Source organism: Microbacterium sp. bgisy189 (genome assembly GCF_965345345.1).
Classification (GTDB): Bacteria; Actinomycetota; Actinomycetes; order Actinomycetales; family Microbacteriaceae; genus Microbacterium.
On the sequence record NZ_CBDRMZ010000002.1, the window covers coordinates 282047 to 485781 of the forward strand.

A 203735-nucleotide genomic window follows, 5' to 3' on the forward strand; every position below is an offset into this window, starting at 1 on the left:
CACCGTGAGGTTGAGGACGGTCACGCGCTCGCCACCCATACGGCCGGCCATGCGCATGCCCTTGAAGACGCGGCTCGGGGTCGACGATGCACCGATCGAACCGGGCTTGCGGTGGTTGCGGTGTGCACCGTGCGATGCCGAGACGCCCTTGAAGTTGTGGCGCTTCATGACACCCGCGGTGCCCTTGCCCTTGCTGGTGCCGACGACGTCGACCAGCTGGCCGGCCTCGAACGTGCCGTCGACCGTGAGCTCCTGACCGAGTGAGTAGTCAGCAGCGTCGGCCGTGCGCACCTCGGTGAGGTGGCGACGGGGGGTGACACCGGCGGCCTCGAAGTGGGCCGTGAGGGGCTTGTTCACCTTGCGGGGGTCGATCTGACCGGCCGCGATCTGGACGGCGTTGTAGCCGTCCTTCTCGGGGGTGCGGACCTGGGTGACCACGTTGGGTGCAACCTCGATGACGGTGACGGGAACGAGCTTGCCGTTCTCGTCCCACACCTGGGTCATGCCCAGCTTGGTGCCGAGCAGGCCCTTGGAAACCTTTTCGTTGATGTGTGCCATGGTCGTCGTCCTCAGAGCTTGATCTCGATGTTGACGTCGGCCGGCAGGTCAAGGCGCATCAGCGAGTCGACGGCCTTGGGCGTCGGGTCGACGATGTCGATCAGACGCTTGTGGGTGCGCATCTCGAAGTGCTCGCGGCTGTCCTTGTACTTGTGGGGCGACCGGATGACGCACACGACGTTCTTCTCGGTCGGAAGGGGCACGGGGCCCACGACCGTCGCACCGGCACGGGTGACCGTGTCGACGATCTTGCGCGCTGAAGAGTCGATGACCTCGTGGTCATACGACTTCAGGCGAATGCGGATCTTCTGTCCCGCCATTGCTCACTCTCTTTCTGCGTCTTACCTCACGGGCATTGGACGCGCATGGCACAGGATTCTGTGCCGGGCACTTGCGCACCGCTGTTCTGATGTCAGTCCGACCGTCCGCACGCGTGCGGAACCTGTTTCCAGGTGTGGTGTCGGATTCGCTGTTCTGCTGCCCGCGGCCTAGGCTCTGGGCTTTCGCCGGCCTATGCACTGCCCTGGCAGTGATCCCGCGCATGCGCGCAGGAATGTGGAACCTGACTAGTCTACGTGGCGCCCGGGCGTGTCGCAAACCCGGGCGTGTCCCGCACAGCACTCCCCCAGCGTCGCCCGGCCCGCATCGCGAGCTTGCCGGTTCGTGCGCGAGCTTGCCGGTTCGTGCGCGAGCTTGCCGGTTCGTGCGCGAGCTTGCCGGCAAGCTCGGCGCGCGGGCGCTTCAGGGCCGGATGCCGCGCGCTCGCAGGGCGGCTGCGTAGGCGTCGAGTGTCAGCACATCGTTCCAGCCGTACTGGTACGGGGTCCACTGGAGGACGCGCGCGACGGCATCCCGCCGCGCCGCCTGCTCTGCGAGCACATCGGCGGCCGTCCTGCCGCGCAGCATGGCCGGATCGGTCAGCTTGACGTCACCGTCGAACTCGAACCAGATCCGCCGCGAACTGAACGCGAGATCGAGCAGCGCGTAGCGGCCCGCCCCCAACTCCACCCGGAACTGCGGCTCGGCACCGTCGATGCCGACCTGCCACGTGCGCAGGCGCAGGAGGCTTTCACCCGGGGATGCCGCGCGCCCGTCGGCGAAGTCGAGCACTATGCGCGCCTGCCGGATGCCACGGGCTCCGGAACCGGCGACGATGCGCCGATGGATCCCGTCGCGGAGCGCGGCATCCAGGGCTCGGTCGTAGGTGTTGGTCTGGTCGTCCCACGCAGCACGGTGGAACGCGGCATCCAAGGCGATGACAGCCGCCTCGATCGATTCGAGCCGAATCACGTCATACAGCGTGCGCTCGATACTCGTGACTCGCATGCCGTCGATGACGGACACGTCGAACTCCGGAAGTGCGCAATGGTGCCGGCGTGCTTGGGAAGACCCGTGCCGCGGATTCGCTCCCGGAACGATCAGGTCGACGCGATCATCCCGCCCGCCGAACACTGGCAGTCCGTGGATGGCCAGCGCCGTTCGCATCGCGAATGCGCCATTCGAACGATCGACGCGGCGCCACACGTCTGATGCGACGATGCGCAGCCGATCGTCGCGAAAGATGTCATCCCACTGAGCGGTCCGCACGAACGCCCCGCGCCCGACCTTCGTGAGGTCGCGCCGATCGAGCGCCGCGAACGCATGGAGGTTCTTCTGGAGAACGAGTCGCGGGTCGGTGTGCAGCGGGGTCATCCCAACACAGTCGCGCACACCCACGTGCCCCCTCGCTACACGTCCTCGAACTGTGAACAACCCGCAGCCTCGCACGATTGTGCAGACGCCGCCGACCTTGCCGGTTCGCTCACGACCTGGCCGGTTCGCTGACGACCTTGCCGGCAAGCTCGCGAAAGACGGGACAAACTCGCGGGCAAAGGGGCAAGCTCGCGAAGGAAGCGGCAAGCTCGCGAAGGAAGCGGCAAGCTCGCGAAGGAAGCGGCAAGCTCGCGAAGGAAGGGGAAGGGGGTGGATGCCGTGGCATCCACCCCCTTCCGGACGGGTTCGGACTACTCGTTGCCGATCTTGCTGTCGATGTTGTCGCGCACGCCGTCGATCTGCTCGTCGACCGAGTCCGGCGCGATCTTCTTCACGAAGTCGGCGGCTGCGTCGAGCACGTTGTCGCTGACGTCTTCGGCCTGGTCGGACTTCAGGGTCTCCTCGATCTTGTCCTTGTTCTGGTCGAGGAATGCCTTGCCCTGGTTGACGATGTCGTCGATACCCATGTGATGTTCCCTTCACGGATGCGGCGGTGCGCCGTGCCGAACAGTCTTGCCGTCTGACCGGGGGTTGGCAAGGGTCTGCCGTCAGGCTCGGGCGGCCGCCAGCGCCTCGTGCCGCGCGATCACCTGCTGATCGCGCTGGGCGACGGCAGCCCGCAGCGCGAGCACCAGGAGCACACCGATCGTGGCGCCGATCGAGTTGGCGACGACGTCGGAGACGGTCGCGTAACGCTCGGCGAGCAAGCGGGCCTGGGCGAGTTCGACGATCGCCGACAGCATGGGCCCGGCGGCGAGCGCGAGCACCCACCATCGGATCGGCACGGCCAGGCCGAAGAAGACCCCCACCGGGAAGAACAGCAGTACGTTGGCGGAGAATTCGATGAGGGCGTAGTCGACGAACTGCGGAACGCCGCGCTCGTGGAGTTCCGCGATGACTCGCTGGAGCATCGCCGCGATCGGACGGTCGACCGGGCTCGGCCAGAACACGATGAACGCGAGCACGACCCCGTAGCCGACCCCGAGCGCTGTCGCGACGGCATGGCGAGCACCGCTGGTGCGCGGCAGCGAATCGCGAGACATCGTTCCGATGATACGCACGCTGCCCACAGAGGCACCGGCGCGCGCGACACGACCCCCGACGGGCGCTCCACACCCCACGACGGACCCCGCGGGCCCTACCGTTGACTCATGCCTCCCGAGATGCTCTCGCCCACCAGCGGCGTCGCCTCCGCCCCCGCGGTTGAGCGCAGACTGACATCGCGGGTGGGGCGCTTGTTCGACATCGGCTGGATGGTCGTGACGGCCGCCGCGATCATCGTCGGCTTCATGGTCGGAGGCTTTCCGTACAGCTGGCTGTGGGCGCTCGTGCTCCTGATCGCGGTCATCGGGTCCTGCGCGCTCATGGTGACCGTCTCGCGCGTCGACACCCTGCTGACGATGGGGATCGCACCGGCGCTGCTGGTCGTCGCGGCCGACACCCTGCCCCCCGTCGCCGCCCTCACCCTGTGGGCCGCGGGCTTCCTCGTCGGCGCGATCGTGCGAACCCGCGGTCTTCGTCACACCTTTGAGTTCGCCGGCTATCTGATCGTGGCCGGAATCGTCGCGCTCGCGGTGTGGATCCCGCTCGACGCCGCCGGCGTCCACATCGCCCTCGCGGCGCCGGCGACGGTGGTTGCCTTCATCGCGACGCGTATCGCAACCTCGATGCTGCGTCTTGCCGTCGCCACCCGGATGACGCCACGTGCGATCTTCGGTTCGGTGCTGTGGGGGCGCGTGGCCGTCGTCAGCGTCGTGGTCGCGGGCGCGCTGTATCTCGGGTTGTCGATCGCGCGCTTCGTCAACACGACCAACCCGCAGTCCGAGAACGACCCCGGCGGCGTCGCTGCGTTTGCCGTGCTGGGCGTCGTCACCTTCGGCATCGGGATGCTGCTCGAACTGCGCACCGCGACGACACGCCTGACCGGCATGCTCGATGCCGCACTCGCCCTTCCGTGGTCGCCGTCTTCGAGCGTCGAGGAGCACGCGCGCCACTTCGCGCAGCGAACCCTCCCCCGCGAGAGCATCGAGGTGCGCGGTGACGGCGAGGTCGCCGAGAACGAGATCGCCGCGAAACTGCCGGAGGGCAACCTCGTCGCTCGGCGCGGGTCGACGCAGGGACCGTTCGTCGTCAAAGACCGTCGTGTGCTCGAAGCCATCGCGCACATCGCCGAGACGATGGCGAACACCCGCACCGAGCAGGCGCGACTCGCGCGCGAAGCCTTCACCGACGACCTCACCGGGTTGCCGAATTACCGGGCATTCCGGATCGCGCTCGACGAACTCCCCTCCACGCACCCCGGCACCCGCTTCGCCGTCGTGTACCTCGATGTCGACAACTTCAAGGATGTGAATGACGCCCACGGTCACGAGGTCGGCAACGCCGTGCTGCAACTCGTCGCGACACGACTGCGTGCCCACGCCGGGGCGGACGACATCGTGGCCCGCGTCGGCGGCGACGAATTCGTCGTCATCCTCACCGGCGTCACCGACGATCTCGACGCAGATCGCCGCACCGAACGACTGCTCACCGAGGTGAGCGCGCCGATCGTGCTGGGGCAGACGATCATCGGCCTCAGCATGTCGCGAGGACTCGCGGTCGCCGCGCCCGGGACGCCGGACGCGACCGCCCTCGTCGAAGCCGCCGACGCACGGATGTACGCCGCGCGGGGCCGCGATGTGGAACCCGTGAGCGACGCCACCATGCCGATCGCCGTCACGCGCGGAGGCGGCGATCCGGCCGAACTCGTGGAGGCCATCGCCGACGCCGTGCGGCACCGCCGACTCACGCTCGTCTACCAGCCCATCGTCGATCGGGTGGAGAACACGATCATCGCGATGGAGGCACTGATCCGACCGAGCGATGCGGCCCTACGCGGCGTCCCCGCCGGCATCCTCGTCCACGAAGCGCGCCGCCTCGGCCTGCTCACCGAGCTCAGCAGACATGTCGTCGACACCGCGATCACCGACATGCAGCGGTTCCAGACGATCGCGCCGAGCCTGACCGACGTGCACGTGAATGTCGACGTCGAGCAGATCACCGACGTCGACTTCGCCACCGCCGTCTCGCACGCACGCGACACCGAGAGTGTGACCGTGACCCTCGAACTCAGTGAGACGTCGTTGCAGCGCAGCTCGGAGGACACCATCGCGATGCTCGAAGACCTGCGACGCGAAGGCAGCATTCCGATCGCGCTCGACGATTTCGGCCAGGCAGCATCGACCCTGCTGTCGGTCGTGCAGTACCCGTTCGATGTGCTGAAGGTCGACCGCGCTCTGACCCTGAGTCTGCGCACCCGCAAGTCGCAGCTCGTCATGCGCTCGCTGGCACTGCTGACCCGCAACCTGCGCGTGCAGATGGTCGTCGAAGGCGTCGAGACGCAGCAGGAGTACGACGACCTCGTCAAGGTCGGCGTTCGCTACATGCAGGGCTACCGCTTCGGCCGCGGCATCCCCGTCGCCGAGATGATGGCGCGGCTCGAAGCGCACGGCCTCACGGCCTACCTCGACGACGACGCGACGTGACCACGCCCCTGCAGGTCAGTCTTCAGCCGTCAGAAGCTTCTCGATCTCTTCGGACGTCAGGCGACGCCAGGGCGAATTGCCCGGATCCTGCTCGCCGGCGGCCGGGTTGTCGCCCTGCGTCCACCAGCGCGCCTCGTAGGCGACACCGTCGAGCATGATCCGTTCGGCGCGCGTGTAGACGGTCTCTTCCTTCCACACCGGGTAGAAGTCCTCGGGCAGTCGCACCTCGGGGATCGGCGTCTCACCGTCGAGCACCGGGCCGATCAGTCGCCACGGGTTCTCGGCGGTGCTCAGCGCGGGGTTGTCGGGCTGATCGCCGCTGCTCCACCACTTCGCGACGTACACGCTCCGTCGCCAGACGACGCGGGTGTCGGCCGGGTACGACGCGTTCTCGTCCCAGATGGGGTACGGGCTCGTCTCGGGATCGTCGACGAGATCGTCGATGCTCGTCGCATCGGGGGTCGGAGACGGCGCGTCGGCCGCCTGCGCGGGGCTGCCCTCGAATCCGGCCGCGAGCACCTCGCCGAAGCGCTGCCCGTTCTGCTGGATGCCGCTGCACGCGTCGGAGACGATCTGCCAGTCCGGATACGCCTCGGCGCACGTCTGGTCGCGGTTGGCCGACCACATCGACATGCGACCGAGGCCCTTCTCGATGGCGAATGCGTTGAGCGCGGCGGCGTCGTCGAGCCCGAAGACCTCGGCCGTGACGTCGTTCTGGCCGATCATCGGGGTCGCACCCACCATGCGCCACGCCGTCGCGGCACCCATCGGCTGGTCCCGGTCGGCATAGATCGCCCGAAGTTGACGATGCGTGCCCTCCAGCGCCGTGATGGCGACGGCGCCGGGGTCGGCCGCCGCGTCATCCCCGGTGAAGTTCATCGTCATGACGTTGACGCCGGCCAAAGCGACCCCTGCGTCGAGCATCTCCTGGACGAGGCTGACACCGTCGCCGGTCAGCCCGTCATGCGCCACCGGAAGCGTCAGCCACACCGCGACCGGCTGCCGGCCCGCATCCCGCTGCTCGTCCTGCAGTTGCGCGATCGCATCGGCTCGGCGCTCACGCGAGACGGTATCAGCAAGCGCATCGCCCTCGATATCGAGGTCGATCGTCGTCAAGTCGTATCGGTCGATGATGGCTCGGTACTGGTCGGCGAGCTCGTCGACCGAATCGCAGGCAAGTGCCAGTTCGGCATTGAACAGCCCACCGAAGGACACGATCGCCTCGCCCCCGCCACGAACATGGCGGGCGATGCGGCGGTCGAGGTCAAGATCGGCCGCAGCCTCATCAAGCGTGTAGTGCGTACCCCAGGTCGGCTCGCACGTCGTGGGACTCGCAGCCACGATGAACGAAAGCGTCACCGTCTTCTGGTCATCGCCTGTCTGCACCTCGAACTCATACGACGGCGTCGCCGTGGCATCGACGTAGGCAGAGAACCATGGCGTGCTCTCCTCCGCGACCCAATCGTCCTGCAACGCGCGCACACTCGAGTAACCCGCATAGCCCAGGCCACCCACCACGAGGGCGAGCACGGTGAGCCGCACCCAGGAGAGCCGGCGACCGGGGAATCTCTTCGACACGTTCGTGTTCCTTATCTCGGGCTCACGCGACGGCGAAGGTCGCTCTTGCGTGTGATGTCGCGACCGAGGCGGCGGTCTCCGTGGTACAGGATCGATGACCAGTCGACGGGCTTCGGCTTGCGTTCGACGGTGCCGTGCGTGGCACGTTTCGGCTTCACCGGAACGAACAGCCACCCGACAACGCCGAGCGTCATGTCGACGATCGACGCTCGCAGGCCGATGTAGGCCACGATCGCCCACCCGCACAGCAGGGCGTTGAAAGCGGCGAACGCAGCGTTGCCCCAGTTCTGCGCGTTGATGTCCCGCACCAGCGTCAGGATCGAGAACGCGACGATGACGAACGGCACGAAGACGTAGAGCCCGGGGGCCGCGGTGCGGTTCTGCACCTTCGGGGTGCGTACGAACGGAATCTTCTCGTTGGTGAGCGCCTGCTGGACGGACTTGACGACACCCGCGACATTCACTGCGAGCAGCACCAGGTTGAAGCCGTAGATCCGGAAGACGTCGGTGCGACGATGCCCGCTCTCGGCGAGGTCGCTCGCCATGCAGAGGAAGTACGGGAGGGCCGCAACGACGACCCACGGGCTGAGCAGACGACTGTCGTACGGGTACGCCAGGAGGAAGATGAGCCCGAGGCTCGCCCACGCGATCGAGGCCATGTAGTTCACACGCAGCAGAACCTCGCGGGCGAGGATCCGTTCACGACGGTAGCGACGTTCACGCAGCTGACGCGAGAACTTCGCCATGATGAGCAGGCCACCGTTGGCCCACCGGCGCCGCTGCACCACGAGCGAACCGAAGTCGGGCGGAGTCGCCGAATAGCTCAACCGCTCCGGATAGTTCACGAGCGTCCAGCCGTGCGTGCCGAGGTCGATGCTCGACTCGGTGTCTTCAATGACCGTACGGTCCTGAATGTACGTGTCGATCTCGAACCCGCCGACCGTCTGCCGTTCGACGATGTCGTCGAGCGCCACGCGGCGGATGACGGCGTTCGCGCCCACCCAGAACGTCGCGTTGTAGTACGTCATGCCCTGGTGCAGGGTGTGCTGGATGTCGGTCGTCGCACCCGCGACGCGCTCGATGCGACTCGGCGCACCGCGGTACGCGGAATACGGGGTCTGGGTCACCGCGACGCGTTCGTTGCCGGGCTGCTCGAGGAAGTGCACCAAGCGGATGCAGTAGTCGCGCAGCAGCATGGAGTCGGCGTCGAGGGTCAGCAGGTACTCGGTGTACGGCACGTCGAGGTCAGCATGCTCATCGTCGGCGGCGGGGACGAGGATGCGCTCATCCGCGGCATCCTCCACCTTCCACCGACGCCCCATCAGCCCGATGTACGAGTTGAGGTTCATCGCCTTGTTGGCTTCGTGCGACAGTGATGCGAACGTCTTCCGCTCGAACGACGAGATCTCGGCAGTGAAGATCCAGACGAGGCGATCGGCGAGCTGCACGAGGCGCTCCGCGCTCGGCGCTCCGCCTTGCTCGACGGCCGCGTCGAGCGCCAAGCGCGTGAGGCGCAAGTCGCTGGCGAGGCCGATGAGCACACGGTCGGCGAAGAACGCGTCCATGTGGTCGGCGATGCGATGCGCCTCCGCCTTCGCCTCGAGCCATTCCGCCGCGTGCAGATACTCGTCCGAAACGAGCGTGACGAGATCGCCAGTGACGGTTTCGGCCGCTGCGAGGCCGTCCTGCAGCTGCTGTCGAGCTGCGCTGAAGCGAGCGCGGGGACCTTCGAGCGCGGCCGCGACAACGGCCGGGAGATCTCTAGCTGACTGCAGGAGCGCGATGTTCTCGTCGTCGGCGGGGGCCGGCGGGTCGTCGATCAACACGATCACGCGCTTCTGCGGGAACTCCTGCAGCGCAGCCGACCACACGGTCTTGGCGATGACCTCGGGCTCTTCACGGTACGACGGAATGAGCACCGTGACGGCCTTGTCGTACCCGTCGGCGAAGTGCTGGTCGAGAATGCCGCGCGGCGCACGCACGTGGTCGCGGTAGCGGTAGAGCGCACCCTGGCGCGCGACCAGGTACATGAGCGCCGAGAAGCTCAGGAAGGTGACCACCAACAGGTAGCTGACCGCTTCGAGCACGAACCGCAGGGTCTGGGTGTCATTCTCGACGAACTCTCGCACCACCGTGGTGATGACGTACATGAGCCACGCGAGAACCGTCACGACAATGGCGAGCCTGCCCAGCACCAGTTTGCGACCGCTGGGGCGCGAGTGCATGATCGCCAACGGCGCGGTGATGCGCTCCGAGCCCCATTGCCGACGCGGCCGACGTTCCTTCTTCGCCACCTGGTGTTCTCCCCCGACACGCTGGTACAAGCCGCCTCAGTGCTCGTGCATCGACGGCGGCGGTCGATACACGGCGACCCCCCGAGCCTGAGCCCGGGGGGTCGCCGAGAAGGTCCGAAGACTTACTTCAGGATCTTGGTGACGGTGCCGGCACCGACGGTGCGGCCACCCTCACGGATCGCGAAGCCGAGGCCCTCCTCCATGGCGATGGGCTGGATCAGCTCAACGGTCATGTCGGTGGTGTCGCCGGGCATGACCATCTCGGTGCCCTCGGGCAGCGAGATGACGCCGGTGACGTCGGTGGTACGGAAGTAGAACTGCGGGCGGTAGTTCGTGTAGAAGGGGTTGTGACGGCCACCCTCGTCCTTGGACAGGATGTATGCGGTGCCCTCGAAGTTGGTGTGAGGGGTCACCGAGCCCGGCTTCACGACGACCTGGCCACGCTCGACGTCGTCACGCTTGGTGCCGCGGAGGAGCAGACCACAGTTCTCGCCGGCCCAGGCCTCGTCGAGCTGCTTGTGGAACATCTCGATACCCGTGACAGTGGTCTTCTGGGTGGGACGGATGCCGACGATCTCGACGTCCGAGTTGATGGCCAGGGTGCCACGCTCGGCGCGGCCGGTGACGACGGTTCCACGACCGGTGATCGTGAAGACGTCCTCGATCGGCATGAGGAACGGCTTGTCCTTGTCGCGCACCGGGTCCGGGATGGACTCGTCGACGGCGTCCATGAGGTCGACGATCGACTGAACCCACTTCTCGTCGCCCTCGAGCGCCTTCAGGCCCGAGACGCGCACGACGGGTGCAGCCTCGTCGAAGCCCTGCGAGGCGAGCAGCTCGGAGACCTCGAGCTCGACGAGCTCCAGGATCTCCTCGTCGTCGACCATGTCGGCCTTGTTCAGCGCGACGAGCAGGTAGGGAACGCCGACCTGCTTGGCGAGCAGAACGTGCTCACGGGTCTGTGCCATCGGGCCGTCGGTGGCGGCGACCACGAGGATCGCGCCGTCCATCTGAGCGGCACCGGTGATCATGTTCTTGATGTAGTCGGCGTGACCGGGGGCGTCGACGTGCGCGTAGTGGCGCTTCGGGGTCTCGTACTCGACGTGCGAGATGTTGATCGTGATACCACGCTGACGCTCTTCGGGCGCCGAGTCGATCGACGCGAAGTCGCGCTGCACGTTGGTGGCCGACGGGAACTTGTCGGCGAGCACCTTGGAGATGGCAGCGGTGAGCGTGGTCTTGCCGTGGTCGACGTGACCGATCGTTCCGATGTTGACGTGCGGCTTGGTCCGCTCGAACTTGGCCTTGGCCACTGGGTCCTCCTCAGGACGGTCGTGTAGAGGTTCCGGGCACTGGATTGCGACCGGTCGTCTACGGGGATGTTTCTAGTCTATGTGTATGAAGTTGTGGATGTCCCGGGGAGTCTCGGCGACGCATCGCAGCGACTCCCCGGGAGGGCGGTGTTACTCGCCCTTGGTCTTCTGGACGATCTCGTCGGCGACGGCCCGCGGGACCTCGGCGTACGAGTCGAACTCCATCGAGTAGACGGCGCGACCCGAGGTCTTCGAGCGCAGGTCGCCGATGTAGCCGAACATTTCGGACAGCGGCACGAGCGCACGGACGACCTTGACGCCCTGGGCGTCCTCCATCGACTGGATCTGGCCACGACGCGAGTTCAGGTCGCCGATGACGTCGCCCATGTACTCCTCGGGCGTACGCACCTCGACGGCCATGAGCGGCTCGAGGATGACGGGGTTCGCCTTGCGGATGGCCTCCTTGAAGCCCATCGAACCGGCGATCTTGAACGCCATTTCGGACGAGTCGACGTCGTGCGAAGCGCCGTCGATGAGGGTCGCCTTGACGCCCACCATGGGGTAGCCGGCGAGCACGCCGACCTGCATGGCGTCCTGGAAGCCCTGGTTGGTGGGCTCGATGTACTCGCGCGGGATGCGGCCACCGGTGACCTTGTTCTCGAACTCGTACGTCTTGTCGGCCGTGACCTCGAGGGGCTCGATCGCGAACTGGATCTTCGCGAACTGACCCGAACCACCGGTCTGCTTCTTGTGGGTGTAGTCGTGACGCTCGACGGTCTTCTTGATCGTCTCGCGGTACGCCACCTGCGGCTTGCCGACGTTCGCCTCGACCTTGAACTCGCGCTTCATGCGGTCGACGAGGATGTCGAGGTGCAGCTCGCCCATGCCCTTGATGACGGTCTGGCCGGTCTCGACGTTCTGCTCGACGCGGAAGGTCGGGTCCTCTTCGGCCAGGCGCTGGATGGCGACACCCAGCTTCTCCTGGTCGGCCTTGGTCTTGGGCTCGATGGCGACCTCGATGACCGGCTCGGGGAACGTCATCGACTCGAGGACGACCGGGTTGGCCGGGTCGGCGAGGGTGTCACCGGTCGTGGTGTCCTTCAGGCCGATGACGGCGTAGATGTGACCGGCGGTGACCGACTCGACCGGGTTCTCCTTGTTGGCGTGCATCTGGAAGATCTTTCCGATGCGCTCCTTCTTCTGCTTTGTCGCGTTGCTGACCTGCGCGCCCGAGTCGAGGTGACCCGAGTACACGCGGATGTAGGTCAGACGACCGAAGAAGGGGTGCGCCACGATCTTGAACGCGAGCGCCGAGAACGGCTCGTCGCGGTCGGCGTGACGCTCGATGATGATCTCTTCGTCCTTGGGGTCGTGCGCCTCGATGGCGGGCACGTCCAGGGGCGAGGGCAGGTAGTCCACGACCGCGTCGAGCATCGGCTGCACACCGCGGTTCTTGAACGCCGAGCCGCAGAGCACCGGGTAGAGCTCGCCGGCGATCGTCATCTTGCGGATGGCGCCCTTGATCTCTTCCGGGGTCAGCTCCTCGCCGCCGAAGTACTTCTCAAGCAGCGCCTCGTCGGACTCGGCGACGGTCTCGAGCAGCTTCTCGCGGTACTCGGCGGCCTTGTCGGCGAGGTCGGCCGGGATCTCCTGGATCTCGTACTTGGCGCCCATGGTGACATCACCCTTGGCGTCGCCGGGCCACACCAGTGCGCGCATGTAGACAAGGTCGATGACGCCGACGAAGTCGTTCTCGGCGCCGATCGGCAGCTGCAGCACGAGGGGCTTGGCCTTCAGGCGGTTGATGATGGTGTCGACCGTGAAGTAGAAGTCGGCGCCCAGCTTGTCCATCTTGTTGACGAAGCAGATGCGGGGCACGTCGTACTTGTCGGCCTGACGCCACACGGTCTCGGACTGGGGCTCGACGCCCTCCTTGCCGTCGAACACGGCGACCGCGCCGTCGAGCACGCGGAGCGAACGCTCCACCTCGACGGTGAAGTCGACGTGACCGGGCGTGTCGATGATGTTGATCTGGTTCTTCTCCCAGAAACACGTCACCGCGGCGGAGGTGATGGTGATGCCACGCTCCTGCTCCTGCTCCATCCAGTCGGTGGTCGCAGCGCCGTCGTGGGTCTCGCCGATCTTGTGGTTGACGCCCGTGTAGAACAGGATGCGCTCGGTCGTCGTCGTCTTGCCGGCATCGATGTGCGCCATGATGCCGATGTTGCGGACCTTCTTGAGGTCGGTGAGCACTTCTTGTGCCACAGGGGTGTCCTTACGTGTGGTGGGGAAAAGTCGCGGGGGTGGCCGGCCGGGTTCGACCGGCCACCAATGCGCTGATTACCAGCGGTAGTGCGCGAAGGCGCGGTTCGACTCGGCCATCTTGTGGGTGTCTTCACGGCGCTTGACCGCGGCACCCAGGCCGTTCGATGCGTCGAGGATCTCGTTCTGCAGACGCTCGGTCATCGTCTTCTCACGACGACCCTTCGCGTAGCTGACGAGCCAGCGCAGCGCGAGCGTGTTCGCACGGTGCGGCTTGACCTCGACGGGAACCTGGTAGGTGGAGCCACCGACGCGGCGGCTCTTGACCTCGAGGGTGGGGCGGACGTTGTCGAGCGCCTTCTTGAGCGTCGCGACGGCGTCCTGGCCGTTCTTGGCCTCGACACCCTTGAGGGCGCCGTAGACGATCGATTCGGCGAGCGACTTCTTGCCGTCGACGAGGATCTTGTTCACCAGCTGGGTGACGATCGGAGCACCGTAGACCGGGTCGTTGACGACGACGCGGCGGGGTGCGGGTCCCTTGCGAGGCATCTGACTCAGCCCTTCTTGGCGCCGTAGCGGCTACGGGCCTGCTTGCGGTTCTTGACGGCCTGTGTGTCCAGGGCGCCGCGAACGATCTTGTAACGAACACCCGGGAGGTCCTTCACACGACCACCGCGGACCAGCACGAGCGAGTGCTCCTGCAGGTTGTGGCCCTCGCCGGGGATGTAGGCGGTGACCTCGGTGCCGTTGCGGAGCTTGACACGGGCGACCTTGCGCATCGCCGAGTTCGGCTTCTTGGGCGTGGTCGTGTAGACGCGGGTGCAGACCCCCGCCTGCTGCGGGTTCGCCTTCAGGGCGGGCGCCTTGGTCTTGCTGACCTTGGGCGACCGGCCCTTGCGAACCAACTGCTGAATGGTTGGCACGTTCTCTCCTTGTTGTTCCGCGGGGCCTGCCGGCTCCTGCGGATGCTGCACGGTGACAGCGTTCGTGGTTTCACCACAGATCCACCTGCGCAGGGCGAGTGCTCTGTGCGTTTCGTGGTGGATATGCCGTGGGGGTGGACCTGTTCGCAGGTCGTTCCCTGTGATGTGGCGTCTCGCTGCCTGCACCGTGCTGGGCACGACGCAGGGCGCGCGAGGGCGCACACCCGGTCAATGATACGTGGACGCGACGAGCCGGTCAAACGGCGGCCGCAGGGCACCCGTCAGTCGTCGGTGCGGGCGAGCCGGAACTCGGCGTCGCCGAGGAGGAACCTGTCCCCCGCAGGCACGGCGGTGCCGGGTTCCGCCTCGACCTCGCTGCCGAGATACGTCGGCAGCAGCACGCCGTTCGTCGAATGCAGATCGGTGATCCACCAGCCGTCGCCGCGGTGTTCGAGGCGCGCGTGCGTCTTGGAGACGGTGCGCGTGTGGTCGTCGAGCGGCACGAGTTGTGCGCGCGGGAACCCGGCATCCGAACCGGGGCGCCGCCCCAGGATGACGACGTCGGCGGTGAGCGGGATGGGCGAGCCCTGCGCGGGCATCAACCGCCATGCCGGGCGACGCCGGCGGGCGATGACGGTCATCTCCGCGTCGTCGTCCTCATCGGCGGTCGGCTCACGATCACGCTGCTGCGCGGCCACCGAGGCGCGCGCCGATCGGGGCGAACCGGCCGCCGGCGAGCCGACGACGGCAGAGACCTCACCGGACATCTCGGGGAAGGCATCGGCATCGCTGGTCGCAGACTGCTCGTCGGAGACCGGTGCAGCCGGGCGCGGCGGCACGCGCGTCACCGACACCTCTTCGTTGCGGTTCGACATCGAGGTCCGGCGGCCGGGAACGAACGAGACCAGCGGGTCACCGGCCTCGACGGGCGGCGCGACATGACGGGATGCCGGTGCGGCGGCGGAACTCGGCGGGAACGGTGCCGGTGCGACAGCCGACACCTCGTCCGGCACGGACGGCCACGCGTCGTCGCCGGTCGGTTCGGGGGCGGGCGCGACCTCCGGTGCGACAGCGGTCTCGGACGGGCTCGGTGGGGCAGGCGGTGCCCAGGACGCCGAGCCGGCGGGCACCGCCGCGTCGGTTTCGTGCGCGATTGGGTTCGGGGCCGTCTGCGGCGCCGACGGCGCTGCAGGCTCGGCGGCAGCGGACGGGGGTGCGAATGCGGCGAACGGGTCGCCGACGGCATCCTGCGACGATGGTGCCGGCGGTGACTCCGCGGGAAGGTCTGCCGCGGCCGCTGTCGGTGCTTCGGTCGATGCCCGTCGGGCGACGCCGTTGGCGGGAAGCGCCGTCGCCGGGCGTGCACCCAGCCATCGTGAGGGCCCGAACCCGAGGATCGTCGCCCACACCGGGAACAGCACGGCAGCGACCACGGTCATGCCCGTGCCGTACCCGAACCCGGGGCCGAGGCGATGCGCGGCGACCACCAGCAGGACGTAGACGACCAGGCCGCCGGCGCCGGGCACGAGCAGCAGCAGCACGAGCCACGGCGAGAAGCCGCCCCAGCGCAGCACGGTCGCGATGTTCAGGACGGGCACCCAGCCCTTCCACGGCTGCTCCCCCATCTTGCGGAACATGGCCGACAGCGCGAGCGCGGTCCAGACGTAAAGGGCGACGGTGATCAGCAGCGACAGCAGCAGCAGGAGCGCCACCGGCGATTCATCGACGGTCGGATTCATCTCACGTGTCGCGGTCGACGCGGCCGCGACTCCCCCTCTCGGTGTTTCGTCGTCCGGGTCGCGCTGCGCGCGAGGTGCGGACGAACGATCTCAACGATACGGCCGCGCGCAGCCGATGCCAGAGCCCGCTCGACATGCCGCGGCGTTCGCGCTCGACGATGCGCCAGAACTCGTCGGCCTCGTCGGGCGTCATCGGGCGACCTGAGAACGTGGCGACATCCGCCGTCGCGGCCAAGCCCGCCGCGCCCGCAGAACCGTGGTCGGCTGCGAACTCGACACGCGTCCGCGCCCCCGGAGAGGCGCTGCCCGAATCGACGGCAGCGTCGACGAACTCGTCCCAGCCGCCGCTGATCCGCGCGGCTGCGGCGGCGGCCCGCCTGCGCCGTCGGCGGCGCAGCGCCTTGCCCACGAGGATCGCGAGGAACGGCGCGAGCACGAGGAAGATACCGCCGACACTCACACCGACGATGCGCAACGCCGCCCACAGCCAGCCCAGATCCGCCCCGACAGGGGTGTCGTCGTCGCGCACGGTGTCCTCCTGCGACGGCTTGGGCGGGGTGACCTCTTCGATCGTGTCGGGATCGACCTGCGTCGGCACTTCGGGGTCGCGCTGCTGGGCGACCTCGAGGCTCGGCACGACCTCGTGCTGCGGCGTGACGTCGACCGGCACCCAGTCGCCCATGGCGCCGCGCACCTCGACCCACGCGCTGATGTCGCCCGCCCGGCAGCCTCCCGCATCGCACGCCGACAGTCCGTCGGGGTGCTCCCCGACGCGTGCGCCGACGACGACCCGCGACGGAAACCCGAGCTGCTGCGCGATGAGGCTCACGGCGACCGCGAACTGCTCATCGTCGCCGACCGCCGCCACGAAGTTGCCCGCTTCGAGCGCCCGCGGGTCGGCTTCGCGTTCGAGCAGCGCCTGGAACATGGCGTCGATGCGGGCGAGCGAGTGGCCTGCAGCGCTCGCGGCGAAATCGTACCCGGGCAAGTCGGCGCGCCACCGCGTCTCGGTGTCTGCGAGCCCGTGGCTGAGGTAGCCGCGTTCGCGCAGCAGGTCGACGAGGGATGCCAGGGCCGCGCCGCCGTCGCCCTCCCGGTGCTCCTCGACCCAGCGGACCAGCGCCGGCGGCGGCTCGACGTCGCCGGTGGCGGATCCGGGCGCTTCGATGTCGGTGAGCGCCGGCACCTCTGCGGCCGTCGCGCGCAGACGGTAGCGGTCGCCCGGGTTCCACCGCTGCGTCTGGACGGCGGCATCCAGGTCGTCGCTGTAATAGAAGCCGTCCGCGAGCGTCGCGGCGCGGATGCCCTCGAAGTCCACCGCAGCGAGGTCGCCGGCCACCGGCATCCAGATGTCGGAGAACATCCCGATGCCCACGAATGCGTCGACGGAGACGCCCGGGTCGGCGGCCGTCTCAGCGGGAACGCGGACGAAGCGACTGGACGACCCGCTCACACCGGTGCGGTACTCGGCGCCGTCGTAGTCATCGAGCACGGCGAGCCGCACACGTTCCGGCACGGACGCCCCGGTCACGGTGAACAGCACCGTCGCGTAGACATCGTCGGCGAACAGCGTCCGATAGGAGGTCAAGGGGCTCACCGCTTCGGACAGCTGCACCTCGGGCCCGACCGAACCGCGCAGCACCGTGCGCTCGACCGGCTCGGCGGCGGCAGGCACGACGGCTGCGACGCCGACCGCGGCGACGGCGAGCATGCCGACGCCGAGGGCGACGCGACGGGTGTCGCCACGGCCGATGCGCCGACGCAGCCGGACGCCGCTCGACTCGGCGGCGCGTTCGAGGGCGCGGCGACGGCGATCGCGTGCGCGCCACGACAGCCACAGCACGCCCGCCAGGAGGGCGCCGATGCCGACCGCCGTCTCGACCGGCGCCGGTACGCGGATCGGCCCCCACACCCAGGGACTGCTCACCGACGCACGGCCGAACAGCAGCCCGAACCACACCATCGCGAGCGCCGGCGGCACGGCGCCGTATGCGAGCCGGTCGGCGCGCCAGGCGAGCAGCAGCACGACACAGGTGCCGACGAGGAAGACGGCGAGCGCCGGCACGAGGAGGTTTCGGTACGAGCCCACCGGCAGGTCGACCGTGAGCAGGTCCTTCCATCCGAGCACGAACCCGGCAGCCAGATCGCCGAGCCCGCGGAGCAGTTCGGCGGCCCCGCCGACGCGCCCAGGCACTGCGAGCGGCACGCCGAGGACGAACACCGCCGCCGCCAGCAGTCCCGCTGCCGCCCACCCGCTCCAGCGCCGCCAGGTCACGACCGCGGCGATGAGCGCGGCGACGGCGGACGCGACGGCCACGAGTGTGAGGAACGCCCCGGATCGGTAGATCGGCCATGCCGCGATCGCCGCCAACACCGCGGTCACGAACGCGAACAGTGCGCCCGAGACGATGCGTGCAGTCGTGGCCCTCACGAGGTCGCCCCCCGCAGCATGAGGCCCGCGAGATCGTCGAGGGTGCCGACGGTGAGCACCGTGAGCGTGCCGGCAGGCCCCGACCGCGGGTGCGCACGCTCATCGCACGTGACGGCGATGACCGCGGTGTCGGCCGGGAAGGCGAGGGCAGCTTGCCGCAGGGCATTGAGCCCGAGCGTCGATCCGGTCACGATGATCGCGATCGACAGGCGCTCGTTGGCCTCGGCGGCGAGCCGGCACACATCGCGCAGCGACATCGTGTCATGCAGCCGGTCCACCCCGCTGAACCCGTCGAGCAGGGGCCGCGGTCCCCCCGCGGGGATGTGCCGGATGGCTCGGAGCCGGCCGCGCACGACGCGGGGCACCTCGGCGCCCACCACGACGTCCAGGTCGCGCGCGTCGGTGACCGCCCGCACGGACAGCGAGGCCGCGCAGCTCACCGCCAGCTCGAACTCGTCGGCCGACGCGTACTCCCGTTCGGCGAGCCCCATCACGACGGCCATCCGGGAGCGGCGCGACTCTTCGTACTGCCGCACCATGAGCCGACCGGTCTTGGCGGTGGACTTCCAATGGATCTGGCGACGCGCATCGCCCGCGACGTACTCCCGGATGGCGTGGAACGACATGTCGGCGTCGACGAGGCGACGCGTCGGACTGCCGTCGAGGTCACGGATCAGTCCCGAACTCGTCGACGGCAGCGAGACCGTGCGCGGATGCACGTACAGGTCGTGGACGTCGTCGAACGCATGCTCCCGGTGCATGAGCCCCAGCGGGTCGCTTCGCACCGTCACGGCGGGACCGACGCGAAGGATGCCGCGCGGCTGGGGCGGGATGTCGAGGGCGCGCATCGTGTCGTGACCGGCGCGCAGCAGGGGCACACCGAACTCGACGAGCCCCTCGCCCACCGGCACGTCGATGCGGCCGGGAAGGGTCGCGCGGCGGCCCGTGTTGCGGACGATGATGCCGCCTTCGACCGAGGAGCCCGCCACGATCCGCTCGTGCGAGAGCGTGAGGTCGACGTCGTAGGACCGCGCACCGAACAGGAACGGCACGCTCATCAGCAGCAGCACGACGGCCACCGCTCCGGCCGCAATCCACTCCATCCACCCGAGGGCGAGACCCACGATCAGCCCGATCGATGCGGTCAGGAGCACGAGCAGCCCGGCGGGGCGGATCGTGCGGCCTCCGGCGCGGACGACCGCCCGCACACCCCTCCGCAGTGCGCGCCACGCCCGCGTGATCCACACGGCGGCACCGACGAGCGAGCGTCCGCGCGCGACCGTGACCTCCGTGCGATCGTTCGCCGTCGTCGCGGAGGTGCGGGTCACCCGGGTCTCGCCGAGCGTCACGCCGGATCGCGCCTCGTGGGCGGTGCGACATCGAGCAGCACCTGCCCGATCACGGCATCCGCGCTGACCCCGTCGAACTCCGCCTCGGGGTGCAGGATGAGACGGTGCGCCAGCACCGGGACGGCCAGGCGCTTCACGTCGTCGGGTGTGGCGTAGGTGCGTCCGGCCGCCGCAGCAGACGTGCGGGTTGCGCGTGTGAGCGCCAGTGCACCGCGGATGCTGACGCCGAGCCGCACTTCGTCGGCCGAACGGGTCGCGTCGACGATGCGCGCGATGTAGTCGAGCACGAGCGCGTCGACGTACACCTCGCCGGCGAGTTCTGCCATGCCCACGAGTGCGGACGTGGTTACGACAGGTGACAGTTCTTCGGTGGCGACGGCGGCGCCGTCGAGGATGCGGACGGTGGCGGCGTGATCGGGGTACCCGAGCGACGCCCGCATGAGGAAGCGGTCGAGCTGCGCTTCGGGCAGTCGGTAGGTGCCGGCCTGTTCGACCGGATTCTGGGTCGCCAGCACCAGGAACGGACGCCCGACGTCGTGGCTCACGCCGTCGATCGTGACCCGGTGCTCCTCCATCACCTCCAGCAGCGCCGACTGCGTCTTCGGTGAGGCGCGGTTGATCTCGTCGGCGAGGACGATGGTGGCGAAGACCGGCCCCTCGTGGAACTCGAACCGTCCGGTCTGCTGGTCGTAGACCGTGACGCCGGTGATGTCTCCCGGCAGCAGGTCGGGGGTGAACTGGATGCGACTGGTCGTTCCCTGCACCGACTGCGCGACGGCTCGCGCGAGTGAGGTCTTGCCGGTGCCAGGCACGTCTTCGAGCAGCACGTGGCCTTCGCTGAGCATCGCCGTGAGCACGAGTTCGACGACGTGCCGCTTGCCGAGCACGGCGCGCTCGATGTTGTCGGCGAGCTGGCCGAACGTCTGGGCGAACCAGGTCGCCTGCTCTTCGGTGATGGTCATGCTGTCATCCTCACAGGTTCACGGCTCAGGCTCGGGTTCGGGCTCCGGCTCGGGGAGCACGGGCGTACACGTCGTCGAGAAGGTCGAGGTCGCGGGTTGGAGCGACCAATCGCGTGCAGACCAGTCGGCCGTGACGCCGATGCCGCTGGCCCGCACCGCCAGCAGCGGAACGATCCAGGGGTCGGGCCCGGGGTCGAGCACGGCACCGTCGGCGTCGTAGTAGACGAGTTCGTCCGCGTTGAATGTCACGTTCGCGATGCCGCGGGTCGACGACCCTCGAGGAACGAGCCTCGTGCCGCCGGTGCAGGAATCGACCGACCACTGCGCCTGCACCTGGAACGGTGCGCTCCCCGCTGCGGGCGTGACGGCGCCCCACTCCGACACCCACCAGCCGGCGGTGTGCTCGTACCGCACCCGGATGCCGGGGTCCTCGTCGAAGGTTCCCGTGGGGTAGCCGCTGAAGACGGCGACGTTGTCGAACGGCGGATTCTCGGCGGAGGTGGGCGTCTGGTCGATGGTCCAGTTCGCCCGTTGCCCCTCGACATGCGCCGTCGGACCGACGACGAACCGGTAGCCCGTCGGCGCTTCGCTGCTCTGCACGGCGCGCACCTCAGCGCGCGCCGTCGAGCGCCCGTAGCCCGCACCGTCGAACCGCGACTCCACGCACACCACGAAGGCGTACTGGCGTCCGTCGGGGAGATCGCGGAACACGGCCGTGCGGTTCTCACTGTCGGCCGTGCACGTCTCACCATCGCGGACGATGCCGAAGCGCAGTTGCGATCCGTCGCCACCGGAACGGGCCGACGCGACCGCCGTCACGTCGCTTCGCCCGTTGCCCGCATACTCGGCGGTCAGCGTGAGCGTCACATCGAGCGGGCGCCCGATGCCGTTCGCGGGCGCCGTGATCGACTCGATCACCGGCGCGTCCGAACCGACGGGCGGGACGGCGAACCGCGACCGCGGCGTCACCGTCACGTCGGTCGCGGTATTGCTGCCCACCCGATACGACGGCACGGCGACCTGCGTCTGGTTCTCACCGACCGCGACGACGAGCGTCTCACCGGACGCACTCGCGATCTCGAGAGCACCGGTGGCCGCGGCATCCACCCCCGTGATGCTCAACGCCACGATGCCGCCGTCACCGGACGTGACGACGGGCCGCGACGAGATCGCCGACGGCGGCCTGGGCGGGTCGTACGCCCAGGCGGTGGTGCGGACAGCGCCGCGTGAAGCGCCGACCGGGTTGACGGCAACGGCCTCGTAGACCCGCTGTTCGCCGTTCGGCGCCGCGATCTCGGGGCACACCCCCTGCGCCGTGCACGATGCGACGCGGCGACCGTCGAGGCGCACTTCGTACCCCGTGACCGCCGGGTACGCCTGGCGGGCGGCGCCCGGATCGACGCGGAGCACGAGCGTGCCGTCGCCGTAGGCCGTCTGCGTCACGCTCGCGGGAGCCACCGGGAAGCCCTGCAGATCGAGGGTGACACTCGCGCCCCGATCGGCGGCGGTCTGACGTCCCTGCGCATCGCGCAGCGTGACGGTCGCGGTGCAGGTCGAGCCCGGCGCGTCCTCGGTCCACCTCGCCCGCACCTGCGTCGATGAGGCGAGCTCGAACGTCACGCCGGTGCACGACCCAGAGGCGCGCACGCCCACGGCTGTCAGCGGCGTGCCCGGCAGCGGATTGACTTCGCCGGCGATGCCGACGACGTCGATCGTGCAGGAGCCGCCGTCCGCCTGGCTGCACTGACGCGTGATCGACCCGCCGCGCGGCAGGGTCGACGGCGCGGCACCGACGCGCAGCGTGATGCGCGCGGGCGCGACGCCGTCGTGACTGGTGATCTCGACGACGACCGTCTCGACCGCGCCGGGCACGGCATCGTCGGCGACCGTGAGCGCGAGCGCCGCACCGTCGAGTTCGACGTCGAACGCAGACGTCTGGTCGTCGATGCGGTAGCGCAGCGCGTCCCAGTCCTCAGGCCCCTGCCAGCTCGTCATGTCGGCGAGGTCGTACGTACGCGACTGGCCCGGCGCGACCGTGAGCGCGGCGGGGGTGAGGACGGGTTGGGGCTCTTCGGCGTCGACGGTGATCGGGACCGACAGGACCGTCCACGCGCGCTGCCCGGCGAGCCGCACCGGCACCAGGCAGGCATCGGTCCACGGCGCGCCCGATCCTGCCGTGTAGCGCACCTTGGTGCCGCTGGTCGCCTCGCAGGCGCCCGCAGCGCGCGCACCGGAGGCCTCGACGGCGCCGCCGACTTCGAGCACCTCGTCGTCGGGCACGGCGACGAGGTCGGCCATGTCGAACGTGACCACGTCGCCCTCGTCGACCGCGATCGGCGCCAGCCCCCGACGTAGCGCGAGCGAGAGCTCTGCGGCGGCAGGCACGCGCAGGAACGCGTAGGTGGTCAGTTCGTCGTCGCCCACGACGCCGGTGACCGAGAAGGGGATGATGCGGGTGCTGTCGGTCAGTTCGCCGCTGAGGCGCCGACCGCTCGCCGCGACGCCATCGGGGTCGCCCCAGACGCCGAGTTCGAGATCGGGCAGCTCGCCGCCCGCCCAGGTCACCTTGCCGGTGAGCACGTCGACTCCGGTCGCGAAATCGTCACGATCCTCCACCGTCAGCACGGTGTCTGTCACGACCGGGTACTCGGGCACCCGCTCGCGGACCACCTTGACGACGATGAGTCCGCGCGCCGTGTTCTGCGACGACGATGTGACGTCGTAGAGGAACGACATCGTGCCGGGCTCGGTTCCGGCGGCGATCGTGACCGTGCCGTCCTCGATCACCGAGATGCGGTCGCTGAGCCGTTCGAACTCGTCGCTGGGCGAGCCGTCGAGATCCGTCGCGGGCACATCAGGGATGACACCGTTAAGCGTCAGCGCACCCTGCATGGGGTCGAGGTCGTTGGCCAGCGGACTGACTCTGATCACGTTGTCGACACCGGCCTGCACGTGGACGTAGTCGGTGTAGGTGACCGGGCTCGGGTTGGCGTCGCCGCTGAGGACCCCCACCCGTGCGACGCCCTCGCCCTCAGCGCCGTGGGCGTCGACGACACGGAAACGGAACTCGTGCTGGCCCCGGTCGCCCGGCACACTCGCGTAGACGATCGACGTGCCGTCGGCCGAGATGGATGCCGAGCCGACATCGGGCTGGGTGACGATCGCGTCGAGGCGTACCGCGTCGCCGTCGGGGTCGACACCGAAGCCGTCGAACGGGATCGTGGTCGTCAGACCGCTCAGCACCCGGCCCGACACCGCGGCCGGCACCGGTGCCCGGTTGGCGTCGTCGGACTGCACCCGGATCCGCACGGTTGCGGTGTCGATGAGCGACGGCGAACCGGGGGTGAAGACGGCGTACTCGACGGTGTACTGTCCCGCCGTCTGCGGGGCAAGGTACCGCAGCACGTCACCGGACGCGAACGCGAGTGCCGAAGCGGCCGACGAGACGATGCTCTCGGGCGCGATCCGCGGCAGCGCGCCCGCCGGCGAGATGTCGTTGCGGAGGATGGGGATGTCGACCTGGCTGCCGGCACGCACCACGACGGTGTCGTCGACGGCGATGGGCGCGACTTCTGGCGCGGGCGGCAGCAGGTAGACGGCCGCCTGACCCTCGACCGACGATCCGTCATCGTTCGTGCCGTCGCTGACGCGGTAGCTGACGGTGCCGAGCAGTCCCGTCTCACCGTCGGCCGTGGTGCCCGAGACCCGCAGCTGCGTCTGCGCGACGGCATCCACCGACAGTGACGCGCCCGGCGCCGGGGTCGCGGTCACATCGCTCAACAGCAGCACGCGGCGCGTCGGATTGGAGACGGCGGCGAACACGTCGACGGTCGCGTCTGCCTGCGGGCGCACGAATGCGACGACCGGCGCAGTCGCCAACTGTGCGGGTGCGTCTTCGGGCAGCAGGGTGATGCGTGCTGTTCCGGTGGCCTCGCGCCCGGCGACCGACACGGTCACGGCCACGCGATACACGCCCGGCTCGGTCGCGGAGAAGTCGAACTGGGTCGTGCCGCCGACCACGGTCGCGGTCGCGGTCGCGTCGTCGAGCACACGCGCGTCGGTCACGGTCGTGTCGCCCGCGGTGCCGGTCACGTGCGGGGCGACGTCGACGGTGACCCGAGAGCCGACGGTGTCGACGATGGCGAAGGACCGGATCCGCGGTTCGGGGTCTGCGACGACGCGGATCTCAAGCGGGCGGGTGGCGGTCGCGCCGCGCGCATCCGACACCGTGACGCGGATGCGGACCGTCTCTTCGCCGCCCGAGCCGTCGTCGGTGTGCTGATACACGACGCTCCCCGACGGCGTCGCGGCGACACTGCCGGAGCCCGCCCCGTCAGCCGACAGCAGGAACAACGGGTCACCCTCGGGGTCGACCCAGTCCGAGAGCACCGGCACAGTGACCGTCCCGCCGCGCGCGACGGTCGGCACCGGCCACTCCTGGCGGCAGTCATCGACGCACCACACCGGTGCGGAGTTGTCGGAGTCGGCGGCGACGGTGAGCGTGACGGTCGCCTCCTCGGACAGCAACCCGTCGTGGGAGGTGCCGTCGGTCACCCGGTAGCTGAACGAGGCGGCGCCCGATGCGTCGGGCGAGACGCGTACGGCGAGACGCTGCTGGTCGTCGGTCGTGGTGAGCGTGCCGAAGGCCGGGTCGAGGCCGGTGACAGACGCCGCGTCGATGCTCAGCACGTCTTCGTTGGGGTCGTGGTCGTTCAGCAGCAGCGGCAGCGCGACGAGCGCCCCGGGACGGACCCCGAACGCATCGTCGACGGCGACGGGCGGTTTGGGCTCGATGACGACCGACTGCTCCTGGTCGCTCGGCGTGGACTCGCTCTCGATGCGTTCGTCGAGCGTCCAGTCCTGGGTCGACGGCAGCAGGCGCGCGCCCTCCACCAGCCACACCCATCCCGAGCGGGAGTCGTTGACCACGAGCGCGTCGCCCGAGGACGCGAACACGGGACGCCGTTGCGAGGGCAGCCCCAATCCCCCGTACGACAGTTCTGCCGGTCCGGCGTCGGAACGCCACAGGGTGCCACCGCCGGTCCCCTCGGCGAGCCAGGCACCGTACACGACGCCGTCGCGCGTCACCGGCCGCGCCGGCGTGCCCTGCACCGTCGAACCGTCACCGAACAGCGAACGTGCGGGCGAACCGTCGACGGGAAGCTCCACCAGCCCCGATTCGTCGGCTGCGTACACCGCATCCGCATACGCGTCAGGTCGCGCCAGCGTGAGTGTCGACCCGGCGCCGACGGGGGCTGCGCTGCCACCCGCCGTCCAGAACGTGCCCGCCGCGGCGTCGACGATGACCCAGTCATCACCCGCCGCCGACAGCTGGGGATCGTCGATGTCGGCGGCGAACTCGTCTTCGTCGCGCAGCGAGGACGACGCGATGTCGTAGGTCAGCACGACGTCGTCGGCGCTCGAATAGCTGAACAGGACGCCACGCTCGTCCACTGCGATCGCGGCCGAGCTGTACTGCACGGCATCCTCGTCGTCGCGGGTGTCGTACGGGTCGAGCTGCGAGGTCGACCCCGTCGACAGCCGCCCGACATACACGGCACCGGCATCGGTGCGGTACGCCACGAAATCGCCCGCCGTCACCGTTTCACGCACGCCGCTCGGCGCCGCCGTCGCATCTTCGAGTCCCTGCACATCGAGGTCGGCCGGCAGCGACTCGTCGATGCGGATCATCTTGCTGTCGCTGTCGGTGAACATGTACGCGCCCTCAGCCGACTCGGCGATGCGCGACGGGTTGGCGACCGTGCGCACCGTGTCGAGCTCACCGACGGCGGTGTTCACCCGGCCGTAGCGCAGCCCGTCGGCCTGCAGCACCCACACCGACGCATCCGTCGGCGGTGTGTCCTGCGCGTCGAGGCCCGGCCACACGACGCTCACGCCCACGATCGTCAGGATCACCGCCGCGACGGCGCCGAACCCGATGAGCGTGCCGCGTCGCATCAGCCGGCCCCGACGACGACGACGATCGCGATCGTCGATGCGACGACGACCAGCGCCGCCACCGCCGCGAGCACCCACGGCCACACCGGGGCTCGCGATTCGTCTGCCCCCGAGATGTCGGTGTCCTCATCGCGGCGGCGATGCGTGATCTCGTCGATGCCGGAGGCCGCGCGACGACGCCCCTCCTGCGGCAGGCGACTGCGCACCGGACCTCGCGCGCTCGCGTCGTCGAGATCGATCCGCTCCGGCATCCACTCCGCGGCCGGCACCTCCAGCGCCGTCGGGGCGAGCCCCAACCCGCGCTGCACCTCGCGCACGGCCTCACCGAATTCACGCGTCGACGCGTAGCGGGCCTCGGGCTCGCGCGCCATGGCGGTGGCCAGCACCTGTTGCAGCCCGTCGGGCACATCGGCGCGGGGCACCGGCACGAAGGTTGCTCGCGAGATGCGGCGACGCAGCTGGTCCCGGCTGTTCTGCCCCTTCTCACGCCGCTCGAAGGGGCTATGACCGGCCAACAGCGAGTACACCGTCGCGCCGAGACTCCACACCTCGCTGGCCACCGTGCCGCTCGTGTGCTCACCGACGACCTCGGGCGCACTCCACGGCACCGACATCGCCAGCAGCTCGTCAGCGGGCTGGCGCAACAGGGATGCCGAGATGCCGAAGTCGGCGAGCACCGACGAACCGAACGTGGTCACCAGGATGTTGCTGGGCTTGATGTCGCGATGGATGAGACCGGCACGGTGGGCGGACTCGAGCGCACCGGCCAACTGCACCGCCGTCGCCATCACCTCTTCGACCGGCAGCCGCTCGATGCGATACCGCTGCGCCAGCGAACCCGGGCAGTACTCCATGACGATGTACGGCCGCCCGTCGGCGGAGATGCCGGCCTGATAGACGGTGACGATCGACGGGTGGGCCGACAGGTGGGCCAGCACATCGGCCTCGGCGTTGAACATGCGCAGCAGCTCGGGGTCGCGCTCATCTGCGGGCAGCACCTTGACCGCGACCTGACGCCTGGGCATGTCCTGCTGGTAGAGGAAGACGTCGGCGAAGCCGCCGGAACCGAGCGGACGGACGTAGGCGAGGCCGGGCAGCACGGGCGCCGACGACGGAAGTCTCCGAGTCATCGCACCCCCAACCGAAAGTCGTCACCGCGGGCATCGTGACGACAGATCCGACACCGGGTCGCCCGATCGGCATCCGGTGCATAACCCGGCAATGCTAACAAGCGCGACGCCGTCAGAGCTCTGGAAGGCCCGGGTCTGCGTTCGGGTCGAACGGCGCATCCAGCGAGCGCGTCAGCTCGTCGAGCAGTGCGCTGATCTGGGGTTCGACGTACTGCGAGATCGCCGCCTGGATACGCAGCCGATGATGCAGCAAGATGGCGCAGACCTCGCGCCCCACCATGTTCGCGTAGTCGTCGGCCAGCGCGACTTCCTGTCGCAGTGCCGCCTTGGCCTCGTCGCTGAGCGGCGGGAGCGCGGGCACATCGGCGTCGGCGGCGTCGGCCATGCCCGAGATCGTGAACAGGAAGGGTGCCCCCGGCACCGGATCCGGGTCCATCGGCAGGCCCTCGAACTCGGGCTCGAGCCCTTCGGTCGGGCGATAGCTGCGGGCGTGGTTGCGTGCGGACTGCTGGTCCAGCTCGGCTTGCAGCATCGGCAGATTGCGGGCCGTGTAGTCGGCGACAGCATGATCGACGATCGTCTTGATGCGGGTGGACAATCCGTGCTGCACACCATGGGGCACGTCGGCGCCGAGCCCCGCCGCCGACAGCACCGGCGACCCGAAACAGCGACGACACGGAGCGACCCGGCCCTTGTGGGTCGCCGGCTGCCAGCGCGGAAGCCAGCGGAGCCAGGCGTCAACAGCCTGGCTCACCTGGGTCTCGACCGAGCGCTCCACGGCATCCATTGTCCCCTGTCGCACCCGGATGCGCAGGGATTTGCGGACTACTCGTCGCCCGGGTCGGTGTGCTCCCACGGCCAGCGCGGCCGGTCGGCGCCCGTTCGCACGAGTGCGACGGCGCCCCACCCGGCGACAAGCGCCGCACCCACCAGTACGAGGGCGAACCATGACAGCGCGAACGTGCCCGCCGCCGATCCCGCGCGCGCGGGATCGACGCCGGTGACGATCGCGCCCAGCACCAGACCCACGAGGTAGGCGAGCAACGCGACCACCGCCGTCGTGCCCGCTGCGGCGTACGACGGTCGCGGTCGGCGCAGCACCGTGGCCAGCACGGCACCGACGCCGCCGATCGAGCAGACCATCGCGGCGGCGCCGGGCACGTTCCCGAGCCCCGGCACCGCGATCACCTCGACGTCGAGCAGGACGCTCGTCACCCCGAGACCCGCGATCGCAAGGGCTGCGAACCCGGCGGTCGACAGCGCCGCCGCAACCGGTGGCGCGACACCTCCGCCGGGATCGGACATCACTGACGGTGCAGCTGCGGCCCCGCCTCGAGGGTGCGCTCGTACTCGCGCTGCGCCTCGTTGTTGAGCTCGGTCACACGCTTGCCGCGCGACGAGACCCACGCGCCGAACCAGATCGTGATCTCGCGGCCGATGACGAACGCCACGATCGCGAGCGGCGCGAGCAGCTGCTCGCCGACGAGTTCAGCACCGGCGCTCGCGGTGAGCGTCCAGAACTGCGCCTCGAAGAGCTGACCGAGCAGGTGACCGCCGTACGCCGCGACACCGACGAACAGACCGAAGACGACCCAGTGTCCCCAGCGTCCGCGGTTGATGATCGCGCCGAGCAGCCAGAAGCCGATGAAGAACACCGCGACCGGCACCCAGAACCACCACGACGTGAGCGCACCGAGCGCCTCGGTGCCGAAGTTCTCGCCCGTGACCTCACCGACGGCGGCGCGCAGGCCGAGGGCCGCTGCGAGGTAGAGCAGTGCGAAGACGACCGCGGCCAGCAGGCCGATGGCGCCGGCGGCACCGCGGTTGCCACGCACCCGCGGTGCTTCGGGAGCCTGCACGAAGATCGGCTGCGGGGTCGCCGGCACAACAGGCTCGGCCGCCGTCTCACGGGACGTGTCGGCGTAGGACGTCGTGACCGGCTCGCGGTACGCCTCGGGCGCGCGGTAGGCCTCGGGCTCGCGGGACGTTTCGGTGTCGCGAGCGGAGTACGCCGCAGCCGCGCCTCCGGCGACAGCAGCACCCGTCGCGGGCTCGGCGGGCGCGGCCGTGTCGGTCACGGGCGCCGCGGGTGCAGCACCGTCACCGTGCGACGAGAATTCGGCATCCCATGCGTCTGCAGCGGCGGCCTTGTCGGCTGCCGATTCGGCGGGCTGCGCAGCCGGAGCGGCCTCAGCCTGCTCGGCGGGCGCCTCGACGTCGGACGCGGCCGGCTCTGGGGAACTCACGGCGTCGTTCGACGCGGCCTCGGCGTCGGCCAGGCTTTCGTTGGCGCTGCCGACCACGTCGTCGACGCCCTGGGAAGCGGACGTGTCGGGGGTCTCGTCGACCGGCTCGCCGTACTTGGGGTCGCTCATGGCGGGATGCTCCTCACGCGGGGCGCACGCCACCGCAGTGCGAGGTTACCGCCGGCAGTGCCCGCCACCCGTGAGGCGTGCCGACGTGTCGGCAGGTGACGGGAACACGAGATGGTGGGACGTATCGTTGAGGGCATGATCCGGCGACCGTTTCTGCCCGCCGCGTTGGCGTTCCCCCTCGCGGCGATCGCGTTCGTCGGTTGCGCGCCCGAAGCGGCACCCGCACCCACCGACACCCCCGCCGCCGCCGCGCCATCGGCATCCGCCACACCGGTGGGCCCCGAGATCGCGCCGTTCCCCACCGGCGCAACCGCGTCGACCACAGCGCTCCCCGCCGACTGCGACGGGTTGCTCACCGACGAGATGCGCGCCGAACTCGAGGGCATCCCGCTGAACGCGCCGGGCATGGGCGGCGGCATCCGCGAAGACAGCACGCGCGTGTGCGTCTGGGCCGATCCCGCCGCGACCGTCACCAAACTCGTCGTCGTGATCGGGTATGCCCCCGAGCGCGAGGCCAGCGACGCCCTGTACCTGCTGCAGGTCGACGAAGGCTTCAAGTGCTATGAACCAGACGGTGGGGTGCGATGCGAGAAGCAGTGGACCAACACCGATCACGCCATCGAGGTCACCGAGGGGCGCACGCTGTTCTTCCGCGACGGCGTCATCATCGACACGCAGTACACGGCACTCGCGCCGCAGGGGTTCACGGCGTCGATCGTGTCGAAGCTGTGGCCCTGAGCCTCACTCGGCAGCGAGGCTGACCGCCCACACGCGATCGGCGGTGCGTCCTGCGTACGCCTGTGGATGCCAGCCGTGCTGCACGCTCGAGAGCCATCGCCCGTCGCCCGCCTCGATGGTCTCGACAGTCTGGATCGCTTCGTCACCCTCGCCCTCGGTCGTCGTCCGCGTGCAGCGGATGCGGTCGGCCACCTTGTCGCACGTGAAGCCCTCCTCGGGCAGCACGGCGCGGATGACCGACGGGGCGTCCGCCGGAACGTCGGCGTAGGTCGTGGAGATCTCTCCACGCTCCGACGTCCACGCGCACGTGAAGCGGACGTCGGGTGTCAGCGTGTCGACGACGCCCGTGGCAGCGGTCGCCGGCGCGTCCCGCGACACCTCCAGTTCGGCAGAAGGCGTCCAGCGCAGCGCCGCCCACAGCGCGTCACCGTAAAGATCCTGGCATTCACGGGGCTCACCCGGCACCGCTTCGCGGGCGGGCGCGTCGGACGCTTCGGGTGTCGCTTCGCCGCCGAACCAGGTCGCGCCGATCGGCAGCAGCGGCAGCGTCAACACCGCCAGCGTGATGACGACGGCGGCGCACAGCGACCCCACGATCCACGCGAACACCGCGCTGCGTCCCCCAGTCCGTGCCATGCCTCCACGCTACGTGAAGAGACCCCGCGGCGACGAACGCGCGCCGCCGCGCTGCCAACGGAGAAGGCCCCCGGCATCCTGTCGGATACCGGGGGCCTTCATCAGACTGCCTCGGGTCAGTTATAGGTGCCCGGGGTGAAGTCGTCGGTCGTGAAGCTGTCGAAGTCGACGTAGCTCAGGTCGGCGTCGCTGTACGCGCCGTCCGAGGCGAAGATGCGGTTGGGGTACCGCTCGCTCTTGGCCTCTTCGGTCGCCTCCACGGTGACGTTCCGGTACTTGTTCAGACCGGTGCCCGCCGGGATCAGCTTTCCGATGATCACGTTCTCCTTCAGGCCCACCAGCGGGTCGCTCTTGCCCTCCATGGCCGCCTGCGTCAGGACGCGGGTGGTCTCCTGGAACGACGCGGCCGACAGCCACGACTCGGTCGCGAGCGACGCCTTGGTGATACCCATCAGCTCGGGACGACCCGAAGCGGGGCGCTTGCCCTCGGAGACGGCCTTGCGGTTGAGCTCCTGGTAGCGCTTGAAGTCCACCAGCTCACCCGGCAGCAGCTCGGTCTCGCCGTGGTCGACGACGGTGACCTTGCGCAGCATCTGGCGCACGATGACCTCGATGTGCTTGTCGTGGATCGGCACACCCTGCGAGCGGTACACGCCCTGCACGCCGCCGACGAGGTACTTCTGCACCTCGCGGGCACCCTGCACGCGCATGACCTCCTTGGGGTCGAGCGTGCCGACCTGCAGCGGCTGGCCGACGACGACGCGCTGACCGTCCTCGACGAGGAGCGTGGCGCGCTTGAGCACCGGGTAGACGACGGGCTCGTCGCCGTTGTCGGGCGTCAGGATGACCTTCTTGGCCTTGTCGGTCTCGTCGATCTTGATGACACCGTCGGCCTCGGCGATCGGGGACGCACCCTTGGGGGTACGCGCCTCGAACAGCTCCTGCACACGGGGCAGACCCTGCGTGATGTCGTCTGCACCAGCGGTACCACCGGTGTGGAAGGTACGCATCGTCAGCTGGGTACCGGGCTCACCGATCGACTGGGCCGCGATGATGCCGACGGCCTCACCGATGTCGACGAGCTTGCCGGTCGCGAGCGAACGGCCGTAGCACTTCGCGCAGACGCCGACGGCCGAGTCACACGTGAGCACCGAGCGCACCTTGATGGTCTCGACGCCGCCCTCGACGAGCTTGTCGATGAGCACGTCGCCGACGTCCTCACCGGCAGCGGCGAGCACGTCGCCCTTCGGGTCGACCACGTCAGCGGCCAGCGTGCGGGCGAACACCGAGTTCTCGACATTCGCGTCGCGGACGAGCTGACCATCGGCGCCGGGCGCCGCGATGACGAACTCGAGGCCCTTCGAGGTGCCACAGTCGTCTTCACGGATGATGACGTCCTGCGACACGTCGACCAGACGACGCGTCAGGTAGCCCGAGTCGGCGGTACGGAGGGCCGTGTCGGCCAGACCCTTACGGGCACCGTGGGTCGCGATGAAGTACTCGGCCACCGACAGACCCTCGCGGTACGACGAGATGATCGGACGGGGGATGATCTCACCCTTGGGGTTGTTCACCAGACCACGCATACCGGCGATGTTTCGGATCTGCAGCCAGTTACCACGGGCACCCGAGCTCACCATGCGGTTGATGGTGTTGTCCTCGGGGAAGTTGTCCCGCATGGCCTTCTGGATCTCGTCGGTCGCCTCGGTCCAGATCTTGATGAGCTCCTGACGACGCTCGGCGTCGGTGGTGAGACCCTTCTCGAACTGGCCCTGGACCTTGGCCGCCTTCTTCTCGTAGCCGGCGACGATCTCCTTCTTGGTGGGAGGCGTCAGCACGTCGCTGAGGGCGACGGTCACACCCGAACGGGTGGCCCAGTAGAAGCCGGCGTCCTTGATCCGGTCGAGGGATGCCGCGACCTCGGTCTTCGGGTACTCCTCGGCGAGCTTGTTGACGATCTGCGACAGCTTGCCCTTGTCGGCCTGGCCCCGCACGAACGGGTAGCCCTTGGGGAGCGTGTCGTTGAAGATCGCCTGACCCAGCGATGCGTCCAGCAGGCCGTGGCGCTCGTAGCCCTCGGGCGCTTCGCCCTCGAGGAACGTGAGGCCGGGCACGCGGATGCGGACCTTGGCCTGCAGGTCGAGGGTGCCCTCGTCCTTGGCCAGGATCGCCTCGCCGACCGAGCCGAACACGCGGCCCTCACCGAGGGCGCCTTCCTTGACCGTGGTCAGGTGGTGCAGACCGATGATCATGTCCTGCGAGGGCAGGGTCACCGGGCGGCCGTCCGACGGCTTCAGGATGTTGTTCGACGCCAGCATGAGGATGCGGGCCTCGGCCTGCGCCTCGACCGACAGCGGCAGGTGCACGGCCATCTGGTCACCGTCGAAGTCCGCGTTGAAGGCGGCACACACGAGCGGGTGCAGCTGAATGGCCTTGCCCTCGACGAGCTGCGGCTCGAAGGCCTGGATGCCGAGGCGGTGCAGCGTGGGTGCACGGTTGAGCAGCACGGGGCGCTCGCGGATGATCTCCTCGAGCACGTCCCAGACCTCGGGACGGGTGCGCTCGACGGCACGCTTGGCGGCCTTGATGTTCTGGCTGTGACCGAGGTCGATCAGGCGCTTGATGACGAACGGCTTGAACAGCTCGAGGGCCATCTGCTTGGGCAGACCACACTGGTGGAGCTTGAGCTGGGGACCCACGATGATGACCGAACGGCCCGAGTAGTCCACGCGCTTGCCGAGCAGGTTCTGGCGGAAGCGACCCTGCTTGCCCTTGAGCATGTCGCTCAGGGACTTCAGGGCACGGTTGCCGGTACCGGTGACGGGGCGGCCGCGGCGGCCGTTGTCGAACAGCGCGTCGACGGCCTCCTGCAGCATGCGCTTCTCGTTGTTGACGATGATCTCGGGGGCACCGAGGTCGATCAGACGACGAAGACGGTTGTTGCGGTTGATCACGCGACGGTACAGGTCGTTCAGGTCGCTGGTGGCGAAGCGGCCACCGTCGAGCTGGACCATCGGACGCAGCTCCGGCGGGATGACCGGGACGACGTCGAGCACCATCGCGGCCGGGCTCATGCCCGTCGCGAGGAACGAGTTCACGACCTTGAGGCGCTTGATCGCGCGGATCTTGCGCTGACCCTTGCCCTCGGCGATCTGCAGGTGCAGCGACTCGGCCTCAGCGGCCAGGTCGAAGGACTCGAGGCGGCGCTTGATGCCCTCGGCGCCCATGTGGGCCTCGAAGTACTGGCCGAAGCGGTCCTGCAGCTCGTGGAAGACGTCGTCCTCCTGCTTGAGCTGACCGACCTCGAGCGTGCGGAACTCCTCCCACATGCGCTCGAGCTTCGCGATCTGCTCGTCGGCGCCCTTGCGGACCTGCGCCATCTCCTTCTCGGCGGCGTCCTTGACCTTCTTCTTCTGGTCGGCCTTGGCGCCCTCCGCCTCGAGTGCGGCGAGCTCCTCCTCCAGCTTGGCGAGGCGGTCGGCGACACGCGAGTCGCGACGGTCGGCGAGGTTCTTGATCTCCAGGCGCAGGTTGTTCTCGTGCGTCGGGAGGTCACGGTGACGAGCATCCTCGTCAACCGAGATCACCATGTAGGCGGCGAAGTAGATGACCTTCTCGAGGTCCTTCGGCGCCATGTCGAGCAGGTACCCGAGGCGCGAGGGCACGCCCTTGAAGTACCAGATGTGGGTGACGGGCGCGGCGAGCTCGATGTGGCCCATGCGCTCACGGCGGACCGAGCTCTTGGTGACCTCGACTCCGCAGCGCTCACAGACGATGCCCTTGAAGCGGACACGCTTGTACTTGCCACAGGCGCACTCCCAGTCGCGGGAGGGGCCGAAGATCTGCTCGCCGAAGAGGCCGTCCTTCTCCGGCTTCAGCGTGCGGTAGTTGATGGTTTCAGGCTTCTTGACCTCACCGAAGGACCAGCGACGGATGTCGTCGGCGGTGGCGAGACCGATGCGAAGCTCATCGAAAGTTGTTGCGTCGAGCACGAGTTCTCCTGTGTCGAAAAAGATTCAGTCGTCGGTAATCGGGTCGGATCAGATCTCGTCGATCGACGACGACTCGAACCGGGTGGAGATGTTGATGCCGAGCTCTTCCGCCGCGCGGAAGGCCTCGTCGTCGGTGTCACGGAGGTTCACAGCCGTGCCGTCGGCGCCGAGGACCTCGACGTTCAGGCAGAGCGACTGCATCTCCTTCATGAGCACCTTGAAGGACTCAGGGATGCCGGGCTCGGAGATGTTCTCGCCCTTGACGATCGCCTCGTAGACCTTGACGCGCCCCACGATGTCGTCGGACTTGATCGTCAGGAGCTCCTGCAGCGCGTACGCGGCACCGTAGGCCTCGAGCGCCCACACCTCCATCTCACCGAAGCGCTGGCCGCCGAACTGCGCCTTTCCACCGAGCGGCTGCTGGGTGATCATCGAGTAGGGGCCGGTGCTGCGGGCGTGGATCTTGTCGTCCACGAGGTGGTGCAGCTTCAGGATGTACATGTAGCCGACCGAGATCGGAGCCGGGAACGGCTCGCCGGTGCGACCGTCGAACAGCGTCGTCTTGCCGCTGCCGCCGATCAGGCGCTCGCCGTCGCGGTTGGGGAGCGTCGAGTCGAGCAGACCGACGATCTCCTCCTCACGGGCACCGTCGAACACCGGGGTGGCGACCTTCGTGCCGGGCGCTGCCTCACGGGCGGACTCGGGAAGCGCGGCGGCCCACTCGGGGTTGCCCTCGACCTTCCAGCCCTGCTTCGCGATCCATCCGAGGTGGGTCTCGAGCACCTGGCCGAAGTTCATGCGGCCGGGGATGCCGAGCGGGTTCAGCACGACGTCGACGGGGGTTCCGTCGGCGAGGAACGGCATGTCCTCGACCGGCAGGATCTTCGCGATGACGCCCTTGTTGCCGTGACGGCCGGCAAGCTTGTCGCCCTCGGTGATCTTGCGCTTCTGGGCGATGTAGACCACGACGCGGCGGTTGACGCCCGAGCCGAGCTCGTCGTCGCCCTCTTCGGCGTTGAACTCCTTGACGGCGATGACCGTGCCCTGCTCACCGTGGGGCACCTTCAGGGAGGTGTCACGGACCTCGCGGCTCTTCTCGTTGAAGATCGCGCGGAGCAGACGCTCCTCGGCCGACAGCTCGGTCTCACCCTTGGGCGTGACCTTGCCGACGAGGATGTCACCGGGGCGGACCTCGGCGCCGATGCGGACGATGCCGCGCTCGTCGAGGTCCTTCAGCAGCTCGGGGCTGACGTTGGGGAGGTCACGGGTGATCTCCTCCTTGCCGAGCTTGGTGTCGCGCGCGTCGACCTCGTACTCCTCGATGTGGATCGAGGAGAGGGTGTCGTTCTTCACGAGCTCCTGGCTGAGGATGATGGCGTCCTCGAAGTTGTGACCCTCCCACGTCATGAAGGCGACGAGCAGGTTCTTGCCGATGGCGAGCTCGCCGTCTTCGGTGGCGGGGCCGTCGGCGATGACCTCGCCGACCTCGACACGGTCGCCGGCCGAGACCACGACACGCTGGTTGTACGAGTTGCCCTGGTTGGAGCGGTCGAACTTGCGCAGGAAGTAGTCCTTCGTGCCGCCCTCGTCGAGCTGCAGCGTGACGACGTCGGCCGAGACGGATGCGACGACACCGGGCTTGTCGGCGGTGATGACGTCACCGGCGTCGATGGCCGCGTAGCCCTCCATACCGGTGCCGACCAGCGGCGAGTCGCTCTCGAGGAGCGGCACGGCCTGGCGCTGCATGTTCGCACCCATGAGGGCGCGGTTGGCGTCGTCGTGCTCGAGGAACGGGATCAGCGAGGTGCCGACCGAGACCATCTGACGGGGCGAGACGTCCATGTAGCCGATCTCATCGGCGGGGAACAGGTCGACCTCGCCGCCCTTGCCGCGACGTGCGAGCACGCGGTCCTGGGCGAACGATCCGTCGGCCTTCAGCTCGACACCGGCCTGGGCGACGATGTAGTCGTTCTCCTCGGCGGCGGTCAGGTAGTCGATGTCGTTGCTGACCTTGCCGCCGGTGACGCGACGGTACGGCGTCTCGATGAAACCGAACGCGTTGATGCGTGCGAAGGATGCGAGCGAGCCGATCAGACCGATGTTCGGGCCTTCCGGCGTCTCGATCGGGCACATGCGGCCGTAGTGCGACGGGTGGACGTCACGGACCTCGACACCTGCGCGCTCACGCGACAGACCACCGGGGCCGAGCGCCGAGAGGCGACGCTTGTGGGTCAGGCCCGCGAGCGGGTTGTTCTGGTCCATGAACTGCGACAGCTGCGAGGTTCCGAAGAACTCCTTGATCGCGGCGACGACGGGGCGCACGTTGATCAGGGTCTGCGGCGTGATCGCCTCGATGTCCTGCGTGGTCATGCGCTCGCGGACGACGCGCTCCATGCGCGACAGACCGGTGCGGACCTGGTTCTGGATGAGCTCGCCGACGGCGCGGATGCGACGGTTGCCGAAGTTGTCGATGTCGTCGACGTCGAGACGGATCTCGACCTGCTTGCCGCTGCGCACACCTTCGAAGGTGACGTCGCCGCGGTGCAGGCGGACGAGGTACTTGATGGTCGCGACGATGTCGTCGACGGTCAGCACCGAGTCGCTGAGGGCGGCCTCGAGGCCCAGCTTCTGGTTGATCTTGTAGCGACCCACCTTGGCCAGGTCGTAGCGCTTCGGGTTGAAGTAGAAGTTGTCGAGCAGCGCGCGGGCGGCCTCTGCGGCGACCTGCTCACCCGGACGGAGCTTGCGGTAGATGTCGCGGAGCGCGTCCTCCTTGGTGAGGATCGTGTCCTTGCTGAGGGTCTCTTCGATCGACTCGAAGCCGGCGAACTCGTTCAGGATGTCTTCGCTCGTGAGGCCGAGGGCCTTGAGGAACACGGTGACCGACTGCTTGCGCTTGCGGTCGATGCGCACGCCGACCTGGTCGCGCTTGTCGATCTCGAACTCGAGCCATGCACCACGGCTCGGGATGACGCGCGCCGAGACGATGTCCTTGTCGCTCGTCTTGTCGGGGGTCTTGTCGAAGTAGACACCGGGCGAACGCACGAGCTGCGAGACGACGACTCGCTCGGTGCCGTTGATGATGAACGTTCCGCGGCTGGTCTGCAGCGGGAAGTCGCCCATGAAGACCGTCTGGGTCTTGATCTCACCCGTGAGGTGGTTCATGAACTCGGCTTCGACGTACAGCGGGGCGGCGTAGGTCTTGCCGCGCTCCTTGCACTCCTCGATCGAGTACTTCTCGGGCTCGAGGTAGGGGTTCGTGAACGAGAGCTGCATCGTCTCGGCGAGGTCCTCGATGGGCGAGATCTCCTCGAAGATCTCCTCGAGTCCGCTCACCGACGGCACGTCGGTGCGACCGGCGGCCTCAGCCTCGGCGACGCGCGCCTTCCAGGCCTCGTTGCCGACGAGCCAGTCGAAGGACTCCGTCTGCAGCGCCAGCAGGTCGGGGACCGTCAGCGTGTCGGAGATCTTCGCGAACGACAGACGCGATGCGCCGCGGCCGTTCTTGGGGGTGGTGGTGGAAGTGGTTGCGTTACGCGCAGCAGCCAAGGGGATAACCTCCGTGGGCCCGGGCAGGGCCGGTGTTCCTTGTCGTCAGGTGGAGTGCTCCCGAATCCGCCTGCACGACGCGCGCCGCTTGTTCAGCGGGGGCGCGCAGGACACATGCCGACCACCATATGAAGGCATGGGGAAAGGGAGCGCAACTACTCACTATAGGAGTTTCGGCGCGCCATGTCCAGCGGCATCCTTGACCCGACCTTCGACCTGCGGTATAACCGCGCCCGCGGCGCCGGGATTCCGGGGTCAGCCGGGCGGTCGCGCATGGCGGAACCGTACCCGGTCCCCCGGGCGCAGCTGTCCGAGCGCGTCGGGTTCGGCGACGACGGCGACGACGGGGTAGCCGCCGGTGACGGGCGCGTCCGGGCCGAAGAGCACCGGCATCCCGTCCGGCGGCACCTGCACCGCCCCCGGCAGCATGCCCTCGCTGGGCAGTTCGCCCTCGCGCACCCGCACGAGCGGCGGGCCGTCGAGGCGGATGCCGACGCGGTCGGCGGCCGGCGTGACCGTCCATGCCGTCTCGTACAGCCCCGCGGCGGTGTCGGCGAACCAGTCGGCGCGGGGGCCGGGTGCCAGCGCGATCTCGACGACGTCCGGCGCCACCGGGCTCCACGGGTGAACATCGTCGGGCGGAATGGGCGCGAGCGTCGCGTCGGCGACGCGGACGACCTCGCCGGCGCGCAGCGGCTCTGGACCGAGGCCGGCGAGCGTGTCGGTCGAGCGGGAGCCGATCGTGCGGGGCGCGTCGACCCCGCCCCTGATCGCCAGGTAGCCGCGGGCACCGTGGGTGAACCAGTCGGCATGCAACTCGGTGCCGGCCGGCCACGCGTGCGCCGCGTACGGGTCCACCGGGCGATTGTCGATCGTGAGGGGGCCCCACGCGCCGCAGACCGCGACCCACAGGTCACGCAGCGCCCTGGCACGGAATCCGCCCATCGTGATCTCGATGCCGGCTGCGCCTTCGGCAGTGCCCAGCAGTCGCAGCGCCGTGCGAAGGGCTGCACGGTCGGCGGCGCCCGACCGCGCCACGCCCTCGGCCGCGTGACCGGCCCGCCCCTGATCCTGCACCGTCGCACGCAAGCCCGGCTCGATCACCACGAACGCGGCGGCCACGGCATCCGCACTCCCGTGCACACCCGCGGGGATCGCGCCCGACACGCCGACCGAACCGGCCTCGACCCCGGCGTGTTCGCCGGAATCCCCGCGGTTGTGCACGCCGGATGCGGTGGATGCCGTGGCCCGGGCGGCGCGGAACTGCACGCGGTCGCCGGGCCGGAGCAGCGCGGGGCGGTCGGCTGAGGGATCGAACAGCGGCGCATCGGTGCGGCCGATCAGCCGCCATCCGCCGGGCGTCGCGCGGGGGTAGGCGCCGGAGAACGCACCGGCGAGGCCGACCGAGCCGGCAGGCACGCGGGTCCGCGGCGACGTCAGGCGCGGCACGTCGAAGGGCCACTCCTCGCTCACGAGGTATCCGAACCCGGGCGCGAAGCCCGTGAAAGCGACCGTCCACGCGGCGGCGGTGTGCGCGGCCACGAGGGCCTCGCGCGTCGCGCCGAGCAGCCGTGCGGTCTCGTCGAGGTCGGCGCCGTCGTAGACGACCGGCAGTTCGACGGCAGGAGTGGATGCCGACGTGTCGAGCGGGGCGCCGTCGACGGTCTTCTCGATCCACGCGCGTGCCGCGGCGATCGGGAGCACCGCGGTGTCGACGTGGACGAGCACGGTTCGCGCCGCCGGCACCAGGTCGACGACCCCGGCGAGCGCCGAGCCGCGAAGTCGCGCGGCGAGCGCGAGGACGTCGTCGAGCCCGTCCGTTTCGACCAGCAGCGCCCGGGTCCCGAACGGCAGCACCCGCACGTCGGCGCCCGTCACCACGGGGCCCGCACCGCGACGCCCGCCGCATCGAGCGCGGTGCGCACGGCCCGGGCGATCGCCACCGAGCCGGGCGTGTCGCCGTGGACGCACAGCGAGACGGCATCCGTGTCGATGATCGACCCGTCGACGGCCACGACCGTTCCCGCGGTCGCGAGACGCACCGCCCGTTCGGCGATCCGGTCGATGTCGTGCAGCATCGCGCCCGGCTCGGACCGGGGCACCAGTCCGCCCGAGGGCAGGTAGGCGCGATCGAGGAACGCCTCGCGCACGAACGGCAGCCCGCGGGTGTTCGCGGCGCGGGCGATCGCACCGTCGAGGCCCAGGATCGGCAGCGGGCGACCGAGCACCGCGGCGAACTCGGCGACAGCCGTCGCGACGGCATCCGCGGCCTCCTGGTCGACGGTGACGACGTGGTAGAGCGCGCCGTGCGGCTTGACGTAGCGCACGTCGGCGCCTGCCGACACGAGCGCGTCGAGCTGCCCACGCACCTGGGTGCGCAGCATTTCGGGTGCCACGGCGAGCGCCGTGCGCCCGAACCCGGCGCGGTCGACGAAGGACGGGTGCGCACCGACGGCGACGCTGTGTCGAGCCGCGCGCGCGACGGCCTCGCGCATCGCGTCGACGTCACCGGCGTGCCCGCCGCACGCGACCGACGCGCTCGAGATCACTTCGAACATGGCCTCGTCGTCGGCCGTCGGCACGCCGTCGACGGTCTCGCCGAGGTCGGCGTTGAGGTCGATGGCGCTCATGCGTCAACGGTACTCGTGACCCCGTGCGTTACGAGTGAGTAACTGGGGCGCGCAGGCGGGTGCACATCGGGGCGCGTGGGGGCAGGATGGGGGGATGCCGCTCGAGACACGCCCCGCGGGGTCGACCCCGCTGCTGACCGTCCGCGACATGGCGGTCGACTTCCAGACGATCGACGGCCCCGTCCACGCCGTCGAGGGCGTCGATCTCGAGATCGGCGCGGGCGAGACGGTCGCGATCGTCGGCGAGTCCGGCTCGGGCAAGTCGACCACGGCGATGGCCGTCATCGGACTGCTGCCCGGAAACGGCAAGGTCGTGCGCGGCAGCATCCAGCTCGAGGGCCGTGAGCTCGTCGGCGCCCCCGAGAGCCAGATGCGCCGCATCCGGGGCGGCTCGATCGGACTCGTGCCGCAGGACCCCATGTCGAACCTCAACCCGGTCTCGAAGATCGGCACGCAGGTCGCCGAGACGCTGCTGGCCCACGGCCTCGCGACGAGCAAGGACGTCGACCGCAAGGTCGTCGAGACCCTCGCCGCGGCGGGCCTGCCGAACGCCGAAGAGCGCGCGAAGCAGTACCCGCACGAGTTCTCGGGAGGCATGCGCCAGCGCGCCCTCATCGCGATCGGACTGGCCTGCAACCCGCGCCTGCTGATCGCCGACGAGCCGACGAGCGCGCTCGACGTGACGGTGCAGAAGACGATTCTCGACCAGCTCGGCCGCATGACCGACGATCTCGGCACCTCGGTGCTGCTCATCACACACGACCTGGGGCTCGCCGCCGACCGCGCCGCCCGCGTCGTCGTCATGCACCGCGGCCGGATCGTCGAGCAGGGCCCGGCACGCCAGATCCTCGAAGACCCGCAGCACCCCTACACCCAGTCGCTCGTGAAGGCCGCCCCGTCTGTCGCCGCCGCTCGGCTGCGGCCCGAAGCCTTCCGCCCCGCCGCGGAGACGGCCGCAGAGGCGAAGCCCGTCGACAACATCGTGGAAGTCGAATCGCTCACCAAGCTCTACAAGGTGCGCGGCAGCAAGGAGGACTTCGCCGCCGTCAAGGACGTCTCCTTCGCGATCCCCCGCGGCGAGACGGTCGCGATCGTGGGCGAATCCGGGTCGGGCAAGACGACGACGGCCCGCATGCTGCTGAAGGTCATCGAGCCCACCGAGGGCGCCATCCGGTACGAAGGCCAGGATGTCGCGGCCCTCAAGGGACGTGACCTGCGCGACTTCCGCCAGAAGGTGCAGCCGATCTTCCAGGACCCGTACTCATCGCTGAACCCGATGTTCACGATCGAGCGGATCGTGTCGGAGCCGCTCGACTTCTACAAGCGCGGCAGCTCGAAGGACCGTGCCGCGCGGGTGCGGAAGCTGCTCGACGACGTCGCGCTCCCCCACTCGATGTTGCGCCGGTACCCGTCGGAGCTGTCGGGCGGGCAGCGACAGCGCGTCGCGATCGCCCGCGCACTCGCCCTGCAGCCCGAGCTGATCGTGTGCGACGAGCCGGTCTCGGCCCTCGACGTGCTCGTGCAAGACCAGATCCTGACGCTGCTGCGCGACCTGCAGAGCGAGTACGGCCTGAGCTACCTGTTCATCTCCCACGACCTCGCGGTCGTCCGACTCATCTCGGACTACGTGTGCGTCATGAAGGACGGCGCGCTCGTGGAGGCGGCATCCAGCGAGGAGATCTTCACGAACCCGCGTGATCCGTACACGCGCAAGCTGCTGGCATCCATCCCCGGCAACGAACTCGACATCGCCGTCTGACCCGCGCGGGGTGTCTCAGCGGGCGCGGGTGCGGGGGTCCATCGCCTCGCGCAGCGCCTCGCCGAGCAGCGTGAAGCCGAGGGCGGTCACGGCGATCGCGATGCCGGGCAGGAACGCCAGCCACGGTGCGATCGACAGTTCTGCCTGCGCGTAGGTGAGCATGCGGCCCCACTCGGCCGTCTCGGGGCGTCCGCCGCCGAGGCCCAGGAACGACAGTGCGGCGGCGTCGATGACCGCGGTCGCGAGCGACAGCGTTCCCTGCACGATGACGGGGCCGATCGAGTTCGGCAGCACATGGCTCATCGTGATCGTGCCGCGCCCGAGACCCAGCGTCTGCGCCGACAGCACGTAGTCGGCCGAGCGCTGCTGCAACATCGAGGCGCGCAGCAGGCGCGCGAAGATCGGCACCTGCGACGCACCGATCGCGATCATGACCGCCCACTGCGACTGACCGAGGATCGCGGCGATCGACACCGCCAGCAGCAGGTTCGGCACCGACAGCAGGATGTCGACGAGGCGCATCAGCACACTGTCGACCCAGCCGCCGAACATGCCGGCGAGCAGACCGATGAGCATGCCGCCGAGCAGACCCAGGGCCGTCGAGATGACGCCGATCTGCAGCGAGGCCTGCGCGCCCCAGATGAGCTTCGAGAGCACGTCGCCGCCGAAGCGGTCCAGCCCCAGCGGGAACTGCGCCAGTTCGCCCGGCCCGGGAATGTGCGTCGGGGTGATGAAGCTACGACCGGGGAGTTCCATCTCGCTGTAGGGCGCGAGGACGGGTGCCAGCAGCGCCACCAGCAGGAACAGCAGCACGATGGCCGCACCGATCCATGCCGTCGGGTTGCGGCGGAGGCGGCGGAACACGTCACGCCAGAAACCGCCCTTGACCTGGACGTCGAGCACCTCGTGGTCGGCGACCGCTGCGTCGCCCGCGGGCCCGCCGCCGGGGGCGGGAGGAAGGATGCCGGAACTCATGAGACCCTCACTCTCGGGTCGATGATGCTGTACGACACGTCGACGATCAGGTTGATCAGCGCGTACGTGATCGCGATGAAGATGATGAAACCCTGCAACACGGGGAAGTCACGCGAGAAGATCGCGCGGGCCAGGAACGAGCCGATGCCGGGGAAGGCGAACACCGTCTCGGTGAGGATCGCACCCGACAGCAGGAGCCCCGTCTGCAGGCCGATCGTCGTGACGACCGGCAGCATGGCATTGCGCAGGATGAAGCGGCTGCGCAGCGTGCCGCGCGAAATGCCCTTCGCCTTGCCGGTGCGCACATAGTCGGCGTTCTGCACCTCGAGCACCGAGGCCCGGGTGATGCGCACGATGATCGCGAGCGGAATCGTGCCGAGCGCCAGCGCCGGCAGCAGCAGGTGGAGCACGGCGTCCCACGCGGCGTCGAACTCTCCCGTGATGAGGCCGTCGAGTACGTAGAAGTTCGTGTAGTGGGTGGCGTCGATCCTGGCATCCTGCCTGCCGTCGGACGGCAGCCAGCCGAGCTCGACGGCGAAGATGTACTTGAGGATGAACGCCAGGAAGAACACCGGGATCGTGATGCCGATGAGGCTGAGGACGACCGAGGCGTGGTCGGTGAATTTGCCGTGGCGGCGCGCGGCCCAGTAGCCGAGCGGCACGCCGACGCCGACGGCGAAGATGAGGGCCGCGAGGCTCAGCTCGATCGTCGCGGGGAAGCGGCGCAAGAACTCTTCGAGCACGGGCCGGCCGGTCTGGATGCTGTTGCCGAAGTCGCCCGAGAGCAATCGGCCCATCCAGGTGAAGTACTGCTCGATGAGGGGTCGGTTGAAACCGTACAGCTCGTTGACACGAGCGATGGCTTCGGGGGTGGCCTTCTCGCCCAGCAGGGCGACGGCGGGGCCGCCCGGCAGGGCGCGCACCCACAGGAACAGCAGGATGCTCAGGCCCAGGAGCGTCGGGATCAGAAGCAGAAGCCTCTTGCCGATGGTTCGCAGCAAAACGGGTTCTCCGGTGTCGACGGGTGAGCGGTGCGGGGTGGGGACGAGCCCCACCCCGCACCGTGTGGACGGCGGGTGCCGGTGTTACTCGTTCAGGACGATCTCGCTGAACACCTCGTCGTTGACCGGGCTGGCCGGGTAGCTGTCGACGCGAGGCGAGAACGCCAGGGTCGGAGCGGGGTGGGCCAGCGGGACGCCCGGGATGAGCTGGGCGACCATCTCGTTGATCTCCATGTACTTCGCGGTCTGCTCGTCGAGGTCGGCGATGCCGCGCGCCTCCGACAGTGCTGCGAACAGCTCGGGGTCGTTGAAGCCCCACTCCGAGGACTGCTGTCCGAAGAACACACCCACGAAGTTGTCGGTGTCGTTGTAGTCACCCGTCCAACCCAGCAGGTGGATGCCGTGGTCGGCGGTCGCGGTGATCTGCTCGAGGTAGTCGGGGTTCCAGGCATCCGTCTCGGGGTTGGTGACGACACCGACCTCGTTCAGCTGGGCCGAGAGCACGGTGAAGATCTGCTCTGGGTCCGGCATGTACGGACGCGACACGTCGACCGGGTAGTTGAAGGTCAGCGTGAGCGGGTTCGACTCGTCGTAGCCGGCCTCGGCGAGGAGGGTCTTGGCCATCTCGGGGTCGTACTCGTACGTGGTGACGTCGGGGTTCCAGCCGTTGACCGAGTCGGGCATGAACTGCGTCGCCTTCTGGGTGCCCTCCGGGAGCACCTGCGAGATGAGCGCGTCCTTGTCGATCGCGTGTGAGAGCGCCTGGCGCACCTTCGGGTCCTGCAGCTCTTCGATCGCCTGGTTGAAGGCGAGGTACAGGATCGTGAACGGCGGACGCGACACCATCGTGAAGCCGTCCTCCTCGAGCACGGCGGTGTCGGCGGGCCCGACCAGGTCGTAGCCGTCGATCGCACCGGACTCGAGCGCCTGACGACGCGCGGTCGGGTCACCGATGACGCGGAAGATGATCTCGTCGATCTGGCCGGTGTCGCCCCAGTACTCCTCGTTGGCGGTCAGGGTGAGCTGCTCGCCCGGTGCCCAGTCCTCGAACTTGTAGGGGCCGGTGCCCGACGGGTTTCCGGTCGCGTACTCCGACAGCACGGGGGCCTCGGCGGTGCCGCCGACCTCGTCCGCGTTGAACTCGGTCATCGCGGTCGGGCTCTGCATGGCGAACGCCGGCAGCGACAGGGCCGGGATGAAGCCGGCGAACGGCTGGTTCAGGTCGATCGTCACCGAGTAGTCGCCGTCGGGCGTGCACGACTTGTAGACGGCGGCTTCGGGGCTGGAGGCGTAGCCGCGGAACAGCTTGTAGTAGTAGTAGCCGAGCGCCTCGCTGGCGGCCAGGCCCTCCCAGTTGTACCAACGCTCGAAGTTGGCGCAGACCGCTTCGGCGTTGAACGGGGTGCCGTCGTGGAAGGTGACGCCCTCCTTCAGCGTGAAGGTGTGGGAGAGCGCGTCGTCGGACGACGTCCATTCCTCGGCCAGCAGCGGTGCCGGGTCGGCCGTGCCGGGCACGGTGCCGACGAGGCCCTCGAAGATCTGCCGGGAGACGCGGAACGTCTCGCCGTCCTGCGCGAAGGCGGGGTCGAGGCTGGCCGGGTCGCTCGATGCGGCGAAGACGAACGTGCCGTCGACGTCGCTCGGCGCCGTCGTCTCGTCATCGCCACCGCGCTGGCTGGCGCAGGCGCTGAGGGTGAGTCCGCCGAGGACCACCGCCGCGATGCCTGCCAGCACGCGCTTTCTCGTTGTGGGGAGCATTGCTGTGCACCTTCCGTTGTGAGAGCCCGGCGTTCCGGGCGCAGGGATGGCGCGCCCTCCGGGGATCCTCCGACCGTACCTGGGTGAACGCTCATAAACCATGACCGGGAGGTCTCGATCGTGTTTCGGCTGCCGCGGCTACGGTTGAGGCATGGCGCGGGCGCACGTGGACGAACCGGGGCCGGCGGCACGATTGTCGGACGGCTCGATCGCGCGTGTCGTGCCGAGCCGGTTCGCCGGCGGGTGGGAGCTCGACGTCGACGGCACCCCGCAGTCGCATGTCGACCTCGACGACCCGACGCACCTGCACTTCGAATACGTCGGGCGAATGGCTGCGGTCGTCGACCAGGTCGGGATGGCGGGCGAGGCGATCACGGCGATCCACCTCGGCGGCGGCGCGCTCACCCTCCCCCGATACATCGCGCACACCCGTCCCGGCTCACGGCAGCAGGTCGTCGAACTCGAGCAGCCGATCGTCGACCTCGTGCGCGCGCAGCTGCCGCTGCCGCGGGGCGCGCAGATCCGGGTGCGGATCGGGGATGCCAGAGACGTCGCGTCGCGGCTGCCCGCAGGGCTCCACGGCGCGGCGGACCTCATCGTCTCCGACGTGTTCGCCGGCGCGCAGACCCCCGCGCACCTGACCACCGTCGAGTACTACCGGGTCCTGGCGGGGCTGCTCGCGCCGGACGGCGTTCTGCTGGTGAACGTGGCCGACGGCGCGGGGCTCGCCTTCGCGCGGCGTCAGGTCGCGACGGTGCGAGAAGTGCTGCCCGAGGTCATCGTGCTCGCCGAGGTGCAGACCCTGAAGGGCCGTCGATTCGGCAACCTGGTGATCGCGGCATCCGCAGCCCCGCTGCCGACGGCATGGCTGCCGCGACTGATGGCGGCCGGCCCGCACCCGGCGAAGGTCGCGCAGGGCGACGAGGTCACGGCGTTCGCGCGAGGCGCCAGGCCCGCGACCGACGGTGACGCCACCGACTCGCCCGCACCGAAGGCGTCGATGTTCGAGCGGTGAAAGCCGAGCCACGCGGCGTGCCCTCGGCGCGATCCCGGGGACGCGGGTGACACTGGTTGCGCATCGCGCGCGGACGGAGGACAGCAACGTGAGCTTCATCAAGGGATACGACCCCGAAACGCTGCGCGAACTCGTCGACGCCGGCGCCTGCAAGGAGCGCCTCGACGAGATCGGCGACCAGCGGAGTCTTCCCGCCATGCTCGAGCGCGTGTGGTTGTTGAAGGTGCTCGACCGCCTCGATGACGCCCTCGTGCTCTCCGAGCAGGTCGTCCGCCACGCCCGCATGGCCGGCACCCGCAAGGATCTGCTGCGCGCCCGCGTGCTGCACGCGACCGTGCTGCAGTACCGCGGCGCCTACCCGGCCGCGATCCACGAACTCAACCGCTGCACGGAAGAGGCCGATGGCCAGGACTGGACGGCGCTGTCGGCGTTCGCCCACCAGCACCGCGGCAAGGTGCACTACGACGCCGGCAGCATCGCTGCGGCCCGCGCCGACTTCAAGCGCGCCCTGTTCCTGCGCCAGGAGGCGGGGGCGCCCGAGGAGCAGCTGGAATCACTGCTGCTCGCGATCGACGCGGTCGATCGTCGCCGATCATCGGCGTCGGTCGCCAGCTGAGTGTCGGACGTTTGTTCTAGCTTCGCCGTATGACCGATCTGCACGCCGTCCGCTTCGCCGCGGAGGCACTCATGGCGTCGCATCTCGACCCGTCGTGGACGTTCGCGTTCGACAACGCGAAGCGTCGCGCCGGGGCGTGCGACTACACGCGAAAGCGCATCACGCTCTCCCGCTATCTGTCGGCGCGCTACGACGACGAGACGAACCGGCAGACGATCCTGCACGAGATCGCGCATGCCATCGCCGGGTCGGATGCCGGGCACGGCGCGCACTGGAAGCGGATCGCACGCGATCTCGGGTACACCGGCGGCACGACGCATCACGGTGAGACCGCGACCGAGCTCGCCCCGTGGGTGGGGACGTGTCCCGCCGGGCACGTGGCATACCGGCACCGGCGCGCCACCCGACAGACCTCGTGCGCGCGCTGCTCGGCGGCGTTCGACGCGAGATTCCTGTTCACGTGGGAGCGGCGCGAGATCAGCGCCGCCGTGCGCCGCGCCGCCATGACCCCGCGCTGACGCGGCCTGGCCGTTGACGTTTCGTCTCGGTCGCTGCGCTCCCTCGCTCAACGACCGGGATTGCGCGGGACCCGGTCGTTGAGCGAGCGGAGCGAGACGAAACGCCTCAGCCGTACGCGACGAACATCCCGCCGCGCAGCACCGGGGCGACCGCGATCGAGTCGACCGCGGCTGCGGCGAGCACGTCGTCGCGACGATCGCGCTCGACCAGTTCCTGGCCCGACCCGCTCGCGGTCAGCAGGTGTCGCGCGGCGCCGCGAAGTCCTCGGAACGCCTCGCATGCCGCAGCGGCCTCGGGCGAGGTGTGGTCGATGCCGAGCGCGCCGAGTGCGTCGATGACCGCGCCGGCCCCGAGCAGGTCTTCGACGGCGAAGCGCAATGCCGCATCGGGGTCGCGCCCGGCGAGCTCACCCGCCGCGAGCACCGTGATGCTCGTGCGCGCCCCGCGTCGCTGCTGCTCCGTCAGCACCGCCCGCGCGACCGCCGCCGGGTTGCAGAGCCCGCCGAGCAACACGGTCGCCTGAGCGGATGCCGCCTCGGCGAGCGCGGCGCCGTTGATCGAGACGGCGTGGGCGTCGGCATCCAGCGCGACCGGCTCGCCCGCCGCGACACGCGCTGCGACCGTCGACGAGAAGCGCAAGACGTCGACGACGATCACGACCTCTGCCGGCGCAAGGCGCTCGAGCCCTTCACGACCCCAGTCGAAGCGCACCTGATAGCGGGACTGGTCGAAGAGCGGCATCCGCTCAGCCTAAGCGCGCTTGGGGGCACGCGTCGCGCCCGGCAGACTGGTGGACATGCGCATCCTGTTGAAGCTGGTTCTGGACTGCGACCCGCACGCCGCATGGCGCGCGCTGCACTCGCCGCGGGCCATCGCAGAACTGTACGGTCCGCTCGTGCAGCTCGAGCCGATGATGGGTGCGCTGCCGCCCACGATCGACCACGGTGCCGACGTGCCCGTGCGGCTGCGTATGGCTGGCATCCCCCTCGGCGACCAGCTCATCCACGCGACCGACCGGTACACCGAAGACCGCCACGGCAACGTGCGGATCATGCGTGACAGCGGCATCCCGCTCACCGGCCCGCTCGCGGCGCTCGACGTCTGGGACCACCAGATGGCGGTCTCACCAGCGCCCGGCGACCCGTCGCGCACGCTGTGGCGCGACCGGCTCGTGATCGGTGGCCCCGCCGCGCTGCCGCTGTGGCCCGTGCTCTGGACGACGTGGCAGTGGCGCGGTGCGCGCCTGCGTGCGCTCGCACCCACCTGGGCGCACGACCCCGAAGACGCCGCGTGAGCGCCGCGACCGTGCGCGAAGCCGTCCCCGGCGATGCGCCACGCATCGCCGAGGTGCACGTCGCCGTGTGGCACGAGGCGTACACCGGGCGGATGCCGCAGTCGATCCTCGACGGCATGACCGTCGAGAGCCGCCGGGCACTGTGGGATCGCGTGCTAACCGAACGGCGCGGCGTCCTGTGGGTCGCCGAAGCCGACGGCGTGATCGTCGGCTTCGCTTCGGCCGGCGCATCCCTCGACGATCCGCCGGCCGCGATGACCCAGCTCTACGCGATCAATGTGCTCGCATCGCACCACGGCACCGGTGCTGGTGAAGCCCTGCTGCGCGCCGCGATCGGCGAGGGTCCGGCATCCCTCTGGGTGCTCGCCGACAACCCGCGCGCACAGGCCTTCTACGCCAAGCACGGCTTCACCCCGGACGGCGCCGTGAAGGACGACGACGCCTGGGGTGAAGCGATCCGCGAGGTGCGGCTCGTGCGCGGCTGAGCCTTCGCCTGGGTCAGGGCCCCTCACTCGGTGAGTGCCTCGACGGGCGCGACGCGGGTCGCGAGTCGGGTGGGCACGACGGCGGCGACGAGGGTCAGGATCGCCGTCGCCGCGATGACGATGGCGACCGGGATCCACGGGATGCCGGGGGCGACGAACGTCGGTGACGACCACGCCGGCGGTATCCGCACCGAACCGAGCAGGGACTGCGCGGCGATCCAGCCGTAGGCGATGCCGAGCAGCAACCCGAACAGCAAAGCCGTGACCGTGACGTGCGTGGCCTCGAGCAGCACCATGCGGCGGATCTGCCCCGACGTGAGCCCCAGCGAGCGCAGCAGACCGAGTTCGCGGCGCCGCTGCACGATGCCGATTGTGAGGAGGTTCACCAGCCCCACACCCGCGATGACGGCGGAGACGGCGACGAGCCCCATCATGACGGCCGCGAACGTGTCGAGCACTCGCCCCACCTCAGGCGCCAACTCACCGCCCGCGGATGCCGTCATGAGCAGCTTCACCGACTCGTTCGCGACCGCGAACATCGTCACGAGCGTCACCCCCATGACGACGCCGATCGCCATCCGGCTGGAGCGCTCCGGGTACCGCAGAGCATTCTCGGCGGCGAGTTTCGCGGTCGCCGACCCTCCGAACACGCGGCCCGTCAGTCGCAGGATCGGCGGCATGATCAGCGGCGCCCCCAGCGCGAGGCCCGTGAACGAGCTCAACCCGCCGAAGAACGCGATGATCACGCCGAGCGGGCTGACCAGGCCGGCGAGCACACCGAGGGCGAGCAGCACGACGCCGATCACGAACAGCACGATCACGCCGACGTGGCGCCCGCGCGCCTGCGCGACGTCGCGCATCGACCGGTCGGCCGCGCCCGTGAGCGCTTCGAGCGGCGTGACCGTCAGCACGCGCCGAGACCCGGCCCAGGCTGCGGCCCACGTGGTGAGCGCGACGATGACCGCCGGCAGCGCGATCGCGGGCTGCAGCACCGAATACTCGACGGTGACGTCGAGGGCCGCGGGCGCCCACAGCAGCAGCATCCACGCGGCGAGCACGCCGGCGACAAGCCCGACGAACGCGCCGATCACACCGACCACGAGCCCCTGCCGCGCGATCTCACCGCGCTGCGACCGTGCCGACGCCCCGATCAGCCGCATGAGGGCGATGCGCCGGGTACGGCCGGCGACGATCGTCGAGAACGTGTTGGCGGTGACGATGCTCGCGACGTAGACCGCGACGCCCACCAGCAGCACGCTGAGGATGCCGACGACGACGGCGACCGTACCGCTGCCGCCGAAGTAGGGGTCTGCCAGCAGCATCGCACCGAGGAAGCCGGTGACACTGACCAGCAGCACACCGAACGCGGCCGAGATCGCCGAGACGAGCACCGTGGCACCCATGCCGCGTTCGCGCAGCCAGGCGAGGTCGAGGCTGCGGCGCGGCGTCACCGGCGCCGCGGCGACGGCGGTCATGCCGCCACCTCGGATGCCAGCATGTGTTCCGAGACCTGCTCGGCGGTCTGCTTCGGCTTGTCGGCGACGATGCGGCCGTCGCCGAGAAAGACGACACGGTCGGCATACGAGGCGGCAACCGGGTCATGCGTCACCATCGCGATCGACTGCCCGTGCTCGCGGCTCGCGGTGGCCAACAGCGCCAACACTTCACGACTCGTGCGGCTGTCGAGGTTGCCGGTGGGCTCGTCGGCGAAGACGAGATCGGGGCCGGTCGCGAGCGCCCGCGCGATCGCGACGCGCTGCTGCTGGCCGCCCGACAGTTGGTGCGGGCGGTGACGAAGCCTGCCCGTCAGCCCGAGCGATTCGACGAGTCCGTCGATGCGCGAGCGCTCCATCGCCGTCGGGCGGCGCCCGTCGAGATCGAACGGCAGCATGATGTTGCCGATCGCGTCGAGGGTCGGGACGAGGTTGAACGCCTGAAACACGAAGCCGACGCGGCGGCGGCGCAGAATCGTGAGCTCGGTGTCGGTGATGCCGGTGATCTCGGCATCCCCGATCCACACGCGGCCCGCGGTCGGCGCGTCGAGTCCGGCCATGATGTGCATGAGCGTGGACTTGCCCGAGCCCGACGGGCCCATGATGGCGGTGAACTCGCCTCGGCGGATGCCGACGGTCACGCCGTCGAGTGCACGCACTGCGCCTTCGCCGGCGCCGTAGGTCTTGGTCAGCTGCTGGACGCGCGCGGCGAGGCCCAGCTCGGTAGAAGTGATTTCCATGCCTCGACGCTACGAATCGGGGCGTGTCGCCCGCGTCGGCCTGCGGATGGCTTGCGCTACATCGAGCGGATGATGTGCCGTGCCACCTGCGGCATGACCGGGCGGGCGCCGAGCGACGGCACAATGGGTGGTATGTCCGCACCCGCACTGCTCGCCGTCTCACACGGCACCGCCGATGCCGCCGGGCAGCGGGCTGTCGCGTCGCTCGTCAAGGCGGTCGCCGAGCGACTGCCCGACGTGATGGTGCGCGCGGCGCATGTCGACGTCGAGCAGCCCGATGTGCCGACGGCACTGGCGGCGATCGACGGGCCGGTCGTGGTGGTGCCGCTGCTGCTGTCGGCGGGGTATCACGTGCACGTCGATCTGGCCGAGGCGACCGCGGACCGCGCGGATGCGGTGGTCGCGGGCGCGCTCGGCCCCGACGAACGCCTGGCCGATGTGCTCGCAGCCCGTCTGCGCGAAAGGGCGGATCTTGCGGCCGCGGGCGTCATCCTCGTCGCCGCCGGTTCGAGCGACGAGCGGGCCAACGCCGACTGCCGCACCGTCGGCGAGCACCTCTCCACCCGACTGGGTCTGCCGGTGTCGGTCGCGTTCCTGAGCGCCGCGACGCCGAAGCTCGAAGATTCCGTGGCCACGGCATCCCCCGGCACCGTCGTGGCGACCTACCTGCTCGCGCCCGGCTTCTTCGCCGACCGCGCCGCCGCTCGCGCGACCCCGCTCGCGGCGAGCGCCCCGCTGCTGGGCGACCCGGACGCCGGCATTCCCGTGCCCGCTGCGCTGGTCGACATCGTCATCGACCGTTACCGCGCCGCCGTTCGCACCCGGTGACGGCCCGTCGCCGTTCAACATTCAGTCTCGTCGGCCGCACCCTCGGAGCAGACCCCCGTGATTCTGCGAGCTGGGATCAGTGCGGTATCCGCAGAGACTGAATGTTGCGCAGGCGCGGACGCGTGAAGGGCAACTTCGCGCGTCACAGTCGGTAACCGCAAATATGACATTTCTGAATGAGACACATAACATCGCGGAGGACCGAACGGAGGCCTCCGTGACTTTGAGCAATGCCGAGACGCGCCCAGCGCGCGTTGCCGCGCGCCCGCCGCGAGCATCTTCCAAGCCCAACGGGCAGTGGAAGATCGACGGCACGGCGCCGCTCAACGCGAACGAGGAGTGGAAGCAGCAGGACGGCGGCCTGTCGGTGCGCGAGCGCATCGAGAACATCTACGCCGAGGGCGGCTTCGCCTCGATCGACCCGACCGACCTGCACGGCCGGTTCCGCTGGTGGGGGCTGTACACGCAGCGCAAGCCCGGCATCGACGGCGGCCGCACCGCAACCCTCGAACCGCACGAGCTCGAAGACGAGTACTTCATGCTGCGCGTGCGTATCGACGGCGGGCAGCTGAGCACCGAGCAGTTGCGCGTCATCGCCGGCATCTCGACCGAGTTCGGGCGTGACACCGCCGATCTCACCGACCGGCAGAACATCCAGCTGCACTGGATCCGTGTCGAGGACGTGCCCGAGATCTGGCGTCGCCTCGAGGCCGTCGGCCTGCAGACCACCGAGGCATGCGGCGACGTGCCCCGCGTCGTGCTCGGCTCCCCCGTCGCCGGCATCGCGGCCGATGAGCTCATCGACCCGACCCCGCAGATCGACGAGATCACGAGCCGGTTCATCGGCGACGAGTCGCTCGCGAACCTGCCCCGCAAGTTCAAGTCGGCCCTGACGGGCCACCCCAGCCAGGACGTCGTGCACGAGATCAACGACGTCGCCTTCGTCGCCGTCGACCACCCCGAACTCGGCATCGGCTACGACCTGTGGGTCGGCGGCGGCCTGTCGGTCGCACCCCGCCTCGCCGAGCGCCTCGGCGTATTCGTGCGCCCCGACCAGGTGGCGGATGCCTGGCACGGCGTCGCGCAGATCTTCCGCGACTACGGGTTCCGACGCCTGCGCAACCGCGCGCGGCTGAAGTTCCTGCTGGCCGAGTGGGGCGCGGAGAAGTTCCGGCAGGTGCTGCAGGACGAGTACCTCGGCTATGAGCTGCCCGACGGCCCGGCCGCCCCCGCACCGCTCACGGCGGGCGACCACGTCGGCGTGCACCGCCAGAAGGACGGCCGCTTCTACATCGGCGCGACCCCCATCGTCGGCCGCGTTTCGGGCCCCACGCTCGCCAAGCTCGCCGACCTCATCGAGGCGCACGGCTCGTCGCGCCTGCGCCTCACCCCGCACCAGAAGCTCGTCGTGCTCGACGTGCCCGAAGACCAGGTCGAGTCCCTCGTCGCGGGCCTCGACGAGCTCGGCCTGCAGGCTCGGCCCAGCCTCATCCGCCGCGGCACGATCGCGTGCACCGGCATCGAGTTCTGCAAGCTCGCGATCGTCGAGACGAAGGCGTACGCGACCGCCGCGGTGCTCGAACTCGAGGAGCGCCTCGCCGGGTACGACCTGCCGCATCCGATCGCCCTGCACGTGAACGGCTGCCCGAACTCGTGTGCCCGCATCCAGACCGCAGACATCGGTTTGAAGGGGCAGCTCGTCACGATCGACGGTGAACAGGTGCCCGGCTACCAGGTGCACCTCGGTGGCGGGCTCGCCTCGCAGGACCGCGACGATCCTGGCCTGGGTCGCACGGTGCGCGGGCTGAAGGTCGCCGCCGACGGCATCGCCGACTACGTGGATCGCGTCGTCAAGCGGTTCCTCGACGACCGCGCCGCCGACGAGACGTTCGCACAGTGGGCACACCGTGCCGACGAGGAGGCGCTGCAATGACCGTTTCGCTCGCTCCCCGCGCCACCACCCGCCGCAGTCCTGACGAGCTGCGCGCCCTCGCCGACGAGGCCAACATCGCCCTCGGCAGCCTGACCGACCACGAAGCCTCAGCTGCCGAGGTCGTGCGCTGGGTGGCAGAGAACTTCGCCGTCGAAGCGGCTGCCGTCGCCTGCTCCATGGCGGATGCCGCCCTTCCCCACCTCGTGGCCGAGCAGCTGCCCGGGGTGGACGTGCTGTTCCTCGAGACCGGGTACCACTTCGCCGAGACGCGCATCACGCGCGACGAGGTGCAGCGTGTGCTCGACGTACGCGTCGTCGACATCACTCCCGAGCAGACCGTCGCCGAGCAGGACGCCGAGTTCGGCGAGAAGCTGTTCGAGCGCGATCCGGGCCTGTGCTGCGCACGCCGCAAGGTCGAACCGCTGCACGACGCCCTCGGTGGCTATGAAGTCTGGTTCACGGGCGTGCGCCGCGAAGAGGCACCCACCCGCATCAACACCCCGCTGGTGACCTACGACGAGCGCAACGGGCTCGTGAAGGTGAATCCGGTCGCGGCGTGGAGCTTCGATCAGCTGATGGGCTACGCCGCCGAGCACAAGGCGCCTGTCAACCTGCTGCTCGACTTCGGTTACCCCTCCATCGGCTGCGAGCCGTGCACCAGGCCGGTCGCCCCCGGCGAAGACCCCCGATCGGGCCGCTGGGCCGGATCCTCGAAGACGGAATGCGGGTTGCACGCATGACAACTGTTCTCGATACACGCGCCACGAGCGCCACGCTCGACACACTCGACCTGCTCGAGGCCGAAGCCATCCACATCATCCGCGAGGTCGTCGCGGAGTTCGAGCGACCCGTCCTGCTGTTCTCGGGCGGCAAAGACTCTGTCGTCGTGCTGCATCTGGCGACGAAGGCGTTCGCACCCGGCAAGGTGCCCTTCCCGGTGCTGCACGTCGACACCGGGCACAACTTTCCCGAGGTCATCGCGTTCCGCGACGAGACCGTCGCGCGCCTCGGCATCCGCCTCGAAGTGGCCAGCGTGCAGGACTACATCGACGACGGCCGCCTGCACGAGCGCACCGACGGCACGCGCAACCCACTGCAGACCGTGCCGCTGCTCGATGCGATCGCCGCCGGCCGCCACGATGCGGTCTTCGGCGGCGCGCGCCGTGACGAGGACAAGGCGCGCGCCAAGGAGCGCATCATCTCGCTGCGCGACGAGTTCGGGCAGTGGGACCCGCGCAACCAGCGCCCCGAGCTGTGGAGCCTGTACAACGGCCGCCACACGCCCGGTCAGCACGTGCGGGCGTTCCCGATCTCGAACTGGACCGAGCTCGACATTTGGCGCTACATCGAGCGCGAGAACATCGCCCTGCCGCCGCTGTACTTCGCGCACGAACGCGAGGTCTACGAACGCGACGGCATGTGGCGCCCCGTCGGCCCGTTCTCACCGCCCCGCGAGGACGAACAGGTCGTCACGCGCACGGTGCGCTATCGCACGGTCGGCGACATGAGCTGCACCGGCGCGGTGGACTCACCCGCGGCATCCGTGTCGGACATCGTCGCCGAGGTCGCCGTGTCGACCCTGACCGAACGCGGCGCCACGCGCGCCGACGACCGCCTCAGCGAGGCGGCGATGGAAGACCGCAAGAAGGACGGGTACTTCTGATGACCACCGCCACCGACCTCACAGCACCCGCCGATGCCGCGGCGCCCGCCGAGCAGCACTCCACGCTGTTCCGCTTCGCGACGGCCGGCTCGGTCGACGACGGCAAGTCGACGCTCGTCGGGCGGCTGCTGCACGACTCGAAGGCGATCCTCGCCGACCAGCTCGAGCAGGTGCAGCGCACGTCGGTCGAACGCGGGTTCGCGCACGGCGCGTTCGACTTCGCGCTGCTCACCGACGGGCTGCGGGCCGAGCGCGAGCAGGGCATCACGATCGACGTCGCGTACCGATACTTCACAACCGGCGCGCGTTCGTTCATCCTCGCCGACTGCCCCGGGCACGTGCAGTACACCCGCAACATGGTGACCGGCGCGACCACCGCCGACGCGGTCGTCGTGCTCGTCGACGCCCGCAAGGGCATCGTCGAGCAGACGGTGCGCCACCTCGCCGTCGTCGCCCTGCTGCGCGCACCGCACGTCATCATCGCGGTCAACAAGATCGACCTGACCGGCTACTCGCAGGAGACGTTCGAGCAGGTCGCCGCCGACGCGCGTCGGGTTGCGGCGGGCCTGGAGATCACCGACCTGCACGTGCTGCCGGTCTCGGCGCTCGAAGGCGACAACATCGTGGGCCCGTCCGAGCACACACCCTGGTACGACGGCCCGGCACTGCTCGAGCTGCTTGAGACGCTGCCTGCCGCCGACGATCTCGACCGCACCACCGAACCGCTCCGCCTGCCCGTGCAGCTCGTGCTGCGCCCACAGGGCGGTCTCGCCCCCGACATCGCGGCCGATGCCGTCGCGGCGGAGCAGCTGCGCGACTACCGCGCACTCGCCGGTCGCATCGCCTCCGGCTCGGTGCGCGTCGGCGATCGCGTCACGGTGCTGCCGGCGGGCATCGAATCGACCGTCACCGGCATCCGGTCGGCCGGAGCCGTGGTCGAGTCCGCGACCGCGCCGCAGTCGATCTCGCTCGAACTGGCCGACGATGTGGATGCCGCACGCGGCGCGCTCGTGGCGGCCGCAGGCACCGCGCCGGTCGCCCGTCGCGAGATCGATGCGGAGCTCTTCCAGCTCGATGCGCGCACGCTCACGACCGGCAGCCGAGTGCTCGTCAAGCACGGCACCGCCACCGTGCAGGCCCTCGTCGCCGAGATCTCGTCGCGTTACGACCTCGATGCGCTCGAACACGTCGAGGCGACAGCATTGGAGACCAACGACATCGGTCGCGCACGCCTGCGGCTGGCAGCCGATCTGCCGGTCGAGTCGTACCGCGACAACCGTCACGGCGGCTCGTTCCTCGTGATCCACCCGTCCGACGGCGCCACGCTGGCCGCCGGCATCGTCCGCGACTGACGCGGACGCCCCCCTCTTCACACCATCGACAACGGAAGGCGCGCGATGACCGGGACCGTCTGGCTCGTCGGGGCAGGACCGGGAGACCCCGGCCTGCTCACGGTCGCAGGGCTGCGCGCCCTGCGCGCCGCCGACGTCATCGTCGCCGATCGGCTCGGCGCCCGCGCCGTGCTCGACGGCCTGGCCGCAGAGGGCGAGACGATCACGGCCGAGGTGATCGACGTCGGCAAGCTCCCGGGCCACCACGCGGTGCCGCAGGATGCCATCAACGCGCTGCTCGTGCAGCTCGCACGCGACGGCAAGACCGTCGTGCGCTTGAAGGGCGGCGACCCGTACGTGTTCGGCCGTGGCGGAGAAGAACTTGCGTTCTGCCAGGCAGCCGGGGTCGAGGTGCGACTCGTGGCCGGCGTCACCAGTGCCCTCTCGGTGCCAGCCGTCGCCGGGATCCCGCTCACGCACCGCGGCGTCGCGACCGCCTTCACGATCGTCACCGGTCACGATCAGATCGCCGAGATCGGCGGCGGCCGCGACCACACCGTCGTGCTGCTGATGGGCGTGGGCACCCTCGCGCACTCCGCCCGCATACTCGCCCAAGGCGCCCGGGGCCTGGACTGTCCCGTCGCGGTTGTGGAGGATGGGTACGGGACGCGCCAGCGCGTCACCGTCGGATCGCTCGCCTCCATCGCTGCGCAGGCAGCAGAGCGCGGCATCCGCTCCCCCGCCGTCGTGGTCGTCGGTGATGTCGTGCGTCTCAGCCCCTATGCCCCCGCCGAGATCGCGCTGGACGCGCTCGCGGCATCCGAAGCCCTCTCCGTACGACTCGCAGCGGAGACCACCAGCCCGAAAGGCCACCACCGTGACTGACCTGAACCTCCGCGTCGCGATCATCGGCTCCGGCCCCGCCGGCATCTACGCCGGCAACATCCTCACCGGCGCGGTGAACGACGCGGGCGGCACCGTCGCGATCGACCTGTTCGAGTCGCTGCCCGCCCCATACGGCCTCATCCGGTACGGCGTCGCGCCCGACCACCCGCGCATCAAGGGCATCGTGAACTCGCTGCACGAGATGCTGGATGCCGGCACCACCCGTTTCATCGGCAATGTCGAGGTCGGCCGCGACATCGCCCTCGACGAGCTGCAGGAACGCTACGACGCCGTCATCCTCGCGACCGGCGCGATCCGCGACGCGAATCTCGACATCCCCGGCATCGACCTGCCCTCCTCGTATGGCGCGGCGGACTTCGTCGCCTGGTACGACGGTCACCCCGACGTGCCCACGACGTGGCCGCTGGATGCCGCAGAGGTCGCCGTCATCGGCAACGGCAACGTCGCCCTCGACGTCGCGCGTGTGCTCGCCAAGCACGCCGTCGACCTGCGCTCGACCGAGGTGCCCGACAATGTGCTGGCGGGCCTGGAGACCTCGGCCGTCACCGACGTCCACGTCTTCGGCCGCCGCGGCCCCGCCGACATCAAGTTCACCCCCATCGAGCTGCGCGAACTCGGTGAGGTGCCGAACGTCGACATCATCGTGCACGACGAGGACTTCACCCACGCCGACCCGGCACAGGCATCCAACAACCAGCTGAAGGTCATGCTGCGCGTGCTGAACTCGTGGCGCGACCGCCCCTCGACCGGTGCGAGCCGCCGCCTGCACCTGCACTTCTACCACGCGCCCGTCGAGGTGCTCGGCACCGACCGCGTCGAAGGCGTACGCTTCGAGCGCACCACGCCGACCGGCGACGGCAGCGTCGTCGGCACGGGCGAGTTCCGCGAGATCGCTGTGCAGCAGGTCTATCGCGCCGTCGGCTACTTCGGCACGCCGGTCGTCGGGGCGCCTTTCGACGAGGTGCGCGGCGTCGTGCCGAACGTCGAAGGCCGCGTCACCGACACGTCGTCGGCGGCGACCCCCGAAGACGGCGGCACGGCGATCCAGGGGCTGTACGCCACCGGGTGGATCAAGCGCGGCCCGGTCGGTCTCATCGGCCACACCAAGTCCGACGCCATGGAGACCATCGCGCACCTGGTCGCCGACGCGACCGCCGGGCGCCTGGCCGCCCCCACCGTCACCGGTGACGTGCTCGACCTGCTCGCCGAACGCGACGTGGCCTTCACGACGTGGGAGGGCTGGCTCGCCCTCGACGCGCACGAGCGCGAGCTCGGTCAGACCCACGAGCACACCCGCGAGCGCGTCAAGGTCGTGCCGCGCGACGAGCAGGTCGCCATCTCACGCTCCGGAGCGCTGATCGAGTCATGACCTACGTCATCGCGCTGCCCTGTGTCGATGTGAAGGACCGTGCGTGCATCGACGAGTGTCCCGTCGATTGCATCTACGAGGGTGAGCGTTCGCTCTACATCCACCCCGACGAGTGCGTCGACTGCGGTGCGTGCGAGCCGGTGTGCCCCGTCGAGGCGATCTACTACGAAGACGACCTCCCCGACGAGTGGCAGGACTACTACACCGCCAACGTCGACTTCTTCGATGACATCGGCTCGCCCGGCGGTGCCGCGAAGGTCGGCGTCATCAAGAAGGACCACCCGATCATCGCCGCCCTCCCGCCCCAGGGCGACGGACATGACTGACGGGCACTGTCCGGCATCCGTCGACGTCGTCATCATCGGCGGCGGCCCGGCCGGGCTCTCGGCGGCGCTCAACCTCGGTCGGGCCCGCGCCTCGGTCGTCGTGGTGGATGCCGGCAGGCCCCGCAACGCGGCGACGCTCCGCTCGCACGGCTTCTTGACGCGCGACGGCATCTCGCCGATCGAACTGCGCAAGCTCGCGCGCGCCGAACTGCAGCAGTACCCGAACGTGCGCATCCTCGACCGGGCACGCGTCGGCGCCGTGCGCCCCGCCCTCGGCCCCGACGGCCGCTTCGAAGTCGCCGTCACGACCCGCACGCCCGGCGAGCCGCCCGTGCTGGCCGCGGAGACGGTGCTGGTCGCGACGGGGCTCGGCGAGACGTTGCCGGCGATCCCCAGCATCCGATCGTTCTACGGCATGTCGATGTTCAGCTGCGCCGCGTGCGACGCGTGGGAACTGCAGGACAAGCCGCTCGCGCTCATCGGCGAGACCCCCGATCTGCCGGACCGGGCTCGCCTGCTCGCACGCTGGACGAACGACCTCACCGTCTTCACGAACGGCACCGACGTGGTGGATGCCGTCGCCGAGGCGGAGTTGGCGGCATCCGGCATCGCCGTCGAGCGTCGCGCGATCGACGACCTCGAGGGCGAGAAGGGCGCCGTGTCAGGTGTGCGACTCGCCGACGGATCGGTGATCCCCGTCGCCGGCGGCTTCGTGCGGCCGGTGTGGCACGCCGCGGCCGACTTCTTCGACGGTGTGGACCCCGACCGCGACCTCGACGGGCACCTCATCGTCGACGGATCGGGCCGCACGTCGGTGCCGGGACTGTACGCCGCCGGTGACGCCGCGGCTCCCGGACCGCAGCAACTCATTGTCGCCGCCGGCCAAGGCGCCCGCGCCGCCGCCGTCCTCGTGCACGACCTCGTGGGCGTCCGCACCTCGCACTGACCGGGGCGGTCGGACCGGCGCGCTCAGGCCAGCCCGTGCTCGAAGGCGAAGACGACGAGCTGCACGCGGTCACGCAGCGCGAGCTTGGCGAGGATGCGGCTGATGTGCGTCTTCACCGTCGCCTCCGACAAGAACTCGCGCGCCGCGATCTCGCCGTTGCTGAGCCCCCGCGCGGCGAGCGCGAAGATCTCCCGTTCGCGTTCGGTGAGCTCGCCGAATGTGTCGGGCACCGCGGCGACGGGCGCCGCCGGAAACTGCGCGAACAGTTCGCGTGTCGCCGACGCCGCGATGACCGCGGACCCGGCATGCACCGTGCGGATGGCGGCGAGCAGGAACTCCGGATCAGCGTCCTTGAGGAGGAACCCGCTGGCTCCCTGCCGGATCGCGCGGGCCGCAGCCTCGTCGAGATCGAACGTGGTGAGCATGACGATGCGGGGCGGGGACGCGCCGAAGGAGGTGTCGGCGAGTAGTTCTGACGTCGCCGTGAGACCGTCCATCACCGGCATCCGAATGTCCATCAGCACGACGTCGGGCCGCACGGACCGCACCAGCGTCAGCGCCTCGGCGCCATCACCGGCCTCGCCCACGACCGTCAGGTCGGGCTGCGAGTCGATGACCATGCGGATACCGGCGCGGAACAGGGCCTGATCGTCGACGAGGACGACGCGGATCGCTTCGTCGGTCACGCCGCTTCACCGATCGGCAGTGTCGCCCGCACGAGGAACACGTCACCCGCGACACCCGCGCCGCACGTGCCGCCCACAAGCTGCGCACGCTCGCGCATACCGATCAGGCCGTGCCCGCGCGATTCGTTCGCGCCGTGCTGCGCTTCGGATGGCGACGTCGCAGCACTTCGGCGCGAATCGACGAGGGGATTGGTGACGGTGAGTTCCACCCGGTCAGCATGCCACGCCAGGGCCACCTCGACCGGGGCGCCGCCGTGCCGGAGGGCATTGGTGAGCGCCTCCTGCAGGATGCGGTAGACCGCGAGCTGCACCGCCGCGGGCGGTTCGCCGTGCGGTGCCGGGTCGATGTCGACACGCAGATCGACGCCCGCACCGCGCACCTGCGCGTACAGCTGCTCGAGATCTGCGAGGGTCGGCTGCGGACCGTCGGTCTGACTGTGGCGAAGCTGCGTGAGCAGCAGCCGCACGTCGGAGAGGGCGGAACGTGCGGTCGACGAGATCTGCTGCAGGGCCTGATTCGAACTCGCCGGGTCGGCCGCGTACCGCGCACCATCGGCCTGGGCGATGACCACCGCGAGAGAGTGGGCGACGACGTCGTGCATATCGCGGGCGATGCGGGTGCGCTCCTGCTCGGCTGACGTCTGCGCCTCGGCGCGCTGCTGCGCCTCACGGTTCTCGCGCGCCCTGACTCCGGTGCGCACGAGCGCCCCGACCGTCCACGACAGCACGAGCGCGAACACGGCTGCCGCGAAGATCGAGATGCCGCCGATCACCTCGGGTGTGAGGTCGTGCGAGGGGCTCAGCCCCATCGTCGTGATCATCGACGGCACGACGAGGTACACCGCGATCGTCACGGCGCCGACGATCGCCGACCCGAACCCCGCCCAGAACGCGAACTGTGTGCCGTAGGCGGCGGCCGTGTAAAGGATGCCGAAGGTGGCGATGTTCGCCGGGAGCGGCGGCAGCCCGGCGATCATCTGGACGATCGAAGCACCCCACGCGATCGCGAGCGCCAGCCCGGGCGCCCATCGCCGCAGCGCGAGTGCGCCGGCGAGGGCCACCGTGACGCCGACCCCGACGATCATCGCGAGGATCGACGGCAAATAGCTCGAGGGGGTCGAGCCGGCGATCCACACCGGCATCCCGAGCGCCGCAAGCGTGAACAGCAGGAACAGCCCAGCCACCACCGCGTCGACGACGCGCTGATAGACCGGGATGCTGCGGAACACGCTACGACGCTACGCGAGCGCGGCGGCCACGGCATCCCCCCGGGGATGTATCGGCGTCAGCCCCTCGTCGCATGCCGCCGCGGCGTCAGAGCGGGCGGACGGGACGGTGCTCGTAGAAGGTCTGCAGCACAACGGTCGTGCGAGTGCTGACGGATGCCGCGGCCCGGATGTCGCGGATGAGTCCTTCGAGGGCCCCTGGCGACGCGACCCGGACGAACAGCATGTAGGCGGCATCGCCCGCGATGGAGTGGCACGCCTCGATCGCTTCGAGGTGTTCGAGCAGTTCGGGCGCGTTGTCGGGCTGGGCGGGGTCGAGCGGTGTGATCTCGATGAACGCCGACAGCGGCCGGCCGATCGCCTCGGGATCGAGCACGGCGCGGTAGCCGGCGATCACACCCGTGCTCTCCAGTCGCCGCAGGCGTGTCTGCACGGCCGAGACCGACAGTCCGACCTCGCCCGAGATGTCGGACAGGGTTGCGCGGGCATCGCGAGCGATCACCTCGACGATGGCCTGGTCGACAGCATCCTCCATACGTGAAAGAATACCGGTAGATGTCCGGCTACACCGGAATGTTTCCTGTCACGCGTCGCTTCGGCGGCCGATCCTCACGATCGGAGGTTCCCATGTCCCTGACCGCACACCCCGCCACGGCCATCGTCGGAGAGCCCGAGGTCGTCGAAGACGGCCTCGCCAAGACAACACAGGTTGTCGAGGATGTCGTGAGCTCGTCCGCCTGGATCGCGCTCAAAGACGCGGCGACCGCGATGCAGACCCTGCAGGCGAAGGATGGATCGGTGCCGGAGGCAGCCGACCATCCCCGTGCGAGCGAACTCGTGCGCACCATCACCTCGTCGATCAAGACCCTCGCACCGAACTTTCCGCACGATGCCGACTACCTCGCCGCGTCGGTGCGCGACTTCGACCGGTGGATGTCCGGCGGCTTCGGCGTGCCCGACTTCCTCGACTCACTCGTCGCCTTCCAGCCGCAGCAGCACCGCATCGACGGACTTCGTCACCTCGTCGTGTTCCCGATGTACACGCAGAACGGTTCGCAGAACCGGTTCGTCGAGGCGCTGCTCGTCGAGGTGATCTGGCCCGAGTTCATCGCCCAACTCGAGACCGAGTACACCAACCGGCTATTCGTCTCGCTGCGCCTGCTCGACTTCACACCGGGGTACGACACCAACAGCGCCGTGCTGTTTCCCGAGACGGTCGCGATGCGCGAGATCCCCGTGTTCGCGTGGGGCGCGATCTTCCAAGACCGCGAGGCGGCACGCTACCGCCGCGTCGTGGGCGCGGCATCCGACATCACCAAGCTCGAACTGCCCGCCGCGGCGGCTCGCATGCTCGATGACCAGGCGCTCACCGAGCAGACCTTCGTGATGTGGGACATCATCCACGACCGCACGCACATGCGCGGCGACCTGCCGTTCGACCCGTTCATGATCAAGCAGCGGATGCCGTTCTTCCTGTACTCGCTCGAAGAGCTGCGCTGCGACCTCACCGCGTTCCGCGAGTGCGTGAACATCCAGTCCCGTCTGCAGGCGCGCGTCGAGGCAGGCGACGAGCTGACATCGGCGGAGACCGAGATGCTCGAGCACGCCGGGCTCGTGCAGTACGCCGTCATCTTCGACCGCATCTTCCGCTTCGCGATCACCGGCACGCGGGTGCGCAACTATGACGGACTGGGCGGACAGCTGCTGTTCGCGTGGCTGCACCAGCGGGGCGTGCTGCACTGGACCGACACGTCGCTGGCCTTCGACTGGCACGACGTGCCGGCAGCGGTCATCGGGCTCAGCGACGCGATCGACCGTCTGTACTGGGAGTCGATCGACCGCCCGAAGGTGGCACACTGGCTCGCCGCGTACGAGTTGGTGCGCGGCGTCGTCACCCCGCACCCGGCGTCGGTTTGGGCGAGGGGCCTGCCGACGGAGGTGCTGGCCGGTCCACCCAAGGGCTACACCGACGCGGTGTTGGATGACGAGTTCCCGCTGTCGATGTTCTTCGAGGCGCTCGAGAAGAAGATGCGCGACGTGATCGCGTCGACCGCCGGCATCCGCGGCACGGACGACTGACATGCCGGGCGTCGCGGGCCGCACCGTGCTCATCGCCGGCGCGACGAGCGCAGCCGGCGCTGCCGCCACCCACACCCTCACCGCCGCCGGCGCCGGCGTCATCGCCGTCGGACGCGACGCCGCGAAGCTCGCAGCGCTGTCGGTGGGCGCGCGCGGCGAGGTATGCGACCTGAGCGATGAGGATGCCGTTGCAGCGTTGGCGGGGCGGTTGCGGGGCGACGGGGTGCGTGTCGACGGAGTGCTGCACCTCGTCGGGGGGTGGCGCGGAGGCGGCGGGCTGGCGGGCCAGACCGATGCGGACTATCGGTTCCTCGAGCACGGGTTCACGGCGCTGCGGCACGTGTCGCGTGCCTTCGACGCCGACCTGCGCGCATCGGATGCCGGGCGCTTCGCGATCGTGTCTTCGACCGCCGTGCAGCGGCCGCTCGCCGGTGGCGCGAACTATGCAGCCGTGAAGGCCGCGTCGGAGGCGTGGACGCGCGCCGTCGCGCACGGCTTCGCGAAAGCAGCCCGGGATGCCGACGAGCCGCTGCGCACGGCCGCCGTGACGTTCCGTGTCACCGCGCTCGACGGCCTCGAGCAGGCGCTCGCCGATGCGTTCGTCGGCCTCTGGGACGTCGATGCCGCCGACGTGAACGACACCGTCATCCCGCTCGCCTGATCGCCGAACCTCGGATCAGGTCTGGTCGTTGCCGGCCGTTGCCGCCGGCGTCGGGGCTGCGGTCTCGTCGGGCTTGACCGACTCGAGCTGACCGGCGAACGACTGCGACAGCTTGCGGTACGAGCGGGTCGCGAACGCGAGGATCGCGGCGACGACCATGATGAGCCCCGCGAACAGGAACACGAGCGCCATGCCGCGCGCCTCACCTTCGCCCAGCAGCCAGCCCCACGTCTGCTCGCCCTCGCTGGAATCCATGTAGGGGATGATCCAGAACTGGGCCAGCGGCGCGATCAGGAACGCGGTGATCGGCGCCGCCGCCGACTCAAACGCCTGCGCGAACCCGAAGACCCGCCCCTGCCTGCGGAACGGCACGACCTTCTGGATGACGGTCTGCTCGGCCGCTTCGACGGCTGGGATCAGGCACATGTACGCCCAGATGCCGACGAGGTACAGCCACCACCATTCCCGGATCGTGAACACGGCACCCAGCAGGCCCATCGCGATGACGCACCACAGCAGTGTGCGCACGGGGTTTCGACCGAGGCCCTTCGCGGCGATCACCCCACCGCCGATGAGGAAGCCCGTCGCCGTCACGGCCAGCACGATGCCCCAGATCTTCACGTCGAACAGGGTGAGCCCGTACGGGTCCATGAGCGCCATGTAGACGCCGCCGATGAGGTTGTTGAACGTCGAGAAGATGAGCAGCGCGAACAGCCCGGGAACGAGCAGGATCGTCGCGATGCTGCCCCGGATGTCGACCTTCGGCGCCTGGCCGTCGACGCGCTCGGGCTCGTCCTCGGGCACGGTGAGGGTCAGCAGGTGCACGAGCGCCGCGGTCGTGAACACGAGCGCGATCACGACCGTCCACCCCATGCCGACGAGGCCGATCGCGAACCCCGAGAACACGCTCGTCACGATGAACGCGAGCCCCTGCACGGTGCCGACCAAGCCGTTCGCGTTCGCGTGGCGCTCGACCGGCACCAGCAGCGTCACGGTCGTCGACAGCGCGATGTTGCGCATGTTCTCGATGACGGCGCCGAACAGGATGATCGCCGAGAAGATCCAGAACCACGGCTGCCCGAGATCGATCATCGTCGACTCGGGGAACAGGAGGAACAGCGACCCCGCCACGGCGAAGGCGGCGAGGGTGATGAAGCTCGAGACGACCATGACGCGATGCTTGCGGTGACGGTCGACGAACGTGCCGAACGGGATCGCGAACACCGCCAGGAACAGCATGTACGCGCCGCCGATGATGCCGGTCGCGAGCACCGACTGCGTCTCGAGATACGCCCAGAACGTGAGCGCGAACCACAGGAAGCTCGTCGTGACGTTCGCGACCGCGGTGTTGACGAGCACGGCCATGAAGGTGCGCATGGATGCGAGCGTACTCAGCACCTCCGACACGCAACAGGCGGCAATTAGGCTGGACTCTCGTGACGACGATCCATGACCGCGCCGTGCGCGGCTTCGCCAGCGACAACTACTCCGGTGTGCACCCCGAGGTGCTCGAGGCGATCGCCGCTGCCAACGACGGGCACCAGATCGCCTACGGCGAAGACGTCTACACGACGCGGCTGCAGGAGGTGCTCGCAGCGCACTTCGGCGAGGGGGTCGAAGGGTTCCCGGTGTTCAACGGCACCGGGGCGAACGTCGTCGGGCTGCAGTCGATGCTGCCGCGGTGGGGAGCCGTGATCGCGGCATCCACCGCCCACATCAACGTCGACGAGGGCGGCGCGCCGGAGCGGGTCGCGGGCATCAAGATCCTGAACGTGCCCACCGACGACGGCAAGCTCACCCCCGACCTCATCGACCGCGAGGCCTGGGGCTGGGGCGACGAGCACCGCGCACAGCCGCTCGTCGTGTCGATCACGCAGTCGACCGAACTCGGCACCCTGTACACGCCCGAAGAGATCCGCTCGATCGCCGACCACGCCCACGCGCGCGGCATGAAGCTGCACCTCGACGGCGCACGCCTGTCGAACGCCGCCGCCGCTCTCGACCTGCCGCTGCGCGCGTTCACGCGGGATGCCGGCGTCGACGTGCTCAGCCTCGGCGGCACCAAGAACGGCGCGATGCTCGGCGAGTGCGTCGTCGTGCTCGAACCGACGTCATCAGAAGGACTGCTGTTCCTGCGCAAACTCAACATGCAACTCTCCAGCAAAATGCGCTTCGTCTCGGCACAGCTGATCGCCCTGCTCGAAGGCGACCTCTACCTGCGCAACGCGCGGCATGCCAACGCGATGGCGCAGCGCCTCCGGGGCGCCGTCGAGGCGGGCATCGCCGACGGATCGATCCACGGGGTCGCATTCACCCAGCCCACGCAGTCCAACGGCGTGTTCGCGACGCTGCCCGACGGCGTCGCCGACCGGCTGCGCGAGTCGTTCCGCTTCTACGACTGGGATGCCGCGCGCAACGAGGTGCGCTGGATGTGCTCCTTCGACACCCACGAAGACGACGTGGATGCGTTCGTCGCCGAACTCGCGCGGCTGACCGCCGGCGCCTGAGCGCCGGCGCGGCGCGTCAGTCCTTCGCCGCGAGGCTCTCTTCGGGTTCGACGAGCTCGTCGTCGTCTTCGTCGTGCGCGAGGTCGACCTCGATGATCTCGACGGTGCTGTCGGCCACGACGTCGTCGGGGGCTGCGACGATCTCGGGGGCGAGCACGAGTTCGAACTCGGGTTCGACCGCTTCCTCGGCCGGTGCGTCGCCTTCGACATCGACGTCATCGGTGACGAGATCGGCCGACGCGCCGGCGCCGGGATCCCGCAGCGACACGGACTCACCCGCGCCCTCTGCGCGCATCAACTCACGGACGTCCGCCATGAAGCTCGACAGCTGGTGCTGCTGCCAGCGCAGCTGACGGGTGCGGTCTTCGGCATCGCGCAGCACGGCATCGGCGTGGCTCGTGACGGCGTCGATGATCTGCTGGGCGCGGTCGCGGGCACGGTCCATGTGCTCACGTGCCTTCAGCTGCGCGTCGGCGTCGATCTGCGCAGCCTGCGCACGCATGAGCCGGTCGAAATCGTCGGCCTTCGCGGTGATGCGCTGCGAGTGCTCGAGGGATGCCGCGACCTGGTCGTTGGCATCCTTCGTGATGCGCTCTGCGTGCGCGACCGCCTGGTTGTGCAGTGCGAGAAACTCCTGCTGCGCGTCGTCCTGACGGCGGGTCAGCGACTCCTCGAAGTCGAGCGCGCGGCGCCGCAGCTCGCGTACCGCGTCGTCGGCCTCGGCACGCGACTGGTCGGTCTCGCGCGCGACCAGACCGCGCAGGGCAGCAGCGGACTTCTCGGCCTCGGTGCGGATCGCCGCCGCTTCGCGCTCTGCCTGCGCCACCTTCTCGGCGGCGTGCGCCGTCTGCCGCTCGAGCTGCGCGGTGTGAGCGGTCAGCTCGGTCGAGATGCGCACGCGCGCCTGCTGCGCCTCGTGCTCGGCACGCGAGCGGATCGCCTCGGCGTCGGCCTGCGCCTCGGCGCGCCGCTGCTGGATGTCGACGTCTGCCGCCGCGAGCAGCCGGTCGGCCTGCAGGCTGGCGTTCTTGATGATGACCGACGCCTGCTCCTCGGCGACGTGCAGCACCTCTTCGAACCGCTGCCGGTTCGCCGACTCACCCGCAGCGTCGCGCAGCTCGTCGGTGAGCGTTGCGACGCGATCTTCGGCGGTGTTCGCCTTGGCCTCGGCAACCGTGAGCTTGCTCTCGAGATCGGCGATCGCCGCCTCGTGCTGCGCCTCTGCGTCGGCGATGGCGCGGCGGTGGCGCTCCTGCACGACGCCCATCGCCGACTCACCGGCGCGCACGCGTGCGTTCAGCTCGGAGATCGCCGAATCGACCTCGCTCTTGTCATAGCCGCGGAAGGCCGTCGTGAAGTCGGCGTCGCCGTCGGACGACTGCTGATGCTGTTGCGAGAGCAGGTCGTCGAAGGCCGAGCGTGGCTCGGTGATGTCAGGGGTCGGGCGGTCGTCGGACACGGATACTCCGAGGGGGTGGGGGATCAGAAACCGCACACTCGGCTTCTGAGACAAACGGTACCCGTTCGCGCCCGCTCCGCGTAGCCGCGCGGTCAGGCGCCGGGCGTGAGCCACTCCCGGTAGGCGTCGAAGCCGTAGGGGCGACCGAGGAACGATTCGACGAGGTCTGCAGCGTCACGCGAACCACCCGGCTCGAGGATCTCGCGGCGGTAGCGCTCGGCGACCGTCGGGTCCAGCAACTCGCCGCCGAACCCCGACAGCAGGTCGCGCGCGATGACGAGGCTCCACTGGTACGTGTAGTAGCAGGCGCCGTAGCCGGTCAGGTGCCCGAACCCGGCATACGAGTGCAAGCCCGCGAGCGGCTGCACGGGCGACGTGACCCGGTACCAGTGCTCGGTCGCGGCCTGCAGATCTTCGGGTCGGTCGACGTGCAGGTGGTACGACACGTTCGCGTGACCGAGCTGTCGGCGCACCTCGAGCGCACGGCCGAAACCGTCGGCGACCTTCATCTTCTCGACGAGGTCGGCCGGGATCGGATCCCCCGCGGCGTTCGCCGTGAATGTCGCCAGCACCTCGGCATCCCACGCCCACTCCTCGAGCAGCTGGCTGGGCGCCTCGACGAAGTCCCACTCGGTCGCGACACCGGTGAAGCGGGCGAAACGCTGTCCGCCGCCCAGGATCGCGTGGACGAGGTGACCGAACTCGTGGAAGAACGTCGTGACCTCGTCGTGCGTGAGCAGGCCCCGCGAGAAGTTGCACAGCAGCACCGACTCTGCCAGCACCCGCCCCGAGATGCCCGGCGCGAGCCCGAAGCACGCGGCGTGCGAGAACTTGCCGTCGCGCGGATGCAGATCGAGGTGGATGCGGCCGAGCCGCTCGCTGCCGCGCACGACGTCGTAGGAATGCACGTCGTCATGCCAGGTGGGCGTATCGACCGGCACGTATTCGACGTCGAGGAGGCGCCCTGTGGTCTGCAGCACGCCGGGCAGCACCTTCTCGAACGGAAAGTAGGAACGCACTTCCTGCGCGTCGACGTCGAAGCGCTCCTTCTTCAGCACGCTCAGCAGGTGGAAGAAGTCGGCGATCGTGACGGCCTCGGCATCCGGCACGTCCTGCCGCAGCCGGTCGAGGAGGATCGGGTACTCCGCGTCGGCGGCATCGCGCGACGCGACGTCGAGGCGCTGCAGGAACTCGGCGATCGCCGCACCGGTGCCGATCATGCGGGTCTCGGTCTCGAAGTCGGCCCAGTCTCCGTAGCCGAGCAGCTTGGCACGCTCCTCGCGCACGGCGAGGAGCTCGGCGAGCACGGCGTCGTTCTCGGGCCATGCCAACTCGTTGTACGCGCCGACGAGGGCTGTGCGCGTGTCGCGGTCGGTCGCATACTCGCGCACCGGCATGAGGTCGGGGTAGTCGGTCGTGAGCGCGACGAGGCCGTCGTCGCCGGCGGGGTGGGCGTCGATGAAGTCCTGTGGGAGGCCGACAAGCCCCTCGGGCGCGACCCGGACGCTGCGTTTGCCGTCGCGCACATTGCGGGAGAATTCGAGGCTCAGCGCGGTGTCGCGGTCGGTGAGTTCTCGCACGCGCTCGCGTACGGCGTCGGGCAGGTCGACGCCACCGCGGCGGAAGTCGCGCAGGGTGTGCTCGAGGAGCCTGACCTGCTCATCGTCGAGCCCCGCCGTGTCGAGACCGTCGAGCGCCGCGAACAGCTCACGGTCGAGCAGGCGCTGCGCACTGAGGGCCTCGAGGGTCTGCACCTGCTCCTCCGCGATCCCGCGCACGTCGCCATCGGGGTGCGACTCGCTCAGCAGGTACGCCTCATGCGTCGCCTGCGACAACGCGATGTCGGCGTCGTTCCACAGCTCGAGGGCTGCGGCGGCATCGGCGGGGCCGGCTTTGAGGGCGGCATCCATCTCGGCGACGGTCGCGATCGCGGCGGTCGGCCGCTCGGTCACGAAAGCCGTCCACCCGGCGGAATCGGTCGGAAACTGCAGAGGTTCGCTCATCCTCCGAGCCTACGGCCGGCATGCGACGTCGGGGACGCGCGACCGGCCGTGCACACCGGCGGTCGCCGCATGGCGCGACCGGGGTCAGCGCAGGGCGCCGACGGATGCCAGGGCGAGGCGCACGAGGGTCGAGCGGCCGCCCTCCATCTCGGCGGCGAGCGACTCGGATGCCGCCTCCTCCGGCGACATCCAGGTGACCTCGAGCGCGTCCTGGCGCGGTTCGCACGTGCCCGTGACGGGCACGACGAACGCGAGCGACACAGCGTGCTGGCGGTCATCGTGGAACGCGCTCACGCCCGGGATCGGAAAGTACTCGGCGACCGTGAACGGCACCGGCTGCGGCGGCAGCAGCGGGAACGCCATCGGACCGAGGTCGTTCTCGAGGTGGCGGAACAGCGCGTCGCGCACCGGCTCGCCGTAGCGGACGCGCCCCGAGACGATGGTCCGGGTAATCTCACCGACGGGCGTCGCCCGCAGCAGGATGCCGACCTCGGTGACCGTGCCGATCCCGTCGGTGCGCACCGGCACCGCTTCGACGTACAGCATCGGCAGCCGGCGGCGGGCTTCAGCGAGCTCGACGTCGGTCAGCCACGCCGGATTGGCGGCATCCCCACCGAGCGACCCGAGGCCCCGCAGCGGATCCGGACGTGCGCCGTCGTCGTCGCGCTCGTTCGGGTCGGGGTCGGGGGTGCGGACGGCCATGCATCCTGTATACCCCAGCCACGCCGCACCGCAGGGCGCCCGGCCGGTACGGCGCGGGGCGGACGGGCCGGTACGACCACCAGCTGCCGGCGTCGGTGCCGTTTGGCAGGATGAGGGAATGACCGACGATCTCACTCTTGATGCGGATGCTGTCATCTGGTCGGCGCCCGAGCCAGAGCGCGCCGGCAAACCGCTACTGGTGCTGCTGCACGGCTACGGCTCCGACGAGCGCGACCTGTTCGGGCTCGCGCCGTATCTGCCGGAGGGCTTCGTGGTCGCCTCCGTGCGCGCGCCGTTGTCGCCGCCGTTCCCGACACCGGGGTGGTCGTGGTACCCGATCGAGGGGCTCGAGGGCCGCGGGTCGGATGCGATCACGGCATCCGCGCGGGCCGTGCTCGACTGGCTCGACACGCATGCGGCAGACGCGGCGTCGGTGGGGATGCTGGGGTTCTCGCAGGGTGCGGCGATCGCGTTGCAGGCGCTTCGGCTGCGGCCGGAGGGCGTCGCGTTCGTCGTGAACCTCGCCGGGTACGTGGATGCCGATCCGCTCCCGACCGATGAGGCACTCAAGGCCCTGCGGCCGCCGGTGTTCTGGGGCCGCGGCGCGCGCGACGAGGTGATTCCCGCAGACCGTGTCGAGCACACCGTGCAGTGGCTGCCCGAGCATGTCGAACTCAGCGGGCGGGTGTACGCGGGGTTGACGCACAGCGTTTCGCAGGACGAGCTCGACGACGTCGCGACGTTCCTCGCGAAGCAGTTGGAGTCCTGAGCCGTCCCTGCGACCGACGCTCTTGTAAACGCAGCGTTCACGAACTACTGGGCAGCAGCCGAACGTCGTCGGGCAGCATACGCGGAGCTCGCGGCATCCCCCTCATCGCGCCGTCGAATCTGTACCCCGATCGTCGTGTCGGTGACGCGCTCGTGGCGGGCACCCCGGGCGGTGGCGGACGTGTCGAGGGTGCGGTGCGGGTGATCCGCGCGCAGATGGCCGATATGCCGGGTGAGGCGATGCGCGCCATCATCGCGGAGTCGCTGCAGGGCGGCGCGCAGCCGGCGCGAACGTCACCGAGCGCCGCTCACCGCACGATGCAGACGGTGCTCGACCGGGCGGCCGCGCGCGGCGAGCCCGTGGATGCCGCGGCATCCGACGTGCGGATCGATGCCGCCGCCGCCGTGCAACATTCAGTCTCCGCGACGTTGACCCACCGATTCGGGCCGTTTTCGGCCGATTCAGGCTCGCGCAGACTGAATATTGAACCGGATCGGAAGATGCCAGGTGCGCGGCGACTGGCCCCACTCAGCGGCCGTGGAACACGGGCGGGCGCTTGGCCTGGAAGGCGGCGAAGCCCTCGCGGTAGTCGTCGGTGTCGCAGAGGGCAGCCTGCGCGGCGTTCTCGGTCGTCATGGATGCCCACAGGCCCAGTCGCTGGTCGCGGAGGTAGGCGATGAGCTGCTTGCTGGCGACGAACGCGGCGGTCGCCCCGGATGACGCCTTCGCGGCCGCAGCCTCGGTCTCGGCCACCACGGTGTCGGCAGGGAAGGTCTGGGAGAACAGGCCGGATGCCACGGCCTCCGCGCCGGTCATCAGTCGCCCCGTGTAGATCAGGTCGAGGGTCTTGTGTGCGCCGAGGCGCTCGAAGAACAGCGCGTGCCCGCCGGAGTCGAGCGTCGCGCCGAGGGCCGCGAACGGGGAGCCGATCTTCGCGTTCTCGGCGACGTAGACGACGTCGGTCGCGATCAGCAGACCCAGCCCTACGCCGAGGCACGCGCCGTGCGCGGCGGCGAAGGTCGGTGCGGGGAACGCGGCCATCCGCTGCAGCAGCGGGGTGACCAGCCCGTCGAGGTAGCCGGCCACATCGTCGGTGCGCGGGTCGACGCCGGAGATGTCGCGGCCGGCGCAGAACGCGCGCCCCTCGCCGCGGAGCACGAGCGCCCGGACGCCTGCGGCCTCGGCGCCTGAGTACGCGGCATCCAGGTCACGGACGGCCCGCTCGTCGAGCGCGTTGAGCTTGTCGGGGTTGTTGAGCACGATCATCGCGACGTCGCCGTCGATGCGCAGGTCGATCATGGTGTCGATCATCGGGTCCTCACACGTCGTAGTCGACGACGACCCGGTCGGTCGTCGGGTGGGATTGGCAGGTCAGCACGTACCCGGCGTCGAGTTCGTCGGGTTCGAGCGCGTAATTCTCGGTCATCGTCACCGAGCCGTCGATGAGCTTGGCGCGGCAGGTGCCGCAGACCCCGCCCGAGCAGGCGAACGGGGCGTCCGGGCGCACCCGCAGCGCGGCGGTGAGGATCGACTCGCGCGCCGCGACCGGCGATTCGACCGTCGAGGACTGCCCGTCGAGGGACAGCTCTATCGTGCGCACCGGGTCGCCGGCCTTCACGACGACGGGGCGATCCGATCCGCGCGGGTGGTCGCCGGTCGTGAACAGTTCGAACCGCACGTGCGCGCGGTCGACGCCGAGATCGTCGAGGGTGTCCCGGCACAGCTGCACGAGGTCGATCGGGCCGCACAGGAACCACTCGTCGACGGTGGCGGGCAGCACGAGCCGGTCGAGGATCGTGCCGAGCCGTTGCGCATCGATCCTCCCCGACAGCAGCGGCGCCGACCGCTGCTCGCGCGAGAGGACGTGATGCAGCGCGAGGCGGGTCGGGTAGCGGTCCTTCAGGTCGGCGAGCTCTTCGAGGAACATCACGTCCGGCGTCGACCGGTTCGTGTAGACGAGGGTGAACCGCGACGTGTCGGACCGGCCGAGCACGGCGGTCGCGAGGGCCATCAGCGGCGTGATGCCGGAGCCCGCCGCGATGCCGGCGATGTGCGCACCATCGAGGTCTGCGGCATCCAGTCCTCCCCCGACACGTGCCGAGGTGAACGCCCCGTCGGGGCTCATGACGTCGATGACGTCGCCCGGATGCAGCTGCGTCTGCGCCCATGTCGAGAACAGCCCGCCCTCGTCACGCTTGATGCCGACGCTCACCGAGCCGCGCTGCGGCGGACGGCACAGCGAGTACGAGCGGCGCAGCTCGTGACCGTCGATCTGCGCCCGCAGTGCCACGTACTGCCCAGGCAGGTAGTCGAAGGCGTCGGCGAGGTCGTCGGGGACCGTGAAGGTGACCTCGACGGCGTCGTCGGTGAGCGGGCGCACCTCGGCGACGGTGAGCGGGTGGAACCGTGCGCGCGTGCGTCCGGCGCTCGGCCCGCCGACGGCGGAGCGCAGCAGGGTGTCGGCGACGGCATCCGTCTGGTGCGCCATCAGTGCACCTTGAAGTGGTCGAAGGGCTCGAGGCACGCGCGACATTCGTACAGCGCCTTGCACGCCGTCGAGGCGAACCGGGTGACCTCGCGGGTGTCGGTCGAGCCGCAGCGCGGGCAGGCGACGGCGGGGCGGGTCAGGCTGAGCCGGACCGGGATAGGACCGGATGCCGCTGCCCGGCCTGTCGGCGGCGCGATGCCGAACGCGGCGAGCTTGCGCTTGCCGGTCTCGGTCATCCAGTCGGTCGTCCACGCGGGGGTGAGGGTCGTGCGCACCTCGACGTCGTCGAACCCGGCGGCGGCGAGCGCGAGCACGACGTCGTCGCGGATCGTGTCGACGGCGGGGCAACCGGAGTAGGTGGGCGTGATCGTGACGACGACCCGGTCACCGTCGAGCGTGACGCCGCGCAGGATGCCGAGGTCGGCGATCGTCAGCACCGGCACTTCGGGGTCGCGCACCTCGGCGGCCACTTCGCGGGCGTGGGCGAGGCGGGCATCGGTCGCGGTCACCATGTCGCCCCCGGATGCTGCCGGGCGAGCACCTGCATCTCGGCGAGCAGGAACCCGAGCGTCGGGAAGTGCCGCCCCTGCCGCCCGCCGCCCGCGGACGGCGGCGTCTCGGGTACCGTGAGCTCCGCTTCGGCGAACACCGCGGCGATGACGGCGTCGAATGGCGCCCGCAGCGTCGAGGGACGCACGGCGATGCCGTCGAGCCGGTCGAGCAGCGGCTCGTCGCGGAACAGCTCGTCGACGTACGGCCAGAGGTCACAGGGCGCACGCAGCATCCGGCGGCGCGACTCGTCGGTGCCGCCGGCGAGCCGGAGCGTCCACTGCACGGCGTGGTCGCGGTGGTACTCGACCTCTTTCACGGCCTTCGCGGCGACGGCGGCGAGCGTCGCATCCGACGAGGACTGCAGCGCCGTGTAGAGCTCGAACTGATAGACGGATGCCGCGAGCTGCCGCACGATCGTCTGCGCGAAGTCGCCGTTTCGCTGTTCGAAGAGCCACGCGCACCGGAAGTCATGCTCGTCGCGCCAATACGCGAGGTCGTCTTCGGTGCGGTTCGTCGCGGTGCCTGCGTAGTGGAGGAGGGAGCGGGCGTGGCCGAGCAGGTCGAGCGCGATGTTCGCGAGCGCGACGTCTTCTTCGAGCTCGGGCGCGCGGGCGATCCACATGCCGAGCTGCTGCGACAGGATGAGCGCGTCATCGCCCAGCCACAGCGCGTACTCGGCGACGTCGGGCGTTGCGACGGCATCCGTGCCGGCGAGCTCGGCCGACAGCTCGATGCGCTCGACGGTGACGTCGCCGTGATCGGTGCTGGATGCGGCGGTCACAGGTGCGGCACCCCCTCCGACGCGGTGTAGTACACGGCGTGTCGGTAGTTCTTGCCGGCGGGGCTCTCGAAGAACGCGCCCTTGCTGTCGGGATCGCTCGTCGTGATGGCATCAGCGGGCACGACCCACACCGAGACGCCCTCGCCGCGGCGGGTGTAGAGGTCGCGGGCGTTGCGCAGGGCCATCTCGGCGTCGGGGGCGTGCAGCGATCCGGCGTGCACGTGGCTGAGCCCGCGGGATGCCCGAACGAACACCTCCCACATCGGCCACGTCTCGGCCTCGGATGCACCTGCCGTGGTCATGCTGCCTCCTCGGTTCGCGCTGCCTGCTTGCGGGCGTACGCGGCGGCGGCCTCGCGCACCCACGCACCGTCGTCGTGTGCGTCGCGTCGGTGCTGGATGCGGACGGCGTTCATCGGCCCGCGGCCCGACAGCACCTCGTGGAACTCATCCCAGTCGATGTCGCTCGTGTGCCAGCGGCCGGCATCCTCATCCCACCGCAGCTCGGGGTCGGGGAGCGTGACGCCGAGGATCTCGGCCTGCGGCACCAGCATCCCGATGAAGCGCTGACGCAGGTCGTCGTTGGAGAAGCGCTTGATCTTCCACGCCATCGACCGCGCCGAGTTCGGCGACTGGTCGTCGGGCGGGCCGAACATCATGAGCGAGGGCCAGTACCAGCGGTTGACCGACTCCTGTGCCATCTCGCGCTGCGAGGGCGTGCCCTGCATGAGGGCGAGCAGGATCTCGAACCCCTGCCGCTGATGGAACGACTCCTCTTTGCAGATGCGCACCATCGCGCGGGCGTATGGGCCGTAGGAGGCGCGGCACAGCGGCACCTGGTTGCAGATCGCGGCGCCGTCGACGAGCCAGCCGATCGCGCCCATGTCGGCCCAAGACGGGGTCGGGTAGTTGAAGATCGACGAGTACTTCGCACGGCCGTCGATGAGCTGCTCGGTCATCTCGTCGCGCGTGATGCCGAGCGTCTGCGCGGCCGAGTAGAGGTAGAGGCCGTGACCGGCCTCATCCTGCACCTTCGCCATCAGGATCGCCTTGCGCTTGAGGCTCGGGGCACGGGTGATCCAGTTGCCCTCGGGCTGCATGCCGATGATCTCGGAGTGCGCGTGCTGCGAGATCTGCCGGATGAGCGTGCGCCGGTAGGCATCCGGCATCCAGTCGCGCGGTTCGACACGCGAATCCTTCTCGATGAGTTCGTCGAAGGCCGCCTGCCCCGCCTCGTCGATCTCCGGCGCCATTGCCGTCGTCATCGTCGACTCCTTTACAGACCGATCGTTCAGTAAAAAGTGTACGCGGCGGGAGTTGCGGCGACAACCGGTGCGTAACTCCTGAGTTTCGGTGCCCGGACGGCGAGGATCGCCCGTTTCAGGGGGTGCGCGTGCGATTTCTGAGGAGTTGCGCACGGGGCGGGCGGCGGCACGCGGGTCGGATCAGGCCGGCGCCGGGCGGTCGGTGGTCACCGAGCGGCCACGGAACTCGGCGACGATCTCGCCCGCGGCATCCGTGACGGTCACGTCGTAGAGGCCGGTGCGGCCGGAGCGGATGCGGCGGCGAGCCGTCGCGGTGAGCACGTCGCCCTCGCCGGTCGAGCGCAGGAAGGTGATGTCGGCACCGGCGGCGACCGTGACCTTGTCGTCTTCGTTGCAGGCGACGGCGAAGGCGGTGTCGGCGAGCGCGAACACGAGCCCACCGTGGGTGATCGCGAAGCCGTTGAGCATGTCGGCGCGCACCGTCATCGACACGACGGCGATCCCAGGTTCGTCGCGTTCGATGCGCATGCCGAGGACAGCGGATGCCGCGTCCGCGCGCAACATCGGCCGCGACGACTCGCCCAGATTCGAGCCCGGGCTCACACCGGCTCCTTGGCCACCAGGGTCAGCACGTCGTAGGTCGCGACGATCTCGTCGCGTTGGTTGCGGATGACGGCATCCCACCGCACCTCGCCGTATTCGTCGGTCTCGCGCGGCGTGATCTGCTTCGCGGTCAGCACCACCCCGATCTCGTCGCCCGGCGAGACCGGCGTGACGAACCGCAGGTTCTCGAGGCCGTAGTTGGCGAGCACGGGGCCCGGATCGGGGTCGACGAACAGGCCCGCCGCCCACGAGACGAGCAGGTAGCCGTGCGCGACCCGCCCCGGGAAGAACGGGTTGGCGGCGGCGGATTCCTCATCCATGTGCGCGTAGAACGTGTCGCCGGTGAAGTGCGCGAACGTCTCGATGTCATCCAGCGTGACGGCCCGCAGGGGCGAGGCGAGCTGGTCGCCGATGCGGAGCTCTGCGAGCGACTTGCGGAACGGGTGCACGCCGTCCGCCGACGCCGCAGCACCCTGATGCCAGACACCGGTGATCGCGGTCAGCATCTCGGGCGAGCCCTGCACGGCGGTGCGCTGCATGTGGTGCAGCACGGCGCGGATGCCGCCGAGCTCTTCGCCGCCGCCGGCCCGTCCGGGACCGCCGTGCACGAGGTGCGGCACCGGGGCGCCGTGGCCGGTCGAGGTGCGGGCGTTCTCGCGGCTGAGGAACAGCACACGCCCGTTGGCCGCGCCGATCCGCGACATGAGTGCGACGGCGACGCCGGGATCGGCAGTCGCGACGCTCGTGACGAGCGACCCGCCGCCGCGCGCGACGAGGTCGGCGGCCTCGTCGAGGTCGCGGTAGGTGAGGATGCTGCTGACCGGACCGAACGCCTCCACCTCGTGCACGGCGGTCCCGGCATCGGGGTCGAAGCCGAGCACGAGCGGGGCGAGGAACGCGCCGTCGGGCGCCACCCCGCGCGAGCCGTCGGCACGGACGACCTCCGGTGCGTCGGTGGACCCGAGGAGGATGCGGCCACCGGCATCCGTCAGCGCCGCGACGCTGCGCAGCACTTCGTCGCGCTGCGCGGTCGAGACGAGCGGCCCCATCGTGACGCCCTCGGCGTGCGGGTCGCCGATGACGACGCGCTCGGCGAGTTTCTCGCCGAGCGCCGCGACGAGCGGTTCGACCGTCCCCTCGGGCACAATCGCGCGGCGAATGGCGGTGCACTTCTGGCCCGCCTTCGTGGTGAGCTCGACCATCCACTGCTTGACGTAGGCATCGAACTCGGGCGTGCCGGGCGCGGCATCCGGTCCGAGCACGGACGCGTTGATCGAGTCGGTCTCGCTCGTGAACCGCACCCCGGATGCCGCCTGCGCGCGCAGCTTGGCGGCCGTCGACGCGCTGCCGGTGAAGCCGACGAGGTCGCCGAGTCGCAGTAGGTCGAACAGTCCGGGCACGGCACCGCTCACGAGTTGCAGCGAGCCGTCCGGCAGCAGGCCGGTTTCGACGAGCATCCGCACCCACGCTTCCGCGACGTAGGCGGTGGGGGTGGCGGGTTTGACGATCGTCGGCACGCCGGCGAGGAAGGCCGGTGCGAACTTCTCGAGCGCGCCCCACACCGGAAAGTTGAACGCGTTGATCTGCACCGCGACGCCGGGCAGGCGTGTGTAGACGTGACGGCCGATGAAGCTCCCGTCCTTCGACAGCGGCTCGACCGGGCCGTCGACGACGACCTGCGCGTTGGCCAGTTCGCGCCTCCCCTTCGACGAATAGGTGAACAGCACGCCGATGCCGCCGTCGACATCATTGAGCGAGTCGCGCTCGGTCGCGCCGGCGCGCTTCGACAGCTCGTAGAGCTCGCCCTTGCGCTCGGTGAGCGCGATCGCGAACTGCTTGAGCAGCATCGCGCGCTGGTGGAAGGTCATCTCGCCGAGGCTGCGCTGTCCGACGGTGCGGGCATATTCGATCGCACCGCCGAGGTCGACGCCCTCGCTGCTGACACGCGCGACCTCCTCGCCCGTCGACGCGTCGCGCACGACGGCCGCATCGGCGTCGGCGGCGGCATCCGGCATCCACCACGCCCCCTGCAGATAGCTGGGCAGGACGTTGGTCATCAGTCACTCCATTCGTAGAAGCCGCGGCCGGTCTTTCGCCCCAGGTCGCCGCGTGCCACTAGGTCGCGCAGCAGTTGTGGCGGGGCGAACCGGTCGCCGAGTCGTTCGTGCAGCTGCTCCGCGATGCCCAGGCGCACGTCAAGCCCGACGAGGTCGGTCGTGCGCAGCGGACCGGTGGGATGCCGATACCCGAGCTCCATCGCGGCGTCGATGTCGGCCGCCGTCGCGACCCCCTCTTCGACCATGCGGATCGCCTCGAGCCCGAGCGCAAGACCGAGCCGGCTGGAGGCGAACCCGGGCGCGTCAGCGACGACGATCGGCGTCTTGCCGAGCGCTTCGACCCAGTGCGTGGCGCGTTCGACGACCTCGGGATCAGTCGCGGCGCTGACGACGATCTCGACGAGCGCGGAGGCGGGCACCGGGTTGAAGAAGTGCAGCCCGACGAACCGTTCAGGACGGTTCAGGATGCCGGCGAGGTCGCCCACCGGGATCGATGACGTGTTCGTGGCGATGACGGCATCCGGTGCGACCGCCGCCTCGATGCGGGCGAGCGCATCGTGCTTGAGCGCGCGGTCTTCGGGCACGGCCTCGACGACGAGCGCGCAGCCGTCGAGGGTGGCCGCGTCGGTAGTCGTGGCGACGCGGGCGAGCAGCGCGTCGAGCGGTTCGTCGACCGTGCCGCGCTCGACGCTGCGCGCGAGGCTCTGCGCGATGCGGGATGCCGCGGCATCCGCCGCCGCCACGTCGCGCTCGACGACGCACACCGTGGCGCCCGCCAGCACGAACGCATGCGCGATCCCCGCACCCATCCGCCCGCCGCCGACGACACCGACCCGTTCCGGGATCATCGCTTCCGCTCCCTCCGCTCCAGGAACGCCGTCATGCGTCGATGCTTCTCGGGCGACTCGAACAGCTCCGCCTGCAATTCCAGCTCGATCACCGGGTGGGTGTCGGCCGGGGCACGCAGGGCGGTCTTGGTGTGCCGCACGGCGAGCGGGTCGAGCGCGGCGATCCGGTCGGCGAGCGCGTGCGCGGCGTCGAGCAGGCCGTCGGCAGGATGCAGGGCCGACAGCAGCCCCCACTCGAGCGCTTCGGCGCCGCTGAGGATCCGCCCGGTGAGCAGCAGTTCGGCCGCCCGCGCGTCGCCGACGAGCTGCGGCAGCCGCCAGGTCGCACCGGCGGCGGCGATGATGCCAAGCCCCGGCTCTGGGTTGCCGATGCGCACCTCGGGCGTGCCGATGCGAAGGTCTGCGGCGTAGGCGAGTTCGGCGCCGCCGCCGAGCGCGTAGCCGTCGACGGCCGCGATGACCGGCATCGGGAGGGCGGCGACCCGGCGGAACGCGTGCGTATTGATGCCCGCGCGGGCGTCGTCGGCCCCGCGCTCGCGGAGCTGTCCGATGTCGGCGCCCGACGCGAAGACGCCCCCGGCGCCGGTGAGGATCAACACCCGCGGGTCGGTCTCGAGCTCGGCGCACAGCGCGTGGAGGGCGTCGATGGTCGCCTGGTCGATCGCGTTGCGAACCTCGGGACGGTCGAGGGTCGCGACGACGCGGTCGGTGCGTCGGTCGACGCGGAGCGGCTCGGCCATCGGCATCCCCTTCGATCACGACGACTGCGATTACCTTACCGCTCGTTCAGTATTTCTACCAGCCGCGGCCGTGCGGGGTGCCAGACTGTGCGTATGGCACCGACGAGCGCACCCGGCGACGACGCCGCGCGTCGCAGGGGACGCCCGGGTTACGACCGGCAGCAGATCCTCGATCTCGCGGTGCAGCTGTTCATCACGCAGGGCTACGACGCGACGAGCGTCGCCGACCTCGCCGCGCGCTTCGGCCTCACCAAGAGTGCGCTGTACCACCACTTCCGCAGCAAAGAAGAGCTTCTCGGGGTTGCGCTCGACCAAGCCCTCGGCGCCCTGGAGGGTGTGCTCGACGAGCCCGCCGCGACGACCGGAACCGCTGCCGACCGGCTCGCGTTCGTCATCCGCTCCGCCGTCGAGGTGCTGATCGCGCACCTTCCGGCGGTGACGCTGCTGCTGCGCGTGCACGGAAACAGCGACGTCGAGCGGGATGCCCTGGCTCGTCGTCGCAGCTTCGACCAGCGCGTCGCGGGCCTCACGCGCGAGGCGCAGGCCGAGGGCGCGATCCGCCCCGACGTGGATGCCGCCGTCGCCACCCGCCTCATCTTCGGCATGGTCAATTCCATCACCGAGTGGTACCGGTCCGAGCGCGGTGACGACCCCGGCATCCTCGCCGACGACGTGCTGCGCATCGCCCTCGACGGACTGCGGGTGCCGGGCGCCTGACGCTGGCTCGGTTCGCCTGGCGCGCATGGTCGACACGCCGCCGCTCGCCTGGCACGTTTGGTCGTCAGCCGACGCGGATGCCGCAACTTGCGCCAGGCGAAGGGTGCCACTCAGCGTGCGGAGTCGGGCGCGTCGGGTGCGTCGTCGTCGGGCGCGTCGCCGTCGCGGCCGGGCTTCGAGGATGCCGCGCCGAGCGCGATCGCGATCGCGACACCGATGCCCGCACCGAGCGCGACGCCAATGCCGATGTTGTCGAGCGCGACGCCGAACGACATGCCGACGCCGAGTCCGATCGCGATCCCGGCACCCCAGGCCCACGAGTTCGTGCCATCGCCATCCTTCTCGGCGTCATCGGGCTGCTGATCGTCCATGCTTCGACGCTACGCAGGGGCGAGCGCCCCGGCATCCCTCCCACGGCGGAGATGCCTCCGCTACCATGGGGAGGTCCTGTCCCGAGTGTGAGGAAGAGCCGTTGAAAGCAATCGACGCGATCGCGCTGTGATCCTGCGCTGAACCGTCGACCCCGATTCCGGGACGTTCACCGACGAGTCTGCGCGATTCCATCCGCGCCGACCGTCAGCCATCCGGCCTCTTGAAGGCATCCGGTGTCCGTCGTGTCTGCGCGTCCGCAACCGACACGAACGGAGGCACCCCATGCCCCAGACACCTCAACCCGCGGTCGTCCTCGACCGCCTGCATCACACCTGGCCCGACGGCACGGTCTCCCTTCGGGACGTGAGCGGCGCGTTCCCCGCGGGACGCACGGGCCTCGTCGGCCGCAACGGCTCCGGCAAGACCACGCTCATCCGGTTGATCGCCGGTGACCTCGCGCCCACCTCGGGTTCGATCTCGACGACCGGCACCGTCGACCTGCTCCCCCAGCGGCTCACGCTCGACACCGGTCGTCGCGTCGCCGACGTGCTCGGCATCGCCCGAGCATTGGATGCCGTGCGCGCAATCGCCGCCGGTGACGTCGACCCCGCCCGGTTCGACGAGGTCGGCGACGACTGGGATGTCGAAGCGCGCGCCGGCGCCGCGCTTGCCGAGGCGGGGCTGCCGCCGGATGCCCTCGACCGCACGGTCGGGCAGCTCTCCGGCGGCGAGGCCGTGCTCACAGCACTGGTCGGCGTGCGGCTGCGCGGTGCGCCGATTGCGCTGCTCGACGAGCCGACGAACAACCTCGACCGCGACGCCCGCGCGCGCGTGCACGAGCTCGTGCGCACGTGGCGGGGCACGCTTATCGTGGTGAGCCACGACACCGCGCTGCTCGAGCTCATGGACGACACCGCCGAGCTCTACGACGACACCCTGTCGGTGTTCGGCGGGCCGTACTCGCAGTGGCGGGCGTGGCTCGATGCCGAACAGGCTGCGGCCCAGCAGGCCGAGACAGCCGCGCGGCAGGTGCTGCGGCGCGAGAAGCGCGACCGGATCGCTGCGGAGGCGACGATCGCGACGCGGCAGGCGATGGGCGCGAAGGCGTTCGCCGAGAAGCGCGTGCCCGGGATCGTCGCCGGCAACCGCAAGAACGCCGCCCAGGTGTCGGCCGGCAAGCTGCGTGGCGAGGCCTCCGCGAAGGAGGCGTCGGCGAGGTCGGCGCTGGATGCCGCGCAGCGGCGCGTCCGCGACGACGACGCCGTACGCATCGACCTGCCCGACCCTGCGGTCGCAGCCGGCCGGCGCATCGCGACGCTCGGCGACGCGGAGCGCGAGTGGGTGATCCAGGGCCCGGAGCGCGTCGCGCTCATCGGGCCGAACGGCGCGGGCAAGACGACGCTGCTGGAGCGGCTCGTCGCATCCGGCGGGGGTGACGATGACGGCGATGGCGTGCGTAACTCCTCAGTTTCGGGCGATAGGGGGCCGGAATCGGCCGAGTCCCCGGCATCCGACCAGAAACTGAGGAGTTCGGTACGGGCGTCAGCGCACACCGACCGGATCGGATACCTGTCGCAGCGGATGGATGGGCTCAGCGACGACGAGACCGTGCTCGACGCGATGCGGCGGGCAGCGCCCGGGGTCGGCGATGTGGAGTTGCGCAACCGGCTCGCCCGGTTCCTCGTGCGCGGTGACACCGTGCTGCGCCCCGTGGCGGCACTGTCGGGCGGCGAGCGCTTTCGGGTCGCGCTGGCCCGGCTGCTGCTGGCCGATCCGCCACCGCAGCTGTTGATCCTCGACGAGCCGACGAACAACCTCGACCTCGACACGGTCGACCAACTCGTCGCAGCACTGTCCGCCTACCGCGGCGCGGTGCTCGTCGTGAGCCACGACGACGCGTTCCTTGCGCGCCTCGAGCCCGACCTGGTGCTCGAACTGCGCGAGGGAGCGTTGACTGTTCGGGAGTTGGTCATAGCCTGAGTCGCGTTTGCAGGGCGCGTGTGGTCGCTTCGGCATCCCGGATGCCGCCACACGCGTCCTGCGAGTGCGTCCCGATCGCGAGGATGCCGATGTCGGCGGTGCGCGCGAAGATAAGGGGATGGCTGACGTGCTCGAGCGCTTCGGTCCTGCGACGCAGGACTGGTTCCGGAGCGCGTTCTCGGCGCCCACGTCGGCGCAGACCGGGGCGTGGGAGGCGATCTCGGCTGGCAAGCACGCACTTGTCGTGGCGCCGACCGGATCGGGCAAGACCCTGTCGGCGTTCCTGTGGGCGATCGACCGGGTCTTCCGCGACAAGCCGGTGACGGTGCCGGCGACCAAAGGCTCGCGCCGGAAGAAGGATGCCGGGACCACCGGCATCCTCTACATCTCGCCACTCAAGGCGCTCGGCGTCGACGTGGAGCGCAACCTCCGTTCACCGCTGGTCGGCATCGGGCAGTCCGCCCGTCGCCTCGGCATCCCGGTGCCCGAGGTCACGGTCGGCGTGCGCTCGGGCGACACGACCTCGGCCGACCGTCGCCGGTTGGTCACTGATCCACCCGACATCCTCATCACGACGCCCGAGTCGCTGTACCTCATGCTCACGTCGCAGGCGGCCGAGACGCTCCGCGGCGTGCACACCGTGATCGTCGACGAGGTGCACGCTGTCGCCGCCACCAAGCGCGGCGCGCACCTGGCCGTAAGCCTCGAACGCCTCGACGCGCTGCTCGAGAAACCGGCGCAGCGGATCGGCCTCTCGGCGACCGTTCGGCCCATCGACGAGGTCGCCCGGTTCCTCGGCGGGGCGGCGCCGGTCGAGATCGTCGCGCCGCGGGCGAGCAAGACGTTCGACCTCAGCGTCGTCGTGCCGATGGAAGACATGTCGAACCCGCCGGCGCCGGCCGGCGCACCCGACGAACCGGATGCCGAGGCCGCCGGCGACACGGGCGATGGCGACGACTGGTACACGCCGCCGCAGACGACGGAGATGACCGGATCCGTGTGGCCGCACGTCGAAGAGGCGATCGTCGACCGCATCCTCGACCACCGCTCCACGATCGTGTTCGCCAACTCGCGCCGCCTCGCCGAACGACTCACCGGACGGCTCAACGAGATCTACGAGGAGCGGCTCGGCGCAGGGGATGGCGAGGGCGTTTCGTCTCGCTCCGCTCGCTCAACGACCGAACGCTCGCCCGGTGGTCGAGTGCCGTCGCGCAGCGACGGTGTATCGAGACCCCCCGCGCAAATGATGGCGCAAGCCGGGGTCAGCGCGGGCGCCGACCCGGTGCTCGCGAAGGCGCACCACGGGTCAGTGTCGAAGGAGCAGCGCGCGCAGGTCGAAGACGAGCTGAAATCCGGCATCCTCCGCTGCGTCGTCGCGACGAGCAGCCTCGAACTCGGCATCGACATGGGCGCCGTCGACCTCGTCATCCAGGTCGAAGCGCCGCCGTCGGCCGCGTCCGGGCTGCAGCGCGTGGGTCGCGCCGGCCACCAGGTGGGCGAGATCAGCAAGGCGTCACTGTTCCCGAAGCACCGCGGCGACGTGTTGCACACCGCCGTCGTCACCGAGCGGATGCTGGCGGGCAAGATCGAAGCGATCGCGGTCCCGTCCAACCCGCTCGACATCCTCGCGCAGCAGACGATCGCGGCATCCGCCCTCGCACCGATCGACGTCGAGGAGTGGTTCGAGACGGTGCGGCGCTCCGCCCCGTTCCGCACCCTGCCGCGGTCGGCGTTCGAGGCGACGCTCGACCTGTTGTCGGGGCGATTCCCGTCCGACGAGTTCGCCGAACTGCGGCCCCGCGTCATCTGGGACCGCGATCACGGCACGCTCACCGGTCGCCCCGGCGCGCAACGGGTCGCGGTCACGAGCGGCGGCACGATTCCCGACCGCGGACTGTTCGGGGTGTTCGTCGCGGGCGAGACCCGGAACGCCCGGGTCGGCGAACTCGACGAGGAGATGGTCTACGAGTCGCGCGTGAACGACGTGTTCACGCTCGGTACGACGTCGTGGCGCATCGTCGAGATCACCCACGACCGCGTCAATGTGACCCCTGCGTTCGGGCAGCCCGGTAAACTGCCGTTCTGGCACGGCGACGGCCTCGGCAGACCCGCGGAGCTCGGCGAAGCCCTCGGCGCCTTCACCCGCGAGGTGTCGGCCGCAGGCCCCGAGAAGGCCACTGCGCGCCTGCGCGAATCGGGTCTCGACGACAACGCGATCGGCAATCTGCTGTCGTACCTCTCCGAACAGCGCGAGGCGACCGGCAGTCTCCCGACCGACCGCACGCTCACCGTCGAACGGTCGCGCGACGAAGTCGGCGACTGGCGCGTCATCTTGCATTCCCCGTACGGCATGCACGTGCACGCACCGTGGGCGCTGGCCGTCAACGCCCGCATCCGCGAGCGTCTCGGGGTCGAGGGCGCGGCGGTCGCGAGCGACGACGGCATCATCGCGCGGGTACCGGATGCCGACACTGAACCGCCCGGCGCGGAGCTGTTCGTCTTCGAACCCGACGAGCTCGAACAGCTCGTCACCGACGAGGTCGGCGGCTCAGCCCTGTTCGCCTCACGGTTCCGGGAATGCGCGGCCCGCGCGCTGCTTCTGCCGCGGTTGAACCCGAACCGCCGGTCGCCGCTCTGGCAACAGCGCCAGAAGTCGGCGCAACTGCTCGAGGTGGCGCGGCGGCATCCGACGTTCCCGATCATCCTGGAGACGCTGCGCGAAGTGCTGCAGGACGTCTACGACCTGCCCGCCCTGCTCCGCCTCGCTCGCGCGATCGGCGACCGCCGCATCCGGCTGGTCGAGACCACGACGAGCCAGCCGTCACCGTACGCGCGCGACCTGCTGTTCGGGTACGTCGGCGCGTTCATGTACGAGGGCGACTCGCCGCTGGCCGAACGGCGTGCAGCGGCCCTCGCGGTCGACCCGGCGCTGCTGAGCGAGCTGCTCGGCAAGGTCGAGATGCGTGAGCTGCTCGACCCCGCGATCATCGCCCAGTTCGAGGCCGAGGTGCAGCGGCTCGCGCCCGACCGTCGGGTGCGTGGGGTCGAGGGCGCCGCCGACCTGCTGCGACTGCTCGGACCGTTGGATGCCGAGGAAGTCGCGGCGCGGCTGGCTCCGGAGGGTGAGGCGGGTCTCGATACACCGTCGCCGCGCCACGGCACTCGACCACCGGGGGATCCCGAGCCGTCTGCCACGCCGGCGACCGCGCAGGCGCACCTCGACGCGCTCATCGCGGCGCGGCGGGCGATCCCGGTGACCGTCGCGGGAGTCGCACGGGTCGCTGCCATCGAGGACGCCGGGCGCCTGCGCGACGCGCTCGGCGCAGCGCTGCCCGTCGGCATCCCGACCGCCTTCCTCGAACCGGTCGTCGATCCGCTCGCCGATCTCGTCGCACGGCACGCACGCACGCACGGTCCGTTCCGCACGTCTGACGTCGCCGCACGACTCGGTGTGGGCACCGCCGTCGCGCGGCAGACGCTGCAGCGCCTCGAATCGCAGGGGCGGCTGTCGAGCGGATACTTCCTGCCCGCAGAATCCGCGAGCGGCGATGACCTGGAGTGGTGCGACACCGAGGTGCTTCGGCGGCTGCGGCTGCGCTCGCTCGCGGCGATCCGCGGCGCCGTCGAACCCGTCTCACCCGCCGCGTACGCACGGTTCCTGCCCGTGTGGCAGCATCTGACCCGACCGCTGGAAGGCATCGACGGCGTGCTCGCAGTCGTCGAGCAGCTCGCGGGCGTGCCGCTGCCGGCGAGCGCGTGGGAGTCGCTCATCCTGCCATCGCGGGTGCGCGACTACGCCCCGGCCATGCTCGACGAGCTCACCGCGACCGGCGAGGTCGTCTGGTCGGGACACGGCGCACTGCCCGGCCGTGACGGCTGGGTCGCCCTGCATCCCGCCGACGCGGCACCACTCACTCTGGCCCCGCAGGAGCACGACCCGTCACCGCTCGAAACGCGCGTGCTCGACGCCCTCGGCGCGGGCGGCGCCTACTTCGCGGCCCAACTGGTCGGCATGACGGCGGCCGAGAACGAACAGTCCGTCGTCGACGCGCTCTGGTCGCTCGCATGGGCCGGGCGCATCACGAACGACACCTTCGCGCCGGTGCGGTCGCTGCTCGGCGGCGGATCGCAGGCGCACCGCACCGCACGCCGCACCCCGCGCACCCGCATGTTCCGCGGCACCTCGCTGGCACGCCCGACGGCGCCGCAGCGACCACCGCTCGTCGGAGGCCGCTGGTCGCTGCTGCCCGCGGCATCCGCCGATCTCGCCCTGCGCGCGACCGCCTCGGCGAGCCTGCTGCTCGACCGCTACGGCGTCGTCACCCGCGGATCCGTGCAGGCAGAGGGCACGCCCGGCGGCTTCGCGCAGACCTACCGCACCCTGGCCGGATTCGAGGATGCCGGGCATTGCCGCCGCGGCTACTTCATCGAGAAGCTCGGCGCCGCGCAGTTCGCGGCATCCGCCACGGTCGACCGGCTTCGCGAATACGCCTCCGTCGCCGACCCGGCACCGCTCCAGGCGATCACCCTCGCTGCGACCGACCCCGCGAATCCGTACGGCGCGGCGCTGCCGTGGCCGGCGCTCGAGGGCGTCTCGCATCGACCGGGTCGCAAGGCCGGCGGGCTCGTCGTACTCGTCGACGGCGCCCTCAGCCTGTACCTCGAACGCGGCGGACGCACCGCCCTCGCCTTCACCGACGACGCCGATGTGCTCGCCGCTGCCGCGCGCGACCTCGTCGCGACCTCCCGCGCGCGGCGACTCGAGACCCTGACGGTCGAGCAGGTCAACGGCGAGTTCGTCTACACGTCGGCCGCCGGTCGCGCCCTCCGCGACGGCGGGTTCGTCGAATCAGCACGCGGCCTCACCCTGCGCAAGGCGACCCATGGCTGAGCGAGCGCATGCCTGAGGGCGACACCGTCTTCCGCACCGCGAAGCGCCTGCATGACGCGCTCGCGGGCGGCGCGGTCACGCGCTTCGACATCCGCGTGCCCGGTTCGGCGACCGCCGACCTCACCGGGCAGCACGTGCGCGATGTGACCCCGCGCGGCAAACACCTGCTGATGCGCATCGGCGACCAGACCCTGCATTCCCACCTCAAGATGGAGGGCGAGTGGGCCGTGCATCGCCCCGGCGACCGGTGGCGCAAACCCGCGTTCCGCGCCCGCGCGATCGTCGCGACCGCCCGCGCCGAAGCCGTCGGCTACGACCTCGCGATGGTCGAAGTGCTGCCCACCGCCGACGAAGGCCGCGTCGTCGGGCACCTCGGTCCCGATCCGCTCGGCCCCGACTGGGATGCGGCCGACGCCGCGCGCCGCCTCGCCGCAGACGACCGGGCGATCCACGTCGCGCTGCTCGACCAGCGCAACGTCGCCGGGTTCGGCAACGAGTATGCGAACGAGCTGCTGTTCGTCCGCGGCATCCGCCCCACCGCCCGCGCCCGTGATGTCGACGTCACGGGACTCATCGACACCGGGGCACGGATGATCCGCGCCAACCGCGACCGTGTGCCGCGCACGTTCACAGGCGACAGCAGACCCGGGCGGCAGACGTGGGTGTACCGCCGCGAGGGCAAGCCGTGCCGCCGCTGCGGCACACTCATCGCGCGCACCGACCTGGGCGAATCGGCGACCGCGGAGCGCATCGTGTTCTGGTGCCCGATGTGCCAGCCCTGAACCGCGACCTCGAGGGGCCCGGCGTCAGTGCCCGATGTACCGGCCCGGGCGGTGGTTGAGCGCCAGTACGAGGTTCAGCAGCACGGCACCGGCCGCGCTCATCAGCACGTTCGGCCACGGCACGACGAGGAACGACGCCAGCACGATCAGCACGTCGAAGATCATTTGTGTCCACCCCGCCCGCAAGCCGGTGCGGTCCTGCAGGACGAGGGCGATCACGTTCACGCCGCCGAGGCTCGCGCGGTGACGGAACACGATCAGCAGGCCGATGCCCGCGAGCAGGTTGCCGGCGAGCGCGCCGTACCACGGGTCGAGCCGAGCGATGTCGAAGAGCTGTTCGTGCACCCACGAGAACCCCGAGACGAGCCCGATCGCGACGACCGTGCGGATCGTGAAGTTCCAGCCCTTCTGCCAGATCGCGAGCACCGCGAACGGCAGATTGATGACCGCGAACAGCAGCGCGAAGGGCCACCCGGTCGCAAATCCCAGCAGCAACGAGAGCCCCGCCGTACCGCCGGTGACCGCACCGGCGGTGTGCAGCAGGTACAGCCCGAACGACACCGCAAACGTGCCGGTGAGCAGCCCGAGCACATCCTCGGGAACGGTGTGTGCGGTCGATTCCCGCTCGAATACGAGCGACGGGCCGGTCTCCGGCGCGTCGGCGGCGTCGGGTGCGGGGGCGGAACTCACGGCATCCATCCTCACAGATCGCCGCCCGCACGCTTCATAGACGCCGCATAGCTTCGCCCTACGGTGCCCATCACACGGCTGCGCACACTGAAGCGCATGAACCGACGCCTCGCCTCCTCACTGACCGCCGGCGGACTGGTCGTCGCCCTCGCCGCCACCGGCGGCACCGTGTGGGCGCTCGACCGGTTCGTCATCCCCCACGTCGAAGTCTCCGACGTGGCCGCCTACGAAGCCGAGCAGTCCGGCACGACCGCGACGACGACCGACGACGAGGCCGACACCGAAGCCGTCACGACCGACACGACGTACACGTCCGACGACGCGTCGATCGAGATCACGCAGTACACCGAAGGGTCCGGCGACGACACCGTCACCTCCTACGTCGCCGACATCACCCTGAGTGACGCGACGGTGCTGCGCAGCGCGTTCGCGAACAACCAGTTCGGCGAGAACATCACCGCGCTCGTCAGCGAGACCGCCGAGGCCAATGGGGCCGTCTTCGCCATCAATGGCGACTACTACGGGTTCCGCGACACCGGCATCGTGATCCGCAACGGCGTCGTCTACCGCGACGACGGCGCCCGCGAAGGGCTTGTCTTCTACGAAGACGGCACGGTCGCCGTGTACGACGAGACCACCACGACCGCCGACGAACTGCTCGCCGACGGCGCCTGGAACACCCTCAGCTTCGGCCCCGCGCTCGTCGAGGACGGCGCGGTGATCGATGGCATCGACGAGGTCGAGATCGACACGAACTTCGGCAACCACTCCATCCAGGGCGAGCAGCCGCGCACCGCGATCGGCATCATCGACGAGAACCACATCGTCATGGTCGTCGTCGACGGCCGCGAAGACGGCTACAGCCGGGGCGTGACGATGACCGAGCTCGCCGACATCATGGTCCCGCTCGGCGCGACGACCGCCTACAACCTCGACGGCGGCGGCTCGGCAGAGATGTGGTTCAACGGCGAAGTCGTCAACCAGCCCAGCAACGGCGGCGAGCGCGCCACCAGCGACATCCTCTACATCGCCGGATGAGCGCCGTGAACATCGTCCTGATCCCGGCGTACGAGCCCAACGCCCGCCTCGTCGCGCTCGTGCAGATGCTCCCGGTGCCGGTGCTCGTCGTCGACGACGGGTCGGGCGAACGCTTCGCGACGGTGTTCGCGGATGCCGAGGCCGCCGGCGCGGTCGTCGTACGGCATCCGGTCAACCGCGGCAAGGGCGCGGCACTGCGCACCGGGTTCGCCGAGTCCGCCCGGCGCTGGCCGGGTGCCGACATCGTGACGGCGGATGCCGATGGGCAGCACACGCCCGCCGACATCGCGAAGGTCGCTGCAGCCCTCGCGGCGCAGTCGACCGGATGCAGCGACGAGGAGCGGGTGATCGTACTCGGTGCCCGCGGGTTCGTCGGTGACGTGCCCGCGCGCAGCCGGATCGGCAACACCGTGACCCGCTGGATGTTCCGCGCGGTGACCGGCACCGGCCTGCAAGACACGCAGACCGGACTGCGGGCCTTTCCCGCAAGCGTCGTGCCGTGGCTGCAGTCCCTCCCCGGCGACCGGTTCGAGTACGAGTTCACGATGCTGCTGCGGGCTCGGGCCGCCGGCATCCGGCTCATCGAGGTACCGATCGAGACGGTGTATCTCGAGGGGAACGTGTCGAGCCACTTCCGCCCCCTCGTCGACTCGGTGCGCATCTACGCACCGCTGCTGCGGTTCTCCCTCTCGGCGCTGCTCGCGTTCGCGATCGACACCATCGCGCTGCTCGTCATCCACGCACTGACGGGGTGGCTGCTGCTGTCGGTCGTCGCGGCGCGGCTGCTGAGCGCCTCGGTCAACTTCACCGTCAACCGCGGTGTGGTCTTCCGGTCGGGCCGTGACGTGCCGGTGCGGACGGCGGCCATCCGCTACGCGTCGCTCGCCGTGCTGATCATGACGGCGAGCTTCGGCATGCTCACCGCACTGCTCGACATCGGCATCGCAACCCTGCCCGCGAAGATCCTCACCGACGCGACGCTCTTTCTCGTCAGCTTCTCGGTGCAGCGGGCCGTCGTGTTCGCGCCGCGCGAACGTCCGATCGAACGTGCGCACACGGGAATGAACACGCGGGTCGAATCGTTGTCGTAGATCCAGGAGGTTTCGTTGGGCAAGAACTACGTCGACATCGAGAACGACCACGGACAGTCGCTGCGCTACCGCAAGCACGTCAACGGCCGGGGCCTCATCGCGCACGGCGCGAAGGTGCACCCGAGCGCGCTCGTCGAAGCGGGCGCGTACGTCGAACCGGGCGTGCAGGTGGCCGCGGGGGCGCACATCGGGCGCGGCGTGTGGGTTGAACCCGACGCCGTCATCGGCGCCGAGGCCGAGATCGCGCCGCACGCGCACATCGGGCCGGGCGCCGCGATCGGCGAACGCGCGAAGATCGGCGTCCGCGCCCACGTCGGAGCCGGCGCACGTGTCGCCGCTTCGTCGCTCATCCGCGACGATGAGCAGGTCGGCGAGGGCGAACGCGTCGCCACCGACCGTCGCGGGTTGCGCCTCGCCGCCTGATGCCATTGCTGTCGCGAAAGCCCGGACTCACCGAGTCCGGGCTTTTCGGTTGAGTCCCCGTGCAGCACGCCCGGCTCGTCCTGGGATCGCGGACTCCCTCACAGACGCACCGGAGCGGATGCCGGACACGCGGCGCAGCGGACGCCGGTAGCATCGCGGCGTGAAGATGCGACTGGTCGTGGCGGCGGTGCTCGTCGCGGTCGCGATCGCTGCGGTACTGCTCATCGTGCCGCGGCTGAGCGAAGCGTGCTGCGCCGACCCGTCGGCCCCGGCATCCGGCGGCGACACGGGTACACGCCCAGACGGCGCGGTCGCCCTGACCGTCGACCACGTCTACGACGGCGACAGTCTGCGTGCGATCGCGGTGGATGCCGAGGGCTTCGCCGACGGCGAAGTCGAAGTGCGCCTCATCGGCATCGACGCGCCAGAGGGCACGCCCACACAGGAGTGCGGCGCCCAGGAGTCGCAGTCGGCGTTGCGCGGCCTGCTGCCGGACGGCGCCACGGTCTGGGTCGTGCCGGGCGCCGAGCCACGCGATCGCTACGACCGCGCGCTCGTCTACGCGTGGACGGATGCGGGCGCCTTCCTCAACGCCGAGCAGTTGCGCGCCGGCCACGCGCGCACCCTCACGATCGAACCGAACACCGAGCACGCGGCGACCTTCGCCGACGCAGAACGCTCCGCCCAGCAGTCCGGGTCCGGCATCTGGCTCACCTGCGAGTGACCCCGCTCCGGACGCGAGACAGCACTGACGCTGTCGAGACCGGTCAAATTTCGCGCGGTCTCGACAGCGCAGGTGCAGTCTCGCGGGGGCGGGCTGAGCCGACGGGGCGTCAGGCGAAGAGGAACAGGACGAAGCCGAACAGGGGCAGGGTGCCCTGGATGATCGCGGGGCGCAGGTACTTCGAGCCGCTCGTGATGAGCACGAGCGCGGCGGCCAGCATCGAACCGAGGCTGAACAGCACGAGGGTGCGACCGGCGATGTCGGCGATCGTTTCAGGCCCGCCCGCCCAGAACAGCACAAGACCGATGACGACGCCGATCGCGAGGAACAGGTTGTAGAAGCCCTGGTTGTAGGCCATGGGCCGCGTGATCTCGGCGGCGTTCTGATCGGCGACCCCGAACCGCTTCCACACGCGGGGCTGCGTCCACTGGATCGACTCCATCATGAAGATGTACACGTGCAGCAGCGCGGCAAGGGCCGCGACGACGGTTGCGATGATCGGCACCATGCGCTGACAGTAGCGCGACTACGCTGGCGGAGTGGCGGCATCGGGCGGTGGGTCGAAGCGCGGTCGCGGGCGCACGCCCCGACCGGCCGCTCAGCGCGCCGGCGGCAAGCCCGCGAAGACACCGAAGCCGGCGAAACCCCAGAAGCCGAAGCCGAAGCCGAAGCCGAAGCCCAAGCCGACGCCCGCTCCCGGCCCCGCACCCCTGCCACCCGGTCCGTTCCGCCTCGGTGCGATCCCCGGCGCCACGCCCGGCAAGTGGATCGACACGTGGCAACGCCGGCATCCCTCGATCGACCTCGAACTCGTGCCGCTCGCCGTCGCCGATCAGCGCGCTGCGATCGAGGCGGGCGAGGTGGATGCCGCAATTGTGCGCCTGCCGATCGACCGTGACGGTCTGCATGTCATCACGCTGTACGACGAGGTGCCGGTCGTCGTGTGTGCGGCCGATTCCCACCTGACGGCGGCCGAAGAGCTCAGCGCCGAAGACCTGGCCGGCGAGGTGCTGATCGTGCCCGCCGACGACGTGCTGTCACCCGAAGTCGCGGGCACGCTCGCGCCGTCGTTCGCGACCCTCGAGACGACGGGCGACGCGGTTGCGACCGTGGCATCGGGGGTCGGCATCGTCATCGTGCCGATGTCGCTCGCCCGCCTGCACCACCGCAAGGATGCCGACTTCCGCCCGCTCACCGACGGTCCGACCTCGACGGTGGCACTCGCGTGGCCGGCCGCGGCCACGACATCCCTCGTCGAGGAGTTCGTCGGCATCGTCCGTGGACGCACCGCGAACTCCTCGCGTCGCTGAACTGACGACCGGGGCAACCAGGCAGAAAGGTGGGCCGGCGGTGCCCCCAGCACCGCCGGCCCCATGATCGGTCGCTCCCCAGCAGACGACGATCGTGGCGGAACGATCCGGGTTCCCCCGATCCCGGGAGCGATGTCCGGGCCCGCGGGACTCGGTTTCGCGTCGTTCCATGTGAGAAGAGCGGGCACCCCGGCCCCTGATACACACCAGATGAGATTCTTTTCAGGAACCTTCTGCGCCCCCGGCCTCGGCGTCATCGACCCACCGCAGCACGCGGAGCGCACGAAGCGTGTTCCACCGGCTCGGCTCGCCCAGCGGCGCTTCGAGATCGAGTTGCACCGCCCCCGGGTCGTCGTACTCCGCGGGCCAGCGACCGTCCGCCCCGCGCCGGTCGCGCACGATCTGCACCGCCTCGGCCGTGCGCGGGTCCGGCCGTGAGCCGGTGAGCCGGAAGTACTCCAGGGCGCGCAGCACGTCATAGCGCCACCGCGGCGGGAACGGGAACCTCAGGTACGCGTCATCGACGACCTGACCGTCTGAGCGGCGTCGCAGCAGCATCCGTTCGAGCAGATACTCCTCACCCCGCGCGCGCAACTCCCGCGTCGAGAGACCCGTCGACTGTTCGTACTCGAGCAGCCCCTCAAGCACGGCCAGTGTGCTGTCGAACGACGACCGCACCGACCCGTCGCCTTCGAGGCGGAAGCAGTTCCAGCCGCCGTCTGGCTGCTGGTCCTCTGCGCAATACGCCACGATGCGCGAGACATCGGCCCCGAAGTAGGCGCCGGCCCGGATGGTGCGACCGTTGATGCACGAATCGACCTCGCCCGACCAGTACGGCCGGTCTTCGTACTCCCACCGTGCGTGCACGTCGAGAAGCGCGACCGTCTCGGCCATGTACGGGTCGTCGGGCGGGATGCCGAGGTCGTAGAGCGATTCGAGCACCCACAGCGTCGAGCTCCACGGCTGCGGCTCGCCGAGCTCCCAGCTCCATCCGGCGGGCGCCCACGCCCCAGCCGCCCACCGTCCGTCTGCGCCGCGCGCGTCGAGCAGCCGCCTGCCCCACCCCTCGGTGGCGACACGGCGTCGCTCCGCGGTCACCTGGTCCGACGGCGCATCGGTCAGATCGTTCAGCACCTGCCAGCGGATCGCCGGGTCTGCGTCGAGGAGCCACGTCTCGAGTTCCATGCTCGGCATCGTGCCACCCGGGTGCGACATGCGCGAGGGCGGTGCCTCAGAAGCCCGCCCCGTGACACTGGAACGGCGCGGTGATGCCGGTCGCCGCGGACGCATGCGCCAGCGCCGCTGCCGGGCTCTCGCCCGCGGCGAGCCCAGCATGCAGCGCGGCGAGCAGATCGCACGCATCGTCGTCGCCGACGACCACGGGCGCCGCGATGACGCACCGCGCACCGGCGTGCAGCCACGTGCGCGCCATCCCGAGGGATTCCTCGCCCCAACGCACCGCCGACCGTCCGACTTCGCACGCCGAGAGCACGACGATGTCGGGCACGCGCTGCATTCGTTCGATGTCGTGTCCGAACAGCGCCCCGTCTGCGAGTTCGAGGCCCGAGAACAGCGCGTTGTCAGCCGCATGGCGACCGTGCGCGGCGATATGCAGCACGTCGCACGCCGCCGCGGCTGCCGTGACGGCATCCACCGTCGCCGCGTCGCCGGTCAGCACCGTCGCGTCGGGCCACGCTGCGGCTCCGGCGCGGACCTCTTCGTCGGCACGGGCCACTCGGGGACCGGCCGCGAACTGCACGCGGGTCGCCGGATGCAGCCGGCGCGACGCGATCCAACGCGACAGCGACGGCGCGAGCGTCGTGAGCCGACCGTGCAGCCCCGGCAACAGGGTCCAGGCGAGCCCAGCCAGCAGACCGGGCGCGGTGATCGCGATGCGCGTGGCGCCCGTGCGCGCGAGCGGCGCCTCGACGAGCACCGCCGACAGCTGGGCGAGACGTCGGTCGAGCGAGCGGCGCACGACCTCGCGCATCGGCCCTGGCGGAGCGGATGCCGACATGTCGAAGTCTGCGCGCAACCCGGCCATGAGCTGCGGCAGCTCACGCGCGGCCGGCAGTTCGAACACCTCGGCGTCCTCTGCCGTGACCAGCAGGCAGCGCACGCCGGTGCTGCCGTACACGTACGCCAGCACCGCGGTGTCGGCATCGAGCTGTTGCTGCACGTCGGCCAGGCCGACCCGCACGTCGACGTGGTGGACAGCGCTGGCCGACCACTGCCTGCGGCGCACCCGATCGGCGATCTCGCGCGCACGCCCCGAGCGCAGCCAGTCACCGTCGGGCGATTCGGTGCGCAGCAGCCGCAGTTCGGCGAGGTCTGCCGCGAGTTGCGGATCGGGCGGCGGGCGCAGCGCGACGACCTGCTGACTGAGATGGCGGGCACGCTCCGACCAGTCGAAGATGGTGGCGACATCGCCGGTCGAGATCGCGGCATCCAGCCCGAGCTGCATGAGCGCGCTGCCATGCATGGCGGCGGAGTTCTGCAAGTCGATCGCACCGAATGCGGCCTGCCAATCGGCGAGCTCGTCGAGACCGGCGGCGGCATGGCGCAGCGTGCCGCCGTGATCGCTCGACCGTGCGGCGCGTGCGGCCCGCACCTCGTGCGTGAGCATGCGCACCTCGATCGAGCTCGCCTCGTCGAGCGGTGGCGTCGATCGCGACGGCTCGCCCGCGCGGATGCGCGAGAGCTCACGCGCGAGGCGCAGTGCCGCGGCATCGTTGCGCAGCCCACGTCGGCTGAGGCCGCGGATGGCCCGTTCGACCGCTTCGGCCTGCGGTCGGCGTCCGAGCCCCGCTGCGTGTGCGGCGAACGCCGCGCGCAGCCGCACCGCTTCGGCGCGCCACCGCCAGGTCGTCGCACCCAACCCCTCGAATCGGCGCGCTGCCGCGCCGGCGACGGTTCGCGCGCGCGCAGGATCGTGTCGGAGCAGGGAGCGCGCACGCTGCAGGTCGGCTTCGGCACGCGCCTGCGGCATGCGTTCTCGCCCGAAGGCGTCGGATGCCGAGGCCAGCAGCTGCTCGGCATCTCGGACGAGGCCGGCTTCACGCAGCACCTCGGCGCGGTCGACGTCGCCGATCGCGGCGTTCGCGACCGAGACGGCAGCGATCTGCGGGCGCGCGGACGCCATCTGCGACATCGCCTCGACGAGCTCGCCCCGCAACAGGCGCACGTAGCCGAGGTTGTGCTGTGCCTCGGCGACCTCGACCGGCTGGCCGACGTCCCGGAAGGCCGAAACGGCGAGTTCGAGGTCGGCGGCGGCGGCATCGAGCTCGGAGCGCTGCATGTACAGCACGCTCCGGTTCATCCGAAGATTGGCCTGGGCGAGTGGATCGTCGACGAGTTGCGTGATCGCCAGGTCGAACGCCTCGAGCGCATCGTCCATGCGCCCCTGGTGCGACAGCAGACTCGCGAGCTGACCCGCCAGCACGCCACGCGTGTGATCCGACAATCTGGGCATCGCGAGCGCCTCGCGGCAGATGCGCTCGCCGGCGCTGGGTTCACCCAACTGCGTGAGCACATACGCTCGCGTGCCGGCGATCCGAGCCGCACGCTCCGGATCGTGCTCGACCTCCGCCGCCTCGTCGAGCAGGCGCCGTGCATCGCGGTAGCGACGCTGGTTCGACAGCGCCAGCGCGCGCTCGTAAAGCCCCTCGTCGGTCACTCCCCCAGCATGCCGGAACCGCGGCGGCTCTGCGGCCGCCGCGGTTCCGTCATTCGCCGGTGTCGCTCACCCCGATCTCGTCGTCCACCTCACCGCACGCGGCTGCGATGTCGGGCGTCGGCCCGGATGCCGGCAGTGCCCGCATGCGCGCAGCCACGCGTCCGGCGAACAGCGGTGCCGCGAACGACGTGCCGCTCCACACTGCGAATCCGCCGCGGAAGTCCTCGGGGGCGATCGTGGTGCGACGGCGACGGTACTCGTCGTCGCGGGCCGTTGCCTGCAGTCCACCCAGGAAGTCGGGGATCGTGCTGACGACTGCCGCTCCCGGCGCGTACGTCCGCACCCACGGGCCGACGTTCGAGAACAGGGCCGTCGATCGACAATCGGGGTTGAGTGCGCCGACTGACACGTGCCGCGCACCGCCGTCGGGGGCGATCCCGTTGTCGGCTCCCGGCCACGGCCACAGCGACGCCGGGAAGGCGGGGCGATCGATCGCGTCGTTGCCCGCCGAGACGACCACGGTCGTGCCGAGGTGCCGCAGGCGCGCGAGCAGGTCGTACAGCGCTGTGCTGTAGAGGCCGTCCTGCGGCGTCTCGTGGTAGTACCCGAGCGAGAGGTTGAGCACGTCGACCGGACGCCCTCCCTCCATGCCCTTGCAGAACCGTGCCACGAGGTCGACGACATCGGTGAGCACCTCGAGCAGCAGCGACTCTTCGACCATCCCGAGCGCGTCTGCGAGCCGGATCGCAAGGATGTCGGCATCCGGCGCGGCTTGGCGGACGATCCCCGCGATGAAGGTGCCGTGCCCGGCGACCGGATCGATCTCGCCGTCGAGCGGGCCGTACAGGTCGGGGTAGATCTCGGGATTGGCTTCGTCGTCGAGCCCGACGGCTCGACCGTCGATGCGCACGTCCCTGTCGACGATGTCGTCGGGCAGCCACGCGTGCACCCCCGCGCCGGTGTCGAGCACGGCCACGACGGCGCGGCGCAGCCCCGACTCGATCTCTCCGCGGCGCGGTGCCGCACCGATCCACGCCACCGGCTGACGTCCGCCGAGTCCGGACTCGGCATACTCTCCGACCGGGTTGGTCTTCGTGTACGGGTTCGTCTTCGTGTAGGGATTGGTCTTCGTGTACGGGTTCGTCTTCGTGTAGGGATTGGTCTTCGTGTACGGGTTCAGCCCGACCGGATCGACCGTCAGGATGTGATCGAGCCCCACGCGGTCAAGGCCCGCCCCGGCGAGCACTTTCGCGACCGCCTCGGCCGACGCGTCGGCGCCGAGCTGCGCCTGCCTGAGCGCGTCGCGCCGCAACCGCTGCAGCACGCGCCAGGCGTCGGGCGGCACCGGTGATTCACCGCGCACCGGCTCGTCAGGGGTCGTCAGCAGCACCCGAACGGTGGGGCCCACGCCGATACGGTCGAGTGTCTTCGCGTCGCGTCGGAGCTGATCGGGCGCGGGGACGGCCGCCCATCCGAACGCGGCCGCCGCCTGCTGGACGCGATCGAACAGGTCACCCGAGCCGGTTTTCTCCTGCGCGTCCGTGCCGGTCAGGAGCAGCCGGTCGGGCACGTACGCAGTCTGGAACGCCTCGACGCCCGTGACCGGCTCATCGCCCGGATCGAGGACCACGCCACGGATCACCGATCCGCGCGCACGATCCCGCCACGACCAGCCGTCGGGCAGACCAGGGCCGTTCTCGTCTTTGGGTGCCATCACCGATTCCCCTCACTGTCCGATCGGACGTTCACAATTCGAATCCGGGCGTGCGCAACTCGACGCCGTCGCTCCCCGGCGCGATCCGGAGTCGGGCAGGCCCTGCGGCGACCTCGTCGAACGAGAACCTGCCGCCCTCGACGGGCGTGCTCAGCTCGCGGCTGTCCTGTTCGAGTACGGCTGAAGACGCATCACCGTCGACCCAGCCGTCGATGCGACGCCCACCTCGGTCGGTCACCGTGACATGGATCAGCACGGTCGTGGTGCCGTCGCTGAACTGCAGTGTGAGCAGGTCGGCATCGCCGCGCACGGCGGCCACGGCATCCGACTCGACGAGTGTCAGCAACGCGTATTCGGTCGACAGGTCGTCTGCGGCAACTGCCGCGACCATGCGGTCGATCAGGTCGGCGGGATGCGGGTCGACCCGCTCCCACGTGCGACGCATCGCACGGAACAGGGCGGCGTCGGCCGCGGGCTGTTCAGAGGCCATCGTCATCTCCATTCCATCCTTCTGAAGCCAGGACGGTGCGCAGTTTTCCGAGGCACCGTCCCCGTGTCGGGCCGATCGATCCGATCGGCATGGCCAGGTCTTCGGCGATTCGGGCGTAGTCCGGTCGCTCTTCGAACGCGATCACCTGCAGCAGCCTCCGACAGCGGTCGTCGAGGCCGTGCACCGCCCGCCACAGTCGGGCATCGCGGTCGGCGACTTCGGCACGCCCCTCGGCCGACTCTTCGGGGTCGAGGAGCGGTTCGAGGTCGACCGTCTCGGTCGGCATGGCGCGCTGGTGCGCCTTGCCGACCCGCCACGCTTCGCGGCGGGCGGTGGTCGTGAGCCATCCCGCCACAGCCCGCTCGTCGACGATGCTCTCGTGACGGCGCACGAGCGTCAGCCATGTCGACTGCACGACGTCTTCTGCCGCCGCACGGTCGAGCCCGTACGCGCGCACGACGTGCCACAGCACCGGAGTCAGCAGCCGCACGAGATCGTCCATCGCGCGTGAGTCGCCAGCCCGCCATCGGCGGAAGCTGTCGGTCGCGCGCACCCAGATGCTCGAGGCGTCGTCGATCGCCCCGTCGCCGTCCGTTGGTGGGATCGGCGAGGGGTCGGCATCAGTCATAGCGCCCATTGTGGCCACACCAGAACGAGTGCGGCTACTGGGCTCCTGATACATGTCGACCGAACCGGAATAGAATCGCCTGCATGTCGCCGCTCGTCTACGTCTGCGTGCGCCCGCAACAGGGCGCTGCCGAGGCCGAGTACGAGTCGTTCCGAAGCGCGATGCGCCTCGAGCCCGACGAGCTCGAACGCATCGATCTGGTCCGCGAATCGCTGCCCGACGACGCGTTCACGCGATGGCGCGGCTTCGTCGTCGGCGGCAGCCCGTTCAACGTGACCGACCCCGAGTCGACGAAGACCGACGTGCAGCGCCGCCTCGAAGCCGGCCTCACCCGCATCGCAGAGCGCGCCGCCGACGGTGAGACCGCTGTGCTGTTCACCTGCTTCGGCATCGGCATCGCGACCCGCACACTGGGCGGCGAAGTCACGCGCGCGCACCCCGAAGACACCGGCCCGACCACCGTTGCGTTGACCGACGAGGGCCGCGCCGACCCGCTGTTCGGTTCGCTCGCGCACCGTTTCACTGCGCTCACGGCCCACAAGGAAGGGTCGTCGAAGCCGCCCGCAGGCGCCGTGCTGCTGGCCACGAACGAGGACTGCCCCGTGCAGGCGTACCGCATGGGCGACCGGCTGTACGCGACGCAGTTCCACCCCGAACCGACAGCGCAGGCGTTCACCGAGCGGATGGCCGTCTACCGCGACGACGGCTACTTCGACGCCGGCGACTTCGATGCGATCGCGGCCCGGGTGAACGCGGCGTCGCTGTCGGAGCCGACCCGCATCCTGCGCGCGTTCGCCGCCGCGTTCTGACGTCGGTTCAGTCGGGCGCCGTGCGGGCCCGCATGACCGTCAGCACGAGCGGCACCGCCACGACGACGAACGCGACGACCCACGCTGCGATCGCGACGGTCATGGATGCCGGCTCCCCCGTCGACCGCTGCACCCCGATCCAGAACAGCCCCCACCCCATCGCGAGGCCCGGAGCCAGCCGCCCGTTCGTGATCCACGCGATCGCGACACCGATGACCCCGACGACGACGAGGACGATCACGGCGATGAGTTCACCGGCATCCGCCCACTCTGCGGGTGCGATGACGGTGAGCCAGGCTGTCACGTTGGCGACCGTCGCCAACGCGACCCACCCGAGGTGCAGGCCGACCGACGCGTCGAGCAGCACGACCCCGGTGATGCGCACGCCCGGCATGGTCTGCAGCACGCGCAGGGTGTATCCGAGGGCGACCAGCAACAGCGCGATGGCGACGACCGTGAGCGGCAGGGTGAGCCACTGCGCCGTCAGCAGCCACAGCCCGTTCAATACGGCCGTCAGCGCGACCGGCCACCCGGCCGCGCGGTGCCGTTCGCGAAAGCGCTGCGAGGGAAGCGCCTGCCAGATCGCGTAGCCGATCGTGAGCAGGTAGATCGCGCTCCAGATCGAGAACGCGGGGCGGGCGGGCGCGAGCAGCGTCGCATCGGCGTCGAGCGCGCCGCCCTGCAGCTCGCGCACGTTCGTGCCGCCGAACAGGCCCACACCGATCATCGCCGCGACGATCATGAACACCACGGCGGCGATGACGCCGATCTGTCGGACGGTGTCGGACGGGCGGGCGGTGCGGGGCTCGTCGGTCATGGCCGCCACGCTACGCGGTCCGGCGAGGACGGGTCAGGGCCTTGACACGCCTCGCGTCACACCCCCGAGCCGACGATCACGGCGGCATCCGGCGCGATGACGAAGACGTCGCCGCGCCGCGCCGGCTCGATCGTCGCGAGCAGCACGTCGCCATCGCCGGCCGGAACCTCCCACGGCACCTCGGAGAGGTTCACGAGCACGCGCACCCCGCCGCGTTCCAGTTCGTACACCCGCCCGCCGATCGCCTCGGCTGCCGTCGCGGCGCGCTCGTCGAAACGCGGGTCGGTCAGCTCGGGGCGCTCCCGCCGCAGCGCCGCGAGCCGTCGGTACAGGTCGAGCAGGTCGGCGTGCTCGCCGGCATCCGGCTCCGACCAGTCGAGCTTCGAACGCTCGAACGTCGCCGGGTCGTTCGGGTCGGGAACGAGCGACTCGTCCCATCCCATCGCCGCGAACTCGCGCTTGCGGCCCGCCGCGGTCGCCGCCGCGAGTTCGGGCTCGGGATGCGAGACGAAGAACTGCCACGGGGTGGAGGCGCCCCACTCCTCGCCCATGAACAGCATCGGCGTGCCGGGTGCGGTCATGGTGAGCACGGCGGCGACCTTGCGCCGCTCCGGTGACAGCATCGCGGCGAGCCGGTCGCCGGCGGCACGATTGCCGATCTGGTCGTGGGTCTGCGCGTACGTCACGAGGCGCCACGACGGCGCGGCCTCCGGGATGGGACGACCGTGATCGCGGCCGCGGAACGACGAGTGGGTGCCGTCGTGGAAGAACCCGCCCGTCCAGGTCTTCGGCACCGCGTCCAGCGCCGCGAAGTCGGCGTAGTATCCGACGGTCTCGCCCGTGAGGGCGACGTGGATGGCGTGGTGGAAGTCGTCGGACCACTGCCCGGCGAGTCCGTAGCCGCCGGCCTCACGCGGCAGGAACATCACCGGGTCGTTGAGGTCGCTTTCGGCGATGAGCGACAGCGGCCTGCCGACGTGGGCGCTGAAGGTGTCGGCGGCCTCGGCGAGCTCCTGCAGGATGTGCACGTCGCTGTCTTCGTCATGCAGCGCGTGCACGGCGTCGAGCCGCAGCCCGTCGACGTGGAAGTCGCGCAGCCACATGAGGGCGTTGTCGACGACGAACTGCCGCACCGGCTGCGCGTCGAGGTTGAGGCTGTCACCCCACGTGTTCGCGCGCCCGTCGCGCAGGTAGGGGCCGTACTCGGGCAGGTAGTTGCCGGACGGCCCGAGATGGTTGTAGACGACGTCCTGGATGACGGCGAGGCCCGCGGCGTGGGCGGCATCCACGAACCGGCGGTACGCCTCCGGCCCGCCGTACGCCTCGTGCACCGTGTACCACAGCACGCCGTCATAGCCCCAGTTGTGCGTGCCGTTGAAGCCGTTCACCGGCAGCAGTTCGACGTGTGTGACCCCGAGCGCGACGAGATGGTCGAACTTGGCCACAGCGGCATCCAGCGTGCCTTCGGGGGTGAACGTGCCGACGTGCAGTTCATAGATCACGCCGCCGGCGAGCTGCCGCCCGGTCCACGCGTCGTCGGTCCAGGTGAAGGATGCCGGGTCGTCCCATGCCGACGCCTCATGCACGCCGCGCGGCTGCCGGCGCGACCGCGGGTCGGGCCGCAGGTCGTCCGTGTCGCCGAGCACGAACCCGTACTCGTCACCCCCCGCCAAGTCGACTTCCGCGCGCCACCAGCCGCCGCCTGCCGCGGTCATCTCGACGTCGTCGCACCCGGGCCGGCGCAGCCGCATCCGATCGACCTTCGGACCCCATACCTCGATCATGGTTCCATCGTCGCATCCGTTCGTGACGCCTGGCCACCCGCCCATCGCGTGCAACATTCAGTCCCGCGGTGCGCGGAACACAGGGCGCCCCGCGGAATGACGCGGTTCGGGCACGCGCTCGCCGACGCGGAGACTGAATACTGAACCGATGCGGGCGGTGCCGGGCCCGGATGGGGTGCGCTCAGTCGGCGGGCAGCAGCAGTGCCACCGGGTAGTCGGCGAGCAGGTCGGCCAGCGGCACGGTGCCGGCGTCGAACCGGCGGCCGGTGAACGCGTCGACGGTGGGGGTCTCGTGGCGCAGGAGCGCTGTGTCTCCCCACCCGCCGGCGAGGTCGAGTCCCGCGGGCAGCCGTGTCGCGACGGCGAGCGCGCCGCCCCGGTCGAATGCGACGGCACGATGGGCATGCTCGCCGACGACCGTCATCGGCGTGTACCGGGCGAACAGGTCGGGCCGGTCTCGGCGGGCGCGCAGCGTGCGCGAGACGACCAGCAGCTTCGCAGCCCCGGTGTCGTCGATCGGCGGCTGCCAGCCCTCATCGATCCGGCGCAGCAGCTCACGGCGGATGCCGAAGTCGACGGCGCGGCGATTGTCGGGGTCGACGAGCGACAGGTCCCACAGCTCGCTGCCCTGGTAGACGTCGGGCACGCCGGGCCCCGCGAGCTGCAGCAGCTTCGCGCTCAGCGAGTTCGACCGACCGAACCCGGTGATCCTGCGGGCGAAGCGGTCCACGATCGGCCCGGCCGCGCCGAACGCCGCATCGACCACGGACTCGACAGCGCCCTCGAAGTCGGCGTCGGGCGCCGACCACGACGTGCGCTCCCCCGCCTCGCGGGCGGCCTTGACGCCGTACTCGCGCAGGCGCTCCGCCGATGCGGGCCACGCGCCGACGATCGCCTGCCACAACAGCGCGTCGAACGGCCCGTGCCCCGTGGATGCCACGGCCCGAAGCTCGCCGAGAGTCTCAGCCCACTCGTCAGCGAGTTCGCTCAGCACCGCCAGGCGCGACCGCACATCTTCGCTGCGCTTCGTGTCGTGCGTCGAGAGCGCCGTCATCGTGCGCGGCCACGCGGCCTGCCGTTCCTGCTGCGCCCGGTGGAAGCCGTCGACGTCGAGCGAGAAGTGCGACGGGTCGGCGCCGACCTCGGTCAGCGACCCGAGGCGCGTGTACCGGTAGAACGCGGCATCCTCGACGCCCTTGGCCATGACGGGTCCGGCGGTCTGCATGAACCGGCGCGACAATTCGGACGAGCCGTCCTGCAGTGCGATCGCGAGAGCCATCGCGGCAGGGCCCAGGTCGGGGCGACGGTTCGCGCACTCGCGCGCCGCGGCAACGAGCAGGTCTGCGCCGGCGGGCAGGTAGGCCCGGTAGACGGGAAAGTTTGCGAGCAGTTCGGCGAGCGCGTCGACTGTGTCGGGCTCGTCGCGCAGGTACGCGGGCAGCAACCGCTGGATGCGCAGCACCTCGGGGCGCAGTGCTTCGTCGGCGACGGCGCGTTTGAGGTCGTGCACGAGGTCGTCGTAGGCGGCGCCGGGCTCGCCGCGCAACGCCGTGTCGAGGTCGGCGAGCGCCGTCTCACCCTCGGGGTCGGTGAGCACCCTGTCGATGTCGGCCATCGCGTCGTACCCGGTCGTGCCGTCGACCGCCCACCAGCCGGGCAGGGTCTCGCCGTGCTCGAGGATCTTCTCGACGACGACGTACGGGTCGGTCGCGCCCGCCTCACGCAGCGCCCGGTCGAGGTCCGCGAAGTAGCCGCCGGGGTCTGCCAGCCCGTCGGGGTGGTCGATGCGCAGTCCGTCGACGAGCCCCTCGCGGAACCAGCGCAGAATCTCCACATGGGTCGCGGCGAACACCTCCGGAACCTCGACCCGCACCCCCGCGAGCGTCGTGATCGTGAAGAACCGGCGGTAGTTCAGCGTCTCGCCCTCGCGCTGCCAGAACTCGAGCCGCCAGTGCTGCCGCTCCAGCACGGTGCGGACGGCCTCGGCGCTGGAGGTCTCGACCACCGGAGCGGTGCCCTCGGCCAGCGGCAGCACGTTGTCGTAGTACCGCACGAGCCCGAAGGGCGCGGCATCCGTCGGCACCGGGTCGACCGTCAACTCACCCGCGGCGAGCACGTCGTCCAGCGTGCCACCCAGGATCGGCAGCACGACCCGCCCACCGCCGAAGTCCCAGTCGATGTCGAAGGCCTGCGCGTGCGCCGACTGCCGTCCGCGCGTGAGCACATCCCACCACCACGCGTTGCGACTCGGATCTGCGACGCCCTGATGATTCGGCACGATGTCGACGAGGATGCCGAGGCCCGCCGTCCGGCTCGACGCTGCGAACCGGTCGAGTCCTGCAGCGCCACCCCGCGCCGGGTCGATGCGGCTCGCATCGACGACGTCGTAGCCGTGGTCGGAGCCGGGTGTCGCCTCCAGCAGCGGCGACAGGTACGCCCACCCGACCCCGAGATCGCGCAGGTAGTCGGCGACGTCGGCCGCCGCATCGAGATCGAACGACGACCGGATCTGCAGCCGGTACGTGGAGGTGGGTGTCATCGCACGGTCTCCGTTTCGCGAGGTGCTGCCGGATGGCGCAGGCGTCAGCGCGGCAGCTCGGACTGCGGCGCGTGCGCCGGGATGATCTCGATCGGCGAGGTGTACGCCGCGAGCGACGCCGCCACCGAGTGGTCGACCTCGGGCTCGGGCTCTTCGTGGTCGATGAGCACGACGAGCGACTTGCCCTGCAAGCGCACCTGCTCACCACCGCTGAACGGCGCACTGTCGGCGAGTGCACCGCCGGTGTCGACGATGACCTCCCACCGCGGGCTGAACGCCGCATCGGGGATCGTGAGGTCGACCACGTCGTCACCCGCGTTGAACAGCACGAAGAAGTGTCGGTCGCTGATCGGCTCACCCCGGCGATCGCGCTCGCGGATGCCGTCGCCGTTGAGAAAGACGCCGATCGCGCGCCCGAAGCCGGCATCCCAGTCTTCGGGCTGCATGAGCGACCCATCGGGACGCAGCCACGCGATGTCGGGGATCGGGGCGCCCTCCTCCCGTCTGACGGGGCGGCCGTCGAAGAACCGGCTGCGGCGGAAGGTCGGGTGTTCGCGGCGCAGGCGTGCCAGGGCCGCGGTGAACTCGACGAGCGGCTGGTCGACGGCATCCCAATCGACCCACGTCAGTTCATTGTCCTGCGCGTAGCCGTTGTTGTTGCCGCGCTGCGTGCGCCCCAACTCGTCTCCGTGCGAGATCATCGGCACGCCCTGACTGAGCAGCAGCGTCGCGATGAAGTTGCGCTGCTGGCGGGCCCGCAGGGTGAGGATCGCGGCATCCTTCGTGTCGCCCTCGGCACCGTGGTTGTTGGAACGGTTGTGGCTCTCGCCGTCGTTGCCGTTCTCACCGTTGGCGTCATTGTGCTTCTCGTTGTACGAGACCAGGTCGCGCAGGGTGAACCCGTCGTGGGCGGTGACGAAATTGATGGATGCCACCGGCCAACGCCCCGAGTGCGCATACAGATCCGCCGACCCCGTGATGCGCGAGGCGAACTCGCCGAGCGTCGAGGCCTCGCCGCGCCAGAAGTCGCGGACGGTGTCGCGGTACTTGCCGTTCCACTCGGTCCACTGCGGCGGAAAGTTGCCCACCTGGTAGCCGCCGGGGCCGAGGTCCCACGGCTCTGCGATGAGCTTGACCTGCGAGACCACCGGATCCTGCTGCACCATCTCGAAGAAGGTGGCGAGCTTGTCGACCTCGTAGAATTCGCGGGCCAGGGCCGAGGCGAGATCGAAGCGGAAGCCGTCGACGTGCATTTCGAGCACCCAGTAGCGCAGCGAGTCCATGATCAGCTGCAGCGTGTGGGGGTTACCCACGTTCATGCTGTTGCCGGTGCCGGTGGTGTCGGTGTAGTACCGCTTGTCGTCGGCTTCGATCCGGTAGTACGCGACGTTGTCGATGCCCTTCATCGACAGGGTGGGGCCGAGATGGTTGCCCTCGGCGGTGTGGTTGTAGACGACGTCGAGGATCACCTCGATGCCAGCGGCGTGCATCGCCCGCACCATCGCCTTGAACTCCTGCACCTGCGTGCCGCGCTGGCCCGACGAGGCGTACGTGTTCTGCGGCGCGAGGAAGGCGATCGTGTTGTAACCCCAGTAGTTCGACAGCCCCTTCTCTTGCAGGGTGGAGTCGTTCACGAACTGGTGCACCGGCATGAGCTCGATCGCGGTGACACCGATCTTCTTCAGGTGATCGATGATCGCCGGGTGCGCGAGGGCCGCATAGGTGCCGCGGATCTCTTCGGGAATGTCCGGATGCCGCTGCGTGAGCCCCTTCACGTGTGCCTCGTAGATCACGGTCTCGGCGTAGGGCGTCTTCGGCTGACGGTCGCCCGCCCAGTCGAAGAACGGATTGATGACAACGCCCTTCATCATCTGGGCGGCCGAGTCGTCGTCGTTGCGGGAGTCGGGGTACCCGAAGTCGTACCCGAACACCTCCTGGCCCCACTCGATCTGCCCGTCGACGGCCTTCGCATAGGGGTCGAGCAGCAGCTTGTTCGGGTTGAACCGATGCCCGTTCGCCGGGTCGTTCGGGCCGTGCACGCGGTAGCCGTACCGCTGCCCCGGCTGCACGTGCGGCAGGTAGGCGTGCCAGACGTACGCGTCGACATCCTGCAGCGGCACCCGGGTCTCGAGTCCCTCGTCGTCGAACAGACACAGCTCGACGCGCTCGGCACCTTCGCTGAAGAGGGCGAAATTCGTGCCGTTGCCGTCGAAGGTGGCACCGAGCGGATACGAAGATCCGGGCCAAACCTGCATGCATCCTCCTGGGGCGCTATCGGGTACAGACTCTCCACCCTACTTCGGGCGCGTTTCCACGTGATGTCAGTGCACTGTCATCGCAGCGACAGTTGATCGTCGAGGTAGCCGGCGAGGTCGCGGGTGCCACCGGCCGCGCTCCAGCGCACGATCGGGGTGCCGTCGGCGGCGACCGACAGCGGACCCGACGAACCCCCGGCATCCACCGCCGCCAGATCGATCGGCGCCCAGCCGAGGTGCACCGTCTCGCCGTCGCGGAACCCGCCGCGGAACGCAGCCGCCGCAGTCGCCGCCCGCTGCCGCTGCGACTCGGCCGCGAACCCGCGGATGACCTCTTCGCGCGCCCGGAGGATCTCGCCGGTGGCGAAGACGGCATCGTCTGCGATCAGCAGGACGCCCAGATGCCACGCCGACCCGACGGGCACGATCCTCGGCGCCCGTCCGAACCCGAGCAGCCGCCGCGCCGCCGCGTGATCGCCGAGCCGCTCCTGCCGCTGCCCCGCCAACCGCCGCCGCGCCGCGTCGATCAGCGCACTGGCACTCCCGGGATCCACCACGCCCCCATTCTGTCCTGCGGGGGGAGCGCGGTGGGAGGATGGCGGGATGAGTGCTGTGCATGTCGTGACGGGGGCAGGGTCGGGGATCGGGCAGGCGGTGGCGCAGCGTCTCGCGGCGCGCGGCGACCGACTGGTGCTGGTCGCGCGGGACGCCGGCCGCGCCGATGATCTCGCCGCGGCGTTCCCTGGTGCGACGGCGATCATCGCCGACCTCGGCGACCCGACCGGCTTCGCGGCGGCAGTGGACGGGGCGGGCCTGCCCGAGCGGGTCGACAGCGTCATCCACGCCGCCGGTGTCGTCGACCTCGGCAAGGTCGCCGACCTGCCGGTGGATGCCTGGACCTCGCAGCTCACGGTCAACCTCGTCGCGCCCGCCGAACTCACGCGGCTGCTGCTGCCGCGGGTGCGCGCGGCCCGCGGGCAGGTGCTGTTCGTCAACTCGGGCGCGGGACTGAACGCCCACCCCGAGTGGTCTGCGTACGCGGCATCCAAGCACGGGCTGAAGGCACTCGCCGACGCCCTGCGCGGCGAGGAGGCACCGAACGGCGTGCGCGTGACGACCGTGTACCCCGGCCGCACCGCCACGCCGATGCAGGCGAAGGTGCACGCACAGGAGGGCGCCGCCTACGATCCGGCCGCCTGGATCGACGTCGAGTCGGTCGCCACCGCCGTCGTCACTGCGCTCGACCTGCCACGCGACGCGGTCATCAGCGACCTGACCGTGCGCCCCGGCCCCCGCTGAGCCGGCGGCGCGGTCAGATGCCGCCGTCGACCGAGCGCGGGTAGCTCGCCGCTTCATCGGGCACCATGACCGGCGTCTCGCGGTTGAGGCTCTGGCCCGAGAAGAACCGCTTCGAGCGCGGGAACATGTACCAGACGAACATCAGCACGACGCCGACCAGCAGCGCCCCGACGCCGACGACGAACGTCGAGCCGACCCCGAGCAGCGTGCCCGAGTAGCCGTAGTCGGGGTCGAGCATGTCGATCGCCGATTGGATGAACGCGTAGGTGAGCAGGAGCGCACCGGCCAGCGGCAGCAAGAACTTGTAGACGAAGTTGCGCCCCGAGGTGAACAGTTCGTCCTTGAAGTACCAGACGCACGCGTACCCGGTGATGGCGTAGTAGAACGCGATCGCAAGTCCCAACGAGGCGATCGTGTCCTGCATGATGCTGTCGCTGATGAGGGTCATGCCGACGTAGTAGATCGACGCGACCACGCCCATCACGAGCGTCGAGAACGACGGGGTCTTGTAGGTGGGGTGCACCTGCTTGAACCTCGCGGGGAGCGCCCGGTAGACGCCCATCGCGAGCGTGCCGCGGGCGGTCGGGAGGATGGTCGTCTGCGTCGACGAGACGGCCGAGATGAGCACTGCGATCACGAGGAACCACCCCATCGGGCCGAGCAGCCCGTCTTTGATCGCGAGGAAGAAGTCGTCGGCGTTCGCCTCGTTGCCCAGGCCCACACCACTCTCACCGAGGCCCGCGTACATCATCGCCGCGATCGTCACACCGACGTAGGTGAACAGCAGGATGACGCAGGTCAGCAGCGCCGCGAGCCCCGGGATGCGCTTGGGGTCCTTCGTCTCCTCGTTCAGGGCGAGGCAGGTGTCCCAGCCCCAGTAGATGAAGAGGGCGTACAGCACCGCCTCGGTGAACCCGCTCCACTCCTCGAACGCGAGCGGGTTCATCCACTCCCACGAGAACGGCGTCGGGTTCGGCGCGGTGCCGCCGAAGAAGTGCCACAGCGCCGCGACCACGAACAGGGCGAGGGCGAGATACTGGATGCCGAGGAGCACGTTCTGGATGCGCTCACCGATCTCGACCCCGCGCCAACTGACCCACGTCATCGCGGCGATGAAGAAGACGGCGACGATGATGATGCGCCAGTCGTTGTTCTGCTCGAACTCCATCCCGAACATGGCCCAGAAGTAGATGGAGGCGACCTGCGCGAGGTTGGCGAGTACGACCATGCCGGCCACCGCGACGCCCCACCCGCCCATCCAGCCCACCCACGGCCCGAACGCCTTCGTGCCCCACGTGAAGGTGGTGCCGCAGTCGGGCACGGCGTTGTTGAGCTCGCGGTAGGCGAAGGCGATGAACAGCATCGGCACGAAGGCGACGATGAAGGCGATGGGCGCCTGCGCGCCGACGGCGAGCACGACCCAGCCGAGGGTCGCGACCAGCGAGTAGACCGGCGCCGTCGAGGCGAGCCCGATGACGGTCGAGCCGAACAGGCCGAGAGTGCCGGTTGCGAGCCCCTTGCCGTCTTGCCGCTCGAATTTGATCGGCTCGGTTGCAGTCATGGCATCCGCCCCTTCGAACACGACGCTCGGGTGCGTCGAGCGGTGGCCCCGTCGCCGCCGCTGATCGCAGACTACTCCCGAGGTGTGCGCCTCGTGGGGTAAACCGAGTCCGGTCTTCGGTGGTGGTTCAGACGGTCTGACGGCGTGTCTCGCGACGGATGCAGGAACTCGGCGATCCGCGTCGCTCAGACGAGCGCTGCGGCCTGGCGGGCGGCGCCGAGCGCGACGTACTCGCCGGGCGGCGGCACCTCGACCGGGACGCCGAGCACCAGCGGTGCGATCTCGCGCACCGCCTGAGACTGTGCCCCGCCGCCGACGAGCAGGGCGCGTTCGATCGGCACGCCGAGCGCGCGGATCGCGTCGAGGCCGGCGGCAAGGCCCGACAGCATCCCTTCGACGGCAGCCCTGGCGAGGTTTTCGCGGGTCGTGGATGCCAGGGTCATGCCGGTCAGCGATGCCGACGCGTCGGGCAGGTTCGGAGTACGCTCCCCCTCGAAGTACGGCACGAGCGCGAGCCCGGCGGCCGACGATGCGACGCTGACGGCAGCACTGGAATCCTCGGACGCCGGTTCGGTGGGTGACGAGCTCGCCCGCCAGCGCCGCATCCTCGCGACAGCGCTCGCGAACGCCGTCAACGTGCTCAATCCGGCACTCATCGTGCTGGGCGGCTTTCTCGGCGATGTCGCCGGCGACGGCGACGACCTCACGCGGCTGGTCCGCGCGAAGGCGATGCACGCGAACGGCGAAGATCTGCGCACCCGCCGTGCTTCATTGGCCGCTGACCGCCTGCACATCGGCGCCGCCGAGCTCGCGTTTTCGCGCGTCGTGAACGATCCAGTCGACGCCTGATCGAGTTCGATCGCGTACGGCGCGTTGTGCCGATCTTCAGCCAGGACCGATACCCTGGGGGTCGGATCTGTGACGCCGTTCCGTATCCCAAGCCGTTGTCCCCAGCTTCGGCGTGTGGCCTTTCCCCAGAGGGCCCCACATCGCGGCGGCGGGAGGATCCGAGGTTCCCCTCAGGGGCCAGTCGTCAAGCAGCGCTCCTGAGGGGAACCTTCTCATATCGGAAGAGGGGAGCCACCCCCATGGCTCCCCGTCGCCCCCAGTTCGATCCCCAATTCGGATGCTCCAGGGCCGTCCCCCAACGGCTCCTGGTGCCTCCGTGGGCCTCACTGTAGCTTGTCCCCCAGATGGGGGACAAGCGGCTTCCGTAGGAAACTTTTCTCTAACTCGCACCGCCACTCCCATAGGATGGGCGTCACGAAGCGGGTGCCCTCACGTGGCCCGCGCCCTGCGGATACTCGCGCAGGGCACCTACGTCGCTCCCCGAGACGTAGCGCGCGAGTGCCCCCGAACCCGGAGCGCCCATGCACTCGCGAGTCCCACTCGCCGTTGGCGAGTCGTCACCCCCTACCGGTGGTCAGCGCGCCCTTCCGACGCTCCTCGAGCGCCCCCTCCCCTGGGTGCTCGCCTCAGGGATCGTACTGTGCCTCGGCATCGTCGTGTCGGCATTGTCCACAACCGATCCCATGTGGTGGGTGCTGTACTTCAGCCACCTCGGCACCTTCGGCGACCTGTCGAGCCACGTCTTCAACGCCGGGCTCATCCTGTGCGGTGCGATCGTCGTGTTCTCGGCGATCCCGGTGCGGCTGTTCATCGAGCGCGCCCTCGAGGCCGGCGCGATCGCCGACGTGCGCACACGCCACGTGCTCCCACCCATCGTGCTGGTCATGGGCGTCAGCCTCTCGATGATCGGCGTCGTGCCGGTGAGCACGAACGAGTTCCTGCACGACCGGGCGGCGAACGGCGTGCTCCTGTCGTTCCTCGCGATGGTCGTCGCGTGTCGCATCATGCTCCCCGAGATCCCGCCGGCGCTGCATCGCTGGGCTGTGATCGGCGTGACGACGCTGATCGTCGGGATCATCGCCATGATAACCGGCGTCATCAATCTGACCCTGTTCGAGGTGATCGCCTTCGGCACGATCCTGACGTGGGTGCAACTGATCCAGTCGGCACTCGCGCGGATCGCGGTGCAGCCGGGCCGCGACGAGGATGCCGCCGAACTCGTCGAACAGGCCACCCCCGAGCTGCGCCGGGCATACACGCCCGCACACCGTCCGGGGTTCGCTGCGACGACGTCGCAGCGCGCGACCCGGCTGCGCATCCTGCACCGGGCGCCGACGCGCGCGCCGTCGCGCCCACGAAACAGCCGGTCGGTCAGCCAGTGGCGTCCGCCGCGGGCAGCGGTGCACTGATCCCGGCGAAGATCTGCGGCAGGGTCTGCTGCACGAATGGCGACGTCGCGAAGGTGCGCTCGTCACCGCCCGACATCACCCACGCTTCGAAGGACCGTTCGTAGGCGAGGATGACGAGCCGTACGGCAAGCACGGGCTCCCAGGTGAACTGACGGTTCAGTCGCGCCATGAGCGTGAGGAACGCATCGAGCAGCGCCGGCACGAAGCTGCGCTCGGAGTCGGCGACCTCGGCGTGTCCCGTGCGCCCCGCGAGCGCGTCGGCCCGTTCGCGGGAGCGGATCACGAGCGAGGCCCAATCCATCGGCCAGGCCTCGGCGAGGGCGACGGCTGCTTCGCGGAGGTCGTCGTCGGGCGAGACCGGAGTGAAGCGCCCGGCAGCGCTCGTGAGCCGTCCTGCGCATTCGTCGATGAGCTGCTGGTTCACGGCGCGCAGCAGGTCTGCGTTCGTCGGAAACAGGGTGCGAAGCGCACGGACCGAGACGCCCGCACCGTCGGCGAGGTCGTCGATGAGCTCGTCGGAGATGCCGTCAGAGAGCGGAAGCATGGCCCGCGCGAGCGTGAGCACGCGTGCACGTGCGGTCGACCTCGGGTCGTCCCGTCCGTTCCGGCCATCATCCTTGCTCGCCACGCTCGAAACTCTACCCGCGCACCCACACCGCGGGCCCCGACAACGGAGTCCCCCAAACGGCCGACATGCGCATTCTGCGAACCCGTGTCACCCTAGATGCGTATACAAATCGATTTGTATACGTCTGCATCAGAAGGGAAACCAGAGAAATGCACACGAAGAGACGGCGCATCGCGCGCCTGATCGCCGGGGGAGCCTCGGCAGCCGCGCTCGTCGCGACCGCCCTGGTCGGCACGTCGACGGCTGCCACTGCGGCACCGGCGGATGAACTGCAGGATGGGCCCGAGCCCACGATCCACACCCAGGAGGCCTACGCCCCCGAAGACGACTTCACCGCGAAGTGGACGCGTGCCGACGCCCGCCAGCTGGTGCGCCTGTCGGACCCCGACGCTCCGTCGCGGGAGAACTCCATGCCCACCTCGCTCACCATGCCGACGGTCCCGCAGGACTTTCCCGACATGTCGGACGAGCAGGTGTGGGTGTGGGACACCTGGCCGCTGACCGATGAGGACGGCAACCAGTACTCGGTGAACGGGTGGGAGATCATCTTCTCGCTCGTCGCAGACCGCGACCTCGGCTTCGACGACCGTCACGTCTACGCGAAGATCGGATACTTCTACCGTCCGGCCGACATCGCTGCCGAGGACCGCCCGGAAGACGGCGGCTGGACCTACGGCGGCCTCGTCTTCAAGGAGGGCGTGACGGGCAAGATCTTCGAAGACCAGTCGTACAGCCACCAGACCCAGTGGTCGGGCTCCGCGCGCATCTTCAAGAACGGCGAGATCAAGCTGTTCTTCACCGACGTCGCGTTCTACCGCGATGAGAGCGGTGCCGACATCAAGCCCTACGACCCGCGCATCGCGCTGAGCGTGGGCAAGGTGCACACCACGAAGAAGAAGGTCAAGCTGACCGGCTTCAACAAGGTGACCGACCTGCTGCAGGCCGACGGCGAGTACTACCAGACCGGTGAGCAGAACCCGTACTTCAACTTCCGCGACCCGTTCACCTTCGAAGACCCCGACAACCCCGGCAAGACCTACATGGTCTTCGAGGGCAACACCGCCATGGCGCGTGAAGAGGCGTACTGCACCGAAGAAGACCTCGGCTACCGCGAAGGTGACCCCTACGCCGAGACGGTCGACGAGGTCAACGCGTCGGGCGCGACGTACCAGATCGCGAACGTCGGCCTTGCGGTCGCGAAGAACAAGCAGCTCACCGAATGGGAGTTCCTGCCGCCGATCCTCTCGGCCAACTGCGTGACCGACCAGACCGAACGCCCGCAGTTCGTCTTCAAGGACGGCAAGGCGTATCTGTTCACGATCACGCACCGCAGCACCTACGCGGCGGGGATCGACGGGCCGGAAGGTGTCTACGGATTCGTCGGCGACGGCATCCGGAGCGACTTCCAGCCGCTCAACGGCGGCTCGGGTCTCGCGCTCGGCAACCCGACGAACCTGAACTTCTGGCAGGGGCAGCCGTTCGCTCCCGACTACAACCAGCACCCCGGCGCATTCCAGGCGTATTCGCACTACGTCATGCCGGGCGGTCTGGTGCAGTCGTTCATCGACACGATCGGCACCTCGGACGACTTCGTCCGCGGCGGCACGCTCGGCCCCACCGTGAAGATGGACATCGACGGCGACACGACGTCGGTCGACTACTCCTACGGCGACGGCGGTCTCGGCGGCTGGGCGGATGTCCCGGCCAACAAGAACCTCGTCACCAAGGGCAAGAAGAACTGACACGCGACGGCGCGTGCTCCCCACCGGGGGCACGCGCCGTCCCGCGTCCGCATTCCGCTCCGACCCGAAGGAGTCCGCATGGAGCCGCGCTCAGACCGGCGCCGCCTGACGATCCTCTCGATCGCCATGGCGGCGGTCGTCGTGCTCGCCACGGTGCTCGCGATCGCGCTCGCGCGCCCCGACACCGAGGTCACCCCCACCCCGACACCCGAGCACACCGAGGCGGCCGACCCCTACCGTCTGCCTGCGGGCGAAGACCCCGCCCGGCCGGCGATCCACCTGACTCCCGCCCAGCACTGGATGAACGATCCGCAGCGCCCGTTCTTCCTCGACGGGCTGTGGCACTTCTACTACCTCTACAACGCCGACCACCCCGACGGGAACGGCACGGCGTGGTACCACGCAACCTCCACCGATCTCGTGCACTGGACCGACCGCGGCGTCGCGATCGACAAGTACACGAACGGCCTCGGCGACATCTGGACCGGCACAGCCGTCGTCGACCACGACAACACCGCCGGATTCGGTGCCGGAGCCGTCATCGCGCTCGTGACGCAGCAACACGACGGTGTGCAGCGGCAGTCGCTGTTCTTCTCCACCGACGGCGGTGACACCTTCGCCTCGTACGACGGCAACCCGGTCATGGACAATCCCGGCACCCCGGACTGGCGCGACCCTCGGGTGCTGTGGGACGAGGCCGCCGGGCAATGGGTCATGGCGCTCGCAGAGGGTGAACGCATCGGGTTCTATACCTCCCCCGACCTGAAGACGTGGACGTACCAGTCCGACGTGACGGCAGCAGATCTGGGCGTGCTCGAGTGTCCGGATCTGTTCGTGATGTCGGTCGACGGCGACCCGGAACGCACCCAGTGGATCCTGATGGCGGGCGCCAATGGCGAAGCCGAGGGGATGACCACCGGCACGGTCTACTGGACCGGCGCCTGGGACGGCGAACGGTTCACTCCGGACGAGCAGGGGCACCGGTGGCTCGACCGCGGCGCCGACTACTACGCGGCCGTCACCTGGGACGATCCATCACTCAGCGACGACGACCGCCTTGCCCAGCGGTACGGCATCGGTTGGCTCAACAACTGGGCGTACGCGGGACAGGTGCCCGGCGAACAGTTCGCCGGCGGGTCCGACAGCATCATCCGCGAGCTGCGGCTCGTGTCGGACGGCGACGCCACCCTGCTCGCATCGACCCCCTCACGCACCATCGACGGCCTCGCGGGCCCGGCGCTCGAGACCGCGAGCGCCGTCGTCGAACCCGGTGCCACGATCTCGCTGGGCGAACCGGATGCCGAAGCCTATCGCCTCACCGTCGACCTGCAGGTCGAGGAATCGACCTCGGAGGCACGCATCCGCATCCCCCGCGGCGACGGTTTCGCGACGGTCGGCTACGACGCGGCAGCCGGCGAAGTGTTCGTCGCGCGCGACGCGGACGCGATCGCCGGCGACATGCCCGAGGCGTATCGCGTGGTGCGCACCGCGCCGGAATCGCCGCGTGATGGCGTGGTCAGGCTCGACATCATCGTCGACGCCGCATCGATCGAGGTGTTCACCGGGTCGGGACGCGCGACGCTCAGCATGGTCTCCGGGCAGGGCGCCGAGCGGCGCGAAGCGTCCGCGATCGGGCTCGGCGCCGAGCGGGGCACCGTCACGCTCGCAGCGGCGACGCTCGTGCCGCTGCGAGCGGCACCCGTCGCGCGGGCGGAGTGACTCAGCGCGTCGGCGGTGCGACCGACGCTCGCTCGACGAGGCGGCCAGGTAACTGATGCACGCGCCCGGGGCGCTCGTCGGTAGCGCCGTCGATGCGGTCGAGGAGCCGTTCCATCCCCCACCGCCCCATCTGCTCGTGCGGCAGCGCGACGGTGGTGAGCCCGGGGTCGAGTGCGTCCGCGACCGGAAACAGGTCATCGATGCCGACGATCGAGACGTCTTCGGGCACCCGCAGGCCGAGCCGGCCCGCCGCCTGCATGACCCCCATCGCGATCTGGTCGTTGAAGCACACGACCGCCGTCGGGCGGTCGGCGCGGTCGAGCAGTCTCGCGCCGGCTTCTCGCCCGCCTGCGGCATCCGAGGCGACGTGGACGATGCGGTCGTCGGGCAGCGCGACTCCCGCGTCGCCGAGGATCGTTCGGACGGCAAGCGCTCTGCCTCGAGAGGCGCGTGAATCGTCGTTCGTCGTCGCGTACGCGATCTCGCGGTGCCCCAGGCGCAGCGGCACCTCGCACGCGAGCGCGGCGATCTGCGCCTCGTCGGGCACGACGGCATCCACATGCCAGCCCGGGTCGGGTGCAGCGTCGATGAGCACGATCGGAACGTCTGCCGAGAGTCTCGGTCGAGCGATGCGCTGGTTGTAGTTTCGCGCGAGCAGCAGGCCGTCGACGCGCTGCGCCAGCATCCGGTCGACGAGCGCGCTCTCCTCGGCTTCGTCGCCCTCGGTCTCGACGACCAGCAGCAGCACGTCGCGCTCGAGCCCTGCGGCACGGGCTCCCGCGATGATGCGGCCGGCGAACGGCGTCGTCGCGACATGGTCGCCGATGAACCCGACGATGCCGGTCCGCTGCCGGCGCAGGCCGCTCGCGACACGGTCGGGCGCGTACCCGAGCTCTCGGGCGACGACGAGGATGCGCTCCCGCGTCTGCGCGTTGACGCTCCGCGCGCCGCTCAACGCGTGCGAGACGGTCGTCGGCGACACGCCGGCCACCCGCGCGACGTCGCTGATGCGCGCACGTCCACCGTGCGCGCGCTGATCGACGTCCGCCCCCATCGCTCCAGCGTAGCGACGGGGGCGGACGTGGTCTGATCGGCGCGCGCTCAGTCGCTCAGGACGATCTGATCTACCAGCAGGTGCCCCCACGCGCCGACGGCGTCATCGAGGATCTGGATCTGCGCGGTCCGACCGGCGAGGTCTCGCAGATCCCACTCGACGGGTCGGAACGTGCCGGAGTCGTCACCGGTCGCCGTGCGGACCGGCACGCCGTCCACGAGCAGTTGCACCGACGTCGCCGGTTCACTGCCGAGCGCGTTGTCGCCGCCCGCGACCAGCAGGTGCATGAAGTTGCGGTCGATCGTGAACGGCGCCGACGTCACCACCCCGGTTGCCGCATCTGCGCCGGCGAACGTGTCGGCGACGCGGGCGCCCACCTGGCCCGGCGCGGACGCCGTCACCGGGCCGATGCCCGCGAGGTCGCCCGATGCCGTCCACCCCTCGCCCCACACGTCGGACTCGAAGTCGGCGAGCACGCGCGCAGGTCGCTGATCGACGCTGCCGAACTCGGTGATCGTCAGGTCGCCGAAGGTCGCCGCGCCGCCCACGGTGTACAGGGCCAGACCGACATCTGCCGGGTCGGCGAAGACCTGACTGGAGTGCACATAGCGACCGTCGTCGACGAAGACCTCGATCGTGGTGCGGTCGACGAGGATCGTCAGCGCCACCTGGTCGCCCGCCACCGGCGTGCGGCTCTCGAGCTTGAACGGGTTCGGCGGATGCCCCGTCTGGCCACGGTTGGCGTACGCGTAGGTGTCGGTCACCCCGACGTCGGCGTGCGCGGAGCCGTCGGCGGACCGGCGCAGCTGCAGGCCGACGTTCGCCGCGGTCTCGCGACTGACCGTGGTCTGGATGCGGTAGGCGTCGCCGGTGTAGTCCAGCACGCGATGCCCATCGACGGTCACATCACCGAGTTCGACGGTGCGCGTCGCGATGTGGTCGAGGGCCGCGACCGGCTGCGAGGCGAGCCGGTACCCGTCCGGGGAGCTGCGGAGTGTGACCTGTCGGGTGATCGAGTCGGTGCCGTTGAAGCCGTCCTCGGTCCAGGTGGGCGTCGTGTGCGCGTAGTCCCAGTTGTTCATCCAGCCCACCGCATAGCGCCGGTCCAGCGGCGCGGCGGGGTCTTCCCACGTGACGGCCCCGTACCAGTCGAAGCCGTGGTCGAGCCACTGCGGCGCCGTCTCGTCGAAGGTGAACGCGGTGCCGTCGAAGTCGCCCGTCCAGTAGGCGAAGGTGGCCGGCTCGTTCGTCGCGTAGCCGTTCGCGCTGACGCCGAACACCCACTTCTCGGTGCCGTCGTCGGCGCGGATGCGGAAGAGGTCGGGGCATTCGATCATGCCGATGCCCGTGTTGACGTACTCCCAGGCCCGATCCCAGTCCTTCAGATTCGGCGAGGTGTAGAAGCCGACGCGATCGCCCTCGGCCACGAGCGCGATCCACTGGTCGCGCTCGTCGTCCCACACCACCTTCGGGTCGCGGGTGTGCTGGCGTCCGCCGTTGGGGATGACCGGCTGCTCGCCGTGCGGGCGGAACGTGCGTCCGCCGTCGATCGAGTACCAGAGGAACTGCGCCTGCGGCCCCGAGGCGGTCTGCTGCTGCGACTCGGTGGGGTGATCCATCTGCGTGACGAGCATCACGACGGCACCCGCCCCGAAGCCGGCGGTGTTGTCGTGGTCGACGACTGCAGACCCCGACCACAGGTCGTAGTTGGCGTTCGTCTTCTTCGGCGCGGCGATGCCCTGGTCGGCGAACACGACGCCGTCGTAGCTGGTCGCCAGGCGCCACTCGGTGCCGAAGTTCGCGGCGGGATCCGCGTTGTAGTCGGAGTTGTACAGGTAGTAGTAGTGGAACTTCCCGTCGATGAAGACCGGCCGCTGCGGGTCGTTCTTCCAATGGTCGGGCACTGTGAAGTGATACTGCGCGCGGTACGTGTCGCCGGGCGCGGCCTCAGCCGGCGCCGCGGGGGCTGCGAGCGCGAGCGACGCGGCGACGGCTGCTGCGGCCGACGCCCCGCCCACCCGAGCCCACCGGCGGGCTCGGGTGTCGGAGTGGTGGGGAGATGACGTCATCGGCGTCTCCTTTCATTGAGGTCAGGCGGAGACTGTCACCCCTGCGGCGGTCAGGCGGCCACCCACCCACGAGACGGGCATCGGGTCGGTCACACCGCCGACGAAGCGGCCGTCGGCGTCTTGGTGGCGGAATGCGAACAGCAGCCACTGGCCGTCGTCGCGACGCTGCAGCAGACGCCCGACGTAGAGCGTCTCGTCGGTGAGCGGGTAGGCGTCGTCGAGGTGGAACGGCCCGGTGAGGCTGTCCGCGGGCACCGCCCAGGTGCCGCCGCGGGCATCGCTGCGGGATGCCGTGGCGTGATCACCCAGGCACGAGAACAGCAGCACGGGTGTGCCGTCGACGACCTCGACCTGCATCACTTCGAGCTGCCCGAACCCGGTCTCGCTCGGTGTCGACAGCGGCGGCTGCAGGGTCCATTCCCGCAGGTTCGGCGAGGTCGCATGCCCGATGACGCCCCGCCCTGCGGGGTCACCGTGCGGGGCGCGGGCGGTGATGTACATGTGCCAGCCGTCGCCGTTCGGGTCGGCGAAGACCCACGGGTCGCGGAACGCCTCGTCGTGCCAGGCGTCGTCGGCGAGGGTCTCGTACCACGGGCCCGATGCTTCAAGCACGGCACCGGGGTGCTTCGTCCACACCTCGAGGTCGGGTGAGGTCGCATACCCGATGCGCTGCACGTTCTTGCCGCCCTCGGCGAGCGTCGACCCCGTGTAGAACATGAACCAGGTGCCGTCGGGGTGGCGCACGGTCGAGCCGGTCCACGTGGCGAGGTCGTCGAACGCGGGGGCATCGCTGCGCACAAGTGCGTCGGGCACCTGCGTCCACCTCTCGAGGTCGGTCGAGACGGCGTGACCGATCGACGCGCGGTAGTGGCGCGCATCGGGGTCCTGCAGCGCGCGCGAGGCGTACAGGTAGAAGAGGTGGTAGCGCTCGCCGTCGTCGGCGAACCAGTAGTCCCAGACCCAGGAACCGGGAAGATCGAACACGCATCAGCCTTTCGTGGTGTGGGCGAGGCCCACGGAGTTGAGGAAGTTGAGTTCGGCGGCGACCGGCGGGTCGGCACCGGGCCGCGACACGGTGATCGCGGCTGCTTCGGCGCACGCAAGCAGCACATGCTCGAGCACGCCGGGCGTGAGCGCCGCGATCGCGGCCCTCCTGTCTTCGGCACCCGATGTCGCCGCGAGCAGCGCGGCGACGAGGGTGCCCATGAACGTGTCGCCTGCGCCGACGGTGTCGACGACGGTGGTGTCGGCCGCCACGACACGGTGGCGTCCGTCCGTCCGATAGGCGGTGGCGCCGCCCGAGCCTGCCGTGACCACCACCAGCGTCGGCCCGCTCGCCAGCCATTCCCGCGCGACGTCGTCGATGTCACGGTCGGGGTGCAGCCACCGCACGTCCTCATCGCTGGCCTTCACGATGTCGGCCGCGGCGACCAGGCGCTGCACGCGATGACGCACGTCGGCGGGGTCGTCGACGAGTGCGGGGCGGATGTTCGGGTCGTAGCTGAGGAGGGTCCCCGGCATCCGGTGCTCGGCCAGTTCGACGACCAGATCCGCACCCGGCGTCAGCAGCGCAGCGACCGAACCGACGTGCAGCACGTCGGCCGGCGCGAGCGCCGCGTCGACGGGCTCGCCGTCGATGTCGAACGTATACTCGGCGGCTCCCGCCTCATCGAGCCGGGCGGTCGCCGTCGAGGTGCGCGGTGCAGCAGCGGCTTCGATCCGCACCCCCGAGTCGGAGAGCCACCGCCGCACCGCGCGTCCATCGGGGTCGTCGCCGAGGCGCGTGTGCAGCGCCACGTCGAGCCCCAGTCTGCCGAGGGTCAGGGCGACGTTCGCAGGACTGCCACCAGGGGCGCGATCGACGCTCCCGTCGATGCGGTGGACCACGTCGACGAGCGCTTCGCCGACGACGGCCACGCGCGCAGGCGGCGTCATCCCTTCACCCCGCTCGCGGCGATCGAGCTGACGAACGCCCGCTGGAAGATCAAGAACACGATGAGCACGGGCAGCGTGATCAGCGACGTGTACGCCATGACCTCGCCCCACGCGGTGTTGAGCTGGAAGAAGTACTGCATGCCGACCATGACCGGCCGCAGCTCTTCCTTCTGCACCACCATGAGCGGCCACAGGTACTGGTTCCACGCGGGCAGGAACGTGAGGATCGCGACCGTCGCGAACGCGGGACCCGACAGCGGCACCAGGATGCGACGGTAGATCGTGAACCAGCTCGCCCCGTCGATGCGCGCCGCCTCGTCGAGCGAGGTCGGGATCGTCGAGAAGTACTGCGCGAACAGGAAGATCGAGAACGCGTTCGCGACGAACGGCACGATCTGCACCTCGTAGGTGTTGAGCCAGCCGAAGTCGTACTTGAGCAGTCCGCCCTCCATCACGAGGGTGGGCAGCTGGGCGACCCAGTAGACCATCGGCACCGCGATCGTCTCGAAGGGCACGATGAGCGTCGCGATCACCATCGCCATGACGACGGCGCGACCCTTCCACCGCAGACGCGACAGTGCGAAGCCGGCCATCGAGTTGACGATGAGCCCGAGTCCCACGGTGAGCACCGTGATGAAGATCGAGTTGAACAGGAACTGCGCCACCGGTACCCGGTCGAAGACCCCGAAGTAGTTGTCGAGGCTGATGTCGCCTGCCGGCACGAACGCCATCGGCGAGTCGACGTCCTGCAGGATCTGCGCGTCGGGCTTGAGGCTGGAGACGAACATGAACACGAGCGGAAACATGAAGATGATTCCGAACACGCTCATCGCGATGTAGGTGAAGATGCGGCCCCGCAGGCGCACACGGTGCTCGCTGGCGGGCGTCGCCGCGCGGCGCTGGCCGCTGCCGCGCGTGGTGACGGCACGGGTCGAGGTCGTATCGATGGCCATGTCAGTCCTTCTCTCGCGTCAGCCAGCGCTGGATGAGCGCGATGATCAGCACGGCGACGAAGAAGATCAGCGAGATCGCCGCCGCGTAGCCGATCTCCTGCTGCTCGTAGCCCTTGCGCACGGCGTGGAAGACGATCGTGGAGGTCGAGTTGACGGGACCGCCCTGCGTCATGACATCGACCTGCACGAACAGGCCGAGGGCCGCGATCGTGATGGTCACCAGGACGAACACCATCGTCGGGCGCAGGCCCGGCCAGGTGACGTTCGTGAACTGGCGCCACGGGCTCGCGCCGTCCATCTTGGCCGCCTCGTAGAGCTCTTCGGGAATGGTCTGCAGACCCGAGAGCCAGATGATCATGTGGAACCCGACGGCCTGCCAGATCGACAGCGCGATGATGGCGCCGAGGGCCGTGTCGGGGTTGTTGAGCCAATCGACGCCCGCCCACGCTCCGAAGGTGAGCGTGTCGATCATCGAGTTGATGAGGCCGTCCTTCTGGTACATGAACTTCCAGAGGATCGACACCACGACGATCGAGGTGACGACGGGGATGAAGAAGACGACGCGGAAGAACGTCGTCCCCCGCATCCGCCGGTTCACGAGTACGGCCAGCAGCAGGCCGAGGCCCGCCTGCACCGGCACGACGACCAGGGCGAAGACGAAGGTGTTCCACGCCGACTGCAAGAAGACGGGGTCGGTCGTGAAGACCCGGATGAAGTTGTCGAAGCCGACGAACCGCGGCGGGTTGGGAGAGATGAGTCGCGCGTTGGTGAACGAGAGCGTGAAGGCGAGGATCACCGGGATCACGAGGAACAACAGCAGCAGGAGCGCCGCGGGGGCGATCATGCCGAGGCCGGCCCAGGTCTCGCGTCCGCGTGCGCTGCGGATGCGGCGGGTCGCGCGCCGAGGCGTCTCGGCCGCGACCGTCGGGGGTGTGACAGTCATGGGAGTGCTTCCGTGGAGACCGGTGGGGGCGAGCGCCCCCACCGGTCAGGCGATCACTGGAATCCGTACCCGTCGTTCGACGCGATGTTGGCGTCGATCTCGGAGACGGCGCGGTCGAGGGTCTCTTGCACGTCGGCGCCGTTCATGATGTCTTTCGCAGCGGTCTCGAACGTGGTCGAGATGACCGCGTAGGCGGGCGTCTCGGGGCGCAGCACGGCATACTGCTGCGAGAACTCGACGAAGTCGCGCAGGGCGCCGTCTTCACCGAAGTACTCGGATGCCGCCGCTGCCGACTCGGTGGCCGGGATCACGATCTGCTTGTCGGCGAAGGCGGTGATGTACTCGTCCTGGAAGCTGAACTCCAGGTAGGCACGGGCACCGTCTGCCTGCTCGCAGCTGGACGAGATGCCCCACTGCCACGAACCGCCGCCGATCTTGGGGCCATTGCCGAGGTCGGGCGCCGGCAGAATGAGCAGGTCGTCGCCGACCTCGTCGAGCGCCGTCAGCGCGTTCCACACGCCGGTGTAGCTGAGCGCCACCTGGTCGTCGATGAACTCCTGGTTGCCGATCGTGCCGCTCGCGTTCGCGTAACCGTCGGCGAACAGCCCCTGGAACCACTCGCCCCATGCCACGGCATCCGCGCCGTTGAGCGCGCCGTCGGCGGAGAGCATCGTGTCGCGGTCGATGAGGTCGCCGCCGAAGCTCTGCAGGAACGGCGAGTACGCGTACGGCCACCACTCGCCGGTGTCTTCGGCGCCGATGTCGATGGGCGTCTCGTAGCCGGCATCCTTCAGCGTCGACAGGACGTCGGCGAACTCGTCTGCCGTCCAGGGCTCGTCGACCGTGGGAATGCGGATGCCGTTCTCATCGAGCACCGACTGGCGAGCGAAGATGCCGAGTGCGGCGTCCCAGTAGCCGGCCGAGTAGATCTCGTCGTCCCAGACACCCACCGCGGTGGGCAGCAGCGAGTCGGTGAGCTCGGTGGGCAGCTCGAGCGGCTGCAGGTAGCCCGCCCAGGCCCAGTTGGGCATGATCGGACCGTCGAGGTCGAGCAGGCAGGGCAGGTCGTTCGAGGCTGCCGCCGCGACGATCGCGTCGTTGTACGCGCCCTGCGGGAACGACTCGTGCACGACCTCGTACTCGTCCTGCGACGCGTTGAAGTCGGAGATGATCTGCTCGTAGACCTCGAGCTCGGCCTCGTTTCCGGCCGAGTGGGTCCACATGGTGAGCTGGGTGCGACCGTCCTCGGTGGTGGTGTCGCCCTGACCGGCCTGTCCGCAGCCGGCCAGTGCCAGAACGCTCACGAGCCCCGCTGCCGCGGCGACCCGCACGGGAGTGCGCTTCATTATGGTTTCCTTTTCTTGTGATCGACGCCCGCGTCGATCACCGATCGGTGGTCGCGGTTCGCGACCGTTCGGTTGTGTGTGAAGCCCGTCGCCGGTTCTGTTTGCCGACGTGCGCCGGCGGCGGGCCCACGGAGTCTCGTCGCACGACGGGACACTCCATGTGGTGCACGGCATCCTTTTCACCCTCCGCGCGGATGCCGAGCGCGGCCTCCATCGCCCAGCGACCCATCTCGTAGTGGGGCAGGGCGACGGTGGTGAGGGGTGGGTCCTGTTCGGCCGCGACGAACTGCTGGTCGTCGAAGCCGACGACCGAGAGGTCGCGGGGGATGTCGAGGCCGCGGGCGTGCGCCGCGCGGTAGACGCCGGTCGCCATCCGGTCGTTGAAGCAGAAGAAAGCTGTGGGGCGGATCGCTTCGGGCAGGTCGAGCAGCCTCTCGGCCGCGATGCGACCACCCTGGGGCGAGGTCTGCGCGGCGACGTGCCATGCGGGGTCGGGCTCGATGCCCGCCTCGGCGAGCGCCTCCAGGTAGCCCTCGTGACGCAGGCTCGCGGCGATCGGCGCGTCTTCGTTGGTGTCGATGTATGCGATGCGGCGGTGCCCGGCTTCGGTGAGCGCACGCACCGCCGCGCGACCGCCTTCGCGGTCGGCCGGCACGACGGATCGGTAGCCGCCGGCCTCGGGGCGGCAGTCGAGGAAGACGGCGTCGTCGGGAAGGCCGGCCGGGGTCGAGAGCACGCGATGCCACATCGCGGCGTAGATCATGGCGTCGACCTGCTGCGCGCCGAGGGCACGGATCGCGTCACGCTCGATGTCGGCGTCACCGCCGGTGTCGACGAGAAACAGCAGGTGCGAGTGCTCGCGGGCGACGTCCTGCGCACCGGCGAGCATGCGTCCGGCGAACGGCGTCGTCGCGATCTGGTCGGAGATGAGCCCGACGGTGCGAGTGCGCTGCGTGCGCAGGCTGCGGGCGACGGAGCTGGGCTGGTAGCCGACCTGCTTCGCGGCGGCACGCACCCGCTCACGCGTGGCTTCGGGGATACGCGATTCGACGTCGTTCATGACGAGCGAGACGGTCGACACCGACACGCCTGCCGCCGCGGCGACATCGGAGATGCGAACCCTGGCCACGTCTGCTCCTCGTTGAGTGGATGCTGTCTTCCTGCGGTGCAAAATCGATTGATCAATGGTGATAAATCGATTGAGCGCCCTGCGAGATGATTATGCGCGCGCCGGCCGCCTTTCGTCAAGCCCCGTTGCGAACGCCGCGATCCGGTAGATTCCGGGTCGGGGAATCGAGCGACGGCAGGAGGTTCGCAGTGTCCGATTCAGAGCGGCGGCCACCGTCGTACTGGTACGCCGACGCCGACGCCCGTTCCACATCGGCGCTCGAAGCCCTGCGCGCCTACCGCGCTGCAGAGACCGCCATGCGACGACGCACGCAGCGGAGCATGGACATGGGCGAGAACGAACTCCTCGTCCTGCGCTTCCTCAGTCGTGCGCGCGTGCGTGACGAGGTCGTCACCCCCGTACAGTTGAGCCGCTATCTCGGCATCACGACAGCATCGACCACAGCGCTGCTCGACCGACTCACCATGAGCGGCCACGTCACACGCTCGCCGCATCCGACCGATCGGCGCAGCGTCGTGGTCTCGATCACGGACGATTCCGAGACCGAGGTGCGACACACCCTGGGCGCCATGCACGAACGCATGATGGCCGTCGTCCGCCCCATGTCGGCGCGCGACCGCGCAACCGTCGTCGACTTCCTCGACGCCATGCGTCGCGCGGTGGATCAGATCGACGACTGACGAGCGTTTCCGGTTCTGGTCATGCCTCCGGCCGCGGCTGCGATGCGCGCGAGGAAGGCCAGCACGATGTCGACCTCGTCATCGCGCAGGCCGCGCGCAACCCCTTCGACGTCGCGCTCGAACGCGCCGATCGTCGCATCCATCTGCGCGCGCGCGGTCTCGCTCGGAACGAGCAGCACCCGTCGACGATCGGTCGGGTGCGCCTCGCGGTGCAGATAGCCGGCTCGCTCGAGGCGATCGAGCAGGGCCGTCGTCGATGCAGAACTCGCTCCGAGACGTCGGGAGACATCGCCCGGCGTGAGGCCCGCGCCGGACTGTTCGGCGACCAGATCGCGAAGCACCGAGAATTCGCTCTCGCCGAGCGCCATAGATCTGCGCGCACGATGCCGCATGTCGGACTCGGCCACCGCGTAGGCCTTCACGGCTTCGACGACCTCCCGACTCCTGTGGCCATCCCGCCCTGACATCGCCGCCTCCGTTCGGACATTCTCCAACCAAGCCGAATTACTAGCTTGTCTAGTTACTTGCTATATGAGTAGATTGTCCACCAAGAATAATCGATTCGGAAGGAATCGCCATGGGTCGTCTGTACTACGGAGCCGCGGGAGACCAGATCACGATGCCCGATGACGAATTGGCGCACCTCAAGATCGTGGTCGCCACCAAACTGCGACGCTCCGAAAGCTTCACCCTCTCGTGGCGCCACGGCACCGAGACCGACCCTCGACTGTCGAGTGTGTGGATGCACTGCTCGATTCCGCTGCGCTTCGAGTTCGACGGCGGCGATGCGGACGCGCTCGACCGCACCAGACTGCAACAGCTCGCCGAAGCCGCGAACACGAACCGCGGTATCGTGCTGGAGCTCATCGAGCCGGCGCGCGCGGCAGAACTGGTACGGGCAGCATGAGCTTGCTCAATGCCGCCCCCCTCTTGTCCGGGTTGCGCCTGCAATGGGCAGAGGTCGACCCCGGCTTCCACGTCGCGACGAAAGACGGCGAATTCGCTGGGTCGGTCGACACCACCCATGACGGGCATTTCGTCGCGCTCGATGCGCGCTCAACCCCCATCGGTCGATATGAGACGCTCGCCGAAGCGAAGCGCTCCCTCACCACGACCCAGCCGCCTGAGCGCCGCGAGTTGGAGACGCGAGTCCTCTCGACGCTGCAGACCGCAGCCGTGATGGCGGGTGGGGCTAGCGCCATCGCACTCACTGTCGGAACCGCATCCCTCCTGACCTGACCGCGCGGGGTGGCGTACCGTGGCACCATGACGCGTCGCCCGCTCGCATTGGCATCGGGGATCACCCTGCTGCTCCTCGCGGGGTGCGCCACCGAGCCGGCCGAGTCACCGGCGACTTCTGCGGCGTCACCGACCACGCCATCACCGTCGGCGACCGTCGACCTCACTGCAGCGGCGGCATGGTTCGACGAGGTGAGCGCGAGCGTGTCCGACGGCCCCGGCGCAGCCGTCTCCGCGGGAATGCTCGTGACCAACCACGGCACGCCGACGTTCATCGTCGCGACGATCGACAATCCGACGAAGCTGGTCCGTGCCGACGTCCGCTGTTTCGGCGGGGGCACGGCTCAGGTCGCGGTCACGGCCGTCTCAGCCGATGGCGGGGAATCGGAGCCCGTCACATCTGAGGTCGTGTGCGACGAGGCGCCTCACGGCATCGAGCTCGACCTCGAGGCGACGACATCCGTCCGCCTCGAGGCACTCGGCAGCATGGAGACCTATCTGCACGCGACGTTCATCGAAGAGCTCGTCGTCGAGTACTGACGCCCGGGTCGACCGGTCATGAGGCGATTGCGCGCGGATGACTGCCGACCCGCCAGCTTCCTGCTGAGCCGTGCCTTCCGTAGGAGGCCGCCCAATGCGCCGCGGCACCGAAACGCGATCCGCTGCTGAGCGCGACATGCACCCCGTCATGGGCGAAGCCGACGATGTCGGCGCGACCGTCGCCGTTCACGTCGGTCACGCTGCGCGGCATCCAGCCGGACGTCCACTCGCGCGAACTGAAGTCGTTCGTCCACCGCGCGGGCGCCGCGAACGATGAACCGCGGTTGAGTGCGACTGTCGTGCCGAGGGTGCCGAGCGCGCCGCCGATGGCTGCGACACCAGTGGTGGCGAACAGTGCGCGGCGTGAAACCGCTGGTGAGACGTCCATGTGTCACCTTTCTCTTGTGGTCAGTGCTCCTGGTCAGTGCGCGGCGCGCATGCGCCACACCGATGCCTGCGCGGTGGCGCCGTCGACACGGATCGACACGCGATCCGCGTCGGGCGCGACGGGGTACACGCGGGCGGCGAGCGGCACCCCGTTCGCGAACGCTTCGAGGGCCGAGTGGTCGACGAGCACGCGAACGCGCACGCGATCGCCCTCGACGGGCACTCGCCCGCCCAGCGGGCCGGCATCTGTGGACTGATCGAGGCTCGCGTGCGAGCGATCGAGCGAGAAGTCGGCGTGGTGGCCGGACCGTTCGAGCCGATACACCGTGCGCTCACGACCATCGGCGGTCGCCCGCACTGTCACCTCGATCGCCGCTCCCTCCGGTAGCTGCACGTCGACTTCGATGTCCAGTTGATCGCCGGCGACATCGAAGCCGTCCACGGCATCGCCGCGGTACAGCAGCGATTCGCGCAACAGCTCCACCTCAGGCACAGGCGCCTGGTGCAGCGAGCCGTCGGCGCGAGCCGTGACAACGCGCGGCAGCGACATCACGCCCGACCAGCCCGCCTGCACGGCGGCGTCGTCGGGACGACCCTCCTGCATCCAGCCGAACATCACGCGCCGCCCGGACGCGTCGCACATCGACTGCGGCGCGTAGAAAAAGCGCCCGCCGAGGTCGAGGCGGTGCAGCGAAGCCGGCTCAAAGCGGTCGCCGGCGTACCGCCCCGTCCAGTAGAGGGGGTGGTGGGTCACGCCGTCGTCCCACGCGGAGAAGACAAGAACATCGGCGTCGTCGACGGCGAACAGGTCGACGCATTCCCACATGGTGCCGGTCCAGTCGGCGGCGTTGCGGTCCTGAGCTCCGGCGTCACCGGTGAGCAGCGGACCGAGGTACTCCCACGTGCGCAGGTCGGTGGATTCGTACAGCAGCGCGGTGCCGCCGACATCCCGGATCCCGGCGCCGATGATCTGGCGCCACGTTCCCGACTCCTCGCGCCACACGCAATGGTCGCGGAAGGCAACGATATCGAGGTCGGCCGGCGGCGCCGGGATGACGGGGTTCGCGTCGTGCTTCGTCCACGTCGCGAGATCGGCCGACCCGGTCGCGATGCACGGCAGCTCCCGATCGCCGTGGCGTCCCGAATAGACGAGCGTGGGCACGCCGTCGTGGTCGACGAGCACGCCGGACCAACAGCCGTCGACATCGGGGCCCTCACTCGGCTCGAGCGCGATCGGCAGTTCCTCCCAGTGCACGAGGTCTTTGCTGCGCGCGTGCCCCCAGTGGATCCGGTGATGCACGGGCGCATGCGGGTTGTACTGGTAGAAGAGGTGGAACCACCCGTCTCGCTGGGTCAGCCCGTTCGGGTCATTGAGCCATCCGGCCGGGGCGACGAAGTGGAACGCCGGACGATGCCGGTCCGCCCTCGCCCGTTCGATCAACTCGGTCGCCGGTGCGGATGCGGTGGTGGTGGTCATGCGGGGTCGTTCTCCAGGTCGGCCGAGCGGGGAGCGGCGGCAGGTTGTTCCAGGGCGGTGCCGGGTGCGTCCGGCGGCGGGGCGTACAGCCCGCATCGCACCCGGTGCTCGGGTTGGGCGCTGATGGTGTGGAAGACGGCGTTCTCAGCGGTGCACGGCTGGTCGGGGTCGCCCTGCCATGGGCACCGAGTGGGATGCAGCACGTCTCGGCGCAGCGCGGCCCGCTGTTCGGCGTCGAAGGGGTCGCGCCGGGCCGGGTCGGGGACCGCCGAGATGAGCAGTCGCGTGTAGGGGTGGGCGGGTTGCGCGAGCAGCTGCATCGCGTCGCCCACTTCGACCAGCTCCCCCGCGTACATCACGGCGATGCGGTCGGCGAGGTATCGCGCCGACGCGAGGTCGTGCGTGATGTACAGCATCGAGATGCCCTGCTCTTCGCAGAGGCTGCGCATGAGGTTCAGGACGCCGATGCGCACCGAGACGTCGAGCATCGACGTCGGCTCATCGGCCAGGAGTAGCCGCGGACCGACCGCGAGGGCGCGGGCGATTGCGATGCGCTGCCGCTGGCCACCCGACAGTTCGTGGGGGTAGCGGTCGAGCATCTCGTCGGGCAGCCCGACCTTTTCGAGCAGGCGTCGCTTCGCTGCCTCGAGCGCGCTGCGGTCGGCGACGGCGCCATGGATGCGCAACGGGCGCTCCAAGAAGTGCCCGACGCGGTGCACGGGGTTGAGCGACCCGAACGGGTCCTGAAAGATCATCTGCACGGCTGACCGGTAGGCCCGAGTGGCGCGGCGAGTGGTCGCGACGACGTCCTCGCCCTCGAAGAGGAACGTGCCCGAGCTGGGCTGTTCGAGGCGGGCGATACAGCGCGCGAAGGTGGATTTTCCGCTCCCCGACTCGCCGACGAGCGCAACGATCTCGCCGTGCGCGATGTCGAGATCGACGCCACCCAGCGCTCGCACTCGGCTGCGCGAGAAGGCGCCGCCCGTCGTGAAGGTCTTGGCCAGACCGCGAGCCGAAAGCACAGGAGTGTCGGTCATGTGAGTGCCTCCGTGATGAGAGCGTCGTCGCTCGGAGCGACCCAGTGGGTGGGGGTGGCCGGTTCCAGATCGGGAATTCCCGCGAATCGCACGCCTTCGCCGAGGCCACGGAGTCTGGTGCGCGGACCCGACATCGGCGGGAACGCGTTCATCAGCGCGCGCGTGTATGGATGCCGGGGTGTCGCGAACATGTCGTTCGCGGGTGCCGTCTCGACGAACCTGCCGCCATACATCACGGCCATGCGGTCGGACAGCTCGACCATGAGCGACATGTCATGCGTGATGAACAGGATCGCGAATCCGAGCTCCTGCTGGAGGTCTTTGATCTGCGCCATGATCTCTTGTTGCACGACGACGTCGAGCGCAGTCGTCGGCTCGTCCATGATCAGCAGCGACGGCCGCAGCGCGGTCGCCATCGCGATGACGACGCGTTGACGCATCCCACCAGACAACTGGTGCGGATACGCGCGCAGCCGGTCTCGCGGGATGCCGACGAGATCAAGCAGGTCGGCGGCCTTTGCCCGCGCGGACGCTTTCGAGATGCCTTCGTGGGTCGTGAAGATGTCGATGATCTGTGCGCCGATCGTCATGACCGGGTTGAGCGAGTTCATCGCACTCTGGAAGACCATGGCGACCTGTCGCCACCGGAACGCCCGCAACGCTTCGGCGCTGAGCGAGAGCACGTCGGTGCCGGCGAAGCGGATCGATCCGCCCGCGATCACGGCGGGGTCGCGCAGCAGCCGCAGAATCGCATTCGCGATCGTCGATTTGCCGCATCCGGACTCGCCCGCCAGACCGAACACCTCGCGCTCGGCAATCGTGAAGGACACCCGGTCGACCGCCCGCACGGTGCGGGCGTCGGTGACGTACTCGACCGACAGATCGGACACATCGAGCAGTGGCGCGCTCATCGTTGAGCCTCCGGACGGCTTGCGACACGCGTGGGCGCGTCTGGGGTGGTGCGACGTTTCGGACGTCGCAGTCTGGGGTTCGTGGTCTCGTCGACGCCGTAGTTGACCAGTGCGAGCGCGAAGGCGACGAGCGCGATGCAGACACCTGGTGGGACGAACACCCACCAGGCACCGGTCAGCAGGGCACCGTCGTTACTGGCCCAGTAGAGGTTCGTTCCCCAGCTGATGGTGCTGATGTCGCCGAGCCCCAGGAACTCGAGGCCGGCTTGGGCACCGATGCCGAAGATGACGCAGGCGAGAAAGGTGCTCATGACGATCGAGGCCATGTTCGGGAGGATCTCTCGGAACATGATGCGGATGCCGCTCTCACCGGTCACCTGCGATGCCGAGACGAAGTCCTTTCCGCGGATCGACAGGGCCTGCGAACGCAGGACGCGCGCCGACCCCGCCCACCCGGTGATGACCAGTACGAGGATCACGGTGCCGAGCCCCTGCGGAAGGAATGCCGCCAGGATCACGAGCAGCGGAAGCCCGGGCAGCAGCAGGAAGACGTTGGTCACGAGCGAAAGCAGGTTGTCGACGGTTCGTCCGAGGTAGGCCGAGGCGAGGCCGACGAGCAGACCGACGAGCGTTGCCAGGATGCCGACGGTGAACCCGACGAACAGTGACGAGCGTGCGCCCCAGATGTTGAGGGCGAGCACGTCCTGCCCCTTCGCGGTGGTGCCGAGGACGTGTTCCGCTGACGGCGGCTGCGATCCGATGCCCTGGATGAGGGTCGGATCACCGGGAGAGAGCACCGGCGCGAGGAGGGCGACCAGCACGAAGACGATCAGGATGACCACCCCCGTGAGCGCCTTCGCGTTGCCGAGCAGTCCGAGCAGGAGGTTCGAGCCTCCTTGCCGTCGACGCGACGGCGTGACCGCTGCGGCTTCGCCGTCGGGTCCCGGCGGCGTGCCGAGGTCGAGTTCGACCATGGCACGTGGGTCTTGTGCGAGCGACATCTCGCCCTCCGATCAGTTCACGCGCACGCGCGGGTCGAGCCGCACGTACACGATGTCGACGAGGAAGTTGGCGATCAGCACGGCTGTGGTGATCGTGAGGAACAGCCCCTGCATGAGCGGGTAGTCGAGGTTCTGCACGGCCGCGAGCAGCGTGTAGCCGATGCCGGGGTAGGCGAAGACGACCTCGGTCAGCAGCGCCCCACCGACCACGAACCCGAGTGACATGCCGAATGCCGTCACCGAGGGCAGCAGTGCATTGCGAGCGGCGTACTGCATCATCACGCGATGCGGGCGAAGCCCCTTGGCCTCGGCCATGACGATGTAGTCCTCGGCGTTGGTCGCGATCATGGTGTTGCGCATGCCCAGCATCCATCCACCGACGGAGACGAGCACGATCGAGGCTGCGGGCAGGAACAGGTGGTGAGCGACGTCGCCGATGAAGGCCGGGGTGATCGCCGGCACACTGCCCACCTCGAACGCGTGTCGCAGGGGGAACCAGTCGAGTGTTACGCCGAAGAGGTAGAGCAGCCCCATCGCCAGCCAGAAGTACGGGAATGATCCGATGAAGACGAGCAGCGGCGGCACGAACGAATCGAGGATGCCGCCGCGTCGCCACGCGGCCAGCACGCCGAGCAGATTCCCGATGACGACCGCGATGATCAGCGAGACGAAGCCCAGCAGGAACGTCCAGCCGATCACGCTGGTGATGACGTCCATGACCGGTGTCGGGAATCGAGAGATCGAGAATCCGAGGTTGCCGGTGAAGATCTGCCCCAGGTAGCGCACGTACTGCTCGATGAGCGGCGCGTCACTGAGTCCGAACGACTCGCGCAGTGCCTCGATCTGATCGGGACGGATCTGTCCCTGCAAACGTGCGACCATGCGCGAGACAGGGTCGCCCGGCATGAAGCGGGGAAGGAAGAAGTTGAGGGTGATCGACACCCAGAAGGCGGCCAGATAGAAGCCGAGCCGCCGCAGCACATAACCCATGGCGTATCTCCTCGAGCGCCCTGCTGCGCCGCGCTCGCGGCGCAGCAGGACGACTCGATCTGTGTGATCAGTCGGTAACGACGGGTTCGAGCGTCGTCAGCACGAGCACGGTGGTGCGCGACCGCGTCGACAGGGTCGCGTACGGGTCGCCCTCCGTGGGCCAACCGGTGAAGCGAGCGTTGCTGGCAGCGCCCCACTCCGGGCCGGGGAACAGTGGCGCGACCGGCGCCTCCTCGGCGAACAGCGCCTGCAGGTCGTCGACGACCGCGTGCTGCGCCTCCTCGTCGGGGGCCTGTGCGAACCGGGCCAGCAGCGCATCGGCTTCCTCGCTGCCGTAACGGTGATAGTTGTCGAAGGTCTGCTCTCCGACGGGCTTCACCGTCTCGGTCGACATCACGCCGCGGTAGTACTGGTACGGCGTGGGGGCGTTCGCGCTCCACACGATGCCCGAATCGAACGTGCCGTTCTCGTACCCGGCGACGACGTCGCCCCAGTCCTTCGCGGCAACCGTGACGGTGACGCCGAGCTCTGCGAGGTTCTGCGAGATGACGTTGCCGACCGACACCCAGTCGCTCGAGGTCGACCCGACCGAGTAGTCGAATGCGAACGGCGAACCGTCGGGCAGCACGCGCTTGCCGTCTGCGCCGAGCGTGATGCCCGCGGCATCCAGCAGTTCGCCGGCGGTTTCGAGATCGCGTTCGGTCCACGAGCACGATCCCGCGAGGTCCTCGTCGCGCCACGAGTCGTACGAACCGCTCAGCCCCGTGCAGTCGGCGGGCTCGGTGTATCCCTGCATGCCGACGGCGGTGACCTGTTCGCGGTCGACGGCCATCGACAGCGCCTTGCGGACGTTCGGGTCGTCGAACGGCGCCTTGGTCGTGTTGAACTGCCAGTTGATCATCGACCCGGTCGGGGGGAACCAGAAGAACCGGTTGTCGGCATCTTTCGCGACGTAGGCCTGATCGATGTTCGGAATGAACTGCGGCGCCCAGTCGACGTCACCGTTGGCGGCGGCGAGATTGGCACCGTCATTGCCCGAGAACGCCAGCATGCGAATGCCTTCGATGCGCTGCTTGTCGGGCTGCCAGTAGTTCGGGTTCTTGCCGAGGTCGAACGACTGCGCCTGGAAGTTCGTGACCTCGGTGTAAGGGCCCGACCCGACCGGCTCTTCGTTGGCGAACGTGGTGGGGTCTTCGACGTCGCGCCAGACGTGCGCGGGCACGATCGTCTGCTGTCCGATGTCGAGGAGCGCGGGCGAGAACGGCTCCGAGAAGTCGAACTGCACGGTGTGCTCGTCGACCGCGCTCACCTGCTCGAGATAATCGAACCCGCCGCGCACTTCGCGCTGCAGGTCGAAAGAGATGACCACGTCGTCGGCGACGAGCGGCTCACCGTCAGACCAGGTGACGTCGTCACGCAGCGTAAACGTGATGCCCGAACTGTCGGCCGCGACCTCCCACTCGGTGGCCAGCCAAGGCGTGGTGGAACCGTCGGCGGGGTTGTAGATCAGCATCGATTCGTAGATCGCCTGCTGCGTCATGGGGAAGTCGGGATTGGCGAACGGATTGAAGTTGCGGTCGAAGGTGCCCATGTCTTCGCGCGGAATGGTGAGCAGCTGCGAGCCGTCGAGGGCATCGGCAGCGGGGCTGCCGGTGTCAGAGCTGCAGCCCGACAACGCGATCGCGGCCGCCGCGACGGCAGCCGCCAAGGCCACCGCCTTGCGGTGAACTGTCATGATGGGTGAGTTCCTTTCTTCTTCGTTGAAGCCGAAGGGGCTGCGCGTCGGACGAGATGTCCAGTCACACCGACGCGCGTTCGAGGAGCGGGCAGTCGACCGTCACGGTCTCCGTGGCGGTCGGCCGACCCGCGATGATGTCGGCGAGGAGTTCCACGCCGAGTGCGCCCATCTGTTCGAAGGGCAGTGCAACCGTCGTCAGACCCGGCCTCAGGTAGCCCGCGATGAGCTCCTGGTTGTCGAATCCGATGACGGCGACGTCATGAGGAATGCGGAGCCCTCGCTCCTTGATCGCATCGAACGCTCCCATGGCCATGCGGTCATTCGCGCAGAAGATAGCGGTCGGCGGTTCGGCAAGCTCGAGCAGCGCCGTCGCCGCGTCGTATCCGCCGTGCGCGGTTGCGTGCCCAGAGACCTCGAGCGCATCGTGGATTTTGATCTGCGCATCCTGCAGCGCCTCGTGGAATCCGGATCGTCGCCCGACCGCGGCAGGGATTTCTGGGTCGAGATTGATGAAGCCGATGCGGCGGTGACCGGCCGCAAGCAGCCGCTCAGTCGCGCGTCGGCCGCCCGCGCGCTCATCCGGGACGATTGCTGGAAAGCGGCCTTCTGCGTCGAAGCAGTTCACGAGGACGGTCGGCACTTCGCGCGCGATTTCGGGCAGCTCGACGGCTCGATGCCATGTGGCCGCGTAGAGAATGCCCTCGACCCGCTGTTCGAGCAGGCGTTCGATGGCGGCCTGCTCGATCGTGGGGTCGGATTCGGTGGATGCGATCAGGAGATGCTTGCCATCGACCAGGGCCGCGTCCTGCGCCCCTTTGATGATGTCGACGGCGAAGGGCGCGGTGACGATCTCGGTGACCAGCCCGTACCAATCGCTCGTCTTCTTGGCGAGTGCGCGAGCCCCCGCGTTCGGGCGGTAGCCCAACTCGGCGGCAGCGGCCAGCACACGATCTCGGGTGTCATCGGAGAGCCCGACCGAGCGGCGGTCATTCAGCACGAACGACACGGCCGACCGCGAGACACCCGCCTTGATGGCGACGTCTTTCATGGTCACGGGCCGAGCGGCCATTGCGTACTCCTTCGTGCGCCTAACTCGCGTTAGATGCGGTCGCGGACGACTCTAACGCGAGTTAGGTACCCGCGTCAACAGGGATGCAGGCATCCGCTGTCAGCGCCAGATCAGCGCACGGTCACGAGCAGCCGCTGCCAGCCGGTCGAGCCGTCTGGGTAGATCGGGGCTCGCTCCTCTGCTTGTAGCTCACCGTCGCCATTGACGGCGCGCACCGCGATGTAGTGCGATCCGGTCGTCGCCTCCCACTCGAAGAACCACTGCACCCAGGTGTCGGCGTTGATGGCCGTCGCGAGCGTCGCCTGCTGCCACTCGCCGTCGTCGATGCTCACCTCGACCCGTTCGATGCCGACTGTCTGCGCCCACGCGACCCCGGCGACCGCGATCGTCCCCGCCTCCACCGAGCCGCCGGCGCGCGGGGTGTCGATACGCGAGCTGAACTTGACCGGCGCCTTCGCGCTGTACCCGCGCGGCGTCCAGTAGGCCTCGTCCTGCGCGAAGGTCGTGACCTTCAGCTCGGTGACCCACTTCGTCGCCGACACGTACCCGTACAGCCCCGGCACCACCATCCGCACCGGGAACCCGTGCTCGGCGGGCAGCGGCTCGCCGTTCATGCCGACGGCGAGGATCGCATCGATCCCGTCGTCGGTGAGCGAGGCGAGCGGTGTGGATGCCGTGAACCCATCGACGCTCCGCGAAAGCACCATGTCGGCATCCGCCTGCGGGCCGGCGAGCGCGAGCACTTCGCGAACCGGCACGCCGAGCCAGACGGCGTTGCCGACCAATCCCCCTCCGACCTCGTTCGAGACGCACGTGAGTGTGACGGCGTACTCGTCGAGTCCCATCTCGAGCAGGTCGTCGAAGGTGAGCTCGACGCGCTCGTCGACCATCCCGTCGATCACAAGCCGCCACTCGGCGGGGTCGACGGTCGGCACGAGCAGGGCGGTGTCGACGCGGTAGAAGTCGGAGTTGGGCGTGATGACCGGCGAGAGTCCCTCGATGTCGAGTTCGGCGCCGTCGGGAATCGTCACCGTACGTCGCGGTGCGGGCAGTTGCAGCTCATCGCGGATCACATCGACGGTTCGCCGCACCGAGTCGAAGACGCGCGCACCGACGCCGACGAGCACGGCCGCCGCCCCGACGATCGCCGTCGTCCTGAAGAAACCCCGCCGGTCGACCCCTGCGTCCGGCTTCGGCGCGGCGGGATTCTCGGGCACGGATGCCGCGACATCCGGCGTCTCGGCGGCGCGCAGCCGCCCGATGAGCAGCACGAGGGTGATGACGCCTGCGACGGTGCCGGCAGCCGTCGGCACCCATGAGAACCACGACGCGCCCGCCCGGGTCACGGTGGTGGCGAGCGCCAGCACCCCCGCGAACGCGAACAGGGCGGCACCGAGGGGCCGTCGCACGTACTGCAGCACCCCGGTGACGGCGGCGGCGACGAGTACTGCGACGCCTAGGCCGATCAACAGCACCGGCTTGTCGGCCTCGCCGAATGTCGCGATCGCGAATTCCTTCAGCGGGCGGGGAACGATGTCGATGACGAACGCCCCGACCGCGACGATCGGCCCGCCACCGGGTGTGAACACGAGCGCGAGCACTTCGGCGACCGCCAGCAGCACCGCTGCCGCGACCACACCGACGACGGCAGCCCACAACATCGCCGCCCGTGCGGGTTTCGATCCACGCTCCATGTCGCCATCCTCCGATCCGCGGCATCCCCTGTCTATGGGGTTCGGAACGGTCAGGCGATCGGATCGCGGACGACCTTCAGTCGTAGGCCGCCTCGGTGTGGCGGGGCGAGACGCCGTGTGCGATCTTCACGAGGTGTGCGTGCGCGTATTCGCACACCAGGGCGTGGCGATAGACCATTTGCGGCACGTCGACGTTGGAGTCCATCCACAGACTCAGGGCGCCGACCTTCCAGTGGCGGAACGTGTCGTCGCCGGTGAGCACCGTGAGGATCTCGAGGAAGGAGTCGTCGAACTTCATCGAGTGCACCGCGCGGCGGTACTCCTCGAGCGTCAGCGCGATCGAGAACGGGATGTTCATGAAACACAGCGCCGTCTGGATGTCGAGGCGGATGACGCGCTGGATGTTCCGCTCGGCATCGAGCTTGGGAATGTCGAGCTGCGCGTAGTCGGGCGTTTCGACTTTCGCCAGTGGCACGTGCTCGAGGGCGATGAGCACGTCGTACACGTTCACGTCGTGTTCGACGACGGCGTTGTCGCCCAACCCCGACAGCGCCGTCGGGCGCAGGGTCACCGGCTCCATGTCGACGGGGGTGTTGCGGATGATGAAGTTCACCAGGTTCGTCTCGACGACGAAGTGTCGGATGAGCAGTTCGACCGCGGCGGGCGAGACGAAGTGCCGCAAGAACCAGACGCAGAGCGCATCCATCGTGCGCAGCGGCATCCACCGCATCGGCAGCACGCGTTTGACGACGGTCACGAGCGCCACGACGACGCGCGAGAAGATGCGTGCGATCGGATACAGCCACCGCCTCGACAGTCGCCGCTGGTCGTTGAGGATCTGCCGCACCACCGCACGATCGAGCGGCACCGACGGGTCGGCGTAGATCGCCTCCCACATGCTCGGGTCGGAGCGGACGAACTCGCGGACGAGCGGCAGCGGCGGGCGTGTCGCCACCTCAGCGGTCCAGTTCTTCGAGCTGCAGCGCGTAGAGGCGGGCGACGACCTGTGCGCAGCGGACGATCTCGTCGGCGGCAGCGTCGTCGATGATGCCGGAGGTGAGGATCGCGTCGAGCCCACCCGTGTGCTGCGCGTCGGCGACCTCGTGGTACTTCATGAAGTGCACCTGGTTGTCGGCCAGCCCCAGCACTTCCTGGAATCGGTTCGCCCAGCCTGCGGCGCGGTTGGCGCCGAGGCCCTCGATGATGAACATCGCGCCGAGCAGCCCGACCGGGTTGGGGCGGTCGGCGTAGGTGAACATGTAGCCAGACAGCGCTTCGGAGCCGAGGTTCTTGCGCCCCGCGCGCAGGTCGTCGAGCGAGCCGCCGACGGCGACGTAGTCGCGTTCGATCATGAGGTAGTCGCGGTGCTCCTCCTCGGCGTGGCGGATCGCGGCGGCACGCAGTTCGAAGTGCGCGATGTCGAAGTTGGATGCGGCGCGCGAGATCCACGGTGACCCGTCGACGACCTGCTGGCGCAGGTTGAACAGCAGTCGCAGGTAGTCGTCGATCGTGACGGTGCCCTCTTCGAGGCGGCGCAGGATCGGCACCTCGGCGAGCCGTTCCTCGAGCTCGACCCAGACGTCGGCGAGGCGCTCGGTGAGCGATTCGACGGTGGCGGATGCTTCGGCGGTCAGTTCGGTGGTCATCGGCGTACTCCCTGTCATTGGGTGAATCGTGCGGCGGTCGGTCAGGCGACGGGTCGGGCCGGTGGTGCGACCACGGTGAGGTGGGCGAAGGCGAACGAGAACCGGCCCGACTCGGGCACGGCGAGCAGGATCGTCTCGCCCGGCGCGAAGCGGCCGGTGCGCCACGCCTCTTCGAGCGCGATGAAGATGCTCGCCGACCCGGTGTTGCCGCAGGTCTCGAGATTCGAGAACCAGCGGTCGGTGTCCAGCGACGGCACCCGGCGGCGCAGCCCGTCGAACGCGAGGTCGCGGAACATGTTCGTCGAGTAGTGGCAGAGCACGTGGTCGAGGTGGTGCACGTCCACGAGTCCCGTGTCGACGAGCTCCTCGAACTGGGCGAGCCCGGTGTCGGCGAGTTTGTCGAGCACGCTCACGTCTTGCCGAAGCGTGAACATGCCGGCATCCCTCGCCTCATCGACCGGGATGTCCTGCCACGTCGCACCGGGCACCGGGTCGAGACCCGTCATGCCCGAGCGCATGCACACGGCATTGTCGTGGGCGAGCGAGACCTGTCGCACCCAGTCGACCCGCAGCGACGGGCGATCCGGATGCGGCTGGAACTCGACGACGACGGCACCTGCCCCGTCCGAGAGCATCCACCGGAGAAAGTGCGAGTCCATACCGGCCTTGACCCCGTCGAAGCGCCGCTGGCGGAGGCTGCGGCTGGGAAGCTCTGACCCGACGACGGCGGCGCGCGGGTGGTCGCCGAGTTTGACCTTGGCCACCGCAGCATCGAGCGCGCTGAGGCTCGACGAGCACACGCCGGTCGCCGTCAGCACCTGCATGGGGCCGCCGCCGAGTCGACCATGCACCATCGACCCGAAGCCCGGTACGAGCACGTCGCCCATCGTCGTGGCGCACGCGAGCATGCGCAGATCGGATGCCGCGATGCCACGGTCGTCGAGCGCGGCCTGCAGTGCCTTCACCGCGAGCTGTTCGTTGAGCTCGGTCGGTTCACCCTGCTCGTCGAGCGCGTAGTGGCGCTGCTTGATGCCGTTGGCTGCGAGGATGCGTTCGCGGATGCGCGCGGTGACCTTGTCGTCACCGCCGAGGCGCGTCACGATCTCGTCATTGCCGATCGGCGGCCCGGGCAGATAGCGCCCGAAGCCCGTCAGATACGCGTTCGCCGTGACCCCCATGGGTCGAGACTAGACGGTGGGGCCGAACCGGCGCCGGATTTCTCCACCGAACGCATATCAGCCCCGGCGAAAACCGGGGCTGATCTGCTGAAAGTGGCGGTGACGGTGGGATTTGAACCCACGGTAGGGGGTTACCCTACACAACTTTTCGAGAGTTGCACCTTCGGCCGCTCGGACACGTCACCGCCGAACAGTTTACGACACGTTCAGCCGTGCCGCGAACCGAGCCTCACGGGCGAAGCCGCAGGTCACCCGTTATTCCCGGCCCGTACCCTCCCGGATGCGACCGGACACTGCCAGACTGAGCGCATGAGCGCGATCGAGAACTCGAAACTCACCGTCGTCGGCGCCGGCGCGGTCGGATCCAGCGTCGCCTATGCCGCCCTCATCCGCGGATCGGCGAGGCACGTCGCCCTGTATGACATCGCCACCGAGAAGACCGAGGCGGAGGTGCTCGACCTCGCCCACGGCGCGCAATTCACCGGGTCGAGCGACATCATCGGCGGCTCCGACATCTCGGTCGCGGCAGGCTCGCACGTCGTGGTGATCACCGCGGGTGCCAAGCAGAAGCCCGGGCAGACCCGCATCGAGCTGGCTGGTGTGAACGCCGGCATCCTCAAGACGATGATGCCGCAGCTGCTCGAGGTCGCCCCCGACGCAACCTTCGTGATCGTCACGAACCCCTGCGACGTCCTGACGGTGCTCGCGCAGGAGGCCACCGGTCTTCCGCCCGAGCGCGTGTTCGCGTCTGGCACCGTGCTCGACACGTCGCGGCTGCGGTGGAAGCTCGCACAGCGCGCAGGAGTATCGACCTCCAGCGTGCACGCCTACATCGTCGGCGAGCACGGCGACACCGAGTTTCCGCTGTGGTCGCACGCGACGATCGGCACGGTGCCGATCCTCGACTGGGTGCCGCGGGACGGGCAGCCGAAGTTCACCGTCGAAGAGCTCGACCAGATCGCGATCGACGTGCGGGATGCCGCGTACAAGGTCATTCAGGGCAAGGGCGCCACGAACTATGCGATCGGCCTCTCGAGCGCACGCATCGTCGAAGCACTGCTGAACGACGAGAGCGCCGTCATGCCGGTCTCGACGGTGCTGAACGACTTCCAGGGTGTGAGCGGCGTGGCCCTGTCGGTGCCGTCGATCGTCGGCCGCTCGGGCGCGTTCCCAATCCCCGAGACCACGTTCAGCGACGCCGAGCTCGGTCTGTTCCGCCGTTCCGCCGACGCCCTGTCAGAGGTCGCGGCGTCGCTGCGGTGACCGCCCGCTCTGCTCAGCCGCGGCGCGCGTAACTCCTGAGTTTTCGCACCCGGCCGGCCCGGCAGGGTCGTTTCAGGGCACCGCAGCCCCAAAACTGAGGAGTTCGGTACCCGCGCGTCGCGCACTCACCCGGGGTCGACGGCGGCACGCGCGGTTTTCGCGCGGCGCGCGGCGGTACGAGCCTGCTCGGCGGCCTCCGCGGCCGCGCGGATGAGGGCGTCGAGGTCTGCGCGGGCCGCTGACGCCTCCGCTTCGATCTGTGCGAGTTCACGCCGCAACGCGTCGGCGCGCGTCTCGAGCCCGTCGGCCTTCGCCTGTGCGCGGTCGCGCTTATCCTCCGCATCCGTCTGATCGCGGGCGGCGCGGTCGGCGGCGCGTTCGGCTTCGCGGGCGGCACTTTCGGCGGCCTTGCGGGCTCGACGTTCTGCGAGTTCGTCGTCGGGGGTCTCGTCGCGCTGCGGCAGCGGCGCCGAACCACTCAGCACATCGGCGAGGTCGAGGTCTCCCCCGGCGGCGATGGGCTTGGCCAGTCGCGCCGTGCGCACGGCGGCCGCCGCTGTCGCATCGATGAGTGCAGCGTTCAGGGTCGACTCGATGTCTGTGAGCGCGGCGGCACTGACCGCGACACCGACATCGGCAGCACGGTCGCCACCAGACCGAGCGAGCGCCGCCACCAACTGCCGTCGCTGTCGCCCGAGGCGGGACAGCTCAGCGGCGTCGAGATCGTCCTGGGCCTCACGCAACGCGGCCCCGAGTTCGAGCGCGTCAGCGAGCATTCCCTCACGGGCGAGCAGGTCGACCACCCACGCCGACACGACCGGCTTGCGGATCTTCGCGACGCGGGCGGCGAGATCCTTGTCGACACCTCGCGCGCGCTCGCTGCGCGCCGTCGTGAAGTCCGCCGGCGGCACGGCGTACAGCTCGACGACGATCGTGTCGAGGTCTTCGCCTTCTGCCATGAGGCAAGTCTCGCGCATGCGGGGGATGGATGCCGAGGCATGTCGGCGCTCGCACCTACGCTGGATCCATGGCGACCCGCAAGACGATGACCACCGCGTTCCGGTGCACCGAATGCGGGTGGACGACCGCCAAATGGGTCGGCCGCTGCGGCGAATGCCAGCAGTGGGGCACGGTCGTCGAGCAGGGCGCGGCAACCGGCATCGTGACGTCGGTGACGGCGATCGCGCCGGCCCGTCGGGCGACGCCCATCACGTCGATCGACACGAGCGAAGCACCGCGTCGCACGAGCGGCGTCGGCGAGTTCGACCGGGTGCTGGGCGGAGGCGTCGTGCCGGGTGCGGCGATCCTGCTGTCGGGCGAACCGGGCGTCGGCAAGTCGACGCTGCTGCTCGAAGTGGCATCACGCAGTGCGGGAGCCGGGCAGACGGTGCTGTATGTGAGCGCCGAAGAGTCGCTCGGCCAGGTGCGTCTTCGCGCCGAGCGCACCGGAGCGCTGCACGACCGCCTGTTCCTCGCGAGCGAGACGGATCTCGCGACCGTGCTCGGTCATATCGACGAGGTGCGGCCCGATCTGCTCATCGTCGACTCCGTTCAGACGGTCTCGTCGAGCCTCACCGATGGCGTCGCCGGTCACCCCAGCCAGGTGCGCGAAGTGGCATCCACCCTCATCCGCATCGCGAAAGAACGCGACCTGCCGGTGATCATCGTCGGTCACGTCACGAAAGACGGCTCGATCGCGGGGCCCCGCATCCTCGAACACCTCGTCGACGTCGTGTGCCATTTCGAGGGCGACCGGCAGACCTCGCTGCGCTTCGTGCGGGCGCTGAAGAACCGGTTCGGCGCGACCGACGAGGTCGGATGCTTCGATATGACCGGTGACGGCATCGCCGAGGTGCCCGATCCGAGTGCGCTGTTCCTCGGCCACGGCTCGCGCGAAGCGGGCACGTGCGTCACGATCGCGCTCGAGGGGCGACGCGCTCTGCCCGTCGAAGTGCAGGCCCTCACGATTCCGACGGGCGCGCCGAACCCGCGGCGTATCGTGAGCGGCGTCGACGGCGCCCGAGTCGCGATGATCCTGGCGGTGCTCGAAAAGCGTGCGCGGGTGAAGGTCTCCGACCTCGACGTCTATGTGTCGACGGTCGGCGGGGTGCGCCTGACCGAACCGGCAGCAGACCTGGCGATCGCCCTCGCGGTGGCGAGCGCCGTATTCGATCACCCGAATCCGAGCGGGCTCGCCGCGATCGGCGAGTTGAGTCTCGCGGGCGAGATCCGAGCCGTCACGCAGCACGAGCAGCGACGCGTCGAGGCCGGCCGCGTCGGCTATCGCAGCATCCTCGACACGTCGTCGAAAGACCTTCGCACGGCGCTCGCCGACCTCGGCCGCCTGCACCGGCCGGCGCCGGGCGACGAACCCGGGTTCTGACTCAGGCGTCGAGCGCGGCGATGATGTCCGCCGGCGTCGCCTGCATCGGATGGGGACCAGCGATGTCGAGGAAGACGGTGGTGATCTCGTCGCCGTGCACGCCGAGGAAGGCGCGCAGCCACCCCGGCGACTGGAGACCGACGGCGGGCGGGAGGGATGCCGGCTTGTGTGACGCGTCACTGAACAGCAGGAGCGCGACGTCTCCCGTGTCGGGTGCGCGGTAGGTCCAGACCTCGCCGGTGTCGAGCGGGTTGTCACGTTGGCCGGGGCGCAGCAGCGGCACGACGGTGGGGCCGTGGCGCAGGGCGAACGCGACGGCCGCGAGGTCTTGCGTCTGCAGCGCGTCCGCGAGCTGCGGATTGCGGAACTCCAGCGGCGGCTTGCCGCCCTTCGCCTTCTTGTTGCCGGCCATGCGTTCCAGCCTATGACCGGCCGAAGGCACTGAAGGCAAAGAGTGGGGCCCTCTCGATCCCCCCATTGGGGACTGGGGGATTCGGGAGGGCCCGTGCTCACCGGCGGGGGATCCGACGTCACACCTCTGGGGATCAGTGTGACTTCCGCTGCTGGGGACAACGGCGGTCGCTACGGGAGCTGATTTCAGGGTACCCATCCGCACGCATGAATGATGTCCCCCCTTCGGGGGACAAATGGTGAGAAACCTCTCAGGGTTTCGTTCGTTCTGCCCGAGGTAGACGCTTTCCGCAGCTAATCAGCACAGACCGCCGCAGCAGATCAGCGCAGTTCGAATGCCTTGTCGTCTGACGTGATGCCGCCGATCGTCACCGTCAGGTTGTAATAGGCGCCGCCGCCGGGCGCGCTCGGGCGGTCCTCACCCTCGGCGCAGGTCTCGGTCGACGAGCGGGTGCGATCCCAGACGATGGGCTCGACCGTCGTCACCGTCTGCCCTGCCGTGAGGGTTTCGACCTGGTTCGCGGACTCGATCTGACAGTGCGCCGAGTTCCACCATTCGTCGCTGCCGCTCGTGATCACGAATCGCTGCGTCGCGGTGCCGACGTCGATGAGACAGTCCGTTTCGCCGTCGTTCGTGAGCGAGATCGACAGCTGCGGCAACTCGCCGGCGCCGTAGGAGTCCTTGTCGGTCACCGCCTCGACGATCAGGTCTCGACCGTTGCACGCCTCGGCGACGGTCGCCGTCCCACTCGGCGTGGGGGTCGACTGCGGCGTGCCGGACGCGGTGGCCCCCGGTGTGGCGGTGTCGGTCGGCGCCGCGAGAGCAGACCCGCTCGGATCCGGATCGGATGCCGCGGTTCGCCACGGCTGCCAGATGAGCACGGCCACGGCCGCCGCGACGAGCAGCAGGATGAGCAGCAACGCCAACCGCCGGCGGCGGTAGACGGCCGGGGAGTGCCTGCGACGGGGTGGGGTGCTCACGCAGTCAGGGTACGGTGCGGGGCCGAGCCAGCCGCCCCGGCGCGCCTACAACTGCTTGAGCATGCGGGTGTTGCCCAGGGTGTTGGGCTTCACGTGCGCGAGGTCGAGGAACTCGGCAACACCTTCGTCGGGGCTGCGCAGCAGCTGCGAGTACACGTCGGGGTCGACGATCTGCTCCCCGATCGGTTCGAATCCGCGACGGGTGAAGAAGGGCACTTCGAAGGTGAGACAGAACAGCCGCCGCAAGCCGAGCGCGTTCGCGCGGTCTTCGAGCGCCGTCACGAGCCCCCCACCGACGCCGTGGTGCAGCCAGTCCTCCGCCACGATGAGCGTGCGGATCTCGCCGAGGTCCTCCCACATGACGTGCAGCGCACCGCATCCGATGAGGCGGTCACCCGCCTCGGCGACAACGAACTCCTGCACGGACTCGAAGAGCGTGACGAGCTCTTTGCCCAGCAGGATGCGTCGCTCCACCCACGGCTGCAGCAGCTCGAGGATGCCGCGCACGTCGGCCGTGCGGGCCGGACGGACGGTGTAGGCGGATGCATCGGTCACGGCACCAGCGTAAGCCCGCGACGCGGGAACGCCGGTGCCGGATAGGCTCTGCTGTGACCCGTACACGGCCGAGCGATCGGCCCCGCTGCTGGAAGGGCGCGCCGGCGTGAGTGTGCTCCGTGACTACGCGACGGCAGTGTCGCAGCCGACACTGCCGTTCACCGCGCCCGGCGACGCACGCTATGACGAGGTCGTCGACCCCGTCGGCTCGTTGCGCCCCGCGTGGAAGGCACTCGCCGAACGTGCCCTCGCGGTCACCGACGACGAGTTGCGACGCGTCGACGGCGAGATCGTGCGATTCTTGGCCGACGACGGCGTCTCGTACATCCACCCAGACGTCGGGGCGCTGCCGTGGCAGCTCGACGCGATGCCGCTCATCCTCGACGCCGCGTCCTGGGCGCGCCTCGACGTGGGTCTGGCGCAGCGCGCCGAACTGCTGAACGCGCTGCTCGTCGACCTGTACGGCGACCAGACCCTCCTCTCGAAGGGCATCATCCCGGCGCCGGTCGTGCTGGGGCATTCGGGCTTTGCCCGTTCGGTCGCGCGGCCCAGCGCGGCAGATCCTCATCCGCTGCTGCTGTCGGCCGTCGATCTGGGGCGCGACGCAGAGGGCGATTGGCATGTGCTCGCCGACCGCGTACAGGCACCTTCGGGCCTCGGCTTCGCGATGCAGAACCGTCGCGTCATCTCGCAGGTGATCCCCGAGCTCTATCAGGAGAGCAGCCTGCATCGCATGGAGCCGTACTTCTCGGCACTGCACGCGACGCTGCTCAACGCGGCGCCCGAGGGCGTCACGAGCCCGACGATCGTCATCCTCTCCCCCGGCACGATGAGCGAGACGGCGTTCGATCAGGCCTTTCTCGCCGGCGCACTCGGCTTTCCCCTCGTGCAGGGCAGCGACCTGGTCGTGCACGACGGCGGGGTCTGGATGAAGCCGGCAGGGTGGCCGGCGCGCAACCCGACCGAGCGCGTCGACGTGATCGTGCGACGCGTGGATGCCGAATGGTGCGACCCGCTGGAGCTGCGCGCCGACTCGCGTCTGGGCGTGGCCGGCCTCAGCGAGGCCGTTCGGCGCGGACGCGTGCGCCTGGTGAACGGACTCGGCGCCGGCGTCCTCGAGAACCCGGCGCTGATGCCGTTCCTGCCGGCGGCCGCCGAGCACCTGCTGGGTGAGCAGCTGCGACTGCCGTCAGCCCCCACGTGGTGGTGCGGCGATCCGGGCTCGCGCGAAGACGTGATCGCGCGGCTGCGCGCCGGCGACGAGGGACTGTTCGTGCGCGCCCTCGATGAGCCTCGCAAGGCGCTCGCGGGGCTCGACACCGACGCCCTGATCGCTCGCATCCGCACCGCTCCGCATCGCTTCGTCGGTCAGCAGCTGCTGCCGCTGTCGCAGGCACCGGTGTGGACCTCTGCGGGATCTGCCGCGTCGGTGCCGCTCGTGCTGCGGTCGTTCACGCTGCGCTACGGCTCGAGTTACCGCCCGCTCGTCGGCGGCCTCGCGACGGTGCGCGAGAGCGCGGATGCCGCGCCGACCACGAAGGACGTCTGGGTGCTGAAGGCATCCGATGCCGACCCCGACCAGGGGCTCATCGAGGTCGACCCGCTTCCGGCGGCACGGACGGTGCCGCCCCTGGCGCCGCGCGCGCTGGCCGACATGTTCTGGGTCGGTCGCTACGCCGAACGCACCGAAGACTTCTTGCGACTGCTGCTGACCGCGCAGCACCTGCTCGACCAGCCAGGCGCGCACCGCCACCGCGACCCGAGCGCGGTCGTGCTGCTCGCGACGCTCGAACGGCTCGCCGGCCGGCACCACGACGACCCCGAAGCGGAGTTCCGTTCCCTGCTGCTCGATACGCGGCGACGCGGGGCACCGGCGCAGTCGATCCTTCGGTTGCGCGATGCGCTCGAGGGTGTGCGTGACCAGCTCTCGGGCGACACCTGGCGCGTGTTCGCCCACATCGACCGCGCGACCAGAGCGCTGCGCGCCTCGCAGCATCCGCACCGCACTGTCGAGTCGGCAGGACGCATGCTGTCGTCGATCCTGTCGTTGCATGGTGTGACCGCCAACATGATCCGCGACGCCGGCTGGCACATGATCGAGACGGGGCGCGCACTCGAGCGTGCACTGCAGCTGTGCCACATCCTCGCGGTCGGCGCCGTCGATCGGCGCACGCTCCGCGCCGATCGGGAGGTGCTCGAGTCGGTGCTGACGGCATCCGAATCGATCGTCACCTACCGCCGCCGCTATCGCGGCTCGATGCGCACCGCCGACGTGCTCGACCTGCTGCTGCTCGACGCCGACAACCCGCGGTCATTGCTGTTCTCGCTCCACGCGATCCGTGACCACCTCGCCGCACTGCCCGCCTCGACCGGCTCGAGCCGCCCCGAGCGCCTCGTCGATCACCTCATCACGACGGTCGATGAGTTCGATGTGGCAGAGCTCGCCGCCGTGACCGACGGCCACCGATCCGCTCTCTCCGAGACGCTCGACGATGTTCGCGCACAGATCGAGCAGGTGGCAGACGCGATCTCGCAGGCCCACTTCGAGTCCGGCCCGCCGGCGGTCTCGCTATCGTCGCTGGCGATCATCGAAGAACTCATGGAGGCCAGGGCGTGAAGCGCTATCGCGTGTGGCACCGCACGGCGTACACCTACAGCGCCCCGGTCGAAGACAGCGTCGGCAAGTTCCATCTGTCGCCGCGCACACTGCCGTGGCAGCAGGTGGAGTCATCACAGGTGACGGTCACGCCGCCGCCCGGCGACATCAGCCCCGACGCCGACTACTTCGGCAACGCGGCGACGTACTTCCACCTCACCGAACCGCACGACTCGCTCGCGATCGAGTGCACGAGCGAGGTCACCGTGCACCGGCCCGCGTACGACGAGGCCGCCATGGCGCGCCCGTGGGAGGACGCACGCCCACTCGACCACCCCGACGTCGAAGGCGCGTGGCGGGCTGCCGAGTTCGCAATGGAGTCGCCCCGCGTCCGCCACGTCGACGACGCCACCGCATATGGCGCCGTGTCGCTGACACCCGGCCGCCCGATCGGTGAAGCGGCGACCGACCTGATGGAGCGGATCTTCCGCGACTTCGACTACGACTCGACGGCGACGACGGTCACGAGCACCGTGGCCGATGCCATGGACAAGCGCGCGGGCGTCTGTCAGGACTTCGCCCACGTCGCACTCGCCTGCCTGCGCGCGCACGGCGTCGCGGCCCGCTACGTGTCGGGGTATCTCGCGACCCAGCCGCCGCCGGGCAAGGAGCGCGTGTTCGGTGCTGACGCGTCACACGCGTGGCTCGCGGTGTGGCTGCCGGGCACGGACGAGTGGCTCGCGATCGACCCGACGAACAACCAGTGGGCCAACGACCGCTACGTGACGGTGGCGTGGGGCCGCGACTACGGCGATGTCTCGCCGGTGCGCGGCATCATCTACACCGAAGCGGAGCGCTCGACGCTGCGCGTCTCGGTCGACGTCGCGCCCCTCGACTGATCCCGGTCAGGCACCCCGGAGGGCGTTGACGGGTTCGATGCGGGCGGCGCGGCGAGCCGGGTAGCGGCCCGACAGCCAGCCCACGAGGGCGCCGAGCACGACGCCACCGAGCGCGACGAGCGGATCGACAATGGCCGTCCACTGCTGCGTCGCGGCGACGACCACGACCGCCAGCACGCCGAACGCGGCCCCGATCAGCCCGCCGAGCAGACCGATCACGACCGATTCGACCGTGAACTGCGCCGAGATCTGCCGCCGCGTCGCGCCCAGTGCGCGGCGAAGGCCGATCTCGCCGGTGCGCTCGAGCACCGACAGCAGCGTCACGTTCGCGATGCCGAGGCCACCGGCGAGCAGCGAGATCGCACCGACGACGATGAAGACGATGTTGACATCGGCTTGCACGGCACTGCCCAGGTCGGAACGCCCCCGCGGCGCCTTCACCTCCACCGATTCGGGATCTGCGGGTGCGAGGGCGAGCGGCGCCTGCTCTGCGAGTTGAGGCCCCGCGCCGACGGCGATGCGCACGAGCGCCTCTTGCGGCGCACCGAGCCACAAGTCGGCGCGTGCGGCGCCCATCGGGATCACGACCGCGTCGCGGACATCGGCCCGCGTCGCCATGTCGTCGACGACGCCGATGACGGCGTACGCGATGCCGTCGATGAAGATCGACGGCTGGCGGTCGATGCGCACGATGCCAAGACGTTCGGCGGCACGGCTGCCGAGGACGGCAACCCGGTCGCCGCGCTCGTCGTGGCCCTCGTCGAACATGCGGCCCATCGTGATGGAGCCCTGGATCACGTCGTTCAGCCCCGCGGTCGCCGCCAGCAGCGTCGGTGGCGACATGCTCGCTGCCGACGGGTCGTTGCGCGGCACCGCAGTGATCTCGGCACCGTCGATGACGACCGTTGCGACCAGCGCGGCATCCTCAGCGCCCGCGAGCCGCTCGAGACGTTCGGGAGCATCCCACGGCAATCGCCCGGTGGCGGCGGACTGCCCCTCACGCCCGGCCGACGTCGTGGCCGGGGTGATCACGACCTGGGTCGCGGCGACGGCGTCGAACTGGCTGGCGACCTGATTGGCGGCGGTCTGCGCGAACCCCCACGTCGCGACGAGCGACCCGATGCCGAGCACCGTGCCGAGAATCGTGACGAACAGCCGCCCGGGGCGGGAGCCGATATCGGTGGTCGCCTCGACGACGAGGTCGCTCGCCGAGAACCTGTCGGCGCGCGGAACGGGGGGCAGCAGGGACTCGACGGCTGACCCCTGGGGCTCGGCGACGGTCTCCGGCTGCTGCTCCGTCGTCTCGGCGTCGGCGGTCTTCTTGCGGCGGCGCCGGCCCGGCCACAGCTTCATGCGACGTCCTCGATGCGGCCGTCCGAGATGCGCAGCGATCGCGTCGCGCGTGCGGCGACGTCGCGGTCGTGCGTGATGACGACGAGCGTGATGCCGTCGGCGTTGAGCTCTTCGAACAGGCTCATCACCTCGCCCGAGGTGCGCTGGTCGAGGCTGCCGGTCGGTTCGTCGGCCAGCAGCAGCTTCGGTCCGCTCACGACGGCGCGCGCCACGGCGACACGCTGCCGTTCACCGCCCGACAGCGTGCCGGGCAAGAAGTTCTCGCGGTGGCTGAGTCCCACCCGCTCCAGCGCGCGCCTGGCGCGCTCGTGCCGCTCTGCGCGGGGCACGCCGCTGTAGAGCATCGGCATGAGCACGTTATCGAGCACCGACCGGCGGGGCATGAGGTGGAAGGCCTGGAAGACGAACCCGATGAACCGGGCTCGGACGGCTGCGCGCTGATCGTCGTCGAGGTCTCCCGTGAGTGACCCTGCCAGGCGATACTCGCCGACGCTCGGCCGATCCAGCAGGCCGAGGATGTTGAGCATCGTCGACTTGCCCGAACCGCTCGGCCCCACGATCGACACGTACTCCCCCTCGGCGAGCGAGATCGAGACGCCCTTGAGCGCCTGCACCTCGGGCGGGCCGGGGAACGAGCGGGTGACGTCGCGCAGTTCCACGAGGGGTGAGCTCACGAGCCCACCACGACCAGGTCGCCCTCTTCGAGGTCACCCTCTGTCGGGGTCACCTCGACATACCCGTCGGCGGCGAGACCGGTCTCGACCGTGACCATTCGGGTCTCGGCATCCTCACCCTCTCGCGGGTCGCCTTCGACGACCTCGACACGCGATTCGCCACCCGGCCCCGCGGTGAGCGCCGCGTACGGCACCGACAGCACCGACCCTTCGGTCGCGCCGACGGGCACCTCAAGGCGCACGTTGGTGCCCTGCAGCTCGCCGATCTGCTCGGACGTGAGCGGGTCTGGGGTGAAGCTCACCGTCGACCGGCCGCCGCCGTCCTCGGCCTCGATCGCGGTGATGACGGCGCGGTGCCGCTCACCGTCAGGCAGTTCGAAGAACGCCTCTGCGTCGACCTCGAGCAGTTCGGCATCGGCCTGCGCGACCGTGCCGCTCAGCTCGATCGTCGCGCCAGAGACCGTCATCGCGGCGCCCTGCAGCACGGTGCCGCGCTGCACGTTCATGGCGTCGATGCGACGCGGCAGCTGCGTGAGGTACAGGATCTCGCTCGACGGCATCGGCGTGAGTGCCGCCTGGCGCGCGGTGGCGAGCGCACGCTCGGCGTCGGCGATCTGCTCACGCGCGCTCTCGACACCCTGCGCCTCGGCGCTCGTGTCGCGTGCGGCGAGCAGTTCGCGCCGCTGGATCTTCGCGAGTTCGAGCTGGTCGCGCAGATCGCCGATCGTCACCGGGTCGCGCGGCACCGTCTGTTCGGCGACGTTGAGCTGTCGCTGGATGCTGGCGATCTGATTGTCTGCGGTCTTGATCTCGGACTGGCTCGGCCCGGCTCCCGCCTGCGAGAGCGCAGCCTTGGCGGATGCCAGCGACTCTTCGGCTGCGCGCACGCCCTCACGTGCGGCATCCACTGCCTCGTCCGAGCCTTCCGCCGCCTGCGGCGAGGGGTAGCCGACCTTCTCGTACAGCGCGTCGATGCCGGCTGCCGTCACCTCATCGAACACGTCGGAGTCGGCGTTGCCGCCGTCGATGCCGACCGCGGCGAGCGCCTGCTTGAGCTGCACGACGTCAGGCCCCGAGTCACCGTAGGCGAGCGAACGGTAGGCGGGCAGCTCACCGGGCAGCACGATGACCGGCCTCCCGGTCACCTCGAGCGCGACCGACAGTTCTTTCAGCTCGCTGCCGACTTCGGGGACGAGTCCCGTGACGACCGCGGCACCCTCGAACGACGAGGTGTCGAGGGTGACTTCGACGGCATCGGCATATGCGACGTCGCCGCGCATCGTGATGTCGTTGCTGAGCTCTCCGAACTCGACGGGCACGGTCACGAGGCCCGGATCGGGTGCCCCCTGTCCGGTGGCGGCGTCGACAGGCGAGATGACGAACCGGCCGAGCACGAGCCCCGCCACGAGCGCGACGATCGCGACTGCGGCGATCGTCCACAGTGCCCGGTTGCCCGTCAGCACGCGGCGCCAGCCGCCGGCGGCGGGACCGTCGGTCGTGGTGACCTCGGTCACCTCGGTCACTTCGGCCTGCTGCTCGCCGTCGACCGTGTCGAAGACCGCTGTCGCGTCGGCGTCGGCCGACGCCTCGGCGCTTTCGGCCGCACCGTCACCGGTGGGCTCGATGGCGTCGGCGTCGCCTCCGCGGCGCCCCGACCTCATTCGTTCGCCTGCTCGGCAGCCGCCTTGAGCGCGTCGAGCTCGGCCTTGTGCTCGGCGATGAACTGTTCTTCGAGTTCGAACTGGATGCGCAGTTCTTCTTGACGGAAGTCGGTCTTCTCGCGGCAGTCGAGATCGGCGAGGGCGAGCTCGATCTCTTCCTCGGCGATCGCCTGCATTTCGGGCGTCTCGGTCGGGTCGTTCTCGTAGTCGGTGTAGTCCTCCCAGAAGGCGTTCGTCTTCTCGATGATCGACTCCTGCGCGGCCATCTGGGTCTCGAACCCGGGGTGACCGGCATCGGCCATGCACGACGACCACTCCTGCTGCAGTTCGGCCATGCCCTCGTTCTCCTGCGCGCTCGTGTAGAACTCTTCGATCGCGGTGAACAGCGGCTTGAACTCTTCGCTCTCGTACAGGGCCTGCGAGTCGTCGCCGACTGCTTCGTCGCCGGCCTGCTGGCATCCGCGGTCCCAGCTGTCCCAATCGAAGTCCTCGTCCTCGTACGCCTCTTCGGGCGGTTCAGGGCCGTACAGCACCTCGTAGTAGGCCTGCATCTCGGACTCGGACAACGACTCGACGTACTCCTGGTTCGGGTCGACGGGGCCTTCCTCCTCGACCGGCATCTCTTCTTCCATGCCGGGCGAGTTGACCATGCCGTATCCGTACTGCGCGACCCAGTCGCGGTCGTCGGGCTTCCATGGGTCGTCCTCCTCGTCGGTGATGACGATGCCGCCGGAGCTGTCGACCGGGATATACTCGAAGCCCTCGTCGGTCATGCACTCGGCGATCGCTTCTTCGCGCAGACGGTTCTGCTCCGCCCACTGCGCTTCCTGCTCCTCGGGCGACAGGTTGCCGCCCCACATCGCCGACATGTACTCGTTCAGCGGCGAGTCGTCGTAGGTGAGCTCACCTCCGCCGCCCGTGCCGCACCCGGCGAGAAGAGCCATCGCCCCGATGGCGCCGACGATCGATACAGCTGTCTTACGCATGTGTCCCCCTGTGACCCGGTGACGCCGGTGCAATGGCGTCACCTCACATCATGGCGTAAGAAATGTATTCCCGGTATCCACCTTGAGGATGACATTCCCTGAAACGCGGAAGAGGGCGGATGCCGCAGCATCCGCCCTCTTCGAATCGATCGTTCGATCAGCTTCCCGATGCGGCGATATCGGGGGTGGCCTCGATCGCGCCGGCAGCCCCGACGCCGATGGCGACCTTGTCGCCGCGCGGGCCGTGCTCGAACGTGAACTGTCCGTTCTCGGCATCCACCTTCACGTGGTCACCGTTGTTGAGCTCGCCGTGCAGGATCTTCTCGCTGAGTCGGTCCTCGACCTCGCGCTGCATGGCGCGGCGCAGCGGACGGGCACCGAGCGCCGGGTCGAACCCGATCTCGATGAGCCGGTCCTTCGCGGCATCGCTGAGCTCGACGGTCATGTCACGGTCGAGGAGGCGCTCGCTCAGACGCTTGGTGAACAGGCCGACGATCTGACGCAGCTCGTCCTTGCTCAACTGCGGGAAGACGATCACGTCGTCGACACGGTTGAGGAACTCGGGCTTGAAGTTGCGCTTGAGCTCTTCGTCGACCTTGCCCTTCATCCGCTCGTACGTCGTCTGCGAGTCACCCTCGACCTGGAACCCGACCGGGCCGCCGGCGATCGCCGACGAACCGAGGTTGGTGGTCATGATGATGACCGTGTTCTTGAAGTCGATGACGCGACCCTGACCGTCGGTCAGGCGACCCTCTTCGAGGATCTGCAGCAGCGAGTTGAAGATGTCGGGGTGGGCCTTCTCGATCTCGTCGAAGAGCACGACCGAGAACGGCTTGCGGCGCACCTTCTCGGTGAGCTGGCCGCCCTCTTCGAAGCCGACGAACCCGGGAGGGGCACCGAACAGCCGCGAGACGGTGTGCTTTTCGCTGAACTCGCTCATGTCGAGCGAGATGAGCGCACCCTCGTCGTCGAACAGGAACTCGGCGAGCGCCTTCGCCAGTTCGGTCTTTCCGACGCCGGTGGGGCCGGCGAAGATGAACGAGCCGCTGGGACGCTTCGGGTCCTTCAGGCCCGCACGCTGACGGCGGATCGTGCGGCTGAGCGCAGCGATCGCCTCCTCCTGGCCGATGACGCGCTGGTGCAGCGCCGTCTCCATGAAGACGAGCCGGCTGGTCTCCTCCTCGGTCAGCTTGAACACCGGAATGCCGGTGGCCTGGGCGAGCACCTCGGCGATCAGGCCCTCGTCGACCACAGCGTGGGTCGCGACGTCACCCGAGCGCCACTGCTTCTCCAGACGCAGCCGCTCCGCCAGCAGCGACTTCTCCTCGTCGCGCAGCGACGCGGCCTTCTCGAAGTCCTGCTCTTCGCTGGCGCGCTCCTTGTCTTCGCGGACCTTCGCGATCTTCTCGTCGAACTCACGCAGCTCGGGCGGCGACGACAGAATGCTGAGGCGCAGGCGGGCGCCGGCCTCGTCGATCAGGTCGATGGCCTTGTCGGGCAGGAAGCGGTCGCTGACGTACCGGTCGGCGAGGTTCGCCGCGGCCACGAGCGCGCCGTCGGTGATCTGCACCTTGTGGTGCGCCTCGTAGCGGTCGCGCAGCCCCTTCAGGATGTTGATCGCGTGGGGGATGGAAGGCTCGCCGACCTGGATCGGCTGGAAGCGACGCTCGAGCGCGGCATCCTTCTCGAAGTGCTTGCGGTACTCGTCGAGCGTGGTGGCGCCGACCGTCTGCAGCTCGCCACGGGCAAGCAGCGGCTTCAGGATCGACGCGGCGTCGATCGCGCCCTCAGCGGCGCCGGCACCGACGAGCGAGTGGATCTCGTCGATGAAGACGATGATGTCGCCGCGGGTGCGGATCTCCTTGGTGACCTTCTTGAGGCGCTCTTCGAAGTCACCGCGGTAGCGGGAGCCGGCGATGAGCGAGCCGAGGTCGAGCGAGTAGACCTGCTTGTCCTTGAGCGTCTCGGGCACGTCGCCCTTCACGATGGCCTGCGCGAGGCCCTCGACGACGGCCGTCTTGCCGACGCCGGGCTCACCGATCAGCACCGGGTTGTTCTTCGAGCGGCGCGACAGGATCTGCATGACGCGCTCGATCTCCTTCTCGCGCCCGATCACCGGGTCGAGCTTGTTCTCGCGCGCGGCCTGCGTGAGGTTGCGGCCGAACTGGTCGAGCACCGCCGAGCCGCCCTGGGCGGCCTGCTGCGTCTGCTCGCCGGCGCCGGAGGCGACCCCCGCGGGCTCCTTGCCCTGGTAGCCGCTGAGCAGCTGGATGACCTGCTGGCGTACCTTGTTGAGGTCTGCGCCGAGCTTGACGAGCACCTGGGCTGCGACGCCCTCACCCTCGCGGATGAGACCGAGCAGGATGTGCTCGGTGCCGATGTAGTTGTGGCCCAGCTGCAGCGCCTCGCGCAGGCTCAGCTCGAGCACCTTCTTGGCGCGCGGCGTGAACGGGATGTGCCCCGTCGGCTGCTGCTGCCCCTGGCCGATGATGTCCTGCACCTGCTCGCGCACCGATTCGAGCGAGATGCCCAGGCTTTCGAGCGCCTTCGCAGCGACACCCTCGCCCTCGTGAATGAGGCCGAGGAGGATGTGTTCGGTGCCGATGTAGTTGTGGTTCAGCAGCTTCGCCTCTTCTTGGGCGAGCACCACCACACGACGGGCACGGTCCGTGAATCTCTCGAACATGGCTCTTCTCCTTCGGGCACCGAGTCTTCTGACGCCTTACGACGAGAGTAACCACGGGCGCGGGTGGGTATGCCCGTGTTCGCCGTCGGCGTGACAGGGCGCGGGGTTGACGCGCGGGCGGTGCTCCGCAGTCCCCACGCGACCCCCGCTCGCCTGTCACGAATCCGAGCTTCGAGCCTGTGATTGCGACAGGCGAGCGCTCCACCGCCCGCTCGCCTGTCACGAACGGCGGTCTGGCGAAGGTGATCGTGACAGGCGAGGAGACCGAGGACGAGCGGTTGAGGTGTGGCCGCAGGTCAGCGTGCGACAAGCGCGCGTCGCACACGGTCGACAACGCTTGTCGGCGCGGCGAACAAGTCGGTCTTGGTGATGCGGATCACGATCCAGCCCGCTGCCGCAAGGCGTTCGTAGCGCTCGATATCGGACGCCCACTGTGCAGGATCCAACAGATGGTGCTCACCCTCGTACTCGACGACCACGCGCTGCCGGCGGTAGACGAGGTCGCCGGCGACCTTGCCTCCCGCGACAGGGATGTCCGCGTTGAGTTCCGGTTCCGGCAGACCCGCGTCGACAAGCAGCAGTCGGAGCCACGACTCCGGGCGAGATGCCGAGCCGCAGCGCACGCGCGGCAGCGCTTCGCGAAGCCGGACGATGCCGACCCGACGTCCCGCCGCAACAGCGCGCTCGAGGCTGCGTACGGTCGCGAGCGGACTGTCGACACGCCACGTGCGCACGGCTGCGTCGGCTGCCGCGATCAGGTCACGATCATCGGCGAGCACGGCGGCGAGCGAAGCCCAGGTCGACTCCGGCGTGCTCACCGGGACGCCCCAGATCGGATGCCGCACCACAGCGGTGAGCCTGTGGGAGACCTCGTGTCCGCGGACTCCTGCACCTCTGGGGAGCCGACGAGACGGCGGGACCGCAACGTGGACTCGCTGATCCGCCAGGGCCGCAAGCGGAAGGGGCAATTCCCAGAGCACCGCCGCGGTCACGTGACTGAGGAATCCTTCGTCCGGCATCCGCGGGACGTAGTCCAGTGCTCGCTCGAGGTGCTGGCTCTCCAACCTCCCGAGCGGCCGGCCGGCTCGATCGGTGTACGCGGGGGCATCCCCGATTGCGCGAACTCCATGGAATGGTCGCCGGTAGCGCGATGAGGCGAGTTGCGCGGGGCTGAGCCCCTGCGCGATCGCGCTGCGGACACGAAACCGCGACACGTTGTCTTCGAACTGCATCCCCGCACGTTGCCAGCAGTCGAGCACCGCATCGTCCTCCTCCACAGACCGCGGTCGGATCCTTGAATTCCGCGCACCTGTGGAGGAGGCGACGCCTCGTTCGCCTGTCACAATCCACGTGCTCTTCGCGCGTGTTGTGACAGGCGAGCGGCCGAGGCCGAAGCTGCCGAGGGCGTGCCTACTGCAGGGCGGAGGTCAGGCGGGCGAGGTTGTCGAGGATCGTCGAGCGCAGAGGCTGCTGCATCCACTCTTCGAGGGTCAGCTCGCGCGACGAACTGCGGTACTGATCTTCGACCTCGCGCATCTGCGCGACGAATTCCTCGCCCCGCACGAGCATCGAGATCTCGAGGTTGAGACCGAACGAGCGCATGTCCATGTTGCTCGAGCCGATGACGGCGATCTCGTCGTCGATCGTGATCGACTTCGAATGCAGGATGAACGGCTTCTGGTACATCCAGATCTTCACGCCCGCCCGCAGCAGCGCCTCGTAGTAGCTGCGCTGCGCGTGATAGACCATCGCCTGGTCGCCCTCTTCAGACACGAACAGCTCGACATGGATGCCGCGCTGACACGCCGTCTGGATCGCCAGCAGCAGTCCTTCGTCGGGCACGAAGTACGGGCTCACGATGATGATGCGCTCGTGGGCCGCGAACAGCAGTGCCATGAACAGCTTGAGGTTGTTCTGGAACTCGAACCCGGGGCCCGACGGCACGATCTGGCAGTCGAGGTCGCCCGGCCCCGGCTCCAGTTCGAACAGTCCGATCTCCTCTTCGAGCACCTCTTCGGTCTCGCTGTACCAGTCGGACAGGAACACGGCGTTGATCGACCCGACAACGGGCCCTTCGATGCGCGCCATCAGGTCGACCCAGTGCAGGCCGCGCTTGATGTTCTTGGGCAGGTTGTACGTCGAGTCGGTCACATTCTGCGACCCCGTGAACGCCACACGGCCGTCGATCACGAGCAGCTTGCGGTGGTTGCGCAGATCGGGCCGCTGGAACTTTCCCTTCAACGGCTGGATCGGCAGCATGAGCCGCCAGTGGGCACCCATGGCATCCAGTCGTCGCCGCGTCTCGGCATAGTACGGCTTGCTGCGGTTGGCCCAGTGGTCAAGCAGCACACGCACGATGACGCCACGGGCCGCGACCTCTTCGAGCGCGCGGAAGAAGTTGTCGGTCGAAGCGTCGGCCTGCAAGATGTAGAACTCGACGTGCACATACCGCTCGGCGGCGCGGATCGCGTCGGCCATCGCGTCGATGCTCTGCTGGTAGTCCGAGATCAACTGGGCCCCGTTGTCGCCGGCAAGCGGCATGGCGCCGAGGTTGCGGTTGAGTTCGACGAGCGACTGGAACCACTTCGGTGCGTAGGGTCGGAGCGTGCCGAAGTCGAGCCCTGCGCTCAGTTCGGTGATCTGCTCGTTGATCTGCTGCTGCATCTTGCGACGCTTGCGCGGCAGGCGCGGGTTGCCGATCAGCAGGAACAGGAAGACCCCGACGATCGGAATGAAGTAAATGGCCAACAGCCAGGCCATCGCCGCCGTCGGGCGCCGATTTCGGGGCACGACGATGACGGCCAGGATGCGGATCGTGATGTCGACGACGAGAAACGCGACGAGCGGCCACGTCCAGGTCCAGTCGACATCGATGCGGATCACGTGAACTCCCCCGGTACTGCGCTGGGTTCAGCGTAGCGACAGGTTCCGTCAGCGAGCGTCGGCGTCACCGGCGGCGGGCGTGAGGCCCCGCTTGGCGCGCTCCTCGGCCTCGATCTTCGCGTACGCGCGGCGCTCGTTGCGGTCCATGCGGAGCACCGAACGCATCACGAAGATGAACAGCCCCAGCACCACCACGGTCGGCACCAGCGACCAGATGACGGCGGCCCAGTAGGAGTCCATGCATCCATCGTACGTCGCCTCCTGCACATCGACGGCCCGTTGCGGGTTACGCACAACGGGTGCGCGCGACGCCCCGCACACCCGCCGCGGATCGGCCATCTTCGCTGCATGACACAGATCGCGAAAGCCGCCGATGCGGCCCAGTTCCTCTCCCTCGTACCGCGGATGCTCGGGTTCACGCCCACGCGCAGTCTCGTGGTGATCCCGATGTCGCAGGCGAAGTCGATCGGCGTGCTGCGCGTCGATCTGCCGCCCGACGACGAGATCGAACACGTCGAGACCGTCGCCTCGACCGTGATCGGTATGGTGTGCCGACTGGATGCCGCCGATTCCCTCTGCGCCGTCGTCTACACCGACTGCCCGATCGACGACGCGCTTCCGCACCGCGGGCTGCACGAGGCGATCGCCGTGCGCGCCGATGCCAGCGGGCTGGGACTGCTCGATGCGCTCGCGGTCACCCCGAGCGGCTGGGGGTCGTTCTTCGCGGCCGATCACCCGGCGGGTGGGCATCCGCTCGATGAGCTCGCGTCGCACGACCCCGCGCTGCCGGGCGTGGCGCCGGGTGATCAGGCGGCGGGCGCGACGATCCCGCGCAAGGACAAGGCGCAGCGTCGCGGGGTGGCGGCCGCGCTGCGCTCGCTGCGCACGGCCGTCGACGCGGTGTGCGGCATCGAGTCGGACGGTGCGCATTCGTCGCGCGTCGACCCGGCTGCCCTCGAAGCGGTGTGCGCGCTCGACGAGCTGCCGCGACTGTACGAGAACGCGCTGCGCCGCGGCGTCGACCAGCCCATGGATGCCGCCGTCATCGCGTGGTGCCTCAATCGTCCGTCGTTGCGCGACGTCGCGCTCGTGCAGTGGTGCGGCGACACCGTCGCAGGTCAGGACGCGATGGAGGCGCAGCGCCGCTGGGAGGAGGGCGAGCAATATCCCGTCGAACTCGCGTCGGTCATGTGGGGCGAAGGTCGCCGCCCCGATCCCGAGCGACTCGAGACCGCGCTGGCGCTGTGTCGCGACGTCGTGGCACTTGCGCCAAAGCGTGAGCGCCCGGGCGCCCTCGCGGTGTGCGCGTGGCTGTCATGGGCGCTGGGGCGCTCGACGCACGCCGACCGGTATGCGCGCATGGTGCAGGCTCTCGAACCCGACCATGGTCTTGCCGACATCGTGCGCTCGTTCGTCGCCGCCGGTCACCTGCCCGATTGGGCGTTCCGCCGGGCGTGAGCGTGCACGACGGGCGTGAGCGTGCACGACGGTGAGTCCGGGATTCGAGCACGAGTCGGTGCGGCACGACGCCCGACTCGTGCTGGATGCCGGGACTCAGCGGCCAGCGGTGCGCGAGCGCTTGTCTGTGTACATCGCTGCGTCGGCGCGCGCGACCGTATCGGCCATCGTCGTGGAGCGGTCGAGCGTCGCGACGCCGATGCCGGCAGACAGCCCCTGCGCCGTGAGCCCTTCGCGCACGCGGTCGCCGAGGGCAGCCACGCCGCCGGGATCGGTCTGCGGGCACAGCACGCCGAACTCATCGCCGCCGAGGCGCGCGACGATGTCGCCCTCGCGTGCGGTCTGTGTGATGACGTTCGCGGCACGCCGCAGCAGGGCGTCTCCGGCGGCGTGCCCATCGCGATCGTTGACCTGCTTGAGTCCGTCCAGGTCAAGGACGATGACACCGGCGAGGTCACCGAGACGGTGATGACGGGCCTCTTCGGTCTCGCAGATGCGGTGCCAGCCGCGACGGTTGCGAAGGCCGGTCAGTTCGTCGGTCTCGGCGTCTTCGAGGCTGACTTCGAGACGTCGCGTGAGTGCTATCGCCTGGTCGTCGACGTTGCGCACGACCGACAGCAGCTGCCCGAGCAGTTCGAGTTGTGGACCGAGTTCGACAAACGACGCGGCGCGGGTGTCGACGTCCATGCCGCAGACGGTGCCGAACAACGACCGGTCGGCGTTGAGGATCGGCACGCCCACGTAGCTGCCCAGCCGCAGTCCGAGAGCCGCCTCGTTGGCGGCATACTCGGGGACACGCGAGATGTCGGGGGCGACGCGGGGGCCACCGTCCTCCCACATCGCACGGCAGACGGCGTCTTCCCAGCGTGGACCGTCTCCCACGCCCAGCCCGAATTCGTTCGGCGTGACGCTGAGGTACACCTGCCGACCGCCGATGACGCGCGACACCGTCCAAAACCCCATCGGCACCTGCGCCTGCAGGTAGTCGAGCACGAGGGCAGATGCCTCGTCGAACGTGCTGAGCGCGGCCGCGGACAAGTCGGGCGGCGCCGGGATGCTCACTTGACGAGGGGGAAGAGGATCGTCTCGCGGATGCCGAGGCCCGTGATCGCCATCATGAGGCGATCGATGCCCATACCCATCCCCCCGGTGGGCGGCATGCCGTGCTCGAGCGCGCGCAGGAACTCCTCGTCGACGCGCATCGCCTCGTCGTCTCCGCGCGCGGCGAGCTTGGCCTGCTCGACGAAGCGCTCGCGCTGGATGACGGGGTCGATGAGCTCGGAGTAGCCCGTCGCGAGCTCGAACCCGCGCACGTACAGGTCCCACTTCTCCACGACCCCGGGGATCGTGCGGTGCTCGCGCACGAGCGGGCTCGTGTCGAGCGGAAAGTCCATCACGAACGTCGGGCGCGTGAGCGAGCCCTTCACGAAGTGCTCCCAGAGCTCTTCGACGAGCTTGCCGTGCGTCGCGATCTTCTCGGGAACCTCAACGCCGACTTCGAGCGCGAACGCGCGCAGCTCGTCGAACGACGTGTCGGGGGTGATGGTGCGGCCCGCCGCCTCCGACAGCGACTCGTACATCGAGATGCGGTCCCACTGCCCACCCAGGTCATACACGGTGCCGTCGGCCCACGTGACGGTCGTCGATCCTGCGACGGCGACCGCCGCGTTCTGGATGAGCTCTTGGGTGAGATCGGCGATGCCGTGGTAGTCGCTGTACGCCTGGTAGGCCTCGAGCATCGCGAACTCGGGGCTGTGCGTGGAGTCGGCGCCCTCGTTGCGGAAATTGCGGTTGATCTCGAACACGCGGTCGATGCCGCCGACGACGGCGCGCTTGAGGAACAGTTCGGGCGCGATGCGCAGGAACAGCTCCGCGTCGAACGCGTTCGAGTGCGTCACGAACGGGCGGGCCGCGGCACCACCGTGCTGCACCTGCAGCATGGGCGTCTCGACCTCGACGAAATCGTGCTCCGTGAAGGTCTGCCGCAGGCTCGCGTTGACCTTCGCCCGGGCGATGACCGTCTCACGCGCCTGGTCGCGCACGATCAGGTCGAGGAAGCGCGAGCGCACACGGCTCTCTTCGCTGAGCTCGGTGTAGAGGTTCGGCAGCGGCAGCAGAGCCTTGGCGGCGACCTGCCACTGCGAGACCATGATCGACAGTTCGCCGCGGCGACTCGAGATGACCTGCCCGGTGACCGAGACGTGGTCGCCCAGGTCGACGAGGTCCTTCCACGCCTGCAGGGATGCGTCGCCGACCTCGGCGAGCGAGACCATCGCCTGGATGCGGCTGCCGTCACCGGCCTGCAGCGACGCGAAGCAGAGCTTGCCGGTGTTGCGGCTGAAGACGACGCGGCCGGCGACCGATGCGGTCACGCCGGTCTCCTCTCCCGCTTCGAGCGCGGCGTAGCGTTCGCGCAGTGCACCGATGGTGTCGGTGACGGCGACGGCGACCGGGTACGCGCCGCCCGCGGCATCCGCCCGCTCTGCGATCAGCCGGTCGCGCTTGGCCAGGCGCACGGCCTTCTGCTCGAAGACGTCTTCTTCTTCGGCGGGCACGGCTACTTCGGCGGGCGCAGGCACAGGCGCGTCGGTCATTCAGGCTCCTCGGGGATCAGCCACCGATTCTACCGAGCGCGGCTCACTCCCCTGCGCGGCGTCCAACCGCTCGGCAGGGCGCCTTCGATCGCGGCCCGCTCTGCGTCGGCGCGCGCCGACCACCCCTGTGCCTCGTCGTCGGCGTCGAAGCCGCCGCGTGCGACCCGAAAGCCCACGTCGTCATGGTGCATGCGCGGGCCGCCGCCGCGGCGCGTGCCGGCGCGCACACTCCACGCGTCGTCGGCGAAGCCGCCGCCCCGGAACACCCGGTAGTCGTCGTATCGGGCGGGATCGAGCAGGTCCCAGCACCATTCCCACACGTTGCCGAGGGTGTCGAACAGCCCGAACAGGTTGGGCAGCTTGCCGCCGATCGGCTGTGGCGTGTTCACGCCGTCGGCGCTGGTCCACGCCACATCGGGGAGCGGCCCGTAGTGCGCTGCGGTCGAGCCGGCGCGGCACGCGTACTCCCACTCGGCCTCGGTCGGCAGCCGGAATCCCTCCGAATCGAGATGCCACGTGACTTCGTCGCCGTCGACGCGGTAGGCGGGATCGAACCCCTCCCACTCCGAGAGCGCGTTGCAGAACCGCACGGCTCGCAGCCACGAGACGTCCGTGGCGGGTCGGCGCGGGTGGGATGCCGAGAACCCGAGCACCTCGGCGACCTGCTCCTCGGTGACCGGGTAGCGCCCCAACTCGAACGCCTGGAGCGTGACGTCCCTGGTCGTCTTGCGTCGCGCATCGTGAAGACGCACGGCACCCGCCGGAATCGCGACGAGGTCGACGTCGCTCACGGCTGTTCGGGCTCGACCGGCACCGTGGCATCCAGCAGGGCACGGTCGACGGTCGCGTGCAGCAGCGCCGACAGATAGCGGCCGGGATCGTCGACGCCCGCCTCGCCGAGCAGCTGCGCGGACTGCCGGACGATCGAATCGGCGAACTGCGTCGCGGTCACGATGGCTTCGCCGTACGCCGCACGGTCGGCCTCGGCGACGACGACCGGCTCGCAGCCGAGTTCGACGGCGAGCGCCTGGGCGATCGGCAGCACCGCACCGGGGGCGGTGACGGCGGCGTACGCGCCGGGCAACTGCCGCAGGTCGATGCTCGTGCCGGTGAAGGCGACGGCAGGGTGCACGGCCAGCGGAATCGCACCGCACGCCGCCGCCGGTGCGAGCACGCCGATCCCGAACGCCGGATCGGTGTGCAGCACGAGTTGGCCGACCTGCCACGCCCCCAGCTCGGCGAGGCCTGCGACGAGCCCCGCCACCTCATCATGCGGGACGGCGATCACGACGAGCTCGCTGCGTCGCACGATCTCATCTGCCGTGAGAACGGGCACGTCGCCGAGGATCGCCGAAACACGGTCGGGGTCGGATCCGGGCGTGATGCCGAGCAGGGCGTGCCCGGCCCCGGCCAGTGCCGCACCGATCACCGGTCCGACACGACCGGCCCCGATGACCCCGACCCCGAGTCGGGCCGTTCCGGTCACGACGGGTCCTGCGGCGGCGCCGGTGCGTCGGTCTCGTTGGCCGCTCGCGCCTCGCGGCGCGTCAGCGGCACCGCATCGGGCTCGGGTGCGCTCGGCGCGGCAGGCGCGTCGGGCTCAGGCACGCCGGATGTAGACTCCGGGGTCGCAACCGCGGGCGCTGCGACCGCATCAGGCACGCCGAATGCGTGCTCCGGCAGGTGCGCGCTCCACCGGTGCGATGTGTCGGATGCGGCGGCGGCGACGGCGCCGTCCGTCAGCGCCCGCCAGCCGGCGAGCGCCGCGTCCCGGTCAAGATGCGGAACGTAGCCGACGACCGGACCGGCGATCGTGTGCGCCGTCACCATCGCGATGCCCAGCATCCGGTCGATGGGCCCCTGCTCGACGCGCGCGGACTGCAGCCGCGCCAGCGGGATGATCACGAGCGACCGCCAGATGTAGCCCTTCCGCGCGAGCATCGCCGCCGGCGTGACGAGAAGACCGACGCGGCGCCACGAGAACGGTCGCAGCCACGCCGCCCGCCGCGGCATGTTCGTGTACGGGTCGTCGGCCTGCGGGCCGAGGATGCCGTGCTCGAACACCCCCGACCATTCCTGCTCAGGCAACGACGGGAGGATGAGGCGAAGCACACGCTCCACATCCTCCCGCTTGCCGATCGGGAGGACTTCGGTCATCTGCTGTGCGGCCGTCGAAGTGTCCATCACCGAGCGCCCGGTGAGGCGGTTGATGCGGATCGACCACCAGCCGAACGGGCGCCACAGGATCGACTGCCGGATGGCGACGCCGTGGATACGTCCTGGCGGGATCGTCTCGCTGATCGTCGTGAACAGCCCCGAGGTGATGCGCACGCCTGACGAGGTCGGCGCGATGGAGTACCGCAGCGACAGCGTGATCTGCCGGAACCAGTAGGCACCGAAACCGATGAAGGTCGGCACGAGGCTGAACAGCACCCACGGGGTCCCGACGACGGCGCCGACGACGACACCGATGATCAGCAGCAGCAAGAACAGCGTCGACCCCGACAGCACGCGTGAGGCGATGAGGCGCCCGACCGGAATGTGAACGATCGACTCGGGCTCGGACTCGTCGAGGTCGACGCCCTCGATGAGCCCGGTGATGCCTGCGGTCATCGTCTGCGCGGCCGACGCGTGCCCCGCCGTCGGTGCTGCCGTACCGAGCTCACGACCCGACGCGAGCCGCAGGATGTCGCCGCGGATCGTCTCGGCGTTCGAGGTGCCGAGGTATTCGAGCTTCACGTTGCCGTCGGTGCCGGCACCGACGACTTCGAGCTTTGCGGTGCCGAGCAGCCGCGCGATCATCGGGCGCGTGAGGTTCACACCCTGCACACGGTCCAGCGGGGCGCGCCGGTGCGTGCGGAACAGCACGCCGCTGCGCACCTCGACGGCATCACCCGTGATGCGGAACGTGTGGAACCGCCACGACACGTAGAACGCGACCACGACGATCACGATGATGGCCACGACTCCGCCGAGCACGGCGAGGATGAGGTTGTTCTCGAAGATGAAGTCGATCGGGTCTGCGTCGTAGTCGCCGAAATCGCCCTCGTCGGGCAGGAAGATGGCGATGAGCCGGTCGCGCATGTTGGTCACGACGATGCCGAGCACGACGAGGAACACGAGTCCGCCGCGCAGCAACGGGGTCAGCGGGTGCAGCCGATGCCATTCGCCGTCGCTCAGGGGCGAGCGGACGAGCTCGGCTGCGGGTGCCGGGGCACCCGTCGAGGTGGCAGCCTGCTGGTCGCTCACAGCCCGGTCCGGCGGGTCTCGGCGACGTCGATGAGGGTGTCGCGCAGGTGCTCCGCGGCATCCTGCGTGAGGCCGGGGATGGCGATGCCGGTCGTGGCGGCGGCCGTCACGAGCTTGAGCTGCGCGATGCCGAAGCCGCGGTCGAGCGGCCCGTGCGTGATGTCGACCAGCTGCATGCGTCCGTACGGCACCGCGACCATGCGCTGCCACAGGATGCCGCGGCGGAAGACGAGGTCGTCGTCGCGCAGCTGGTATCCGATCGCGCGGGCCTGACGGCGGGCGACGATGAGGCCGAACAGCTGCAGGACGGCCAGTGCGGCCGCAGGAATCCAGACCCACGCCTGCTCAAGCACGAGACCGAGGAACAGCGCGACGCCGGCCAGCACGACGAGGAAGAACACGTTCGTGATGATCTGCACGAGCACGTACTTGGGCGAAACCTGGTGCCAGGTGCCGTCACCGAGCGGCAGCCGGTTCTTGCCGCGCGGTTCGAGGATGCCGGTGTAGGTGCCGGCATCGAGCACCGCGTCGCCACCCGTGGGCGCCGGACGGTCTTCTGCGACCGGCGCGAACGGCTCGACGGTCGGGGCTGCGGCCGGAACCGGTGCCGCCGCGGGCGGTGCGAACGGCGGCTCCTCCTGCGGCGTCGGCGGCACGTGCGGCAGGTCGTGGGCCGCGGGCTCGTGATCGTGGGGCGTCGTCATGGTTCCTCCAGCTCGCGCGAGCGCGATCCCCCGCGCCCCCGCCGGGTTCGAGCCTAGTCGTCGCCGCAGCGACGGGGGCTCAGTGGTGCGAGGGGGTCACACCGGGTTCGGGCGGCGGCGGTTCGTCGTCGTCGGAGGGTCCGATCGTGCACAGGTGCTCGGCGTACAGCCCTCCGGCCACCAGTGCGATCCCGCCCACGAGGGATGCGACGACGGCTGTGATCGAGTCGCTCGACGGCAGCACGGGCCGGGTCAGCAGAAAGGCGAGCAGCCCGAGCGCGACACCCGCAACGCCTGCGCCGACGAGGCTCGACGCCTTCGCGAGCATCGCGACCCGCACGGCACGAAACGGATCGACCCGGCCCGTTCCACTCACCGTCGCGCGGCGGATCGGCAGCGCGAGGATGACGGTGATCACCGCCAGCAGCACAAGCAGGATCGGCAGCATGAGCGAAGGCGTGAACGTCGGCCTGCCCGAGGACGTCAGCAGCTGATCGATGATGAACCCGATCACGGCCGCGATCACCGCGACGGCGATGAGGGGCACGGGCCCGGTGCGTTTCACGAGTCGTCCCCCGCGCGCAGGCGTTCGAGCAGGTCGGCCACGCGCCCGCGGCCCGGCAGTTCGGCATCAGGGTCGGCGGTCAGCCACGGCACGAGCACGAAGTCGCGCTCGTGCGCACGCGGATGCGGCAGGGTCAGCGCCGGGTCCTCGCTGATGACGTCGCCGTACGCGATGAGGTCGAGGTCGAGGGTGCGGTCACCCCAGCGCACGCGTCGCTCGCGGCCGTGACGGTTCTCGATGGCGTGCAGAAACCCGAGCAGCACGTTCGGTGCGAGCCGGGTCGTGAGCAGGGCGATCGAATTCAGATAGGCGGGAGCGGCGGCATCCGGCCCGTCGAGGGTCACGGCGACCGATTCGATCGGTTCACTGGTGACGACCGCGGTCGTCAGCGGTAGCCGCGCGAGCTCGGTGACGGCGTCTTCGAGTGTGCGGGCACGGTCGCCGAGGTTCGCTCCCAGTGCCACGACGGCGGTCGCCGCGGCGCGCGCTGTGTGCGAGGGCGACTCGCCGATGCCCGATGCGAGCCGGCGGCTCATGCCCGGCTCCGACGGATCGTGAGGGTGACGTCGTCGAACGGCACCGGGATGGGCGCCTTCGGCTTGTGCAGCGTCACCTCGACGGTCTCGACGATCGGGTGGTCGAGGACGGCGTCGGCGATGCGCTGGGCGAGCCGCTCGAGCAGGTCCACCGGGTCGCCCGCGAGGATGGCCGCCACCTGTTCGGCGAGCTCACCGTAGTGCAAGGTGTCGGCGACGTCGTCGCTGCCGGCGGCCGGGCGGGTGTCGAGCTCGACCGTCACGTCCGCGACGAAGGGCTGCCCGTCGCGCTTCTCGTGGTCGTAGACGCCGTGGTACCCGATCGCACGGATGCCGGTGACGGTGATCCGGTCGCTCATGCCTTTCCCTCCCAGGCTCGCTGCACGGCGAGCGCGTCACGCGTCGCGGCGACATTGTGCACCCGCACGCCCCACGCGCCCGCTTGCGCGGCCAGCACGCTCGTGACCGCCGTTGCCAGATCGCGCCGCGCCTCATCGGCATCCGCACCGAGCACGTCGGCGAAGAACCGCTTGCGGCTCGTGCCGACGAGCACGCGGTGACCGGCGCCGACGATCCGGTGCAGGCCGCGCAACACCTCCCAGTTCTGGGCGCCCTGCTTGCCGAACCCGATGCCGGGGTCGACGATGATCCGCTCCACGGCGATGCCGGCGGCAACGGCCGCATCGACCCGTGCAGCGAGTTCGCCGAGCACCTCGGCGACGACGTCGTCATAGGTGGCGTTCGCGTACATGTCGGCCGAGTGGCCACGCCAATGCTGCAGCACGATCTCGGCATCCGTTCCGGCGACCGCGCCGAGCATGTCGGGGTCGCTGCGTCCCCCCGAGACGTCATTGACGATGCGCGCGCCGGCGGCGACCGCGGAGACGGCGGTGCTCGCGTTCATGGTGTCGATGCTCACGACCGCGCCTTCGGCGACGAGCCCCGCGACGACGGGCAGGACGCGGGCAGCCTCCACGTCGGGGGAGACACGCTCCGCGCCAGGGCGGGTCGATTCGCCACCGATGTCGAGGATCGTCGCGCCGTCGGCCCGCAGCATCCGGCCGTGGGCGATCGCGCGATCGGTGTCGAGGAAGCGTCCGCCGTCACTGAACGAGTCGGCCGTCACGTTGACGATGCCCATGATCTCGGCCACGGCACGCACCTGCCCGCCCACGATCAGGCGTGCCCGGTGAGCAGGGCGACGATCTCGGCGCGAGCGGCGGGTTCGGACAGTTCGCCCCGCGCCGCGATCGTGACGGTGGATGCGTCGGGTTGGCGGCCGCCGCGCATCGTGACGCACTGGTGGCTCGCGTCGAGCACGACAAGCACCCCGCGGGTGTCGATCGAACCGGCGATCGTGTCGGCGATCTGCTCACCGAGCCGCTCCTGCACCTGGGGGCGGGCGGCGAGGATGTCGACCACGCGCGGCAGCGCGCCGAGGCCCACGACCTGCTCACCGGGGAGGTACGCGATGTGCGCGTACCCGGCGAACGGCAACAGGTGATGCTCGCACATGGACCGGAAGCGGATGTCGCGCAGCATCACCGCACCCGAAGGCAGCGTGCCCGGCGCGGGCCCCCGTGAGACCGAGATGGTGCGTTCGAGGGGGGCACCGGCATCCTCGCCCACCCCCGAGAAGAACTCGGCGTACGCCTCGGCAACCCGCTGCGGGGTCTGCTTCAACCCGGGGCGTTCGGGATCCTCCCCGATCGCCTCGAGCAAGTCGCGCACGACGGCAGCGACGCGTTCACGGTCGACGGCCACGTGCCGAGCCTACGCCGTCGCCGGTCGCGCCTGCCCCGTCACACCCTGTCCGGTCGCACGCTGCGCAGCCGGCGCCGTGGCCTGCTCGGCCTCGACACTCGTGGATGCGGCGATGCCTGCTTCTTCGCGACGCGGCACCTCGACGGGAGGCAGCTGCGACACGGGGCGCTCCTGGCTCGAGAGCCACTGCGGGCGCGGCGGCAGCTTCTTGACGTCCTTGAAGATCTCGGCGAGTTCGAGGTGGTCGAGTGTCTCCTTCTCGAGCAGCTCGAGGGCGAGCCGGTCGAGCACGTCGCGGTTGTCGTTGATGACCTGGTACGCCTCGTTGTGCGCCTGCTCGATGAGGGCGCGGGTCTGCGCGTCGACGGTCTCGGCGATCGTGTCGGAGTAGTCGCGGCCGTGGCCCATGTCGCGGCCCATGAACACCTCGCCCGAGGACTGACCGAGCTTCACGGGGCCGACCTGCGTCGTCATGCCGTACTCGGTGACCATCTTGCGGGCGATGCCGGTGGCCTTCTCGATGTCGTTGCTGGCGCCGGTGGTGGGGTCGTGGAAGACGATCTCTTCGGCGACGCGACCGCCCATCGCGTAGGTGAGCTGGTCCTGGAGCTCGTTGCGGGTGACCGAGTACTTGTCATCCAGCGGCAGCACCATCGTGTACCCGAGCGCCTTGCCGCGCGGCAGGATCGTGACCTTCGTGACCGGGTCGGTGTGGTTCATCGCCGCCGCCGCCAGGGCGTGCCCGCCCTCGTGGTAGGCGGTGATGAGCTTCTCCTTGTCCTTCATCACGCGGGTGCGGCGCTGCGGACCGGCGATGACGCGGTCGATCGCCTCGTCGAGGGCGCGCATGTCGATGAGCTGCGCGTTGGAGCGGGCGGTCAGGAGCGCTGCCTCGTTCAGCACGTTGGCGAGGTCGGCACCGGTGAACCCAGGCGTCTTGCGCGCGATGACCGACAGGTCGACCGAGGGCGAGAGCGGCTTGCCGCGGCCGTGCACCTCGAGGATGCGCTGCCGGCCCTTGAGGTCAGGGGCATCCACCCCGATCTGGCGGTCGAAGCGGCCGGGGCGCAGGAGCGCCGGGTCGAGGATGTCGGGACGGTTGGTCGCAGCGATGACGATGACGTTGACCTTCGGGTCGAAGCCGTCCATCTCGACGAGCATCTGGTTCAGCGTCTGCTCGCGCTCGTCGTGCCCGCCGCCCATGCCGGCGCCGCGGTGGCGACCGACGGCATCGATCTCGTCGATGAAGATGATCGCCGGCGAATTCTCCTTCGCCTGCGTGAACAGGTCGCGGACGCGGCTCGCACCGACACCGACGAACATCTCGACGAAGTCCGAACCCGAGATCGAATAGAACGGCACGCCCGCCTCGCCGGCCACGGCGCGCGCGAGCAGGGTCTTTCCGGTGCCGGGAGGGCCGTACAGCAGCACCCCCTTGGGGATGCGGGCGCCGACGGCGGCGAACTTCGCGGAATCCTTCAGGAAGTCCTTGATCTCCTGCATCTCTTCGATCGCCTCGTCGGCACCGGCGACGTCGGCGAAGGTGACCGTCGGGGTCTCCTTCGTGACGAGCTTCGCGCGCGACTTGCCGAACTGCATGACCTTGCTGCCACCGCCCTGCGCCGAGGAGAGCAGGAACCAGAACAGCAGACCCAGCAGCAGCAGCGGGATCATGAGCGAGAGCAGGCTGTCCCAGAAGGTCGCCCGCGGCACGACGTCGTTGAAGCCGTCTTCGGGGGCAGCGGCCTCGATCGCCGCGACCACCTCGTCGGCGCGCGGCGTGACGTAGTAGAACTGCACCTTCGTCGCGCCCTCGAACTCCTTCGAGAGGGTGAGGTCGACGCGCTGGTCGCCGTCGGTCGTGACGACCTCCGTGACGGTGTCGCCTTCGAGAAGCTCAAGCCCCTGCTGCGTGGTGATCTGCTTGGCCCCCGTGAGGCTCGAGATCAGCGTCATTCCGATCAGCAGCAGGGCGCCGATGAGCAACACGTAGACGAACGGGTTGCGGGTGAGCTTCTTGACATCCATGGTGCGATCAGGCTACCCCGCACCGGCTATGGGGCGTCTGTGCATTCGCCCACGGCGTACCGGGGTCAGTTGTAGACGTGCGGCGCGAGCACGGCGACATCGCGCAGGTTGCGGTAGTGCTCGGCGTAGTCGAGGCCGTAGCCGACGACGAAGTCGTTGGGAATGTCGAACCCGACGTACCGGCAGTCGATCTCGACCTTCGCCGCTTCGGGCTTGCGCAGCAGCGCGAGCACCTCGATCGACTCAGCACCGCGGGATGCGAAGTTGTCGAGCAGCCAGCTCAACGTCAGGCCGGAGTCGATGATGTCTTCGACGATGAGCACGTGCTTGCCCGTGAGGTCGGTGTCGAGGTCTTTGCGGATCTGCACCACACCGCTCGACTTGGTGCCCGCACCGTACGAGGACACCGCCATCCAGTCCATCGCGATGTGGCCGGGGAGGCGACGCGAGAAGTCGGCCATCACCATGACAGCGCCCTTCAGCACGCCCACCAGCAGCAGGTCCTTGCCGTCGTAGTCGGCTGCGACCTGCGCCGCGAGCTCTTCGAGCTTGTCGTGGATCTGCTCCTCGGTGACGAGGACGTCGGTCAGCTGGTCTGCGATGTCGGCCGCGCGCATGGATCGAGTCTAAGCGGCGCATCGCGTCGTGTCGGCCCACCCGCCGCGGCCCTGGCGGGGGTATGGATCGCCTCATAGGATGACGGCGGACGGGGCGACGTGGCCCCGCTGATGGGGAGGAAACTCATGGCCGGACTCGACGACATCCTGAAGGCGCTGCCGATCGACCAGATCGCCGCAAAGCTCGGGGTCGACCCGACGGTCGCCACGCAGGCGATCCAAGAGGGCGGCGGCGCCATCCTCGGCGGACTCCAGCGCAACGCGGCCACCGCAGACGGCGCCTCGGCCATCGAACAGGCGCTCGGCAAGCACACCGGCATGCCAGACACGGTCGACGTCGACCAGGTCGACACCGCCGACGGCGACAAGATCCTGGGGCACATCTTCGGCGGCAACCAGGGCACTGTGGCCCAGAAGCTCACCGACGAACCCAAGACCGCCGGCATCGACTTCGGCAAGCTGCTCCCGATGCTCGCGCCCATCGTCATGGGTCTGCTCGCGAAAAAGGGCGGCTCCGGTGCGCCCGAGGCGGCGCAGAGCGGTACGGCATCGCAGGGCTCGGGTGGCATCGGCGACCTCATCGGCGCACTGCTCGGCGGCGGAGGCGGTGGCGGGTTCAACCTCGACGGCATGCTCGGCGGCATCTTCGGCGGTCGCAAGTAGCAGCGCTGTGCAGTGTTCGGGGTGTCAGGCGCGCGCCGCGAACACGATGCGCGCACCGACGCGTGACGCCCGGCATCCGGGCAGGTCGATCGGCCCCTGACCCGACCAGTCGGTGACCAGTCGCGCCACCTCGAGCGTCTGCGCGCGCGTGAGGCTCTCGTGGAACTCGCTTGCCACGACGTGCCGGATGATGCGGTGCCGCAGCGCCGCCGGGTTGGCGGCGAGCGCAGGCACCGAGACGGCGATGCCGGCGTCGGCCGGCTCCACGATGTCTTCGATCGTCTCGTCGATCATCTCGGCGAAGGCTGCCGCGTCTTCTCGCAGCTGGTCGGCGGTGCGGGCGAGCGCCTCGGCGACACCGGGACCGAGTTCGGCCTCGAGCACGGGCAGCACCGCGCTGCGCACCCGCACGCGGGTGAAGCGGTCGTCGTCATTGTGCGGGTCGTCCCACGGGTCGAGCCCGGCGGCTGCGCACGCAGCGCGGGTCGTCTCGCGCCGCACCGCGAGCAGCGGACGCACCCAGCGGATGCCATCGCCATCGCGCACGGGCGCCATTCCCGCCAGGCTCGCGGCACCTGCACCCCGTGCGAGCCCCAGCAGTACGGTCTCGGCCTGATCGTCGAGCGTGTGCGCCAGCAGCACGTCGGCCGCCCCGAGTTCGCGGGCGGCCGCCGCCAATGCCGCCCGTCGAGCCGCGCGGGCTGCCGCTTCGGGTCCGTCGGCCGTGCCGACTTCGACCCGCACGACGCGGGTGTCGAGGCCGAGCGCCTCGGCCTGCTGCGCGGCCCGGGCGGCGACGGCATCCGATCCGGTCTGCAGTGCGTGATCGATCACGACCGCAGTCGCGGCGCGTCCCGCCCGCGGCGCCTCGAACGCGACGGCCGCCGTCAGCGCGAGCGAGTCCGCGCCGCCCGAGAGCCCGACGATCAGTGGCTCGTCACCCGCCGAGAGCGCCGCCCGCACCGCACGGCGGATATCGGCGACGGCGGGATCAAGGCCCGGACGGTGCTCCATGCATCCACGGTATCGGCGCCGCGCCGTTCACTATTCAGTCTCCGTGGCGATCTCCCTCGCCGCGGGCCGCGGAATCCCGCAGGTCGGCTCGAGCGGCATCGCCGTCCAGACTGAATAGTGAACGGCCGAGGAGCGCGACTAGGCTGGTGCGGCATCCCACCGTCTTTTGAAGGAGCACCAGCATGGGCGCGTACGACGCCGTCATCGAGATCCCGCGCAACAGCAAGATCAAGTACGAGGTCGACCACGGCACCGGTCGCGTCTTCCTCGACCGCATCCTGTACACGCCGATGGGCTACCCCGCCAACTACGGGTTCTTCGAGAACACCCTCGGCGAGGACGGCGACCCGCTCGACGTGCTCGTGCTGCTCGACCACGACCTCGCGCCCGGCATCCTGGCGAAGGTCCGCCCCGTCGGCGTGCTGAAGATGACCGACGAGGCCGGTGGCGATGACAAGGTCGTCGCAGTGCTCGCGAAGGACCCGCGTTGGAACCACATCCAGGACGTCACCGACGTCGATGAGTGGACCAAGAACGAGATCAACCACTTCTTCGAGCACTACAAGGACCTCGAGCCCGGCAAGTGGGTCAAGGTCGACGAGTGGGCGAACGCCGCGGAGGCCGAGCGCCTCGTGACGGAAGCCTTCGAGCGCTTCGAAGAACACGAGGGCGAGACCAAGACGCAGGGTGAGGGCACCGCGCCCAACACGCTCTGACACACAGACCGCACACGAGGGGTGGATGCTTCGGCATCCGCCCCTCGTGTTTCGGTGGCGTCAGACCGAGATGCCGCGGTTGCGAAGGTACGGCGCCGGGTCGATGCGAACGCCGCCGGAATAGACCTCGAAATGCGCGTGGCAGCCGGTGGATGCTCCCGTGTTACCCGCGTACGCGATGACCTGGCCGGCCGAGACGCGCTGGCCGTAGCTCACGTTGTACCCGCCGGGCTTGATGTGTGCGTATCCGGTGACGATGCCGCCACCGTGGTCGACCTTGATGTAGTTGCCCCACGCGCCGCTGTAGGCGGCGAAGACGACGGTGCCGGATGCCGCTGCGAAGATCGCACCACCGCACCCGGTGGCGAAGTCGATGCCACGGTGTCCGCTCGACGTGCAGTAGCCGTTCGAGCAGATCGTGCCGCGGTTGCCGAACCAAGAGCTGATGTAGCCGCTGGCTGGGCGCACCCACCCCGATCCCCCGCCGGATCCACCCGCGGCGACACCGCTGCCGCCACCGCCGGACGAAGAACCACCGCCGGTTGAACCGCCTCCGCTGTTCGCGGCGGCCTGCTCGCGTTCGAGCCGCTCTCGCTCCTCGCGAGCGCGCCGTTCGGCCTCTTCACGTTCGCGTCGAAGCCGCTCCTCCCGGGCCTTGCGGCGCGCTTCGACACCGGCCTGGTAGTCGGCGATCGTCTTCGCGGTCGTGTCACGCAGGGCTGCGAGCTGAGCCTGCAGTGTCTCGAGGTATTGCGACTGCGCATCGAGCGCGGCCTGCGCGGCGTTCGCGGCTTCCTGCGCGCGCACCATCTTCTCTTCGGCGAGCTTCTGCAGCTTGTCCCGTTCGTCTCGGGCGATCGCCGCCTGGTCGCTGAGGCTCTGCGCGTTGTCGCGAGCGCTCATCGCATCGGTGTAGACGCCGCGGTTCACCGACTGAAGCTTGTCCATCGTGTCGAGGCGCGACAACAGTTCGTCGGCCGCCACCGCCGACCCCGAGAAGAACAGGTCGAGCGAGGTGGCGTCTCCGCCCACGCGGTATTGCTGCGCGGCGAGCTGCCCGAGCTTGGCGGCCGCGGCATCCGCCTTCGCCTGCTCGGCATCGGCCTGCGCCTGGAGGTCATCGGCGCGCTGCGCGGCGATCTCGAACTCCTCCTGCGCGACGAGGTATTCCTCGGCGAGGCGCTGCGCTTCAGCCTGCTTGATCGCGACGTCATTCTGCAGCGCCGCGATGAGCGCTTCGATCTCGCTGATCTGCGCGGCCTTCGCGGATTCATTCGCCTTCGCGCTCTGCACGTCCTCCCATGAGGGGTATGTGGCGGCGAACGCAGGGGCTGCGGCGGCGGCGCCGATGCCGACCACTCCAGCGATGCCGAGGCCGAGCGCGACGCGGCGGGAGACCGGACTGCGGAACGCGCGAAGCTCGCTCGGCGTCGGTGCGCAACCGCACTCGTCTGCCGCTTCGGCTCCCTGCACGTGCACGTGGGTCTCCTTGTCCTTCGGGCGAACAACTCTGTTCACATTAGCAACATGTGTCACATTCGTCATCGGGTGATGCCATCCATCATCCTCCGAAGCGGCGCAGTCCGCATCGGCCATCCTGCATCCGCCATCGGGATGCCCATCGAAGGACGCGCCCTCGATTTCCGATTTCGCAGGATCATGCGTATGCTTGGTCGTCGGTAAGCGTGAGCCTCCAGGCTCGCTCGGCCCCATCGTTTAGCGGCCTAGGACACCGCCCTTTCACGGCGGCAGCACGGGTTCGAATCCCGTTGGGGTCACACTTCCGCACCACACAATTGAACACATCATGGCCCTGTAGCGCAGTTGGTTAGCGTGCCGCCCTGTCACGGCGGAGGTCGCGGGTTCAAGTCCCGTCAGGGTCGCTCCAAGCGACAGGCCCTTTGATCCAGAGGGCCTTTCGTCTCGGACATGGCGACTTCGGTAGCCATGCGGCTCTGTAGCTCAGTTGGTAGAGCGCACGACTGAAAATCGTGAGGTCACGGGATCGACGCCCGTCGGAGCCACTGGGACCCTCGTGTGGCTTCTACGCACGGGGGTTTCTTGTATCCCCCGGTCAGGGCGCGTTTCGAGCGGCCTCAATCTGTTTGCGAACCCGAATCGCTACCACGACATACCCAGTCGAAGACCACACGTTCGCCAGGTTGGGCCGGTCTTGGGCCGGTTCACCCGGAATATCGTCCGCGCAATGGGTCAGGCTCCGACCGAGGATCAGGAGTTCGGGCGTCTCATCATCGGCTCCATTCGCTCGCGTGGCACACGCGCATCGCAGTCACGCATGGGCGTGTTCGGGCTCGCGAGCGGGTATCGCGGCCAATTGCCGGAGTGCAGCGGGGCGACGGGCGGCGCGGACGCCGTTGAGGATGACGACAACCTCGGCGATCTCGTGCACCAGGACCACGCCGGCGAGCCCGAGCACGCCGAACAGCGCGAGCGGGAACAGCACGACGATGATCGCCAGCGCCAGACCGATGTTGGCGGTCATGATCCGCCGGCCGCGGCGGGCGTGGGCGAGGGCGCCGGGGATGAGGCGGAGGTCGTGGCCGGTGAAGGCGACGTCGGCGGACTCGATCGCCGCCGCGGATCCCTTCACGCCCATCGCGATCCCGACCGTCGCGGTCGCCAGAGCGGGGGCGTCGTTAATCCCATCGCCCACCATCGCGGTCGGCCGCTGCGTAACGAGCGCCTCGATCGCAGCGGCCTTGTCGGCGGGGAGTTGTTCGGCACGGACATCGGTGATGCCGGCCTCTTGGGCGATGGCGTGGGCGGTGCGGGTGTTGTCGCCTGTGAGCATGATCGTCTCGATGCCCTGCGCTTGCAGCATCCGCACGGTCTCAGCCGATTCCGGGCGCAGCTCGTCGCGCACCCCGATCAGCCCGGCGATCTTCCGGTCCGCCTCGACCACGACGACCGTCATCCCCTGCTCGGCCATCGACTCCGCGGTAGTCCGCTGGGCACCGGGATCGAGCCAGCGGACGTTTCCGACCCGGATCGACCGTCCGTCGATGGTTCCGGTGATGCCGTGCCCGGCGTCCTCGACCACATCGCTGGCGGGACGCACGCCGGACGCCGCCTTGGTGATCGCGGCGGCAAGAGGGTGTGTGCTGGTCGCTTCCACCGCCGCAGCCCACGCGAGCAGGTCGTCGCGGGTGACGCCCGATGCGGGTTGCACATCAACGACGGTGGGCTCGTTGCGGGTGAGGGTGCCGGTCTTGTCGAGGGCGACGGCGCGGATCGTGCCGAGCTGCTCGAACGCCTCACCCGACTTGATCACGACGCCGAACTTCGACGCCGCGCCGATCGCGCTGATCACCGTCACCGGGACAGCGATCGCCAGCGCGCACGGGGACGCCGCGACGAGCACGACGAGGGCACGTTCGATCCAGGTCCACGGGTCGCCGACCAGCAGCCCGAACAGCGCGACAAGGGCCGCGGCAATCAGGACAGCAGGGACGAGGGGGCGAGCGATCCGGTCGGCCAGGCGTGCTCTCTCGCCCTTACGGGCGTGGGCCTGCTCCACCAGGGCGACGATCTGTGTGAGGGAGTTGTCGCGGCCGTCCGCGGTCGCCTCGATCCGCAGGGTCGCGGAGCCGTTCACCGAGCCGGCGGCGACCGCATCGCCGGGGCCGACCTCGACGGGGATGGATTCTCCGGTGATCGCCGACGTGTCCAGGCTGGACCGTCCTTCGACGACCACGCCGTCTGTCGCGATGCGGTCGCCGGCGCCGACGACGAGGATGTCCAGCTCCCGCACGTCCGCGGCAGGGATCGTGATGTCGCCGGTGAGGCGGGAGACGCGGACGGTGTCGGGGATGAGGGACAGCAGGGCGCGCAAGCCTTCCTTGGCGCGGTCCATCGCCCGGTCCTCGAGCGCTTCGGCGAGGGAGAACAGGAATGCCAGCGTCGCGGCCTCCCCGACGTGTCCGAGGAGCACGGCGCCGATGGCGGCGATTGTCATCAGCAGCCCGACGCCGAGCCTGCCCCGGATCAGGCGGCGGATCGCGCCGGGGACGAATGTGTAGGCGCCGGCGAGCAGCGCCGCCCACTGCAGCACCAGCGCCGGGATGTGCAGACCAGTCCACTCGAACGTGTATCCGGCGAGGAGGAACAGCCCTGACAGTGCGGAGGGGAGCAGGGCGAAGTCGCGCCACCAGGGCGGGCGGACCTCCGGCTCCTCGGCTGCCTCGGCGTCGGTAGTGGCGAGGTCGGGTCCGCAGCAGGCATCGCCCGCCTCGTGTGCCGCGCTTCGCGTCGTGGTCTTGGAGGAGGGTTCTGGGGCGCAGCAGGCGTCACCGGTCGCGAGAGGCCGGGACAGTTCGATGCGCCGGACCGTGCCGGGCTTGCGCGGCTCGTCGGGGCCGCAGCACTCTTCACTCACTGCTCGCTCTCCTTCGTTGCGGGGGTGGGCGTCTGCTCGAGGAACGTGAGCGCGGCCAGTGCGTCTTCGGTGCCGGTCACGGTCAGGCGCAGGTCGGGGTGGGTCGTGTCGATCGACCAGGTCACGAACGTGCAGCAGGTCTGCTCGGTACGGACCAGCTCCGTCAGCCGGGCGGTCGCGTCGTCGATCTTCGGGTAGTGGACGGTGATCTGGCCAGCCGTCTTATCGAGGTCCAGGAGGTAGTCGTCATTGAACTCCTGCCACGCGGCCAGCTGTGCAGCGCCAGCGCCGGGCGTCAGCGTGCAGGCCACCGGCAACAGGTCACGGTCGACGAGGCTCATGCGCAGCACTCGCACTGATCATCCATGCACGGGGCGCCCTCGTCGACGGCGACAACAGCCTCGAGCAGCTGTCGCATCCCCTGGGTTAGATGCGGGTCGGCGATCTCATATCGAGTGCGCCGCCCCTCCGGAGTCGCGACGATCAGCCCGCAGCCACGTAGGCACGTCAGATGGTTCGAGACGTTCGTCCGCGTCAGCTCGAGATCTCGTGCGAGCTCGGCCGGGTAACCCGGAGCATCCAGCAGGGTGAGGAGGATTCGGGAACGGGTCGGGTCGGCCATCGCCCGACCCAGTCGGTTCATCACATCGAGGCGAGAAGTAAGAGTCAGCACACGCTGACTATACATTCTCCGCTGTATCAATGCGAGAGCGGGATGCGTAGCAGAGGATCGCGATCGACGGGTGCATCGCGCACAGCGCGCGTCATCCTCCGCCGGGCAGATGCTCGAGGTGCCCGATGGCCTCCTCGAGCAGTTCGGAGACGTGGTCGTCGAAGAGCGAGTAGTGGATGTGCCGGCCGTCGCGCGTGCCAAGGACCAGGCTCAGATGCCGCAGCAGCCGCAAATGGTTCGATGTGGTCGTCTGTCCGATGTGCAGCTGTTCGCTGAGGTCGGTCACGGTGCTCGGCTGAACACTCAGCGCGCTCAGAATGCGCAGCCGCACAGGTGACGCCAGTGCCTGCATGATCTCGGCGAGACGCTCAGCATCCGCTACGGACAGGGTGCCTGCTTCCCGACGCGTCTCAGTACCGGCCATGCTCACCATTGTGCCCTCCGACCACGATAATCATTCACAACTACAATATATCATGATCTTGTAATGTATCCTGGTCGCATGACTGCTTCTTCCCCGACGACTACCGCGCCCGCTGCGGAGACGCACGACCATTCCCACGGTTCGGCCCGGTGGGAGCTGTGGTTCGCGATCGCCGCGGGCGTGACCTACGCCGGCGGGATGATCGCCGAGTTCGCGTTGGGGCTGCCGATGGTCGGGTGGCCGTTGGTGTTCTTCCTCGCCACCTACTTCTTCGGTGGGTTCTTCACGTTCCGCACCGCGATCGCCTCGACGATGCGAGGGAAGTTCGAGGTCGACTTCCTCATGCTGGTGGCCGCGATCGGCGCCGCCCTCATCGGCCGGTGGGCGGAAGGGGCGGTGCTGCTGTTCCTGTTCAGCCTCGGCCACGCGCTCGAGGAATACGCCCTCAGCCGTGCCAGCAAGTCCATCGAGTCCCTGGCCGAGCTCGCTCCCCGCAGCGCCCTGGTGCGCCGCGGCGGGGACGAGCCGGTGGAGGTGCCGGTGGAGGAGATCGTCGTCGGGGACATCGTCGTCATCCGCCCGAACTCCCGCATTCCCTCAGACGGGTTCGTGATCTCCGGGGTGTCCGCGGTGGATCAGTCCGCGGTCACCGGGGAGTCGATTCCGGTGGAGAAGGAGCCGGTGGCCGACCCGGAGCGGGCGATGCGCACCGTCGACACCCTGCCCGCCGCCAACCGTGTGTTCGCCGGCACCGTGAACGGGTCCGGCGTGCTCGAGGTCGAGGTCACCGCGACCTCCGCGGACTCGACGCTCAGCAAGGTCGTCGAGCTCGTCCGCTCCGCCGACCAGGCCGCCTCCCCCACACAGCAGTTCATCGACCGGTTCCAGCGTTGGTACGTGCCCGCCGTGATCCTCGGGGTCGCCGTCACCCTCCTGATCTCCTGGCTCGCGTTCGCGCAACCGTTCCCCGACGCGTTCTACCTCGCCATGACCGTGCTCGTCGCCGCCAGCCCCTGCGCGCTCGCGATCGCAACCCCGGCCGCGGTGCTGGCAGGGGTCGCCCGTGCTGCGCGTGCCGGCGTGCTCGTCAAGGGCGGCGCCCCGCTCGAGACGCTCGGGCGGGTCAAGGCGATGGCGTTCGACAAGACCGGCACCCTGACCTGGGGTGCCCCCCGGGTGACGTCCGTCACCCCCGCCGCCGACGTGCCCGAGTCCGAGCTGATCCGCACTCTGGTCGCTGTCGAAGCGCTCAGCGATCACCCGCTGGCCGAGGCGATCGTCCGCGACCTCGAGCCCCGCGTCCCCCAGGCCGAGCGCCTCACCGCGACAGACCTGAACGCGGTCGTCGGGCGTGGCGTCACGGCGACGATCGACGGCGAGCGGGTCGACGTCGGCAACCTGCGCATGTTCGACGAGCAGCAACTCGCGCTGACCGGCACGCTCGCCGACGCGTACACGCAGGCGCGGGACTCCGGGCAGACGCTGATGATCGTCCGCCGTGGCGACCGGTTCCTCGGCATCGTCGGCGTGATGGATGCGTCCCGCGCGGAGTCCGCCCAGGTGCTCAGCGCGCTCCGGGGCGCGAACGTGGGGCAGCTCGTGATGATCTCCGGCGACAACCAGCGCGTCGCCGACGCGGTCGGCCGGGAAGTCGGCGTCGACACCGCGATCGGCGAACTGCTCCCCGAGGACAAAGTCGCTCAGATCACCCGCCTCGCCCAAACCCACCGACCGATCGCGATGGTCGGCGACGGCGTCAACGACGCCCCCGCGATGGCCCGCGCCGACGTCGGCATCGCGATGGGCGCCGCCGGCTCCACCGTCGCGTTGGAAACCTGCGACATCGCGCTGATGAGCGACGACCTCGGCCGCGTCCCGTTCGCCGTGCGGCTCAGCCGCGCCACCAGCCGCATCATCCGGCAGAACCTCATCGCCAGCCTCGCGATCGTCGCGTTCCTCATCCTCGCCACCTTCCTCGGCCTGAACATCGGCGCGGTCGTACTCATCCACGAAGGCTCCACCCTGATCGTCGTCGGCAACGCACTCCGCCTACTCAACTTCGAGCGCGGCAAAGAGCACCACGGCATCGACCACGAAGACAGGCCCACCGCTTGAGAGACTCAGCCGGCGCAGGCGACGGCCTCCCTTGCGCGGCTATGTGGCCCAGCAGGATTGCACGGTGCCGGTCGTTGCCTGCGCGACGGTCGGGATGGTCTCCACGAGTGCTCGTGTGATCTCCTCGGACGCGGGGTACTCGATGACCCGCCAACCGACGATGCCGAAGTCCTCATCCAATGCCTGCACCGCGCATGCGAACGACGTCCCAGCGGGTGGCGTGGCTTGGAAGGATACGGTCACGGTGCGCGCATCGACCAGCTCGTATCCGGTCTCGTCGAATCCGACGTCGTCGAGCGAGTTCGAGACAGTCAGCCACGAAAGCCCGGCGACAGACAGGATTGCCGCCGTCGCGACGGTGACCCAGAACACGCGGCGGCGGATGGGCCGCGGTCCCCGACCGTAGCGGTCGGCGAGCTCCTCTTTCGTCGTCACGTAGTGCGCCCTATCTGCGGCTGCGAGCATCGCGGTCGGCGAGCTCGGTGAGGCGTGCGTTGTAGGCCTCAAGTTCGGCTTCGCCGGTGCGGTCGGCGTGCCGGTCTCGCCGCTTGGTCTCGCGGGCGTCGCTGCGGCTCCACTGGATCGCGACCGTGATCGCGAGGATCAGGGTGGGGATCTCACCGATCGACCACGCGATACCGCCGCCGGTGTACTGATCCTCAAGCGGGGTGGCACCCCAGGTGCGGCCCATCGACCCGAACCAGTCGGCGACCATCAGCCCCGACTGCATCATGATGGCGATGCCGAAGAACGCGTGCATCGCCATCACACCGATGAGCAGCAGCAGCCTGCCCGCGTAGGGAAGCCGCCACGGCACCGGGTCGATGCCGATCAGGGAGAGCGCGAACAGGTAGCCGGTGATGAGGAAATGCGCGATCATCCACTGATGGCCGAGGTGGTCGTATAGCGACCAGCGGAACAGGTCGGTGTAGTAGAACACCCACAGTGAGCCGATGAACAGGGCGGCCGCGACGAACGGGTTCGTCAGGATGCGGGCGACGGGCGAGTGCACCGCCCACAGGATCCACTCGCGCCCGCCGCGGGTGCCGTCGTCGCGTTTGCGGATCGCCCGGGCGGCGAGCGTCACCGGGGCGCCGGCGACCAGCAGCACCGGAATCGCCATCGTGAGCAGCATGTGGCCCACCATGTGCATGCTGAACAGGTAGTCCTGGTAGACGTTGACGACGCCGCCGGTGACCCAGACCAGCAGCACCATGCCGGCGAGCCACATGATCGTGCGATACACCGGCCACGCGTCGCCGCGGCGACGCAGCCGCCACACCCCGGCGAGGTAGAAGAAGATCGCGAACCCGGCGAGCACCGCCCACAACATGTCCACGTTCCACGCGGTGACCCACCGTTCGATCGTGAGCTCCGGGGGCAGCGGGGCACCGGTGAGGCGTTCTGCCGGCGAGGGGATCTCGGGAAGCGGGGCCGGGTTCGGTGGCGGGGTGCGGGCCAGCGCTGCGGCGGCGCCGCTGGCCACACCCATCAGTGCCAGCTCGAACGCGATGAGCATCCAGAAAGGCCGGGATGCCGCGTCGGAGCTGCGCATCCTGCCGATCAGGCGGGTGCGGTACCACGCCCCGAAGAGGCCGAGACCGACGAGCGCGACGACCTTGACGCCCAGAATCGCGCCGTAGGGCGAGAGCAGATCGGACCACTCCTGCAGGCCGATCGCCGCGCGCACCGTGCCGGACACGGCGACGAGCACGAACGCGGCCAGAGCGATGCTCGAGTAGCGGGCGACGAGATCGGGGATGCGGCGACGGTCGAGGACTGGACGGACGGCGATGAGCAGCAGGAGCCCGCCGAGCCACACCGCAGCGCCGATGATGTGCAGGATGAGCGCCATCATCGCCTCGTGGTGGAAAGCGTCATCGCCGGAGTGCCCCTGCGTGCCCATCGGCACGAGCGATGCCACCGCCACCAAGGTGACCAGAAGCGTCCCGACCCAGGACCGCACGGCGAATGTCAGGACGGTGAGGGCGGCGCCGGCGACCGTCGTGATCAGCCATGTCCTGCCGACCTCGAGCTCGACGAGGAACCGGCCGAGCTGGGCACCGAACTGGGGGCCTGCGTCGATGGCCGGGTTGAACACGCTGAGAAACGTGAGGAACCCGGTCGCGCCCGCGGCCACGGTGAACAGGGCTGCAGAGATCGACGCGGTATCGAGGGCGACGTCGAACTCGCGCTCACCGGCCCGCAGCGTGAACAAGGCGGTCACGAGCACACCGACCATGCCCGCGGCGGCGAGATTCACGACCAGTTTCGCGACCGGAAGCCCCCAGCGCACAACAGCGCCGGCGTCGCCGAGCGGGATTTGCGCAGCACCCCCACCGAACCACAACGCCCCGACCAAGGCGATGAGTGCGACCCCGCCGAGGATCGCAGGCCCTGCGACCCGCAAGACGCGAGGAGTCATTCCTGTCGCGGTCGGAGTGACCGCTGTCCGCGTTCAGTGGCATCCGCACCCGTGGTGGCGGGAATCGAGAGTATCGGGGTCATGTGCGTGCTTTCGGCTCGGGCAAGAGGGCGGGGCAGGGGTGCGGGGTCAGGTGAGCCCGGAGTAGGAGTGGAGGCCCTGGAAGAACATGTTCACGATCGTGAAGTTGAACAGCACCGCGACGAACCCGATGATGGACAGCCAGGCGGAGCGGGTACCGCGCCAGCCGCGGGTCGCGCGGGCGTGGATGTAGCCGGCGTAGAGCACCCAGATCACGAACGTCCACACCTCCTTGACATCGAAGCCCCAGTAGCGACCCCAGGAGTCGTTGGCCCAGATCGCGCCGGCGATCAGGGTGAACGTCCAGAACACGAACCCCACGATCGCGAACCGGTACGCGAGGGACTCGAGCACGTCGGCGGTGGGCAGAGTGCGCAGAAACCCAAGACCGGCGGCCCGGGCAGTGTCCGAGGATGCTCGGGCGCGGCGCTCCCGGCGGGCCTGCAGGAGCTGGGTGATGGAGATGCCGCAGGCGATCGCGAACAGCGCGGTGGCCAGGGAGGCGACGAAGACGTGGATGACCAGCCACACGCTCTTGAGCGGATCCATCAGCGGAACGACCTCGACGTAGAACGAGACCGTCGCGCCACCCAGCAGCAGCACCACCATGCCGATCAGGAACGCACCGAGGAAGCGGAGGTCGTAGCGGCGCAGCACCAGCAGGTAGACGGCGACGATCAAGACCGTGCCGGTCAACGCGAACTCGTACATGTTCGCCCACGGCACCCGCTCCGCGGCGATCCCGCGCAGGATGGTGCCGGCCAGGTGGAACAGGAACGCGAGGACCGTCAGCGACGTCCCGATCCGCGCCCACAGCAGCCGTTGACGCTGCGCGGGCGGCGTGCGAACACTGTCCACCGACCCACTCTGGGCGTTGTCCGTCTGCTGGCCCGCCCGTGCGGTAGCGCCGGCCAGGACCGGCTCCCGCTGCGGGACACTGGCGGGGACGGAGCGCCCGGCCAGGTCGATGGTGTACGCGATGAACGCGAGCAGGTAGGTGGCGATCGCCGTCCACACCAGCAGCAGTGAGATGCCGTCGAGGGAGAGCGCGTCGGTTCCGGTCATGGCAGGGTCGTCCTCTTCGTCGTTGCGGTCAGGGGGTGCCCGCGAGCGGGGTGGCGCGGTAGATCCGTGCACATCGGTCAGCCCGCGTTCGCTTCCAGCCAGGCCAGCGAGTCCACGGCCGCGCTCAATGTTCCCGCCGTCAGCAGAGTGCGCCGGCTCACCCCGGCCCGGAATGCGCGGCTCTCCGCGGGCGTGGGCGCGCACCCACACTCCTCCGCCGTCAGGTCACCAGGAAGGGTGAGATCGCTGCCCGTCGCCAGCGTTCGCAGCGACCAGGCCAGTCGACCTCCGGCAGGCCTCATCCGTGGCGTGTTCATGGGTGCCTCCCCGGATCAGTCGAACGATCTGCGGCGGCCGCACGCGTGCGGGCACGGTGGGAGAACCCCGCCGCGGTGAGAGCGCCGGCGGCAGCGAGGACGATGAGAGCGGTGAGCCAGGGACCGAGGATCACCGCCGGGGTGAGTCCGGTGCGCAGCGGGACGGTGGTGATCGACGCGTCAACGGTGTCGACGCCGATGCTGTCGACGGTGGTGCCGTCCGGGGCGATGACCTGGCTGGTGCCCACCGTGGAGACGTTGACGACCGCGCGGCCGGTTTCGATGGCGCGCATCCGGGCGAACGCGAGCTGCTGCAGGTTCTCGTCGGTGCCGCGGAAGTCGGCGTTGTTGGTCTGGAACACGAACACCTCTGCGCCGGCGCGGGCGCCGTCCCAGATCACGGCGTCGTAGATCACGTCGAAGCAGATCGCCAACCCCACCCCGACGTCGCCGACCTGCACGAGCGGCGGGTTGCTGCCGGGGGTGTATTCGCGTTGGATCAAGCCCACCAGGTCGGGGACGATCAGCTCGTAGAACCACCGGTCCGGCACGTACTCCCCGAACGGGACCGGGTTGACCTTGTCGTGCCACTGCCGGCCCGTGGGATCCGCGGTCCACAGCAGGGACGTGTTGAAGACATCGTCGCCGCGGGTGGTGGCGGCGTTCATCAGCAACGGCGCCCCGGCCGAGCGCACGACCCGGTCCAACGCCTCGGCGGCGGCGGGATCACTGAGCGGGTCGGCGTCGACGCCGCCCTCCGGCCAGGCCAGCAGATCCATCGGCTGCCCGTACAGCGGCACCGTGGCGGCGGTCTGTGCGGCCAGGACGTCGCCGGGCGCCTTGTCGTCGAAGTACCCGGTGGGGCCGTTGCCCTGCACCCATCCCACGCGGAACTCCCCGGCCGGCGCGGTGGGGAACTGCGGCGCTATCACCAGGAGAGCGGCGACGCTCACAGCAGGGTGCAACCCGAGCATGAAGCGGATGCCGCCGGCGCGGATCCACTGCACCACCGAGGCGCACAGAATGACGATCAGCAGGGACAGGCCGGTCACGCTCGTCCACGACACGGCCTCCGCGAGCGGGCCGCCCACCTGGGTCATCCCGAGGCGCGCCCACGGGAACCCGGAGTACGGCCACGCACCCATCACCACCTCACGGGCCGTCCACAGAACCCCGATCAACGGAGGCACCGCGAGCAGCTGCACGAGGCCGCGGGCCGGATAGCGGGCGGTCCACCGGTAGGCGAGCGCGATCGGCACCGCGCCCGCGCCGAACAGGACCGCTTCCAGCCCGGCGAGGGCAAGCCACGGCACCGGGCCGAGGAACTCCCCCACCCACACCAGATGGGTCGTGTAGAACACGGCGCCGAACACAGTGCCGACCAGCAGCGCCCCACCGATGCTGCGGCCGATCAGGGCCACCAGGGCGACCGTGACACTCACGAACGTCAACGGCCACCACCCCACCGGTGCGGAGGCGAGATCCAGCAGAATGCCGGCGGCAGCGGATGCCAGCACCGCCGCCCACACCGGCAGCGACCATGCCGCCACGGTGCGGCGCGGCGTCTCCTGCTCCGGCGCGGCGGCCGGGGCGGGTGTCGGCAGGGTCGTGCGCATCGGTCAGGTGTCTTTCTGGTGGAGTCGGGTGAGGTAGTCGTTGTACGCGTCGAGCTCAGGGTCGCCGTGTGCGTCGGCGCGACGGTCGGCGGCGACCGCTTGGGCGGTGTCGTCGCGGAACCAGCGGTGCATGACGTAGATGAGCATCAGCAATGTGGGGGCCTCGCCGTAGGACCAGGCCAGCCCGCCGGCGAGGCGCTGGTCTTCGATCGGGTCGATGCCCAGCGCGCTCGTCGGGCCGGCGAACCCGTCGATGAGGGTAGTGGTGGCCATCATCAGGAAGACGCCGAAGAAGGCGTGCAGGGCGGCCTCGGCGAACACGTCCAGGGCGCGGCCGCCGTGGCTCATCCGCACCGGCAGCGGGTCCGACGACAGGATCGGGATGGTGAACAGCATCCCGGCGACCAGGAACCCGACCTCGAGGAGGGTATGGCCGGTGACGGTGGACAGGATCGGGTCGGCGAAGTTCGCCAGGTACAGACCGTAGAACGCGGCCAGGTATAGCGGCACCGCCAGCCACGGGCTGAGAAGCCACCGTGCGGTGCGGCTGCGTAGCCCGGCATGCGCGGCGCGGAGCACCAGGAGACCGGGGCCGTGGTGCGGGGTGGCGCGTAGCAGCAGGGTGCCAGGAGAGCCGAGGACCAGCAGCGGCGGGATCGCCATCATCAGGGTGAGCTGCTGGAACATGAACACCGAGAACAGGGCGTACCCGTAGTTCTCCACCGCCAGGCCGGTGACCGCGGCGAGGGCGACGCAGCCGAGCAGGAAGCTGATCGTCCGCCACACGGGCCAGCCGCGGCCGCGGACCCACATCCGGATCGCGCCGGCCAGGTAGGCGACCGCGAGGAGTCCCGCGAGGAGCGGTAGCACCGGAGCCGGAAGTGGGGCCGGGGTGAGGAACCCGCCGAGGGTCGGCGGGGCGTCCGGGATCCACACGGTCGTCACGGTGTGTCCTTCGCCTGCTGGTCTACGCCGAGGGCGTGCGCGTGGCGGGTCGCGAACTCGTCGACGGCGCGCGCCAAAGCGGGGTCTTCGCCGCGGGCCAGTCCGGCGTACTCGACGTGCACACCATCCGGGGTGGTGCGGGCATTCACCCAGAGCCGGCGGCGGGGCACGAACAGGCCGGCGAACAGGCCGAGGGTGGCGAGCACGGAGAACGCGAGCACCCAGCCGCTGCTGGGGTCGCGTTGGATCTGCAGCGACGCGAACCGCTTCACCGGTTCCTCCGCCGTGACCTCCTCCCACGTAATCGTGCCCCACCCGTTCGGCAGGTCGACGGTGGCGCCGGGGGTGAGCTCAAGGGAGTCGGCGGCGGTGTCGCCGCCGGTGTGCTGGGTGAGACCGTCGACCTCGAGCGTGTACACCGACCTCGGAGTTCCGTCGTCGATGCCGAGATCCCCGCTGAACACGTTGAGAGTCAGCACCGGGTTGACCACGTCCGGGTAGACGGAGGTGAACGCGCCGGAGGGCAGCACCCCCTGGGTGGGGTAGAAGAACCCGACCAGCCCGACCTGTTCGGGCAGCCCGTCCGGGATCTTGATGATCCCCAGCGAGGTCATGTTGGAGTCCTGCGGCAGGAACGGCTGCGACTCGCTGTACACGACCTCGCCGGCGGCGTCGCGGATCGTGAGGGTGGGGGCGTAGCCGTTGCCGAGGAGGTAGATGCGGTCGCCGTCGACGGTGATCGGGTAGTTCACGATCACGCTCTGCGACCGGTCGTCTTGCCCGGGCTGGCGGATCGTGACATCGGCGGAGAAGTCGCCGGCCTGGCCTGCGCCGGGTGTGCCGGGCAGACGGTAGGAAACCTGGAAGTCGTCGAGGGTGAGCGAGTAGGGGGCAAGGCGGGTGCCGTCGACGAAACGGCCGGGGTTGAACGAGGAGTAGTCGCTGAGCGCGTTCACGAATGTGGTGCCCTCCACCACCACCCGCTGCCCGGTGTACGCGAACGACCCGCCGATCGCCACGGAGACGAGCACGCCGACGAGGGCGACGTGGAAGATCAGGTTGCCGGTCTCGCGCAGGTAGCCGCGTTCGGCCGACACCGACGCGGCTCCGCGGGCGTCGTATCGCTCCACCCGGTACCCGGCACGCCGCAGCTGCTCCGCCGCGACATCCACCGCGTGCCCGGCCGCGTCGGTCCGCCCCTCCCCCGCCGGCAACGTGAGCTCCCGGTACTCCGAGAGGCGCGACAGCCGCGCCGGGGTTCGCGGCGGGCGGGAGCGCAGCGCCTTGTAGTGGTGCTTGGCGCGCGGGATCACGCAGCCGATCAGGGAGGTGAACAGCAGCAGATAGATCGCGGAGAACCACGGCGACAGATACACGTCGAACAGGCCCACCGCATCCGCCAGCGGAAACACGTCGGGGTTGTCCCGCTCCCACTGGATGACGCCGTTGGGGTCGGCGCTGCGCTGCGGGAACAGCGACCCCGGCACCGCAGCGATGGCGAGAAACAGCAGCAGCACCAGTGCGGTGCGCATGCTGGTCAGCTGCCGCCAGGCCCACCGCAACCACCCCGTGACACCCAGCGCCGGCTGGGTGATCTCGATCGCGGATTCGCTGTCGGCGTGGTCGCCGGGGCGCAGCGGGTCGGCGGTGACGTCAGTGCCGGTGTCAGAGCGGGAGGGGGACATTGATCACCACCTGTTGCAGCTGCGACATCAGCGCCGTCCACAGCCCGGTCACCATCAGCAGGCCGAGGGCGATGAGCATGGCCCCGCCGATGATGTTCAGGGCGCGGATGTGGCGGCGCAGGAACATCACCGAGCGGGATGCCCACCCCCATCCGGCCGCGAGGATCAGGAACGGGATGCCCAGACCCAGCGAGTACGCCAGCCCGAGCAGGCCGGCGCGGGCGGGGTCGCCGAGGTTCCACGACATCGAGATGATCGCCGCGAGCGTCGGACCGATACAGGGGGTCCAGCCGACGCCGAGCGCGAACCCGAGCAGCGGCGCCCCGATCAGGCCGGCCCTGCCCTGGGCGCGGGGGCGGAGAGTGCGCTGGGCGATGCCGAAGAACCCGAGGAACACCAGGCCAAGAGCGATGATGACGACCCCGAAGACGCGAGTGAGCACATTGGCGTATTGCAGCAGCAGGTACCCGAAGGTGCCGCCGAGGATCGTGACGGCGACGAACACCACGGTGAACCCGGCGATGAACAGTGTCACGCCCAGCAGCAGCCGAGCGCGCTCCGCCGTCACCGTGCGCCCCCCGTCCACCGCGGGGGCCGCGGTCGTCGTGGTGGTGCTGCCGAGGTAGCCGAGATAGCCGGGCACCAGCGGCAACACGCACGGGGACACGAACGAGACCAGCCCGGCGAGGATCGCGACCGGGATCGCAACCCACAGGGCGCCGTCGACGATCACCTGACCCGGGTTCACGAGCTGTCCTCGGCGAGCGTGTCGGCGACCAGGGTGGACAGGATCGACGCGCTGGCCAGCTGTCCGATGATCCGCGCCGCGACCCGTCCATCCCGATCGATGACCAGGGTGGTCGGGGTGGCCTGGATCGGGGTGACCTGCGCGAACGCGAGCTTGACCCGCCCGTCGTTCACGTCGATCACGCTGGGATACGTGACGTTGTTGTCCCGGGCGAACGACAGCGCCGTCGCGGGCTGGTCGTAGGTGTTCACCCCGAGGAACGCGACGCCCTGGTCCTGATACTCCTGCCAGACCTCCTCAAGCATCGGGGCTTCGACGATGCACGGCCCGCACGCGGCGTACCAAAAGTTCACCACCAGCACTCCGCCGCGGTAGTCGTCACTGGTCACCGTCTCGCCGGTCTCGGTGACCCCCTCGAACACCACCGGCTCGCCGCGGTCGGGATCCGGGATCTCGACGACCTGGAAGTCGCCAGCGATGTAGCCCTTCTCGTTCCCGTCCCGATACTGCTGCGCAAGCGAGTCGCCGGACGTGCACCCGGCCAGCAGCAGCGCCGCGACCAGCGTCACAGTGACAAGGACGTGGCGGCGGATCATGCGCGCTTGACTTTGATCAGGGCGCCGGCAACGAGGAACACGACCGCGGCGACTGGCTGCGCGGCCGTCCACACCGGGCCGGAAAACGGGAACGGGAACACCGGGTTCCAGATCACCACGACCACCGCAAACACCGGCAGCCACCACCACTGCCGCGCCTGGATCGCGAACCACCCCACGATGACCGCGAAGATCGCCGCGACGAACAGCACCACCGTGAACCAGTCCCCGCCCATCAGCACCGGCGCGAGGAACAACACCGCCGCCGCGAGCAGCCCCGGCGCGAACGCGTTCCGCTGGTACACGGACGGAGTGCGCTGCTTGGCCATCATGACCCGCTCACCACGGAGCCCGCAGCGGGCGGCGCACCGGTCGTGGCACCGTCCGCTGCGCTCGCGCGGGCGCGGCGGTGACGGACCCACAGGCTCAGGCCGAGCACGATGACGCCAGCGCCGAGGGCGACGTCGGCGAGGTTGCCGATGAACAGGTTCCCGTAGGCAAGGAAGTCGGTGACGTGCCCGACCCCGAACCCAGGAGGGGAGAACAGCCGGTCGATCAGGTTCCCGATCGCGCCTCCCAGGATCAGCCCGATCCCCAGCGCCCACCATCCGGTCCGCGCCCGCGCGGCGGCCACGACCAGCAACACCACGGCACCGACCCCGAGGAGAGTGAGCAGCCCGGTGACCCCGGCACCGAGAGAAAGGATCGCGCCGGGGTTGAACGCGAGCTGCAGCCCGAGCAGATCCCCGAGCAGCGGGATCCGCTCCTCCTGACTCAACCCTCCCAGAGCGGCCGCCTTCGTCGCCTGGTCGACCAGGACCACCACAGCCGCGGCCAGGCACGCGACCGCGAACCGCCGGGTCTGCTCACGAACCATCAGCGGCTCCTCGTGCGTTCGTGGGGGCGACTGATACCCCGGCCATCAGACCGGCTATCAGGAAGAGACCCTTGGCGTCAGAAGTCGAACAGGTCACCGAGGAACCCTTCCTTCCGCCGACGCCCGGAGCGACCATGATGATCCCTGTCGCGGTCAGAACGGTGGTCGCCCTCCCGCGGATAGGGGGCGGTGCTGGTTTGCCGGCCGCCACCGGCGAGGTCGGCGGCACGATCGATGATCTTGTCGAGCTCGCCACGGTCCAGCCACACCCCCCGGCACTGCGGGCAGTAGTCGATCTCGACCCCGGAGCGTTCCGTGATCAGCAGGGCGGCTCCGTCGACCGGACATTTCATGAGGGGTTCTCCTTCTGTTGCTGGTCGTCGGCGGGTCCACCATCCGCGGCAGCCGCGGCTGCGGCTGCTCGATCGCGGCGACGACGCTCTCTGGCCACCATGAGCACGACCACCAGCGCGCCGCCCAGCACGATCACGCCACTAGCGACAGCCAAGATCGGCAGAAGCTCCCCACCCCCGGAGGGCTCACCGTGACCAGGATTGCCGGTGGTGTCGGTGGACGTCGGAGACGGGTCGGGTGTCTGCTCCTCGGTCGCTTCGGGGGTGGGGGCGCTGGTGGGGACGGTGACCGCTTCGACGGTGTACTGGTACTCGTTGCTGATCGGGTGGCCGTCGCTGGAGACGACCCGCCACCGCACCGTGTACACGCCCGCCTGACCAGGCGTCACCGCCTGCGTGACCGTGGTCCCGTCGATGACCGGATCCCCCGATGCGATGTTCTGCCCGTCCGGGGCGACCACCTCGATGATCACCGCGCTGAAATCGGTGAGGATCTCGCCGCTGAACGTCAGCGAAATCTCCTCCGGGACCACGCTGACCGTGGATCCGGCTTCCGGGGAGGAGGAGACGATCTCATCGTGCGCGGCTGCGGGCGCCGCGGTGGCGAACAGGAGCCCGGCGGCCAGCAACAGCGACGTCAGAGTGGACAGGAGGAGGACGCGTCTCCGTGAGCCGGATCGGTGCGGGTGTTCGTGATCGGTGACGGTGGTCAAAGCGATGGTCCTTTCAGGGCCGGTTGATGATGTGCTGGGCGATCGTCGTCGCGTCCTTCCACACCCCGGCGAGGGTGTCGGAGCCGCGGCCGCCGTACTGCGGCATCCCCGCCACGAACAGGCCGGGCAGGCCAGTCAGGGTGCGCCGCGGCCGGTCGACGCGGGCCGATTCGGGGAGCCAGTCGTCGCCTGGGGTGTAGCCGGTGGCGAGGATCACCGAACGGGGGGATGCCTGCGTGCCGTCAGCGAAGGTCACAACGGCGCCGGCCGCGTCCTGCACCGCAGCTGCGATCGTGACCCCGGCGCGGCGCAGCTGCTCATAGCTGTCGCCGAAGACCGGCTCGGGGCGACGCTCCCGCGAGAACAGCGGCACCCTCTCCCCGGCTGCGGCGGGATAGCTCATCGCGGGGCGATGCTGCCGCCGGGTTCTCACGGACAGCGTCACGGTGTGCGACGCGGACAGTTCGCGGGCCAGCTGCACACCGCTGTTGCCGCCGCCCACGATGAGCACGTCACCGGCGGGGATCTGCTTCGGGTACAGGTACTCGCTGCTGTGCAGCACCACCCCGGGCACCGTCAGCAGAGACGCCCACTCCGGAATCCGCGGGTGCGCGGCCGCGCCCGTCGCGCAGATCACGTTGCGGGTCTGCACCTCCCCCGCCGTCGTCGACAGCAGCAGAGTCGAGCCGTTCCCGCGGTGCTCCACCCCGGTCGCCTGGATGCCCCAGACCGTCTCCACGCCCAGCCCGGCTTCCACGAAGGTGAGGTAGTCGGCCATCTCATCCACTCGCGGATGCCGGCGCTGGTCGCCCAGCAGCCGCCGCGGAGACAGCGCGCTATGCCGTGCGTCGCTGAGAAGCTCCATCGAATACCACCGTGAAGACCAGGAACGCTGCCCCGTGCTGGCCGCGTCGATCACCACGAACTCGTGCTGCGGCCGCAGCCCTTCCGCGCTCAGAGCCGCGGCAACCGCGAGCCCGGACTGCCCGGCGCCGACGATGATCGCCCGCCGATGCGTCAAACCCGCCCGCATCACCGAGCACCGTTCACCGCAGCCTGGATGGCGTTCTCGAGGTCGTCCCACGCCTGCAACTCGAGCAGCTCACCGTCGAGGAAGAACGTCGGGGTGCTGCTCACGCCAAGCGCCTGGCCCTCCTCGAAGTCCAACTCCACCCGCTCCGTCGTGGCCGGGTCCGCCACGGCGGCGTCATAGGCGGCCATGTCCAGACCGATCTCCTCCGCGAAGCCACGGAACAGATCGGCGCGAGACTCCTGCGCCTCACCCCACTCCGCCTGCGTCTCGAACAACCGGACATACATGTCCTCGAACCGATCCTGCTGCGCGGCCGCTTCCGCCGCGACCGCCGCGTTCTTCGAGTTGAAATGGCCCGGCAGCGGGAAGTAGCGGACCACATACGTGATCTCCCCCGCGAACTGCTCCCGCAGATCCTCCACGATCGGGAAGAACGCGCCACACGCCTCACACTCGAAGTCGAGGAACTCCACCAGGGTGACAGCGCCCTCCCCGCCGTCGTCGAGGACATGCGAGCTCTCCCGCACCACCTGCGGGGATGCATCACCTCCCCCAGATGAAGGTGGAGCGGACTGGCTCTGATTGACAAGGACGTAGATCAACGCGGCGACCACCATCACCACCACAACGGCAATGGTGACGAGTGTCGCCTTCACAGGGGTTTTCATCGGGTACTCCAAACCAAGACACGGCACAGGACAGAACCCGGGCACGCAGCCCGGGACGAAGCGCCACCCGGAAGGGCGGCGTGCCAGATGTCAGGTTCGGGAAAGACCCAACTGCGTCAGCGAAAAGACAATTGGGTGAGCACGGGCGGCCGGCGCCGGAAGCAGCGAAGGCATTCGTGGTCCGTCACCGAGAACCGGAGGCATCCGCCGACGCCACAATCCCCGCAGCACCACCATCAACGTCAGCCCGCACAACACGCCCAACATGCACAGCGCAGCGCCCACCAACACGTTCGGCCCAGAAGCGACGCCACCGGCGACCGCCTCATGCTCAGCCGGTGCATCAGCCACGGGTCCGACATGCGGGTCCATCAACCCAGAAATCACCAGAGGAACAGGAGTCGAACCGTCCGCCTCCGTGTGACCCGTCGCGGCCAGACCCAGCATCAGCAACAACGCCAAACCGACGCTGGTAATGAGCCTCATTATCAACAACTGCTCATTCAGCGTCACGGAGCGCGGAGTCCGGGCCGAAGAGACCATCGCCAACAGCCTACCGTGTGCAAATTAGAGAGCCTGACCCGTTTCCCGAACGACAACCCTAGGCCTTGAAGAGAGTGCGTCGTCGAGTTCTTCGACAACGCCGAAGGTTAATAGCGGTCACTCGTTCCGGGCGATGCATGCTCGTCCAGCCGCGAGAACGTCGCGATCGCCCGACACCGCAGCGCTGCGACAACT

Annotated in this window: 177 protein-coding genes, 4 tRNA genes and 2 pseudogenes (1 of these 183 cut by a window edge); 51 read left to right on the plus strand and 132 right to left on the minus strand. The window is 69.5% G+C overall.

Going from position 1 to position 203735, the window contains the following annotated elements:
* From rplC to ACSF8R_RS04415, 5 genes are all read right to left on the minus strand, one after another.
* Positions 1-558, minus strand: the 5' portion of a protein-coding gene (gene rplC / locus ACSF8R_RS04395; RefSeq protein WP_434810644.1) for a 50S ribosomal protein L3. It extends 102 nt beyond the left edge of the window; 558 of the gene's 660 nt are visible here — the first part of the coding sequence; it begins with the start codon at positions 556-558; the stop codon falls past the left edge of the window.
* 11 nt (positions 559-569) lie between these two features.
* Positions 570-878, minus strand: coding sequence for a 30S ribosomal protein S10 (rpsJ, locus tag ACSF8R_RS04400; RefSeq protein WP_030147986.1), 309 nt, complete (start codon positions 876-878; stop codon positions 570-572).
* Between the two features lie 421 nt (positions 879-1299).
* Complete coding sequence (locus ACSF8R_RS04405) at positions 1300-2250, minus strand: hypothetical protein (RefSeq protein WP_434810645.1); 951 nt, start codon at positions 2248-2250, stop codon at positions 1300-1302.
* A gap of 311 nt (positions 2251-2561) precedes the next feature.
* The gene (locus ACSF8R_RS04410) at positions 2562-2777 is read right to left on the minus strand and encodes an Rv0909 family putative TA system antitoxin (protein WP_434810646.1); all 216 of its coding nucleotides are present in this window, start codon (positions 2775-2777) and stop codon (positions 2562-2564) included.
* 81 nt (positions 2778-2858) lie between these two features.
* Positions 2859-3353 (minus strand): VanZ family protein, encoded by a 495-nt coding sequence (locus ACSF8R_RS04415; RefSeq protein ID WP_434810647.1) that lies wholly within the window; start codon positions 3351-3353, stop codon positions 2859-2861.
* Between the two features lie 108 nt (positions 3354-3461).
* On the opposite strand from ACSF8R_RS04415, the gene ACSF8R_RS04420 reads away from it, so the two are divergent.
* On the plus strand, positions 3462-5834 hold the full coding sequence (locus tag ACSF8R_RS04420) for an EAL domain-containing protein (RefSeq protein WP_434810648.1): 2373 nt from the start codon (positions 3462-3464) through the stop codon (positions 5832-5834).
* 15 nt (positions 5835-5849) lie between these two features.
* Here ACSF8R_RS04420 and ACSF8R_RS04425 read toward each other — a convergent pair whose 3' ends face one another.
* From ACSF8R_RS04425 to ACSF8R_RS04495, 15 genes are all read right to left on the minus strand, one after another.
* On the minus strand, positions 5850-7412 hold the full coding sequence (locus tag ACSF8R_RS04425) for a chitinase (protein ID WP_434810649.1): 1563 nt from the start codon (positions 7410-7412) through the stop codon (positions 5850-5852).
* Positions 7413-7423: 11 nt separating this feature from the next.
* Positions 7424-9637 (minus strand): glycosyltransferase family 2 protein, encoded by a 2214-nt coding sequence (locus ACSF8R_RS04430; protein ID WP_434810812.1) that lies wholly within the window; start codon positions 9635-9637, stop codon positions 7424-7426.
* A gap of 191 nt (positions 9638-9828) precedes the next feature.
* Positions 9829-11019: an elongation factor Tu gene (gene tuf, locus ACSF8R_RS04435; protein WP_434810650.1), complete on the minus strand. Its 1191-nt coding sequence runs from the start codon at positions 11017-11019 to the stop codon at positions 9829-9831.
* Positions 11020-11169: 150 nt separating this feature from the next.
* The gene (fusA, locus tag ACSF8R_RS04440; RefSeq protein ID WP_434810651.1) at positions 11170-13284 is read right to left on the minus strand and encodes an elongation factor G; all 2115 of its coding nucleotides are present in this window, start codon (positions 13282-13284) and stop codon (positions 11170-11172) included.
* 75 nt (positions 13285-13359) lie between these two features.
* Entirely contained in the window at positions 13360-13830 is a 471-nt protein-coding gene (gene rpsG, locus ACSF8R_RS04445; RefSeq protein ID WP_434810652.1) for a 30S ribosomal protein S7, read from the minus strand.
* Between the two features lie 5 nt (positions 13831-13835).
* On the minus strand, positions 13836-14204 hold the full coding sequence (rpsL, locus tag ACSF8R_RS04450) for a 30S ribosomal protein S12 (RefSeq protein WP_018171438.1): 369 nt from the start codon (positions 14202-14204) through the stop codon (positions 13836-13838).
* Positions 14205-14485: 281 nt separating this feature from the next.
* The gene (locus ACSF8R_RS04455; protein ID WP_434810653.1) at positions 14486-15943 is read right to left on the minus strand and encodes a DUF5684 domain-containing protein; all 1458 of its coding nucleotides are present in this window, start codon (positions 15941-15943) and stop codon (positions 14486-14488) included.
* Position 15944: 1 nt separating this feature from the next.
* Complete coding sequence (locus tag ACSF8R_RS04460; protein ID WP_434810654.1) at positions 15945-18374, minus strand: transglutaminase domain-containing protein; 2430 nt, start codon at positions 18372-18374, stop codon at positions 15945-15947.
* On the minus strand, positions 18371-19702 hold the full coding sequence (locus ACSF8R_RS04465) for a DUF58 domain-containing protein (protein WP_434810655.1): 1332 nt from the start codon (positions 19700-19702) through the stop codon (positions 18371-18373). Before ACSF8R_RS04465 ends, ACSF8R_RS04460 begins: the two co-directional genes overlap by 4 nt.
* 17 nt (positions 19703-19719) lie before the next feature.
* The gene (locus tag ACSF8R_RS04470; RefSeq protein WP_434810656.1) at positions 19720-20685 is read right to left on the minus strand and encodes an AAA family ATPase; all 966 of its coding nucleotides are present in this window, start codon (positions 20683-20685) and stop codon (positions 19720-19722) included.
* Between the two features lie 18 nt (positions 20686-20703).
* Positions 20704-26643, minus strand: a complete 5940-nt coding sequence (locus tag ACSF8R_RS04475) for an Ig-like domain-containing protein (protein ID WP_434810657.1) — start codon at positions 26641-26643, stop codon at positions 20704-20706.
* Entirely contained in the window at positions 26643-27773 is a 1131-nt protein-coding gene (locus ACSF8R_RS04480; protein WP_434810658.1) for a serine/threonine-protein kinase, read from the minus strand. Before ACSF8R_RS04480 ends, ACSF8R_RS04475 begins: the two co-directional genes overlap by 1 nt.
* Before the next feature lie 112 nt (positions 27774-27885).
* Positions 27886-28551 carry a spermidine/putrescine ABC transporter substrate-binding protein gene (locus tag ACSF8R_RS04485; RefSeq protein WP_434810659.1) on the minus strand — a complete coding sequence of 222 codons (666 nt, stop codon included), beginning with the start codon at positions 28549-28551 and terminating at the stop codon, positions 27886-27888.
* A gap of 47 nt (positions 28552-28598) precedes the next feature.
* A complete protein-coding gene (locus tag ACSF8R_RS04490; protein ID WP_434810660.1) occupies positions 28599-29078 on the minus strand; it encodes a hypothetical protein in 480 nt (159 codons plus the stop codon).
* On the minus strand, positions 29078-30148 hold the full coding sequence (locus ACSF8R_RS04495) for an ABC transporter (RefSeq protein WP_434810661.1): 1071 nt from the start codon (positions 30146-30148) through the stop codon (positions 29078-29080). The genes ACSF8R_RS04490 and ACSF8R_RS04495 overlap by 1 nt, the downstream gene beginning before the upstream one ends.
* 135 nt (positions 30149-30283) lie before the next feature.
* Here ACSF8R_RS04495 and ACSF8R_RS04500 point away from each other — a divergent pair, with 135 nt between their 5' ends.
* Complete coding sequence (locus ACSF8R_RS04500) at positions 30284-30886, plus strand: hypothetical protein (protein ID WP_434810662.1); 603 nt, start codon at positions 30284-30286, stop codon at positions 30884-30886.
* 3 nt (positions 30887-30889) lie between these two features.
* On the opposite strand, the gene ACSF8R_RS04505 is transcribed toward ACSF8R_RS04500, so the two are convergent.
* The 5 genes from ACSF8R_RS04505 to ACSF8R_RS04525 form a co-directional block, all read right to left on the minus strand.
* Positions 30890-31522, minus strand: a complete 633-nt coding sequence (locus tag ACSF8R_RS04505) for a hypothetical protein (protein WP_434810663.1) — start codon at positions 31520-31522, stop codon at positions 30890-30892.
* A 116-nt stretch (positions 31523-31638) separates the two neighbouring features.
* On the minus strand, positions 31639-35514 hold the full coding sequence (rpoC, locus tag ACSF8R_RS04510) for a DNA-directed RNA polymerase subunit beta' (protein WP_434810664.1): 3876 nt from the start codon (positions 35512-35514) through the stop codon (positions 31639-31641).
* Between the two features lie 48 nt (positions 35515-35562).
* Positions 35563-39063 carry a DNA-directed RNA polymerase subunit beta gene (gene rpoB, locus ACSF8R_RS04515; RefSeq protein ID WP_434810665.1) on the minus strand — a complete coding sequence of 1167 codons (3501 nt, stop codon included), beginning with the start codon at positions 39061-39063 and terminating at the stop codon, positions 35563-35565.
* Between the two features lie 255 nt (positions 39064-39318).
* Positions 39319-40944 (minus strand): carboxyltransferase domain-containing protein, encoded by a 1626-nt coding sequence (locus ACSF8R_RS04520; RefSeq protein ID WP_434810666.1) that lies wholly within the window; start codon positions 40942-40944, stop codon positions 39319-39321.
* Entirely contained in the window at positions 40938-41693 is a 756-nt protein-coding gene (locus ACSF8R_RS04525; RefSeq protein WP_434810667.1) for a LamB/YcsF family protein, read from the minus strand. Before ACSF8R_RS04525 ends, ACSF8R_RS04520 begins: the two co-directional genes overlap by 7 nt.
* 94 nt (positions 41694-41787) lie before the next feature.
* On the opposite strand from ACSF8R_RS04525, the gene ACSF8R_RS04530 reads away from it, so the two are divergent.
* Entirely contained in the window at positions 41788-43452 is a 1665-nt protein-coding gene (locus ACSF8R_RS04530; protein ID WP_434810668.1) for an ABC transporter ATP-binding protein, read from the plus strand.
* A gap of 15 nt (positions 43453-43467) precedes the next feature.
* Here the strand turns inward: ACSF8R_RS04530 and ACSF8R_RS04535 are convergent, their stop codons facing one another.
* The 3 genes from ACSF8R_RS04535 to ACSF8R_RS04545 all read right to left on the minus strand — a co-directional run bounded on the left by ACSF8R_RS04535 (position 43468) and on the right by ACSF8R_RS04545 (position 47186).
* Positions 43468-44427: an ABC transporter permease gene (locus ACSF8R_RS04535; RefSeq protein ID WP_434810669.1), complete on the minus strand. Its 960-nt coding sequence runs from the start codon at positions 44425-44427 to the stop codon at positions 43468-43470.
* The gene (locus ACSF8R_RS04540) at positions 44424-45428 is read right to left on the minus strand and encodes an ABC transporter permease (protein ID WP_434810813.1); all 1005 of its coding nucleotides are present in this window, start codon (positions 45426-45428) and stop codon (positions 44424-44426) included. The genes ACSF8R_RS04535 and ACSF8R_RS04540 overlap by 4 nt, the downstream gene beginning before the upstream one ends.
* Before the next feature lie 84 nt (positions 45429-45512).
* The gene (locus ACSF8R_RS04545; RefSeq protein ID WP_434810670.1) at positions 45513-47186 is read right to left on the minus strand and encodes an ABC transporter substrate-binding protein; all 1674 of its coding nucleotides are present in this window, start codon (positions 47184-47186) and stop codon (positions 45513-45515) included.
* A 151-nt stretch (positions 47187-47337) separates the two neighbouring features.
* On the opposite strand from ACSF8R_RS04545, the gene ACSF8R_RS04550 reads away from it, so the two are divergent.
* The 3 genes from ACSF8R_RS04550 (at position 47338) to ACSF8R_RS04560 (ending at position 49335) form a co-directional block, all read left to right on the plus strand.
* Positions 47338-48201: a spermidine synthase gene (locus ACSF8R_RS04550; RefSeq protein ID WP_434810671.1), complete on the plus strand. Its 864-nt coding sequence runs from the start codon at positions 47338-47340 to the stop codon at positions 48199-48201.
* Between the two features lie 88 nt (positions 48202-48289).
* Complete coding sequence (locus ACSF8R_RS04555; RefSeq protein WP_434810672.1) at positions 48290-48817, plus strand: hypothetical protein; 528 nt, start codon at positions 48290-48292, stop codon at positions 48815-48817.
* 29 nt (positions 48818-48846) lie between these two features.
* Complete coding sequence (locus ACSF8R_RS04560; RefSeq protein ID WP_434810673.1) at positions 48847-49335, plus strand: SprT-like domain-containing protein; 489 nt, start codon at positions 48847-48849, stop codon at positions 49333-49335.
* Positions 49336-49441: 106 nt separating this feature from the next.
* Here ACSF8R_RS04560 and ACSF8R_RS04565 read toward each other — a convergent pair whose 3' ends face one another.
* Complete coding sequence (locus ACSF8R_RS04565) at positions 49442-50077, minus strand: 2-phosphosulfolactate phosphatase (RefSeq protein ID WP_434810674.1); 636 nt, start codon at positions 50075-50077, stop codon at positions 49442-49444.
* Between the two features lie 55 nt (positions 50078-50132).
* Here ACSF8R_RS04565 and ACSF8R_RS04570 point away from each other — a divergent pair, with 55 nt between their 5' ends.
* The gene (locus ACSF8R_RS04570; protein WP_434810675.1) at positions 50133-50630 is read left to right on the plus strand and encodes a hypothetical protein; all 498 of its coding nucleotides are present in this window, start codon (positions 50133-50135) and stop codon (positions 50628-50630) included.
* A complete protein-coding gene (locus tag ACSF8R_RS04575) occupies positions 50627-51115 on the plus strand; it encodes a GNAT family N-acetyltransferase (protein ID WP_434810676.1) in 489 nt (162 codons plus the stop codon). The genes ACSF8R_RS04570 and ACSF8R_RS04575 overlap by 4 nt, the downstream gene beginning before the upstream one ends.
* Positions 51116-51138: 23 nt before the next feature.
* Here the strand turns inward: ACSF8R_RS04575 and ACSF8R_RS04580 are convergent, their stop codons facing one another.
* Positions 51139-52590 (minus strand): FtsX-like permease family protein, encoded by a 1452-nt coding sequence (locus ACSF8R_RS04580; RefSeq protein WP_434810677.1) that lies wholly within the window; start codon positions 52588-52590, stop codon positions 51139-51141.
* Entirely contained in the window at positions 52587-53348 is a 762-nt protein-coding gene (locus tag ACSF8R_RS04585) for an ABC transporter ATP-binding protein (RefSeq protein ID WP_434810678.1), read from the minus strand. Before ACSF8R_RS04585 ends, ACSF8R_RS04580 begins: the two co-directional genes overlap by 4 nt.
* A 132-nt stretch (positions 53349-53480) precedes the next feature.
* Here ACSF8R_RS04585 and ACSF8R_RS04590 point away from each other — a divergent pair, with 132 nt between their 5' ends.
* From ACSF8R_RS04590 to ACSF8R_RS04630, 9 genes are all read left to right on the plus strand, one after another.
* A complete protein-coding gene (locus ACSF8R_RS04590; RefSeq protein WP_434810679.1) occupies positions 53481-54176 on the plus strand; it encodes a sirohydrochlorin chelatase in 696 nt (231 codons plus the stop codon).
* A 217-nt stretch (positions 54177-54393) separates the two neighbouring features.
* Entirely contained in the window at positions 54394-56109 is a 1716-nt protein-coding gene (locus ACSF8R_RS04595; protein WP_434810680.1) for a nitrite/sulfite reductase, read from the plus strand.
* Positions 56106-56849 carry a phosphoadenylyl-sulfate reductase gene (locus ACSF8R_RS04600; protein ID WP_434810681.1) on the plus strand — a complete coding sequence of 248 codons (744 nt, stop codon included), beginning with the start codon at positions 56106-56108 and terminating at the stop codon, positions 56847-56849. The genes ACSF8R_RS04595 and ACSF8R_RS04600 overlap by 4 nt, the downstream gene beginning before the upstream one ends.
* Entirely contained in the window at positions 56846-57772 is a 927-nt protein-coding gene (gene cysD / locus ACSF8R_RS04605; protein WP_434810682.1) for a sulfate adenylyltransferase subunit CysD, read from the plus strand. Before ACSF8R_RS04600 ends, cysD begins: the two co-directional genes overlap by 4 nt.
* Complete coding sequence (locus tag ACSF8R_RS04610; RefSeq protein WP_434810683.1) at positions 57772-59124, plus strand: sulfate adenylyltransferase subunit 1; 1353 nt, start codon at positions 57772-57774, stop codon at positions 59122-59124. Before cysD ends, ACSF8R_RS04610 begins: the two co-directional genes overlap by 1 nt.
* 45 nt (positions 59125-59169) lie before the next feature.
* Positions 59170-59988 (plus strand): uroporphyrinogen-III C-methyltransferase, encoded by an 819-nt coding sequence (gene cobA, locus ACSF8R_RS04615; protein WP_434810684.1) that lies wholly within the window; start codon positions 59170-59172, stop codon positions 59986-59988.
* Entirely contained in the window at positions 59981-61378 is a 1398-nt protein-coding gene (locus ACSF8R_RS04620) for an FAD-dependent oxidoreductase (RefSeq protein WP_434810685.1), read from the plus strand. Before cobA ends, ACSF8R_RS04620 begins: the two co-directional genes overlap by 8 nt.
* Entirely contained in the window at positions 61375-61704 is a 330-nt protein-coding gene (gene fdxA / locus ACSF8R_RS04625; protein ID WP_434810686.1) for a ferredoxin, read from the plus strand. Before ACSF8R_RS04620 ends, fdxA begins: the two co-directional genes overlap by 4 nt.
* Positions 61697-62650, plus strand: coding sequence for an NAD(P)/FAD-dependent oxidoreductase (locus tag ACSF8R_RS04630; RefSeq protein WP_434810687.1), 954 nt, complete (start codon positions 61697-61699; stop codon positions 62648-62650). Before fdxA ends, ACSF8R_RS04630 begins: the two co-directional genes overlap by 8 nt.
* Positions 62651-62673: 23 nt before the next feature.
* On the opposite strand, the gene ACSF8R_RS04635 is transcribed toward ACSF8R_RS04630, so the two are convergent.
* From ACSF8R_RS04635 to ACSF8R_RS04645, 3 genes are all read right to left on the minus strand, one after another.
* A complete protein-coding gene (locus ACSF8R_RS04635; protein ID WP_434810688.1) occupies positions 62674-63336 on the minus strand; it encodes a response regulator in 663 nt (220 codons plus the stop codon).
* A complete protein-coding gene (locus tag ACSF8R_RS04640) occupies positions 63333-64565 on the minus strand; it encodes a sensor histidine kinase (RefSeq protein ID WP_434810689.1) in 1233 nt (410 codons plus the stop codon). The genes ACSF8R_RS04635 and ACSF8R_RS04640 overlap by 4 nt, the downstream gene beginning before the upstream one ends.
* 85 nt (positions 64566-64650) lie before the next feature.
* The gene (locus tag ACSF8R_RS04645) at positions 64651-65097 is read right to left on the minus strand and encodes an Lrp/AsnC family transcriptional regulator (RefSeq protein WP_434810690.1); all 447 of its coding nucleotides are present in this window, start codon (positions 65095-65097) and stop codon (positions 64651-64653) included.
* 92 nt (positions 65098-65189) lie between these two features.
* On the opposite strand from ACSF8R_RS04645, the gene ACSF8R_RS04650 reads away from it, so the two are divergent.
* Positions 65190-66641 (plus strand): DUF6421 family protein, encoded by a 1452-nt coding sequence (locus tag ACSF8R_RS04650; RefSeq protein WP_434810691.1) that lies wholly within the window; start codon positions 65190-65192, stop codon positions 66639-66641.
* 1 nt (position 66642) lies between these two features.
* Entirely contained in the window at positions 66643-67302 is a 660-nt protein-coding gene (locus ACSF8R_RS04655) for an SDR family NAD(P)-dependent oxidoreductase (RefSeq protein ID WP_434810692.1), read from the plus strand.
* A gap of 15 nt (positions 67303-67317) precedes the next feature.
* Here the strand turns inward: ACSF8R_RS04655 and ACSF8R_RS04660 are convergent, their stop codons facing one another.
* Positions 67318-68679 carry an MFS transporter gene (locus ACSF8R_RS04660; protein WP_434810693.1) on the minus strand — a complete coding sequence of 454 codons (1362 nt, stop codon included), beginning with the start codon at positions 68677-68679 and terminating at the stop codon, positions 67318-67320.
* Positions 68680-68738: 59 nt separating this feature from the next.
* Here ACSF8R_RS04660 and ACSF8R_RS04665 point away from each other — a divergent pair, with 59 nt between their 5' ends.
* Positions 68739-69809, plus strand: a complete 1071-nt coding sequence (locus ACSF8R_RS04665) for a threonine aldolase family protein (RefSeq protein WP_434810694.1) — start codon at positions 68739-68741, stop codon at positions 69807-69809.
* Positions 69810-69825: 16 nt separating this feature from the next.
* Here ACSF8R_RS04665 and ACSF8R_RS04670 read toward each other — a convergent pair whose 3' ends face one another.
* From ACSF8R_RS04670 to ACSF8R_RS04680, 3 genes are all read right to left on the minus strand, one after another.
* Entirely contained in the window at positions 69826-71268 is a 1443-nt protein-coding gene (locus tag ACSF8R_RS04670; RefSeq protein ID WP_434810695.1) for a cell division initiation protein, read from the minus strand.
* 92 nt (positions 71269-71360) lie between these two features.
* Positions 71361-73271 carry a M3 family metallopeptidase gene (locus ACSF8R_RS04675; protein WP_434810696.1) on the minus strand — a complete coding sequence of 637 codons (1911 nt, stop codon included), beginning with the start codon at positions 73269-73271 and terminating at the stop codon, positions 71361-71363.
* A gap of 84 nt (positions 73272-73355) precedes the next feature.
* Positions 73356-73973 carry an NUDIX hydrolase family protein gene (locus ACSF8R_RS04680; protein WP_434810697.1) on the minus strand — a complete coding sequence of 206 codons (618 nt, stop codon included), beginning with the start codon at positions 73971-73973 and terminating at the stop codon, positions 73356-73358.
* 118 nt (positions 73974-74091) lie between these two features.
* Here ACSF8R_RS04680 and ACSF8R_RS04685 point away from each other — a divergent pair, with 118 nt between their 5' ends.
* Complete coding sequence (locus ACSF8R_RS04685) at positions 74092-74742, plus strand: alpha/beta hydrolase (RefSeq protein ID WP_434810698.1); 651 nt, start codon at positions 74092-74094, stop codon at positions 74740-74742.
* A gap of 528 nt (positions 74743-75270) precedes the next feature.
* Here the strand turns inward: ACSF8R_RS04685 and ACSF8R_RS04690 are convergent.
* The 10 genes from ACSF8R_RS04690 to ACSF8R_RS04735 all read right to left on the minus strand — a co-directional run bounded on the left by ACSF8R_RS04690 (position 75271) and on the right by ACSF8R_RS04735 (position 84075).
* Positions 75271-76041 (minus strand): enoyl-CoA hydratase/isomerase family protein, encoded by a 771-nt coding sequence (locus ACSF8R_RS04690; protein WP_434810814.1) that lies wholly within the window; start codon positions 76039-76041, stop codon positions 75271-75273.
* Between the two features lie 19 nt (positions 76042-76060).
* Positions 76061-77230 carry a 1,2-phenylacetyl-CoA epoxidase subunit PaaE gene (gene paaE / locus ACSF8R_RS04695; RefSeq protein WP_434810699.1) on the minus strand — a complete coding sequence of 390 codons (1170 nt, stop codon included), beginning with the start codon at positions 77228-77230 and terminating at the stop codon, positions 76061-76063.
* Positions 77230-77742 (minus strand): 1,2-phenylacetyl-CoA epoxidase subunit PaaD, encoded by a 513-nt coding sequence (gene paaD, locus ACSF8R_RS04700; RefSeq protein WP_434810700.1) that lies wholly within the window; start codon positions 77740-77742, stop codon positions 77230-77232. The genes paaE and paaD overlap by 1 nt, the downstream gene beginning before the upstream one ends.
* Complete coding sequence (gene paaC / locus ACSF8R_RS04705; protein ID WP_434810701.1) at positions 77736-78563, minus strand: 1,2-phenylacetyl-CoA epoxidase subunit PaaC; 828 nt, start codon at positions 78561-78563, stop codon at positions 77736-77738. Before paaC ends, paaD begins: the two co-directional genes overlap by 7 nt.
* Positions 78560-78865: a 1,2-phenylacetyl-CoA epoxidase subunit PaaB gene (paaB, locus tag ACSF8R_RS04710; RefSeq protein ID WP_434810702.1), complete on the minus strand. Its 306-nt coding sequence runs from the start codon at positions 78863-78865 to the stop codon at positions 78560-78562. The genes paaC and paaB overlap by 4 nt, the downstream gene beginning before the upstream one ends.
* Positions 78862-79827, minus strand: a complete 966-nt coding sequence (gene paaA / locus ACSF8R_RS04715) for a 1,2-phenylacetyl-CoA epoxidase subunit PaaA (protein ID WP_434810703.1) — start codon at positions 79825-79827, stop codon at positions 78862-78864. Before paaA ends, paaB begins: the two co-directional genes overlap by 4 nt.
* A gap of 180 nt (positions 79828-80007) precedes the next feature.
* A complete protein-coding gene (paaI, locus tag ACSF8R_RS04720) occupies positions 80008-80391 on the minus strand; it encodes a hydroxyphenylacetyl-CoA thioesterase PaaI (protein WP_434810815.1) in 384 nt (127 codons plus the stop codon).
* A gap of 35 nt (positions 80392-80426) precedes the next feature.
* Positions 80427-82487: a phenylacetic acid degradation bifunctional protein PaaZ gene (paaZ, locus tag ACSF8R_RS04725; RefSeq protein ID WP_434810704.1), complete on the minus strand. Its 2061-nt coding sequence runs from the start codon at positions 82485-82487 to the stop codon at positions 80427-80429.
* Positions 82487-83335 carry a 3-hydroxyacyl-CoA dehydrogenase family protein gene (locus tag ACSF8R_RS04730; RefSeq protein WP_434810705.1) on the minus strand — a complete coding sequence of 283 codons (849 nt, stop codon included), beginning with the start codon at positions 83333-83335 and terminating at the stop codon, positions 82487-82489. The genes paaZ and ACSF8R_RS04730 overlap by 1 nt, the downstream gene beginning before the upstream one ends.
* On the minus strand, positions 83332-84075 hold the full coding sequence (locus ACSF8R_RS04735) for an enoyl-CoA hydratase/isomerase family protein (protein ID WP_434810706.1): 744 nt from the start codon (positions 84073-84075) through the stop codon (positions 83332-83334). Before ACSF8R_RS04735 ends, ACSF8R_RS04730 begins: the two co-directional genes overlap by 4 nt.
* A gap of 93 nt (positions 84076-84168) precedes the next feature.
* Here ACSF8R_RS04735 and ACSF8R_RS04740 point away from each other — a divergent pair, with 93 nt between their 5' ends.
* Positions 84169-84792: a TetR/AcrR family transcriptional regulator gene (locus tag ACSF8R_RS04740; RefSeq protein WP_434810707.1), complete on the plus strand. Its 624-nt coding sequence runs from the start codon at positions 84169-84171 to the stop codon at positions 84790-84792.
* Positions 84793-84902: 110 nt separating this feature from the next.
* On the opposite strand, the gene ACSF8R_RS04745 is transcribed toward ACSF8R_RS04740, so the two are convergent.
* Positions 84903-85163 carry a hypothetical protein gene (locus tag ACSF8R_RS04745; RefSeq protein WP_434810708.1) on the minus strand — a complete coding sequence of 87 codons (261 nt, stop codon included), beginning with the start codon at positions 85161-85163 and terminating at the stop codon, positions 84903-84905.
* Positions 85164-85446: 283 nt separating this feature from the next.
* Here ACSF8R_RS04745 and ACSF8R_RS04750 point away from each other — a divergent pair, with 283 nt between their 5' ends.
* The 3 genes from ACSF8R_RS04750 (at position 85447) to ACSF8R_RS04760 (ending at position 92817) form a co-directional block, all read left to right on the plus strand.
* The gene (locus ACSF8R_RS04750) at positions 85447-87144 is read left to right on the plus strand and encodes an ABC-F family ATP-binding cassette domain-containing protein (protein ID WP_434810709.1); all 1698 of its coding nucleotides are present in this window, start codon (positions 85447-85449) and stop codon (positions 87142-87144) included.
* 118 nt (positions 87145-87262) lie between these two features.
* Positions 87263-92035, plus strand: coding sequence for an Lhr family ATP-dependent helicase (locus ACSF8R_RS04755; RefSeq protein WP_434810710.1), 4773 nt, complete (start codon positions 87263-87265; stop codon positions 92033-92035).
* Between the two features lie 8 nt (positions 92036-92043).
* Positions 92044-92817 carry a DNA-formamidopyrimidine glycosylase family protein gene (locus ACSF8R_RS04760; RefSeq protein WP_434810711.1) on the plus strand — a complete coding sequence of 258 codons (774 nt, stop codon included), beginning with the start codon at positions 92044-92046 and terminating at the stop codon, positions 92815-92817.
* A gap of 24 nt (positions 92818-92841) precedes the next feature.
* Here the strand turns inward: ACSF8R_RS04760 and ACSF8R_RS04765 are convergent, their stop codons facing one another.
* Complete coding sequence (locus ACSF8R_RS04765) at positions 92842-93516, minus strand: YitT family protein (protein WP_434810712.1); 675 nt, start codon at positions 93514-93516, stop codon at positions 92842-92844.
* An 87-nt stretch (positions 93517-93603) separates the two neighbouring features.
* Here ACSF8R_RS04765 and ACSF8R_RS04770 point away from each other — a divergent pair, with 87 nt between their 5' ends.
* The 4 genes from ACSF8R_RS04770 to ACSF8R_RS04785 all read left to right on the plus strand — a co-directional run bounded on the left by ACSF8R_RS04770 (position 93604) and on the right by ACSF8R_RS04785 (position 96783).
* Positions 93604-94545 carry a phosphodiester glycosidase family protein gene (locus tag ACSF8R_RS04770; protein WP_434810713.1) on the plus strand — a complete coding sequence of 314 codons (942 nt, stop codon included), beginning with the start codon at positions 93604-93606 and terminating at the stop codon, positions 94543-94545.
* Positions 94542-95636, plus strand: a complete 1095-nt coding sequence (locus tag ACSF8R_RS04775) for a glycosyltransferase (RefSeq protein ID WP_434810714.1) — start codon at positions 94542-94544, stop codon at positions 95634-95636. The genes ACSF8R_RS04770 and ACSF8R_RS04775 overlap by 4 nt, the downstream gene beginning before the upstream one ends.
* A 15-nt stretch (positions 95637-95651) precedes the next feature.
* Positions 95652-96059, plus strand: coding sequence for a transferase (locus tag ACSF8R_RS04780; RefSeq protein WP_434810715.1), 408 nt, complete (start codon positions 95652-95654; stop codon positions 96057-96059).
* Positions 96060-96225: 166 nt separating this feature from the next.
* On the plus strand, positions 96226-96783 hold the full coding sequence (locus tag ACSF8R_RS04785; protein WP_434810816.1) for a thermonuclease family protein: 558 nt from the start codon (positions 96226-96228) through the stop codon (positions 96781-96783).
* Positions 96784-96892: 109 nt separating this feature from the next.
* On the opposite strand, the gene ACSF8R_RS04790 is transcribed toward ACSF8R_RS04785, so the two are convergent.
* The gene (locus tag ACSF8R_RS04790; RefSeq protein WP_434810716.1) at positions 96893-97291 is read right to left on the minus strand and encodes a DUF1304 domain-containing protein; all 399 of its coding nucleotides are present in this window, start codon (positions 97289-97291) and stop codon (positions 96893-96895) included.
* A gap of 31 nt (positions 97292-97322) precedes the next feature.
* Between ACSF8R_RS04790 and ACSF8R_RS04795 the strand changes: the two genes are divergently transcribed.
* On the plus strand, positions 97323-98093 hold the full coding sequence (locus ACSF8R_RS04795; protein ID WP_434810717.1) for a LysR family substrate-binding domain-containing protein: 771 nt from the start codon (positions 97323-97325) through the stop codon (positions 98091-98093).
* A gap of 222 nt (positions 98094-98315) precedes the next feature.
* Here ACSF8R_RS04795 and ACSF8R_RS04800 read toward each other — a convergent pair whose 3' ends face one another.
* From ACSF8R_RS04800 to ACSF8R_RS04820, 5 genes are read right to left on the minus strand one after another with little or no spacing between them, the layout of a single operon-like run.
* Positions 98316-99278 (minus strand): hypothetical protein, encoded by a 963-nt coding sequence (locus ACSF8R_RS04800; RefSeq protein WP_434810718.1) that lies wholly within the window; start codon positions 99276-99278, stop codon positions 98316-98318.
* Positions 99279-99324: 46 nt separating this feature from the next.
* Positions 99325-101769: a CHAT domain-containing protein gene (locus tag ACSF8R_RS04805; protein ID WP_434810719.1), complete on the minus strand. Its 2445-nt coding sequence runs from the start codon at positions 101767-101769 to the stop codon at positions 99325-99327.
* 49 nt (positions 101770-101818) lie between these two features.
* Entirely contained in the window at positions 101819-103483 is a 1665-nt protein-coding gene (locus ACSF8R_RS04810) for a S8 family peptidase (protein WP_434810720.1), read from the minus strand.
* A gap of 31 nt (positions 103484-103514) precedes the next feature.
* A complete protein-coding gene (locus ACSF8R_RS04815; protein WP_434810721.1) occupies positions 103515-103973 on the minus strand; it encodes a hypothetical protein in 459 nt (152 codons plus the stop codon).
* Positions 103963-104601, minus strand: a complete 639-nt coding sequence (locus ACSF8R_RS04820; RefSeq protein ID WP_434810722.1) for an RNA polymerase sigma factor — start codon at positions 104599-104601, stop codon at positions 103963-103965. Before ACSF8R_RS04820 ends, ACSF8R_RS04815 begins: the two co-directional genes overlap by 11 nt.
* Before the next feature lie 83 nt (positions 104602-104684).
* Here ACSF8R_RS04820 and ACSF8R_RS04825 point away from each other — a divergent pair, with 83 nt between their 5' ends.
* The gene (locus ACSF8R_RS04825; protein ID WP_434810723.1) at positions 104685-105410 is read left to right on the plus strand and encodes a glutamine amidotransferase-related protein; all 726 of its coding nucleotides are present in this window, start codon (positions 104685-104687) and stop codon (positions 105408-105410) included.
* 7 nt (positions 105411-105417) lie between these two features.
* Here ACSF8R_RS04825 and ACSF8R_RS04830 read toward each other — a convergent pair whose 3' ends face one another.
* The 5 genes from ACSF8R_RS04830 to ACSF8R_RS04850 form a co-directional block, all read right to left on the minus strand.
* Complete coding sequence (locus tag ACSF8R_RS04830) at positions 105418-106227, minus strand: tryptophan-rich sensory protein (RefSeq protein ID WP_434810724.1); 810 nt, start codon at positions 106225-106227, stop codon at positions 105418-105420.
* 56 nt (positions 106228-106283) lie between these two features.
* On the minus strand, positions 106284-108011 hold the full coding sequence (gene treZ, locus ACSF8R_RS04835; protein WP_434810725.1) for a malto-oligosyltrehalose trehalohydrolase: 1728 nt from the start codon (positions 108009-108011) through the stop codon (positions 106284-106286).
* A 181-nt stretch (positions 108012-108192) separates the two neighbouring features.
* Positions 108193-110550, minus strand: a complete 2358-nt coding sequence (gene treY, locus ACSF8R_RS04840; RefSeq protein WP_434810726.1) for a malto-oligosyltrehalose synthase — start codon at positions 110548-110550, stop codon at positions 108193-108195.
* A 44-nt stretch (positions 110551-110594) separates the two neighbouring features.
* Positions 110595-112805 carry a glycogen debranching protein GlgX gene (gene glgX / locus ACSF8R_RS04845; protein ID WP_434810727.1) on the minus strand — a complete coding sequence of 737 codons (2211 nt, stop codon included), beginning with the start codon at positions 112803-112805 and terminating at the stop codon, positions 110595-110597.
* Between the two features lie 77 nt (positions 112806-112882).
* Positions 112883-113362 (minus strand): glutaminase, encoded by a 480-nt coding sequence (locus ACSF8R_RS04850; RefSeq protein WP_434810728.1) that lies wholly within the window; start codon positions 113360-113362, stop codon positions 112883-112885.
* Positions 113363-113408: 46 nt separating this feature from the next.
* Here ACSF8R_RS04850 and ACSF8R_RS04855 point away from each other — a divergent pair, with 46 nt between their 5' ends.
* Entirely contained in the window at positions 113409-114104 is a 696-nt protein-coding gene (locus ACSF8R_RS04855; protein WP_434810729.1) for an SDR family oxidoreductase, read from the plus strand.
* A gap of 13 nt (positions 114105-114117) precedes the next feature.
* On the opposite strand, the gene ACSF8R_RS04860 is transcribed toward ACSF8R_RS04855, so the two are convergent.
* Positions 114118-115665: an APC family permease gene (locus tag ACSF8R_RS04860; RefSeq protein ID WP_434810730.1), complete on the minus strand. Its 1548-nt coding sequence runs from the start codon at positions 115663-115665 to the stop codon at positions 114118-114120.
* A 185-nt stretch (positions 115666-115850) separates the two neighbouring features.
* A pseudogene (locus ACSF8R_RS04865) lies at positions 115851-116189 on the minus strand (FGGY-family carbohydrate kinase); the annotation flags it as partial.
* Here ACSF8R_RS04865 and ACSF8R_RS04870 point away from each other — a divergent pair.
* Entirely contained in the window at positions 116107-116514 is a 408-nt protein-coding gene (locus ACSF8R_RS04870) for an ROK family protein (protein ID WP_434810731.1), read from the plus strand. The pseudogene ACSF8R_RS04865 and the gene ACSF8R_RS04870 sit on opposite strands and share 83 nt — an antisense overlap.
* Before the next feature lie 617 nt (positions 116515-117131).
* Entirely contained in the window at positions 117132-117923 is a 792-nt protein-coding gene (locus ACSF8R_RS04875) for a hypothetical protein (RefSeq protein WP_434810732.1), read from the plus strand.
* On the opposite strand, the gene ACSF8R_RS04880 is transcribed toward ACSF8R_RS04875, so the two are convergent.
* Positions 117886-118551, minus strand: coding sequence for a hypothetical protein (locus tag ACSF8R_RS04880; RefSeq protein WP_434810733.1), 666 nt, complete (start codon positions 118549-118551; stop codon positions 117886-117888). The genes ACSF8R_RS04875 and ACSF8R_RS04880 overlap by 38 nt on opposite strands.
* A gap of 149 nt (positions 118552-118700) precedes the next feature.
* On the opposite strand from ACSF8R_RS04880, the gene ACSF8R_RS04885 reads away from it, so the two are divergent.
* Positions 118701-120293 carry a glycoside hydrolase family 68 protein gene (locus ACSF8R_RS04885; protein ID WP_434810734.1) on the plus strand — a complete coding sequence of 531 codons (1593 nt, stop codon included), beginning with the start codon at positions 118701-118703 and terminating at the stop codon, positions 120291-120293.
* Positions 120294-120371: 78 nt separating this feature from the next.
* Positions 120372-122012 carry a GH32 C-terminal domain-containing protein gene (locus ACSF8R_RS04890; protein ID WP_434810735.1) on the plus strand — a complete coding sequence of 547 codons (1641 nt, stop codon included), beginning with the start codon at positions 120372-120374 and terminating at the stop codon, positions 122010-122012.
* Position 122013: 1 nt separating this feature from the next.
* Here ACSF8R_RS04890 and ACSF8R_RS04895 read toward each other — a convergent pair whose 3' ends face one another.
* From ACSF8R_RS04895 to ACSF8R_RS04930, 8 genes are read right to left on the minus strand one after another with little or no spacing between them, the layout of a single operon-like run.
* Positions 122014-123066: a LacI family DNA-binding transcriptional regulator gene (locus ACSF8R_RS04895; protein ID WP_434810736.1), complete on the minus strand. Its 1053-nt coding sequence runs from the start codon at positions 123064-123066 to the stop codon at positions 122014-122016.
* Between the two features lie 47 nt (positions 123067-123113).
* The gene (locus ACSF8R_RS04900; protein ID WP_434810737.1) at positions 123114-125135 is read right to left on the minus strand and encodes a glycoside hydrolase family 32 protein; all 2022 of its coding nucleotides are present in this window, start codon (positions 125133-125135) and stop codon (positions 123114-123116) included.
* Between the two features lie 21 nt (positions 125136-125156).
* Positions 125157-126119, minus strand: coding sequence for a glycosyl hydrolase family 32 (locus ACSF8R_RS04905; protein WP_434810738.1), 963 nt, complete (start codon positions 126117-126119; stop codon positions 125157-125159).
* A gap of 3 nt (positions 126120-126122) precedes the next feature.
* Positions 126123-127070, minus strand: a complete 948-nt coding sequence (locus tag ACSF8R_RS04910) for a carbohydrate kinase family protein (protein WP_283716201.1) — start codon at positions 127068-127070, stop codon at positions 126123-126125.
* Positions 127067-128023: a carbohydrate ABC transporter permease gene (locus tag ACSF8R_RS04915; RefSeq protein ID WP_283716200.1), complete on the minus strand. Its 957-nt coding sequence runs from the start codon at positions 128021-128023 to the stop codon at positions 127067-127069. Before ACSF8R_RS04915 ends, ACSF8R_RS04910 begins: the two co-directional genes overlap by 4 nt.
* Before the next feature lies 1 nt (position 128024).
* Positions 128025-128966, minus strand: coding sequence for a carbohydrate ABC transporter permease (locus ACSF8R_RS04920; protein ID WP_434810739.1), 942 nt, complete (start codon positions 128964-128966; stop codon positions 128025-128027).
* Positions 128967-129019: 53 nt separating this feature from the next.
* Positions 129020-130312: a sugar ABC transporter substrate-binding protein gene (locus ACSF8R_RS04925; RefSeq protein WP_434810740.1), complete on the minus strand. Its 1293-nt coding sequence runs from the start codon at positions 130310-130312 to the stop codon at positions 129020-129022.
* A gap of 37 nt (positions 130313-130349) precedes the next feature.
* Positions 130350-131441 carry a LacI family DNA-binding transcriptional regulator gene (locus ACSF8R_RS04930; RefSeq protein ID WP_434810741.1) on the minus strand — a complete coding sequence of 364 codons (1092 nt, stop codon included), beginning with the start codon at positions 131439-131441 and terminating at the stop codon, positions 130350-130352.
* A gap of 188 nt (positions 131442-131629) precedes the next feature.
* Here ACSF8R_RS04930 and ACSF8R_RS04935 point away from each other — a divergent pair, with 188 nt between their 5' ends.
* Positions 131630-132121 carry a MarR family winged helix-turn-helix transcriptional regulator gene (locus ACSF8R_RS04935; RefSeq protein WP_434810742.1) on the plus strand — a complete coding sequence of 164 codons (492 nt, stop codon included), beginning with the start codon at positions 131630-131632 and terminating at the stop codon, positions 132119-132121.
* A gap of 188 nt (positions 132122-132309) precedes the next feature.
* Here the strand turns inward: ACSF8R_RS04935 and ACSF8R_RS04940 are convergent.
* Positions 132310-132588: pseudogene (locus ACSF8R_RS04940) on the minus strand (MarR family transcriptional regulator); the annotation flags it as partial.
* Between the two features lie 110 nt (positions 132589-132698).
* On the opposite strand from ACSF8R_RS04940, the gene ACSF8R_RS04945 reads away from it, so the two are divergent.
* From ACSF8R_RS04945 to ACSF8R_RS04955, 3 genes are read left to right on the plus strand one after another with little or no spacing between them, the layout of a single operon-like run.
* Entirely contained in the window at positions 132699-133028 is a 330-nt protein-coding gene (locus ACSF8R_RS04945) for a hypothetical protein (RefSeq protein ID WP_434810743.1), read from the plus strand.
* On the plus strand, positions 133025-133360 hold the full coding sequence (locus tag ACSF8R_RS04950; RefSeq protein WP_434810744.1) for a peptide ABC transporter permease: 336 nt from the start codon (positions 133025-133027) through the stop codon (positions 133358-133360). Before ACSF8R_RS04945 ends, ACSF8R_RS04950 begins: the two co-directional genes overlap by 4 nt.
* Before the next feature lie 27 nt (positions 133361-133387).
* Positions 133388-133900 carry a hypothetical protein gene (locus tag ACSF8R_RS04955; protein WP_434810745.1) on the plus strand — a complete coding sequence of 171 codons (513 nt, stop codon included), beginning with the start codon at positions 133388-133390 and terminating at the stop codon, positions 133898-133900.
* A gap of 16 nt (positions 133901-133916) precedes the next feature.
* Here ACSF8R_RS04955 and ACSF8R_RS04960 read toward each other — a convergent pair whose 3' ends face one another.
* The 13 genes from ACSF8R_RS04960 to ACSF8R_RS05020 form a co-directional block, all read right to left on the minus strand.
* The gene (locus tag ACSF8R_RS04960) at positions 133917-134288 is read right to left on the minus strand and encodes a hypothetical protein (RefSeq protein WP_434810746.1); all 372 of its coding nucleotides are present in this window, start codon (positions 134286-134288) and stop codon (positions 133917-133919) included.
* Positions 134289-134321: 33 nt separating this feature from the next.
* Positions 134322-135764, minus strand: a complete 1443-nt coding sequence (locus ACSF8R_RS04965) for a glycoside hydrolase family 32 protein (RefSeq protein ID WP_434810747.1) — start codon at positions 135762-135764, stop codon at positions 134322-134324.
* On the minus strand, positions 135761-136801 hold the full coding sequence (locus tag ACSF8R_RS04970) for an ATP-binding cassette domain-containing protein (RefSeq protein WP_434810748.1): 1041 nt from the start codon (positions 136799-136801) through the stop codon (positions 135761-135763). The genes ACSF8R_RS04965 and ACSF8R_RS04970 overlap by 4 nt, the downstream gene beginning before the upstream one ends.
* Complete coding sequence (locus ACSF8R_RS04975; RefSeq protein ID WP_434810749.1) at positions 136798-137712, minus strand: ABC transporter ATP-binding protein; 915 nt, start codon at positions 137710-137712, stop codon at positions 136798-136800. The genes ACSF8R_RS04970 and ACSF8R_RS04975 overlap by 4 nt, the downstream gene beginning before the upstream one ends.
* Positions 137709-138686, minus strand: coding sequence for an ABC transporter permease (locus ACSF8R_RS04980; RefSeq protein WP_434810817.1), 978 nt, complete (start codon positions 138684-138686; stop codon positions 137709-137711). The genes ACSF8R_RS04975 and ACSF8R_RS04980 overlap by 4 nt, the downstream gene beginning before the upstream one ends.
* Before the next feature lie 39 nt (positions 138687-138725).
* Positions 138726-139703, minus strand: coding sequence for an ABC transporter permease (locus tag ACSF8R_RS04985; protein ID WP_434810750.1), 978 nt, complete (start codon positions 139701-139703; stop codon positions 138726-138728).
* A 67-nt stretch (positions 139704-139770) separates the two neighbouring features.
* Positions 139771-141438 carry an ABC transporter substrate-binding protein gene (locus tag ACSF8R_RS04990; RefSeq protein ID WP_434810751.1) on the minus strand — a complete coding sequence of 556 codons (1668 nt, stop codon included), beginning with the start codon at positions 141436-141438 and terminating at the stop codon, positions 139771-139773.
* Positions 141439-141502: 64 nt separating this feature from the next.
* Entirely contained in the window at positions 141503-142510 is a 1008-nt protein-coding gene (locus tag ACSF8R_RS04995) for a LacI family DNA-binding transcriptional regulator (RefSeq protein WP_434810752.1), read from the minus strand.
* A 110-nt stretch (positions 142511-142620) separates the two neighbouring features.
* A complete protein-coding gene (locus ACSF8R_RS05000) occupies positions 142621-144204 on the minus strand; it encodes a molybdopterin-dependent oxidoreductase (RefSeq protein WP_434810753.1) in 1584 nt (527 codons plus the stop codon).
* A gap of 76 nt (positions 144205-144280) precedes the next feature.
* Complete coding sequence (locus ACSF8R_RS05005) at positions 144281-145159, minus strand: DUF6999 family protein (RefSeq protein ID WP_434810754.1); 879 nt, start codon at positions 145157-145159, stop codon at positions 144281-144283.
* A gap of 1 nt (position 145160) precedes the next feature.
* Positions 145161-145850, minus strand: coding sequence for an iron-containing redox enzyme family protein (locus ACSF8R_RS05010; protein WP_434810755.1), 690 nt, complete (start codon positions 145848-145850; stop codon positions 145161-145163).
* Between the two features lie 41 nt (positions 145851-145891).
* On the minus strand, positions 145892-147028 hold the full coding sequence (locus ACSF8R_RS05015) for a 3-oxoacyl-[acyl-carrier-protein] synthase III C-terminal domain-containing protein (protein ID WP_434810756.1): 1137 nt from the start codon (positions 147026-147028) through the stop codon (positions 145892-145894).
* A gap of 94 nt (positions 147029-147122) precedes the next feature.
* A tRNA-Ser gene (locus tag ACSF8R_RS05020) sits at positions 147123-147213 on the minus strand.
* Positions 147214-147337: 124 nt separating this feature from the next.
* Between ACSF8R_RS05020 and ACSF8R_RS05025 the strand changes: the two genes are divergently transcribed.
* Positions 147338-148291 carry an L-lactate dehydrogenase gene (locus ACSF8R_RS05025; protein ID WP_434810757.1) on the plus strand — a complete coding sequence of 318 codons (954 nt, stop codon included), beginning with the start codon at positions 147338-147340 and terminating at the stop codon, positions 148289-148291.
* Positions 148292-148416: 125 nt separating this feature from the next.
* Here the strand turns inward: ACSF8R_RS05025 and ACSF8R_RS05030 are convergent, their stop codons facing one another.
* The gene (locus ACSF8R_RS05030) at positions 148417-149250 is read right to left on the minus strand and encodes a transposase (RefSeq protein ID WP_434810758.1); all 834 of its coding nucleotides are present in this window, start codon (positions 149248-149250) and stop codon (positions 148417-148419) included.
* A 68-nt stretch (positions 149251-149318) separates the two neighbouring features.
* On the opposite strand from ACSF8R_RS05030, the gene radA reads away from it, so the two are divergent.
* Positions 149319-150674, plus strand: a complete 1356-nt coding sequence (gene radA / locus ACSF8R_RS05035; protein ID WP_434810759.1) for a DNA repair protein RadA — start codon at positions 149319-149321, stop codon at positions 150672-150674.
* A 1-nt stretch (position 150675) separates the two neighbouring features.
* On the opposite strand, the gene ACSF8R_RS05040 is transcribed toward radA, so the two are convergent.
* The 3 genes from ACSF8R_RS05040 to ACSF8R_RS05050 form a co-directional block, all read right to left on the minus strand.
* The gene (locus ACSF8R_RS05040; RefSeq protein WP_434810760.1) at positions 150676-151086 is read right to left on the minus strand and encodes a dehydrogenase; all 411 of its coding nucleotides are present in this window, start codon (positions 151084-151086) and stop codon (positions 150676-150678) included.
* Between the two features lie 320 nt (positions 151087-151406).
* Positions 151407-152066 carry a hypothetical protein gene (locus ACSF8R_RS05045; protein WP_434810761.1) on the minus strand — a complete coding sequence of 220 codons (660 nt, stop codon included), beginning with the start codon at positions 152064-152066 and terminating at the stop codon, positions 151407-151409.
* Positions 152067-152111: 45 nt separating this feature from the next.
* Positions 152112-152621: an amino-acid N-acetyltransferase gene (locus tag ACSF8R_RS05050; RefSeq protein WP_434810762.1), complete on the minus strand. Its 510-nt coding sequence runs from the start codon at positions 152619-152621 to the stop codon at positions 152112-152114.
* A gap of 106 nt (positions 152622-152727) precedes the next feature.
* Here ACSF8R_RS05050 and ACSF8R_RS05055 point away from each other — a divergent pair, with 106 nt between their 5' ends.
* Entirely contained in the window at positions 152728-155238 is a 2511-nt protein-coding gene (locus tag ACSF8R_RS05055) for a circularly permuted type 2 ATP-grasp protein (protein WP_434810763.1), read from the plus strand.
* Positions 155235-156116, plus strand: coding sequence for a transglutaminase family protein (locus tag ACSF8R_RS05060; protein ID WP_434810764.1), 882 nt, complete (start codon positions 155235-155237; stop codon positions 156114-156116). Before ACSF8R_RS05055 ends, ACSF8R_RS05060 begins: the two co-directional genes overlap by 4 nt.
* 6 nt (positions 156117-156122) lie before the next feature.
* Here the strand turns inward: ACSF8R_RS05060 and ACSF8R_RS05065 are convergent, their stop codons facing one another.
* From ACSF8R_RS05065 to ACSF8R_RS05100, 8 genes are all read right to left on the minus strand, one after another.
* Complete coding sequence (locus ACSF8R_RS05065; RefSeq protein WP_434810765.1) at positions 156123-157469, minus strand: ABC transporter permease; 1347 nt, start codon at positions 157467-157469, stop codon at positions 156123-156125.
* Positions 157466-158143 carry an ABC transporter ATP-binding protein gene (locus ACSF8R_RS05070; RefSeq protein ID WP_434810766.1) on the minus strand — a complete coding sequence of 226 codons (678 nt, stop codon included), beginning with the start codon at positions 158141-158143 and terminating at the stop codon, positions 157466-157468. The genes ACSF8R_RS05065 and ACSF8R_RS05070 overlap by 4 nt, the downstream gene beginning before the upstream one ends.
* The gene (locus ACSF8R_RS05075) at positions 158140-159804 is read right to left on the minus strand and encodes a hypothetical protein (protein ID WP_434810767.1); all 1665 of its coding nucleotides are present in this window, start codon (positions 159802-159804) and stop codon (positions 158140-158142) included. The genes ACSF8R_RS05070 and ACSF8R_RS05075 overlap by 4 nt, the downstream gene beginning before the upstream one ends.
* Complete coding sequence (locus ACSF8R_RS05080) at positions 159801-160790, minus strand: hypothetical protein (RefSeq protein ID WP_434810768.1); 990 nt, start codon at positions 160788-160790, stop codon at positions 159801-159803. The genes ACSF8R_RS05075 and ACSF8R_RS05080 overlap by 4 nt, the downstream gene beginning before the upstream one ends.
* A 157-nt stretch (positions 160791-160947) precedes the next feature.
* Entirely contained in the window at positions 160948-163476 is a 2529-nt protein-coding gene (locus ACSF8R_RS05085; protein ID WP_434810769.1) for an ATP-dependent Clp protease ATP-binding subunit, read from the minus strand.
* Between the two features lie 296 nt (positions 163477-163772).
* Entirely contained in the window at positions 163773-164294 is a 522-nt protein-coding gene (locus ACSF8R_RS05090) for an endonuclease domain-containing protein (RefSeq protein WP_434810771.1), read from the minus strand.
* Between the two features lie 592 nt (positions 164295-164886).
* Complete coding sequence (cls, locus tag ACSF8R_RS05095) at positions 164887-166359, minus strand: cardiolipin synthase (protein WP_434810772.1); 1473 nt, start codon at positions 166357-166359, stop codon at positions 164887-164889.
* 48 nt (positions 166360-166407) lie between these two features.
* On the minus strand, positions 166408-166599 hold the full coding sequence (locus ACSF8R_RS05100) for a hypothetical protein (protein WP_434810773.1): 192 nt from the start codon (positions 166597-166599) through the stop codon (positions 166408-166410).
* A gap of 108 nt (positions 166600-166707) precedes the next feature.
* On the opposite strand from ACSF8R_RS05100, the gene ACSF8R_RS05105 reads away from it, so the two are divergent.
* Positions 166708-167817, plus strand: coding sequence for a DUF4192 family protein (locus tag ACSF8R_RS05105; protein WP_434810774.1), 1110 nt, complete (start codon positions 166708-166710; stop codon positions 167815-167817).
* 96 nt (positions 167818-167913) lie between these two features.
* Here ACSF8R_RS05105 and ACSF8R_RS05110 read toward each other — a convergent pair whose 3' ends face one another.
* The 13 genes from ACSF8R_RS05110 to hpt all read right to left on the minus strand — a co-directional run bounded on the left by ACSF8R_RS05110 (position 167914) and on the right by hpt (position 179874).
* Positions 167914-168879 (minus strand): GGDEF domain-containing protein, encoded by a 966-nt coding sequence (locus ACSF8R_RS05110; protein WP_434810775.1) that lies wholly within the window; start codon positions 168877-168879, stop codon positions 167914-167916.
* Positions 168876-170411, minus strand: coding sequence for a lysine--tRNA ligase (gene lysS / locus ACSF8R_RS05115; RefSeq protein ID WP_434810776.1), 1536 nt, complete (start codon positions 170409-170411; stop codon positions 168876-168878). Before lysS ends, ACSF8R_RS05110 begins: the two co-directional genes overlap by 4 nt.
* 29 nt (positions 170412-170440) lie before the next feature.
* Positions 170441-171202, minus strand: a complete 762-nt coding sequence (locus ACSF8R_RS05120; RefSeq protein ID WP_434810777.1) for a formylglycine-generating enzyme family protein — start codon at positions 171200-171202, stop codon at positions 170441-170443.
* Positions 171199-171897, minus strand: coding sequence for a DUF2520 domain-containing protein (locus ACSF8R_RS05125; RefSeq protein ID WP_434810778.1), 699 nt, complete (start codon positions 171895-171897; stop codon positions 171199-171201). The genes ACSF8R_RS05120 and ACSF8R_RS05125 overlap by 4 nt, the downstream gene beginning before the upstream one ends.
* Positions 171894-173660: a PH domain-containing protein gene (locus ACSF8R_RS05130; protein ID WP_434810779.1), complete on the minus strand. Its 1767-nt coding sequence runs from the start codon at positions 173658-173660 to the stop codon at positions 171894-171896. The genes ACSF8R_RS05125 and ACSF8R_RS05130 overlap by 4 nt, the downstream gene beginning before the upstream one ends.
* Positions 173657-174157: a PH domain-containing protein gene (locus tag ACSF8R_RS05135; protein ID WP_434810818.1), complete on the minus strand. Its 501-nt coding sequence runs from the start codon at positions 174155-174157 to the stop codon at positions 173657-173659. The genes ACSF8R_RS05130 and ACSF8R_RS05135 overlap by 4 nt, the downstream gene beginning before the upstream one ends.
* 286 nt (positions 174158-174443) lie before the next feature.
* Entirely contained in the window at positions 174444-174929 is a 486-nt protein-coding gene (locus ACSF8R_RS05140) for a DUF3180 domain-containing protein (protein ID WP_434810780.1), read from the minus strand.
* Positions 174926-175465 (minus strand): 2-amino-4-hydroxy-6-hydroxymethyldihydropteridine diphosphokinase, encoded by a 540-nt coding sequence (gene folK, locus ACSF8R_RS05145; protein ID WP_434810781.1) that lies wholly within the window; start codon positions 175463-175465, stop codon positions 174926-174928. Before folK ends, ACSF8R_RS05140 begins: the two co-directional genes overlap by 4 nt.
* Positions 175462-175824: a dihydroneopterin aldolase gene (gene folB, locus ACSF8R_RS05150; RefSeq protein ID WP_434810782.1), complete on the minus strand. Its 363-nt coding sequence runs from the start codon at positions 175822-175824 to the stop codon at positions 175462-175464. The genes folK and folB overlap by 4 nt, the downstream gene beginning before the upstream one ends.
* Complete coding sequence (folP, locus tag ACSF8R_RS05155) at positions 175821-176618, minus strand: dihydropteroate synthase (protein ID WP_434810783.1); 798 nt, start codon at positions 176616-176618, stop codon at positions 175821-175823. Before folP ends, folB begins: the two co-directional genes overlap by 4 nt.
* Before the next feature lie 23 nt (positions 176619-176641).
* Positions 176642-177229: a GTP cyclohydrolase I gene (gene folE / locus ACSF8R_RS05160; protein WP_434810784.1), complete on the minus strand. Its 588-nt coding sequence runs from the start codon at positions 177227-177229 to the stop codon at positions 176642-176644.
* Positions 177230-177238: 9 nt separating this feature from the next.
* A complete protein-coding gene (gene ftsH, locus ACSF8R_RS05165) occupies positions 177239-179257 on the minus strand; it encodes an ATP-dependent zinc metalloprotease FtsH (RefSeq protein ID WP_434810785.1) in 2019 nt (672 codons plus the stop codon).
* A 65-nt stretch (positions 179258-179322) separates the two neighbouring features.
* Entirely contained in the window at positions 179323-179874 is a 552-nt protein-coding gene (gene hpt / locus ACSF8R_RS05170; protein ID WP_434810786.1) for a hypoxanthine phosphoribosyltransferase, read from the minus strand.
* Between the two features lie 126 nt (positions 179875-180000).
* On the opposite strand from hpt, the gene ACSF8R_RS05175 reads away from it, so the two are divergent.
* Complete coding sequence (locus tag ACSF8R_RS05175; protein WP_434810787.1) at positions 180001-180537, plus strand: DUF937 domain-containing protein; 537 nt, start codon at positions 180001-180003, stop codon at positions 180535-180537.
* A 24-nt stretch (positions 180538-180561) separates the two neighbouring features.
* On the opposite strand, the gene tilS is transcribed toward ACSF8R_RS05175, so the two are convergent.
* Positions 180562-181551: a tRNA lysidine(34) synthetase TilS gene (tilS, locus tag ACSF8R_RS05180; protein WP_434810788.1), complete on the minus strand. Its 990-nt coding sequence runs from the start codon at positions 181549-181551 to the stop codon at positions 180562-180564.
* A 182-nt stretch (positions 181552-181733) separates the two neighbouring features.
* Here tilS and ppa point away from each other — a divergent pair, with 182 nt between their 5' ends.
* A complete protein-coding gene (gene ppa, locus ACSF8R_RS05185; RefSeq protein WP_434810789.1) occupies positions 181734-182267 on the plus strand; it encodes an inorganic diphosphatase in 534 nt (177 codons plus the stop codon).
* A gap of 60 nt (positions 182268-182327) precedes the next feature.
* Here the strand turns inward: ppa and ACSF8R_RS05190 are convergent, their stop codons facing one another.
* On the minus strand, positions 182328-183746 hold the full coding sequence (locus ACSF8R_RS05190; protein ID WP_434810790.1) for a peptidoglycan DD-metalloendopeptidase family protein: 1419 nt from the start codon (positions 183744-183746) through the stop codon (positions 182328-182330).
* Between the two features lie 226 nt (positions 183747-183972).
* Here ACSF8R_RS05190 and ACSF8R_RS05195 point away from each other — a divergent pair.
* The 3 genes from ACSF8R_RS05195 to ACSF8R_RS05205 all read left to right on the plus strand — a co-directional run bounded on the left by ACSF8R_RS05195 (position 183973) and on the right by ACSF8R_RS05205 (position 184291).
* Positions 183973-184045: transfer RNA gene (locus tag ACSF8R_RS05195), tRNA-Glu, on the plus strand.
* 31 nt (positions 184046-184076) lie between these two features.
* Positions 184077-184150, plus strand: a tRNA-Asp gene (locus ACSF8R_RS05200).
* Positions 184151-184218: 68 nt separating this feature from the next.
* Positions 184219-184291: transfer RNA gene (locus ACSF8R_RS05205), tRNA-Phe, on the plus strand.
* Positions 184292-184557: 266 nt separating this feature from the next.
* On the opposite strand, the gene ACSF8R_RS05210 is transcribed toward ACSF8R_RS05205, so the two are convergent.
* The 4 genes from ACSF8R_RS05210 to ACSF8R_RS05225 all read right to left on the minus strand — a co-directional run bounded on the left by ACSF8R_RS05210 (position 184558) and on the right by ACSF8R_RS05225 (position 187769).
* The gene (locus ACSF8R_RS05210) at positions 184558-186663 is read right to left on the minus strand and encodes a heavy metal translocating P-type ATPase (protein WP_434810791.1); all 2106 of its coding nucleotides are present in this window, start codon (positions 186661-186663) and stop codon (positions 184558-184560) included.
* Positions 186660-187004, minus strand: coding sequence for a hypothetical protein (locus ACSF8R_RS05215; protein WP_434810792.1), 345 nt, complete (start codon positions 187002-187004; stop codon positions 186660-186662). Before ACSF8R_RS05215 ends, ACSF8R_RS05210 begins: the two co-directional genes overlap by 4 nt.
* On the minus strand, positions 187001-187336 hold the full coding sequence (gene cmtR, locus ACSF8R_RS05220; protein ID WP_311290355.1) for a Cd(II)/Pb(II)-sensing metalloregulatory transcriptional regulator CmtR: 336 nt from the start codon (positions 187334-187336) through the stop codon (positions 187001-187003). Before cmtR ends, ACSF8R_RS05215 begins: the two co-directional genes overlap by 4 nt.
* A 91-nt stretch (positions 187337-187427) precedes the next feature.
* Positions 187428-187769 carry an ArsR/SmtB family transcription factor gene (locus ACSF8R_RS05225; RefSeq protein WP_048809452.1) on the minus strand — a complete coding sequence of 114 codons (342 nt, stop codon included), beginning with the start codon at positions 187767-187769 and terminating at the stop codon, positions 187428-187430.
* A 69-nt stretch (positions 187770-187838) separates the two neighbouring features.
* On the opposite strand from ACSF8R_RS05225, the gene ACSF8R_RS05230 reads away from it, so the two are divergent.
* A complete protein-coding gene (locus ACSF8R_RS05230; RefSeq protein ID WP_434810793.1) occupies positions 187839-189875 on the plus strand; it encodes a heavy metal translocating P-type ATPase in 2037 nt (678 codons plus the stop codon).
* A gap of 39 nt (positions 189876-189914) precedes the next feature.
* Here ACSF8R_RS05230 and ACSF8R_RS05235 read toward each other — a convergent pair whose 3' ends face one another.
* From ACSF8R_RS05235 to ACSF8R_RS05305, 15 genes are all read right to left on the minus strand, one after another.
* Positions 189915-190310 carry a DUF4307 domain-containing protein gene (locus ACSF8R_RS05235; protein WP_045246023.1) on the minus strand — a complete coding sequence of 132 codons (396 nt, stop codon included), beginning with the start codon at positions 190308-190310 and terminating at the stop codon, positions 189915-189917.
* 10 nt (positions 190311-190320) lie between these two features.
* The gene (locus tag ACSF8R_RS05240; RefSeq protein WP_434810794.1) at positions 190321-192300 is read right to left on the minus strand and encodes a cytochrome c oxidase assembly protein; all 1980 of its coding nucleotides are present in this window, start codon (positions 192298-192300) and stop codon (positions 190321-190323) included.
* Positions 192301-192429: 129 nt separating this feature from the next.
* Complete coding sequence (ccsB, locus tag ACSF8R_RS05245; RefSeq protein WP_434810795.1) at positions 192430-193446, minus strand: c-type cytochrome biogenesis protein CcsB; 1017 nt, start codon at positions 193444-193446, stop codon at positions 192430-192432.
* Positions 193447-193759: 313 nt separating this feature from the next.
* Positions 193760-195379: an apolipoprotein N-acyltransferase gene (gene lnt / locus ACSF8R_RS05250; protein WP_434810796.1), complete on the minus strand. Its 1620-nt coding sequence runs from the start codon at positions 195377-195379 to the stop codon at positions 193760-193762.
* Between the two features lie 3 nt (positions 195380-195382).
* A complete protein-coding gene (locus ACSF8R_RS05255) occupies positions 195383-196324 on the minus strand; it encodes a cytochrome c oxidase assembly protein (protein WP_434810797.1) in 942 nt (313 codons plus the stop codon).
* Positions 196321-198009 (minus strand): cytochrome c biogenesis protein ResB, encoded by a 1689-nt coding sequence (resB, locus tag ACSF8R_RS05260; protein WP_434810798.1) that lies wholly within the window; start codon positions 198007-198009, stop codon positions 196321-196323. The genes ACSF8R_RS05255 and resB overlap by 4 nt, the downstream gene beginning before the upstream one ends.
* A complete protein-coding gene (locus ACSF8R_RS05265; RefSeq protein WP_434810799.1) occupies positions 197990-198757 on the minus strand; it encodes a cytochrome c biogenesis CcdA family protein in 768 nt (255 codons plus the stop codon). Before ACSF8R_RS05265 ends, resB begins: the two co-directional genes overlap by 20 nt.
* Positions 198754-199353: a TlpA family protein disulfide reductase gene (locus ACSF8R_RS05270; protein ID WP_434810800.1), complete on the minus strand. Its 600-nt coding sequence runs from the start codon at positions 199351-199353 to the stop codon at positions 198754-198756. The genes ACSF8R_RS05265 and ACSF8R_RS05270 overlap by 4 nt, the downstream gene beginning before the upstream one ends.
* The gene (locus ACSF8R_RS05275) at positions 199350-199685 is read right to left on the minus strand and encodes a DUF6804 family protein (protein ID WP_434810801.1); all 336 of its coding nucleotides are present in this window, start codon (positions 199683-199685) and stop codon (positions 199350-199352) included. The genes ACSF8R_RS05270 and ACSF8R_RS05275 overlap by 4 nt, the downstream gene beginning before the upstream one ends.
* On the minus strand, positions 199682-200230 hold the full coding sequence (locus ACSF8R_RS05280; protein WP_434810802.1) for a signal peptidase II: 549 nt from the start codon (positions 200228-200230) through the stop codon (positions 199682-199684). Before ACSF8R_RS05280 ends, ACSF8R_RS05275 begins: the two co-directional genes overlap by 4 nt.
* Before the next feature lie 77 nt (positions 200231-200307).
* Positions 200308-200583, minus strand: coding sequence for a zf-TFIIB domain-containing protein (locus ACSF8R_RS05285; RefSeq protein WP_434810803.1), 276 nt, complete (start codon positions 200581-200583; stop codon positions 200308-200310).
* Positions 200580-201296 carry a copper resistance CopC family protein gene (locus tag ACSF8R_RS05290; protein ID WP_434810804.1) on the minus strand — a complete coding sequence of 239 codons (717 nt, stop codon included), beginning with the start codon at positions 201294-201296 and terminating at the stop codon, positions 200580-200582. The genes ACSF8R_RS05285 and ACSF8R_RS05290 overlap by 4 nt, the downstream gene beginning before the upstream one ends.
* A gap of 13 nt (positions 201297-201309) precedes the next feature.
* Positions 201310-202329 (minus strand): NAD(P)-binding domain-containing protein, encoded by a 1020-nt coding sequence (locus ACSF8R_RS05295; protein ID WP_434810805.1) that lies wholly within the window; start codon positions 202327-202329, stop codon positions 201310-201312.
* On the minus strand, positions 202329-202997 hold the full coding sequence (locus tag ACSF8R_RS05300) for a DsbA family protein (protein ID WP_434810806.1): 669 nt from the start codon (positions 202995-202997) through the stop codon (positions 202329-202331). The genes ACSF8R_RS05295 and ACSF8R_RS05300 overlap by 1 nt, the downstream gene beginning before the upstream one ends.
* 90 nt (positions 202998-203087) lie before the next feature.
* The gene (locus ACSF8R_RS05305) at positions 203088-203540 is read right to left on the minus strand and encodes a hypothetical protein (RefSeq protein WP_311292438.1); all 453 of its coding nucleotides are present in this window, start codon (positions 203538-203540) and stop codon (positions 203088-203090) included.
* Between the last annotated feature and the right edge of the window lie 195 nt (positions 203541-203735).

Excerpts from the sequence above, each read along its gene's own strand:
- ACSF8R_RS04830 (WP_434810724.1), bottom strand. The coding sequence starts at position 106,227 with ATGACCGACGAGCCCCGCACCGCCCGCCCGTCCGACACCGTCCGACAG.
- ACSF8R_RS04430 (WP_434810812.1), bottom strand. The coding sequence starts at position 9,637 with ATGCACTCGCGCCCCAGCGGTCGCAAACTGGTGCTGGGCAGGCTCGCC.
- ACSF8R_RS04565 (WP_434810674.1), bottom strand. The coding sequence starts at position 50,077 with ATGCCGCTCTTCGACCAGTCCCGCTATCAGGTGCGCTTCGACTGGGGT.
- ACSF8R_RS05085 (WP_434810769.1), bottom strand. The coding sequence starts at position 163,476 with ATGTTCGAGAGATTCACGGACCGTGCCCGTCGTGTGGTGGTGCTCGCC.
- ACSF8R_RS04915 (WP_283716200.1), bottom strand. The coding sequence starts at position 128,023 with ATGGCCATCGATACGACCTCGACCCGTGCCGTCACCACGCGCGGCAGC.
- ACSF8R_RS04650 (WP_434810691.1), top strand. The coding sequence starts at position 65,190 with ATGTCCCTGACCGCACACCCCGCCACGGCCATCGTCGGAGAGCCCGAG.
- hpt (WP_434810786.1), bottom strand. The coding sequence starts at position 179,874 with ATGCGCGCGGCCGACATCGCAGACCAGCTGACCGACGTCCTCGTCACC.
- ACSF8R_RS05080 (WP_434810768.1), bottom strand. The coding sequence starts at position 160,790 with ATGCGTAAGACAGCTGTATCGATCGTCGGCGCCATCGGGGCGATGGCT.
- ACSF8R_RS04760 (WP_434810711.1), top strand. The coding sequence starts at position 92,044 with ATGCCTGAGGGCGACACCGTCTTCCGCACCGCGAAGCGCCTGCATGAC.
- ACSF8R_RS05000 (WP_434810753.1), bottom strand. The coding sequence starts at position 144,204 with ATGGAGCGTGGATCGAAACCCGCACGGGCGGCGATGTTGTGGGCTGCC.
- ACSF8R_RS04745 (WP_434810708.1), bottom strand. The coding sequence starts at position 85,163 with ATGGACGATCAGCAGCCCGATGACGCCGAGAAGGATGGCGATGGCACG.
- ACSF8R_RS04955 (WP_434810745.1), top strand. The coding sequence starts at position 133,388 with ATGACGCGTCGCCCGCTCGCATTGGCATCGGGGATCACCCTGCTGCTC.
- ACSF8R_RS04785 (WP_434810816.1), top strand. The coding sequence starts at position 96,226 with ATGCGACTGGTCGTGGCGGCGGTGCTCGTCGCGGTCGCGATCGCTGCG.
- ACSF8R_RS04600 (WP_434810681.1), top strand. The coding sequence starts at position 56,106 with ATGACCGTTTCGCTCGCTCCCCGCGCCACCACCCGCCGCAGTCCTGAC.
- ACSF8R_RS05215 (WP_434810792.1), bottom strand. The coding sequence starts at position 187,004 with ATGAGCCTCGTCGACCGTGACCTGTTGCCGGTGGCCTGCACGCTGACG.
- ACSF8R_RS04535 (WP_434810669.1), bottom strand. The coding sequence starts at position 44,427 with ATGAGTTCCGGCATCCTTCCTCCCGCCCCCGGCGGCGGGCCCGCGGGC.
- radA (WP_434810759.1), top strand. The coding sequence starts at position 149,319 with ATGGCGACCCGCAAGACGATGACCACCGCGTTCCGGTGCACCGAATGC.
- ACSF8R_RS04870 (WP_434810731.1), top strand. The coding sequence starts at position 116,107 with ATGCCGGTCAGCGATGCCGACGCGTCGGGCAGGTTCGGAGTACGCTCC.
- paaB (WP_434810702.1), bottom strand. The coding sequence starts at position 78,865 with ATGACCACGGCAGGTGCATCCGAGGCCGAGACGTGGCCGATGTGGGAG.
- treY (WP_434810726.1), bottom strand. The coding sequence starts at position 110,550 with ATGACACCCACCTCCACGTACCGGCTGCAGATCCGGTCGTCGTTCGAT.
- ACSF8R_RS04585 (WP_434810678.1), bottom strand. The coding sequence starts at position 53,348 with ATGGAAATCACTTCTACCGAGCTGGGCCTCGCCGCGCGCGTCCAGCAG.
- ACSF8R_RS04925 (WP_434810740.1), bottom strand. The coding sequence starts at position 130,312 with ATGAAGCGCACTCCCGTGCGGGTCGCCGCGGCAGCGGGGCTCGTGAGC.
- ACSF8R_RS05280 (WP_434810802.1), bottom strand. The coding sequence starts at position 200,230 with ATGGTTCGTGAGCAGACCCGGCGGTTCGCGGTCGCGTGCCTGGCCGCG.
- ACSF8R_RS04735 (WP_434810706.1), bottom strand. The coding sequence starts at position 84,075 with ATGGCCGAGCCGCTCCGCGTCGACCGACGCACCGACCGCGTCGTCGCG.
- ACSF8R_RS04960 (WP_434810746.1), bottom strand. The coding sequence starts at position 134,288 with ATGGACGTCTCACCAGCGGTTTCACGCCGCGCACTGTTCGCCACCACT.
- ACSF8R_RS04550 (WP_434810671.1), top strand. The coding sequence starts at position 47,338 with ATGGCGCGGGCGCACGTGGACGAACCGGGGCCGGCGGCACGATTGTCG.
- ftsH (WP_434810785.1), bottom strand. The coding sequence starts at position 179,257 with ATGGATGTCAAGAAGCTCACCCGCAACCCGTTCGTCTACGTGTTGCTC.
- ACSF8R_RS05270 (WP_434810800.1), bottom strand. The coding sequence starts at position 199,353 with ATGATCCGCCGCCACGTCCTTGTCACTGTGACGCTGGTCGCGGCGCTG.
- glgX (WP_434810727.1), bottom strand. The coding sequence starts at position 112,805 with ATGCAGGTTTGGCCCGGATCTTCGTATCCGCTCGGTGCCACCTTCGAC.
- ACSF8R_RS05105 (WP_434810774.1), top strand. The coding sequence starts at position 166,708 with ATGACACAGATCGCGAAAGCCGCCGATGCGGCCCAGTTCCTCTCCCTC.
- ACSF8R_RS04965 (WP_434810747.1), bottom strand. The coding sequence starts at position 135,764 with ATGACCACCACCACCGCATCCGCACCGGCGACCGAGTTGATCGAACGG.
- ACSF8R_RS04975 (WP_434810749.1), bottom strand. The coding sequence starts at position 137,712 with ATGAGCGCGCCACTGCTCGATGTGTCCGATCTGTCGGTCGAGTACGTC.
- ACSF8R_RS04480 (WP_434810658.1), bottom strand. The coding sequence starts at position 27,773 with ATGACTCGGAGACTTCCGTCGTCGGCGCCCGTGCTGCCCGGCCTCGCC.
- ACSF8R_RS04800 (WP_434810718.1), bottom strand. The coding sequence starts at position 99,278 with ATGGAACTCGAGACGTGGCTCCTCGACGCAGACCCGGCGATCCGCTGG.
- ACSF8R_RS04730 (WP_434810705.1), bottom strand. The coding sequence starts at position 83,335 with ATGATCCCGGAACGGGTCGGTGTCGTCGGCGGCGGGCGGATGGGTGCG.
- ACSF8R_RS05225 (WP_048809452.1), bottom strand. The coding sequence starts at position 187,769 with ATGGTGAGCATGGCCGGTACTGAGACGCGTCGGGAAGCAGGCACCCTG.
- paaD (WP_434810700.1), bottom strand. The coding sequence starts at position 77,742 with ATGGTGACCGCGACCGATGCCCGCCTCGCCCACGCCCGCGAAGTGGCC.
- ACSF8R_RS04685 (WP_434810698.1), top strand. The coding sequence starts at position 74,092 with ATGACCGACGATCTCACTCTTGATGCGGATGCTGTCATCTGGTCGGCG.
- cysD (WP_434810682.1), top strand. The coding sequence starts at position 56,846 with ATGACAACTGTTCTCGATACACGCGCCACGAGCGCCACGCTCGACACA.
- ACSF8R_RS05295 (WP_434810805.1), bottom strand. The coding sequence starts at position 202,329 with ATGCGGGCGGGTTTGACGCATCGGCGGGCGATCATCGTCGGCGCCGGG.
- ACSF8R_RS04655 (WP_434810692.1), top strand. The coding sequence starts at position 66,643 with ATGCCGGGCGTCGCGGGCCGCACCGTGCTCATCGCCGGCGCGACGAGC.
- ACSF8R_RS04470 (WP_434810656.1), bottom strand. The coding sequence starts at position 20,685 with ATGACCATCACCGAAGAGCAGGCGACCTGGTTCGCCCAGACGTTCGGC.
- ACSF8R_RS04570 (WP_434810675.1), top strand. The coding sequence starts at position 50,133 with ATGCGCATCCTGTTGAAGCTGGTTCTGGACTGCGACCCGCACGCCGCA.
- ACSF8R_RS04815 (WP_434810721.1), bottom strand. The coding sequence starts at position 103,973 with ATGGCCTCTGAACAGCCCGCGGCCGACGCCGCCCTGTTCCGTGCGATG.
- ACSF8R_RS05275 (WP_434810801.1), bottom strand. The coding sequence starts at position 199,685 with ATGATGGCCAAGCAGCGCACTCCGTCCGTGTACCAGCGGAACGCGTTC.
- ACSF8R_RS04970 (WP_434810748.1), bottom strand. The coding sequence starts at position 136,801 with ATGACCGACACTCCTGTGCTTTCGGCTCGCGGTCTGGCCAAGACCTTC.
- ppa (WP_434810789.1), top strand. The coding sequence starts at position 181,734 with ATGGGCGCGTACGACGCCGTCATCGAGATCCCGCGCAACAGCAAGATC.
- ACSF8R_RS04755 (WP_434810710.1), top strand. The coding sequence starts at position 87,263 with ATGGCTGACGTGCTCGAGCGCTTCGGTCCTGCGACGCAGGACTGGTTC.
- ACSF8R_RS04890 (WP_434810735.1), top strand. The coding sequence starts at position 120,372 with ATGGAGCCGCGCTCAGACCGGCGCCGCCTGACGATCCTCTCGATCGCC.
- ACSF8R_RS04770 (WP_434810713.1), top strand. The coding sequence starts at position 93,604 with ATGAACCGACGCCTCGCCTCCTCACTGACCGCCGGCGGACTGGTCGTC.
- ACSF8R_RS05175 (WP_434810787.1), top strand. The coding sequence starts at position 180,001 with ATGGCCGGACTCGACGACATCCTGAAGGCGCTGCCGATCGACCAGATC.
- ACSF8R_RS04985 (WP_434810750.1), bottom strand. The coding sequence starts at position 139,703 with ATGGGTTATGTGCTGCGGCGGCTCGGCTTCTATCTGGCCGCCTTCTGG.
- ACSF8R_RS04895 (WP_434810736.1), bottom strand. The coding sequence starts at position 123,066 with ATGGGGGCGGACGTCGATCAGCGCGCGCACGGTGGACGTGCGCGCATC.
- ACSF8R_RS04765 (WP_434810712.1), bottom strand. The coding sequence starts at position 93,516 with ATGGATGCCGTGAGTTCCGCCCCCGCACCCGACGCCGCCGACGCGCCG.
- ACSF8R_RS04945 (WP_434810743.1), top strand. The coding sequence starts at position 132,699 with ATGGGTCGTCTGTACTACGGAGCCGCGGGAGACCAGATCACGATGCCC.
- ACSF8R_RS04690 (WP_434810814.1), bottom strand. The coding sequence starts at position 76,041 with ATGATCGACCTGCGCATCGACGGCGACGTCGCGATGATCGTGCTCAAC.
- lnt (WP_434810796.1), bottom strand. The coding sequence starts at position 195,379 with ATGCGCACGACCCTGCCGACACCCGCCCCGGCCGCCGCGCCGGAGCAG.
- ACSF8R_RS04590 (WP_434810679.1), top strand. The coding sequence starts at position 53,481 with ATGTCCGCACCCGCACTGCTCGCCGTCTCACACGGCACCGCCGATGCC.
- paaE (WP_434810699.1), bottom strand. The coding sequence starts at position 77,230 with ATGGCGCACCAGACGGATGCCGTCGCCGACACCCTGCTGCGCTCCGCC.
- ACSF8R_RS05285 (WP_434810803.1), bottom strand. The coding sequence starts at position 200,583 with ATGAAATGTCCGGTCGACGGAGCCGCCCTGCTGATCACGGAACGCTCC.
- cobA (WP_434810684.1), top strand. The coding sequence starts at position 59,170 with ATGACCGGGACCGTCTGGCTCGTCGGGGCAGGACCGGGAGACCCCGGC.
- ACSF8R_RS04420 (WP_434810648.1), top strand. The coding sequence starts at position 3,462 with ATGCCTCCCGAGATGCTCTCGCCCACCAGCGGCGTCGCCTCCGCCCCC.
- ACSF8R_RS05030 (WP_434810758.1), bottom strand. The coding sequence starts at position 149,250 with ATGGCAGAAGGCGAAGACCTCGACACGATCGTCGTCGAGCTGTACGCC.
- ACSF8R_RS04410 (WP_434810646.1), bottom strand. The coding sequence starts at position 2,777 with ATGGGTATCGACGACATCGTCAACCAGGGCAAGGCATTCCTCGACCAG.
- ACSF8R_RS04495 (WP_434810661.1), bottom strand. The coding sequence starts at position 30,148 with ATGAGCGACCCCAAGTACGGCGAGCCGGTCGACGAGACCCCCGACACG.
- ACSF8R_RS04810 (WP_434810720.1), bottom strand. The coding sequence starts at position 103,483 with ATGGCACCCAAAGACGAGAACGGCCCTGGTCTGCCCGACGGCTGGTCG.
- ACSF8R_RS04530 (WP_434810668.1), top strand. The coding sequence starts at position 41,788 with ATGCCGCTCGAGACACGCCCCGCGGGGTCGACCCCGCTGCTGACCGTC.
- ACSF8R_RS05025 (WP_434810757.1), top strand. The coding sequence starts at position 147,338 with ATGAGCGCGATCGAGAACTCGAAACTCACCGTCGTCGGCGCCGGCGCG.
- ACSF8R_RS04660 (WP_434810693.1), bottom strand. The coding sequence starts at position 68,679 with ATGCGCACCTTCATGGCCGTGCTCGTCAACACCGCGGTCGCGAACGTC.
- ACSF8R_RS05305 (WP_311292438.1), bottom strand. The coding sequence starts at position 203,540 with ATGGTCTCTTCGGCCCGGACTCCGCGCTCCGTGACGCTGAATGAGCAG.
- ACSF8R_RS04490 (WP_434810660.1), bottom strand. The coding sequence starts at position 29,078 with ATGTCCGATCCCGGCGGAGGTGTCGCGCCACCGGTTGCGGCGGCGCTG.
- ACSF8R_RS05300 (WP_434810806.1), bottom strand. The coding sequence starts at position 202,997 with ATGAAAACCCCTGTGAAGGCGACACTCGTCACCATTGCCGTTGTGGTG.
- ACSF8R_RS04885 (WP_434810734.1), top strand. The coding sequence starts at position 118,701 with ATGCACACGAAGAGACGGCGCATCGCGCGCCTGATCGCCGGGGGAGCC.
- ACSF8R_RS04855 (WP_434810729.1), top strand. The coding sequence starts at position 113,409 with ATGAGTGCTGTGCATGTCGTGACGGGGGCAGGGTCGGGGATCGGGCAG.
- ACSF8R_RS05015 (WP_434810756.1), bottom strand. The coding sequence starts at position 147,028 with ATGGGGGTCACGGCGAACGCGTATCTGACGGGCTTCGGGCGCTATCTG.
- ACSF8R_RS04610 (WP_434810683.1), top strand. The coding sequence starts at position 57,772 with ATGACCACCGCCACCGACCTCACAGCACCCGCCGATGCCGCGGCGCCC.
- ACSF8R_RS05100 (WP_434810773.1), bottom strand. The coding sequence starts at position 166,599 with ATGGACTCCTACTGGGCCGCCGTCATCTGGTCGCTGGTGCCGACCGTG.
- ACSF8R_RS05065 (WP_434810765.1), bottom strand. The coding sequence starts at position 157,469 with ATGAAGCTGTGGCCGGGCCGGCGCCGCCGCAAGAAGACCGCCGACGCC.
- ACSF8R_RS04680 (WP_434810697.1), bottom strand. The coding sequence starts at position 73,973 with ATGGCCGTCCGCACCCCCGACCCCGACCCGAACGAGCGCGACGACGAC.
- ACSF8R_RS04980 (WP_434810817.1), bottom strand. The coding sequence starts at position 138,686 with ATGGTCGAACTCGACCTCGGCACGCCGCCGGGACCCGACGGCGAAGCC.
- ACSF8R_RS04415 (WP_434810647.1), bottom strand. The coding sequence starts at position 3,353 with ATGTCTCGCGATTCGCTGCCGCGCACCAGCGGTGCTCGCCATGCCGTC.
- folB (WP_434810782.1), bottom strand. The coding sequence starts at position 175,824 with ATGAGCGACCGGATCACCGTCACCGGCATCCGTGCGATCGGGTACCAC.
- paaA (WP_434810703.1), bottom strand. The coding sequence starts at position 79,827 with ATGACGACGGCAATGGCGCCGGAGATCGACGAGGCGGGGCAGGCGGCC.
- ACSF8R_RS04825 (WP_434810723.1), top strand. The coding sequence starts at position 104,685 with ATGTCGCCGCTCGTCTACGTCTGCGTGCGCCCGCAACAGGGCGCTGCC.
- ACSF8R_RS04950 (WP_434810744.1), top strand. The coding sequence starts at position 133,025 with ATGAGCTTGCTCAATGCCGCCCCCCTCTTGTCCGGGTTGCGCCTGCAA.
- ccsB (WP_434810795.1), bottom strand. The coding sequence starts at position 193,446 with ATGACCGGAACCGACGCGCTCTCCCTCGACGGCATCTCACTGCTGCTG.
- ACSF8R_RS04910 (WP_283716201.1), bottom strand. The coding sequence starts at position 127,070 with ATGACGCCGCCTGCGCGCGTGGCCGTCGTCGGCGAAGCGCTCGTCGAC.
- folK (WP_434810781.1), bottom strand. The coding sequence starts at position 175,465 with ATGAGCCGCCGGCTCGCATCGGGCATCGGCGAGTCGCCCTCGCACACA.
- ACSF8R_RS04675 (WP_434810696.1), bottom strand. The coding sequence starts at position 73,271 with ATGAGCGAACCTCTGCAGTTTCCGACCGATTCCGCCGGGTGGACGGCT.
- ACSF8R_RS04580 (WP_434810677.1), bottom strand. The coding sequence starts at position 52,590 with ATGACCGCCGTCGCCGCGGCGCCGGTGACGCCGCGCCGCAGCCTCGAC.
- ACSF8R_RS04860 (WP_434810730.1), bottom strand. The coding sequence starts at position 115,665 with ATGACTGCAACCGAGCCGATCAAATTCGAGCGGCAAGACGGCAAGGGG.
- rpsG (WP_434810652.1), bottom strand. The coding sequence starts at position 13,830 with ATGCCTCGCAAGGGACCCGCACCCCGCCGCGTCGTCGTCAACGACCCG.
- ACSF8R_RS05040 (WP_434810760.1), bottom strand. The coding sequence starts at position 151,086 with ATGGCCGGCAACAAGAAGGCGAAGGGCGGCAAGCCGCCGCTGGAGTTC.
- ACSF8R_RS04920 (WP_434810739.1), bottom strand. The coding sequence starts at position 128,966 with ATGACTGTCACACCCCCGACGGTCGCGGCCGAGACGCCTCGGCGCGCG.
- ACSF8R_RS04990 (WP_434810751.1), bottom strand. The coding sequence starts at position 141,438 with ATGACAGTTCACCGCAAGGCGGTGGCCTTGGCGGCTGCCGTCGCGGCG.
- ACSF8R_RS04475 (WP_434810657.1), bottom strand. The coding sequence starts at position 26,643 with ATGCGACGCGGCACGCTCATCGGGTTCGGCGCCGTCGCGGCGGTGATC.
- ACSF8R_RS04500 (WP_434810662.1), top strand. The coding sequence starts at position 30,284 with ATGATCCGGCGACCGTTTCTGCCCGCCGCGTTGGCGTTCCCCCTCGCG.
- paaI (WP_434810815.1), bottom strand. The coding sequence starts at position 80,391 with ATGTTGCGCGCGGACGCGGCATCCGCTGTCCTCGGCATGCGCATCGAA.
- rpsJ (WP_030147986.1), bottom strand. The coding sequence starts at position 878 with ATGGCGGGACAGAAGATCCGCATTCGCCTGAAGTCGTATGACCACGAG.
- ACSF8R_RS04505 (WP_434810663.1), bottom strand. The coding sequence starts at position 31,522 with ATGGCACGGACTGGGGGACGCAGCGCGGTGTTCGCGTGGATCGTGGGG.
- treZ (WP_434810725.1), bottom strand. The coding sequence starts at position 108,011 with ATGATCGAGGTATGGGGTCCGAAGGTCGATCGGATGCGGCTGCGCCGG.
- ACSF8R_RS04525 (WP_434810667.1), bottom strand. The coding sequence starts at position 41,693 with ATGAGCGCCATCGACCTCAACGCCGACCTCGGCGAGACCGTCGACGGC.
- ACSF8R_RS04900 (WP_434810737.1), bottom strand. The coding sequence starts at position 125,135 with ATGACGTCATCTCCCCACCACTCCGACACCCGAGCCCGCCGGTGGGCT.
- ACSF8R_RS04820 (WP_434810722.1), bottom strand. The coding sequence starts at position 104,601 with ATGACTGATGCCGACCCCTCGCCGATCCCACCAACGGACGGCGACGGG.
- ACSF8R_RS05075 (WP_434810767.1), bottom strand. The coding sequence starts at position 159,804 with ATGAGGTCGGGGCGCCGCGGAGGCGACGCCGACGCCATCGAGCCCACC.
- ACSF8R_RS05240 (WP_434810794.1), bottom strand. The coding sequence starts at position 192,300 with ATGACTCCTCGCGTCTTGCGGGTCGCAGGGCCTGCGATCCTCGGCGGG.
- ACSF8R_RS04995 (WP_434810752.1), bottom strand. The coding sequence starts at position 142,510 with ATGGCCGCTCGGCCCGTGACCATGAAAGACGTCGCCATCAAGGCGGGT.
- ACSF8R_RS04775 (WP_434810714.1), top strand. The coding sequence starts at position 94,542 with ATGAGCGCCGTGAACATCGTCCTGATCCCGGCGTACGAGCCCAACGCC.
- ACSF8R_RS04750 (WP_434810709.1), top strand. The coding sequence starts at position 85,447 with ATGCCCCAGACACCTCAACCCGCGGTCGTCCTCGACCGCCTGCATCAC.
- ACSF8R_RS04630 (WP_434810687.1), top strand. The coding sequence starts at position 61,697 with ATGACTGACGGGCACTGTCCGGCATCCGTCGACGTCGTCATCATCGGC.
- ACSF8R_RS04560 (WP_434810673.1), top strand. The coding sequence starts at position 48,847 with ATGACCGATCTGCACGCCGTCCGCTTCGCCGCGGAGGCACTCATGGCG.
- ACSF8R_RS04645 (WP_434810690.1), bottom strand. The coding sequence starts at position 65,097 with ATGGAGGATGCTGTCGACCAGGCCATCGTCGAGGTGATCGCTCGCGAT.
- tilS (WP_434810788.1), bottom strand. The coding sequence starts at position 181,551 with ATGGAGCACCGTCCGGGCCTTGATCCCGCCGTCGCCGATATCCGCCGT.
- ACSF8R_RS04545 (WP_434810670.1), bottom strand. The coding sequence starts at position 47,186 with ATGCTCCCCACAACGAGAAAGCGCGTGCTGGCAGGCATCGCGGCGGTG.
- ACSF8R_RS04405 (WP_434810645.1), bottom strand. The coding sequence starts at position 2,250 with ATGACCCCGCTGCACACCGACCCGCGACTCGTTCTCCAGAAGAACCTC.
- fdxA (WP_434810686.1), top strand. The coding sequence starts at position 61,375 with ATGACCTACGTCATCGCGCTGCCCTGTGTCGATGTGAAGGACCGTGCG.
- ACSF8R_RS04790 (WP_434810716.1), bottom strand. The coding sequence starts at position 97,291 with ATGGTGCCGATCATCGCAACCGTCGTCGCGGCCCTTGCCGCGCTGCTG.
- ACSF8R_RS05010 (WP_434810755.1), bottom strand. The coding sequence starts at position 145,850 with ATGACCACCGAACTGACCGCCGAAGCATCCGCCACCGTCGAATCGCTC.
- ACSF8R_RS04455 (WP_434810653.1), bottom strand. The coding sequence starts at position 15,943 with ATGAATCCGACCGTCGATGAATCGCCGGTGGCGCTCCTGCTGCTGCTG.
- ACSF8R_RS05230 (WP_434810793.1), top strand. The coding sequence starts at position 187,839 with ATGACTGCTTCTTCCCCGACGACTACCGCGCCCGCTGCGGAGACGCAC.
- paaZ (WP_434810704.1), bottom strand. The coding sequence starts at position 82,487 with ATGACCAACGTCCTGCCCAGCTATCTGCAGGGGGCGTGGTGGATGCCG.
- ACSF8R_RS04740 (WP_434810707.1), top strand. The coding sequence starts at position 84,169 with ATGGCACCGACGAGCGCACCCGGCGACGACGCCGCGCGTCGCAGGGGA.
- lysS (WP_434810776.1), bottom strand. The coding sequence starts at position 170,411 with ATGACCGACGCGCCTGTGCCTGCGCCCGCCGAAGTAGCCGTGCCCGCC.
- resB (WP_434810798.1), bottom strand. The coding sequence starts at position 198,009 with ATGTCCCCCTCCCGCTCTGACACCGGCACTGACGTCACCGCCGACCCG.